194 protein-coding genes, 1 tRNA gene, 2 pseudogenes and 1 riboswitch (2 of these 198 cut by a window edge) are annotated in these 230,686 nt (G+C 53.5%); of the genes and pseudogenes, 74 read left to right on the top strand and 123 right to left on the bottom strand.

All coding sequences use genetic code 11. The features are described 5' to 3' along the window. The 4 genes in view from hisH to hisIE are tightly spaced (each overlapping or abutting the next) and all read left to right on the top strand, a layout consistent with a single transcriptional unit that may run on beyond the window. Positions 1–347: the 3' portion of an imidazole glycerol phosphate synthase subunit HisH gene (gene hisH, locus OGV79_RS18020; protein ID WP_012131737.1), read on the top strand. 244 nt of this gene lie to the left of the window's left edge; the window shows 347 of its 591 coding nt (coding positions 245–591); its start codon lies off the left edge, out of view; it ends in the stop codon at positions 345–347. Continuing rightward, a complete protein-coding gene (gene hisA, locus OGV79_RS18025; RefSeq protein WP_047462648.1) occupies positions 347–1,084 on the top strand; it encodes a 1-(5-phosphoribosyl)-5-[(5-phosphoribosylamino)methylideneamino]imidazole-4-carboxamide isomerase in 738 nt (245 codons plus the stop codon). The genes hisH and hisA overlap by 1 nt, the downstream gene beginning before the upstream one ends. After that, positions 1,066–1,842: an imidazole glycerol phosphate synthase subunit HisF gene (hisF, locus tag OGV79_RS18030; protein WP_012131735.1), complete on the top strand. Its 777-nt coding sequence runs from the start codon at positions 1,066–1,068 to the stop codon at positions 1,840–1,842. Before hisA ends, hisF begins: the two co-directional genes overlap by 19 nt. Then, positions 1,836–2,447 carry a bifunctional phosphoribosyl-AMP cyclohydrolase/phosphoribosyl-ATP diphosphatase HisIE gene (gene hisIE, locus OGV79_RS18035; RefSeq protein WP_047462646.1) on the top strand — a complete coding sequence of 204 codons (612 nt, stop codon included), beginning with the start codon at positions 1,836–1,838 and terminating at the stop codon, positions 2,445–2,447. The genes hisF and hisIE overlap by 7 nt, the downstream gene beginning before the upstream one ends. A gap of 79 nt (positions 2,448–2,526) precedes the next feature. On the opposite strand, the gene wzzB is transcribed toward hisIE, so the two are convergent. The 36 genes and pseudogenes from wzzB to OGV79_RS18215 form a co-directional block, all read right to left on the bottom strand. Next, positions 2,527–3,510, bottom strand: a complete 984-nt coding sequence (gene wzzB / locus OGV79_RS18040; RefSeq protein WP_058669373.1) for an LPS O-antigen chain length determinant protein WzzB — start codon at positions 3,508–3,510, stop codon at positions 2,527–2,529. 146 nt (positions 3,511–3,656) lie between these two features. Further along, positions 3,657–4,823, bottom strand: a complete 1,167-nt coding sequence (gene ugd / locus OGV79_RS18045; RefSeq protein WP_058669374.1) for a UDP-glucose 6-dehydrogenase — start codon at positions 4,821–4,823, stop codon at positions 3,657–3,659. 236 nt (positions 4,824–5,059) lie between these two features. Continuing rightward, positions 5,060–6,466 (bottom strand): NADP-dependent phosphogluconate dehydrogenase, encoded by a 1,407-nt coding sequence (gnd, locus tag OGV79_RS18050; RefSeq protein ID WP_012131731.1) that lies wholly within the window; start codon positions 6,464–6,466, stop codon positions 5,060–5,062. Between the two features lie 149 nt (positions 6,467–6,615). Continuing rightward, on the bottom strand, positions 6,616–8,052 hold the full coding sequence (locus OGV79_RS18055; protein ID WP_012131730.1) for an undecaprenyl-phosphate galactose phosphotransferase: 1,437 nt from the start codon (positions 8,050–8,052) through the stop codon (positions 6,616–6,618). 14 nt (positions 8,053–8,066) lie between these two features. Beyond that, the gene (gene glf, locus OGV79_RS18060) at positions 8,067–9,212 is read right to left on the bottom strand and encodes a UDP-galactopyranose mutase (protein ID WP_248623472.1); all 1,146 of its coding nucleotides are present in this window, start codon (positions 9,210–9,212) and stop codon (positions 8,067–8,069) included. After that, positions 9,209–9,973, bottom strand: a complete 765-nt coding sequence (locus OGV79_RS18065) for a DUF4422 domain-containing protein (RefSeq protein ID WP_248623473.1) — start codon at positions 9,971–9,973, stop codon at positions 9,209–9,211. Before OGV79_RS18065 ends, glf begins: the two co-directional genes overlap by 4 nt. Positions 9,974–10,034: 61 nt before the next feature. Then, on the bottom strand, positions 10,035–11,003 hold the full coding sequence (locus tag OGV79_RS18070) for a glycosyltransferase family 2 protein (RefSeq protein WP_058669378.1): 969 nt from the start codon (positions 11,001–11,003) through the stop codon (positions 10,035–10,037). After that, entirely contained in the window at positions 10,996–12,321 is a 1,326-nt protein-coding gene (locus OGV79_RS18075) for a DUF6418 domain-containing protein (RefSeq protein WP_286468772.1), read from the bottom strand. Before OGV79_RS18075 ends, OGV79_RS18070 begins: the two co-directional genes overlap by 8 nt. Continuing rightward, entirely contained in the window at positions 12,322–13,728 is a 1,407-nt protein-coding gene (locus OGV79_RS18080) for a capsular polysaccharide export protein, LipB/KpsS family (RefSeq protein WP_058669380.1), read from the bottom strand. It abuts the gene before it with no gap. After that, on the bottom strand, positions 13,703–14,968 hold the full coding sequence (locus OGV79_RS18085; protein WP_230010536.1) for a lipopolysaccharide biosynthesis protein: 1,266 nt from the start codon (positions 14,966–14,968) through the stop codon (positions 13,703–13,705). Before OGV79_RS18085 ends, OGV79_RS18080 begins: the two co-directional genes overlap by 26 nt. 41 nt (positions 14,969–15,009) lie before the next feature. Beyond that, positions 15,010–16,059, bottom strand: coding sequence for a pseudaminic acid synthase (pseI, locus tag OGV79_RS18090; RefSeq protein ID WP_058669382.1), 1,050 nt, complete (start codon positions 16,057–16,059; stop codon positions 15,010–15,012). Next, complete coding sequence (pseG, locus tag OGV79_RS18095; RefSeq protein WP_230010534.1) at positions 16,059–17,591, bottom strand: UDP-2,4-diacetamido-2,4,6-trideoxy-beta-L-altropyranose hydrolase; 1,533 nt, start codon at positions 17,589–17,591, stop codon at positions 16,059–16,061. Before pseG ends, pseI begins: the two co-directional genes overlap by 1 nt. Beyond that, positions 17,569–18,279, bottom strand: coding sequence for a pseudaminic acid cytidylyltransferase (gene pseF, locus OGV79_RS18100; RefSeq protein ID WP_153257710.1), 711 nt, complete (start codon positions 18,277–18,279; stop codon positions 17,569–17,571). Before pseF ends, pseG begins: the two co-directional genes overlap by 23 nt. Next, complete coding sequence (gene pseC, locus OGV79_RS18105) at positions 18,280–19,431, bottom strand: UDP-4-amino-4,6-dideoxy-N-acetyl-beta-L-altrosamine transaminase (RefSeq protein WP_275155041.1); 1,152 nt, start codon at positions 19,429–19,431, stop codon at positions 18,280–18,282. Further along, positions 19,431–20,429 (bottom strand): UDP-N-acetylglucosamine 4,6-dehydratase (inverting), encoded by a 999-nt coding sequence (gene pseB / locus OGV79_RS18110; protein ID WP_058669386.1) that lies wholly within the window; start codon positions 20,427–20,429, stop codon positions 19,431–19,433. The genes pseC and pseB overlap by 1 nt, the downstream gene beginning before the upstream one ends. 368 nt (positions 20,430–20,797) lie before the next feature. After that, a complete protein-coding gene (galF, locus tag OGV79_RS18115) occupies positions 20,798–21,691 on the bottom strand; it encodes a UTP--glucose-1-phosphate uridylyltransferase GalF (protein ID WP_012131721.1) in 894 nt (297 codons plus the stop codon). A gap of 165 nt (positions 21,692–21,856) precedes the next feature. Then, complete coding sequence (gene wcaM, locus OGV79_RS18120) at positions 21,857–23,260, bottom strand: colanic acid biosynthesis protein WcaM (protein WP_286468773.1); 1,404 nt, start codon at positions 23,258–23,260, stop codon at positions 21,857–21,859. A gap of 11 nt (positions 23,261–23,271) precedes the next feature. Continuing rightward, on the bottom strand, positions 23,272–24,492 hold the full coding sequence (wcaL, locus tag OGV79_RS18125) for a colanic acid biosynthesis glycosyltransferase WcaL (protein WP_286468774.1): 1,221 nt from the start codon (positions 24,490–24,492) through the stop codon (positions 23,272–23,274). Then, positions 24,489–25,769 (bottom strand): colanic acid biosynthesis pyruvyl transferase WcaK, encoded by a 1,281-nt coding sequence (gene wcaK, locus OGV79_RS18130; RefSeq protein ID WP_012131717.1) that lies wholly within the window; start codon positions 25,767–25,769, stop codon positions 24,489–24,491. Before wcaK ends, wcaL begins: the two co-directional genes overlap by 4 nt. A 109-nt stretch (positions 25,770–25,878) precedes the next feature. Further along, on the bottom strand, positions 25,879–27,357 hold the full coding sequence (wzxC, locus tag OGV79_RS18135; protein ID WP_286468775.1) for a colanic acid undecaprenyl disphosphate flippase WzxC: 1,479 nt from the start codon (positions 27,355–27,357) through the stop codon (positions 25,879–25,881). Between the two features lie 9 nt (positions 27,358–27,366). Beyond that, complete coding sequence (wcaJ, locus tag OGV79_RS18140) at positions 27,367–28,761, bottom strand: undecaprenyl-phosphate glucose phosphotransferase (protein ID WP_047462612.1); 1,395 nt, start codon at positions 28,759–28,761, stop codon at positions 27,367–27,369. Between the two features lie 54 nt (positions 28,762–28,815). Next, on the bottom strand, positions 28,816–30,186 hold the full coding sequence (gene cpsG, locus OGV79_RS18145; RefSeq protein ID WP_200023466.1) for a colanic acid biosynthesis phosphomannomutase CpsG: 1,371 nt from the start codon (positions 30,184–30,186) through the stop codon (positions 28,816–28,818). 148 nt (positions 30,187–30,334) lie between these two features. Beyond that, positions 30,335–31,771, bottom strand: a complete 1,437-nt coding sequence (gene cpsB, locus OGV79_RS18150) for a mannose-1-phosphate guanyltransferase (protein ID WP_012131712.1) — start codon at positions 31,769–31,771, stop codon at positions 30,335–30,337. Between the two features lie 3 nt (positions 31,772–31,774). Next, entirely contained in the window at positions 31,775–32,998 is a 1,224-nt protein-coding gene (gene wcaI / locus OGV79_RS18155) for a colanic acid biosynthesis fucosyltransferase WcaI (RefSeq protein WP_286468776.1), read from the bottom strand. 86 nt (positions 32,999–33,084) lie between these two features. Then, positions 33,085–33,558, bottom strand: a pseudogene (locus tag OGV79_RS18160) (GDP-mannose mannosyl hydrolase); the annotation flags it as partial. A 2-nt stretch (positions 33,559–33,560) separates the two neighbouring features. Continuing rightward, the gene (fcl, locus tag OGV79_RS18165; protein ID WP_047462602.1) at positions 33,561–34,526 is read right to left on the bottom strand and encodes a GDP-L-fucose synthase; all 966 of its coding nucleotides are present in this window, start codon (positions 34,524–34,526) and stop codon (positions 33,561–33,563) included. Between the two features lie 2 nt (positions 34,527–34,528). Beyond that, the gene (gmd, locus tag OGV79_RS18170) at positions 34,529–35,650 is read right to left on the bottom strand and encodes a GDP-mannose 4,6-dehydratase (protein WP_012131708.1); all 1,122 of its coding nucleotides are present in this window, start codon (positions 35,648–35,650) and stop codon (positions 34,529–34,531) included. A gap of 23 nt (positions 35,651–35,673) precedes the next feature. Continuing rightward, entirely contained in the window at positions 35,674–36,228 is a 555-nt protein-coding gene (wcaF, locus tag OGV79_RS18175; protein ID WP_047462599.1) for a colanic acid biosynthesis acetyltransferase WcaF, read from the bottom strand. Positions 36,229–36,243: 15 nt separating this feature from the next. Further along, positions 36,244–36,990 carry a colanic acid biosynthesis glycosyltransferase WcaE gene (gene wcaE / locus OGV79_RS18180; protein WP_275055735.1) on the bottom strand — a complete coding sequence of 249 codons (747 nt, stop codon included), beginning with the start codon at positions 36,988–36,990 and terminating at the stop codon, positions 36,244–36,246. A 12-nt stretch (positions 36,991–37,002) separates the two neighbouring features. Continuing rightward, entirely contained in the window at positions 37,003–38,223 is a 1,221-nt protein-coding gene (gene wcaD / locus OGV79_RS18185) for a colanic acid polymerase WcaD (protein WP_012131705.1), read from the bottom strand. Next, positions 38,198–39,415, bottom strand: coding sequence for a colanic acid biosynthesis glycosyltransferase WcaC (wcaC, locus tag OGV79_RS18190; RefSeq protein ID WP_286468777.1), 1,218 nt, complete (start codon positions 39,413–39,415; stop codon positions 38,198–38,200). The genes wcaD and wcaC overlap by 26 nt, the downstream gene beginning before the upstream one ends. Further along, entirely contained in the window at positions 39,412–39,900 is a 489-nt protein-coding gene (gene wcaB / locus OGV79_RS18195) for a colanic acid biosynthesis acetyltransferase WcaB (protein ID WP_049011279.1), read from the bottom strand. Before wcaB ends, wcaC begins: the two co-directional genes overlap by 4 nt. Positions 39,901–39,902: 2 nt before the next feature. Next, positions 39,903–40,745: a colanic acid biosynthesis glycosyltransferase WcaA gene (wcaA, locus tag OGV79_RS18200; RefSeq protein ID WP_199984041.1), complete on the bottom strand. Its 843-nt coding sequence runs from the start codon at positions 40,743–40,745 to the stop codon at positions 39,903–39,905. 114 nt (positions 40,746–40,859) lie between these two features. Beyond that, complete coding sequence (wzc, locus tag OGV79_RS18205) at positions 40,860–43,022, bottom strand: tyrosine-protein kinase Wzc (protein ID WP_104868468.1); 2,163 nt, start codon at positions 43,020–43,022, stop codon at positions 40,860–40,862. 2 nt (positions 43,023–43,024) lie between these two features. After that, on the bottom strand, positions 43,025–43,468 hold the full coding sequence (gene wzb / locus OGV79_RS18210) for a low molecular weight protein-tyrosine-phosphatase Wzb (RefSeq protein WP_012131700.1): 444 nt from the start codon (positions 43,466–43,468) through the stop codon (positions 43,025–43,027). A 5-nt stretch (positions 43,469–43,473) separates the two neighbouring features. Then, positions 43,474–44,613, bottom strand: a complete 1,140-nt coding sequence (locus OGV79_RS18215; protein ID WP_012131699.1) for a polysaccharide export protein — start codon at positions 44,611–44,613, stop codon at positions 43,474–43,476. A 691-nt stretch (positions 44,614–45,304) separates the two neighbouring features. On the opposite strand from OGV79_RS18215, the gene OGV79_RS18220 reads away from it, so the two are divergent. Then, on the top strand, positions 45,305–46,888 hold the full coding sequence (locus OGV79_RS18220) for a TerC family protein (RefSeq protein WP_058669389.1): 1,584 nt from the start codon (positions 45,305–45,307) through the stop codon (positions 46,886–46,888). A 169-nt stretch (positions 46,889–47,057) separates the two neighbouring features. Here the strand turns inward: OGV79_RS18220 and asmA are convergent, their stop codons facing one another. The 3 genes from asmA to udk form a co-directional block, all read right to left on the bottom strand. After that, positions 47,058–48,911 (bottom strand): outer membrane assembly protein AsmA, encoded by a 1,854-nt coding sequence (gene asmA / locus OGV79_RS18225; protein WP_114647336.1) that lies wholly within the window; start codon positions 48,909–48,911, stop codon positions 47,058–47,060. 21 nt (positions 48,912–48,932) lie between these two features. After that, a complete protein-coding gene (gene dcd / locus OGV79_RS18230; RefSeq protein ID WP_012131692.1) occupies positions 48,933–49,514 on the bottom strand; it encodes a dCTP deaminase in 582 nt (193 codons plus the stop codon). Between the two features lie 91 nt (positions 49,515–49,605). Then, positions 49,606–50,247, bottom strand: a complete 642-nt coding sequence (gene udk / locus OGV79_RS18235) for a uridine kinase (RefSeq protein WP_024130192.1) — start codon at positions 50,245–50,247, stop codon at positions 49,606–49,608. A 327-nt stretch (positions 50,248–50,574) separates the two neighbouring features. Here udk and OGV79_RS18240 point away from each other — a divergent pair, with 327 nt between their 5' ends. Beyond that, the gene (locus tag OGV79_RS18240; RefSeq protein ID WP_286468778.1) at positions 50,575–53,904 is read left to right on the top strand and encodes a diguanylate cyclase; all 3,330 of its coding nucleotides are present in this window, start codon (positions 50,575–50,577) and stop codon (positions 53,902–53,904) included. Here OGV79_RS18240 and alkA read toward each other — a convergent pair. Beyond that, positions 53,872–54,741 carry a DNA-3-methyladenine glycosylase 2 gene (gene alkA / locus OGV79_RS18245; RefSeq protein ID WP_104868465.1) on the bottom strand — a complete coding sequence of 290 codons (870 nt, stop codon included), beginning with the start codon at positions 54,739–54,741 and terminating at the stop codon, positions 53,872–53,874. The two genes, OGV79_RS18240 and alkA, sit on opposite strands and share 33 nt — an antisense overlap. A gap of 135 nt (positions 54,742–54,876) precedes the next feature. Here alkA and yegD point away from each other — a divergent pair, with 135 nt between their 5' ends. Then, positions 54,877–56,229, top strand: a complete 1,353-nt coding sequence (gene yegD / locus OGV79_RS18250; RefSeq protein WP_200075638.1) for a molecular chaperone — start codon at positions 54,877–54,879, stop codon at positions 56,227–56,229. A gap of 99 nt (positions 56,230–56,328) precedes the next feature. Here yegD and OGV79_RS18255 read toward each other — a convergent pair whose 3' ends face one another. Then, a complete protein-coding gene (locus tag OGV79_RS18255) occupies positions 56,329–56,388 on the bottom strand; it encodes a type I toxin-antitoxin system Ibs family toxin (RefSeq protein WP_114848278.1) in 60 nt (19 codons plus the stop codon). A 280-nt stretch (positions 56,389–56,668) separates the two neighbouring features. Here OGV79_RS18255 and OGV79_RS18260 point away from each other — a divergent pair, with 280 nt between their 5' ends. The 8 genes from OGV79_RS18260 to yegS all read left to right on the top strand — a co-directional run bounded on the left by OGV79_RS18260 (position 56,669) and on the right by yegS (position 70,395). After that, positions 56,669–57,916 (top strand): MdtA/MuxA family multidrug efflux RND transporter periplasmic adaptor subunit, encoded by a 1,248-nt coding sequence (locus OGV79_RS18260; RefSeq protein WP_114848200.1) that lies wholly within the window; start codon positions 56,669–56,671, stop codon positions 57,914–57,916. Next, positions 57,916–61,038: a multidrug efflux RND transporter permease subunit MdtB gene (gene mdtB, locus OGV79_RS18265; RefSeq protein ID WP_114848201.1), complete on the top strand. Its 3,123-nt coding sequence runs from the start codon at positions 57,916–57,918 to the stop codon at positions 61,036–61,038. Before OGV79_RS18260 ends, mdtB begins: the two co-directional genes overlap by 1 nt. Then, complete coding sequence (gene mdtC, locus OGV79_RS18270) at positions 61,039–64,125, top strand: multidrug efflux RND transporter permease subunit MdtC (protein WP_012131682.1); 3,087 nt, start codon at positions 61,039–61,041, stop codon at positions 64,123–64,125. Continuing rightward, positions 64,122–65,537, top strand: coding sequence for an MFS transporter (locus OGV79_RS18275; protein ID WP_286468779.1), 1,416 nt, complete (start codon positions 64,122–64,124; stop codon positions 65,535–65,537). The genes mdtC and OGV79_RS18275 overlap by 4 nt, the downstream gene beginning before the upstream one ends. Continuing rightward, positions 65,534–66,937, top strand: a complete 1,404-nt coding sequence (gene baeS / locus OGV79_RS18280) for an envelope stress sensor histidine kinase BaeS (RefSeq protein ID WP_047462573.1) — start codon at positions 65,534–65,536, stop codon at positions 66,935–66,937. Before OGV79_RS18275 ends, baeS begins: the two co-directional genes overlap by 4 nt. Continuing rightward, on the top strand, positions 66,934–67,656 hold the full coding sequence (gene baeR / locus OGV79_RS18285; RefSeq protein ID WP_012131679.1) for an envelope stress response regulator BaeR: 723 nt from the start codon (positions 66,934–66,936) through the stop codon (positions 67,654–67,656). The genes baeS and baeR overlap by 4 nt, the downstream gene beginning before the upstream one ends. Positions 67,657–67,865: 209 nt before the next feature. Further along, positions 67,866–69,227, top strand: a complete 1,362-nt coding sequence (gene trhP, locus OGV79_RS18290) for a prephenate-dependent tRNA uridine(34) hydroxylase TrhP (RefSeq protein ID WP_012131678.1) — start codon at positions 67,866–67,868, stop codon at positions 69,225–69,227. A 268-nt stretch (positions 69,228–69,495) separates the two neighbouring features. Next, the gene (yegS, locus tag OGV79_RS18295) at positions 69,496–70,395 is read left to right on the top strand and encodes a lipid kinase YegS (protein ID WP_286468780.1); all 900 of its coding nucleotides are present in this window, start codon (positions 69,496–69,498) and stop codon (positions 70,393–70,395) included. A 78-nt stretch (positions 70,396–70,473) separates the two neighbouring features. Here the strand turns inward: yegS and OGV79_RS18300 are convergent, their stop codons facing one another. The 4 genes from OGV79_RS18300 to dalD form a co-directional block, all read right to left on the bottom strand. Then, a complete protein-coding gene (locus tag OGV79_RS18300; RefSeq protein ID WP_286468853.1) occupies positions 70,474–71,136 on the bottom strand; it encodes an HAD family hydrolase in 663 nt (220 codons plus the stop codon). A gap of 48 nt (positions 71,137–71,184) precedes the next feature. Further along, a complete protein-coding gene (locus tag OGV79_RS18305; protein ID WP_012131672.1) occupies positions 71,185–72,462 on the bottom strand; it encodes an RbtT/DalT/CsbX family MFS transporter in 1,278 nt (425 codons plus the stop codon). Positions 72,463–72,529: 67 nt separating this feature from the next. Then, on the bottom strand, positions 72,530–73,993 hold the full coding sequence (gene xylB, locus OGV79_RS18310) for a xylulokinase (RefSeq protein ID WP_012131671.1): 1,464 nt from the start codon (positions 73,991–73,993) through the stop codon (positions 72,530–72,532). A 9-nt stretch (positions 73,994–74,002) separates the two neighbouring features. Then, entirely contained in the window at positions 74,003–75,370 is a 1,368-nt protein-coding gene (gene dalD / locus OGV79_RS18315) for a D-arabinitol 4-dehydrogenase (protein WP_114848205.1), read from the bottom strand. Between the two features lie 210 nt (positions 75,371–75,580). On the opposite strand from dalD, the gene OGV79_RS18320 reads away from it, so the two are divergent. After that, positions 75,581–76,522 carry a sugar-binding transcriptional regulator gene (locus OGV79_RS18320; protein WP_012131669.1) on the top strand — a complete coding sequence of 314 codons (942 nt, stop codon included), beginning with the start codon at positions 75,581–75,583 and terminating at the stop codon, positions 76,520–76,522. Here the strand turns inward: OGV79_RS18320 and OGV79_RS18325 are convergent. After that, positions 76,519–77,550, bottom strand: coding sequence for a LacI family DNA-binding transcriptional regulator (locus OGV79_RS18325; protein WP_286468781.1), 1,032 nt, complete (start codon positions 77,548–77,550; stop codon positions 76,519–76,521). The genes OGV79_RS18320 and OGV79_RS18325 overlap by 4 nt on opposite strands. 164 nt (positions 77,551–77,714) lie before the next feature. Between OGV79_RS18325 and OGV79_RS18330 the strand changes: the two genes are divergently transcribed. Both OGV79_RS18330 and OGV79_RS18335 read left to right on the top strand, forming a co-directional pair. Next, the gene (locus OGV79_RS18330) at positions 77,715–78,464 is read left to right on the top strand and encodes an SDR family oxidoreductase (protein WP_286468782.1); all 750 of its coding nucleotides are present in this window, start codon (positions 77,715–77,717) and stop codon (positions 78,462–78,464) included. A gap of 11 nt (positions 78,465–78,475) precedes the next feature. Next, a complete protein-coding gene (locus OGV79_RS18335) occupies positions 78,476–80,083 on the top strand; it encodes an FGGY family pentulose kinase (protein WP_286468783.1) in 1,608 nt (535 codons plus the stop codon). 61 nt (positions 80,084–80,144) lie between these two features. Here OGV79_RS18335 and fbaB read toward each other — a convergent pair whose 3' ends face one another. After that, on the bottom strand, positions 80,145–81,197 hold the full coding sequence (fbaB, locus tag OGV79_RS18340) for a class I fructose-bisphosphate aldolase (RefSeq protein WP_012131665.1): 1,053 nt from the start codon (positions 81,195–81,197) through the stop codon (positions 80,145–80,147). Positions 81,198–81,449: 252 nt separating this feature from the next. Between fbaB and OGV79_RS18345 the strand changes: the two genes are divergently transcribed. From OGV79_RS18345 to OGV79_RS18355, 3 genes are read left to right on the top strand one after another with little or no spacing between them, the layout of a single operon-like run. After that, positions 81,450–82,727, top strand: a complete 1,278-nt coding sequence (locus OGV79_RS18345) for a nucleoside permease (RefSeq protein WP_047462559.1) — start codon at positions 81,450–81,452, stop codon at positions 82,725–82,727. Continuing rightward, on the top strand, positions 82,724–83,728 hold the full coding sequence (locus tag OGV79_RS18350; RefSeq protein ID WP_047462557.1) for an ADP-ribosylglycohydrolase family protein: 1,005 nt from the start codon (positions 82,724–82,726) through the stop codon (positions 83,726–83,728). Before OGV79_RS18345 ends, OGV79_RS18350 begins: the two co-directional genes overlap by 4 nt. Then, positions 83,725–84,690: a PfkB family carbohydrate kinase gene (locus tag OGV79_RS18355; protein WP_115614695.1), complete on the top strand. Its 966-nt coding sequence runs from the start codon at positions 83,725–83,727 to the stop codon at positions 84,688–84,690. Before OGV79_RS18350 ends, OGV79_RS18355 begins: the two co-directional genes overlap by 4 nt. Here the strand turns inward: OGV79_RS18355 and OGV79_RS18360 are convergent. Genes OGV79_RS18360 through thiM form a run of 3 tightly spaced genes read right to left on the bottom strand, consistent with a single transcriptional unit; the run spans position 84,664 to position 87,040 of the window. Further along, the gene (locus OGV79_RS18360) at positions 84,664–85,410 is read right to left on the bottom strand and encodes a GntR family transcriptional regulator (protein WP_012131660.1); all 747 of its coding nucleotides are present in this window, start codon (positions 85,408–85,410) and stop codon (positions 84,664–84,666) included. The genes OGV79_RS18355 and OGV79_RS18360 overlap by 27 nt on opposite strands. Before the next feature lie 44 nt (positions 85,411–85,454). After that, positions 85,455–86,255: a bifunctional hydroxymethylpyrimidine kinase/phosphomethylpyrimidine kinase gene (gene thiD / locus OGV79_RS18365; protein ID WP_047462552.1), complete on the bottom strand. Its 801-nt coding sequence runs from the start codon at positions 86,253–86,255 to the stop codon at positions 85,455–85,457. Further along, positions 86,252–87,040, bottom strand: coding sequence for a hydroxyethylthiazole kinase (gene thiM / locus OGV79_RS18370; RefSeq protein WP_286468784.1), 789 nt, complete (start codon positions 87,038–87,040; stop codon positions 86,252–86,254). Before thiM ends, thiD begins: the two co-directional genes overlap by 4 nt. 31 nt (positions 87,041–87,071) lie before the next feature. Beyond that, a riboswitch (TPP riboswitch) is annotated at positions 87,072–87,169 on the bottom strand. 281 nt (positions 87,170–87,450) lie between these two features. Here thiM and rcnB point away from each other — a divergent pair. Beyond that, the gene (gene rcnB / locus OGV79_RS18375; RefSeq protein ID WP_024130186.1) at positions 87,451–87,771 is read left to right on the top strand and encodes a Ni(II)/Co(II) efflux transporter accessory subunit RcnB; all 321 of its coding nucleotides are present in this window, start codon (positions 87,451–87,453) and stop codon (positions 87,769–87,771) included. 73 nt (positions 87,772–87,844) lie between these two features. Here rcnB and OGV79_RS18380 read toward each other — a convergent pair whose 3' ends face one another. From OGV79_RS18380 to apbC, 6 genes and pseudogenes are all read right to left on the bottom strand, one after another. Continuing rightward, on the bottom strand, positions 87,845–88,825 hold the full coding sequence (locus OGV79_RS18380; protein WP_200075632.1) for a fimbrial protein: 981 nt from the start codon (positions 88,823–88,825) through the stop codon (positions 87,845–87,847). Between the two features lie 12 nt (positions 88,826–88,837). Continuing rightward, a pseudogene (locus OGV79_RS18385) lies at positions 88,838–91,324 on the bottom strand (fimbrial biogenesis outer membrane usher protein). A 14-nt stretch (positions 91,325–91,338) separates the two neighbouring features. Then, positions 91,339–92,019, bottom strand: coding sequence for a fimbrial assembly chaperone (locus OGV79_RS18390; RefSeq protein ID WP_110494039.1), 681 nt, complete (start codon positions 92,017–92,019; stop codon positions 91,339–91,341). A gap of 64 nt (positions 92,020–92,083) precedes the next feature. Beyond that, positions 92,084–92,617 (bottom strand): fimbrial protein YehD, encoded by a 534-nt coding sequence (gene yehD / locus OGV79_RS18395; RefSeq protein WP_112001920.1) that lies wholly within the window; start codon positions 92,615–92,617, stop codon positions 92,084–92,086. Positions 92,618–92,895: 278 nt separating this feature from the next. Beyond that, complete coding sequence (locus tag OGV79_RS18400; RefSeq protein ID WP_049011722.1) at positions 92,896–93,177, bottom strand: DUF2574 family protein; 282 nt, start codon at positions 93,175–93,177, stop codon at positions 92,896–92,898. A 274-nt stretch (positions 93,178–93,451) separates the two neighbouring features. After that, positions 93,452–94,561, bottom strand: coding sequence for an iron-sulfur cluster carrier protein ApbC (gene apbC, locus OGV79_RS18405; RefSeq protein WP_012131650.1), 1,110 nt, complete (start codon positions 94,559–94,561; stop codon positions 93,452–93,454). 165 nt (positions 94,562–94,726) lie between these two features. Here apbC and metG point away from each other — a divergent pair, with 165 nt between their 5' ends. Next, positions 94,727–96,760 (top strand): methionine--tRNA ligase, encoded by a 2,034-nt coding sequence (metG, locus tag OGV79_RS18410; RefSeq protein ID WP_012131649.1) that lies wholly within the window; start codon positions 94,727–94,729, stop codon positions 96,758–96,760. A gap of 102 nt (positions 96,761–96,862) precedes the next feature. Here the strand turns inward: metG and OGV79_RS18415 are convergent, their stop codons facing one another. Genes OGV79_RS18415 through OGV79_RS18425 form a run of 3 tightly spaced genes read right to left on the bottom strand, consistent with a single transcriptional unit; the run spans position 96,863 to position 99,781 of the window. Beyond that, positions 96,863–97,333 (bottom strand): YehS family protein, encoded by a 471-nt coding sequence (locus tag OGV79_RS18415; protein ID WP_012131648.1) that lies wholly within the window; start codon positions 97,331–97,333, stop codon positions 96,863–96,865. Positions 97,334–97,379: 46 nt separating this feature from the next. Then, a complete protein-coding gene (btsR, locus tag OGV79_RS18420) occupies positions 97,380–98,099 on the bottom strand; it encodes a two-component system response regulator BtsR (protein ID WP_012131647.1) in 720 nt (239 codons plus the stop codon). Next, entirely contained in the window at positions 98,096–99,781 is a 1,686-nt protein-coding gene (locus OGV79_RS18425; protein ID WP_012131646.1) for a sensor histidine kinase, read from the bottom strand. Before OGV79_RS18425 ends, btsR begins: the two co-directional genes overlap by 4 nt. Positions 99,782–100,003: 222 nt before the next feature. Here OGV79_RS18425 and mlrA point away from each other — a divergent pair, with 222 nt between their 5' ends. Next, complete coding sequence (mlrA, locus tag OGV79_RS18430; RefSeq protein WP_012131645.1) at positions 100,004–100,735, top strand: HTH-type transcriptional regulator MlrA; 732 nt, start codon at positions 100,004–100,006, stop codon at positions 100,733–100,735. 109 nt (positions 100,736–100,844) lie between these two features. After that, positions 100,845–100,952, top strand: a complete 108-nt coding sequence (locus OGV79_RS18435) for a protein YohO (protein WP_047462533.1) — start codon at positions 100,845–100,847, stop codon at positions 100,950–100,952. Here OGV79_RS18435 and OGV79_RS18440 read toward each other — a convergent pair. The 5 genes from OGV79_RS18440 to bglX form a co-directional block, all read right to left on the bottom strand. Then, the gene (locus OGV79_RS18440; RefSeq protein ID WP_049011719.1) at positions 100,933–101,664 is read right to left on the bottom strand and encodes an ABC transporter permease; all 732 of its coding nucleotides are present in this window, start codon (positions 101,662–101,664) and stop codon (positions 100,933–100,935) included. The genes OGV79_RS18435 and OGV79_RS18440 overlap by 20 nt on opposite strands. Beyond that, positions 101,648–102,595 (bottom strand): ABC transporter ATP-binding protein, encoded by a 948-nt coding sequence (locus OGV79_RS18445; protein ID WP_286468854.1) that lies wholly within the window; start codon positions 102,593–102,595, stop codon positions 101,648–101,650. Before OGV79_RS18445 ends, OGV79_RS18440 begins: the two co-directional genes overlap by 17 nt. Then, positions 102,588–103,745: an ABC transporter permease gene (locus tag OGV79_RS18450; RefSeq protein WP_286468785.1), complete on the bottom strand. Its 1,158-nt coding sequence runs from the start codon at positions 103,743–103,745 to the stop codon at positions 102,588–102,590. The genes OGV79_RS18445 and OGV79_RS18450 overlap by 8 nt, the downstream gene beginning before the upstream one ends. Before the next feature lie 24 nt (positions 103,746–103,769). After that, positions 103,770–104,687, bottom strand: a complete 918-nt coding sequence (gene osmF, locus OGV79_RS18455) for a glycine betaine ABC transporter substrate-binding protein OsmF (protein ID WP_012131641.1) — start codon at positions 104,685–104,687, stop codon at positions 103,770–103,772. 201 nt (positions 104,688–104,888) lie between these two features. Beyond that, positions 104,889–107,186 (bottom strand): beta-glucosidase BglX, encoded by a 2,298-nt coding sequence (gene bglX, locus OGV79_RS18460; protein WP_047462528.1) that lies wholly within the window; start codon positions 107,184–107,186, stop codon positions 104,889–104,891. A gap of 251 nt (positions 107,187–107,437) precedes the next feature. On the opposite strand from bglX, the gene dld reads away from it, so the two are divergent. Further along, complete coding sequence (gene dld / locus OGV79_RS18465) at positions 107,438–109,168, top strand: D-lactate dehydrogenase (protein ID WP_047462524.1); 1,731 nt, start codon at positions 107,438–107,440, stop codon at positions 109,166–109,168. A 111-nt stretch (positions 109,169–109,279) separates the two neighbouring features. On the opposite strand, the gene pbpG is transcribed toward dld, so the two are convergent. Together pbpG and OGV79_RS18475 are read right to left on the bottom strand one after the other, a co-directional pair. Further along, on the bottom strand, positions 109,280–110,215 hold the full coding sequence (gene pbpG / locus OGV79_RS18470) for a D-alanyl-D-alanine endopeptidase (protein WP_198447505.1): 936 nt from the start codon (positions 110,213–110,215) through the stop codon (positions 109,280–109,282). A gap of 230 nt (positions 110,216–110,445) precedes the next feature. After that, complete coding sequence (locus OGV79_RS18475) at positions 110,446–111,033, bottom strand: Yip1 family protein (RefSeq protein WP_012131637.1); 588 nt, start codon at positions 111,031–111,033, stop codon at positions 110,446–110,448. Positions 111,034–111,196: 163 nt separating this feature from the next. On the opposite strand from OGV79_RS18475, the gene OGV79_RS18480 reads away from it, so the two are divergent. Beyond that, complete coding sequence (locus OGV79_RS18480; protein WP_047462521.1) at positions 111,197–111,766, top strand: DedA family protein; 570 nt, start codon at positions 111,197–111,199, stop codon at positions 111,764–111,766. 68 nt (positions 111,767–111,834) lie between these two features. On the opposite strand, the gene mdtQ is transcribed toward OGV79_RS18480, so the two are convergent. The 7 genes from mdtQ to mhbT all read right to left on the bottom strand — a co-directional run bounded on the left by mdtQ (position 111,835) and on the right by mhbT (position 119,545). Further along, on the bottom strand, positions 111,835–113,271 hold the full coding sequence (gene mdtQ / locus OGV79_RS18485) for a multidrug resistance outer membrane protein MdtQ (RefSeq protein WP_286468786.1): 1,437 nt from the start codon (positions 113,269–113,271) through the stop codon (positions 111,835–111,837). Between the two features lie 283 nt (positions 113,272–113,554). Then, positions 113,555–114,493 (bottom strand): tRNA dihydrouridine(16) synthase DusC, encoded by a 939-nt coding sequence (gene dusC / locus OGV79_RS18490; RefSeq protein WP_012131633.1) that lies wholly within the window; start codon positions 114,491–114,493, stop codon positions 113,555–113,557. Positions 114,494–114,559: 66 nt separating this feature from the next. Continuing rightward, a complete protein-coding gene (locus OGV79_RS18495) occupies positions 114,560–115,753 on the bottom strand; it encodes a 3-hydroxybenzoate 6-monooxygenase (RefSeq protein ID WP_012131632.1) in 1,194 nt (397 codons plus the stop codon). A 14-nt stretch (positions 115,754–115,767) separates the two neighbouring features. Further along, on the bottom strand, positions 115,768–116,412 hold the full coding sequence (maiA, locus tag OGV79_RS18500; protein WP_286468787.1) for a maleylacetoacetate isomerase: 645 nt from the start codon (positions 116,410–116,412) through the stop codon (positions 115,768–115,770). 8 nt (positions 116,413–116,420) lie between these two features. Beyond that, positions 116,421–117,122: a fumarylacetoacetate hydrolase family protein gene (locus OGV79_RS18505; RefSeq protein WP_071258975.1), complete on the bottom strand. Its 702-nt coding sequence runs from the start codon at positions 117,120–117,122 to the stop codon at positions 116,421–116,423. Positions 117,123–117,137: 15 nt separating this feature from the next. Further along, positions 117,138–118,175: a gentisate 1,2-dioxygenase gene (gtdA, locus tag OGV79_RS18510; RefSeq protein WP_012131629.1), complete on the bottom strand. Its 1,038-nt coding sequence runs from the start codon at positions 118,173–118,175 to the stop codon at positions 117,138–117,140. Between the two features lie 11 nt (positions 118,176–118,186). Further along, on the bottom strand, positions 118,187–119,545 hold the full coding sequence (gene mhbT / locus OGV79_RS18515) for a 3-hydroxybenzoate transporter MhbT (protein WP_115614687.1): 1,359 nt from the start codon (positions 119,543–119,545) through the stop codon (positions 118,187–118,189). 126 nt (positions 119,546–119,671) lie between these two features. Between mhbT and OGV79_RS18520 the strand changes: the two genes are divergently transcribed. The 6 genes from OGV79_RS18520 (at position 119,672) to OGV79_RS18545 (ending at position 123,942) form a co-directional block, all read left to right on the top strand. After that, positions 119,672–120,580, top strand: coding sequence for a LysR substrate-binding domain-containing protein (locus OGV79_RS18520; protein WP_200075625.1), 909 nt, complete (start codon positions 119,672–119,674; stop codon positions 120,578–120,580). Positions 120,581–120,709: 129 nt separating this feature from the next. Continuing rightward, on the top strand, positions 120,710–121,108 hold the full coding sequence (locus OGV79_RS18525; protein WP_012131626.1) for a CidA/LrgA family protein: 399 nt from the start codon (positions 120,710–120,712) through the stop codon (positions 121,106–121,108). Next, entirely contained in the window at positions 121,105–121,800 is a 696-nt protein-coding gene (locus tag OGV79_RS18530; RefSeq protein ID WP_071258980.1) for a CidB/LrgB family autolysis modulator, read from the top strand. Before OGV79_RS18525 ends, OGV79_RS18530 begins: the two co-directional genes overlap by 4 nt. A gap of 129 nt (positions 121,801–121,929) precedes the next feature. Continuing rightward, a complete protein-coding gene (gene cdd, locus OGV79_RS18535; RefSeq protein ID WP_200075624.1) occupies positions 121,930–122,814 on the top strand; it encodes a cytidine deaminase in 885 nt (294 codons plus the stop codon). Positions 122,815–122,980: 166 nt separating this feature from the next. Further along, positions 122,981–123,700 (top strand): outer membrane permeability protein SanA, encoded by a 720-nt coding sequence (sanA, locus tag OGV79_RS18540; RefSeq protein WP_012131623.1) that lies wholly within the window; start codon positions 122,981–122,983, stop codon positions 123,698–123,700. Between the two features lie 2 nt (positions 123,701–123,702). After that, entirely contained in the window at positions 123,703–123,942 is a 240-nt protein-coding gene (locus OGV79_RS18545; protein WP_012131622.1) for a DUF2542 family protein, read from the top strand. A gap of 59 nt (positions 123,943–124,001) precedes the next feature. Here the strand turns inward: OGV79_RS18545 and mglC are convergent, their stop codons facing one another. The 6 genes from mglC to folE all read right to left on the bottom strand — a co-directional run bounded on the left by mglC (position 124,002) and on the right by folE (position 130,938). Then, on the bottom strand, positions 124,002–125,012 hold the full coding sequence (mglC, locus tag OGV79_RS18550) for a galactose/methyl galactoside ABC transporter permease MglC (protein WP_012131621.1): 1,011 nt from the start codon (positions 125,010–125,012) through the stop codon (positions 124,002–124,004). Positions 125,013–125,027: 15 nt separating this feature from the next. Continuing rightward, positions 125,028–126,548 (bottom strand): galactose/methyl galactoside ABC transporter ATP-binding protein MglA, encoded by a 1,521-nt coding sequence (gene mglA / locus OGV79_RS18555; protein WP_047462502.1) that lies wholly within the window; start codon positions 126,546–126,548, stop codon positions 125,028–125,030. 78 nt (positions 126,549–126,626) lie between these two features. Next, positions 126,627–127,625: a galactose/glucose ABC transporter substrate-binding protein MglB gene (gene mglB, locus OGV79_RS18560; protein WP_012131619.1), complete on the bottom strand. Its 999-nt coding sequence runs from the start codon at positions 127,623–127,625 to the stop codon at positions 126,627–126,629. Between the two features lie 279 nt (positions 127,626–127,904). Next, positions 127,905–128,945, bottom strand: a complete 1,041-nt coding sequence (gene galS, locus OGV79_RS18565; protein WP_286468788.1) for an HTH-type transcriptional regulator GalS — start codon at positions 128,943–128,945, stop codon at positions 127,905–127,907. A gap of 152 nt (positions 128,946–129,097) precedes the next feature. Further along, positions 129,098–130,255 carry a DUF418 domain-containing protein YeiB gene (gene yeiB / locus OGV79_RS18570; protein WP_199976179.1) on the bottom strand — a complete coding sequence of 386 codons (1,158 nt, stop codon included), beginning with the start codon at positions 130,253–130,255 and terminating at the stop codon, positions 129,098–129,100. A 14-nt stretch (positions 130,256–130,269) separates the two neighbouring features. After that, the gene (folE, locus tag OGV79_RS18575) at positions 130,270–130,938 is read right to left on the bottom strand and encodes a GTP cyclohydrolase I FolE (protein WP_012131616.1); all 669 of its coding nucleotides are present in this window, start codon (positions 130,936–130,938) and stop codon (positions 130,270–130,272) included. A 337-nt stretch (positions 130,939–131,275) separates the two neighbouring features. On the opposite strand from folE, the gene fghA reads away from it, so the two are divergent. Next, positions 131,276–132,112, top strand: a complete 837-nt coding sequence (fghA, locus tag OGV79_RS18580) for an S-formylglutathione hydrolase (RefSeq protein WP_058669422.1) — start codon at positions 131,276–131,278, stop codon at positions 132,110–132,112. Here fghA and OGV79_RS18585 read toward each other — a convergent pair whose 3' ends face one another. Both OGV79_RS18585 and OGV79_RS18590 read right to left on the bottom strand, forming a co-directional pair. Then, positions 132,113–132,490, bottom strand: a complete 378-nt coding sequence (locus OGV79_RS18585; RefSeq protein ID WP_024130176.1) for a helix-turn-helix transcriptional regulator — start codon at positions 132,488–132,490, stop codon at positions 132,113–132,115. A 4-nt stretch (positions 132,491–132,494) separates the two neighbouring features. Next, complete coding sequence (locus OGV79_RS18590; protein WP_286468789.1) at positions 132,495–133,862, bottom strand: L-serine ammonia-lyase; 1,368 nt, start codon at positions 133,860–133,862, stop codon at positions 132,495–132,497. A 216-nt stretch (positions 133,863–134,078) separates the two neighbouring features. Between OGV79_RS18590 and serB the strand changes: the two genes are divergently transcribed. From serB to OGV79_RS18605, 3 genes are all read left to right on the top strand, one after another. After that, positions 134,079–134,966 carry a phosphoserine phosphatase SerB gene (gene serB, locus OGV79_RS18595; RefSeq protein ID WP_286468855.1) on the top strand — a complete coding sequence of 296 codons (888 nt, stop codon included), beginning with the start codon at positions 134,079–134,081 and terminating at the stop codon, positions 134,964–134,966. Positions 134,967–134,998: 32 nt separating this feature from the next. Next, a complete protein-coding gene (locus OGV79_RS18600; protein ID WP_012131609.1) occupies positions 134,999–136,321 on the top strand; it encodes an MFS transporter in 1,323 nt (440 codons plus the stop codon). A gap of 311 nt (positions 136,322–136,632) precedes the next feature. Next, on the top strand, positions 136,633–138,618 hold the full coding sequence (locus OGV79_RS18605; RefSeq protein ID WP_286468790.1) for a ligand-gated channel protein: 1,986 nt from the start codon (positions 136,633–136,635) through the stop codon (positions 138,616–138,618). Between the two features lie 124 nt (positions 138,619–138,742). Here the strand turns inward: OGV79_RS18605 and lysP are convergent, their stop codons facing one another. After that, positions 138,743–140,212: a lysine-specific permease gene (gene lysP / locus OGV79_RS18610; RefSeq protein WP_012131607.1), complete on the bottom strand. Its 1,470-nt coding sequence runs from the start codon at positions 140,210–140,212 to the stop codon at positions 138,743–138,745. 258 nt (positions 140,213–140,470) lie between these two features. Continuing rightward, positions 140,471–141,334 (bottom strand): DNA-binding transcriptional regulator YeiE, encoded by an 864-nt coding sequence (gene yieE, locus OGV79_RS18615; RefSeq protein WP_012131605.1) that lies wholly within the window; start codon positions 141,332–141,334, stop codon positions 140,471–140,473. 119 nt (positions 141,335–141,453) lie between these two features. On the opposite strand from yieE, the gene OGV79_RS18620 reads away from it, so the two are divergent. From OGV79_RS18620 to OGV79_RS18630, 3 genes are all read left to right on the top strand, one after another. Next, positions 141,454–142,503: a YeiH family protein gene (locus OGV79_RS18620; protein ID WP_012131604.1), complete on the top strand. Its 1,050-nt coding sequence runs from the start codon at positions 141,454–141,456 to the stop codon at positions 142,501–142,503. Between the two features lie 115 nt (positions 142,504–142,618). After that, on the top strand, positions 142,619–143,476 hold the full coding sequence (nfo, locus tag OGV79_RS18625; protein WP_049009465.1) for a deoxyribonuclease IV: 858 nt from the start codon (positions 142,619–142,621) through the stop codon (positions 143,474–143,476). A gap of 2 nt (positions 143,477–143,478) precedes the next feature. Continuing rightward, entirely contained in the window at positions 143,479–144,573 is a 1,095-nt protein-coding gene (locus OGV79_RS18630) for a sugar kinase (RefSeq protein WP_024130172.1), read from the top strand. A gap of 373 nt (positions 144,574–144,946) precedes the next feature. Here the strand turns inward: OGV79_RS18630 and OGV79_RS18635 are convergent, their stop codons facing one another. From OGV79_RS18635 to fruB, 6 genes are all read right to left on the bottom strand, one after another. Further along, on the bottom strand, positions 144,947–146,197 hold the full coding sequence (locus OGV79_RS18635; RefSeq protein WP_104868442.1) for a NupC/NupG family nucleoside CNT transporter: 1,251 nt from the start codon (positions 146,195–146,197) through the stop codon (positions 144,947–144,949). An 86-nt stretch (positions 146,198–146,283) separates the two neighbouring features. Next, the gene (locus OGV79_RS18640; RefSeq protein ID WP_286468791.1) at positions 146,284–147,219 is read right to left on the bottom strand and encodes a pseudouridine-5'-phosphate glycosidase; all 936 of its coding nucleotides are present in this window, start codon (positions 147,217–147,219) and stop codon (positions 146,284–146,286) included. Then, a complete protein-coding gene (locus tag OGV79_RS18645; RefSeq protein ID WP_198447492.1) occupies positions 147,207–148,148 on the bottom strand; it encodes a pseudouridine kinase in 942 nt (313 codons plus the stop codon). Before OGV79_RS18645 ends, OGV79_RS18640 begins: the two co-directional genes overlap by 13 nt. A 359-nt stretch (positions 148,149–148,507) precedes the next feature. Beyond that, a complete protein-coding gene (gene fruA, locus OGV79_RS18650; RefSeq protein WP_012131593.1) occupies positions 148,508–150,199 on the bottom strand; it encodes a PTS fructose transporter subunit IIBC in 1,692 nt (563 codons plus the stop codon). A gap of 16 nt (positions 150,200–150,215) precedes the next feature. After that, complete coding sequence (gene fruK, locus OGV79_RS18655; protein ID WP_012131592.1) at positions 150,216–151,154, bottom strand: 1-phosphofructokinase; 939 nt, start codon at positions 151,152–151,154, stop codon at positions 150,216–150,218. Beyond that, entirely contained in the window at positions 151,154–152,284 is a 1,131-nt protein-coding gene (gene fruB / locus OGV79_RS18660; RefSeq protein WP_286468792.1) for a fused PTS fructose transporter subunit IIA/HPr protein, read from the bottom strand. The genes fruK and fruB overlap by 1 nt, the downstream gene beginning before the upstream one ends. Before the next feature lie 369 nt (positions 152,285–152,653). Here fruB and setB point away from each other — a divergent pair, with 369 nt between their 5' ends. Further along, positions 152,654–153,835 (top strand): sugar efflux transporter SetB, encoded by a 1,182-nt coding sequence (gene setB / locus OGV79_RS18665; protein WP_047462472.1) that lies wholly within the window; start codon positions 152,654–152,656, stop codon positions 153,833–153,835. Here setB and OGV79_RS18670 read toward each other — a convergent pair. Beyond that, the gene (locus tag OGV79_RS18670; RefSeq protein ID WP_024130170.1) at positions 153,832–154,086 is read right to left on the bottom strand and encodes a YkgJ family cysteine cluster protein; all 255 of its coding nucleotides are present in this window, start codon (positions 154,084–154,086) and stop codon (positions 153,832–153,834) included. The two genes, setB and OGV79_RS18670, sit on opposite strands and share 4 nt — an antisense overlap. Before the next feature lie 152 nt (positions 154,087–154,238). Here OGV79_RS18670 and yeiP point away from each other — a divergent pair, with 152 nt between their 5' ends. Next, positions 154,239–154,811 carry an elongation factor P-like protein YeiP gene (gene yeiP / locus OGV79_RS18675; protein ID WP_012131588.1) on the top strand — a complete coding sequence of 191 codons (573 nt, stop codon included), beginning with the start codon at positions 154,239–154,241 and terminating at the stop codon, positions 154,809–154,811. 67 nt (positions 154,812–154,878) lie between these two features. Here the strand turns inward: yeiP and uxuA are convergent, their stop codons facing one another. After that, the gene (gene uxuA, locus OGV79_RS18680; RefSeq protein ID WP_115609093.1) at positions 154,879–156,069 is read right to left on the bottom strand and encodes a mannonate dehydratase; all 1,191 of its coding nucleotides are present in this window, start codon (positions 156,067–156,069) and stop codon (positions 154,879–154,881) included. Between the two features lie 204 nt (positions 156,070–156,273). On the opposite strand from uxuA, the gene OGV79_RS18685 reads away from it, so the two are divergent. From OGV79_RS18685 to yejF, 9 genes are all read left to right on the top strand, one after another. Next, on the top strand, positions 156,274–157,740 hold the full coding sequence (locus tag OGV79_RS18685; protein WP_286468794.1) for a mannitol dehydrogenase family protein: 1,467 nt from the start codon (positions 156,274–156,276) through the stop codon (positions 157,738–157,740). Between the two features lie 119 nt (positions 157,741–157,859). After that, positions 157,860–158,846: a CobW family GTP-binding protein gene (locus tag OGV79_RS18690; RefSeq protein WP_012131585.1), complete on the top strand. Its 987-nt coding sequence runs from the start codon at positions 157,860–157,862 to the stop codon at positions 158,844–158,846. Between the two features lie 28 nt (positions 158,847–158,874). Further along, positions 158,875–159,594 (top strand): phosphatase PAP2 family protein, encoded by a 720-nt coding sequence (locus tag OGV79_RS18695; RefSeq protein WP_047462461.1) that lies wholly within the window; start codon positions 158,875–158,877, stop codon positions 159,592–159,594. Positions 159,595–160,007: 413 nt separating this feature from the next. Beyond that, complete coding sequence (gene mepS / locus OGV79_RS18700; RefSeq protein WP_012131581.1) at positions 160,008–160,577, top strand: bifunctional murein DD-endopeptidase/murein LD-carboxypeptidase; 570 nt, start codon at positions 160,008–160,010, stop codon at positions 160,575–160,577. Between the two features lie 188 nt (positions 160,578–160,765). Next, a complete protein-coding gene (locus tag OGV79_RS18705) occupies positions 160,766–162,322 on the top strand; it encodes a cyclic di-GMP phosphodiesterase (RefSeq protein WP_012131580.1) in 1,557 nt (518 codons plus the stop codon). A gap of 109 nt (positions 162,323–162,431) precedes the next feature. Continuing rightward, the gene (locus tag OGV79_RS18710) at positions 162,432–164,246 is read left to right on the top strand and encodes an extracellular solute-binding protein (protein WP_200090837.1); all 1,815 of its coding nucleotides are present in this window, start codon (positions 162,432–162,434) and stop codon (positions 164,244–164,246) included. Beyond that, positions 164,247–165,341, top strand: coding sequence for a microcin C ABC transporter permease YejB (locus OGV79_RS18715; RefSeq protein ID WP_012131578.1), 1,095 nt, complete (start codon positions 164,247–164,249; stop codon positions 165,339–165,341). Continuing rightward, positions 165,341–166,366 (top strand): ABC transporter permease, encoded by a 1,026-nt coding sequence (locus OGV79_RS18720; protein WP_060815836.1) that lies wholly within the window; start codon positions 165,341–165,343, stop codon positions 166,364–166,366. Before OGV79_RS18715 ends, OGV79_RS18720 begins: the two co-directional genes overlap by 1 nt. A gap of 1 nt (position 166,367) precedes the next feature. Then, a complete protein-coding gene (yejF, locus tag OGV79_RS18725) occupies positions 166,368–167,957 on the top strand; it encodes a microcin C ABC transporter ATP-binding protein YejF (RefSeq protein WP_112001901.1) in 1,590 nt (529 codons plus the stop codon). A 3-nt stretch (positions 167,958–167,960) separates the two neighbouring features. On the opposite strand, the gene OGV79_RS18730 is transcribed toward yejF, so the two are convergent. The 3 genes from OGV79_RS18730 to rsuA all read right to left on the bottom strand — a co-directional run bounded on the left by OGV79_RS18730 (position 167,961) and on the right by rsuA (position 170,579). Beyond that, positions 167,961–168,305: a YejG family protein gene (locus OGV79_RS18730; protein ID WP_024130169.1), complete on the bottom strand. Its 345-nt coding sequence runs from the start codon at positions 168,303–168,305 to the stop codon at positions 167,961–167,963. Positions 168,306–168,640: 335 nt separating this feature from the next. After that, positions 168,641–169,831 carry a Bcr/CflA family multidrug efflux MFS transporter gene (locus OGV79_RS18735; RefSeq protein ID WP_024130168.1) on the bottom strand — a complete coding sequence of 397 codons (1,191 nt, stop codon included), beginning with the start codon at positions 169,829–169,831 and terminating at the stop codon, positions 168,641–168,643. Positions 169,832–169,880: 49 nt separating this feature from the next. Continuing rightward, complete coding sequence (rsuA, locus tag OGV79_RS18740) at positions 169,881–170,579, bottom strand: 16S rRNA pseudouridine(516) synthase RsuA (RefSeq protein ID WP_024130167.1); 699 nt, start codon at positions 170,577–170,579, stop codon at positions 169,881–169,883. A gap of 150 nt (positions 170,580–170,729) precedes the next feature. Here rsuA and radD point away from each other — a divergent pair, with 150 nt between their 5' ends. Then, a complete protein-coding gene (gene radD / locus OGV79_RS18745) occupies positions 170,730–172,490 on the top strand; it encodes a DNA repair helicase RadD (protein ID WP_071259007.1) in 1,761 nt (586 codons plus the stop codon). A 124-nt stretch (positions 172,491–172,614) separates the two neighbouring features. Beyond that, positions 172,615–172,899, top strand: a complete 285-nt coding sequence (gene rplY / locus OGV79_RS18750) for a 50S ribosomal protein L25 (protein ID WP_012131568.1) — start codon at positions 172,615–172,617, stop codon at positions 172,897–172,899. Between the two features lie 129 nt (positions 172,900–173,028). Here rplY and yejK read toward each other — a convergent pair whose 3' ends face one another. Continuing rightward, positions 173,029–174,036, bottom strand: coding sequence for a nucleoid-associated protein YejK (gene yejK / locus OGV79_RS18755; protein ID WP_012131566.1), 1,008 nt, complete (start codon positions 174,034–174,036; stop codon positions 173,029–173,031). 134 nt (positions 174,037–174,170) lie between these two features. Between yejK and OGV79_RS18760 the strand changes: the two genes are divergently transcribed. The 4 genes from OGV79_RS18760 (at position 174,171) to narP (ending at position 177,186) form a co-directional block, all read left to right on the top strand. Continuing rightward, positions 174,171–174,398 (top strand): YejL family protein, encoded by a 228-nt coding sequence (locus OGV79_RS18760; RefSeq protein WP_012131565.1) that lies wholly within the window; start codon positions 174,171–174,173, stop codon positions 174,396–174,398. A 19-nt stretch (positions 174,399–174,417) separates the two neighbouring features. Further along, positions 174,418–176,178: an LPS biosynthesis-modulating metalloenzyme YejM gene (gene yejM, locus OGV79_RS18765; protein WP_012131564.1), complete on the top strand. Its 1,761-nt coding sequence runs from the start codon at positions 174,418–174,420 to the stop codon at positions 176,176–176,178. 73 nt (positions 176,179–176,251) lie between these two features. Then, positions 176,252–176,328 (top strand) — tRNA-Pro (locus OGV79_RS18770). Between the two features lie 210 nt (positions 176,329–176,538). After that, positions 176,539–177,186 (top strand): nitrate/nitrite response regulator protein NarP, encoded by a 648-nt coding sequence (gene narP, locus OGV79_RS18775; protein ID WP_012131563.1) that lies wholly within the window; start codon positions 176,539–176,541, stop codon positions 177,184–177,186. A 78-nt stretch (positions 177,187–177,264) separates the two neighbouring features. On the opposite strand, the gene OGV79_RS18780 is transcribed toward narP, so the two are convergent. From OGV79_RS18780 to napF, 15 genes are all read right to left on the bottom strand, one after another. Beyond that, on the bottom strand, positions 177,265–178,314 hold the full coding sequence (locus OGV79_RS18780; protein WP_047462441.1) for a cytochrome c-type biogenesis protein CcmH: 1,050 nt from the start codon (positions 178,312–178,314) through the stop codon (positions 177,265–177,267). After that, positions 178,311–178,868, bottom strand: coding sequence for a thiol:disulfide interchange protein DsbE (dsbE, locus tag OGV79_RS18785; RefSeq protein ID WP_012131561.1), 558 nt, complete (start codon positions 178,866–178,868; stop codon positions 178,311–178,313). The genes OGV79_RS18780 and dsbE overlap by 4 nt, the downstream gene beginning before the upstream one ends. Further along, positions 178,865–180,808, bottom strand: a complete 1,944-nt coding sequence (locus OGV79_RS18790) for a heme lyase CcmF/NrfE family subunit (protein WP_200075617.1) — start codon at positions 180,806–180,808, stop codon at positions 178,865–178,867. Before OGV79_RS18790 ends, dsbE begins: the two co-directional genes overlap by 4 nt. Beyond that, on the bottom strand, positions 180,805–181,284 hold the full coding sequence (gene ccmE / locus OGV79_RS18795) for a cytochrome c maturation protein CcmE (protein ID WP_012131559.1): 480 nt from the start codon (positions 181,282–181,284) through the stop codon (positions 180,805–180,807). Before ccmE ends, OGV79_RS18790 begins: the two co-directional genes overlap by 4 nt. Beyond that, positions 181,281–181,493 (bottom strand): heme exporter protein CcmD, encoded by a 213-nt coding sequence (gene ccmD / locus OGV79_RS18800; protein WP_012131557.1) that lies wholly within the window; start codon positions 181,491–181,493, stop codon positions 181,281–181,283. The genes ccmE and ccmD overlap by 4 nt, the downstream gene beginning before the upstream one ends. Continuing rightward, positions 181,490–182,227, bottom strand: a complete 738-nt coding sequence (ccmC, locus tag OGV79_RS18805; protein WP_104868428.1) for a heme exporter protein CcmC — start codon at positions 182,225–182,227, stop codon at positions 181,490–181,492. Before ccmC ends, ccmD begins: the two co-directional genes overlap by 4 nt. Positions 182,228–182,371: 144 nt before the next feature. Next, positions 182,372–183,031 (bottom strand): heme exporter protein CcmB, encoded by a 660-nt coding sequence (ccmB, locus tag OGV79_RS18810; protein WP_012131555.1) that lies wholly within the window; start codon positions 183,029–183,031, stop codon positions 182,372–182,374. Further along, the gene (gene ccmA, locus OGV79_RS18815; RefSeq protein WP_286468795.1) at positions 183,028–183,654 is read right to left on the bottom strand and encodes a cytochrome c biogenesis heme-transporting ATPase CcmA; all 627 of its coding nucleotides are present in this window, start codon (positions 183,652–183,654) and stop codon (positions 183,028–183,030) included. The genes ccmB and ccmA overlap by 4 nt, the downstream gene beginning before the upstream one ends. Before the next feature lie 6 nt (positions 183,655–183,660). Then, positions 183,661–184,263, bottom strand: a complete 603-nt coding sequence (napC, locus tag OGV79_RS18820) for a cytochrome c-type protein NapC (RefSeq protein WP_012131552.1) — start codon at positions 184,261–184,263, stop codon at positions 183,661–183,663. 9 nt (positions 184,264–184,272) lie between these two features. Further along, positions 184,273–184,722, bottom strand: coding sequence for a nitrate reductase cytochrome c-type subunit (gene napB / locus OGV79_RS18825; protein ID WP_047462429.1), 450 nt, complete (start codon positions 184,720–184,722; stop codon positions 184,273–184,275). Continuing rightward, positions 184,719–185,582: a quinol dehydrogenase ferredoxin subunit NapH gene (gene napH, locus OGV79_RS18830; protein ID WP_047462425.1), complete on the bottom strand. Its 864-nt coding sequence runs from the start codon at positions 185,580–185,582 to the stop codon at positions 184,719–184,721. Before napH ends, napB begins: the two co-directional genes overlap by 4 nt. Further along, entirely contained in the window at positions 185,569–186,264 is a 696-nt protein-coding gene (napG, locus tag OGV79_RS18835; RefSeq protein ID WP_058667724.1) for a ferredoxin-type protein NapG, read from the bottom strand. The genes napH and napG overlap by 14 nt, the downstream gene beginning before the upstream one ends. 6 nt (positions 186,265–186,270) lie before the next feature. After that, complete coding sequence (gene napA, locus OGV79_RS18840; protein WP_012131548.1) at positions 186,271–188,757, bottom strand: nitrate reductase catalytic subunit NapA; 2,487 nt, start codon at positions 188,755–188,757, stop codon at positions 186,271–186,273. Continuing rightward, positions 188,754–189,020: a chaperone NapD gene (napD, locus tag OGV79_RS18845; RefSeq protein ID WP_012131547.1), complete on the bottom strand. Its 267-nt coding sequence runs from the start codon at positions 189,018–189,020 to the stop codon at positions 188,754–188,756. The genes napA and napD overlap by 4 nt, the downstream gene beginning before the upstream one ends. Further along, positions 189,007–189,501, bottom strand: coding sequence for a ferredoxin-type protein NapF (gene napF / locus OGV79_RS18850; RefSeq protein ID WP_286468796.1), 495 nt, complete (start codon positions 189,499–189,501; stop codon positions 189,007–189,009). Before napF ends, napD begins: the two co-directional genes overlap by 14 nt. A gap of 77 nt (positions 189,502–189,578) precedes the next feature. On the opposite strand from napF, the gene yojO reads away from it, so the two are divergent. Further along, positions 189,579–189,746: a protein YojO gene (gene yojO / locus OGV79_RS21730; RefSeq protein ID WP_487490358.1), complete on the top strand. Its 168-nt coding sequence runs from the start codon at positions 189,579–189,581 to the stop codon at positions 189,744–189,746. Positions 189,747–189,911: 165 nt separating this feature from the next. After that, on the top strand, positions 189,912–190,409 hold the full coding sequence (eco, locus tag OGV79_RS18855; protein WP_024130163.1) for a serine protease inhibitor ecotin: 498 nt from the start codon (positions 189,912–189,914) through the stop codon (positions 190,407–190,409). A 101-nt stretch (positions 190,410–190,510) separates the two neighbouring features. On the opposite strand, the gene mqo is transcribed toward eco, so the two are convergent. The 7 genes from mqo to OGV79_RS18890 all read right to left on the bottom strand — a co-directional run bounded on the left by mqo (position 190,511) and on the right by OGV79_RS18890 (position 199,844). Then, the gene (mqo, locus tag OGV79_RS18860; RefSeq protein WP_012131544.1) at positions 190,511–192,172 is read right to left on the bottom strand and encodes a malate dehydrogenase (quinone); all 1,662 of its coding nucleotides are present in this window, start codon (positions 192,170–192,172) and stop codon (positions 190,511–190,513) included. A 244-nt stretch (positions 192,173–192,416) separates the two neighbouring features. Next, the gene (mgtE, locus tag OGV79_RS18865; RefSeq protein WP_047462415.1) at positions 192,417–193,853 is read right to left on the bottom strand and encodes a magnesium transporter; all 1,437 of its coding nucleotides are present in this window, start codon (positions 193,851–193,853) and stop codon (positions 192,417–192,419) included. 179 nt (positions 193,854–194,032) lie between these two features. After that, on the bottom strand, positions 194,033–195,676 hold the full coding sequence (locus tag OGV79_RS18870; RefSeq protein ID WP_047462412.1) for a multidrug ABC transporter permease/ATP-binding protein: 1,644 nt from the start codon (positions 195,674–195,676) through the stop codon (positions 194,033–194,035). Positions 195,677–195,751: 75 nt separating this feature from the next. Next, entirely contained in the window at positions 195,752–196,402 is a 651-nt protein-coding gene (gene alkB, locus OGV79_RS18875) for a DNA oxidative demethylase AlkB (protein ID WP_112001895.1), read from the bottom strand. Beyond that, entirely contained in the window at positions 196,402–197,466 is a 1,065-nt protein-coding gene (ada, locus tag OGV79_RS18880; protein WP_114848238.1) for a bifunctional DNA-binding transcriptional regulator/O6-methylguanine-DNA methyltransferase Ada, read from the bottom strand. Before ada ends, alkB begins: the two co-directional genes overlap by 1 nt. 79 nt (positions 197,467–197,545) lie before the next feature. Next, positions 197,546–198,601: an FAD:protein FMN transferase ApbE gene (gene apbE / locus OGV79_RS18885; protein WP_047462403.1), complete on the bottom strand. Its 1,056-nt coding sequence runs from the start codon at positions 198,599–198,601 to the stop codon at positions 197,546–197,548. A gap of 115 nt (positions 198,602–198,716) precedes the next feature. Beyond that, positions 198,717–199,844: a porin OmpC gene (locus OGV79_RS18890; RefSeq protein WP_012131537.1), complete on the bottom strand. Its 1,128-nt coding sequence runs from the start codon at positions 199,842–199,844 to the stop codon at positions 198,717–198,719. Positions 199,845–200,583: 739 nt separating this feature from the next. On the opposite strand from OGV79_RS18890, the gene rcsD reads away from it, so the two are divergent. Further along, positions 200,584–203,253: a phosphotransferase RcsD gene (gene rcsD / locus OGV79_RS18895; RefSeq protein WP_071260253.1), complete on the top strand. Its 2,670-nt coding sequence runs from the start codon at positions 200,584–200,586 to the stop codon at positions 203,251–203,253. 16 nt (positions 203,254–203,269) lie between these two features. Further along, the gene (gene rcsB, locus OGV79_RS18900; RefSeq protein ID WP_001061917.1) at positions 203,270–203,920 is read left to right on the top strand and encodes a response regulator transcription factor RcsB; all 651 of its coding nucleotides are present in this window, start codon (positions 203,270–203,272) and stop codon (positions 203,918–203,920) included. A 93-nt stretch (positions 203,921–204,013) separates the two neighbouring features. Here rcsB and rcsC read toward each other — a convergent pair whose 3' ends face one another. After that, positions 204,014–206,860 carry a two-component system sensor histidine kinase RcsC gene (gene rcsC / locus OGV79_RS18905; RefSeq protein WP_200073644.1) on the bottom strand — a complete coding sequence of 949 codons (2,847 nt, stop codon included), beginning with the start codon at positions 206,858–206,860 and terminating at the stop codon, positions 204,014–204,016. 168 nt (positions 206,861–207,028) lie between these two features. Between rcsC and atoS the strand changes: the two genes are divergently transcribed. From atoS to OGV79_RS18935, 6 genes are all read left to right on the top strand, one after another. Next, entirely contained in the window at positions 207,029–208,855 is a 1,827-nt protein-coding gene (atoS, locus tag OGV79_RS18910; RefSeq protein ID WP_114848241.1) for a two-component system sensor histidine kinase AtoS, read from the top strand. After that, positions 208,852–210,237: an acetoacetate metabolism transcriptional regulator AtoC gene (gene atoC, locus OGV79_RS18915; RefSeq protein ID WP_101744037.1), complete on the top strand. Its 1,386-nt coding sequence runs from the start codon at positions 208,852–208,854 to the stop codon at positions 210,235–210,237. Before atoS ends, atoC begins: the two co-directional genes overlap by 4 nt. A 197-nt stretch (positions 210,238–210,434) precedes the next feature. After that, positions 210,435–211,097 carry an acetate CoA-transferase subunit alpha gene (gene atoD, locus OGV79_RS18920; protein WP_200075614.1) on the top strand — a complete coding sequence of 221 codons (663 nt, stop codon included), beginning with the start codon at positions 210,435–210,437 and terminating at the stop codon, positions 211,095–211,097. Next, a complete protein-coding gene (locus OGV79_RS18925) occupies positions 211,097–211,747 on the top strand; it encodes a 3-oxoacid CoA-transferase subunit B (RefSeq protein WP_012131528.1) in 651 nt (216 codons plus the stop codon). Before atoD ends, OGV79_RS18925 begins: the two co-directional genes overlap by 1 nt. Next, positions 211,744–213,066, top strand: coding sequence for a TIGR00366 family protein (locus OGV79_RS18930; protein ID WP_286468797.1), 1,323 nt, complete (start codon positions 211,744–211,746; stop codon positions 213,064–213,066). The genes OGV79_RS18925 and OGV79_RS18930 overlap by 4 nt, the downstream gene beginning before the upstream one ends. A gap of 30 nt (positions 213,067–213,096) precedes the next feature. Further along, positions 213,097–214,281, top strand: a complete 1,185-nt coding sequence (locus OGV79_RS18935; RefSeq protein WP_047462384.1) for an acetyl-CoA C-acetyltransferase — start codon at positions 213,097–213,099, stop codon at positions 214,279–214,281. Between the two features lie 108 nt (positions 214,282–214,389). Here the strand turns inward: OGV79_RS18935 and gyrA are convergent, their stop codons facing one another. Then, complete coding sequence (gene gyrA / locus OGV79_RS18940) at positions 214,390–217,026, bottom strand: DNA topoisomerase (ATP-hydrolyzing) subunit A (protein WP_058667737.1); 2,637 nt, start codon at positions 217,024–217,026, stop codon at positions 214,390–214,392. A 159-nt stretch (positions 217,027–217,185) separates the two neighbouring features. Between gyrA and ubiG the strand changes: the two genes are divergently transcribed. The 4 genes from ubiG (at position 217,186) to yfaE (ending at position 222,126) form a co-directional block, all read left to right on the top strand. Continuing rightward, positions 217,186–217,914: a bifunctional 2-polyprenyl-6-hydroxyphenol methylase/3-demethylubiquinol 3-O-methyltransferase UbiG gene (gene ubiG / locus OGV79_RS18945; RefSeq protein WP_286468798.1), complete on the top strand. Its 729-nt coding sequence runs from the start codon at positions 217,186–217,188 to the stop codon at positions 217,912–217,914. Between the two features lie 439 nt (positions 217,915–218,353). Next, on the top strand, positions 218,354–220,639 hold the full coding sequence (gene nrdA / locus OGV79_RS18950) for a class 1a ribonucleoside-diphosphate reductase subunit alpha (RefSeq protein WP_012131522.1): 2,286 nt from the start codon (positions 218,354–218,356) through the stop codon (positions 220,637–220,639). A 102-nt stretch (positions 220,640–220,741) separates the two neighbouring features. Beyond that, positions 220,742–221,872, top strand: a complete 1,131-nt coding sequence (nrdB, locus tag OGV79_RS18955; RefSeq protein ID WP_012131521.1) for a class Ia ribonucleoside-diphosphate reductase subunit beta — start codon at positions 220,742–220,744, stop codon at positions 221,870–221,872. Then, complete coding sequence (gene yfaE / locus OGV79_RS18960; protein ID WP_012131520.1) at positions 221,872–222,126, top strand: class I ribonucleotide reductase maintenance protein YfaE; 255 nt, start codon at positions 221,872–221,874, stop codon at positions 222,124–222,126. Before nrdB ends, yfaE begins: the two co-directional genes overlap by 1 nt. Before the next feature lie 82 nt (positions 222,127–222,208). On the opposite strand, the gene glpQ is transcribed toward yfaE, so the two are convergent. After that, positions 222,209–223,279, bottom strand: a complete 1,071-nt coding sequence (glpQ, locus tag OGV79_RS18965) for a glycerophosphodiester phosphodiesterase (RefSeq protein ID WP_012131519.1) — start codon at positions 223,277–223,279, stop codon at positions 222,209–222,211. Between the two features lie 4 nt (positions 223,280–223,283). Further along, complete coding sequence (gene glpT, locus OGV79_RS18970) at positions 223,284–224,642, bottom strand: glycerol-3-phosphate transporter (RefSeq protein WP_047462375.1); 1,359 nt, start codon at positions 224,640–224,642, stop codon at positions 223,284–223,286. 273 nt (positions 224,643–224,915) lie between these two features. Between glpT and glpA the strand changes: the two genes are divergently transcribed. Genes glpA through glpC form a run of 3 tightly spaced genes read left to right on the top strand, consistent with a single transcriptional unit; the run spans position 224,916 to position 228,980 of the window. Continuing rightward, on the top strand, positions 224,916–226,544 hold the full coding sequence (glpA, locus tag OGV79_RS18975) for an anaerobic glycerol-3-phosphate dehydrogenase subunit A (RefSeq protein ID WP_286468799.1): 1,629 nt from the start codon (positions 224,916–224,918) through the stop codon (positions 226,542–226,544). Further along, positions 226,534–227,793 (top strand): glycerol-3-phosphate dehydrogenase subunit GlpB, encoded by a 1,260-nt coding sequence (gene glpB / locus OGV79_RS18980; RefSeq protein ID WP_047462373.1) that lies wholly within the window; start codon positions 226,534–226,536, stop codon positions 227,791–227,793. The genes glpA and glpB overlap by 11 nt, the downstream gene beginning before the upstream one ends. Then, positions 227,790–228,980 carry an anaerobic glycerol-3-phosphate dehydrogenase subunit GlpC gene (gene glpC / locus OGV79_RS18985; protein WP_198447478.1) on the top strand — a complete coding sequence of 397 codons (1,191 nt, stop codon included), beginning with the start codon at positions 227,790–227,792 and terminating at the stop codon, positions 228,978–228,980. The genes glpB and glpC overlap by 4 nt, the downstream gene beginning before the upstream one ends. Before the next feature lie 63 nt (positions 228,981–229,043). On the opposite strand, the gene OGV79_RS18990 is transcribed toward glpC, so the two are convergent. Then, entirely contained in the window at positions 229,044–230,240 is a 1,197-nt protein-coding gene (locus OGV79_RS18990) for a nicotinamide mononucleotide deamidase-related protein YfaY (protein WP_286468800.1), read from the bottom strand. 136 nt (positions 230,241–230,376) lie between these two features. Then, on the bottom strand, positions 230,377–230,686 hold the 3' portion of the coding sequence (locus OGV79_RS18995; protein WP_012131513.1) for a YfaZ family protein. The gene runs 233 nt beyond the window's last position; only the last 310 of its 543 coding nucleotides appear in the window; the start codon falls outside the window, past its right edge; it ends in the stop codon at positions 230,377–230,379.

A 230,686-nucleotide genomic window follows, 5' to 3' on the forward strand; every position in this document is an offset into this window, starting at 1 on the left:
TCCTCGGGCGCCACAGTGAAGAGACTAACGGCGTCGACCTTCTGGGCATTATTGACCAGGACGTCCCGAAGATGACCGATTTTGGCCTGCCGCTCCCGCATATGGGCTGGAACCGCGTTTACCCGCAGGCGGGTAATCGTCTTTTCCAGGGCATTGAAGATGGCGCCTGGTTCTACTTTGTTCACAGCTACGCTATGCCCGTAAATCCGTGGACCATTGCTCAATGCAACTACGGCGAACCCTTCACTGCGGCAGTGCAAAAAGACAATTTCTTCGGCGTGCAGTTCCACCCGGAACGCTCCGGTGCCGCTGGCGCGCAGTTGCTGAAAAACTTCCTGGAGATGTGATGATTATTCCGGCATTAGATTTGATCGATGGCACCGTAGTGCGTCTCCATCAGGGAGACTACGCCCGGCAGCGTGATTACGGTAACGATCCCCTTCCCCGCCTGCGGGATTATGCCGCCCAGGGCGCCGAAGTGCTGCATCTGGTCGATTTGACCGGGGCGAAAGATCCGGCCAGACGGCAGATCCCGCTGATTAAAACGCTGGTCGCGGGTGTGAACGTGCCCGTGCAGGTTGGCGGCGGCGTGCGTACTGAAGACGATGTTGCGGCGCTGCTGGACGCAGGCGTTGCCCGCGTGGTGGTCGGCTCCACGGCGGTCAAATCTCCCGAGGTGGTCAAAGGCTGGTTTGAGCGCTTTGGCGCTGACGCTCTGGTGCTGGCGCTGGATGTGCGTATTGATGATCGGGGCAACAAACAGGTTGCCGTCAGCGGCTGGCAGGAGAACTCCGGCGTTTCGCTGGAAGAGCTGGTCGAGACTTATCTGCCAGTTGGCCTGAAGCATGTACTGTGCACCGATATCTCCCGTGACGGCACGCTGGCGGGTTCCAACGTCTCATTATATGACGAAGTGTGCGCGAAATATCCGCAGATCGCCTTTCAGTCTTCCGGCGGAATTGGCGGGATTGAGGACGTGGCCGCTCTGCGCGGCACGGGCGTTCGCGGCGTGATTGTCGGCCGCGCCCTACTGGAAGGTAAATTCACCGTTAAGGAGGCCATCCAATGCTGGCAAAACGTATAATCCCTTGCCTGGACGTACGCGATGGTCAGGTAGTAAAAGGTGTACAGTTCCGCAATCATGAAATCATCGGCGATATCGTCCCGCTGGCAAAACGCTATGCCGATGAAGGCGCAGACGAGTTGGTGTTCTATGATATTACCGCTTCCAGTGACGGGCGCGTGGTTGATAAGAGTTGGGTGTCGCGCGTCGCGGAAGTGATCGACATTCCATTCTGTGTCGCGGGTGGCATCAGGTCTATTGATGACGCCGCTAAAATCCTCTCTTTCGGCGCCGATAAAATTTCCATCAACTCCCCTGCGCTGGCCGATCCAACGCTGATCACCCGTCTTGCTGACCGCTTTGGCGTACAGTGCATCGTCGTGGGCATTGATACCTGGTTTGATGCCGAAACCGGCAAGTATCACGTCAACCAGTATACCGGCGATGAAAGCCGTACCCGCGTGACGCAGTGGGAAACTCTCGACTGGGTGCAGGAAGTGCAAAAACGCGGGGCCGGTGAAATCGTGCTTAACATGATGAATCAGGACGGCGTGCGTAACGGTTACGATCTGGAGCAACTGAAAAAAGTCCGTGACGTCTGTCATGTACCGCTGATTGCCTCCGGCGGCGCGGGCACGATGGAGCACTTCCTTGAAGCCTTCCGCGATACCGATGTCGACGGGGCGCTTGCTGCCTCCGTCTTCCACAAACAGATTATTAATATTGGTGAATTAAAAGCGTACCTGGAAGCACAGGGCGTGGAGATCAGGATATGTTAACAGAGCAACAGCGCCGCGAACTCGACTGGGAAAAAACCGACGGATTGATGCCGGTTGTCGTGCAACATGCGGTATCCGGTGAAGTATTGATGCTGGGTTACATGACCCCTGAAGCGCTGGATAAAACAATCGAAAGCGGCAACGTCACTTTCTTCTCACGAACCAAACAGCGTTTATGGACCAAAGGCGAAACATCCGGCCACTTCCTGAAGGTAGTCCGCATTGCGCCGGATTGTGATAACGACACACTGCTGGTGCTGGCCAATCCAATTGGACCAACCTGCCACAAAGGCACCAGTAGCTGCTTTGGGGATGCCAGCCATCAGTGGTTATTCCTGTATCAACTTGAGCAACTGTTAGCCGAGCGTAAAACTGCCGATCCGGCAAGCTCTTACACGGCGAAACTTTACGCCAGCGGCACCAAGCGTATCGCGCAGAAAGTGGGTGAAGAAGGTGTCGAGACCGCGCTGGCCGCAACGGTACATGACCGTTTTGAGCTGACCAATGAAGCCTCCGACTTGATGTACCACCTGCTGGTGCTGCTACAGGACCAGGACCTTGATTTAACGACCGTCATTGAGAATTTACGTAAGCGTCATCAATAACTTCAGATACGAAAAAACCGGGCAATGCCCGGTTTTTTGTAGGTCGGATAAGCGTAGCGCCATCCAGGATAACAATAAATTACTGCGCTTTCGGCTTATAGTTACGTAACGCATTACGTCCCAGCACCACACCCGCACCAATCATCCCGCCCAGTAATACCGCCAGAACCAGCGTAATTGCCTTTTTCGGACTGTCACGACGAATCGGTAGCGTCGGCTTCATGACGTAACGGTAGGCGTGAATAGATGCGGTTTCGATTTTCAGATTTCCGATATCCAGCAGATTTTGCTTGGTCTGATAGTAGGCGCCAGAGAAAACCAGCGGACGCGTGGCCTCGTGTTCGATCATTGATTTCAGCGCATCACTACCAAGAAGGAACATACTGTCCTGGGTGACATCCTGAGTTTGCTGAATTTGTGGCTTTATCACATTTGCCTGTTCCGCATAACGCAATGCTTCCTGAATTTGCTTGATACGCAAATCTTTTTGCTCCTGCGCGACCACTTCCTGCGTTTTTAACGAGTCCTCAAGCGTAGTTGTCTGCAACTTGATGTTATCTTTTAGATCCGCGTCCAGTTCTTTCGCAACGCTCTCATCTACCTGCTGGATATACTCTGCCAGCTGGCGTTGCGCCCCTTCCGCAGACTCTCCGACGTAAGAAACGGCCAGCGGTAACTGCTGCCCTTTTACTGACTGCTCTATTGTCAGTTTTTCCGGTTTTTCCTGATTATCCAGCGTTTCTGCTAATGCCGAAAAGGACGTGCTAAATCGGCCAATAAAATTCGTCTGAACATCAGTTACCTTGGGCGCATTATCACCGTACAGCACATTCAGCGCGTTGTTGTAGGCAGCAATTTGCCCTACATCAGGCTGGGTGATGATGGCGGTAGAGGTCCATTTCTCTTTCGCTACCAGGATGTAACCAACAGCCAATAGAATTGCGACAATGACACACACAAAGATTGTCATTTTTCCGCGCCACAATTGCATCACTAAATCAATCAAATCAATCTGTTCCGGGTCATTACTGCGCCCGGTAGCATTGTTATTGTTCACTGTCATCAGTACCCTAACTAAGAAAATGCTTAAGCTGGAGACAGTGTAGTCATAAACATCGTTAATGCTATAGGATTATTGATAAAATTTACGGATTATTTCAAACACTTTGATAGCCAATCAGGGGCTATTGTAGCCCCAATAACAGAAGGTTAATCACTGCCAAAGAGATCGCGTGTATAAACTTTGTCCTGAACATCCAGCAGTTCAGACGCCATGCGGTTGGAGATAATCACGTCGGACTGCTGTTTAAACGTATTCAAATCACGTTCAAGGCGGGAATTAAAGAACGACGCTTCCTTCATAACCGGTTCGTAAATAATAACTTCCACACCTTTAGCTTTGATACGCTTCATAATCCCCTGAATTGAAGACGCGCGGAAATTATCAGAACCGCTCTTCATAATCAGACGATAGATGCCCACCACTTTGGGTTTTCTGGACAAGATGGCATCTGCAATAAAATCTTTACGCGTCCGGTTCGCATCCACGATCGCGGAGATAATATTGTTCGGCACTGACTGATAATTCGCCAGAAGTTGCTTCGTATCTTTCGGCAGACAATAACCGCCGTAACCAAATGAAGGATTGTTGTAATGATTGCCAATACGAGGATCCAGACACACACCTTCAATAATTTGTCGGGTATTCAGTCCTAAACTTTCCGCATAGCTATCAAGTTCATTAAAGTAAGCAACGCGCATCGCAAGATAAGTATTAGCAAAAAGCTTAATCGCCTCTGCTTCCGTCGAATCGGTAAACAGGGTTGGAATATCCTGTTTTATGGCGCCTTCCTGTAGCAAAGCAGCGAATCGCTCCGCACGCTCAGAGCGTTCACCAATCACAATCCGCGAAGGATGCAAATTATCATAAAGCGCTTTACCTTCACGCAAAAACTCGGGGGAGAAAATGATATTCTGCGTATTAAATTTCTTACTCATCGCTGCGGTGAAGCCAACCGGCACCGTTGACTTGATCACCATCACTGCCGATGGGTTAATCTCTGTCACATCCTGAATAACTGATTCTACACTTGATGTGTTGAAATAATTTGTTTTTGGATCATAGTCGGTTGGTGTTGCAATAATGACATAATCAGCATTTTGGTAGGCGGATACCTTGTCTAAGGTTGCTTCAAAATTAATATTCCCGGACGCTAAAAATTGCTGTATTTCTTTATCAACAATCGGAGATATCCGATCATTTAGCATTTCCACACGTTCGGGAATAATGTCTAACGCGGTAACCTGGTGATGCTGTGCGATAAGCAAACCGTTTGACAGACCAACGTACCCGGTTCCAGAAATGGTGATTTTCATTTCACGCTCTCAGAATTAACTTAATTATGCATCATGATGTTTATACATCCTGATAAGATATAAAAGTTTTAACGCCTGAATGAATATTGTGTCAATGAAGGCTAAAACAATTCAGATTTTCTTTATCAGGTTAAACATTAATTATTAAGTTAATATTAAGAAGTAAAAATAAATCAATCAGATTAAGGACAAAAAAAAGCCCGGTGAATCACCGGGCTTTTGATGCGAATCAGAAATTATTCCAGCCATTCGGTATGGAAAACGCCGTCTTTATCAGTACGCTTATACGTATGCGCCCCAAAGTAGTCACGCTGCGCCTGGATCAGGTTCGCAGGAAGAACGGCTGCGCGATAGCTGTCGTAGTAGGCAACAGCGGCAGAGAACGTCGGAACCGGGATACCATTCTGCACGGCATACGCAACCACATCACGCAGCGCTTGCTGATAATCGTCTGCGATTTTCTTGAAGTACGGCGCCAGCAGCAGGTTAGCGATACCTGCATTTTCTGCATATGCGTCGGTGATTTTCTGCAAGAACTGTGCACGAATAATGCAGCCGGCACGGAAGATCTTCGCAATTTCGCCGTAGTTCAGATCCCAGTTATATTCGTCAGAAGCGGCACGCAGCTGGGAGAACCCTTGTGCGTAAGAGACGATCTTACCGAGGTAGAGCGCGCGACGGACTTTCTCGATAAATTCCGCTTTGTCACCCGCAAGCTGCGCTTTAGGTCCCGACAACACTTTAGACGCTGCGACACGCTGCTCTTTCAGAGAAGAGATATAACGTGCAAAAACGGATTCCGTGATCAGCGACAGCGGCTCGCCCAGATCCAGAGAACTCTGGCTGGTCCATTTACCGGTGCCTTTGTTTGCCGCTTCATCCAGAATCACATCAACCAGATATTTACCCTCTTCATCCTTTTTGGTGAAGATGTCTTTGGTGATGTCGATCAGGTAGCTGTTCAGCTCGCCTTTGTTCCACTCAGTGAAAGTCTCTGCCAGTTCTTCGTTAGACAGATTCAGGCCACCTTTCAGCAAAGAATAGGCTTCTGCGATTAGCTGCATGTCGCCGTATTCGATACCGTTGTGAACCATTTTCACATAGTGACCGGCACCATCGGCACCAATATAGGTCACACAAGGTTCGCCATCTTCTGCAACTGCGGCAATTTTAGTCAAAATCGGCGCAACCAGTTCGTAGGCTTCTTTCTGACCGCCAGGCATGATAGATGGGCCTTTCAGCGCCCCTTCTTCACCACCGGAAACACCGGTACCAATGAAGTTAAAGCCTTCAGCAGAAAGTTCGCGATTACGACGGATAGTGTCCTGGAAGAACGTGTTACCACCATCAATGATGATGTCGCCTTTATCCAGATACGGCTTCAGGGAATCGATAGCAGCATCAGTGCCCGCCCCTGCTTTCACCATTAACAGGATACGACGAGGCGTTTCAAGGGATTCAACAAACTCTTTTACCGTGTAGTAAGGCACCAGTTTTTTGCCTGGGTTTTCGGCAATCACTTCTTCGGTCTTTTCACGGGAGCGGTTGAAAACGGAGACGGTATAACCACGGCTCTCGATGTTGAGCGCCAGGTTGCGCCCCATCACTGCCATACCGACGACGCCGATCTGTTGCTTGGACATTACATACTCCTGTCAGGTGTGGATACCCCGCCGTAAAATGGCGGCGAGTAAAGTGAAGAACATGTTAACTCAGGTTAGAGGCCAGAAGGTAGCAATAGATGTCCTCTTCAGAATGAACTTAATGCACATAAAATGCAGTTTCTGCTACATCAATATGCACCATCTCTATGGAGGACTACCTTCACAGTTTTGAAAAGAATAGCGATGTCATTCCACAGCGACCAGTTCTTGACATACCAGGAGTCAAAGTAGACTCGGGTATCGTAATCCACATCGTTACGTCCACTTACCTGCCACAACCCTGTCATTCCCGGTTTCGCCATTAGATAGTAATCAACATTCTCATCATAGCGTGGTAACTCTTCAGAGATAATCGGACGCGGGCCAACCAGACTCATTTGACCTTTCAGCACATTAAATAACTGAGGCAATTCATCAAGACTGGTTTTACGAATAAATCGACCGACAGGAGTGATTCGCGGATCGTTTTTCAACTTAAAGTCACGCTCCCATTCTTCCCGTGCAGCAGGATCGGAATCAAGGAGCTTTTGTAAAACCTCCTGCGAATTCATCACCATTGAGCGAAACTTATAGCAAGGGAAAAGCTTACCGTGACGCCCTACTCGCATATGACCGTAGATTGCCGGGCCACCATCACGGGTAACTTTGTACCAAAGATAAATGAGCAGTGGCGAAGAAATTAAGATAATCAGTGATGAACAGACAATATCGAAAGTCCGTTTAAGGAAACGAGATGTCCGTTTTGCCAGATTATTATGAATACGCAGCAACATGACTTCATGACTGAAGATGAAAGACATATCGGTATTATAAAGTGGTAACCCGCGCAGGGACGGAATAACCGTGACAGAACGGCAGTCCTTCTTCGATAGTTCGCGCAACCAGTTAATGGTCTTATCGCTGTTTTCCATTTCAAAAGCTACAATGAAATGAATATCGCCTGTTTTCTTCATTTCCCAAAGAATATTGGGGTCCTGAAGAACCGGCAGTCCCTGTAGCGTTGCCTCTGTACACTCTTCGTCATAAAATGCGACAACATCAAAGCCAAGCATTTCCTCACTTTGCAGTGCATAATAAGCTTCCACTGCATTACTTCCGCTACCCATAATGACAGTCTTTTTCTTCCAAATCCCAAGACGATTAAGAAGTTGTTTGGTCATTGCTCGGAAAAGCGGCAGCAGAATTAATGCAAACGTCCAACAAAATACCCATACATACCGAGAAAACTGCCATTTAGAAAAAGCGACCAGCGCCAGATCAAAAACAGCAAAGATCACAATAGTGCGGATAATCTCCTTCAATTCAAACCAAAAGGGTTTGCGATAGGAATAATGTCGCAACCGAACCCAGAACCATCCCACACATATCAGACTCAGGATGACATGAGAAATTATACGCATCTCCAGTTGAGCATCGGGGATAAAACGATAAAGATCGTTAAAAATCCAGTATACACAACCAATAGAGAGGGCCAGTGATAAGTTAAAAAATATAAAATCCGATGCTGCGAGAAAAACCTTGCATAGCAATGGATTATATTTATTCAAAAAATTATCCGTATCCATGACAATACCTGACGTTAGCGAGGATTTATATTAAATACAGGCATTGGCTCCTGACTCTTTTGACATTCAAGGAATTTATTTGCAACATCAATAGCTTCACGAATAGTGATATCCATATCCAGATAGCGGTAGGTACCAAGACGCCCGACAAAAGTGGTATTGCTTAATTCCATCGCTTTATCCAGGTAGCGATTGAGCAGTTCTTTTTCCTTAACCATACGGATCGGATAATACGGAATATCATCTTCGGTGCAGAAGCGACTAAATTCACGATAACATGTTGTTTTTTCGTGTGACTCCCAGGGTGAGAAATGCTTATGCTCAGTGATTCGGGTATAAGGTACATTTTCTTCGCAGTAGTTGATAACAGCCGTTCCCTGGTAGTCACCTTCTGCTGAGAATTTTTCGAAATCCAGCGTGCGATAACCCAGACGCCCCTCACTAAAGTTAAAGTAACCATCCAGCGCACCTGACCAAAATACATGCTGGTAGGCCCCACTCTCGGCAGCTGAAAACTCAGTATCTGTTCTTATTTCAATCAGTTCGTGATCAAGAATTTTTCCAACCATATCGGTATAGCCATCTCTGGGCATCCCCTGATACTGGTGGTTAAAATAATTGTCATTATAGTTAAAACGAAGCGGCAAGCGTTTCAAAATACTGGCTGGTAACTCCGTCGGCTCACAACCCCATTGTTTACGCGTATAGCCTTTAAAGAATGCTTCATACAGTTCCCGACCAATCATGCTGATGGCCTGTTCTTCAAAGTTTTTCGGTTCGACAATAGATTTGTCAGCTTTAGATTCGATGAAAGCACGGGCTTCATCCGGACGCATTGTTTTATTGAAAAACTGATTAATCGTATGCAGGTTTACTGGTAGTAAGTAAACATTGCCTTTGTAAATGGCCTTCACACGGTTGGTGTAAGGCATAAACTGTGAATACTGATTAACGAAATCCCAAACTTCTTTATCATCTGTATGAAAAATATGGGGACCATAAACGTGCAACATGACGTTGGTCTGCGGATCACGTTCTGAATGACAGTTACCAGCAATATGAGAACGTTTGTCAAAAACAACAGACTCAATCCCTTCCTCTGCTAATAATCTCGCAATAACCGCACCAGAAATACCTGCGCCCACTATAGCAACTTTCATTTTTTACCCCAGAAATGTCGTTTTAATAATCCAATGCCTTTCAGTAAAATATTTTCGCCATCAATATTCACTACTGGCATATATTTAATGCGCAAGTTTTCGCGATGATGATGAAGCCAGACATTGAAAAGACGCTCTGCCATAAAACCAAAAACACGCTTTTGGTAAGCATCGTAATTTTGGTAGTCAATTTTTTGCTCAAGCGCAAAAAGTACCGGGAAAAGCCATTCAAAGTATTCATCGATCAATGACTTTTTACAAACAAACATATTATACAAACTAATTTTTGTCCCACCCATAATAGAGTCAAAATCAGACAAATATTCCGGGTGCTGTAACGCAATCTCATCACGAAGCTGAGTGTAGTCAGACTCATGGTGTGCATGAATGTAATGGCTTTTAATCGATGTGATGTAATAATTTCTCGGTCTGGCAATCAGGATATCAGCTTCCTTCAGCAACGCCATCATCTCTTCTGGTGATGCGATGCGCTTTCCCTTAACCATCAAATCACTTTTAGAAGATGCGAAATAGCGGCGGTAGTGCGCCAAGCCCACAACGTCTTCCTGAGAATTCTTCCAGATCCAGTAGGCTGCTGTCAGTTCACAAAATGAGGGATTCAAGTGAGCGATGTTATCACCATCGCAATCCTGCATATAATTTTTTGCAATTCCGTCAGTTAACGCCCCGACTTTCAAAGGCACATATTCCAGATCTGTTGGGAATTCAAAGGGTTTATGAGACACCACAAATACTTTCATTTAATACCTTTAGAATGTTTACAACATAGCAACAACATCAAGTCCTTGTCGCTTATATTAATTACCTATTAATCAACCTATATAACAATTTAAAAAAGAAAAAACCCACTCTTTTTGATTTTAATAAAGCGAAACAGATTTTATCTGAAGTTTTAGCATCTGTTTTCAAGACACCCAAAAGAGGATATTGGTTAAATTTAGTAATAATGCTACTATAGCTTTCTTTAAAAAGAATGGAAAAATGTTCTTGTCCTGACAGCTTAAATAAAACAATTAAAGCACTGCGTGATAAATGGGCAACACAAGTGTAAAAATTTAATTTATACTCTGGGTGTTTTACAACCTTTGATTCAAGGATATCAAGAGCCCTGATTAGATCCATGTTTCTTTTTATATCAAAGTTAGTTAATGAATCTTTTCGCACTCTATAATAATAAAGTGAAGCATTCGTCCTGACAACCTTATTAGCCTGGGCATTGAGTAAAGGGACTGTGACCGAATCTTCGTAAATAATACCTTCAGGAAAAAGATTATCTATATAAAATTCGCGCCGAGTCACCCTTAGCCATGGATAATTATGAAGTGATGAAAGAACACTTTTCGGGACTAATTCGAAAACAACTCCAGAAACATCCATCTCTTGTATCTCCGGAATTGTTCCATCATAAAACTTATGATAGGAGTAGACAAAAGTATCAGCTTCAGGATATTTTCTACGAGCCAAAGCAATATAATGGAAAAAAGTAGGTGATATTATATCGTCAGGATCCAGGCAGGATATAAACTCTCCTGAAGCATGAGTAATACCATAGTTTCGTGCAGAGGAAACTCCACCATTTTGTTTATTAAAAATAACGACCCTACTATCCTCTCTTGACAACTGAGAGAGGATTTCGGCTGATGAGTCCGTCGAACCATCATTAATGAATATGATCTCACAGGATAAGTCACATGCCTTGAATGGCTCGAAAAACCGCATGAGATAAGCTGAAACATTATAGACAGGTATGATGAAAGAAATATCAGGCATTAGTCCCCGAAATCCTATTTTTAGAATGTGCGACGAAAGCAAATATCATTGGAAATAAGAGTAAAATAATCTTCCATTCAAATAACAGATACACTCTCCCCATTAATATAAATTGGATAGCAATGTTAAAAACCTTCATCGCGATAAATAATAATACATAATCCTTATTTCTTAAAGTAAATACGGTAAACCATAGCGCCAACGCAAGAAAAATAGCGAGAACAGTACAAACCAAAAGAGATAAGAACGGTCCGAAGAATAAAAGTATGTTAGCAGGAAATGCCATTGTTAAAGCAATCCCTGCATCCTGATATACCGAAAATAAATGCTGTGGCATGACCAATCCCATAAGATATGACATACCTGTATCTTCTGGAAATGCCCCTATCCCAAAGAAATTATAGATAATATCGGAAGCACCAAAATCTTGCAAGGCCGCACTCTCTATAAGCCCCCACCATAATTGGCTCTGCGCTGCAATCCTAATCTTTAGAGATTCAAAAGCAAGTGTGCTATCGCCAGATAGAGAAAAATAACTCGTCCAAACCAGAATTACAAAGATAAAGCCCAAGAATGAGCATAGAAGAATACTCTTAAATGACAATAACTTTTTATTAATACTACTATTTGAAGCGATAAGGAGACATACGCTAAAGAAAAGAAGCATTTGGAAAATGCCAGTAAATTTTTCGCCGACCAGAACCTGTGAAGTTATGCCCAAGAAAAATATAACCAAGATCATCTTATTTTTCGTTTTAGCATAAATACATCCAAGAATAAATACAGACTGTTCTACAAAAAGCCGAACAAGATTTCCCCAAGACGGTGCAATATTATTCCAATAATAAAATCGATCCTGCCCATAATTACTTGGACGACCATATTTAATTGAAATAAAGATAACTATAAGAGTAGCGACTAAAACAATGATTGGATATATTTTCTCAATAGCTGAGTTTACCAAAAATGAAGAATTTAAATTTACCCTAATACGTTCATTCAGAAAATTGAAAATATTACACGTAGCTAGTAATGTAATAACGGCGAGACTAACATTAATAGCCGTCGCACCATTTAGCGTTGACATCATACCAAGTTCAGGCAGAAAAACACCAGACTCAAGGATCAAACCACTTATAGCTGTTGTAAGGATTGACCATAGAAAGAAACTACTGATTATAAAAAAAGACTCTTTTTTTGCCAAAAAGTAAAACAATAATGATATATAACCAAAAACAATAGCAAAGTTTAAAATTTCAGAACCATGAACAATAACGCTAATCAAAAAAAGGCATATCCAGAACCACAGTATTAGCATTTAGCGATCCTTTAAATTTCGTAATATTTGCGTAGAGATAGCCTCAATAAACTCAGCCCCAGATGAAGAACCATAACTAATCGTCAGCGGGAAGCAAAGATAATCATATGCACCAACAAATTTAATATTATAATCATAATAATTAGCAGTCTGATTCTCTTGCATATGACTCAACGCATTATGAATATCCTTGTATCCTCTGCATTGATATACAAGCGGGTGCCCCATATAGAATACATCTCCGAAAACAGCAACTGGCTTATTCATTAATACAGCCTCATAACCCACAGTACTGGTTAGCGTAAATACACCTAAGGATTTTTTAATAAGTTCTTTTGAGTTTAAATTTGGGTTAGCAAGCTTTACATTTGGTAATTTTAATATTTTTTTGTAAAACTCATAACCTTCATAACCAGTTGCAGAGATATGATCTTTTACAACTAAAAATTTCCCATGAGGCAAGCTAAAAGATAAATTACGAATAAGGTTATATTCATCATAAAATTTTGCAAGAATCGACGTCGAGGATTCAGGATGATAATGTAACGGATACAAATAAAATGGTTGAGATGTAAGATCTTCACTAAATAATTTCTTAATCCTTTTTACACAGAACCAGCGTTTGACTTCTCTAAAGTTCATATAAAAACTTTTTAGTAATGGATTACCTACTTGGAATAAGTCATTTTTTCCTACTAATGTCTGCCTGATCGTCTCAGTAATAAATGTAAAATCACGTTTCTTAAATATTTTACTTATAAAGTTTACTGAGGAGAGACCATTGTTCTTCATATAATCAGGTTGAATATTCTGAATGTTATCAATATAGTTCTTAATTTCAGAATATTTATCAACACTCAATTCAGGAAGATTGTCAATTAAAGAACTAATCTCTCTAGATAATTGGTCATCTAAGGTAGAAAATAAAGATTTCCCAGGAAGTCGGCTTGCAGTTAGTCCTAAATATCTGACGCCGTATTTTTCGGCAACTCTATTTGCTGTATATGCTAATCCATTCGATACATTTTCGTAGAAAACAAAATTGAACATATCATTTCGGAATACATGTTCAAAAAAACGATATAAGTCGCTTGAAACAGTCCCCCAGAAGTTATCATCCTTTGAGTTAACAGAATGGTAGTAATTATCACGATCATAATCAGCATGAACATTCCATTTGTCATACTGACGCTGCGCTTGTGATTCAACATCAGTATTCTTTATATTTGAGAACTCTTCAAACGAAATAATATTACACTTAGTCTCATGTAATTTATATTTACGAATAGAAAACTCACTATCAGTCACAATGGTTATATCAACGCCTTTATTTTTTAATTCGATTGCCAATCTTTTAAACACGGGAGAAAAAATAGCATTATTAATTAAAATGACGCCCTTCACCATTGAACTCCTTAATAAAAAGAAAATATTTAGCTGAAAGAATAAATAAATTTGATCCAATCAGGCCAATTAAGATGGAAAGCATTCCATTGTCCGGTAGAGTTTTCACACCAACGAAAGATATAATAACAAAAAGTATCAACGCAATGACATTAACCTGGATAAGTGAAACATCTTTCTTCTTAGAATATAAAGCATAATGATACGGCATTGAAATATTTATCAATGATGTTGATGCCACAATCAAAATATACCAAATGAAATTATTAACATACTCTATCTTTCCAGTTATTTTTATCATTAAATAACAAGCTGGAATCGATAAAATAAACAATGAAAAATTATAGAAAAATATCTTTTTCTTAAATAAAGTAAATGTTTTTTGTGTTTCTATATTATTGCTCTCCTGAATTGCTTTAACCAAAGATGGATAGTATCTAGTTACAACTAATACATCAATAATTGCCTGTACTGCTGAGGATATTCCGAAGAAAAATACATAAACACCCAATTTAGGAGATGCAATAAAATGAACAGCAATAACCTTATCGAGATAGTTAATCGCACGAAGGCATAGTGTACCTAAGAAAAAATAGAAAGAAGTTTTAATTCCGCGCTTAAGCCACCCTAAATCTATCTTAAAATCTGAAAACATTACAGATTCGAATTTCACTATAAACGCTACTGCAATAAAAACTGATAAAGCAGAAAAAAACAGCCAGAAATAAAAAATTTGCTCAAGATTCACCATCTTAAAAAATAATAATGGAACACATAAATAACACCATATTCCAGACCTTATAAATAATATAAAGTTTGCGATTGTTATCCTTTCTTTAATAATTAAAATACGATAGCATTCTTGAGAAAGATGTTCAGTTATCGTCAATAAAAATAACAATCCACCAACATTTGTAATGGCTGATAAAGATAGTAGCCCGGGCCATACAACTGCTAATAATAAATAACTAAAAACAAAAAAAATGACAAGATTAAATAATATATTTCCGGTATTCTTTTTTACTTCCGGATCCAAAAGTTCTCTTGTCGAGTAGACATAAAAATCCAAACCAACAAAATATAACGATATGACTATTATACTAACATATAATCCGTAATCACCAACATCTTTGACAGTCAAGTATCTTGCTATAGCCACCATCAACAGAAACTTGCCACCAAGAGCAGCAACTCGTAGGGATAAATCAAATAGATAAGTTGGTATTTTAATTCTGTAGAACATTAAACCACCCTAAGATCATTTAGCCATCCTTGGCTATTGGCTTAGTTAAAATGATCCTCCAAGAGTGGAGTACCTTTAATAAGATTTTGCGTTGCAGTTTTCCCCATAACCTCATCATAATATTTTGGAGCCAACCCGTAACCCGGTCTGATGCTCTTTACATTCTCACTGGTTAGTTTTTCACCTTTTTTAATATCCTTCACTATATAGAGAGAACGGCGAAATTTCACATTACCTTTTTCACTCTCTTTACGCTCGTAGTTGATATGGCCCAACGCTTGCCATGCTGTCTTAGCATCGCGGCAAAGAGCCCCCAGCTCATCAGGTTCAAGCGAGAAACTGTCATCCGGCCCACCACCGTTACGATCTAACGTAACATGTTTTTCAATAACATTTGCACCAAGGACAACAGAAGCAATAGCCGTGGTATTATCAATAGTATGATCAGACAATCCTGTAATAACACCAAATCGCTCTGCCATATCTGGAATAGTTGCCAGATTATAGTCTTCAGCAGGTGCCGGGTAGCCACTTACGCAATGTAATACGACGAGTTCTTTACAGCCGCCTTCTCTGGCAGCATTAATGGCTTCCTGAATTTCTTTTTCGTCAGCCATGCCGGTTGAGATAATCATCGGCTTACCTGTTTTGGCTACATATTTAATCAATGGCAGGTCGATTGCTTCAAATGAAGCTATCTTATATGCAGGAGCGCCCAACTCCTCCAGTAAGTCAACAGCCGTATGATCAAACGGACTACTAAAAATAGTGATTCCCAGTTCTTTTGCTTTTTCGAATAAAGGTTTGTGCCATTCCCATGGCATCTGGGCACCTTTGTACAAATTGAACAGAGTTTGTCCATCCCATAATCCGCCATGAATCTGAAAATCTTCAGTGTCACAGTCAATAGTGATGGTATCTGCACGATAAGTTTGCAACTTGATTGCATCTGCTCCTGCTGCTTTAGCTTCTTCCATAATTTTGAATGCGCGATTAAGATCACCATTATGGTTAGCCGAAAGTTCAGCAATAATATAGGGAGGATGGTCTTTACCAATATTGCGACCATCAATTGTTATAAATTTATTCATTACTTCGTCTCGCTAATATATTCGCTGGGAGAGATTTTAATAAACCCAAGGCGTTCAAATAACTGATGTGATGCCTGATTTTCTGGCAGTACTGTCGCTAACATAGTGATATCATTATGCAACATTAAAGCGCGTCTGATAGCAGCACTAGCAACCCCCTTGCCATGACAACTTGCAGTCAGAAAAATTGAAATTTCACATTCCGCGCAAACATGCTTAAGCGGATCAAGTCGCAAAACACCACACGGACCATCATGTTCAATTATATAGAATGACGTTCCATTATCATTTAATTTACGCTGCATCCAGTCAACGTGGTTTTGATAGGAAGGAATTTCAGGATTGCGCGCATACTGACGAGTCTGCGGCTCACATTGAAGCTGATAAACAAAATCAATATCTTCTGTAGTAGCATGGCGAAGTGTAACATTTACACCATCTTTTGCAGATATGCGTACCATTTCCTGTATATCTCTGAAGAGTCCCAGCCCATCACAAATTTCCATCGCAAGGGCATGCTGCTTATGATAATGAGTAACTAAATTATGTAGCGCATTACAAAGTTCATCTTTACTGAAGTGATCTGCGTATAAAACAATTGCTCCAACTCTGGAAAGATTACGCGCAATAGTTATCTGGTTATCTGCAATCGCGACATTTACAGCAGGTAGCCCCATTGCACAGCGTTCCCAGGTTGTTCCCCCCATAGCACCAATTGCAAAATCATGCTCAAGCATGAGTTCCGCCATATTTGTAACATTGGTCAGAACATCGATTTTATATTTTGATCTTTCAGCAAGAGCATGTATCTCAGCGCTATATGGGCAAGCACTACCTAAAATAACAGTTATTTTTTCAATATTCTCAAAAACGGCTTGTTCAAGATATTTAAGAACTTTTCCTGTAACATTATGCGCATCAACACCGCCCATCGTTAGTATCAATGTCTTTGGTATAGCTAATCTGGCTTTGCGTTCTATTGATTGATGTCTTAATTGTGAAAATACCGGACTCAATAAAGCATACTTCGCACCAGCTAATATTCTGGCATTATTCTCATTTAAAGAAGAATATTCTTCCGCACTGCGCTGATATGTCTGGTCAATCAATAAATCACAGTGGTGTGGTCGGTTACACAGATCATCAATAACCACTAAGTTTGTATCTGGAAAGCATGTTTTAACCAGAATTTCCCATTCACTGTCGAGTGAATAATGATCAACAATAATAATATCTGGGTTATTGCATTGCTGTTTCACCAATGAAATAAATTGTTCTGCATCATCTCTTTGACTACCATTTAGCCAGGATTTTTCATCGCGAATATAAACATCTGGTTCATCAGAAACAGAGATGACTTTTACTGGAAAACCCTCCAGTCCAATTTTATCGAGGATATTACCTCGGTGATTTTTGGATATGAAAAAACACTGTGCACCTGAATATCTTAAGGTTTTCGCCAAGTTGAGGCATCTGATAATATGGCCAGAACCAATTGAAAGAGATGAATCAGCTCGCAGGAACACTTTCATTTTTAAACTCCATGGTTTTAAACAACCACTCAGCTACTCGCCAGTCTTCTGGAGTATCAATATCCTGAACACGTTCACGCGGAAGTTCAATCGAATAGGAATCTGCACTAAATATCGGCTTTTCATTCAACCATGCAAAAGATGTTCCCCAATAAAATTGTCCCGCATCGTGCCATGACTCCTCGAGATCCTGAGAACGTGCATGGAACATATCTGGTGAGAACATACTTATACGCTGTTCTGGACTTACTTTGAGTGCACGCTGAATCGGGTAAGGAAATCTTGTCACTGTGAAAGCGTAATCGCCTTTTTGTTCACGAAGTGTTCCCAAACCGCGAATAATATCTTCAGAACGGATGAAAGGCGCTGTTGCATAGATACAACAAACAAAGTCTGCTATGTAACCATCATTAATCAGCCAATTGATAGCATGGCGAATTACAGGGATCGTTCCAGCAAAATCATTCGAAAGCTCTTCAGGCCGCATAAACGGCACTTCCGCACCATATTTACGCGCGACCTCAGCAATTTCTTCATCATCTGTTGATACAATGATTCGGTCAAAGACGCCGCTCTGCTGAGCGGCTTCAATGGACCAGGCAATCATTGGTTTCCCACAAAATTCTTTAATATTTTTACGTGGTATACGCTTGCTACCGCCACGTGCAGGAATGATTGCCACATTCATTTAAAAGAACTCCCGAATACATTTGATAACGTAATTCTGCTCTTCATCAGAAAGTGTCGAGTACATCGGAATGCTGATTGCGCGCGAGTAATAGTTCTCAGCAATCGGGTAATCGCCTGCTTTATGTCCGAGTTGTTCATAATATGGCTGAGTATGAACAGGGATATAATGGACGTTAACGCCAATTCCTTTATCACGCAGGTAGTCAAAAAGCGGTTTACGCTGTGCTGGATCGTTAACCGTCAGAGGATAAAGATGTAGAGCACTGTAGCCACTTGGTGATTGAAGAGGAGTGGAAACAGGTACTCCCTCAAACGCCGCGTCATAACGTCTTGCCAATTCATGCCGACGGGCAACAAAATCCTCAATACGTTTTAACTGGCTCACACCCAAAGCCGCCTGCAATTCGGTCATACGATAATTCAAACCGAGATCAACCTGCTGATAGTACCAACCTCCTTCCGTGGCTTTCGTCATTTTATCACCATCGCGGGTAATGCCATGACTACGAAAAAGCTGTAATTTTTCAGCCAGGGAATCACAGTTGGTGAGCGCCATGCCGCCTTCTGCTGTCGTTATAATTTTTACCGGATGAAAGCTCAGTATCGTAATATCGGCAAAACGAGAATTACCAATTTTAACACCCTGATAACTACCGCCAATTGCATGTGATGCATCTTCAATAATGGCAAAACCATACTCTTTAGACAGTTGATGAATTTCTTCCATCTCACATGATTGACCAGCGAAAGCAACAGGAACAACAACTTTTGGTAATACGCCGTTAGCCTTAGCAGTAACCAATTTAGCTTTTAGCGCGCTCACACTCATATTGTAGGTTTGCGGATCGATATCGACAAAACTAACATTGGCTCCACAATACAAAGCACAATTAGCCGAAGCGACAAACGTATTCGGAGACGTCCATAACCAGTCACCTTTCTTCAGGCCTAACGCCAGGCAAGCAACGTGTAACGCAGAGGTCGCACTGTTCACAGCAACGGCATGTTTAACACCGACATAATCTGCAATAGCTTGCTCAAACTGTGGTACACATGGTCCTTGGGTCAAAAAATCTGACTTCAATACGTCCACAACTGCATTGATATCTTCATCAGAGATATCCTGTCGTCCATAAGGAATAAATTTCATCAGATATTGCCTACTTTTTCGCGGTTTTCATCAATCCACTGACGAAGCTCCTCAATACTCATCCATTCCGTATTGCTGTCGCTCTCGTACACGAATCCTTCCGGCACTCTCTTACCGTCTTTGATACGTTCAGGAGAGTCACACCAGTTGTGAATAGCAGGCAGGATTTTGAAATGTTCTGGGTATTCATAGGTATAATGTGCATCTTCCGCACTGATCATCTGCTCATGCAGTTTTTCACCAGGGCGAATACCAATGACTTTCTGAGTTGCATCCGGGGCAACAGCGGTAGCAACATCGGTAACTTTCATTGATGGGATTTTTTTCACGTAAATCTCACCGCCAACCATATCGTTGAAAGCATGCCATACCAGTTCAACGCCCTGTTCCAGGGTAATCATAAAGCGGGTCATACGATCATCAGTAATAGGCAGTTCACCTTTATCTTTAATGGAAAGGAAGAAAGGGATGACTGAACCACGAGAACCCATTACATTACCGTAACGGACAACGGCAAAACGCGTTTTGGTTGCACCAGAGTAGGAATTACCCGCAACAAACAGTTTGTCAGAGGCCAGTTTGGTTGCACCGTAAAGATTAGCCGGGCTACTCGCTTTATCTGTTGAGAGTGCAACAACACGTTCAATGCCTTTATCAATACATGCATCAATAACGTTCATCGCACCGTTAATATTTGTTTTTACACACTCGAATGGGTTGTATTCTGCTGTCGGTACAATCTTAGTTGCTGCTGCATGGACGACGAAATCAACACCATCTAATGCACGGTATAAACGATCTTTATCGCGAACATCGCCAATGAAGAAACGAATACGGCTTTCATCTTTAAAATGCTTCGCCATTTCCCACTGTTTCATTTCGTCACGAGAATAAATGATAATCTTTTTCGGATTATATTTTTCCAATGTCATTCGAACAAATTTATTACCAAAAGACCCCGTACCACCAGTTACCAGAATAGTTTTATTATCAAACATGTTTATTCACCGAAAAATATACTATTTAGATTGTTACAATAATGGCCTATTGTAACGCAAATCTCTAACTATGTTTTACGCACGCTACCGCCCCTGGCTTAACAGCTACCAGTGTACTGCATGCATTCCAGAAATGTTACGAGCCTGCCGATCCTGGCAAAGCGCTCTAAAACTCAAACGCTAATTGTCTTACCAAACAAGGTCAGAAACAAGGAAAAATGCCACAAAACCATAACGAAAATTTGGTGGCTAACACATTGTTATTAAGGATATTTATATGAAACAAAAACGGCAGAAACATCCAAAGACACCTGGATGTTTCTGCCGTCATTATTTTTATAACATCCGCCTCTGGCGATCGGCTTAGCTTACTCGTTAAGCAACGCCTCAATTCCCTTCCGAAACTTCGCTCCTTCCTTCAGGTTGCGCAGCCCGTACTTCACAAACGCTTGCATATAGCCCATTTTCTTACCGCAGTCGTAGCTATCGCCTGTCATCAGCATGGCGTCAACAGACTGTTTTTTCGCCAGTTCTGCAATTGCATCCGTCAACTGGATACGGCCCCAGGCGCCGGGTTCTGTTCTTTCCAGTTCTGCCCAGATATCTGCCGACAACACATAGCGGCCTACCGCCATCAGATCTGAGTCCAGCGTCTGCGGTTGATCCGGCTTTTCAATGAACTCAACAATACGGCTGACTTTCCCCTCATTATCCAGAGGTTCTTTGGTCTGGATAACGGAATACTCTGAAAGGTCGCCTTTCATGCGTTTTGCCAGCACCTGGCTGCGTCCCGTTTCGTTGAAACGCGCTACCATTGCCGCAAGATTATAGCGAAGCGGATCGGCCGTCGCGTCATCAATGATGATATCAGGCAGCACCACCACAAACGGGTTGTCGCCAATCACAGGACGCGCGCATAAAATGGAATGCCCCAGACCCAGCGGTTGAGCCTGGCGAACGTTCATAATCGTCACGCCTGGTGGGCAAATGGACTGCACTTCCGCCAGCAACTGACGTTTCACGCGTTGCTCCAGAAGTGACTCTAATTCGTAGGAGGTGTCGAAGTGGTTCTCTACCGCATTTTTGGAAGCGTGAGTAACCAGAACGATTTCTTTGATCCCAGCAGCAACAATTTCGTCAACAATGTACTGTACCATCGGTTTGTCAACAATCGGCAGCATCTCTTTGGGGATTGCCTTGGTGGCAGGCAACATGTGCATACCCAGACCAGCTACCGGAATAACTGCTTTCAAATTAATCATTATTTCATCCACCTATAAAATGGTTGCTGAATTATAGCTCTTTAGCATGTTTTAGCCAGCATGAATTACATTATGGCGTTGGATGTGATGGTACGCCGCTTATCCGCAGATTGCAGTAGCCATAATCTTAAGTATGAGTAACTTTCGCCAGGAATGGTCGCAAAACTACCTCCCCCGCTCCGGCAACCTGAAATTGACCGCTTCCACATTCACCACCTTGTGGTTAATCCTGTCGATATCGACAGAGCTCTGCCCCTTCTCATTGACTGCATGAACGTTCGCCAGCGACAGCAAGGTGTCCTGTTTCGCCATAAACTTGCCGCGTATATCTTTACGCAGATCAAAGTGCATCTTCAGCGCGGGCCCTGTCGCAGACTCCTGCATTACCTTGATATTACGCAGGAAAAGATGCTGAGGCTGGTTGTGTAGTTCAAGCGTAGCGCGCTTCATCTCCAGATTGGTGATCGCCACAAAGGAGGTCGCATTCCCTGAAGAGATCTGAATGCCGCGCAGTTTATAGTCCAGGCGAGTGTTATCAAGATGAATATCATTTAATTTGAAGTTTTGCGGAATGGATAAATATTTGCCTTTGACGACGCCATAGCCAATAAGCATCCCCGCACAATTCACCATATCGATATTATCAATCACGAAATTATCACACCCATAAATTGCTACCGTCGCATTATCAATGCCCGCTTTCTTACTGAAATCAGGCGTGATATTCCGCGCTTTTACATTACGAATGATAAAGTGTTTTCCGTTCTCCACATGAACCAGTTGTCGGCAATCCGATCCGGTAATATTGGCCACGACAAAGTTCTTTACGGTTTGTTCTTCCGGGTAGGCATTATCGTAGGTGCTGCCCGCTAGCCCGATGCCAATCCCCCAATTGATTTTCCCGTTGGTGCAGTCGATGCGTTCTATAACATGGTCAGAGATCAGAATGTTACGATCGTTAATCGCCACGTTCCATTCGATGGCATCCCCTTGCAGATCGCTGAATCGGCTGTTGGTGATGCGCGCGCCGTCCACCTGGTTGTGGAATCCCTGGCGCAGAATGGCGTAATTTGCATGGCTGACCGTAATATCATCAATGGTGAGATTACGCATCACTCGCGGCTTTTTGCCGCCAATGTAGATCTGGGTAACGGGGCCGAACCCGCTCATGGCAATCCCCCTGATGGTGCAATCTGAACCGCGCACATCCAGGGTGATGTTGTGCAGGCTGCCGCCCTGCTCCCCTGTTACCTGGCAGCCATCCTGCAACACAAACCGACCGCAACCATTGCCGCTTAAGCGCCCACGCACATGCAGCGTTTTTCCTGCCGGGATAAAGATGCCGGTATTGACGTTCTCGCAGACCAGCCCCGCAGGAACAACAACCGTCTGCGCTTCGCTAAACGCCTGTTTAAACGAGGCTATCCAGTCTCGGGGGTTATAATCCTGAATATTGACGGTTTGCCGGGGTTCAAGCGCGCGGGCAAAGGGGGAATGGAGGACAGGAAGTGCGGCAAGCGCAGAGCCTGCCGTCAGGAAGGTGCGACGGGAGAGTTTATTCTCTGGCATACAACCTCGGTTTACATCGTTTGCAGCAGGCTGGCTAACTGTTGATTAATCACCTGCTGATTAAAATCAGCCTCAACTTTTTCACGGGCGCGTTGTACCACAGGCCGCAACGACTCGGTGTCAATGCGACTGAATGCCGCCAGTTGCTCCGCCAACGCCTCAGCATCATTTTCAGGCACCAGCCAGCCCGACTTGCCGGCATCCACCAGTTCAGGAATTCCGCTGTGAACGGTTGAAACCACCGGCAGCCCGACTGCCATCGCTTCCATCAGCGCCACCGGAATACCTTCCATATCGCCATCCGTACCGGTGATGGACGGCAGCAGAAACACATCCGCGTCATCCAGCATCTTTTTCACTTCATGGCTGGGCTTAAAGCCGGGCATCTCAATCACATCATCAAGCTGGTACTGCTCAATCAATGTGCGCAGGCGTCTCTCCCACGGCCCCATGCCCAGGATGCGATAACGAAACGCTACCCCCTGCGCTTTGAGCTGTCGGCAGGCCTCAATCGCTACGTGCAGTCCTTTCTTCTCGGTTAATCGCGCCACGGAGATAATCTCCAGTGGCGTACCCGGCGCTTTTACCGGACGGTGAGTAAAGCGCGTCATATCGACGCCCATCCGCGAGACCGCAATTTTCTCGGGCGGGCACCCCATCGTTTTAAGGCGTCCCGCCCATAATTCACTGATGGGCAGCATGAGATCGCCACGCTGGAACAGACGCTGATATTCAGGCGTGTAGTGATTGAGTACATCGCGGTGCGATACATCAATACCGTGAAAAACGGTGGAGATTTTGCCTTTGATCACGCCAAGTTCCCGCAACTTCGCCGCCGTTACGCCCGCCGGGCCAAAATGGGCGATAAAAACATCCGCCTGGAACATTTTTGGCGTCAGCCCGCAGATTGCGGATAGAATCAGGTTGCGCGCTTCATCACCGTAACGCGAAACATTCAGCGCCTTCCAGGTCGATGCGCGCGTACCGCCACGCAAAGACGCAATGGCGCGATAGCGCAGCTTCGCCAGCTTGCCTTCCGGCTCATCCAGCAGCCAGTGCGTTTTTTCACCCAGGCGGTAGATGTCATACGCCGCATGCGTGTTCTCAAGGTCGCCTTTATGCAACGCGACAATTTCCACCTCAAACCCCATATCGATAAACGCGGTGATCTGGTTCAGCACGAAGGTCTCTGACGACAGTGGGAACTTCAGTAAAAAGAAGCTGACCTTCATTTCCCCTCCCCGATACGGGTTAACACTGACTGCACCATGCGAAAGCCCTGTTCACGCTCGCGGTTTACGGCGTCCGCCAATCGCGCGTTGAGCGCGGGCAACTGCCCCAGCGTATCGGCCACCATCGCTTCCAGGCTGCCGTCCAGCAAATGACGAATGTCGATCGCCATTTCAGGCAATCCCAGCTGTTGCATAATTCCGGCAGATTTGTGCTCATAATTAATGGCAATCGCAGGGGTCGCGAAATTCATGGAAATAATGGCGGAATGCAGGCGCGTGCCCACGGTCAGTTCACAGGCGCCGAGGATTTTCCCCATTTCAAGATCGTTGAGTTCGTCCATTACCACATGGTAACGATCCGGGTCGCTGACGTGCTGGCGCAGGTTTAACGCCACCATGCGATCGTCTTTGTTATAGCTGTCGATACCGGTACAGGTTGACAGCGCAATCACCTGATAGCCTTCCTCAAGGATACGGTTCACCACGCCAGCAAACGCCTTCTCGTAAGCCTGTTGGGTGGTTCCCAGACGCTTATCGAATGGCGCCAGTTCACGCAGCGTAATCGCAACCGTCTTTTGCTTTCCGGCAAGGGCTAACCAGTGCTGAACGGCATAACCCGGTTCAAAATCGTCATTGTGATGATCAACCAGCCAGGCGGTATCGACCCCCGCTTCAACTTTCGTCGTGGTGATATCGCTACGCTTCATCAGCTCCAGACTGACTGATTCACGCAGGATCAACGCATCACAATGACCAAAGACGTAATTCGCCAGCGTGTTGAACTGCTCGTCCTGGAAGGGGCCGACGCTGTGACCAATCATATACAACGGCTTCTTCGCCATAAAAGTACACAGCGCATGTTCAAACTGCGGCACACCGTACAGATCGACGAAAAACGAGCCCCCGACCTGGATAATGGCGTCATAACCGGATAACAGACGCACGAAGTCGGTAAACCCTTGCGCAATGGCAATATTGCGCAGCTTGCCGGTATCGGTGACGCGGGAGAGCAGTACCTGATGCTGATAGCGGCGACGCAGCACTTTTTTCACGCGCCCCATCACGCCCGCCGCGTTATTGTGCTGTTTCATCTGCGAATAGAGCGGATCGCCCATCACCGGGCGATTCAATAACCAGGATGAGCTCACCGGATAGCGACTCATCACATCCACTTCTGCGTCAGGCTCAAGACGGTTAATGGCATCCAGCAGGCCGCGCAAAATTGCGCTGTCGCCACGGTTGCCGCAGGTGTGGTTGCCCAGGATCAGTAATTTCATATTTGCCCCTTAAAATCGTTGCCGGATGGCGGCTGTCGCCTTATCCGGCCTACAGCAAAATCAATTCATAGGCCGGATACGATGTGTAAACGTCGCCATCCGGCAAAAGTTATCCTGCGCGAAGCAGTGTTTTCATTTTTTCGCTACGGCAAAACTGGCGCTTCATCTCCACCACCAGCGGATGGCGCGAAAGCACAATCATCACGGTGAAGGCCAGCGCGCCCGCCACGATTTGTGTTGCCAGCAGTACGCTCAGCGGCAGATGTCCATTCAGCGCAATCCCCAACCCATAGCTCACCGCCAGGGTAGGTAAAGAGAGATAAAACGGTAGCCACAGGCTAAGGATGTACTGGCGGTAACTCGACCCCAGCACCGGTTTAATCATGACGAAATAGCTCAGAACGGTATTGATGATCTGCACCAGCAGGAAGCCCAGCGTCACGCCTGTCGCCCCCGCCAGATGGCCGCCAACGATAATTGCCGGAATGAACAGAAAGGTTTTGAACACATTGAATTTGAAGCTGATATCGACGCGCGCTTTCGCCATCAGCAACGAACCAATCGGGTTGCCGACAGAGCGCAACAGCCCCACCACGCACAGCAGTTGCAGCACCGGAATGATGCTGTTCCACTTCTCGCCAAAAACCAGCGGTACAAAATTATTCGATACCACCATCAGACCGAGCAACGCGGGAAAATTAATAATCCCCACGACCGACAGCAGCTTGTAGAAGTTGACGCGCAGCTTCTCCGTATCATCCTGAATTTTGGCGAACGCCGGGAACAATACGCGGGTAATGATCGGGTTAAGCTTCATTGGCGGAACTACCGCCACGTTATAAGCAAGGTTGTATCCCCCGGCGACGCTCGCGCCGAGAATACGCGCCAGCACCAGCGTCGACAGGTTAGTATTGACGTAATTGATGATGCTGTCCGCCGTCAGCCATGCGCCAAAGCGCAGGTTCGACGAAACAGACGCCAGCGAAAAATGCAGACCGGGGCGGTAGATCTTCCGGCCAAAATAGCCGAACAGCAGCGTACGGACGGCGCTGTTGACCAGATAGCCGAGAATCGCCGTCATTGCCAGCGGCCAGAAATGGGCGCTGACCACGGTAAAGGTGAACCCCGCCAGCACCGAGCTGGTCTCGATCATGCCTATTTTGTTAAATTCCAGCTCCTTTTGCATCAACGCGCGAAATTGCTGCCCGTGAGGGATCACCACAAACGCCAGCGACAGGGTTTTAATCAGCGGCGCCAGATCGGGGTTATGCAGCACGTTGCCGATCACGTCGCTAAGCAAAAACACCACAACGCACACCGCCAGCCCTAAGCCAACGTTCAGCCAGTACAGGGTGGTGAGTTCGAGGTGGCTTATCGTTTTACGCTGGATAATGGAGTTGGCAATACCGAAGTCCGACAGCGTATCGGCGAGGGCGATAATCACCAGCGACACGGTCAGCAGACCAAACTGGTGATTATCAATAATCCGCGCCAGCACGGTCATCTGAATCAGTCCCAGCCCGATGATGATAACCGTAGCGATCGCCGACCACTTCGCCCCACTGATGGTTTTTTCTCGTAAGCTCATGATCGTTCCTCAGTACGCCGCTTTATTCACAAAGCCTTTGAACACCGTCAGAAAAACAATCTTGATGTCAAACCACACGCTCCACTCACGGATGTACTCCAGATCAAACTCCACGCGCTTTTCCATTTTCTCCAGCGTGTCGGTCTCGCCGCGCCAGCCGTTGATCTGCGCCCACCCCGTAATGCCGGGTTTGACTTTATGGCGCAGCATGTAGCCTTCGATAAGCTGGCGATACTGCTCGTTATGCGCCACCGCGTGCGGACGCGGCCCGACGATAGACATGCCGCCGGTCAGAACGTTGATAAACTGCGGCAGTTCATCAAGCGAGGTACGGCGCAGAAAATTCCCCACGCGGGTTACACGCGGGTCGTTTTGCGTCGCCTGCGTCACCACTTTGTCGTTTTCCATCACCTTCATGGAGCGGAATTTCCACACTTTGATCGGCTTACCGTCCATGCCATAACGAGTCTGACGGAAAATAATCGGCCCTGGCGAACTGAATTTGACCGCCAGCGCAATGCAGCACAGCACCGGAGAGATCAGCAGCAGAATCAGCGACGCCAGCACGATATCTTCCGCGCGTTTCAGCAGACGATTGATCCCTGACAGCGGCGTGTCATACAGCGGCACGACCGGCACGCCGCTTACCTCTTCAATACGCGAGTGCAGAATATTGAAGGTAAAAACATCCGGGATGAGGATTACCGAGCAGGTAGTGTCCGCCAGAGCGCGCACCAGTTTTTTTACCTGCGCCCCGTCACTCATCGACATGGCGATATAGACGTTATGAATGCGTGAGGCTTTGGCATCCTCGACCAGTTGTTGCAGATTTCCGGCCCAGTCAGAAGAGACGCCGCCCGGTTTCGGATCGTAGTAAACGCCGACCACTTCAAAACCCAACCACGGCTCCTTGCGGAAGCTGTCCAGCAGCGACTGACCGGCAGGAAGATCCCCCGCCACCGCCACCCGGCGCGTGTTGTACCCACGGTTACGCAGCCATCCGGCTCCGTAGCGAATGAACGAGCGGCAGACCACCAGACCCACGCTGGAGAGCGCATACCACGCCAGCCAGACGGTAAGACGGTTATCGAAGTCGTTATTGAAGGCAATCAGGCCCGCGCTGAAGACCAGACTCAGCGTCCAGTTTTGCAGCAGCAGCGCCAGTTCCGTCGAAATCTTCACGCCGCGCCAGGAACGGTAAAAATCAGTTATGCCGCCCAGCATCTGAAAAACCACCAGCGTGATCAGCGCCACCAACAGATGCATATACAGGAAAGGCAATCCGCTCAGCTTGCAGACAACCCATAACCCGCCAAACATGATGGTGATATCCGAAAAGCGTTGCACCATAGAGATTAACGATGCATTGGTTTTGGCTCGCTCGCGCTTTTTTAGATTTGTCATCGTTGTTCCTGTTATTAGCCCCTTACCCGTCGCCGGGTAAGGGAAGAACAGACATTACTGATTCAGCAACGTCAGCAGGGTTCGCGTTCGCGCTTCCATCAGCGGAATGTCGCCGCGTGATTCCACGTTCAGCCGCACCACCGGTTCGGTATTGGAAGAACGCAGGTTGAAGCGCCAGTCGGCAAACGACATGCTGATGCCGTCAGTTCTGTCCACCGTCAGCGCTTCACGCGCAAAGTGTGCTTCCACCCGGCTGATGGCGGCCGCAGGCTCTGCCAGTTTGCTGTTGATTTCACCGCTGGCCGGGAACGCCGCCATCCGGTCGCGCACCAGTTCCCCCAGCGACTGCCCTTTCAGACATACCAGCTCCGCCACCAGCAGCCACGGGATCATCCCGCTGTCGCAGTACGCAAAATCACGGAAGTAGTGATGGGCGCTCATTTCGCCGCCGTAGATAGCATCTTCATAGCGCATACGTTCTTTAATGAAGGCATGACCGGTTTTCGACATCACCGGCGTGCCGCCCGCCGCCGTCACCACATCAACAGTGTTCCAGGACAAACGCGGGTCGTGGATGATCTTCGCCCCCGGGTGTTTCTCCAGAAATGCCTCCGCCAGCAGGCCGACAATGTAGTAGCCCTCAATGAACTGCCCTTTCTCATCAAACAGGAAGCAGCGGTCGAAATCCCCGTCGAAGGCAATGCCCATATCTGCGCCGTGTTCAATAACGGCGTTGCGGGTGTCATCGCGACACTCCGGCAGCAGCGGATTAGGGATGCCGTTCGGGAAGTTGCCGTCCGGCGTGTTGTGGATTTTGATGAAGTCAACCGGCACACCCTGCGCCTTAAAGCGGGCTTCAATGGCATCCACCACCGGGCCTGCCGCACCGTTGCCGGAGTTGATGACCAACTTCAATGGCGTGAGATTGTTGACGTTGATGTAGCCGAACAGGTGGTCGATGTAGGCGTCACGCAGATTGATCTGCTTATAGCTGCCGCGTCTGGCTTCGTTGACCGGTGGAAAATCATTGGCTTCCGCCAGACGCTGCACGTCGCGCAGGCCGGTGTCGCCGCTGATGGGGCGCGCGCCCTCGCGCACCAGTTTCATACCGTTGTAGTCCATCGGGTTATGGCTGGCGGTCACTTCAATACCGCCATCGACGCCCAGATGGAAGGTCGCAAAATAGATCTCTTCCGTGCCGGAAAGGCCAATATCCAGTACGTCAACGCCCGCATCCTGCAACCCTTTCGCCAGCGCCAGTTTCAGCGACTCGCTTGTCAGGCGCACATCGCCGCCCAGCACAATGGTTTTCGGTTGCAGGAACTCGCCGTAAGCGCGGCCAATACGCCACGCGATATCCTCATTCAACTCTTCGCCCAGCCTGCCGCGAATATCGTAGGCTTTAAAACAGGTTAATTTCGTCATGTTTTTACCCTTCTTCAGGCAACAGTTGGCCCTGACTCTCGTAAGAGCCTTTTTCAATTTTTGTTTTATTGCCCGGTGACGCTGCGCTTACCGGGACTACGGACCTGTAGGCCGGATAAGCAACGCGCCATCCGGCAACTTACCAGGCTTACACTCGCCCGTAGCGATCGGCGAAGCGCACCACGTCGTCCTCTTCAAGGTACGAACCGGAGCGGACTTCAATCAGGTCGAGCGGAATTTTTCCCGGATTCTCCAGGCAGTGGGTCGCCCCCAGAGGTATGTAGACAGACTCGTTTTCACCGAGCAGTTTGATTTCGCCGTTGATGGTGACTTTTGCCGTCCCTGCAACCACCACCCAGTGCTCCGCCCGATGGTGATGCATCTGCACGGAGAGCCCCTCGCCGGGTTTAACGGTAATACGTTTCACCTGATAACGGTCGCCGGCGTCGATAGAGTCGTATTTGCCCCACGGCCGGTAGACTTCACGGTGGATATGGTGCTCATGACGCCCGTCAGCTTTAATCTGCTCCACCACTTTTTTCACATCCTGCACCGCATTGCGATCGGCAATCAGCACCGCATCTTTGGTCTGTACAACCACCAGGTCTTTCACCCCGACGGTCGTCACCAGGCCCGACTCCGCATAAACGTAGCTGTTTTCCGTTTTATGGCTAATGACGTCGCCGTGATGCACGTTTCCCTCGGCGGTGTGCGCGCTGATTTCCCACAGTGAAGACCAGGAACCCACGTCGCTCCAGCCGGCATCCATCGGCATAACCACCGCATCTGCCGTGCGCTCCATCACCGCGTAGTCCACCGACTCTTCCGGGCAGGCGAGGAACGCCTCTTCATCCACGCGGATAAAGTCGAGGTCGGGGTCAACGATGCTCATCGCGTTTTCGCAGGCGTCCAGAATATCGGGACGGTATTTTTTCAGTTCTTCCAGATAACGCCCGGCGCGGAACAGGAACATCCCGCTGTTCCAGTAGTAGTCGCCGCTCGCCACGTAGGCCTGCGCGGTTTCAAGATTGGGTTTTTCGACAAACTGCGCGACGTCAAAAGCAACCGCGTCTTGCTCGCCGGGAGAGACATCGCCGCGACGAATATAGCCGTAGCCGGTTTCCGGCAGATCCGGCACGATACCGAACGTGACCAGCTTGCCCGCTTCGGCATACGGAATGGCGTTACGCACCGCGTCGCGAAACGCTCCTTCATCAGCAATGACGTGATCGGCCGCCAGTACCAGCATCAGCGGATCGCCTTCCGGGCTGTGGCGTTTCGCCGCCAGCGCCGCCAGCGCAATCGCTGGCGCGGTATTGCGCCCGGCAGGTTCGAGAATAATGTTCTCCGTCAGTTTGTTTAGCTGGCGCAACTGTTCGGCGACAATAAAGCGGTGCTGCTCATTGCAGATCACCACCGGGCTTTCGCACTCCACGCCGTTCAGACGACAAATGGTCGTTTGCAGCATGGTGAGATCGCCTTTCAGGCAGAGAAACTGTTTTGGATAAAGTACACGAGAAAGCGGCCATAAACGGCTACCCGAGCCACCCGCCATCACGACCGGATAAAGTTTACGTTGACCCATGATTTATCCCCGAATATCTGTAATAAATTGACGTAACACGTTCTCTTTATCGAGCGTGCGTTCGGCATATTCGCATGCCACCGTGTTGTTCTCAGGCATGGCAAGCGCCTGAGTAATCCCCGTCACCAGCGCGTCGACCGACTCCGGTTCCACGCAAACGGCAATGCCGGGATAGTCGCGACAAAGCTGGCCGAGTTCGGTTTCCGGTTCAGCGGTAATCACCGCGTTGCCGCCCACCGCCAGAATATTGGTCAGTTTCGACGGCAAAACGGCATCCGCCGCGCCGCGCTTTTGCACCACCAGATGGCAATCGCCCATCTTCAGCAGCGCAGGTAAGGCTTCATAAGGCTGAAGCGGATAAAATTTGACGTTATCCAGGCCGCGTTCACGGGCCATTTTTTCCAGCCGCGCTTTGCCGCCGCCCTGTCCGACAATGACAAACAACCAGGGGCGATCGGTAAGACGCTCAGCGGCGTCGATCACGTTCTCAAGCCCTTGTTTTTCACCAATATTGCCAGAGTACAGAATGATTTTTTTATCATCCGGCAACCCCAACGTCTGGCGTAAGCGGGCCGCATCGCTAGCGGTCACGTCACGAAAACGCGCCACTTCCGACCAGTTAGGGAAGAAAATCACCTTGTCTGCCGCGACCCCTTTCTCCTGCGCTTTATTCATCATTGAACGGGAGATGGTGGAGACGTTATCGACGTTGTGCAGACCGCTGCGCTCGAACGCGGCGGCCAGTCGGGCAACCTTACCGCTCTTGCCTTGCCCGGCCAGCCCCAGACCGAGCATCGCATCCACCTCGTAGTCCTGAATATGCAGCAACGTGCGCGCGCCGGAGAGTTTCGCCAGCAAACGCATACCCGGCGTGCAAAACAGCGTCGGCACCACGCCGATAATCCGATCCGGCTTCCAGCGTCGCTGCGCCATCAGCGGGAAGAAACTGCTCAGGGCGAAACTGCCCAGGTGCAGCAAGCGTTTCAGCGTCGATGGATGCGTCGGAACATATAACGGGCAGCGCCAGACGGTGGCCGCCCCCTCTTCCCGGCGATAACGCCAAGAGGAATACTGCTCGCCCACTTTCCACTGCGGGTAATAAGGCGGCGCGGTGATCACCCGAACTTCATGCCCTTCACGCGCCATCCACTCCACCATCTCGCCGGTGTATTTACCGATGCCGGTTAGCTCCGGCGAGTAGTTGATGCCGTACACAAGGATTCTCATACGCTTCATCCTTCAACCTGGCTCTGCGTTGGCTGCATCTGCTCACCCCTGCCGCCTTGATTCAGGCTGAATGATTTCGTGTAACATCCAGGCACCCCGGACTGACGATCCGCGAGGAAGTACGCCCGACTGTTGTCGTGAACGCTGGCGCTTGCCAGAAGCCGCTCAGGCGCCTGCCAGCGATAATCTTCATGTTGTTCATCAGGCAGATGCAGATCTGCCTGATTCACCTTCAGACGAAAACCAAGCACAACGTAATGAGTGGTAAAGTCTTCGCCGGAGAAGTTATCGTCATAGAAGTGCTGCCAGACGCCATAAAACGCGCCTGCGGACAGCGGTAAACGCAGCCCCAGTTCCGCCTGAGTGAGACGCTCAAACGCTTTTTCCAGCGTCTCATCCTTCTGCACGCGCCCGCCCGGTACGAACCAGTAACCCTGCGCAGGGCGATTGGTGCGCTTGCCCAGCAGGAACTCGCCGCGCTCATTCTCCACGATCAAATCAATGGAGATCAGCGGCGTAGAGCGCACGACGGTAGCGAAATCTTCCTGACGTAAAAACATGTTTACCCCCGGAACCGGTGCTGGTTCTCAAGGAACCACTGGTAAGTGCTGGCAAGCCCGGCCTCCAGCGACACCTCGTGATACCAGCCAAGCTGATGCAGGCGCGTTACGTCGAGCAGTTTGCGCGGCGCGCCGTCCGGTTTCGTGGCGTCAAACACCACCCGCCCTTTGTAGCCCACGACCTGAGCGATCGTTTGCGCCAGCTCCCGAATGGTGCAATCCACACCAGTACCGACGTTGATGTGCGAGAGCATCGGCTGCGTGTTCTCCTGCCACACTTCGCGATCCAGCTCCATCACATGGATGCTGGCAGCGGCCATATCATCCACATGCAGGAACTCGCGCATCGGTGTCCCGCTGCCCCATACCACTACATCCGGCGCGTTCTGTTCGGTCGCTTCATGGAAGCGACGCAGCAGCGCGGGAATGACGTGCGAATTACTCGGGTGGAAGTTGTCATGCGGCCCGTACAGGTTGGTCGGCATAACCGAGCGGTAATCGCGGTCAAACTGGCGATTCCAGGACTCGCACAGTTTGATCCCGGCAATTTTTGCGATGGCATACGGCTCGTTGGTTGGTTCAAGCGACCCTTGCAGCAGTTCGCTTTCCGCCATCGGCTGTTTTGCCAGTTTGGGGTAGATACAGGAGGAACCGAGGAACAACAGCTTGTTCACGTTGTGCAGATGCGCGGCGTGAATGATGTTGCTCTCAATCATCATGTTCTCGTAGATGAAATCGGCCGGGTACGTATTGTTGGCGACAATACCGCCCACCTTCGCCGCCGCCAGATAAACCTGGTCAATGCGTTCTTCAGCGAAGAATGCCTGTACCGCCCGGCTGTCCAGCAAATTCAGCTCGTCGCGGGTGCGGAGCACCAGCTCCACATCCTCGCGCTGCGCCAGCTGTCTTACGATGGCGGAACCCACCATCCCGCGATGGCCCGCCACAAAAATACGTTGTTTCATCATCCTCAGGACTCCAGCGCGATGGCAACCTCGTAGCCATGAGATTTCAGCAAGGAATGTTTCTTCGCCGCTTCCAGGTCTTTCGCGACCATTTCAGACACCATCTCCTGGAGTGTGATCTCCGGTTTCCAGCCCAGCTTCTCGTGCGCTTTTGACGGGTCGCCCAGCAGGGTTTCCACTTCCGCAGGACGGAAGTAGCGCGGGTCAACGGCGATAATCACATCACCCGGCTTCACGCCCGGCGCATCATGACCGGTGACAGAAACGACAATCCCTTTCTCTTCCACGCCTTCCCCTTCAAAGCGCAGTTTGATTCCCAGCTGTGCCGCCGCCATTTCGACGAACTGACGCACGGAGTACTGCACGCCGGTCGCGATCACGAAATCTTCCGGCGTCTCTTGTTGCAGCATCATCCACTGCATCTTGACGTAGTCTTTGGCATGGCCCCAGTCACGCAGGGAATCCATGTTGCCGAGGAACAGGCAGGACTCCAGCCCCTGAGCGATATTGGCAATCGCGCGGGTGATTTTGCGGGTCACGAAGGTTTCGCCGCGACGCGGAGATTCATGGTTGAACAGAATGCCGTTACAAGCGTAGATGCCGTAGGATTCGCGGTAGTTAACGGTGATCCAGTAGGCGTACAGTTTGGCGACGGCATACGGAGAGCGCGGATAGAACGGCGTGGTCTCTTTTTGCGGAATTTCCTGCACCAGACCGTACAGCTCAGAGGTGGAGGCCTGATAGAAACGGGTTTTCTTTTCCAGGCCCAGGAAGCGGATCGCCTCCAGCAGACGCAGCGTACCCAGCGCATCTACGTCAGCGGTGTATTCCGGGGACTCAAACGAAACCGCAACGTGGCTCATTGCCCCCAGGTTGTAGACTTCATCCGGCTGCACTTCCTGCAAAATGCGGGTCAGGTTGGATGAGTCGGTCAGATCACCGTAGTGCAGGTGGAATTTCGGGTTGCTGGCATGTGGGTCCTGATAGATATGATCCACGCGTTCGGTATTGAACGAAGACGCGCGACGCTTGATACCATGAACCTCGTAACCTTTCTCCAGCAGAAGTTCCGCCAGGTAAGAACCATCCTGCCCGGTTACGCCAGTAATGAGAGCGACTTTTGACATTTTATTTTCCTCAAATAGTCCCGTTAGGGAGTAACTTTCTCAACGCGCTCGCGCGTTACCACTGCGGGATTGCCACGGCAGATTGTGTTTGCCGGTAGCGATTTAAAAACACTGCTTCGCGCACCAACGACGGTGCCGTCGCCTATCGTTACGCCGGGAGCGACAAAGACATCCGTCGCCAGCCAGCATTTCTCGCCAATCACAATTGGTGTGGCGTTAATATCAAAATGGGCGCTGGCATAATCATGACTGCCGGTACATAAATAGCTTTTCTGCGAAATAACAGAGTGTGCGCCAATCGTAATGTCACCCAGCGTATATAAAACGGCGTCATCGCCGACCCAGGCGTAATCACCTAACGTCAATTTCCACGGATACGTAATTTTTACAGAAGGTCGGATGACTGCGTTTTTTCCTATTTTTGCGCCAAACATCCGTAATAAAAATGCGCGCCAGCGATACATCACCTGCGGCGACCAGCTAAATAACGTTGCCTGCACCGCCCACCATAATTGCACTTTTATTGCATTGCCGCCCCGGAACCCTTTCGGCACCGAGAAGCCGCTTAAATCCTGCATCATTTTTCCTTATATTCAGGCTTTGTTATATAAGGCTTTTGCTTTGCCTGTCGTTTTCAGACGTAATAAATAAGATAATTCCGCCCAGAATCCGGGTACGCGTAATATTTTACGCTGCACGTTTTTTGCATCCCGGCATAATTCCAGATTATTTGAGGTTGACACGCCGCCCATAGAAAATTCAGACACCAACCCTTTGATTCGACGGAAAGGATAGCCTGATTTATAAAGACTGGCTGCCAGCGCGTAATCAGATGACACCTTATATTGCAGATCGTATGGATGTGTTTTCAGCCCTGCGGTCGGGAAGAAAATAGCCTGATGGCTGGCGGGTAAGCTGTGGTAGATATACCAGCCATGTTTGGCGCTTCGTCGGGTTTTATTTCCTTCACCAAAATCCAGCAACGCGTCGCCAATGTACATCGCGTCATCATTTTTTCGCCCCAGTTGACGGACAAAATCGGTGACATCTTCATGAAACACATCGCCGGAATTGAGGAAAAGAGTATAGCGCCCTTGCGCCATCGCAATGCCTTTGTTCATCGCGTCGTAAATGCCACGATCCTTTTCACTTACGAAGCGTAAGTTAAACTCACCGTTGAGTTTTTCCAGAAACTGGGCGGTGCCGTCATCCGAACCGCCGTCCACAACAATCCATTCAAAGGTCAGGCTGGGATCGCGCGCCAGGTTGCGCAGCGAGCGCCAGGTGTTTACCACGCCGTCGTAATTACGAAAGGCGACAGTAACGACGCTAAGTAACATAAAACCACCTCGTCATGAATTCGTAATATTTAGCGCTTTGCGCAAAATAAAAGGACAAACGATTAAAAATGCATATTCCGGGCTAAATATCGAACCGGTAAAAAACAACGATACCGGCGTAAAGAGATAAAGCTGCACCCGAAAATTCTGATTATCGCCAAACGCATTCAGCGTCATTTTTAAGATTTTCCACATGTACCATGCGGTCAATAACACCGCGAACCATGAGAAATAAATAATCAGCAGATACAGGCCATTGTCTATTGTTTTCCCGACATCCGCACCGTTAAAAATTCCGAATGATGCGACATATTCATAAAGTGAGCCAAATCTGACTACGCCATCAATATGGGTCAACGAATAACCGACCATCACTAATGGCCCAACGATACGATAATACGATGACGAGCCTTCCGTTCCTAAATCTCCAAGACGTTCAGCGATATAAGGAAACGCAAAAACCACACCGACTAAAAATACGCCCAACGAAATAATCGCCAGCGGCAATTTTTTCCTTATCGCATCCTTATTCAGATACTGAAATGCCCACTCCAGTAAGTAAAACAGGATAAAGGTCATTACCCCTGAAAATGATCCTGATAATATTATCCCTGCCAGAATCATAGCATCGGTCTTAGGGGTTTTGATACCAAACTGTTTGATGCTGAGCCAAATTGAGATTAACGCCAGAGCAAAAAACGCCGGTTCAAAATAGAGCGCAGTAGTTCGCTTACCGCCAAATTTAATAAAATTCAGCACATAGCTATTACTGTAAATAAGATATTTCGAAATTCCTTCCATTAAACTGCTGCCGCCGGTGAGAATGATCTGCGCCATCTCAACTGCCGCCAGCGCCACCACAAACGCCACCACCATATAGAAAAAACGTAATATCTTGCGGTAGTTATGCGGGGAAACGGTTTTAAAGCGAATACTCCATACCATGCCGATAATGATGACGATGTAAACAAACAGCATCGTCGAGGTGACATATTTGCTGGCATCCAGCGACTGACCGAACAGGTAGTTAAACGCCGTCAGCCCTGCCCCCACGCCCAGCGCAATCATCAATTTTTTAATGCTGATGCGCTCAATGAACAACAACAGCAAAACGGGTAAAAAGGTGACAATGGTGATGGGGAAGCTTTCGCCCAGTTGGGCAATTTTGACGTTGACCAGCAGGTAGATCAGCGGCAGCAGCAGGTAACTACAGATTCTGATAGAACGAGACATACTCCTCCAGCATCTGTTGTCCGCTGTATGCGGTGCGGCTACGCTCGCAAAAGACCTCCAGCGAGGCGCCAAATACGGCCTGGGCAATGTCGGATTTGCTCATCTGCACCAGGTTCAGCACCTCGTCTTCACTGAACGTTCGCCCGCCCGATTTTGCCAGCACCTCCTGCGCCGCGTCGCTGTGCGTGGCGATCACCGGCACGCCGATAGATAACGCTTCACACAAAATCAGCGGGTAATTATCGACCCGGGAGCTGAACACCAGCGCATCCATCTGGTTAAGGGCGCTCATCAACTTGCGTTTATCGGTTTCAAAGCCGTGATTCACCACGTTCTCACCGTCGAAGGGGGAAAACTTACCGAAGGTGTGCAGCTCAATGTTGTTGCCTGCCGCCATCATGTCGCGCACCAACTGCTGGTTTGTTTTGCCGTCATAGCGCAGATCGTGCGCCACCACGGCAATTTTCGGTTTGCCCTGGCGCTCGCTCACCGGCGACAGTTCGGACAGAATCGCTTCGGTCGCCACATCAATGCCATTATTGATAATGCGACAACGCCCTGCCCCGTACAGGCTGTTAAACGCCTCCGCCACATGCTGGCTGGGCGAGATAAACTGACAGCCCAGCGAGAGCATCTGCTGAAACAGCTGCCGCTTGCCCACCACCAGTTGGTGCGCTCTGTCCACTTTTACCGGCGGATAATTGGTCAGCGTCGGGCATTTCTGGCAGCCGCTTTTCCAGCCTTCACAGCCGTCGGTAAAGGCACAGCGTCCGGTCACGCTCCAGTGATCGTGCAGCGTCCAGACCAGCCTCACGTCCGGCTTGTGGTTTTTCACCTTCTCGCAGAAAGCGACAACCTCCGCCAGATTCAGCCAGTAGCTGTGCAGCACATGAAAATGCAGCACCAGCGGGCCGGGTGTCCGGGTCACTTTGCGGTACAGGTTATCGAGATTGCCAAAAAGGTCGCGGTTAAACAGACGAAACAGCGCGATATTGGCGACCGATGTCAGACGCGGCGTCTGTTTAATCACATGCGGATAGTTGCTGTGGCTGACGCTTTTCTTCCCGCCTTTGCCATAGCCATAGACAAAGTGCGAGGTCAGGCCTTTTTGTAGCGCGCGCAGGTGCAGGTCTAATGCCACGCCCGCCGCGCCGCCTTCCGCCAGTCGAACATTAAATTGCAGAATATTCATTTAATTACCTTCACTCGCGCCTTCTCTCCCACTACCAGCGCGTTATCGGGAACCGTGTCGAGCACCACGCTGCCCGCCCCGATAGTCACGTTATTGCCGATGGTGATATCCCCCAGCAAAATGACGTTAGCGCCCAGCTCAACGCCGTTACCAATGACCGGGCACGCCAGGCTGTCGCCGCCCCGGTTGCCGATGGTGACGCCATGACGCACGGTGAAGTCGTCGCCCGCGACGACATGCTTATTGATCACGACGGCATAACCGTGATGGATGGTGAAGCGTCGGCCGATGGTTGCGGCGGCCTGAATTTCGTAACCAAACAGGCATTCGGTCATCAGGCGGTACAGCACCAGCACCGGCGCGGCCCACAGGTTATTCAGCACATTTTTTTTGCGCCAGACGGAACAAAAATGGGCGACGCGGTAGGCCAGCACCATGCAGCACGGGCGCAGACTCCAGCTGTTTGCGCGTAAATCCTCCAGCATCCTTAACGCCCCCGCAGTCCGTCAGCCAGGCGTTTGCCGTTACGCACAGAAAACAGCGTCAGCAACGTGCGCCAGGTCATTCGCTTATTGCGGATCTGGTACAGCGTAAACAGCTGATACTTTTTGCTGGCGCGGTCGAATTTGTCTTTATGCTTGCGGTAGAAATGGAAGTAGCCGGAGAACTTTTTCGGCGAGGAGGTGATCTGCATTTCACCGTGATTGATGTGCAGAATCTGCGTCGCCTCTTCCACTTTCCACGGTTCGCCGTACTCAACCACCATACGCAGGAAAATATCGTAGTCCTGCGCGGCTTTCAGTTCGGTATCAAACAGGCTCTCTTTAAAACGCCAGGCCCAGGTAAAGACCTGATTGCCAATGATATTGCGTTTATAAAAAAGACGGCGTGAGTACGGCGACTTCGGGTACAGCGGCAGACTGGCCGGCTGCGAGTAAACCTCGCCTTCACAGACATAGTCATTGGCGTATAAAAACGCGTGCGTTACCAGCTGATGCTTATGTTCAAGGAACACGCTCAGACGGTTCGGCGTCCATTCATCATCATCATCGATCCCGGTGATGTACTGCCCTTTCGCCTGCATAATGGCCTGATTACGCACCGCGCAGGCGCCGGAATTGATCGCATTGTGGGTGTAGCGCACGCGCGGGTCGTTTAACCCTTCAACAAACTGCTGCAACTGCTCATACGATGAGGAGCAGTCATCCACAATGATCATTTCCCAGTGGGTATAGTCCTGGCGCAGCACCGATTTAATCGCGCGAATCGCCAGTTGCTGCCGATTCCAGGTTGGCATGTAGATCGAAATCAGTGGGTTGTCTATTGTCATTCTCATTCCCCGGATAGTGTCGGATGGCGGCGTAAACACCTTATCCGGCCTACAGTCACCAGCAATTTTGTCGGCCCTGTAGGCCTGATAAGCGCAGCGTCATCAGGCGACTTATTATTTTGAATCCGACTTGTATTCGTACTCGTAGTAACCGTAATCCTGATAACCGGTCGCCCGTCGGAAGATGGAGTTAAGGATTACGCCTTTTACCGGAATGCCGTTCTGCTCAAAGCGGCTCAGGCTGGTTTCTACCTCTTTTAATGTGTTAACAGCGTAACGCGCCACCATCAGCGTGGTGCCGACATGCCGTCCGACGATCGCCGCATCGGTCACCGCCAGAATCGGCGGCGTATCGATTAAGACCAGGTCATAGTGCGCGCTGGCCCAGGCAATCAGTTCGCCAAAGCGCTCGCTCATCAGCAGTTCCGACGGGTTAGGCGGCACCTGTCCGCGCGGCACCAGATCGAAATGCGGGATGGAGGTGGGTTTGGCGCAGGAGGCGATATCCCCTTTGCCCACCAGAATGTCGGACAGACCATTCACGTTGTTGGTGCCCAGCAGCTCGTGGGTATAGCCTTTACGCATATCGCAGTCGATCAGCAGCACGCGTTTGTTGGTCTGGCTGATAACCGCCGCCAGGTTGGCGCAGACAAAGGTTTTGCCGATAGACGGGCTGACCCCGGTCAACATCAGCACATTGTTTTGCGCCTGCATCATGGCGAAATGCAGGCTGGTACGCAGGCTACGCACCGCCTCAATCGCCAGATCGGTTGGATTCCCCACCGCCAGCAACTGGCTCTGTTTGTAGCGCTTAACGCCCTTAATCGTTTTGACGTTATCGCGCGCTTTCTGCCACTCCGACAGCGGAATGCTGGCATAGACGCTGATGCCGTGTTCTTCGAGCACCTGCGGACTTTCAATCCCACGGTTAAACAGCGAACGCAGCAACACGCCGACGATAGAGAGCATCAGGCCAAGAATAATGCTGCCAAGAATAATCAGCGCTTTTTTCGGCTTCAGCACGCCCGGCTGGGCAATCGCCGGGTCAACAATACGCACATCCCCGACGGTGCTGGCCTCGGTGATCTTCAGCTCCTGCTGCTTGTTCAGCAGTTGCATATAAACCTGCTGACCGGATTCGACGTCGCGCGTCAGACGCACAATTTCCTGCTGCGTTTTCGGCATTGCCGTCACGCGCCCGTTCAGTTTGGCTTTTTCATCTTCCAGCGCTTTACGTTTTTCCAGCAGCGTACGGTAAGCCGGATGCGCTTTAGTAAACAGCTTGGAGATTTCCGCCTCTTTGAAGGTCAGTTCGTTAAGCTGGGCGTCGATATTCACCATCGAATCCAGCACCGCCTTGGCCTCCAGCGGTAAGTCCACGGAGTCTTTATCCTGACGGAAGGCGTTGAGTTTGTTTTCCGCGACGTCCAGGCGACTGCGCACTTCCGGCAACTGTTTCGCCAGGAACGCCAGGCTTTTCGCCGCTTCCGCAGATTTCCGCTCAACGTTCTGTTCGAGATAGTTGCGGGTGATGCTGTTGAGAATATCGCGGATCTGATCCTTGTCTTCACCGGTAAAGGCCAGGCTCAATACGCCGGTATCTTTGCCGTTTTCCGTCACGGTCAGGTTGTTTTGCAGATTGTTGATCATCCCAAGCGTGGAGAATTTAGTGACGGTAAATTCACTGTCCGGGCGGGCATGGATAGCGCTCACCATCATCGTCACGCCATCTTTACTCAGCAGTTGCCCGGCCTGACCGCGCGCGCTAAAGCCGCCGTCGCTGGTCAGTTCGTAGGTTTTGTCACTCAGCACGTTAAGCGTGAAAACCTGCTCGCCCATCGCTTTTGGACGGGTGAACGTTGTCACTTTCACCGTCTCATTCTGCCGCCCCATCAGGCGCTCCCAGCCTGCGCCAAACAGCGGGAAGGTGTTTTTGGTGACGGAGATATCCAGGTCGAGATCGTCAACGGTTTTCCCCAGAACCAGACGCGACTGAATCAGCTGAATTTCCGCTTCTGATGCCGGCGGTTTATTGGCCAGCGCAGAGCCAATATCCTGCACCAGCGAGTTACCGGTATTTTGCTCGATTTGCACCAGCGCGTCGGCGCTGTAAATCGGCGTGGCGAATAGCGTGTAAATCACCGCGCACAGCGCAAATACCGCCGTAATGCCAAGCACCCACCAGCGCGCTTCAATGACGGTTCCCACCAGACGACCGATATCGATTTCATCACTGCCCGTTACCGGAGCGGCAAGCTGTTTTACTTTTTCTGTCATTGTTATACCTGCTCTGCGTTCAATGCCTGCGCCCATTGGCGAGCAGACCTTTCAAGTAATGTGTACACCGCTTCAAACGCCTCGCGACTTTTGCGATACGGGTCGGGTATTTCACGCTCGCTGTCCCAGTGGCCGAACAACATCACTTTCCCGCGCATCTCTGGCGCCATCTCGCACAGTCTGGCGATATGGCGTTTTTCCATCGCCAGAATCAGGTCATAATCCCGGCACATACGCCCGGAGATCTGGCGGGCGCAATGACCTTCAAGAGAGAGGTTATGCGCCGCCGCCACGCTGACCGCCGACCGGTCGGCGCCCCTTCCCACCAGCGCGCCCAGCCCGGCAGACTCCACCGTTAACGACGGGTGATAACTTTTCAGCAAGCGCTCTGCCGTCGGGGAACGGCAAATGTTCCCCACGCAAACAACTAAGATTTTGTTAAACATGACGTTTACCAGTTATGAATGTCGCTGGCCGTATCCGTCATATAACGGACACCGCTGATGGTCGGCAGCAACTGATTGATCAGACGGTTCCAGCGCGCAACCGGTGCGGTCGTGACGTACACCACATCGTAAGGTTGCAGTCGGAACTCCGTCGCCATCACCAGAGAGGTGGCATCAGACATATCAAGCTGATAAATATTGGCGATCTTGCCATTGCGTCCGCCCTCGCCTTTCAGCGGTCGAATCACGAAGATGCCGCTGGCATTGGAGGTGGTCAGGTCGATACCTTCCGCCGTACCCAATGCTTCGGTGAGCGTCATACCGCTGAAGTCCATTTTGAGGGTGCTCTGTTTCTTCACTTCACCCATCACGAAGACTTTCAGATCGTCATTACGCGGTACAAACAGGATGTCGCCGGGGTAGAGCAACCGGTTCTGGCTGAGATCGCCGTTTTGCATCAGCGCCTGCAAAGAAATTCGCTGCTCCTGGCCATTGTGCGTCAGCACGACGTTGCGCCAGTCGGCGTTTTCGGTCAGGCCGCCGGCGGCGTTGATGGCATCAAGAACGGTGAGCGGCACGTTGGTGATCGCCTGCTGGCCGGATTTATTCACCTGCCCGGAGACATACGCCTTCTGCGAGCGGAAAGCGGCGATATTAACGTCCACCTGCGGGTCAGCAATGTACTTCGCTAAGCGCCCGGTAATATCACTGCGAATTTCACCCAGCGTTTTGCCCACCACAGTCACTTTGCCGATGTAGGGATAAAACATGGTGCCATCGGGTTGAACCCAGTTGCCGGTATCACTGGAGCTGCGGTACTGCCCGGCGGGCGTGGTCAGTTCCGGGTGATCCCAGACCGTCACATTCAAAACATCGCCTGGGCCGACGCGGTACTGGTAGCTTGAGATCTCCTGGTCCAGTGACATATTGGGCTGCGCCACATTTGGACGTGGTCGTAATTGCTCCACCAGGCGCGGCGTCAACGGATAGACATTCACCATACGGTCGAGATCAAAATCAGCGTCTTGCTGTTTGATCACGTCTTTACCCATCGTAGACATATTGCTGCCCGGAAGTACTGTGCAACCACTTATCAAGGTTACCGACACCAATAATGGCATCAATTTCATTTTGGATTTCATCATTGATTATTTATCACTTTGGCAGAGTAATTATCCCGTGCAATTTAAATAGCGACTTCGCCTGTACACATTTACATTGCAGTTAATTGAAAAGAAATTTAACTGGCATCAGTCCTAAAAAATTTGGATTCATCCGTAGGCTATTGACAGAATAATTCAGACTTGTCACCAGGTTATCAGACACGCTACCGCCCTTGGCTTTTTAGCTACCAATACACTGATTAATTTAGGTTTTTATAATCCTCTTTATTTCCTCTTCTTCGCGACAGAGAAACATCACAGGAAATAAGAAAGTTACTCAGTAATGGCCTGCTTGACGGCGACAGGATATTTTTGTTGCCCACCATTAATGCTGCAAGAATTGTTGCAGTTAACGTAATAGCAGGCAAGGTAACAAGCCTGTACTTCACCCTTTTTAAGATTAATATTAAGCGTGGCGAAATTATAATTTTAGGATTTTATTGATGTTGACAAATTCTATATTTAACGCCCAACCTGCGATATTTCCGAAATATGTCCACATTAAAAAAACCGTACCATATGGAAACTTTATGGTTATTTTTCCGCCACGTTTTCAGCATAAAAGCCTGATATAAAAGAAAGAGAAATGACGTTATGTCATTGCATTTTGCGCCAGCTTTATCCATGATCGAATTGTGACAACTGTCATATAACGAAAGGTATTATTCTCACTATGGAATGGATTGCCGATCCATCAATCTGGGCCGGACTCGTCACGCTTATCGTCATCGAGTTAGTCCTCGGCATTGATAACCTGGTCTTTATTGCCATCCTCGCTGAAAAACTGCCGCCTGCGCAGCGCGATCGTGCGCGCATTACCGGGCTGCTGTTAGCGATGATCATGCGCCTGCTGTTGCTGGCGTCTATCTCGTGGCTGGTCACGCTGACGAAGCCTCTCTTCAGCATACGCGACCTGAGCTTCAGCGCCCGGGATCTGATTATGCTGTTTGGCGGTTTCTTCCTGCTCTTTAAAGCCACGATGGAGCTCAACGAGCGGCTGGAGGGGAAAGACAGCGATAACCCCACCCAACGCAAAGGGGCGAAATTCTGGGGCGTGGTGGCGCAAATTGTGGTGCTGGACGCCATCTTCTCCCTCGACTCGGTCATTACCGCCGTGGGGATGGTCGAACACCTTGCGGTGATGATGGCGGCGGTGATTATCGCCATCAGCCTGATGCTGCTGGCCAGTAAATCCCTGACCCGGTTTGTGAACAGCCACCCAACCATCGTGATCCTCTGCCTCAGCTTCCTGCTGATGATCGGCTTCAGCCTGGTGGCGGAAGGGTTTGGCTTCCATATTCCGAAAGGTTATCTGTATGCCGCGATCGGCTTCTCGGTGATGATTGAAGCGCTGAACCAACTGGCGATCTTCAACCGTCGTCGCTTCTTATCCGCCAACCATACGTTGCGCCAGCGCACCACCGAAGCGGTGATGCGTTTGCTCAGCGGGAAAAAGGAGGATGCCGAGCTGGATGCTGACACCTCCGCTATGCTGGCGGATCATGACGACAGCCAGATTTTCAACCCGCAAGAGCGGCAGATGATTGAGCGGGTGCTGAACCTCAACCAGCGCACCGTCAGCAGTATCATGACCTCGCGCCATGATATTGAGCACATCGATCTCGACGCGCCTGAAGAGGAAATTCGCGCCCTGCTGGAAAAAAACCAGCATACGCGTCTGGTAGTGACCGGAGAGGACGAACAGGAAGAGTTGCTTGGCGTGGTGCATGTCATCGACCTGCTACAGCAATCGCTGCGCGGCGATCCGCTCGATCTGCGGGCGTTGATCCGTCAACCGCTGGTGTTTCCTGAAACGCTGCCGCTGCTTCCGGCGCTGGAGCAGTTCCGTAACGCCCGTACGCATTTTGCTTTTGTCGTGGATGAGTTTGGTTCCGTTGAAGGGATCGTAACCCTGAGCGACGTCATGGAAACCATCGCTGGTAATCTGCCGAACGAAGTGGAAGAGATCGACGCCCGTCACGATATTCAGAAAAACCCGGACGGCTCCTGGACCGCCAACGGCCATATGCCGCTGGAAGATCTGGTGCAGTATGTTCCGCTGCCGCTGGATGAGAAACGCGAGTACCACACCATCGCGGGGTTGTTGATGGAATACCTGCAACGCGTGCCGAAAACCGGAGAAGAGGTTCAGGTGGGAGATTACCTGTTGAAAACCTTGCAGGTTGAGAGTCACCGCGTACAGAAAGTACAGATTATACCGTTACGTAGCGATGACGAGTTAGATTACGAGGTGTAAGGCTGAACGGCATGCCGGGTGGCGACTGACGCCTTACCCGGCCTACGGTTGTGTCGTTGTAGGCCTGATAAGCGCAGCGCCATCAGGCGTAGGGTGTTGCCGGGTGGCGGCTGACGCCTTACCCGGCCTACACATGCTGTCTGTTTTCACAGCCGGCATTCAGATTCGCTTACAGCTTATCCAGCAGCTTCTTCACGTCTTTACCGTTGCGAGTCTCTTTATTACGATCCGCCCAGTCGCTCAGACGACGTTTTGCTTCATCCTGCAAATGCTTACGCAGAATCTGGTCAACCTGGAGATTGTAATTCAGCGCCTGCCACTTACCGTATACGCGCAACGGAACCGGCGTCTCTTTCAGGAAATCAATCAGCTTGCTTTCACCTGTCCAGCCGCCCAGCACGCGCACGTTAAACTGCGTGTCGCAGGTCTGCTCAACAAGATTCAACGCGCCATTACCGGAAACCGCCAGTATTGCAGACTGCCCTTCCATGCTGCCCAGCGTGAGCTTACCGTTATCCAGCGCCAGGTCGGTGACAAAGCGATCCAGACGGGTCGCGTTATCAAAATTCTGCTGCGATTGCTGCACATCGCCACCGCTACGCGTTACCGCCTGCTGCACCAGTTGCTGGAAGTTCATCCCTTCCATACGTGTGTCGCGCATTTCAACATGCGCCTGCCCTTGCCAGCTGTGACGAAACGCCTGGGCGTCAATATCCGCGCCTGAAAAATCACCCGCCAGCGACATTTTGCCGGTCAGCGCGATGGGATAGTCAAACGCGTTCAGAATCGTACCGATTTCCACATCCTCAAGGCGCGGCTGGAACACGGCGCGCGGATTTGCCGCTCTCGCGTCCAGCGTACCGGGCAGAGAAATCTCACCGCCATCGAGTTTCCCCTGCAACTCGACGATATTCAGCAAACCGGCCTGATTCGTCATTTTCGCCGACACGTCGGTAAACGCCATGCCACGCCACTGCGCGTTATCCGCCCGCAGAGAGAGGGCCGCAGAAAACCCTTTTAGCCCCTGATAAGCGGGTTCATCAACGCGGGACGCGATAACCGGCCGCGGCCGCGTCGACTGCTGCCCCGTTTGCGCCACGTTTTTGGATGTGCTTGCCACGTCATTTCGCGGAAGAAGGTTATCCAGATTCAGCTTGCCAAATTGCAGATCGATCGCCCATTCCGGCTCATCGCTCAGCGTCACCTGAGCCTGTCCGGTCAGGGTGCTGTCGTTGGCGGTTAAACTGAGCTGACTGAAAGAGAGCCTTTTTTGCCCTTCCTGCCACTGCGCCTGTAATTGCCCCTGGCCCTGAATACCCTGTTTCGGTAAATCGGCCCCCTGCAACTGCCAGTTGAGCTGCTCGATACCGGCCGTTAGGTTGTGCGGATAGTCAGACGCATCGACCGTTCCGTTGAAGGAGAGCGAGAGATCGCGCTGATCGCGGTTCACCCGCCCGGAAAAATCAAACGTCCCGCGATGCTGTTCATCCTGCTCCATTTGCAGGCGAATATCGCGAACCGTAATTTGCTCGTCGTCTTCATGCTGGAACACCAGCACGCTGTCAGCAACGCGTAAACTGCTGATATCAAAAGACCAGCCACGGTCTTCCGGGACATCCGGCAGCGTATTGTCTTTTGGCGCAACAGGCGCGTCTTCCCGGCGCGCCGCTTCCGTCTGCGGCGTCAACTGGATGACCGCGCCTTTGAGCATCACCTGTTCAACCTTCAACTGATGACTAAGAAGCGGCCACAGCGCAACGTCCAGGCGCATATTGTCGGCCCGAACCAGGGGTTCGCTGGCGCCTTCCGCCGTCAGCGCCATCCGTCCAGAGAGGATGCTGAGTTGAGGCCATACGTGCCAGCGCAGAGGGCCATCCAGTTGCAGTTGATATCCGCTACGCGCAGCGACCTGCTGCACCATATACGCGCGGAAATCATTCGGATTCACCAACATCACCAACGCCGAGAAACCGGCCACCAGCACGACCAGGAGAATCATCAGCGTCGTCAGAAATCGTCTCATGCTATCCTCAGTGGAGCAGACTCAGTCTTTGTCAATCCGGCTGGCAACAGCGCCTTGCTGATCGCGGTATTTCGCATCCTGACGACGGTTATAAGGGCGTGCGGCAGGGCCGGAGAGCGGCTCAAAGCTCAGGGCGCCAATCAGCATTCCCGGACGCAGGGCCAGCGGTAATTTCCCGGAGTTGTAGAACTCCAGAACGATGCAACCGGACCAGCCGGGATCGATACGGTGCGCGGTAACGTGCACCATCAGCCCAAGACGCGCCAGCGAGGAACGGCCATCCAGCCACCCCACGAGATCCGGCGGCAGCGTGACGGACTCAAAGGTCACGGCCAGCGCCAGCTCGCCCGGATGAAGATAAAACGCGTCGCCTTCATCCAGCACGATTTCATCGCTCATCACGCGATCCAGCGCAGCGCTGACCTCATCCTTCGGGCCGCTTAAATCAATAAACGCAGCCGTGTGGCCACGAAATGTACGAAATTTATTGCCAAGGCGCACATCCACCGTCGCGCCATTAATACGCTCAACAGGAGGACGCGGGTTGATCGACAAGCGGCCTTCATCCAGCCAGGCTTCAATATCTCGGTCACACAAACGCATGGCACTTTCTCCTTTCGTGCATCAGGCCCTTAACGTTCAACGCGTCAAGGGCGAACCAGGTTATCACTGAACGGTACACAATTCGCTGGGCTTATTCAAAGAACTGACTGATTTTCGCTTTCAGAATATCAATCGCAATGCGGTTCTTACCGCCGCGCGGTACGATAATATCGGCGTATTGCTTGGAAGGTTCAATAAATTGCAGGAACATCGGGCGTACGGTTTTCTGGTACTGCGCCATCACCGAATCCATTGAACGCCCACGCTCGTTGACGTCGCGCTTAATACGGCGCATCAGGCAGATATCCAGCGGGGTATCGACAAAAATAGAGAAGTTCATCTCTTCACGCAAACGCGCGTCCGTCAGCAGCAAAATCCCTTCGAGAATAATGACTTTTTTGGGCTCGACGCGAACGGTTTCCTGCATGCGGGTATGTTCAACATAGCTGTATACGGGCAATTCAATCGCCGAACCGCGCTTGAGCGCTTGCAGATGCTGGAACAGCAAACTGTGATCCATCGCATTAGGATGGTCGTAGTTGGTTTTTACACGCTCTTCCATCGACAGATGGCTTTGATCTTTGTAATAGCTGTCTTCGGGAATAACGCCGATATGTTCATCACCCACTTGTTCACGCAATTCGCGATAAAGGGTACTGGCAATAAGACTCTTGCCGGAAGCCGATGCGCCAGCAATACCGATAATGACGCACTGATGAGACTGAACAGTCATAAATTTAGCGACCTGATTAACCTGGATGTTAGGGAGGGCGACGCCGAAGCGTCAAACGCGGCAATTATAGGGATTTCAGCGGCACGATACCAGTCGAGATAACAGAACGCTAAATTGCCGTCCATCTCTCCTTGTCGCAAATTAAAATGCTTATTTTTAAAGCAGCTGCCGGATTTATTCGTTTATGCCGGAATTAATCCCCCGGAGATGTCAAATTATGAGCCGCTGACGTATAAATCGTAAATTGTTTGTACTAGCATGATCCTGAATGAAAACTGACGCGTCCGGGCCCTCCGCGACGGCAAGGGCTATTCGGATAACGTGGTAATGAGTAAACAAACCCAACATGTTTTAGTTACCTTGCCTCACCCTCTACTGCGTCTCGTCAGTTTAGGTTTGCTCACCTTTATCTTTACACTCTTCTCGCTGGAACTGTCGCGTTTCGATACGCCGCTGGCGCCGCTGTGGTTCCCGACGTCAATCATGATGGTCGGTTTTTATCGCCACGCAGGACGGATGTGGCCGGGGATCGCACTGGTCTGTTCCCTCGGCAGCATAAGCGCGTCACTCGTTTTTTCTCCTGCCGGTTCGCTGAATTTTGGCTGGACGGCGATCAATATTATTGAAGCGGTGGTCGGCGCAATCCTGTTACGTAAGCTACTGCCCTGGTATAACCCCTTACAAAATCTGAATGACTGGCTCCGCCTGGCGACGGGCAGCGCGGTGATTCCACCGCTACTGGGAGGCGCGCTGCTCTGGCTGCTGATGCCCGAAGGGACGCCAGTAAAAACATTTTTGATTTGGATTCTGTCCGAGTCTATCGGCGCGCTGGCGCTGGTGCCATTAGGCTTGCTGTTTAAACCGCGCTACCTGCTTCGCCATCGCGATCCCCGCTTACTGCTTGAAACGCTGCTTACGCTGACAATAACGCTGGGGCTAAGCTGGCTCTCTATGCTGTACGTCCCGTGGCCTTTCACCTGCATTATCGTTCTGCTGATGTGGAGCGCGATACGTCTGCCGCGTATGGAAGCGTTTCTGATCTTCCTCGCCACCGTCATGATGACGTCGCTGATGCTGGCATCCGACCCGGCGCTGCTGTCAACGCCCAAAACATACGCCATGATGAACGTTCCCTGGCTGCCGCTTTTAATGATCCTGCTGCCCGTCAACATCATGACAATGGTGATGTATGCGTTTCGGGCGGAACAAAAAAATATCACGGAAAGCGAATTACGCTTTCGTAACGCGATGGAATATTCCGCGATCGGCATGGCGTTAGTGGGCACCGAAGGCCAATGGCTACAGGCCAACAAGGCATTGTGTCAGTTTCTTGGCTACAGCCAGGATGAACTGCGCGCCCTCACCTTTCAACAGCTTACCTGGCCTGAGGATCTGCATAACGACCTTGAACAGCTGAATATGCTGGTGCGCGGCGATATCAACAGCTATTCCATGGAGAAACGCTATTACACCCGAGACGGCGATGTGGTCTGGGCATTACTGGCCGTTTCACTGGTTCGCCATAGCGACAACACCCCGCTCTATTTCATTGCGCAAATTGAAGATATCAACGACCTGAAACATACCGAACGGGTAAACAAGCGCCTGATGGAGCGGATTACGCTGGCGAACGAAGCGGGCGGTATCGGCATCTGGGAATGGGAACTGCGGCCTGACGTGATCAGCTGGGATAAGCGCATGTTTGAGCTGTATGAGGTTCCGCCGCATATCAAACCCACCTGGCAACTCTGGCACGACTGCCTGTTGCCGGAAGACCGCGCGCCGACGGAAAAGATCATCCGCGAGTCTCTGGCGGCGCGTCTCCCCTTTAAGCTCGAATTCAGGATTGGCGTAAAAGATGGCATCCGGCATATCCGCGCCCTGGCGAACCGGGTGCTGGATAAAGACGGCGACGTGGAACGCCTGCTTGGCATCAACATGGACATGACCGAAGTCAAGCAGCTTAACGAGGCGCTGTTTCAGGAAAAAGAGCGCCTGCACATTACGCTGGACTCCATCGGGGAAGCGGTTGTCTGTATTGACGTCGATATGAACGTAACCTTTATGAACCCTGTCGCCGAAAAGATGAGCGGCTGGCAGCAGGAGCATGCGATCGGCATCCCGCTGCTGACGGTATTGCGCATCACTTTTGGCGATAACGGCCCGCTGATGGAAAATATCTATAGCGCGGATATGTCGCGTTCCGCCATTGAGCAGGATGTGGTGCTTCACTGTCGCAACGGCGGTCGCTACGACATTCATTACAGCATTACGCCGCTCAGTACGCTGGACGGCGGGAATATCGGCTCCGTACTGGTCATTCAGGACGTCACGGAATCGCGGAAAATGCTGCGCCAGCTCAGCTACAGCGCCTCTCATGACGCCCTCACCCACCTGGCTAACCGGGTCAGTTTTGAAGGCCATCTTAAAGAAATCCTGCTTACGGTACGCGATACGCGCCAGCATCATGCGCTGGTCTTTATTGATTTAGACCGCTTTAAAGCCGTTAACGACAGCGCCGGGCATGCAGCAGGCGATGCGCTGCTTCGCGAACTGGCCGCCTTAATGCTCAGTATGCTGCGTTCCAGCGATATGCTGGCCCGCCTGGGCGGGGACGAATTTGGCCTCCTGCTGCCGGATTGCAATATCGACAGCGCGCGCTTTATTTCTACGCGGATCGTCAACGCGATTAATGAATACCGCTTTACGTGGGAAGACCGTGAACACCCCATTGGCGCCAGCGCCGGGATCACGCTAATCAATAACGCCAATCGCCGGGCGGCAGACGTGATGTCCCAAGCGGATATCGCCTGCTATGCCTCTAAAAACAACGGTCGGGGACGTGTCACCGTGTTCGAAGCGCAGCAGGAACAGGCGCACAGCGAGCGGGAAGTTACGTCTCAGGATGAACAATGGCGCATAATCAAAGATAACCCTCTATTGATGATCGCCCGCGGGGTCGCGTCGCCGCGCATCCCTGAAACGTGCGGTTTTTGGCTGATCTCGCTGCGGCTGTGGGCCAGCGACGGCGAAATCATGGAGGAGCAGGCATTCCGCGCAGGGCTAACCGATCCCGAACTCAGCCACGCTCTCGATCGTCGCGTGTTTCAGACATTTTTCCAGCACGCGGCATCCACCGTCGCCAGTAAGGGGGTGAGCATCGCCCTGCCGCTTTCCGCCGCCGGACTCAGTCGCGCAACATTCATTGATGAGCTGCTCGAACAGCTGGAGCGCAGCCCACTTCCGCCGCGCTTATTGCATCTGGTTATCCCGGCAAATGTCCTGATGCAAGAGTCCGATAAGGCCATACCCGCGATACAGATACTGCGTCAGGCGGGCTGTCGCATTGTTCTCAGCCAGGTCAACCGTGACCTGGCGCTTTTCGATTGCTTAAGCGCCCACATGGCTGACTACCTGTTGCTTGATAGCGAACTCTGCGCCAGCCTTCACGGTAATTTAATGGATGAAATGCTGGTATCGATTATTCAGAGCCATGCGCAGCGGCTGGGCGTCAGAACCATTGCCGGCCCGGTACAAATGCCGCTGATCATGGATGCGCTTTCCGGTATTGGCATCGATCTGATTTACGGCGACGTCATTGCCGATGCCCAGCCGCTGGATCTGTTACTGAACACCAGTTATTTCGCCATCAACTGACGGCTGCCAGCCATCCGTATACCAGATATGCAGCAACGCGTAGGAGCGCCAGGGTTTCCAGCGCTCCGCATAACGGCGGATTTGCGCGGGCGTCATTCCCGAAAACCGCTGTTTAATCAGATAATCATCCGGCAAAAAGATATCTTTCGCCTGCCAGCCGCGCAGCGCGAAGTAGTTGGCCGTCCAGCGCCCAATCCCAGGAAAGGTTTGCAGGTTTTTCACCCCCAGCGCAATATCCGGCGGCGCGGACGTCTCTAACGTTCCATCCAGCGTCGCACGCGCCAGATGGATCAGCGCTTCCGCGCGTTTAAGCGGCATCCCCAATGCTTTAAGCGCGAATGGGTCCGCCGCCGCCAGCGTTTGCGGCGTGGGGAAACAGACATACTCCGGCGCATCAGCAAGCACATCGCCATAACGACGGGCGACTTTCGCCGTCAGCTTTGCCGCCATCGCCACGCTGACCAGTTGCCCGAGTATCGCCCTTACGCCCTGTTCGAAGGCATCCACCGAGCCGGGCAGGCGCAATCCCGGTCGCGCAGCCCCCAGACTGCCGAGCGCGTCGGCAATCTGATCGGGGTTACAGCGCAGATCGAACAGGCGTTCAATTTTTGCCAGACATTCTTCGGCGACGGGCAACAAGCCCGCGCTCAGGGTTACGCGCAGCGTATGCGTCTGGTGCTCCGGTACAACGGCGATCAGTCCCCGATGTTCTCCCGTCGCCAGACTGCGAACATAACGCGCGGGTTCAACCGTTTCGACGCCGCTCACCGCACGCGCGGCGAGAAAACCCAACATCCAGGACCAGTCATAAGGCGGCTGCCAGCTTAGGATATACATTGCGACTCCTGTTTTTATTCTCCTTCAGCATAAACGCTATTCAAACGCCGCGCCTTGCTTTCATATTCCAGTTGTCGGGATTACAACATTTCGTTAAAGTCACGCCCCTTCTTCACTGGCATGGGGATTATTAAGGTGTTTATTGGTTTTGACTACGGCACGGCAAACTGTTCCGTTGCCGTCATGCGCGACGAGCAACCGCAGCTGCTAAAAATGGAAAATAACAGCACGCTGTTGCCCTCAATGCTTTGCGCCCCGACGCGTGAAGCCGTCAGCGAGTGGCTGTACCGCCATCACGCGGTTCCGGCGACGGATGACGAAACGCAGGCGCTGTTGCGGCGCGCAATGCGCTACAACCGTGAAGAAGATATTGAGGTCGGCGCAGGCAGCGTGCAGTTCGGGCTGGCTTCGCTGAGCCACTACATTGACGACCCGGAAGAGGTTTACTTCGTTAAATCGCCAAAATCCTTCCTCGGCGCTAACGGCCTAAAACCGCAGCAGGTTGCGCTGTTTGAGGATCTGGTTTGCGCGATGATGTTGCACATCCGTCATATGGCGCAAACGCAGTTGCCGGAAAGCATCACGCAGGCGGTGATCGGTCGACCAATTAACTTTCAGGGGCTGGGTGGCGATGAGGCCAACCGCCAGGCGCAAGGCATTCTGGAGCGCGCGGCAAAACGCGCCGGTTTTCAGGATGTCGTCTTCCAGTTTGAACCGGTTGCGGCGGGTCTGGATTATGAAGCCACGTTGCAGGAAGAGAAGCGCGTACTGGTGGTGGATATTGGCGGCGGGACGACCGACTGTTCATTGCTGCTGATGGGGCCGCAGTGGCATCAGCGCGCTGACCGCGCCTCCAGCCTGCTCGGGCACAGCGGCTGTCGCGTGGGCGGTAACGACCTGGACATCGCGCTGGCGTTTAAACACCTGATGCCGTTGCTGGGCATGGGCGGCGAAACCGAAAAAGGCATCGCATTGCCGGTTCTGCCGTGGTGGAACGCTGTCGCGATCAATGATGTTCCCGCACAGAGCGATTTCTACAGCAGCGCCAACGGTCGCCTGCTCAACGAGCTGGTTCGGGACGCCCGCGATGCGGATAAAGTCGCGCTGCTGCTTAAAGTCTGGCGTCAGCGCCTCAGCTATCGTCTGGTACGCAGCGCGGAGGAGAGCAAAATCGCCCTGTCCGGGCAGCCCGATATCCTCACCACGCTGCCGTTTATCAGCGATGAGCTGGCGACGTCTGTCAGTCAGCAGGGGCTGGAAGCCGCGCTGAGCCAGCCGCTGGCGCGTATTCTGGAGCAGGTACAGCTGGCGCTGGACAATGCGCAGGAAAAACCGGATGTCATCTATCTGACCGGCGGCAGCGCGCGCTCACCGCTGATCAAAAACGCGCTGGCGGAGCAGTTGCCGGGCATTCCGATTGCTGGCGGCGATGACTTCGGTTCCGTCACCGCCGGTCTTGCGCGATGGGCGGACGTCGTATTTCGTTAACCGCCTCGCAAGCTGAGCGGCTTGCAGATTGACATTATTTTTGCTGTGGCTTATTTTCAGGAGTGAGGGTTAGGGAGGGTTTCCCCTCCCCCTGGTGTCTTAGTCAGTCTGAAAGCTAATCACTAAGAGTATCACCAGTATGATGACGCACTTCATCATAACCCTTTCCTTATTTTGGCCCCTTCCTCGGGAGGGGCTTTCCCGTTCCAGCGTCCTGCTGAAAGCTGTGGCTTACCTCCTTTTTTTGCCGTGCCGCCACTCTAACGTAAGAGTAAATATCCGTGTTTTTCATGGGTGATTGTTGCGTAACGCCTCGCAAAGGCCGACGTCATTCAGACGAATCCAGACAGTGTTTCATAATTCCTCCATTTTTCTCCCGTTATGGATGACTAAACTAGTATCATTCCGCGAAACGTTTCAGGATGAGAAACTTATAACGATGAAAGGCAGTAAAAAATCCCGCTGGGTGATAGCAATCGTGGTCGTTGTGGCGGCCATTGCCGTGTACGGGTTCTGGCATAGTCGCAGCGAAACCCAGGGGAATGCGCCGGGCGCTAACGAACATGCGCAACGTCAGGCTGGCGCAGGACGTCGCGGCATGCGTTCCGGCCCGCTGGCGCCGGTTCAGGCGGCGACCGCAACGGAACAAGCCGTACCACGCTATCTGACCGGGCTGGGCACGATCGCTGCCGCCAATACCGTCACGGTACGCAGCCGCGTGGATGGTCAACTGATGGCGCTGCACTTCCAGGAAGGACAACAGGTCAAAGCGGGCGATCTGCTGGCGGAAATCGATCCCAGCCAGTTTAAAGTCGCCTTAGCGCAAGCGCAGGGGCAGCTCGTGAAAGACAAAGCCACGCTGGCGAATGCCCGTCGCGATTTAGCGCGCTATCAACAGTTGGTGAAAACCAATCTTGTCTCCCGCCAGGAGCTGGACGCGCAACAGGCGCTGGTCAGCGAAACAGAAGGCACCATTAAGGCCGATGAAGCCAGCGTCGCCAGCGCGCAGTTGCAGCTTGACTGGAGCCGCATCACCGCACCGGTAGAGGGTCGCGTGGGGTTAAAACAGGTGGATGTCGGTAATCAAATTTCCAGCGGCGATACCACAGGCATTGTCGTTATCACCCAGACGCACCCAATCGATCTGATTTTTACCTTGCCGGAAAGTGATATCGCCACCGTCGTACAGGCGCAAAAAACGGGCAAAACATTGACCGTTGAAGCCTGGGATCGCACTAACTCACAGAAATTAAGCGACGGCGTACTGCTCAGCCTGGACAACCAAATCGACGCCACGACCGGCACCATCAAAATCAAAGCCCGTTTTAACAACCAGGATGACGCGCTGTTCCCTAACCAGTTTGTTAACGCCCGCATGCTGGTCGACACGCAGCAAAACGCGGTGGTGATACCGACAGCAGCCGTGCAAATGGGTAACGAAGGCCACTTTGTCTGGGTGCTAAATGATGAGAACAAAGTCAGCAAGCATCTGGTTAAACCGGGTATTCAGGACAGTCAGAACGTGGTAATCAGCGCCGGGCTGTCGGCAGGCGATCGCGTCGTGACGGACGGGATCGATCGTCTGACGGATGGGGCGAAAGTCGAAGTGGTGGAAGCGCAAGCGCCTGCGGCGAAAGAAGATAAAGCCACAAATCGGGAATACGGTAAGAAAGGAGTACGCTCCTGATGCAGGTGTTACCTCCGAGCAGCACAGGCGGCCCGTCGCGCCTGTTTATTATGCGCCCTGTCGCGACCACGCTGCTGATGGTGGCGATTTTACTCGCCGGGATTATCGGTTACCGCTTCCTGCCCGTCGCCGCATTGCCGGAGGTGGACTACCCCACCATTCAGGTGGTAACGCTCTACCCCGGCGCCAGCCCGGATGTGATGACCTCCGCCGTCACCGCGCCGCTTGAACGCCAGTTCGGGCAAATGTCCGGCCTGAAACAGATGTCGTCACAAAGTTCCGGCGGCGCATCGGTTGTAACGTTGCAGTTCCAGCTGACTCTGCCGCTGGATGTCGCCGAGCAGGAAGTACAGGCCGCCATTAACGCGGCCACAAACCTGCTGCCGAGCGATCTGCCTAACCCGCCAGTATACAGCAAAGTTAACCCGGCAGATCCACCGATCATGACGCTGGCCGTCACCTCAACCGCCATGCCCATGACGCAGGTGGAAGATATGGTGGAAACCCGGGTGGCGCAGAAAATTTCCCAGGTTTCCGGCGTAGGGCTGGTCACGCTGTCCGGCGGCCAACGCCCGGCCGTGCGTGTGAAGCTGAATGCGCAGGCGATAGCCGCGCTGGGGCTTACCAGCGAAACGGTTCGCGCCGCCATCACCAGCGCTAACGTCAACTCGGCGAAAGGGAGTCTTGATGGCCCAACTCGCGCGGTCACGCTCTCTGCTAACGATCAGATGCAGTCCGTCGATGAGTATCGCCAGTTAATCATCGCCTGGCAGAACGGCGCGCCGGTACGTCTGGGCGATGTGGCAACGGTCGAACAAGGCGCGGAAAACAGCTGGCTCGGCGCGTGGGCCAATAAAGAACAGGCCATTGTGATGAATGTGCAGCGCCAGCCCGGCGCCAACATTATCTCCACGGCGGACAGCATTCGTCAGATGCTGCCGCAGCTTACGGAAAGCCTGCCAAAATCGGTCAATGTCACCGTGCTGTCGGATCGCACCACCAACATTCGCGCTTCCGTTACCGACACCCAGTTCGAACTGATGCTGGCGATTGCGCTGGTGGTGATGATCATCTACCTGTTCCTGCGTAATGTCCCCGCCACAATCATTCCGGGCGTCGCCGTGCCGTTATCGCTGATCGGCACTTTTGCGGTAATGGTCTTTCTCGATTTCTCGATCAATAACCTGACGCTAATGGCGCTGACCATCGCCACCGGCTTCGTCGTGGACGACGCGATTGTGGTGATTGAGAACATTTCGCGTTACATCGAGAAAGGGGAAAAACCGCTGGCGGCGGCGCTCAAAGGCGCTGGCGAAATCGGCTTTACCATTATTTCATTAACCTTCTCGCTGATTGCGGTACTGATCCCGCTGTTATTCATGGGCGATATCGTCGGGCGTTTGTTCCGCGAATTTGCGGTCACGCTGGCGGTAGCGATCCTGATCTCCGCCGTCGTGTCGCTGACCCTGACGCCCATGATGTGCGCCCGGATGCTCAGTCAGGCGTCGCTGCGCAAGCAAAACCGCTTCTCCCGCGCGGCGGAAAAAATGTTTGATCGCGTCATTGAGAAATACGGTCAGTGGCTGGCAAAAGTGCTCAACCATCCGTGGCTGACGCTGAGCGTGGCGCTCGGCACCCTGCTTCTCAGCATCATGCTGTGGGTCTTTATCCCGAAAGGGTTCTTCCCGGTGCAGGATAACGGCATTATTCAGGGCACATTGCAGGCTCCACAATCCAGCTCGTTCGCCAGTATGGCCCTGCGCCAGCGCCAGGTGTCTGATGTGATTTTAAAAGACCCGGCGGTAGAAAGCCTGACCGCCTTTGTCGGCGTTGATGGCACCAACCCGGCGCTGAACAGCGCGCGTCTGCAAATTAACCTTAAACCGCTGAATGAACGTGACGATCGGGTGCAGAAAGTCATCGCCCGCCTGCAACACGCCGTGGCGAAAGTGCCCGGTGTCGATCTCTACCTCCAGCCAACGCAGGATCTCACCATTGATACTCAGGTGAGCCGCACGCAGTACCAGTTTACGCTACAGGCCACCTCACTGGATGCGCTCAGCACCTGGGTGCCGCAGCTGATGGAAAAACTCCAGCAGCTTCCGCAGCTTTCTGACGTCAGCAGCGACTGGCAGGACAAAGGTCTGGTGGCGTATGTGAACGTTGACCGCGACAGCGCCAGCCGTCTTGGCATCAGCATGGCGGATGTCGATAACGCCCTGTATAACGCCTTTGGCCAGCGCCTGATTTCGACCATCTACACCCAGGCGAATCAATATCGCGTCGTGCTGGAACATAACACCGACACCACGCCGGGGCTGGCGGCAATGGACACCATCCGTCTGACCAGCAGCGACGGCGGGATTGTGCCGCTTAGCGCCATCGCCAAAATCGAGCAGCGTTTCGCGCCGCTTTCCATTAATCACCTGGATCAGTTCCCGGTAACGACCTTCTCGTTTAACGTGCCGGATAATTATTCGCTCGGCGATGCGGTACAGGCCATTCTGGACACGGAGAAAACGGTCAACCTGCCAGTCGATATCACCACCCAGTTTCAGGGCAGCACGCTGGCCTTCCAGGCCGCGCTCGGCAGCACCGTCTGGCTGATCGTGGCGGCAGTGGTGGCGATGTATATCGTGCTTGGCGTGCTGTACGAAAGCTTTATCCACCCAATCACGATCCTCTCCACCCTGCCGACGGCGGGCGTCGGGGCGCTGCTGGCGCTCATGATTGCCGGTAGTGAACTGGACGTGATTGCCATCATCGGGATCATTTTGTTGATCGGTATTGTGAAGAAGAACGCCATCATGATGATCGACTTCGCCCTGGCCGCCGAGCGCGAGCAGGGAATGGCACCGCGTGATGCGATTTTCCAGGCCTGTTTGCTGCGTTTTCGCCCGATTCTGATGACCACGCTGGCGGCACTGTTAGGCGCGCTGCCATTGATGTTAAGTACCGGCACAGGCGCGGAATTACGCCGCCCGTTAGGGATTGGCATGGTAGGCGGCCTGCTGGTCAGCCAGGTCTTAACCCTGTTCACCACGCCCGTCATCTATCTGCTGTTTGACCGCCTGTCGCTGTATGTGAAAAGCCGCTTCCCCCGCCAGGAAGAGGAGGCGTAAATGAAATTTTTCGCCCTTTTCATTTACCGCCCGGTGGCGACCATTTTAATCTCCATCGCCATTACGCTCTGCGGCGTGCTGGGTTTCCGGTTATTGCCGGTCGCCCCGCTGCCGCAGGTGGATTTTCCGGTCATTATGGTGAGCGCATCGCTTCCGGGCGCTTCGCCGGAAACCATGGCGTCGTCGGTCGCCACGCCGCTGGAGCGTTCGCTCGGACGCATCGCGGGGGTCAGTGAGATGACCTCCAGCAGCTCGCTGGGCAGCACGCGAATTATTCTTCAGTTTAACTTTGACCGCGATATCAACGGCGCGGCGCGTGACGTGCAGGCGGCAATTAATGCCGCACAGAGTCTGCTGCCCAGCGGGATGCCCAGCCGCCCGACCTACCGTAAAGCCAACCCGTCCGACGCGCCGATTATGATTCTGACGCTCACATCGGACACCTGGTCGCAGGGAGAGCTGTATGACTTCGCCTCAACGCAGCTGGCGCAGACAATCGCGCAGATTGACGGCGTCGGCGATGTGGATGTCGGCGGCAGTTCGCTGCCCGCCGTGCGCGTGGGGCTTAACCCGCAGGCGTTGTTTAATCAGGGCGTATCGCTGGATGACGTGCGCAGCGCCATCAGCAATGCCAACGTGCGTAAGCCGCAGGGCGCGATCGACGACAAGACTCATCGCTGGCAGGTTCAGACAAATGATGAACTGAAAACGGCGACGGAATACCAGCCGTTGATTATCCACTACAACAACGGCGCCGCCGTGCGTCTGGGCGATGTCGCCACGGTAACTGACTCGGTACAGGATGTGCGTAACGCCGGGATGACCAACGCCAAACCGGCGATTTTGCTGATGATTCGCAAGCTGCCGGAAGCCAATATCATCCAGACGGTAGACAGCATTCGCGAGAAGCTCCCGGAATTACAAACGCTGATTCCCGCCTCAATTGACCTGCAAATCGCTCAGGATCGTTCCCCGACGATTCGCGCCTCGCTGGAGGAAGTGGAGCAGACGCTGGTTATTTCCGTCGCGCTGGTCATTCTGGTGGTCTTTTTATTCCTGCGCTCCGGGCGCGCAACGTTGATTCCTGCCGTTGCGGTTCCCGTGTCGCTGATTGGCACCTTCGCCGCAATGTACCTGTGCGGTTTTAGCCTGAACAACCTGTCGCTGATGGCGCTGACTATCGCCACCGGTTTTGTCGTCGATGACGCCATTGTGGTGCTGGAAAATATCTCCCGCCATCTTGAAGCCGGCATGAAGCCCTTGCAGGCGGCGCTTCAGGGAACGCGTGAAGTTGGCTTTACGGTGCTCTCCATGAGCCTCTCCCTGGTGGCGGTATTCCTGCCGCTCTTGCTGATGGGGGGATTGCCCGGAAGATTATTACGCGAGTTTGCCGTCACCCTTTCGGTGGCGATCGGCATCTCGCTGCTCGTCTCGCTCACGCTAACCCCCATGATGTGCGGCTGGATGCTGAAGTCCAGCAAGCCTCGCGAGCAGACGCGAAGCCGCGGCTTTGGCCGTCTGCTGACTGGCCTGCAACAGGGGTACGGCACATCGTTGAAATGGGTGCTAAACCATACGCGGCTGGTGGGCGTCGTCTTGTTGGGCACCATTGCGCTGAATATCTGGCTCTATATTTCCATCCCCAAAACCTTCTTCCCCGAACAGGATACGGGCGTACTGATGGGCGGCATTCAGGCTGACCAGAGTATTTCGTTTCAGGCGATGCGCGGCAAACTTCAGGACTTTATGAAGATTATTCGCGACGATCCGGCGGTCGACAACGTGACCGGGTTCACCGGCGGTTCGCGGGTCAACAGCGGGATGATGTTTATTACGCTGAAATCACGCGGCGAGCGCCATGAAACGGCGCAGCAGGTTATCGACCGGCTGCGGGTCGCGCTGGCAAAAGAGCCGGGCGCAAACCTGTTTCTGATGGCGGTGCAGGATATCCGCGTCGGCGGGCGGCAGGCTAACGCCAGCTACCAGTATGCCCTGCTGTCTGATGATTTAAGCGCGCTGCGGGAATGGGAGCCGAAAATCCGTAAGGCGCTGGCGGCGCTCCCCCAACTGGCGGACGTTAACTCCGATCAGCAAGATAACGGCGCGGAGATGAACCTGATTTACGACCGCGAAACCATGTCCAGGCTGGGGATCGACGTGCAGGCCGCCAACAGTCTGCTGAATAATGCCTTCGGTCAACGGCAAATTTCCACCATCTATCAGCCGATGAACCAGTATAAGGTTGTGATGGAGGTTGACTCACGCTATACCCAGGACATCAGCGCGCTGGAGAAGATGTTCGTCATTAACAGCGACGGGAAGGCGATTCCGCTCTCTTATTTTGCAAAATGGCAGCCCGCCAATGCACCGCTGTCAGTGAATCACCAGGGGTTGTCCGCCGCCTCGACTATCGCGTTTAACCTGCCTACGGGCACATCGCTGTCCGAAGCGACGGAAGCCATCAACCGGGCGATGACACAGCTTGGCGTACCGTCAACGGTGCGCGGCAGTTTCGCCGGCACGGCACAGGTTTTCCAGGAGACGATGAATTCGCAGGTGATTCTGATCCTGGCGGCGATCGCGACGGTCTATATTGTGTTGGGGATATTGTATGAAAGTTATGTTCATCCGCTGACCATCCTCTCTACCCTCCCCTCCGCAGGCGTGGGGGCGCTACTGGCGCTGGAGCTGTTCAATGCCCCGTTCAGCCTAATCGCGCTCATCGGGATCATGCTATTAATTGGCATTGTGAAGAAAAACGCCATCATGATGGTCGATTTTGCGCTTGAGGCGCAGAGAAACGGCAACCTGACGCCGGAACAGGCGATTTTCCAGGCCTGCCTGCTGCGTTTTCGCCCAATCATGATGACCACGCTGGCGGCGCTGTTTGGCGCGCTGCCGCTGGTTATCTCCGGGGGCGATGGTTCAGAGTTACGTCAACCATTAGGGATTACGATCGTGGGCGGACTGGTGATGAGCCAGTTGCTGACGCTCTATACCACCCCGGTGGTCTATCTCTTTTTCGACCGTCTGCGGCTGCGTTTTTCACGTAATAATAGCCAACCGGAATCCATAACAGAGCCATGACAGAACTTCCTGACAGCACACGCTGGCAACTCTGGATTGTGGCATTCGGCTTTTTTATGCAATCGCTGGATACCACAATCGTCAACACCGCGCTTCCCTCTATGGCGCTCAGTCTGGGGGAAAGCCCGCTGCATATGCACATGGTCGTGGTTTCCTATGTACTGACCGTGGCGGTAATGCTGCCTGCCAGCGGCTGGCTGGCAGATAAAGTCGGCGTGCGTAATATCTTCTTTACCGCCATTGTGCTGTTTACGTTGGGATCGCTATTTTGCGCCTGGTCCAGCACGCTGAATGAACTGGTGCTGGCGCGCGTTTTACAGGGCGTGGGCGGCGCCATGATGGTGCCGGTCGGCAGACTGACGGTCATGAAGATCGTTCCGCGCGAACAATATATGGCGGCAATGACCTTCGTCACGCTGCCCGGTCAGGTCGGGCCGCTGCTCGGCCCGGCGCTGGGCGGCATTCTGGTCGAGTACGCCTCCTGGCACTGGATTTTCCTGATTAACATTCCGGTCGGCATTGTCGGGGCGATTGCGACGCTCATGCTGATGCCGAACTACACCATGCAAACCCGGCGCTTCGATCTTTCAGGGTTCCTCCTGCTGGCCGTCGGCATGGCGGTACTGACGATGGCGCTGGACGGCAGCAAAGGCACGGGGCTCTCGCCTCTCTCACTGGGCGCACTGGTGTTGTGCGGCATCCTGGCGATTGTGCTCTACCTGAAACACGCCAAAAACAATCCGCGCGCGCTGTTTAGTCTGGCGCTGTTTCGCACCCACACCTTCTCGCTGGGCCTGTCTGGTAGCTTCGCCGGGCGCGTCGGGAGCGGCATGCTGCCCTTCATGACGCCGGTCTTTTTGCAGATTGGTCTGGGGTTTTCGCCGTTTCATACCGGGTTGATGATGATCCCGATGGTACTCGGCAGCATGGGAATGAAACGTATCGTCGTACAGGTGGTAAACCGCTTTGGCTATCGTCGCGTACTGGTCGCCACCACCCTCGGTCTGTCGCTGGTCAGCCTGCTGTTTATGAGCGTTGCGATGCTTGGCTGGTATTACGCCCTGCCCTTTGTGCTGTTCCTGCAAGGCATGGTCAACTCCACCCGTTTTTCATCCATGAACACCTTAACGCTCAAAGATCTGCCCGATGAACTCGCCAGCAGCGGCAACAGCTTGCTGTCCATCATCATGCAGCTGTCGATGAGTATTGGCGTGACCATCGCCGGGCTGCTGCTGGGCATGTTTGGTCAACAACATATCGCGGCCGACAGCGGCGCGAGCCACACGGTGTTTATGTATACCTGGCTGTGCATGGCCCTGATTATCGCGCTGCCCGCACTCATCTTCTCCCGGGTGCCGAACGACACGCATAAAAACGCCGTCATTTCACGACGCAAAAGGAGCACGCAATGAAGTTCTGGCGGCCCGGTATTACCGGCAAATTGTTTCTGGCGATTTTCGCCACCTGCATTGTCTTGCTGATCAGCATGCACTGGGCCGTACGCATCAGCTTTGAGCGTGGGTTTATCGACTACATCAAACATGGCAACGAACAGCGGTTGCAGATGCTCGGCGACGCGCTGGGCGAGCAGTACTCGCTGCACGGCAACTGGCGTTTTTTACGCAATAACGATCGCTTCGTTTTCCAGATCCTGCGCTCTTTTGAGCATGACAACGACGATAACAAACCCGGCCCCGGGATGCCGCCGCATGGCTGGCGAACCCAATTTTGGGTCGTCGATCAACACGCCAATGTGCTGGTCGGCCCGCGAGCGCCAGTCCCGCGTGACGGCACCCGCCGGGCTATTCACGTAAACGGTGTGGAGGTTGGCGCGGTGATTGCCTCTCCCGTTGAGCGACTGACGCGCAATACCGATATTAATTTTGATAAGCAACAGCGCCGTACCAGTTGGCTGATCGTGGCGTTGTCGACTCTGCTGGCGGCGCTGGCGACGTTTCCGCTGGCGCGCGGGTTGCTGGCGCCCGTTAAGCGGCTGGTGGAAGGCACGCACAAACTGGCCGCAGGCGACTTCACGACGCGCGTAACGCCGACCAGCGCGGATGAACTGGGTAAACTGGCGCAGGATTTTAACCAGCTCGCCAGCACGCTGGAAAAAAATCAGCAAATGCGCCGCGATTTTATGGCGGATATCTCCCACGAACTGCGCACGCCGCTGGCGGTATTGCGCGGTGAGCTGGAGGCTATCCAGGACGGAGTCCGCCAGTTTACGCCCGAATCGGTGGCCTCGCTCCAGGCTGAAGTCGGCACGCTCACCAAGCTGGTTGACGATCTGCATCAGCTTTCTATGTCCGATGAAGGCGCGCTGGCGTACCAGAAAACATCGGTGGACCTGATTCCCCTGCTGGAGGTGGCAGGCGGCGCGTTTCGCGAGCGCTTCGCCAGCCGTGGGCTGACGTTACACTTTTCCCTTCCTGACAGCGTAATGGTATTCGGCGATCCGGATCGTCTGATGCAGTTATTCAATAATCTGCTGGAAAATAGTCTGCGCTACACCGACAGCGGCGGCAGCCTGCACATTTCCGCCGAGCAGCGCGACAACATGCTGCTGTTAACGTTCGCCGATTCCGCGCCCGGCGTTCGCGATGAGCAGTTACAAAAACTGTTTGAACGTTTCTACCGCACGGAAGGCTCCCGCAACCGCGCCAGCGGCGGGTCCGGTCTGGGACTGGCGATTTGCGACAATATCGTACAAGCGCATAATGGTCGTATTCGGGCGTCCCATTCGCCTTTTGGCGGGCTTAGCATTACAGTAGAGTTACCGCTGGAACGCGATTTACAGAGAGATGTATGACTGAGTTACCCATTGATGAAAACACGCCACGTATTTTAATCGTGGAAGATGAACCCAAGCTGGGACAACTGCTGATCGACTATCTGCGCGCCGCAAGCTATGCCCCCACGCTAATCAGTCATGGCGATCAGGTATTGCAGTATGTGCATCAAACACCGCCAGACCTGATCCTGCTGGACTTAATGTTGCCAGGTACGGACGGCCTGACGCTGTGCCGGGAAATTCGCCGTTTTTCTGACGTACCCATTGTGATGGTCACGGCAAAGATTGAAGAGATCGACCGCCTGCTTGGGCTGGAGATTGGCGCCGATGATTACATCTGCAAACCTTACAGCCCCCGTGAGGTGGTCGCCCGCGTGAAAACGATTTTGCGCCGCTGCAAGCCGCAGCGTGAGCTACAACAGCTGGACGCGCAAAGCCCGCTGATTGTTGATGAAGGCCGTTTTCAGGCATCCTGGCGCGGCAAGATGCTCGACCTGACCCCCGCAGAGTTTCGCCTGTTGAAAACGCTGTCTCACGAGCCGGGGAAAGTCTTCTCCCGCGAGCAGCTGCTTAATCATCTCTACGATGATTATCGCGTGGTGACGGACCGCACCATTGACAGCCACATCAAAAACCTGCGCCGCAAGCTGGAATCGCTGGACGCCGAACAGTCGTTCATCCGTGCGGTATACGGCGTCGGGTATCGCTGGGAAGCGGATACCTGCCGGATTGCATAAGTCACGCCTGCAATAGCCGGATGACGCTCCGCTGATCCGGCCGACAAATAAGAGCGTTGTCGGCCAGAGAAGGCGCTACGCCGCCATCCGGCGTTTTTCTTTACCTGCCTCCCCCACAGCGCTACAATGCCCGCCCTTAACGTAGGGGCACTCCCCTAACCGCCTCATTCAGTGAAGCGGATCTGACCTGTCATCAGAACGAGAAAATTATGTTTAAACCGGAACTCCTTTCCCCGGCGGGAACGCTGAAAAATATGCGTTACGCTTTCGCTTATGGCGCAGATGCCGTGTATGCGGGCCAGCCGCGTTACTCCCTGCGTGTGCGCAACAACGAATTTAACCACGAGAATTTGCAGCTCGGCATTAACGAAGCCCACGCGCTTGGCAAAAAATTCTATGTGGTCGTGAACATTGCGCCGCATAACGCGAAACTGAAAACCTTTATTCGCGATCTTAAACCGGTTGTGGAAATGGGGCCGGATGCGCTGATCATGTCCGATCCCGGGCTTATCATGCTGGTACGTGAAAACTTCCCGGAGATGCCGATTCACCTTTCGGTGCAGGCCAACGCCGTAAACTGGGCAACGGTGAAGTTCTGGAACCAGATGGGGCTGACCCGCGTTATTCTTTCCCGCGAACTGTCGCTGGAAGAGATTGAAGAGATTCGTCAACAGGTGCCGGAAATGGAGATCGAAATCTTCGTACACGGCGCGCTGTGCATGGCCTACTCCGGTCGTTGCCTGCTCTCTGGCTACATCAACAAGCGCGATCCGAACCAGGGAACCTGCACCAACGCCTGCCGTTGGGAATATAACGTGCAGGAAGGGAAAGAAGACGTCGTGGGCAACATCGTCCATAAATACGAACCGATTCCGGTACAGAACGTCGAGCCGACGCTGGGTATTGGCGCACCGACCGACAAAGTGTTTATGATCGAAGAAGCTCAGCGTCCGGGCGAATACATGACCGCGTTCGAAGATGAACACGGCACCTACATCATGAACTCGAAAGATCTGCGCGCCATTGCTCACGTTGAACGCCTGACCAAAATGGGCGTGCACTCACTGAAAATCGAAGGCCGTACCAAATCCTTCTACTACTGTGCGCGTACCGCTCAGGTTTATCGCAAAGCGATCGACGATGCCGCTGCGGGCAAGCCGTTTGATCCGCAACTGCTGGAAACGCTGGAAGGCCTGGCGCATCGCGGTTACACCGAAGGCTTTCTGCGCCGCCACACGCATGATGACTACCAGAATTACGAGTACGGTTACTCTGTTTCTGAACGTCAGCAGTTCGTGGGTGAGTTCACCGGCGAGCGTAAAGGCGCCCTTGCCGCCGTTGCCGTGAAGAACAAATTCTCTATCGGCGACAGCCTGGAGCTGATGACGCCGCAGGGGAACGTCAACTTCACTCTGGAACATATGGAAAACGCCAAAGGTGAAGCAATGCCGGTGGCGCCTGGCGATGGCTACACCGTCTGGATGCCGGTGCCGCAGGATATGGATCTGAATTATGCATTGTTAATGCGTAATTTTTCCGGCGAATCCACGCGGAACCCACACGCCAAGTAGTTAATCCACGTTATTTTTTCATTATGGGAAGATTCTTAGAAATCGATCACATACCGCCTCGTTCATTACGGGTATTATCCGAGGCGCTGAAAAACATAACCCATAAATGCTAGCTGTACCAGGAACCACCTCCTTAGCCTGCGTAATCTCCCTTACGCAGGCTTATTTTTTTGTGCTGCACAAACCTTCCATTTTCAGCCTGTTCTGACCTTTCCGCGCCTTTTCTGCTATACACTTTCAACAGGTTAACGACAGAGGCAAACAAAGGATGGCTACGTTTCCCGCCAGCTTACTGATTTTAAATGGCAAAGGCGCTGATAATCAGCCCCTGCGCGACGCGATAGGGCTACTTCGCGATGAGGGCGTGGAGATTCACGTCCGGGTTACCTGGGAAAAAGGCGATGCCCAGCGTTATGTTAATGAAGCCCTACAGCTTGGCGTTGAGACAGTTATTGCGGGCGGCGGCGACGGCACCATCAATGAGGTTTCCGCCGCGCTGATTCAGTGTCAGGGCGGCAACGTTCCCGCGCTTGGCATTTTGCCTCTGGGCACGGCCAATGACTTCGCCACCAGCGCCGGCATCCCGGAAGCGCTGGATAAAGCCTTAAAACTGGCGATTGCCGGTAACGCGGTTGCGATCGATATCGCTCAGGTCAACGATAAAACCTGCTTTATCAATATGGCAACAGGGGGATTCGGGACGCGCATCACCACCGAAACGCCGGAAAAACTCAAGGCCGCGCTGGGCGGCGTCTCTTACTTTATTCATGGGCTGATGCGCATGGACACCCTCAAGCCCGATCGCTGTGAGATTCGCGGCGAGAATTTTCACTGGCAGGGCGATGCGCTGGTGATTGGCATTGGTAATGGTCGTCAGGCCGGTGGCGGACAACAGCTCTGCCCTGGCGCACTCATTAATGACGGGCTGCTGCAACTGCGGATCTTCACCGGTGAGGAGCTGCTTCCGGCGCTGTTTTCCACATTGACGCAGCCGGAAGAGAACCCCAACATTGTCGATGGCGCATCCGCCTGGTTTGATATTCAGGCTCCGCATGAGATCACTTTTAACCTTGATGGCGAGCCGCTCAGTGGTCAGGAATTTCATATTGAAATACTTCCCAACGCGCTGCATTGCCGTTTGCCGCCAGACTGCCCGTTACTGCGCTAATGAAAAAAGAAAGTAAGCGCAGAGAGGGATAATCAGACCGGCGACATCCCGGAACCTCTGCGCTCACAAACGGGTCATTTACCCTGCGGCCCGAACCGGCGGGGCCAGCATTTCCAGGAGTTGCGGCATTGACGTGTAGCGCCCGATGGCCTCGCTAAAGCAGGGATGCTGGCAGCCGCCAGACACCACAATGGTATCAATTCCGGCGGCCTGCGCGGCGCGAAAACCGCTCAGGCTGTCTTCAATCACCAGACACTCTGCGGCGGGCAGGCCCAGCTTTTTCAGCGCGGAGAGATACACCGCCGGGTGCGGTTTGCCGTAGCGTTCATCGTCGGCGCTGCAAATGACGTCAAAATGCCCCCGGAGATTAAGTTTAGAGAGAACAGCCTCAATAACCTGATGGGATGATGACGTAGCCAGCGCAATCCGATACCCCCTGTGGCGAAAATGATGCAATACCGCGTAGACGCCGTCCATCGCTTCGCCTTCCGTTGCAATAAGTCCGGTAATGCGTTTGCGAATGGCCGACTCCAGCACCCCGGGGTCTGTCTGCAACGGGCAGTATTCGCACCAGACGCGGGCAATCTCATCCAGTCGCTTCCCTTTGGTTAACGTTTCACACTCCTCGTCATTAACCGTCACTCCCCAGCCTGCCAGCGCGTCTTTTTGCGCCTGACGCCACAGCCCTTCGGAGTCAATGATGACGCCATCCATGTCGAAAATTACCGCTTTACTCTTCATCATTTGCCGCCTTAAAAAGACCCGGCAGCGCAGCCGGGCCCGACATCATTAAGAAATACCGACCGTTTCGCCTTCACATGCCTCCTGACGCGTGAATCCGGGTTGTTCAACACGAATAAACGGACACAGAATAAACGCCACAATATAGAGCAACGTATACGCAATCACGACGCCAATGGTGCTGAAGTGCGGTAACAACACCACGGCGATCGCCGGGGCGAGGAAGTTGGAAAGCCCAGCCGACAGGTTGTAGACCGAAATCGCGGCCCCTTTGTGTTTTGGCTCAAGCGCAGGAAAGACGGCGGCCATCGGCACAAACGCGGCAACGAAGATCCCCAGCGCGATTGCCGGAACCAGCGCCATCGCGAAGTTATGGCCAAAGTGCTGCGGAATGTAATAAAACGCGAGGCTGGAGAGCGCCATCCCGATACAGCCAAACCAGCGTACAACCTTCATCCAGCCCATTTTCTCTGCCAGTACGCCCCAAAAGACGTTGGAGAAGATGGTTGTGAAGAAGAACGCCGCCCATACCTGTAGCCATTCAGAGGTGGTGAAGCCCAGTTCATCCACAAACATCATCGGCATGACCACCGCAAAACCGAACAGCGATAACGTATTGATAATACGCACGATGCTGGACAACATAATGCTACGGTTGGTGTAAAGCAGCGTGACCGCACGCCCCAGTTCGCTGAACTTTTCACGGGTGGTGAGGTTTTGCATATGGCGCGGCGTTTCAATTTTACGCAGCGAAACCAGCGCGATAACACCGCCGGTCAGACAGAACGCCAGCGCCAGCCACAGGGTGCCCATTTCGCCAATATGCGGAATGGTAAAACTCGGGATATAACTGCCGAAAACGCCAATCCCAATAGAGTAGACCGCCCAGAACCAGCCCAGCGCGGCGCTGGTGCTGTCGCTACGGACGTTATGCACAATGGCGACGATAAACGCATAAAGGAACAGCGGATACGCCAGACCGCGAATACCGTAAAACAACAGAATTAAGGCGTAGTTGGACTGACCCAGTCCAAAAACGAGGAACAATACGTGGAATACGCACCACAGCACAAAGCCGATCATCATGGTTTTTTGCGGCGTGATGATCTCCGCCACTACGCCGGATACCCAGGCCGACAGCGCCGCCGCCAGGCCATATAGCGTAAAGGCGAAGGAGGCTTCCGCCGGGGTAAAGCCCAGCGCTTTGATGTAGTGCGACAAAAATGCCAGCTCGAAACCATCACCAGTCATGAATACGGCGATGGCGATATACCCCCAGACCAGACTTAAGGGTAATCCCAGCCATTGTTTGTTAGTTAACGACATATTGACCTCGTTTTAGGGTGCAGGGAGCCACTCCGGTACATTCACCGGAGGGCTTTTGTTATAGAAATTATTGATTTCGATAGTTCAGGTCGTTTCGGTACAGTGCGTTAAACTGCTGATAACGCTGCATCAGCGCCGTGTGACGAACCGGATCGCCATACCAGGTTTTGTAGACTTCCGGTTTTTCGCAAACGGACGCCAACGGTTTACCTGCCGCAAGGCACGCCAGTCGCGCCGCGCCCAGCGCGCCGCCGGTTTCTCCGCCTTTGTGCGTCACCACGGGCATATCCAGAATATCTGCCAGCAGTTGCGCCCAGAACGGACTTCGGGCGCCGCCGCCCACCAGCGAACATTGTTCGATATTTGTACCGCTCTCCTGCAAAACACGGAGCCCGTCAGCGATGCCGAAACTGACGCCTTCCAGCACCGCATAACCCATCAGCGCGCGCTGGCTGGAGTGCGTCAGCCCCCAGAACATGCCCCGGGCGTCAGGATCGTTATGCGGCGTGCGTTCGCCGGAAAGGTACGGCAGGAACATCGGCGCGCTGGCTTTTTCCGCATCGCTTAACTGCGCGATTTCTTCCAGCAGTTCCGTTTCCGTTGTCCCTACCAGGCGGCAGAACCATTGCAGACAGCTGGCGGCGCTGAGCATTACGCTCATCTGGTGCCACAAATTCGGCAGGACGTGGCAAAAAGCATGTACTGCGGATTGCGGCGCGGGACGGTACGCGTCCGTCACCACAAACAGCACGCCGGACGTCCCCAGTGAAATAAACGCATCGCCGGGCGATACCGCGCCAACGCCAATAGCGCTGACCGCGTTGTCTCCACCGCCCCCGGCGACCACCACCGAAGGGGTTAACCCCCAGCGTTGCGCGACGACGGGATCGAGCGTGGCAGAAATATCGCAGCCTTCCACCAGCTCCGGCATATTGGCCCGCGTCAGCCCGCATTTCTCCAGCAGCGCATCCGACCAGTCGCGCTTCTCGACGTCAAGCCACAGCGTCCCTGCTGAATCGGACATGTCGGAGACTTTTTTACCCGTCATTTTGAAACGCAGATAATCCTTCGGCAGCAGCACCGTTTCGATGCGGGCAAAATTCTGCGGTTCATGGCGACGCACCCACAGCAATTTCGGCGCGGTAAACCCCGGCATCGCCAGATTACCGGCAACCTGATGCAGCTCTGGGGCAATTTCTTCCAGCTCCGCACACTCCTGGGCGCTACGGGTGTCATTCCACAAAATCGCCGGGCGGATCGTATTCCCGGCGGCATCAAGCAGTACCGCGCCATGCATCTGACCGGAAAGACCGATCGCCTTAATCGCCTGCCAGTGATGACCACATTTCTCCCGCAGGGTGGACATCAGATACTCCGTCGCGTCCCACCAGGCTTCCGGTGATTGCTCTGACCAGTGTTGATGGGGCCGCTGAATCGTCAGCGGCGCGCTATGGGTGGCGACAATGTCATTGTTTTCATCAATGACCAGCGCCTTCACTTCAGATGTGCCGAGATCGATACCCAGATACATAGCCACCTCTCAGTTAATCAGCGTGTGAACAGCGGCGATTTTCTCGCGCAGCAGCGCGGCGAAATCATCACATTCCGTCAGGTCGCCAAACAGCGCTTTATCACTGGCATACGCCGCGATCGGATCGGCGGATTCAAACATGGCATGTACCGCTGGCGCATCCAGAATGCCGTCCTGGTACTCATAAGGCAGCGTGCCCTTGTGCCACTGCTCCATAAAGACGTAAAACAGTGCGGGCAGCATAGCGGTAGCGTTCGGCCGTGCACCGCGCTGATAGCACTCGCGCAGCGTCGGCGCAATCATCGCCGGGATTTTCGAGAATCCGTCGGCGGCAACGCGCTGGTTGGTATCCTGAATATGCGGGTTGGTAAAACGCTTAAGCACCACATCACGATAGGTCGGGAGATCGATGCCGTTATCTCCCAGGCAAGGGATCACGTCTTCCGTCACGTAGCGGTCGGCAATCTGGTAGATAAAGTCCGTCAGGGTGCTTTCATGAATATACTGCTGGCCGATTAACGTACCCGCCCACGCAATGCAGCTATGTGATGAGTTGAGGATGCGGATTTTCGCCTCTTCATACGGGATAACAGACGTCACCAGCTCCACACCGACATTTTCCAGCGCAGGACGCACATCGCGGAAACGATCTTCAACCACCCACTGGATAAAGGTTTCGCCCATTACCGGCGCTTTATCATCAATGCCCGTCTGCGCTTTGATACGCGCCGGAAGATCGGCTGCCGGACGCGGCGTGATGCGGTCCACCATCGTATTCGGGCAGGTCGCATTGGCGCTAAGCCAGTCAATCACCGCCTGTTTGCCGGTCAGTTGTAAAAACTCAACCAGACCATCGTGGAACCGTTCACCGTTGTGACGCACGTTGTCGCAGTTGAGCAGCGTCAGCGGCCCTGCGTTATTGGCCATACGCGCTTCCAGAATGCGGGTAATGACGCCGTAAATCGTTTTACAGCCGCCGTTGAGATCGCTCGCCAGATCGGGGTTATTCACTTCCAGCTTGTGGCTGGTGTTCAGGTAGTAGCCCCCTTCCGTCACGGTAAAAGCAATCACTTTGGTCTGCGCTCTGGCGCCTTCGGCAATCAGCGGCTGCAAATCCGCCTGCCACGGCAGCAGTTTCTGAATCGACGTGATCTCTTCGTACTCACGTTCGCCCTCCGGGCTGACCGTTTCCAGCACATAACGACCGTTTTGCGCCGCCAGCGCCTGCACAACGTGCTCGGCGTCATTGCGAATATTGCCGGCGGCAATGTGCCAGCGCGTATCGCCGGAAGCGATCAGACGATGCAGATACCACGCCTGATGGGCGCGGTGAAAAGAACCTAAGCCAATATGAAGCCATGTGTATTGATCGTTCATTGTTCTGCTCTCCAGTGAGGTTATGTCTGCACTCTAGTCGATCATTTGTATTAAATAAGAGCCGTAGATCACAAAAGAGCAATTGCTCTATAAAATTACAAATGACCACAAAAGAGCAAAGAGCTTGCCTCAATCCTGAGCACCCGCCAGAATGACCTTATCGGTTGAGGGAAATTAACGCCCCCAACGCCACTCTTAAGGTAGGGAAACGTGAGCAAAGAAGATGACATCAGGCTGGATCAGAAAGTCCGGGCCGCATGGATGTATTACATTGCGGGTTTAAACCAAAGTGAGATAGCCAGCCAGCTTGGGACGTCAAGACCGGTGGTACAACGCCTTATCGCTGCGGCGAAAGAGGAAGGCATTGTTTCGATTGGTCTGCACCATCCTGTCGCGAACTGCCTCGATTACGCGCAGCTTTTGCAGGAAAAGTATCAGTTAATTAACTGCAATATTGTTCCCGCCTACAGCAGCGAAAGCACCCTCGACAGCGTAACCTTCGGCTGTTATCAACTGATGGCCCGCTACTTACAGGGCGACAAACCGACGGTAGTCGGCATTGGTTCCGGGTTGACGCTGAAAAAAACCATCAAACGCATTGATTTCGACAGTCGCAATACGCGCTGCGTGGCGTTGATCAGCGCCATGAACGAACACGGACAATGTAACTATTACGACGACGTCCCACTGTTGCTGGCGCGTAAAATTCAGGGCAAATATTACCAGTGGCCCGCGCCACGCTATGCGCAATCCTGTGATGAATACGAGATGTGGTGCACCAGCCGTCTGTTTCGCAACGTCTCTGCCGTCGCCGAAGCGTCGGAGGTCATTTTTGTCGGCATCGGCGCGCTGGGGAAACAGAGCCCTATCTTCAAAGACGGTTTTATCAATGAGGCGCAACTGGACGAATTGACCGCGCGCGGCGGCGTAGGAGAAATACTTGGCCGCTTTATTGACGCAGACGGCAACGTAGTGGATAGCCTCATCAACCGCTACATCACCAGCTACGATATACGCCAGAGCCAGTGTCCGCGTATTGCGGCGGCCTGCGGTGAAGATAAGCGCCCTGCTATCCTCGCCGCACTGAAAGGCGGCTGGATCAACGGTCTGGTCACCGATGAACATACCGCGCGCTGGTTGCTGACGCGCTAACGCGCCATGTTCTGGCTGGCGATCAATTCCGGCGGGATCTCAATACGACGTATTGTGGTGTCGCCGGAATCCACAATCTCAAACACTTTGTCCAGCATGGCTGGCACATCCTGGCGCACCATATCGATATCATGCCCCAGCAGAGAGACAAACGGGTCCCAGTCAAAACAACCCATTGGCGGCTGATGGCTTCCCGTCTGCCCGTTCTGCGCCAGCCAGCGCACCACCCCTTCGAGCGAAATTGTCGAATTAACAAACAGCCCCGGCAGTGGAATATCAGGCGACGGGTAGACCGATTTCAGTAACCCTTCCACCCTTGCGGAAGAATACCCCGTAACCAGTTGCTGCGTTTCCGGCACCGTCAATCCACACGCTTTATGCGCGTCGAGGAAGCCGCGCAAGCGTTCGGCGGTGTTGTTATCGGTGATTCGCCCCCCCACAAACGTCAGCGGAGCCAAAACGCCATACCGCTTTTGGCTGCTGGCGAGAATGCTTTCCGTCAGCGCTTTAGCCCCCGCATAGTTATCCGAAATAATCGACGGCGCCAACGTTCCGGGCAGATCGAGGTTCAGCGTGGGCACACCCGCCTGATGACACATCTGCGCGATCTTATCCGGGTGCGTCGCCCCGGTGGCGATAACCCAGTCCACCTGCCAGGAGAGCATCGCCCTCGCCGCTTCAACCTCCAGCTCCGGTTGACGCCGCGTACAGGTAATGATGGGCAGCAGCCCCCTGTCACGCGCCATCTCTTCAAACTTTTCAGCAATGGAGCCAAAGTAGCGGTTGTCGTATTTCGGGACAATCATCCCGATGACATTCGATTTCTTACTGCGAAGCAGGCTGGCCTGTCGGTTCACCGCATATCCCTGCTCTTCAGCGATCCGGGTCACCTTCTCCGCCAGCTTTGCGCTAATGCGTCGCTTCTTCCAGTTGCCATTCAAAATTGCGCTCACCGCGCTGGCGGAAACCCCGGTTAACTCAGCCAGGTCGTAGATGGTTGTTTTCTTCGTTTTCTCAACGCGCGTCACAAAATCGCCTCTTCATTTTGAATGTCTCTTGCTGAGGAAATAAACAAGTGCTAGATCAGCTTCATCGATTGAGCAATGTGCTTCACACGCCAGTCAGAACGCCCCCGTTCTTCGCGCAGAAGCAAATACACCTTAAAAATCACCTATGCATAAAGGATTATAAAATGAATCACTCTGTCCCCTCCATGAATACTTCCCTCAACGGCAAGGTTGCAGCCATTACCGGCGCAGCCTCCGGTATCGGCCTTGAGTGTGCGAAAACCCTGCTTGCCGCAGGAGCAAAAGTGGTCCTGATCGACCGCGAAGGCGAGAAGCTGAAGAAAATCGTCGCGGAACTGGGCGATAACGCGTTTGCGCTGCAAATCGACTTGTTCAATACCGGGCAGGTCGACAACCTGCTGGCAGGCATTATCGAGTTGGCCGGTGGGCTGGATATTTTCCATGCTAACGCAGGCGCTTACATTGGCGGGCCGGTCGCCGAGGGCGATCCTGACGTCTGGGATCGCGTACTGAACCTCAACATCAACGCCGCATTTCGCTGCGTCCGCGCCGTATTGCCGCATATGATTGCGCAAAAATCCGGCGATATCATTTTCACCAGTTCTATCGCTGGCGTTGTACCGGTCATCTGGGAACCTATTTACACGGCCTCCAAATTTGCCGTTCAGGCCTTTGTCCATACGACCCGCCGTCAGGTGTCCGAACATGGCGTACGCGTCGGAGCGGTGCTGCCGGGGCCGGTAGTGACCGCGCTGCTGGACGACTGGCCGCAGGCGAAAATGGAAGAAGCGCTGGCAAATGGCAGCCTGATGCAGCCGATCGAAGTCGCAGAATCGGTGCTGTTTATGGTCACTCGTCCGAAAAACGTCACTGTTCGCGATCTGGTTATCCTCCCCAACAGCGTTGATCTGTGAGGAAAAGCGCCATGAACAGCTTACAGAAAACCGTTATCGGCGTGGATGTTGGTTCAGGCAGCGTCCGCGCAGGCATCTTCGACCTGAGCGGCACGTTGCTCTCTCATGTCACGCAAAAAATCACGACCACTCACCGGAGCGGCAGCCGCGTGGAGCAGTCCAGCCAGGAGATCTGGCAGGCCGTTTGTCACTGCATCCGGGAAGCGCTCAGGCAGTCTGGCGCGGCGCCGGAAAGCGTGGCGGGGATCGGTTTCGACGCCACCTGCTCGCTGGTGGTTCTGGATAAAAACGGCGCGCCGCTCCCCGTGAGCGCCGAAGGCGATGCGGCGCAAAACATCATCGTCTGGATGGACCATCGCGCGACTGAACAGGCTGAACGCATTAACGCCAGCCAACATCCGGTGCTGAACTATGTCGGCGGGAAAATCTCACCGGAAATGGAAACGCCTAAGATTTTATGGCTGAAGGAAAATCGCCGCGAGGTGTACGAAAACGCATGGCAATTTTTCGACCTTGCAGACTTCCTGACCTGGCGCGCCACCGGCGACCTTGCCCGCTCCATCTGTACAGTCACCTGCAAATGGACCTGGCTTGCTCATGAAAACCGCTGGGACCCGGACTATTTCCGCACGATCGGGCTGGCAGAACTGGCTGATGACGAGTTTGCCCGCATCGGACAGCGCATCGTGCCTCCGGGTACGCCTTGTGGCGACGGCTTAACCGCGCAGGCGGCGCAGGAGATGGGCCTGCCTGCGGGCACGCCGGTCGCCGTGGGTCTGATTGACGCCCATGCGGGCGGCATCGGGACTGTCGGCGTTGAAGGCGGCGCCCTCAATAATATGGCATATGTGTTTGGCACTTCATCCTGCACCATGACCTCAACGAACGATCCCGTTTTCGTTCCCGGCGTCTGGGGGCCGTATTACAGCGCGATGGTGCCAAGGCTCTGGCTTGTTGAGGGAGGGCAAAGCGCCGCGGGCGCGGCTATCGATCAGCTATTGGCGTTTCATCCCGCCGCCGAAGACACGCGGAAACTGGCGCAGGAGGCAGGATTACCGCTGCCGGTTTATCTTGCCGATCGGGTGTCAGAAAAAGCGCCGCAGGCATCGGACGCCATCACGCTGGCGGCGGGTATTCATGTTGTACCGGAGTTTTTAGGCAACCGCGCGCCGTTTGCCGACCCGCACGCACGCGCCGTTATTTGCGGATTGGGTATGGAACGCGACCTGGACAATTTACTGGCGTTGTATGTGGCGGGACTGTGCGGTATCGGTTACGGTTTACGGCAAATTATTGATGCGCAGAATGCCTGCGGCGTACGGAATAAAAATATCGTGATTAGCGGCGGCGCGGGTCAGCATCCTCTGGTGCGGCAACTATTAGCCGATACCTGCGGACTTCCGGTATTAACCACCCAGTGCAGCGAGCCCGTTTTATTAGGTTCCGCAATCCTTGGCGCCGTCGCCGGAAATATTTCCCCCTCGGTTGCCGAGGCCATGACGCAGTTTACGCATGTGGATACCTGTTATTACCCACAGACAGCGTATCAGCCATTGCATCATCGTCGTTACGAGGCCTATAAGCAGTTGCAACACATGGCGAAAATGCTCAGAGAGTGATTTTTGCGCCGTCCTGATAACCAATATCCCTCCCCGGAAACCTGGGGAGGGATACGTGACATCAGGCAATCGTCACTTTATTGTCCAGGTAGACGTCCTGCACGGCATTAATCAGTTTCACGCCATCCGCCATTGTTTTCTTGAAGGCTTTACGCCCCAGAATCAGGCCCATGCCGCCCGCGCGTTTGTTGATAACCGCAGTACGCACAGCGTCGCTGAGATCGGTCTCGCCGCCCGCCGCGCCGCCGGAGTTAATCAGCCCCGCGCGCCCCATATAGCAGTTGGCTAACTGGTAACGCACCAGATCGATAGGGTTATCGCTGGTCAGCTTGCTGTAAACACGATCGTCGGTGTAGCCGAAATTCACCGCCTTATAGCCACCGTTATTTTCCGCCATTTTTTGTTTGACGATATCTGCGCCAATCGTCGCCGCCAGGTGGTTAGCCTGCCCGGTCAGGTCGGCGGAAACGTGGTAATCCACGCCGTCTTTTTTAAATGCAGAGTTACGCAAGTATGCCCACAGGACGGTCACCATCCCCAGCTCATGCGCACGTTCAAAAGCGGCGGAAATCTCTTCAATCTGACGACGCGACTGCTCAGAACCGAAGTAAATGGTCGCGCCAACGGCCACGGCGCCCAGATTGAACGCTTGCTCAACGCTGGCATAGAGCGTTTGATCGTACTCCGTTGGATAGCTCAACGTCTCGTTGTGGTTCAGTTTGACGAGGAACGGAATGCGGTGCGCATAACGGCGTGAAACCGATGCCAGTACTCCATACGTCGAGGCCACGCAGTTACAGCCTGCTTCAATAGCCAGTTCGACGATATTCTTTGGATCAAAATAAAGCGGGTTTGCGGCAAACGACGCCCCGGCAGAATGTTCAACGCCCTGATCGACGGGCAGAATGGAGAGGTAGCCCGTTCCGGCCAGACGTCCGGTATTATACAACGTCTGCATGTTACGCAGTACGGCAGGCGGACGATTGTTATCAACCATCACGCGGTCTACGTAGTCATGTCCGGGTAAATAAAGTTGGTCAGAAGGAATGGTCATACAACGATGCTGTAAAAGGCTGTCGGCGTCTTTGCCAAGCAACTGCGCAATATCAGTCATAGCTATGCTCCCGTAAGTTCCGATTGAGTACCGGAATGTGGATTGTCCTGACCCGCGTTTTGCGGGCAGCAATAAGCCTGGTATCGACCGGCCATTTTTTCCATCTATAGCGCATTTTTCAGCGCTATCTGCTGGCACGTTTCAGGTACGAAAAAGTGTTACAGCAGTCAAATTTACGCCCCAAAGGTATTTAAAAGGTATTATTAAGTGGTACTGTCATCATGTACCTTACCTGTCATGAAGGATTTAACGATGAAAACTACAGTGAAACTGTCGTTCATGATGTTCGTGGAGTGGTTTATCTGGGGCGCCTGGTTCGTCCCCCTCTGGCTTTGGCTGAACAAAAGCGGTTTTAGCGCCGGAGAAATCGGCTGGTCTTACGCATGTACCGCGATTGCCGCCATTCTCTCGCCGATTCTCGTCGGCTCACTGACTGACCGCTTTTTCTCCGCACAAAAAGTGCTGGCGGTGCTGATGTTCGCAGGCGCAGTCCTGATGTATTTCGCCGCGCAGCAAACGACATTCGCCGGGTTCTTCCCGCTGCTGCTGGCCTACTCCTTAACCTATATGCCCACTATTGCGCTGACGAACAGCATCGCCTTCGCCAACGTGCCGGACGTCGAGCGCGATTTCCCACGCATTCGCGTGATGGGCACCATTGGCTGGATCGCATCCGGGCTGGCGTGCGGCTTCTTACCGCAAATGCTGGGCTATAACGATATCTCGCCAACCAATATTCCGCTGTTGATCACCGCAGGCAGTTCCGTCCTGCTGGGCGCTTTTGCGTTCTTCCTGCCGGATACGCCGCCAAAAAGCACCGGCAAGCTGGACATTAAAGTTATGCTGGGGCTGGATGCGCTGATCCTGCTGCGCGATAAAAACTTCCTGGTCTTTTTCTTCTGCTCGTTCCTGTTTGCGATGCCGCTGGCGTTCTACTACATCTTCGCGAATGGCTATCTGACGGAAGTCGGCATGAAAAACGCCACCGGCTGGATGACGCTGGGCCAGTTCTCCGAAATCTTCTTTATGCTGGCGTTACCCTTCTTCACGAAGCGCTTTGGCATTAAAAAGGTCTTACTGCTTGGTCTTATCACTGCGGCAATCCGCTACGGCTTTTTTGTTTACGGCGGCGCGGAAGAATATTTCACCTATGCCCTGCTGTTTCTTGGCATTTTGCTGCACGGCGTCAGTTACGACTTCTACTATGTTACGGCCTATATCTATGTCGATAAAAAAGCGCCTGTGCATATGCGTACTGCCGCTCAGGGGTTGATCACCCTCTGCTGTCAGGGGTTTGGCAGCCTGCTGGGCTACCGTCTCGGCGGCGTGATGATGGAAAAAATGTTTGCCTATAAAGAGCCGGTAAACGGCCTCACCTTCAACTGGGCGGGCATGTGGACATTCGGGGCGGTGATGATCGCCGTGATTGCCGTGTTGTTTATGATTTTCTTTCGCGAATCCGACAAAGAGATCACTGCGATTAAAGTGGACGATCGCGATATTGCGCTGACACAAGGGGAAGTTAAATGAAAGCTGAACGTATTCTCGGTGCCCTTTATGGGCAGGCGTTAGGGGATGCGATGGGAATGCCGTCGGAGCTATGGCCCAGAACGCGCGTAAAAGCGCATTTTGGCTGGATTGATCGCTTTCTGCCCGGCCCTGCGGAAAATAACGCGGCCTGCTATTTTAACCGCGCTGAATTTACTGACGATACGTCGATGGCGCTGTGTCTGGCGGATGCGCTGCTGGAGCGCGACGGGCAGATCGACCCGGACCTGATTGGCCGTAACATTCTGGACTGGGCGCTGCGCTTTGACGCCTTTAATAAGAACGTTCTTGGCCCAACGTCGAAAATTGCGCTGAACGCCATTCGTGACGGCAAGCCCGTTGCTGAACTGGAAAACAACGGCGTGACCAACGGGGCGGCCATGCGCGTTTCCCCACTGGGGTGCTTGCTTCCGCCACGCGATCTGGATGCGTTTATTGATGATGTAGCCCTGGCCTCCAGCCCGACGCATAAGTCAGACCTGGCTGTTGCTGGTGCGGTCGTTGTGGCATGGGCTATCTCACGCGCGATTGAAGGTGATTGCTGGTCTGATATTGTCGATTCGCTACCGGCTATCGCCCACTATGCGCAGCAAAAACGCATCACGACCTTTAGCGCCTCGCTCTCGGCTCGCCTGGAGATCGCACTGAAGATCGTCCGTGACGCGAACGGCATTGAATCCGCCAGCGAGCAGCTTTACCAGGTGGTTGGCGCGGGCACCAGCACCATTGAATCGGTGCCCTGCGCCATCGCAATGGTCGAGCTGGCCAACACCGACCCTAACCGCTGCGCCATTCTGTGCGCCAATCTCGGCGGCGACACCGACACCATTGGGGCGATGGCAACGGCGATTTGTGGCGCGCTGCACGGCGTGGAGGCCATCGAGCCTGCGCTGAAAGACGAGCTGGACGCGGTAAACCAACTGGACTTCATGCGCTATGCCACCGCGCTGGCGCGCTATCGCCAGCAGCGGGAGGCGGTATGAACACAACGCGCCTGCGGGCGTTGCTGCCCGATTTAGCCCGCCGCCAGCCGGTGACGGTCGTGGGCGCTGCGGTCATTGATGTGATTGCCGATGCTTACGCGCTGCCCTGGCGTGGCTGCGATATTGAGCTTAAACAGCAAGGCGTCAACGTCGGCGGCTGCGCGCTCAATATCGCCGTCGCCTTAAAGCGTCTGGGGATTGAGGCCAGTAATGCCCTGCCCCTCGGTCAGGGCGTATGGTCAGACATTATTCGTCATCGCATGGCGAAAGAGGGGTTACACAGCCTGATCGACAACGCAGAGGGAGACAACGGCTGGTGTCTGGCGCTGGTAGAACCGGATGGCGAACGCACGTTTATGTCGTTCAGCGGCGTTGAGAACCAATGGAATGCCGACTGGCTGGCGCAGTTGACAATTCCGCCCGACAGTTGGATCTACTTTTCCGGTTATCAACTCGCCTCGCCATGCGGCGAACTGCTGGTGAGCTGGCTGGAAGGGTTAGAGCGCGTGACGCCGTTTATCGACTTCGGGCCGCGAATCGGCGACATTCCCGACCCGTTAATGACGCGGATTATGGCCTGCCATCCGCTGGTATCGCTGAACCGTCAGGAGGCAGACATTGCTGCCGAACGGTTTGGCTTTAGTCATGAACCTAACGCGTTTGGCGCCGCCTGGCTTGCGGCGTTTGCCTCACCGGTTATTGTCCGCCACGATAAAGACGGAGCATGGTATTTCAGCCAGCAATCATCCGGCTGCGTGCCCGCATTTGCCACAACGGTCGTCGATACCATTGGCGCAGGAGACAGCCACGCGGGAGGCATGCTGGCCGGGCTGGCATCCGGCTGGGCGCTTGCAGACGCGGTGCTGCTGGGGAACGCGGTCGCCTCCTGGGTGGTAGGCCATCGCGGCGGCGATTGCGCGCCAACGCGCGAGGCGCTACTCCTCGCACACAAAAACGTATAGATCGCTGCGACAGTAGCTGATGCTGTATTCAATGGGCCGCTGTTGCTGGTCAAGCGCCACCTGCTTGATCACCAGCACCGGCACTTTGCTGTCCATCTGAATATGTGACTGAAATTCCGCATCCGGCATGCGCGCGCTGACGCGAGAACGTGTACGTTGCGGGAAGATATGCTGGCTGCGGAAATAGTCATACAGCGAGATCCCGATGGCGTCCGCATCATGAATCAGGTGCGCAGGCACCCAGGACTCCTCAATGGACACCGCATCCTCATCCACATAACGGATACGTTTGAGCAAGAACACATCGCTGCCTGCGGCGATCGCCAGCTGCTGCGCCACCTCATCCGGGCATTTCACTACCCGCTTGTTGACCCACAGGGTATCCGGCTTTTTACCGCGCAATACCACCTGCTGCGAAAAGCCGCGCGCCTCTTTCAGGGAATATTCGAAGATGTTGTTAATCTGCGTTCCGTAGCCACGGGCGCGGGTTACGACGCCTTCTTCTTCCAGCGCCTGCATTGCCTTGCGCACCGTAATACGCGAAACGCCGGTCAACTGGCTGAGATCGCGCTCGCCGGGCAAAATGTTGCCATGCTCAAGAATCCCGCTGCGAACGGCATTTTTGACCGTCTCGGCAAACTTCCTGTACAGCGGCGTGTTATCCACCGCGGCAATTCGTTCATTCAGTTGCGCGATAAGCCGGGTATGCGCTTGTTCCATTTATCTTTTTCCAGGCCGACAAGTCTGGGATCAGTATACTACCATTACCACCACGCGTGGAAATGATGTACCGGGCCAATCCCCTCGCCTACCTCCAGCGTATCCGCCTGGGCTAACGCCGCCGAAAGCCAGGTTTTTGCTTCCTGTACCGTATCGGCCCAGTTGCTATGGCGCGGGCGCAGCGCCGCCAACGCCGCCGACAGCGTACACCCGGTGCCGTGGGTATTTTTGGTCATCACCCGTGGGGCGGTAAAACGCTGCTCCCCTTCACGGGTAAAGAGCCAGTCCGGGCTTTGCGCATCATCCAGATGACCACCTTTCATCAGCACGGCGCCACAGCCCAGCGCCAGTAGCGCACGCCCTTGTTCCAGCATTTCCTGTTCCGTGCGGGCGTGCGGCGCATCCAGCAATGCCGCGGCCTCCGGCAGATTCGGCGTGATAATCGACACCTGCGGCAATAACCGGCTGCGCAACGTCTCCACCGCCGACGGAGAAAGCAGCGGATCGCCGCTTTTCGCCAGCATCACCGTATCCAGCACCACGTTTTGCACCTGGTGACGCTGCAAACGCTCTGCAACAGCTTCAACAATATCCGTTTCCGCCAGCATGCCGATTTTGGTGGTGTCGATACGCACATCGCTGAAGACAGAATCCAGCTGCGCTGCGACAAAATCGGGCTCAATGCGGTACACCGACTGCACGCCGCGGGTATTTTGCGCCACCAGCGCCGTAATGACGGAGCAACCATACGCGCCCAGCGCCGAAAAGGTCTTCAAATCGGCCTGAATCCCGGCGCCGCCGCTTGGGTCAGTGCCTGCAATGGTTAACGCGTTAATCCGTTTCATACCTGCTCCTCCGCATTAAGGTGATACAGCGCATCAAGAAAAGCCGGAATAAAGCTCCCGGGCCCCTGACTGCGTTCGGCAGCAGACTGCCCGGCCTGTTTCATCCAGCTACAGGCTGACGCCACATTGTCCAGCGTATTTCCCGGCAACGCGCAACTGGCCGCCACAACCGCAGATAAGGCGCATCCCGTCCCGACAACGCGCGTCATCAGCACATCGCCGCCGGTAACGCTGACGGTACGCTGCCCGTCGGTGACATAATCCACCTCCCCCGTTACCGCAACGACGGCCCCCGTCTGACGCGCCAGCGCCTGAGCGGCCGGTAACGCCGATACCGCCGTATCGGTGGTATCCACTCCACGCCCGCCCGCCGCTAATCCAGCCAGGGCGAGGATCTCCGAGGCATTGCCGCGTATTGCCCTGGGATTAAGAGACAGCAGTTCCAGACAGAAACGGCGGCGATAATCGAGCGCGCCAACCGCCACGGGATCAAGCGTCCAGGGGGTTTTCGCTATATGGGCCTGCTCTGTCGCAGCGCGCATGGCCTCCGCGCGCGACCGGGTCAGCGTGCCGACGTTAATCAGTAACGCACTGGCGATAGCAGCAAACTGGCGCGCCTCTTCGGGCTCAATCACCATCGCCGGTGAGGCGCCTGATGCCAGTAATGTATTGGCGGTAAAGTTCTGTACGACGTCGTTCGTCATACAGTGGGTCAGCGGAGAAAGGATACGAAATTGTTGTAAGGTATGAGCCGCAAGCGTGCGGCTGTGCAGGTCAGGCTGCATGGTTCAGCTCCTGCCCGCGTGAAGAAGGGACACGAGCAGTGTCAGACTTCCCTACGCTGGCATTATCCAGATCAGGTAATACGGGTATGTCTCAGCCCTTCGTGAAAAGGGGCACCCCGAGTCGTTGAAACCGAAGCATTTATTATGCATGTTTCGCCAACAGGATACTGGGTGCGTAAGGGGATGTAAATCAGCGAAATGCCGATATCGCTGGCTCCAGCTCAGGTCAGATAGTTCCCAAAACCGTCATTCGTGATGTGAACTGCCTACGGCATGTGTTGCTTGCGCGCGCTTTCGTTTACACTTTTTACGAAATTATTGGCGTGATAACAAAATAGTTCTTGTCAGACTTGCTACACAGTGAGAATGATACACGACTGATTTTTATGACCCGAATACGTGGAGAGTTTATGGGTATGAAGAATAAATTTTTAATGGGCGCACTGCTGCTGGCAACCAGCGCAGTCTGGGCCGCACCCGCCGCAACGGGGATTGATCAGTACGAATTGAGCAGCTTTGTTGCCGACTTTACCCATTTCAAACCTGGCGATACCGTTCCTGAGCTGTACCGCACCGACGAGTACAATATTAAGCAATGGAAGCAACGCAATCTGCCAGCGCCCGACGCAGGAACCCACTGGACCTATATGGGCGGCGCTTATGTACTGATTAACGACACCGACGGCAAAATTATCAAAGCCTACGACGGCGAGATTTTTTATCATCGGTAAATGCTTTACTGTAACAACAACAGACAAAACACGTCCTTTCATTCAGAAAAGGACGCGTTTTCAGAGAAATGACTTAATCATATGAAACAGCAAATATTACTTTGCTTTGCAAATTTCCAGGTCGTAATGGTTCGTTGCTGACTCTGACATATTTTGCGGTGATCGGGATAGTATACTTATCCTCAATACTGGTCATTTTTACCATTGTTCTTAGTATATCACCCTGCATTAAAGGCGTAGTACCTGAGCCACTGTATATCTGAAACCCCACACCTTTTGCACCCTCCGCCAGCGTATTTTTAAGTATCGTGCCGTTTTCATTCCAGTCACCATGAGAAATGTTGAAACTCACTGGATTAGTCGTAACATTATATACGCTATCACAGTTTAAAATCAGATTCGTGGTTCCTGTTTTCGTATTATTTCCGGCTATTATCTCATTTAATGTTGTTTCTGGCATCGCAATAACATATTGATTCTGTGAAAAATGGCAGGTCGTAGGTTTATGTTTTACTGTAAAAATAATGTTTTGTGAATAAGAAACATTACTGTTTAGCTTTCCCGTTAGCCAACAAAAAATCCATGAGAAAAGATTATTATTACAGGTATTATCAGTAAGAATGCTGATAGCAGGACGGTTTAAGTTAATGCTATTACCTGAAACGGTTAAATCCGCAGTTCCAGACTTTATATAGTTCGCTTCAAGCGTAAACGACTTCGTATTGATCACATTATCTGTTGTAGTCACCTGGTTACCAATCGTAACGGGAAACCCATTTCCAGTCAGCTTTAATTGCATAAAAATGGATTTCTGTGACCCTGTTCCTTTAAACTCAACAACATAATTTTGTAAAGGCGTCGCATAGTACATCTTGTCACTTGCAAAATCACAGGAAAATTCATCATGCAAATTAGTTTTGACGGGAATCACCGCAGCACCTGATGTCATATCTATTTCAATAGATTGTTGTGCGGTTGTGTTATTCCCTAGTGAACATTTAGCCTGTGATAAGACAGGGAATAACAGTAATAATATTAACCAATACTTATTCATAGCAAGTCCTTTTCATCGGCAAATATAGGTCTTGTTCTCATCAATTACGCCATCAAAAGTAATAATGCAAAACAATCCTTGCTGTTTGTTTGTCGCGACTTTCAAAGAGGCAGGAACATTATCTGTACGGATAAAGAGGCGACTTCCTTGCCCAACTAAGCCAACATTTTTCCCGGAATGATCTTCTACTTCATAACCGAAGGTTAATGGAGAACCATCTGGACGTCGCGCCAGAAAATACCAGGGCTTGCGCCTGTCGGTTTCAAACTCAGCTAACACAACCGCACCACGATAAGGCACAATCCCCTTACGATTACCGCGTAGTTCGACATCACTGTAGGTATGGGAAAGATCCAACGTTAAAAAGTTTTCACGATATGGCGTCAGACTGTCATATATGGCATACCCATTCTTGTCCGTGGTCAGATAACGGTGACCTTGCACTACTGCCCCTTCTAACCCAGGCGCTTTAATAATGGCAAGTGTATCTGAGAGGCGGTTGGTTAAATGTATGCCATCAGACCAGGCGACAATTCCCCCCTGGATATTCCCACCAGCCTGCCGGTATTTATTAGACTGGCTATAGCTGGCGCCTACCGTCGCAACCGGCGCTCGCCACGTCAGGTTTCCACCTGCGCTTGTTTCATTATTTTGCCGCTGATGCGCAAGATTCGCGCCATAGCTAAATTGATCTCGACCACCCGCAATGCCGCTTAGGCTGGTATTATTCGACTGATAGCCTTCGTTATCAAACGTCGTTGAGTTTGAAACAAAGATATCGCGTTTCGTTGCCGTGACGCCATCGCCCCAGGAGAATGGGATGGAAATATAAATATTAAGACGCTTATCCTCCCGATTATCCTCATCATAACTCTGACTCGCAGACAAGGTATAACTAATACGCCGCCAGTCATTAGAATAACTCAACTGATAATCCTTTCCGCTGCCATTGCGTCCCCAATAATCACGCCATAATCCGCTCAGTGCCAGGTTCCCCCATCCCTCTGGTAACCCCTGGTTTATATTGACAGAAAAACTATTCTTACGACCAAAATCATTTTGGTAATAATCAGTGATGTCATACACATCATTGTTATCCCGATGATAGCTGTTTTTATTATTCGCCCAGACATGATCATTAAATGAACGGTAATCACGTGAAGAATAACGATAGGCTGCTAACGCAAACTGCGTACCTGTTTGTGAAACATATTTATTCCACGCTATCTGATAACTTTGACCATTAAAAACATCACCATTATCCTGTTTACTATGAGACTGAGTGGCATCCACAGAAACAGCACCAATGTGTGTATTCCACCCTGTGCCTAATGTAAAAGCCTGGTAATGGTCAGACAGCATAGTGCCACCATATAATGTCAGTAGATTATTTAATCCATACTGATAATTGGCTTGCAAAAAATCCGTCTGCTTTGTCGCGCCTTCTATATGGCTACGCCCTGCCGCAATATCGTATTTTGATACACCAGACTGTAGCATATTAGGTACAGATGAATAAGGCACAAGATAATGGGAAACTGAACCATCAGCTTCTTTTACACTGACATCCAAATCGGCACCACCTCCAGCAAGCTGTAGATCGGCAATCGCAAATGGGCCAGGCGGAACCTCTTTTTGATAGACAATAAAGCCATTCTGTTCAATGGTTACTAAAGCATGACTTTGTGCAATACCACGAACAATGGGTGTAAAGTTTTGTTTCGAATTGGGCAGCATTTGCATATCGCGCCAGATACGTATCCCGGTGAAACGTACAGAGTCAAACAGATCGGTTCCGGTATACATATCCCCGGCACGTAGCGTTCCTAATATTTCAGGGATGCCACGTTCCATATACAATGTATTATTTTTCCATTCTCCGCTGTCATCATTACTTTTCGTGAAGTTTGCATTCGAATGTAACTGCCAGCCAAACAGATTTAGCCCACTGTTCAGACTTACGTAGCTGCTTTCATCATTACCACCACTTTTATAATTACTGTAATACTGACTGGCATAATAAGACATGTATAGAGCATTAATGCCCCGATCCCAAGTTTCAGGTAACATATAACCCGGCTCGTATTCATTCACGTAGGCATGAGGCACCGTCAAATTTAGAGCAAACTGACTGATATCATAGCTAATATCCCCCCCCTGAACTGCGGCTCGTAGCGATACACAATCAACTTTCTTATCCACTTGAAGACCATCGGACTTAATACCAATCTGATGCAACTGAGCTATAGACAAGCAAGTATCATCAGGATCATCCTAGATATTTAATTCGTAACGGCCACGCCACTGATTGTTAAGATAAACATCCATATCATAAAGACCCGGCATCGGTTTATCTCCGTCGATCTGATAACGGGAAACCTTTTCACCTTTTAATCCGCCAAACATAAAGTGTGTGTCAAATGTTTCGGTTTCTCCCCATACCGGGGATATCACCAGCACAGAAAGGATCGCTAACGTAATGGAGTTTATCTTTAACATAACCAATCCTTGGGCTATCTATCCGTTTTTACTTTCTCACTCAAATAATTACCATGATCATCAATAAGTGTGACAGTATAATGATTAACGCCAACAGAAGTGCTTACTAATTTATCTGACCAGGGTGCAAGCACATAAGTTTCTTTATTAATTTTGGTTTTTCCAACAATTTCAGGGATGGTAATCCAGTTTGCTGAATTATTTTTGATGTTTATGCCGTTGTATGATTTACTAATCCGCAGACGAGAAAAGCTATTTTTATCTACAGAAGAAATTCCTTGTGGACGGTAGATAAACTTCACACGGTTTTGCATCGCAAATTTGATTACATTTTTCCCTTCCGTTTCTGCTGAATTTGGCGGGATATCCAACACATTGAGAAAGAACAGACTTTCACGATCACCCGGCAATCTATTCTCAAGTAATTTAATCTTCAGTTGTTGGCCAGAACCCGCAATCACTCGGGCGACTGGCGGTGACAGAACAAATGGCACCTGAATTTTTTCAGGTGGCAAACTGGTATCGCCATCATCAATCCATGACTGCACCAACGCGCTACGCGTACCTTCATTCATTAACTGTACAGTAATTTCTTTTTTCTGGGCTGGATAAATAATCCGTGTGCCGTAAATATAAATACCTGCCCACGCAGGCATTACAGCACCAGCCAATAATAATACCATTATCTTTCTCATGGTTAACTCACCTTATTATCAGAGAAATCGGCGGCGACAAAACGCCGCCGACTAAAAGGGTGTGTTAATCAGTTACTACCGTCAGCGTCAAAGAGGAGCTCACCTCACCCGCAGTTACATTATTTTGTCCAGCCAGATTAGCATAACGCGCTGAGAAGCTAAGCTCATATTTCCCATCATCACTTTTATCCAGGGAAATACCATTATCTGCATTAACCTTATTCCCGTCATAATAGACAGAGAAACCAGCGCCATTGTTTGATGCAGTATTCCGTGTAACAGAGGTATGTGAACTATCAAACTGTGAACGGGAGAAGGTAATACGAGGTGCATTATCACCCGTACACTCAACTTTCAACGGCGTGATAGTGGAGTTAGAATATCCATCATAAACGCCGCCAGCATTCAGTATATTTAAACGGTCCACCCCCACCTGGTTCATATCAATCTTTGCAGTTGCATCACCAACAAATTTACATGTTGTGCCAACAACTTTACCCGTAATAATCAGTTCGCCATAATCTGCATCCGCCGCAAAAACCCCGGCACTCATAAAAATAGCAGACAATACGGAGGCAGCAATAATTGAACGTTTCATAGTATCTTCCTTAATAAATGAATTTCTATTTGTTAAGAGGGATTAACTCTTGAAACTAAATTCGCACACACAAAACGTTATCGCAATGTAAACGTGTTGTTTTGTTGATTTAAAACAATTTACAGAATGCAATATAATTACAACAAATAAGTTGTACTAATTATCATTTTTAGAATTTATTAATAATCGTGATTTATCATTAAATACATTCAAAATATAAATAGAAAAGCCCACATCATTCATGAAAATGATGTGGGCTTTCTCGTATTCACGTTATTTTAGTCGTAGCGGTTTAGGACTATCTGGCGAGCGGTGCTTCCTGGCAGGGTGATAACTTCCGTTACAACGCCTCTGACCGGCATTGAGGCCGTTTCTCCTGCGTTTGTCAGATAGGTGTTATTACCGCAACGCTGTTGCAACTGAGTATCCACAACATCAGCGTGACAGGTGGGGGTCGTAACGCTTCCGCTAATCGTGAGCGTCGCGGTATCAGAGGCAAAAACAGGAGAACTCATTCCATAAGCCAGAACTATAATTCCCATCAGCAAAGGATTCTTCATGTTTAGCGTTAATCCTGTCGTAAAAGAGAGCACAGCACAGTTTATCTTCATGGGAAATTATGCTCGCCGGTTCATTGTAAGACCAATCGAGATAATAAATTAATAAGATAGCTATGATCAATTCAAATGATGTATTTGGTGATTTTTTAAGAAAAGCGCCCAATTAATGAAGGGAAAATAAATAATAGCGTGATGATTATTTCATTAATATATTCACCGCATCAATATATTTCTGATGCGGTGAATAACCGTCATCCTGACGGTTCAGGCGAAATTAAACCGCGCGGAAAGCTATTTCTCCGGGAATAACCTCACCCTGCCAGTACAGTTGCGCCGCAACGCGCCCTGCCAGCTCGCGGTATATCGCGGTAAACTCACTGTCGGGACGGCTGATTACCGTCGGCGTTCCGCGATCGAGATCTTCACGCAGGCTGATATGCAACGGCATCTGCCCCAGCAGTTGAGTACGGTACTGCTCGGCCAGTTTCTGTGCGCCGCCGGTGCCAAAAATTGGCTCATGGTGACCGCAGTTGCTACAGATATGCATACTCATGTTTTCAACAATCCCAAGCACCGGTACTTCGACCTTCTCGAACATCACAATGCCTTTTTTGGCGTCAATAAGCGCGATGTCCTGCGGTGTGGTAACGACAACCGCGCCTGTAACCGGAATGTTCTGCGCCAGCGTCAATTGAATATCACCGGTTCCCGGCGGCATATCCAGTACCAGGTAATCCAGATCCGGCCACAACGTTTCCTGCAACATCTGCATCAGCGCTTTACTGGCCATCGGGCCGCGCCATACCATCGCATTGTCATCCGTCACCAGATAGCCGATGGAGTTGGTCGCCAGACCGTGAGACATAATCGGCGCCATATGGGTGCCGTCCGGCGAAGTTGGACGCTGATTCTCAGCCCCCAGCATAGTCGGGATAGACGGGCCGTAGATATCGGCATCCAGAATACCGACTTTCGCCCCTTCCGCCGCCAGCGCTAACGCCAGGTTAACAGCGGTAGACGATTTTCCCACGCCGCCTTTACCGGAACTGACGGCGATAATGTTCTTCACGCCGTTAATGCCAGGCTGATTTTTAACGCGCTTCAGCGTCGCGATGTTATGCGACAGCTTCCAGTCAATGGCTTTCGCGCCCGTAATCCGCAGTAAATCGGCGCTGCATTGCTCTTTTAACACCTCAAACGCGCTGTGCCAGACAAACGGCATGACCAGCTCAACGTGCAGCGTGTCATCCAGCCAGGCGACATGGTGCAACGCTTTCAACGTCGTCAGGTTATGCTTCAGGGTTGGGTGCTGAAAATTCGCCAGCGTCCCGGCGACCATCGCGCGCAGGGTCTCTGGTGATTTAGCCTGGGATTGTGCGTTCATCCCGACTCCTTTTTATCGTTATGAAAAGTACAATTGTAACTTTCTAGTTTACTCCTGCGGTAATAATTATTCATTTATGGATTAATGCCCTTATCACTTGGCGTAGTTATTCCCTTTCAGGTAACATCAGAACCCCCTTTTACTAGAGAAGAAGTAATACCTACTATGACTCAAGTCGCGAAGAAAATTCTGGTAACGTGCGCGCTGCCGTACGCCAACGGCTCCATCCACCTCGGCCATATGCTGGAGCACATCCAGGCTGATGTCTGGGTCCGTTACCAGCGAATGCGCGGCCACCAGGTCAACTTCATCTGCGCGGACGACGCACACGGCACCCCTATCATGCTGAAAGCACAGCAGTTGGGTATTACGCCAGAGCAGATGATTGGTGAAATGAGTCAGGAGCATCAGACTGATTTCGCAGGCTTTAACATCAGCTATGACAACTACCACTCAACGCACAGCGAAGAGAACCGCGAGCTGTCCGAGCTGATTTACACCCGCCTGAAAGAGAACGGTTTCATTAAGAACCGCACCATCTCTCAGCTCTACGATCCAGAAAAAGGCATGTTCCTGCCGGATCGTTTTGTAAAAGGCACCTGCCCGAAATGTAAGTCTCCAGATCAGTACGGCGATAACTGCGAAGTGTGCGGCGCGACCTATAGCCCGACCGAGCTTATCGAGCCAAAATCCGTGGTTTCCGGCGCTACGCCGGTGATGCGCGACTCTGAGCACTTCTTCTTTGACCTGCCCTCTTTCAGCGAAATGTTGCAGGCGTGGACCCGCAGCGGCGCGTTGCAGGAGCAGGTGGCGAACAAAATGCAGGAGTGGTTTGAATCCGGCCTGCAACAGTGGGATATCTCCCGTGACGCGCCATACTTCGGTTTTGAAATCCCGAATGCGCCGGGCAAATTTTTCTACGTCTGGCTGGATGCGCCGATCGGCTACATGGGTTCATTCAAGAATCTGTGCAACAAGCGCGGCGATCTGACCAGCTTTGACGACTACTGGAAGAAAGATTCTGACGCCGAGCTGTACCATTTCATCGGTAAGGATATCGTTTACTTCCACAGCCTGTTCTGGCCGGCCATGCTGGAAGGCAGCGGTTTCCGCAAACCGACCAACCTGTTCGTTCACGGCTATGTAACGGTGAACGGCGCGAAGATGTCTAAATCGCGCGGCACCTTTATTAAGGCCAGCACCTGGCTGAACCATTTTGACGCCGACAGCCTGCGCTATTACTACACGGCGAAGCTCTCTTCCCGCATCGATGACATCGACCTGAATCTGGAAGACTTCGTGCAGCGCGTCAACGCGGATATCGTCAACAAAGTCGTCAACCTGGCTTCCCGTAACGCGGGCTTTATCAACAAGCGTTTCGATGGCGTACTGGCTGCTGAACTGGCCGATCCCGCGCTGTACAAAACCTTCACCGACGCAGCAGCGGTCATCGGCGAAGCGTGGGAAAGCCGCGAATTCGGTAAAGCGATCCGTGAAATTATGGCGCTGGCGGACATGGCTAACCGCTATGTTGATGAACAGGCGCCGTGGGTTGTCGCGAAACAGGAAGGCCGCGATGCCGACCTGCAGGCGATCTGCTCGATGGGCATCAACCTGTTCCGCGTGCTGATGACGTACCTGAAGCCGGTTCTGCCAACGCTGAGCGAACGTGTGGAAGCGTTCCTGAACACCGAGCTGAGCTGGGATGCAATCGCGCAACCGCTGCTGGGCCACAAGGTTAACGCCTTCAAAGCGCTGTATAACCGCATCGACATGAAACAGGTCGATGCGCTGGTTGAAGCCTCGAAAGAAGAGGTGAAAGCGGCGGCGGCGCCAGTTACCGGCCCGCTGGCAGACGACCCGATTCAGGAAACCATTACCTTTGACGATTTCGCTAAGGTCGATCTGCGCGTGGCGCTGATTGAAAACGCTGAGTTCGTTGAGGGTTCCGACAAACTGCTGCGTCTGACGCTGGATCTGGGCGGCGAAAAGCGCAACGTCTTCTCCGGCATCCGTTCCGCGTACCCTGACCCGCAGGCGCTGATTGGTCGCCATACGGTGATGGTCGCCAACCTGGCCCCGCGTAAAATGCGCTTCGGCATCTCTGAAGGGATGGTGATGGCCGCCGGTCCTGGCGGGAAAGATATCTTCCTGTTAAGCCCGGATGACGGTGCGAAGCCAGGCCAGCAGGTGAAATAAACAAAAAAGCCGGAGACATTCTCCGGCTTTTTTATTCCAGTACGCCAGCGAATCACGCCGGATGACGGTGCAAACACCTTATCCGGCCTACCGCTTATCTTATTATGCTTTCTTCTCGTGCTGACGCGCCGCCAGCCCGCGCAGGAAATAACGCAAGAACTGATCGCCGCACTCGCGGAAATTTTTATGCTCCGGGGCGCGCATCATCGCCGTGATTTCCGGCATCGAGACGCGGAATTTTTGCTCCGTCAGAATCGCAAGAATATCGTCGGTTTTCAGCGAGAACGCGATACGCAGCTTTTTCAGCACAATATTATTGTTAACGCGGCGCTCCGGCTCCAGCGCTGGCGCGGACTCATCTTTACCACGCTTTTCGTAAATCAGCCCATTCAGGAAAGCAGAGAGGATGATATCCGGGCAACGTTGAAAGCCCTCTTCCTCTTCTTTACGCAACCAGACAGCAATCTGTTCCGCAGTGGCTTCGGCATTACCCAGCGCCAGAATGCGCACCAGATCGTTATTGTTTGCTTTCAGGATGTAGCGCACGCTACGCAGAATATCGTTACTCAGCATGGGGCCTTCGGGTGTTAATGAGGCAAAAAATCATTTTAGCAGTCTTTTACAGCCCAATCGCCTCTTTTAAACTTTTCAGGTAGCGACGGCTGACAGGAACCGTTAAACCGTTGCGCAAAATCAGCTCGGCCTGACCATTATCCTCCAGACGAATTTCCTGCAACTGCGCCATATTCACCAGATACTGACGATGGCAGCGCAATAACGGTGTGCGGCTCTCCAGCGTTCGCAGCGTCAATTCGGTAAACCCTTCCTTCCCCTCGCTGCTGGTTACGTACACGCCGCTCATCCGGCTGCTAACAAACGCCACGTCATCCATTTGCAACAGATAAATACGGCTGTGTCCGGTGCAGGGAATGAATTTCAACGCTTGTTGATTTTCCGGCAGCACCGAAACGTCCTGCATGTTTCGTTCCTGTCGCAGACGCGCCAACGTTTTCTCCAGCCGCTTCTCTTCAATGGGCTTAAGCAGATAGTCAAAAGCATGCTCTTCAAACGCTTTAATGGCGTATTCGTCAAAAGCGGTCAGAAAAACAATGTACGGTCGATGTTCTGGATCGAGCATCCCGACCATTTCCAGCCCGCTGATGCGCGGCATCTGGATGTCGAGAAACAGCACGTCCGGGTGCAGCTTATGCACCGCGCCAATCGCCTCTACCGCATTCGAGCACTCACCCACAATCTCAATATCACTTTGTTCCTGTAACAGAATCCGCAGATTTTCCCGCGCTAACGGCTCATCATCCACAATCAGCACTTTAATCATGCGTTTTCCTCCAGGGGAAGTCGTAAGGTTATCCGGGTAAAGAGATCGGGTTCGCAGGCCACGTTGATGCCGTAATCATCGCCAAAGCGTTCGCGCAGCCGTTTATCCACCAGGTTCATCCCCAGGCCGCTGGCATTGGTCGTGGGCTGGTACAATCCGGCGTTATCCTCAATGTCCAGCATCAGGTGCTGCCCGTCCTGTCTGGCCGTAATGGAGACTTCACCGGTGCCGAGCAGTTGCGACGTGCCGTGCTTAATGGCGTTTTCCACAATCGGTTGCAGAGTGAACGCGGGCAGTTGCTGGTGCGAAAGTTCCTCCGGCACGTTTAAATTCACCTGCAACCGCGCCTGGAAGCGCGCCTTCTCAATTTGCAAATAGGCATTCACATGCTCAATTTCATCGGCAAGGGTCACAATCTCCGAGGGGCGCTTTAAGTTCTTGCGAAAGAAGGTCGAGAGATACTGCACCAGTTGGCTGGCCTGTTCGCTGTCGCGGCGTACCACCGCTTTAATGGTGTTAAGCGCGTTAAACAGGAAATGAGGATTCACCTGCGCATGCAAAAGTTTAATTTCCGACTGTGTGAGCAGCGCTTTCTGGCGTTCATACTGCCCGGCCAGAATCTGCGCCGACAGCAGTTGCGCAATCCCCTCGCCCAGCGTTCGGTTGATGGAGCTAAAGAGCCGGTTTTTGGCTTCATACAGTTTGATGGTGCCCATCACGCGTTGGTTTTCGCCGCGCAGCGGAATCACCAGCGTTGAGCCTAATTTGCACTGCGGATGCAACGAGCAGCGGTAAGGCACTTCGTTACCATCGGCATACACCACCTCACCGGTCTCAATCGCTTTCAGCGTGTAGCTTGATGAAATAGGTTTCCCCGGCAGGTGGTGATCGTCGCCAATGCCGGTAAACGCCAGCAGTTTATCGCGATCGGTGATCGCCACTGCGCCGATGTCCAGTTCCTGATACAACACCTGGGCCACCTTCATGCTGTTCACTTCGTTAAAGCCCTGACGAAGGATACCCTCCGTGGAGGCCGCCACTTTCAGCGCGGTGGCGGAAAACGCCGAGGTGTATTTTTCAAACATCGCACGTTTGTCGAGCAAAATGCGCATAAACAGCGCCGCCCCGACGGTGTTAGTCACCATCATGGGCGCGGCAATACTGCTTACCAGATGCAACGCATCTTCAAAAGGTCGGGCGATCAACAAAATGATCAGCATTTGCACCAGTTCAGCGACGAAGGTAATCGCCCCGGCCGTTAACGGGCTGAAGACTTTATCGGTGCGCCCGCGACGGATCAGCACGCTATGCACCAGGCCGCCTAACAACCCTTCGACAATGGTGGAGATCATGCAGCTCAGCGCCGTCATCCCGCCCATCGAATAACGGTGTAAACCGCCGGTGAGTCCGACCAGGCCACCGACCACAGGCCCGCCCAGCAAGCCGCCCATCACGGCGCCAATCGCACGGGTATTGGCAATGGAATCTTCGATGTGCAACCCAAACCAGGTGCCCATAATGCAGAAAATAGAGAAGACGATATAACAGAGAAATTTATGCGGCAGGCGAACGGTAACCTGCATTAACGGGATGAATAAACGTGTTTTACTCATTAACCACGCAATGACCAGAAACACGCACATCTGCTGAAGCAGCAGCAACACCAGATTAAACTCGTACATACCCGCAAACCACACATCTCTTAAAAACGCGTAACATACATTGGCTGCGCTTATCTTTCTTTGAACTGTTGCAAAAAAACATGAATTCGTGAGAACGATCACTCAAAAGCGCACGTCAGGCCACAATCTCACCCGCACACTGATTAAAAAACAGACAAAACTACCTGGTTCGTAAAAGAGCGTCTAAAGTAAAACTGGGACCTCGCGAGCAAGGGTGAAACGATGGCGCTTTACACAATAGGTGAAGTGGCTTTGCTTTGTGATATCAACCCTGTCACGTTACGCGCGTGGCAGAGGCGTTACGGATTATTAAAGCCCCAGCGAACAGACGGGGGGCACCGCCTGTTTAATGACGCCGATATCGACAGGATTCGGGAGATTAAACGCTGGATTGATAACGGCGTGCAGGTCAGTAAGGTCAAAGTGCTGCTCAGCAACGATAACATCGATGTGCAAAACGGCTGGCGCGAACAGCAGGAGACGCTGCTGCACTATTTGCAAAGCAACAATCTGCATAGCCTCAGGCTATGGATTAAAGAACGTGGGCAGGATTACCCCGCCCAGACACTCACCACGCACCTGTTTACTCCTCTGCGACGACGCTTACAGTGCCAGCAACCCACTCTCCAGGCGTTGCTCGGCATCCTTGACGGCATCTTGATCAATTACATTGCGATTTGTCTTGCCTCCGCGCGTAAAAAACAGGGGAAAGACGCGCTGGTGGTCGGCTGGAATATTCACGATACCACCCGGCTGTGGCTGGAAGGCTGGGTCGCCAGCCAGCAAGGATGGCGCGTCGATGTGCTGGCTCACTCGCTGAACCAGCTTCGCCCGGAGCTGTTTGACGGCAGGACGCTGCTTATCTGGTGCGGCGAGACGCAGACGCCCGCGCAGCAGCAGCAACTCAACGCCTGGCGCGCGCAGGGGCACGATATTTACCCGCTGGGCCTGTAGCCTTACCGGATGGCAGCACCAATGCGTGATCAGACATTCTGCGCATTTAATGATTCATTAACAAACGTGCTTTACGGTACAATCCTTTTGTTAACATAAGGAGTGCACAATGCGCGCAGCTAAAATCGGTGTGATTACCCTCTTCCTGCTGATGGCTATCGGCGGTATCGGCGGCGTGATGCTCGCTGGCTATACGTTTATTTTACGTGCCGGTTAAGGCGCAGCACCAGACGCTCGAACAGGCGATCGACAATGATCGCCGCCAGCGCGACCAGTAAAGCCCCCTGAATCACATAGGCGGTGTTAAAGCCGCTCAGCCCGATAATAATCGGCGTGCCGAGCGTGCTGGCGCCCACCGTCGAGGCGATCGTCGCAGTCCCAATATTGATGATTACCGAGGTGCGAATCCCCGCCAGAATCACCGGCGCGGCCAGCGGCAGTTCGACTTTCCACAGTTGCTGTCCCCGGCTCATCCCCATCCCGCGCGCCACGCTCATGACGCTGGCGGGAATCGCCCCCAGCCCGGCGAGCGTAGCCTGCAATATCGGCAAAACCCCGTAGAGGATCAGCGCGATAATGGCTGGCTCCTGACCAAACCCCATCACCGGAACGGCTATCGCCAGCACCGCGACCGGCGGAAAGGTCTGCCCGACGGCGGCGATGGTTTCCACCAGCGGGCGAAACTCTGCCCCCCATGAGCGAGTGACCGCAATCCCCGCCCCGACGCCAACCGCCACAGCAATCAGGCTTGATACACCCACCAGCCAGAAATGGGCCAGCGCCAGCGCCATAAAGCTTTCTTGCTGGTAAACCGGTCGTGGCAGCTGCGGAAACAGCGCGCCAAACACCGCCTGGCTGTACGGCAGCCCCGCAAGCAGCGCCAGAAAAGCGACAATAAGCCAGAGCAGCGGATCAGACAGTCGTTTCACCGGGCAGCGCCTCCGAAAGCAGATCGCGAAAATGGAGCGTCCCGCAGGGAATACCCTGCTGATCCACCACCGGCAATACGTCGCACCCTCGCGCCACAAAGACAGACAGCGCATCGCGCAGCGTCATCTCTTCCGCCAGCGCGTCACCGCCCACTTGCTCATGACGACGCACATAATCCCCCACGCTGCGCAGCGACAGCAGCCGCACGCCCAGTTCGCTGCGCCCAAAAAACGCCTGCACAAAATCATTCGCCGGCGCGGTCAGCATTTCCAGCGGCGTGCCCTGCTGTACCACTTCGCCGCCATCCATCAGCACCAGATGCTCCGCCAGACGCAGCGCCTCGTCGATATCGTGCGTCACCAGCACGATGGTGCGGCCAAGCAGCCGGTGAATACGGGTCATCTCCTGCTGAAGCGCCCCGCGCGTCACCGGGTCCAGCGCGCCAAACGGCTCATCCATCAGCAATACCTGCGGATCAGCAGCCAGCGCGCGAGCCACCCCAACGCGCTGCTGTTGCCCGCCAGAGAGCTGGTGCGGATAACGGTGACGCAAATTCACGTCCAGCCCCAGCAGCGTCATCAGTTCTTCCGTACGGTCATCAATACGCGAGCGCGACCACTTTTGCAGTTGCGGTACGGTGGCAATGTTTTGCGCCACCGTCCAGTGCGGGAAAAGGCCGATCGACTGGATGGCGTACCCCATGCGACGACGCAGTTCCAGCACCGGCAAGCTGCGGATCTCTTCCCCGGCAAAACGGATCACCCCGCTGTCATGCTCCACCAGGCGGTTAATCATCTTCAGCGTGGTGGATTTTCCCGACCCCGATGTGCCAATCAGCACCGAAAAGCTGCCTTCGCGAAAATGCAGATTGAGGTCGTTGACGGCCTTCTGCGCACCGAAGGTTTTGCTGACATGGCTAAATTCAATCATCATTCGTTACCTTCAGGAGTGCGATCCATAAATCAAACAGCGCGTCGATCAGCACGGCCAGCACAATGACCGGGATCACCCCCAGCAGAACCAGATCAACGGCGCTGCTGAGCAGTCCCTGAAAGACCAGGGCGCCAAACCCTCCCGCCCCAATCAGGGCGGCGATGACCGCCATCCCCACCGTTTGCACCATGACCACGCGCAGGCTGCGTAAAAAAACCGGCAACGCCAGCGGCAGTTGTACATGGATAAAGCGTTGAGAAGCGCTCATCCCCATCGCCCGCGCGCTTTCCAGCACGTCTCGCGGCACCTGGTTAAGCCCGGCAACCACGCCGCGCACCAGCGGCAGTAACGCATAGAGCACCAGCGCAATCAGGGCGGGTGTTAACCCGGTTCCCGCCACGCCAAGCGTTCCCAGCCAGGGCCAGGCCTTCACCAGCCCGGCAAGCGGGGCAATCAGCAGGCCAAACAGCGCAACGGAAGGGATGGTCTGGATAACATTCAGAACGGCAAAGACCGGCCCCTGCCGCGCCGTTGCAAACGAGCACCAGATGCCCAGCGGTACGCCAATCAGCAACGCGGGCAACACGGTTCCCGCCAGCAGCGTCAGGTGCTGAACCAGCGCATTATCAAAAATATCCTGCCGGTTAGCGTACTCTTTGAGTAAAGAGAGATCGTTGAATGCGCCGGTGAGCAGCAGCGCCAGCGGTAAGAGCGCAATTTGCGCATGCAGAAGCCAGCGCCAGAACGGTTGGGTGGTGATACGGCGAATGGCATCGCTACAGGCCAGCAGGGTGAGCCCAAGACCCAGCCACAGGCCGCTCCCCAGGCTGGTGCGCGCCAGCGGGCTGCCGGCCTGCGCCAGATGCGTTGCCGCTTTCCCCACGCTCCAGAGCATGGCGATCACCAGCGCCTGCGCCAGCACAAGCGTCAGCACGCTGCCCTTTTTCCCAGGGACAAAGCACAACACCAGCAATGCGCACCCGGCGCCCGCCAGCAGAGAAACCGAACCCGGCCAGATATCCCAGATCTGACGCCCCGCCCCTGACACCAGGCGATTGGGGGCGTAGTTAACGAAAGGCAGCGCGGCGGCAACCCCCGTCAGGATCACCAACAGCAGCAACACACGGTTAAGACTGACTTTTGACACCTTACTGACCTGATACAAAATGTGTTACTTCACCCAGCCTTTTTGCTTCAGGTAATCTGCCGCGACTTTTTTCGCATCCAGCCCTTCAACGGCGATACTGGCATTCAACTGTTGCAGCGTTTTTTCATCCAGGCTGGCAAATACCGGCTGCAACCATTCCGCCATCTGCGGATATTCTTTTAGCACCGACTCACGAACCACCGGAGCAGGCGCATAGATAGGCTGAACGCCTTGCGGATCGCTCAGTGTTTGCAGCCCCAGCGCCGCAACCGGGCCGTCGGTGCCATAGGCCATTGCCGCGTTTACGCCGGACGTTTGCTGAGCGGCCGCTTTAATGGTCACCGCCGTATCGCCGCCAGCCAGCGACAGCAACTGGTTCTGATTCAGTTTAAAATCGTAGGCTTTTTCAAAGGCAGGCAGCGCATCGGCGCGTTCGATAAACTCGGCGGAGGCGGCCAGCTTGAACGTTCCGCCCTCTTTCAGATAGCGTCCGAGATCCGCAAGCGAAACCAGTTTATTCTTTTCCGCAACATCCTGGCGTACCGCAATCGTCCAGGTATTGTTTGCAGGCGCTGGCGTTAACCAGACCAGCTTGTTCTGCTCAGCATCCAGTTTTTTGACTTTTTCAAACCCCGCCTGTGCGTTTTTCCATGCCGGATCGTTTTCGTCTTTAAAGAAGAATGCGCCGTTTCCGGTATATTCCGGGTAAATATCCAGCTCGCCGGAGGTAATCGCGCCGCGTACTACCGGGGTTGTACCCAGTTGCACTTTATTCACCGTTTTAACGCCGTGGCTTTCCAGCACCTGTAAAATCAGGTTGCCAAGCAAGGCGCCTTCCGTATCGATTTTTGATCCGACCGTTACGGGTGATGCGGCCTGCAACGGCAGACTGACCGCCGCTAACAGCAGCAGCGCCCCCGCCCCTGTTTTTGAAATTGTCATGCTGCTTTCCTCATTCTTTTACATCCCTTTTCAGAGACTTGAGGAAAAAGCATAGTTGAAAAATAGCAGAGCAACAAAAGGCAGGAGCAATTCACAGGCCGGATAAGCGCATGCGCCATCCGGCAATCAGGCGCACCGGTGCCGGATGGCGACGCTAACGCGTCTTATCCGGCCTACGGAGCTGACAGGCATAGCGCGTGGCTACAGCAGTTCAAACTCGCCCTGCTTCACACGGGCGGAATCGACGCCGATAAAGACGTTAAACTTGCCGGGCTCCGCGTCATACTTCATACGCTGGTTCCAGAATTTCAGCGCCTCAATATCAATCGGGAAGCTAACGGTCTGCGTTTCTCCCGGCTTCAGCGTTACCTTCTCAAAGCCTTTCAGCTGTTTTACCGGACGACTCATCGATGCCGTAACATCCTGTAAATACATCTGGATTACCGTCGCCCCCTCGCGCTTGCCGGTATTCGTCACCCGCACGCTGGCCGTTACCGCGCCATCGCGCTTCATGGTGGGCGCAGAGAGCGTCACATCGGAAACGGTAAACGTGGTGTAGCTCAGACCATAACCAAACGGATACAGCGGGCCATTCGCCTCGTCAAAGTAACGGGAGGTGTACTTGTTCGGCTTGTCGGCGTTATACGGACGACCGGTGTTGAGATGGCTGTAGTAAACCGGGATCTGCCCGACAGAGCGCGGGAAGGACATCGGCAGTTTACCCGACGGGTTATAGTCGCCGAACAGAACGTCAGCAATGGCGTTACCGCCTTCCGTACCGGCAAACCAGGTTTCCAGAATGGCGTCAGCCTGCTGATCTTCTTTCACCAGCGCCAGCGGACGACCGTTCATCAGCACCAGCACCAACGGTTTACCCGTCGCCTTCAACGCCGCGATCAGATCGCGCTGGCTTTGCGGGATCTGAATGTCGGTGCGGCTGGAAGCCTCATGCGCCATACCCTGCGCTTCCCCGACAACGGCCACAACCACATCGGACTGTTTCGCGGCATTAACGGCCTCGTCAATCATCGCTTCTGGCGAACGAGGGTCTACTTTCACCGCCTCCTCATACTGATTGAGGAAATCAACAATGCCTTTGTCATTAGTGACATTCGCCCCTTTGGCGTATATCACTTTGCCTTTGTCGCCCAGCGCGTTTTTAATCCCCGTCAGCACCGTAACGGACTGGCTGGCGACGCCAGCGGCAGACCAGCTACCCATCACATCACGCTGACTGTCGGCCAGCGGCCCCACCACCGCAATGGTGCCGGATTTATTCAACGGCAGCGTTTCCAGACGGTTCTTCAGCAGCACCAGACTTTCGCGCGCAACGTCGCGCGCGTCTTTGCGATGCAGGCGGCTCTCGGCGTTCGTGTCCTGCGGATCGGACTCTTTTGCGCCCAGGTGGCTGTACGGATCGTTAAACAACCCCATGTCATATTTCACGTTCAGCACATGGCGCGCGGCATCGTCCAGCTCCGCCATCGTTACTTTGCCTGATTTGACCAGCCCCGGCAGGTATTTGCTGTAATACTCATCGCTCATACTCATGTTGATGCCGGACTTGAGCGCCACGCGCACCGCGTCTTCCGGGTCGGATGCCGTGCCGTGTTTAATCAGCTCTTTGATCGCGCCGTGATCGGACACGGTGATGCCTTTAAAGCCCCACTCGTCGCGCAGCACCTCTTTCAACAGCCATGAATCTGACGTCGCAGGCGTGCCGTTCAGTGAGTTGAGCGCCACCATCACCGCGCCGCTGCCCGCGTCCAGCCCGGCTTTATACGGCGGCATATAGTCGTTGAACAGGCGCTGCGGGCTCATATCGACGGTGTTGTATTCCTTCCCGCCCTCAACCGCGCCATAGGCGGCGAAATGTTTCACGCTGGTCATCACCGAATAGCGATCCGCCGGGCTTTTGCCCTGCATCGCCTCGACCATCGTTTTGCCCATGATCGCCGTCAGATACGTATCTTCACCAAAGCCTTCCGATGCGCGTCCCCAGCGCGGATCGCGGGACACATCCACCATCGGCGCCCAGGTCATGTTCAGGCCATCGTCAGCCGCTTCATACGCCGAGACGCGACCCACGGTTTTTACCGCCTCCAGATTAAACGAGGAGGCCAGGCCAAGGCTGATAGGGAAAACGGTACGCTGCCCGTGCAGCACGTCATAGGCGAAAAAGAGAGGGATTTTCAGGCGGCTCAGTTCCATCACCTGATCCTGCATTTTTCGGATATCCTGGCGGGTGACGGTGTTAAAAATCGCCCCGACCTGCCCGTTTTTGATCATCTCCCGGATGGCTTCTTTCGGGTTGTCGGGCCCAACGCTTATCAAACGCAGCTGACCGATTTTCTCATCAACGGTCATTTTCGTGAGCAATTCAGTGACAAACGCATCCCGAGCTTCAGGCGTCAGCGGATGGTTGCCAGACAACGCTTCCGCCAGCGCTGGCTGCAACGCAAGGCTTACCGCAACACCTACAGAACATAGCCATTTCATCTTGATTCTCTCTTTTTCTTTAGCCCGACGTGGCAGCAAAAATATAACAAAAACCGCAGTTTGCCATAAGCCTAATCGGGAGAGGAGAAGAAAGCTAAGGTTATTCTCTGATTTTTTTAACGTCCCCTGCGCAGGGAGGAGGATCAGGAATACGCTAAGCCTGCACCGAGACAAGTTGCATGAGAAAGCGTATTGTCATACAAAGCGCTATGCTTAGTTCCGATAGTTTGTCCCACCACAAGGAGTGGAGAATGTCTTCCATTACAACGACAGATAATAAAGCCTTTCTTAACGAGCTCACCCGTCTGGTGGGTCATTCGCACCTGCTCACCGATCCTGCAAAAACCGCCCGTTACCGCAAGGGGTTCCGTTCTGGTCAGGGCGAAGCGCTGGCCGTGGTCTTCCCCGGCTCGCTGCTGGAATTGTGGCGCGTACTGAACGCCTGCGTAAACGCCGATAAAATCATTCTGATGCAGGCCGCCAATACCGGCCTGACTGAAGGTTCCACGCCGAACGGCAACGATTACGATCGCGAAATTGTCATCATCAGCACGCTACGCCTCGACAAGCTGCACGTCCTCAGTAAAGGCGAACAGGTGCTGGCATACCCAGGCACCACGCTGTACTCACTGGAAAAAGCGCTTAAACCTTTTGGTCGCGAACCGCACTCGGTTATCGGTTCCTCCTGTATCGGCGCGTCAGTTATTGGCGGCATCTGCAATAACTCCGGCGGGTCGCTGGTACAACGCGGCCCGGCGTATACCGAAATGTCGCTGTTCGCGCGTATTGATGAACAGGGCAAATTACAGCTGGTGAACCATCTGGGCATCGAACTGGGCCAGACCCCGGAACAGATCCTCAGCACACTCGATGATGAACGCATCAAAGATGAAGATGTGCGCCACGATGGCCGCCACGCCCACGATTACGACTACGTGACTCGCGTCAGGGACATTGAGGCCGATACCCCTGCCCGCTATAACGCTGACCCGGATCGCCTGTTCGAATCCTCCGGCTGCGCGGGTAAGCTGGCGGTGTTCGCCGTGCGGCTGGACACTTTCGAGGCGGAAAAAAACCAGCAGGTCTTTTACATCGGCACCAATCAGCCCGACGTGCTGACCGAGATTCGTCGTCATATCCTGGCGAAGTTCGACAACCTGCCGGTTGCCGGTGAATATATGCACCGCGATATTTACGACATCGCGGAGAAATATGGCAAAGATACGTTCCTGATGATCGACAAGCTCGGCACCGACAAAATGCCGTTCTTCTTTACGCTCAAAGGCCGTACCGACGCGATGCTGGAAAAGGTAAAAATCTTCCGTCCGCATTTCACCGATCGCGCGATGCAGAAGTTCGGCCATTTATTCCCTAACCATCTGCCGCCGCGCATGAAAAGCTGGCGCGACAAATATGAGCATCATCTGCTGTTAAAAATGGCGGGAGACGGAGTGGCGGAAGCGCAAAGCTGGCTGACCGAGTTTTTCAAAACCGCCGAGGGCGATTTCTTTGCCTGTACCCCGGAAGAAGGCAGCAAAGCGTTCCTGCACCGTTTTGCCGCAGCAGGCGCGGCGATCCGTTATCAGGCAGTGCATGCCGATGAGGTGGAGGATATTCTCGCACTGGATATCGCCTTACGACGTAACGACACCGAATGGTATGAGCATCTGCCGCCGGAAATTGACAGCCAGCTGGTGCATAAACTCTATTACGGTCATTTCATGTGCTATGTCTTCCATCAGGATTACATCGTGAAGAAAGGCATCGATGCCCATGCGCTGAAAGAGCAAATGCTGGAACTGCTGCGCCAGCGCGGCGCGCAATATCCGGCAGAGCATAACGTTGGTCATTTGTACAAAGCGCCGGAGACGCTGGCGCGTTTTTATCGTGAAAATGACCCCACCAACAGCATGAATCCGGGTATTGGTAAAACAAGTAAGCTGAAATTCTGGAAAGAAGCGGCGTCCGACGAGACGCATTGATTTCTCGTATTTACAGCGATGGAGCTGTTTTAAATATCGTGCCGGATGGCGGCGCAAGCGCCTTATCCGGCCTACAAACTGTAGGCCGGATTCAGGCACATATCAAAAAATTCAATCGTTTTGCGCGGTCTGCTCGCCTGCTGCGGCCATCTGCGCGGCTTTCTGCTTTTTATAACTCAACGCGGCGGCCGGAACGGGCATCGCTTTGCCGGTTTCAATCCAGGTGCGTAAACGGCTGGCATCGGCAAAATGGGTATATTTGCCAAAGGCATCCATCACCACTAACGCCACCGGTTTGTTGTTGATCATCGTGCGCATCACCAGGCAATGACCGGCAGCGTTGGTAAACCCGGTCTTGGTCAACTGAATATTCCAGTTATCGCGGTACACCAGGTGATTCGTATTGCGAAACGGCAAGGTGTATGCCGGGTTTGCAAAGGTCGCCATATCCTCACGTGTGGTGCTTAACTGACCAATCAGCGGATACTGCTTGCTGGCAATCAGCAGTTTCGTCAGGTCACGGGCGGTCGATACGTTATGAATCGACAGTCCCGTCGGCTCCACAAAACGGGTGTGGGTCATGCCCAACGCTTTGGCTTTAGCATTCATCGCTTTAATAAAAGCGTTATAGCCACCCGGATAATGATGCGCCAGGCTTGCCGCCGCCCGGTTTTCCGAAGACATCAGCGCCAGCAGCAACATATTTTTACGGCTGATTTCACTGTTCAGACGCACGCGTGAGTAAACGCCTTTCATTTCCGGCGTCTGGCTGATATCGACTTTCAGTTTTTCATCCAGCGGCAGTCGCGCATCAAGCACCACCATCGCCGTCATTAATTTGGTGATCGACGCAATCGGACGCACAAGATCCGGGTGGTTCGAATAGATCACTTTGTTAGTGTTCAGATCAACAATCATCGCGCTTCCAGAAGCAATTTCCGGTTGAGACGCTACGGCGGCAGCCGCGGTTTTCGCCACAGCCTGTGGCGCAAAAGGGACAGCCAGCATCAGGGCAAGGCTAAATAATGAAACTCGGAATTTCAGCATGATGAGATTTCTGATAATGATTCACGCACGTAGAACGTACACCGCCTGAGCCAGGATTTTACTCAAGCTAGCTCCGGCATCATAGCGACCCGACAGCGTTGTCGCCATAAGAGAATCGTCACGAAATGCTGCATGCTGGTTTTTACACCCGTCTCTTCCCTGCTTCGGGGCGCAGGCGCGCTGCTGTTGTCCATTTACCGCCCTCCTGCGACCCGAATTCTTTTCATACCTCAGAATAACCGGTATCCATATCCCCACAGGATCACCGTCATCGCCAGCAGCACTTCCAGTACCAGCACGCCGATAGCCAGCGTCGAACTGGAAAAGCTCAGACCTTCCTCTTTACTGATGTTCAGGAATGTCGGGATGCCGAGATACAGCAGATAGCCGGTATAAAACAGTGCGACAGTACCGACTAACGCACAGAGCCACACCAGCGGATAAAGCGCCACCAGACCACTTAAAAACAGCGGCGTTGCGACATACCCGGCAAAGACCATACAGTGTCCCAGGGAAGGCCGTTGCGGGTAGTTGCGCGCCATCCACCAGATGACCCGCCCCATCACGGCAACCCCGGCCAGCATCATGCCGTAAAACAGAACCGCGAACGCCAGCCCTGTAAACAGAGACAAGCGCAGCACATTGCCATCACCAAAATTCCAGCCAATTTGCGTGGTACCAATAAAGGCGCAAATCACCGGGATCGCCGCCATCAGCAGCACATGGTGGGTATAGTGATGCGACACCGTTTCGTTTTCGCTTTTGATCACGCGCATTTCACGATCGGGATGGGAAAATAGCCCCCAGACATGGTTCATACCGCCCCCCTGCTTGTCAGCTCTGGATCTCAACACTTCAAGTATAATTCAGCTTTCGATTATTTTATGTACAGCGCATAAAAACCGATGCGCTAACGTCGCGCCTTTTCCGGCCATAAACATTGATAGGGTGTATGCTAAAGGCGGGAGGTCGTTTTCACGTATGGATATCAACAGTCTTATCACGCATTACGGTTACGCCGCGCTGATTATTGGCAGTATGGCGGAAGGCGAGACCATCACCCTGTTAGGCGGCGTGGCAGCCCATCAGGGATTGCTTAAATTCCCTCTGGTGGTGCTCTCTGTCGCACTCGGCGGCATGATTGGCGATCAGGTGCTCTATTTGTTGGGTCGTCGCTATGGCGGCAAAATTTTGCGGCGCTTTTCCCAACACCGCGCCAAAATTCATCTGGCGCAGAAAATGATCCAGCGCCGCCCGTACCTGTTTGTGATCGGTTCCCGATTTATGTACGGCTTTCGCATTATTGGGCCGCTATTGATTGGCGCCAGCCATCTGCCGCCTAAAATCTTTCTGCCGCTGAATATTCTGGGAGCGATGATCTGGGCTTTGCTGTTTACCACCCTGGGCTATATTGGCGGCGAGGTGATCGCGCCGTGGCTGCACAGTTTCGACCAGCATATAAAGCATGTGATTTGGCTGGCGCTGGTGGTTGGGCTGGTTTTTGGCGCTCGCTGGTGGTTAAAACGGCGCAATAAGCCTGATGCGCCTTAGCGCTTCACGCCGGATGGCGGCGTGAACGCCTTATTTGGCCTGCATTAAAGCGCCATCCGGCACGACGCTCAAAGATGATAACCGCCGCCCAGCGCGCTGGTGAGCTGGATGGACGCATCCAGCCATTGCCCTTGCAAAATCAGGCCGTTGCAATGTTCCCGCAGCGCCGGGATCTTCGCCTGGCTGACGCGGGAGCCCGCAATAATTCCGGCATTAAAGCGCACCTGTGCCAGACCAACCACCCGCTGTGCGTCATGCTCAATCTGCCGTTGGTGCTGATTTTTTTCAGCCATCGTTTCAACCTGACTGGCGGCGCGCGCCACATCATTCACCGCATCCACCACCGCTTTGTTGTAATTCGCGACAGAGAGATTACTTTGCGCTTTCGCGATATCAAGACTGGCGTTCAGCCTGCCGCTGTCAAAGATCGGCAGCGTCAGCCCGGCGGTGACGCCCATCTGCTGTGCGGAATGGCGAAACAGATCGCTCAGGTGCAGGGCGTCCTGTTGCAGAAACGCCATCAGGTTGATATCGGGATAAAACGCTGCTTTTGCGGCGTCAACGCTGCCTAAAGAGGACTCAATGTACCAGTGCGCCGCCTGTAAATCGGGTCGGCGAGCCAGAAGTTCATAGCTCAACTGAGCGGGCAACTGGCTTTCAGTCACTGGCAGAGCAACCGTATGCAGGGTCAGCGAGGCCGATTGCGCATTGGTCAGCGCACTCAGACGCGCCTCAATAATCTTCATTTTACCGGCCACATCATTTAGCTGCTGCTGCGTTTTACCGGCATCAATATCGGTTTCCACCCCTTCGACCGAGGAGGTAATACCGTTTTGATACAGCTGGCGATCAACCGTAATGACGTTTTGCTGTTCATGTTCGATTTGCGTCAGCACCGCTTTAAGCGCCGCCTGCGTCTGCCATTCCCAGTATAAACGCGCGACGCCGCTTGCCAGCAGTTGCCGGGTTTGCGCCTGTTCCGCTTCACGCGCTTTCACTACGCCGATTCTCGCGCTGACTTCAGCCCGATTCTTGCCCCAGAGATCCAGATCCCAACCGGCGGTTAAGCCGAACGTCCCGTTGGTGTACCACGGCCCGGTGGTTCCCGCCGCCGGATCGGTGATGGCAAACGGCCCCATCAGCCCTTCCGCAGACATTTTCTGGCGCTCAACATCCGCAGAGAAATCCAGCCGGGGGCCATCCTGCGCTTCAACCGCCTTCGCCTGCGCCTCGGCGAGTTGTATACGCTGTTCAGCCACCTGCATATCAGGAGAATGCTGTAATGCGTTGTTAATTAAGGCATCAAGCTGGGGATCGTGGTACGCCTTCCACCACTGGCTGTCCGGCCAACCGTTTTTTATTGCCGTCGGTAATGGTGAATCAACCTGTGCAGCAGGCGTTTGTCGCGTCAGCGACTGACGGGTATCGTGCATCGGCGCGCAACCCGCCAGCAGCGTAAAAAGAGACAGGCACACCGTTGTGGCCAGGAGAGAATCGCGGTTCATGGAGACGTTCTGGTAAGAAAAGGTGCGCAGAGATTACGTGGTGTTGCGTCCTGTTTTTTAGTTACGCGTGGCAATACATCTTTGGAAAAGGAAAAATATAATTAGAAAATTATAATTTAAACAGATGATTATGGTTAAAGTATTTCATTAAATGATATTTATCTTTTGCGTAATTCCCTGTCGAACCGCTGCCGGATGGCGACGTACCGTCTTATCCGGCCTACACAGACTGTGTAGGCCGGATAAGCGAAGCGCCATCAGGCACGCGGCCAGATAAGGCGATTTAAATATCAATGGACTGAATGGCGCGAGCAATATCAGGGGAATTATTAAGCGCTCGGATTTCCTGAAATAGCGCGGTGGCTTCCGTATATTCCTTACGCAAATACCCCAGCCACTGCTTAATACGCGCGACATGATACAGCCCGGTATCCCCCTGCTTTTCCAGCCGGGTGTATTTTTGCAGCAGTAAAACCACTTCCGGCCAGGGCATACGCGGTTCGTTATATTTCACCACGCGGCTGAGATTCGGGATGTTTAACGCTCCACGTCCCATCATCACCGCGTCGCAGCCGCTGACCGCCATACACTCTTGCGCACTCTGCCAGTCCCAGATTTCACCATTGGCGATAACCGGAATAGTGAGTCGCTGGCGGATCTCGCCAATCGCCTGCCAGTCAATATGTTCGGCTTTATAACCCTGCTCTTTGGTGCGCCCATGCACGACAAGCTCTGTCGCCCCTGCCTGCTGGACGGCATCGGCAATTTCAAATTTTCTTTCGCCGCTGTCCCAGCCCAGACGCACCTTCACCGTGACCGGTAAATGCGCAGGCACGGCTTCACGCATCGCTTTTGCCCCCTGATAGATAAGCTCAGGATCTTTGAGCAACGTCGCCCCGCCTCCGCTGCCGTTCACCATTTTCGACGGACAGCCGCAGTTTAAATCCACGCCATATGAGCCCAGCTCCACCGCGCGGGCGGCGTTTTCCGCCAGCCACTGCGGGTATTGCCCCAGCAGTTGAATACGCACGACTGTGCCGGACGCCGTGCGGCTGGCATTGTGCAGTTCCGGGCAGATGCGATGAAACACTTTTACCGGCAGAAGCTGATCCACCACGCGCAAAAACTCCGTGATGCACAGATCGTAATCATTAACCTCGGTCAGTAGCTCGCGCACCAGAGAGTCGAGCACGCCTTCCATCGGCGCCAGTAAAACACGCATAGCATTTCGTTACCTGCAAAAAAAGAGGCGCTATGGTAGCGCCTCTGTGGTGCGGTTTAAAGTCTCTCAGCGCGGCTCAAGGCAGTTATCTTCCTTCCAGCCATACAGCCACTCAATGCCGCGATAAAACTCCTGCTGGGATTTGCCTTTCCACAGCAGATTACGCACCTGTCGCTCCACGCCTGCGGCATGGTAGACGCGCCCCATCTCGCGGGTTGACCAGACAATTCGCGCCGTGCGGGGAATACGCACCGACTCATACAACGCAAAGGCCTGCTGCGCATCACCATGACAACGCTCCAGCGCTTTACCCAGCGTAACGGCATCTTCCAGCGCCATGCAGGCGCCCTGCGCCATATATTGCGCAACCGGGTGCGCGGCGTCGCCCACCAGCGTGATGCGGTCGGTTCCCCATTTCTCTACCGGTTCCCGGTCAGCGGTCGCCCAACGGCGCCAGGAGGTGGGTTTGTCGAGCATTTGACGCGGACGCGGGTGAATCCCGGCAAAATAAGAGAGCACCTCTTCTTTGCTTCCGTCTTTCACGCCCCACTCCTCCTGCTGACGGCTATGGAACGTCACCACCAGATTGTACTGTTTCCCGCCGCGCAACGGATAATGCACCAGATGGCAGTGCGGCCCGGCCCACAGTACCGGCGCGTTGATGCGCAAATCTTCCGGCATGTCGTCGCACTCCACCACGGCCCGGTACACCACATGCCCGGTCACGCGTGGCGTATCACCAAGCAGACTCTGGCGCACGACCGATTTCACGCCATCGCAGCCCAGCAGAATATCTGCCGTCCAGCTATTCCCCTGCTCGTCAAACACCGTTACATCGTCCGGCGTCTGGCGGATATCGACAATATTCGTTGAAGTCCGGTACTCCACGCCCGGATGAGTCAGCGCCGCTTCCCAGACGGTGGCATGAATATCCACCCGGTGAATCACGGCATACGGGCCGCCAAAATGGTCGCGAAAGGCCTGGCCGGTTTCAATGCGCACGACCTCTTCGGCATTCACGGCGTCCATCATCGTAATATGATCGGTAAAGACCGCGCGCTGGCGAGCCACTTCGCCAACGCCGAGGCTGTCCAGCGCGGAAAACGCATTCGGCCCGAGCTGAATCCCCGCCCCAATCTCACCAATTTCATGAGCCTTTTCCAGCAGCATCACTTTAATGCCCTGGCGCGCCAGCGACAGCGCGGTCGCTGCGCCGCCAATACCGCCACCCACGATAATTGCGCTTGTCACTTTAGCCATTGTCGTTCTCCTTATCAGGCTGAAATTTTGTCTTGTTGATTTTCGGGGGCAGCGGCGATAAAGGCCGGAAGCCGGGTGCAGGCGTCATAAACCGCCTTGCAGCGCGGATAACCGCTCAGGTCGCATCCCATTCGCAGCGCATTGGCCCATTGTGGAATCAGGCAGCAATCCGCCAGCGTGGGCGCATCCCCCACGCAAAACTGCCCGGACTGCCCCTGGCGCAACAACTGTTCCACCGCGCTAAGCCCTTGTTGCACCCAGTGGGCGTACCAGCGTTTCTTGTCTTCTTCGCCGATCTTCAGCTCGTCAGTCAGGTAGCGCAATACGCGCAGGTTGTTCACCGGGTGAATATCACAGGCAATGGCATAGACAATTTCCAGCACCTGGCTGCGCGCCGGATCGACCAGCGGTAGCAACGGCGTCTGCGGGAAGTGGCGATCCAGCCAGTCGATGATTGCCAGCGATTGCCCGAGAGATTCACCGTCATCAGTCACCAGCGTCGGCACCAGCCCGCTCGGGTTCATCCGTCGATAGCTCAGCGCATTCTGCTGGCCGATACGAATGTTGACGCCCACCGTCTCATAATCGATGCCTTTTAATGCCAGCGCGATACGCACGCGATAAGACGCCGAGCTATTAAAAAAACTGTACAGCTTCATCATTCACCTCAGACAATCTTCACGGCGATCGGCGTTAACCCTTCCACATTGCCGGTAATCACATCCCCTTTCACCACTGCCCCTACCCCTTCCGGCGTGCCGGTGAAAATCAGGTCGCCCGGTTGCAGTTCAAAAAAGCCGGACAGGTAGCTGATGGTTTCATTGACGGACCAGATCAGATGGCGAATATCGCTGCGCTGATGATCTTCCCCGTTTACCTGTAACCAAATCGGCGCGTTGTTGACGTCTGCCACATCGGTCGCTTTATGCAGCGGCGCAATCGGCGCGGACGAATCAAACGCTTTGCCGATTTCCCACGGGCGCCCCATCTGGCGCATTTCCATCTGGCGGTCGCGGCGGGTCATATCCAGCCCGGTGGCATAGCCCCAGACATACTCATGCGCCTGCTCAAGCGGAATATCGCTGCCCTGCTTGCCTATCGCCACCACCAGTTCAATTTCATAGTGATAGTTATCGGTCTGCGACGGATAGGCCAGCGCCAGCGTTTCGCCAGCCGCAACCGGTACGACCGCATCGGCCGGTTTGCAGAAGAAGAACGGCGGCTCACGATCGGGATCGAACCCCATCTCACGGGCATGGGCGGCGTAGTTACGGCCAACGCAGTAGACGCGGCGAACCGGGAATTGCTCATCGCTGCCAACAACCGGCACCGCGACTGGCGCCTGAGGTTCGAATACATATTTGCTCATTTTTTCTCTCCCAATTTAATAACGCGCTTCGCGGAACAAGCCGAGGGCTTCCTGAACCGGTTTGTCCGAAAAACTGAATAAAACGGTATCTTCCGTGGTCTGGAACGACACCCCGTGCCATGTCGGCACCACAAAGATATCTTTCGCCGTGAAGTGGAACGTCTCATTGCCAATGGTGACCTGCCCGGAACCTTCCACAACGTGATAAATGGTGCTGTCGGTCGTGCGCGCCACGCGCGACGCAAACCCTTTCGGCAACAGTTGCAAAAACGCGCCCATCGAAGGCATCGGATAGCCCCCGGTGACCGGGTTGACGTAGCGCATCTTGTAGCCATCCCATTCGTCAGGTTCCCCCATCCGGGTCAGGTCATGCAGCGCTTCACGGCTACGGTCGTAGCGGTAGTTGAAAATCGGCGAGGAATTGCCGACCTGGTGGCGTAGCGGTAGCATGTTGGCGGCGTAGCGCGGCAGGTAATCGCCTTCTTTGCGCGTCACCGGCTGCTGTTCTTCCGGGTAATCTTCTGCAAACCCGCAGCCCAGCGTATTCACCAGCGGCAGATCCAGACCGTCCAGCCATACCACCGGCTCGTCGCCAGGGTTGCCGTGATCGTGCCAGCGCCACTGCGGCGTCAGAATAAAGTCGCCCGGGTGCATCTGCGTCCGCTCGCCGTCAACGGCGGTGAAAGCGCCTTGCCCTTCCACAATAAAACGCAGCGCCGACTGGTTGTGGCGATGACTCGGCGCCACCTCGCCTGGTAAAATCAATTGCAGTCCTGCGTACAGCGTCGCGGTAATTGACGACTGTCCGCGCAGCGCCGGGTTTTCCAGCACCAGCACCCGGCGGACAGCCTCTTTCGCGCCAATCAGGTTGCCGCTTTCCAGCAACAGCGGGCGGATCTCCTGATAGTTCCAGTACGCAGGCGCGCAATTGGCGTTCGGCGTTTGCGGCACCAGGTGGTGCAGCGACTCCCAGAGCGGCGTCAGGTTTTGCCCGGAAATGTGCTGATAAAACTGCTGACGGTTGTGTTTAACATCCTGATTCACTTCAGACATGGAGGTTCTCCTTATTCGTTCACGACGCCTGCCCGGGGCAGCACGTCAGGTTCAGAGGCTGAGTGGCGGACAACCGCCGTCAACATGGCGAGCATCACCGCGCTAATGGCAGCCGGAATCGCGATGACGAAAAACAGCGTATCGAAAGAGAAATTCATCGCCATCATCATGCCGCCGGAGAGCGAGCCGACAATGGCGCCGCAGCGCCCGACGGCATTGGACCAGCTCACGCCGGTTGCACGGCTTTGAGTCGGGTACAGCGTCGCAGTTAAGGCATTCAACCCCACCTGCGATCCGCTGATGCCAATGCCCGTACCAAAAATCGCCAGCGCCATCAGCCACAGTCCGTTTTCGCTCAGGCCAATCATCACGATGCAGACCGCGCCCAGCGCGTAGCTCACGGCCAGCACCCGGAACGGATTGTGTTTGTCCATCAGTACGCCGAGTAATAGCGCGCCGAGCGTACCGCCGACCTGGAATGCGGCAGTGACCCAGGAGGCATGCTGCAAATCGATTCCCCGGTGATTCAGGAGCGTCGGCATCCAGCTGGAGAGCAGGTAGATAATGAGCAGGCTCATGAAGAACACGACCCATAACATCAGGGTAATGGGAAGCTGACGCCCGACAAAAAGCTGGCGGATACTGCCTTTTGAAATGGCGGCGGCTTCATGAAGATAGAAATGCGTATTGTCGTAGCGTTCGCCGGTGATGGCGCCAACCGTTCTGGCAATCGCCGCCTGCGGGCGCTGACGACGCACCTGCCAGCGTGGCGACTCGGGCAGAACAAACAGCAAGGCGAAAAACAGCATTAAGGGCAATACGCCGCCGAGCACCAGAATGCCGTGCCAGCCAATCAGCGGCACCAGTTGCGCGCTGACGATGCCGCCCATCGCCGAACCGAGGGTAAACCCACAGAACATCAGCGTCACCAGCGCCCCGCGACGGCGGGCGGGAAGGTATTCCGACGTCATCGTGATGGTATTCGGCATCGCGCCGCCCAGCCCTAGCCCGGTTAAAAAGCGCAGTACCACCAGCGTTTGCAAATCCGGCGAGAAGGCGGAAAGCAGGCTCAAGGCGCCAAACAGCGCCACGCACAATTCAATCACCCGTTTACGGCCAAAACGGTCTGACAGCGGGCCGCACAATAGCGCCCCTGCCGTCAGCCCCAGCAGACCCGCGCCGAACAGCGGGGCCAGATCGCTGGCGCTCAATTGCCAGTGCGTACGGATATCCGGCGCAATAAAGCCAATTGCAGCCGTATCAAAACCGTCGAGCATTACCACCAGAAAGCAGCAGATGATAACGCGCCACTGCATTTTGCCGACGGGGGCGGCGTCAATCAGTGCTTGTAGATCACGTCGTTGAGTCATAGTGAATGCCTCGGTGCAGGTAAGGTAGATGTCATTTTTGTTTTTTGTATGTTGCAAGTTTGTAATCATGGCGATGAAATGTACAATGGCATTTCGGGCAGAGGCATAACCTGGGGGTTATATCAAATGGCGAATTGGGCGCAAAAATTGAAGCTGCACCACCTGCAAATGCTGGTCGCGCTGGGGGAACAAGGGAATCTGACCCACGTTGCGCGAATGATGAACATCACCCAGCCCGCGCTGTCGAAGTGGCTGTCACAGCTTGAAGATGAGATCGGAATCACGCTTTTTGAACGCCACAGCAAGGGGTTACGCCCTTCAGAAGGGGGCAAGCTGTTGCTCCAGCATGCGCAGCGGCTCATCAACGATATGGAACGTTCGCAGTATGAGATCGCGCGCTTTAAGCAAGGTGGGCTGGTGGGAAGCCTGAAAATCGGCTGTTCACCGGTCGCGACAGACTGCGTGTCGCAGGCGATCCTCTGCCTGCTCAATGAGATGCCGACGCTGCACCTGAATATTGAAGAGAAAGTCATGACCCCGCTTTTACACGATCTGCTCGCCGGGTCGCTGGACGTGGTGGTAGGCCGCGTAGGCGGTCGGGCGCTCCAGCTGCCGTTAAATTATCAGGTGCTCTACACCGAACCGGTCTGCTTTGTCGCCCGCCTCCATCATCCTCTGGCCTCACACGCCACGCTTTCCTGGAACGACCTCGCCCACTGGCGCTGGATTGTCTGGCCGACCGGTACGCCAATTCGCATCAGCATTGATAACGCCCTGGTGGACAACGGCGTGATGCTGCCGGAAAACACCATCGAATCCGCCTCGATGAACGTCAGCACCAATTTGCTGCAAAGCAGCGATATGATCTCTATTCTTTCTCTACGCCTGGCGCAACGCTATGCCAGCCAGGGCCAGTTGGCTATCTTAAACCTGCCGAAAATAGAACAGAAAGGAAGCGTGGGCATGTTCTGGCGCAAGAACGAGACCCCTTCTCTTGCGTTGAGTCGTTTTCTGCATTTTCTGGCGCAGGTTTAGCGCGGGCAACGGGGCGTTGCCCGATGTTCCCGTTGTCTATTTCCACTATGCTCAGAATTCATGATGTGATCGGTAGCACGTTTTAAAGTTTAATTGTATGATGAATCTGTTTCATCAAGGGCTTTTACCATGAGTAAATCACTGAATATCATCTGGCAGTATTTACGCGCATTTGTACTGATATATGCCTGTTTGTATGCGGGTATTTTCATTGCATCGCTGCTTCCTATTACGATTCCCGGCAGCATCATCGGCATGTTGATTCTGTTTGTTTTACTGGCGCTACAAATTCTGCCAGCGAAGTGGGTAAACCCGGGATGCTATGTCCTGATCCGTTACATGGCGCTGCTGTTTGTGCCGATTGGCGTCGGCGTCATGCAGTACTTCGATTTGCTGCGTGCGCAGTTTGGCCCGGTGGTGGTCTCCTGTGCGATCAGTACGCTGGTTGTTTTCCTGGTCGTGAGCTGGAGTTCGCATATCGTACACGGTGAACGAAAAGTGTTAGGGCAGAAAGGATCGAAAAAATGATGTCGTATATCTGGTGGTCGTTACCCCTGACGCTGGCGGTCTTTTTCGCCGCCCGCAAACTGGCTGCGCGCTTTAAGATGCCGTTGCTTAACCCGTTGCTGGTTGCCATGGTGGTCATCATCCCGTTTCTGATACTGACCGGCATTCCTTACGATCACTATTTCAAAGGCAGCGAGGTGCTCAACGACCTGCTGCAACCCGCCGTCGTGGCGCTGGCGTACCCTTTATATGAACAACTGCACCAGATCCGCGCCCGCTGGAAATCCATCATCACGATCTGCTTCGTCGGCAGCGTGGTCGCTATGGTGACCGGAACCACTGTCGCCTTACTGATGGGCGCCACGCCGGAAATCGCCGCATCGGTATTACCGAAATCGGTCACAACCCCAATCGCAATGGCGGTGGGCGGCAGCATCGGCGGCATTCCCGCCATTAGCGCCGTCTGCGTTATTTTCGTCGGGATACTGGGCGCCGTATTTGGTCATACCCTGCTCAACCTCATGCGTATCCGTACCAAAGCCGCACGCGGTCTGGCAATGGGAACCGCCTCGCACGCCCTGGGCACTGCGCGCTGCGCCGAGCTGGATTACCAGGAAGGGGCGTTCAGTTCGCTGGCGCTGGTGATCTGCGGGATCATCACCTCGCTGCTGGCGCCGTTTCTCTTCCCGATTATTCTGGCGGTAGCGGGTTAAAATTTGCGATGCGTCGCGCATTTTTAATTTAAGTTTCACAAGTTGCAATCACAATGAGATTTGGATCACATATAAAGCCGTAACAGCTCCGTAAACTACGATTCCATTACATTGTTATGAGGCAACGCCATGCATCCACGTTTTCAAACTGCTTTTGGCCAACTTGCGGATAATCTGCAATCAGCGCTGGCGCCGATTCTGGCAGATGAGCATTTTCCCGCCATGCTGACTGCGGAGCAGGTCTCGACGCTTAAGCGTGAATCGGGGCTGGACGAAGACGCGCTGGCTTTCGCGCTCCTGCCGCTGGCTGCCGCCTGCGCACGCACCGACCTTTCCCACTTTAACGTTGGCGCTATCGCGCGCGGCATCAGTGGAACCTGGTATTTCGGTGGGAATATGGAGTTCCTGGGCGCGACGATGCAGCAAACCGTTCATGCCGAACAAAGCGCGATCGGCCATGCCTGGCTGCGCGGTGAAAAAGGGCTCGCCGCCATCACGGTTAACTACACCCCTTGCGGTCATTGCCGTCAGTTTATGAACGAACTGAACAGCGGCCTGGATCTGCGTATCCACCTGCCGGGGCGCGTACCGCATACCTTACGCGACTATCTGCCCGACGCTTTCGGCCCGAAAGACCTGGAGATCAAAACGCTGCTGATGGACGAGCAGGATCACGGTTTCGCGCTGGAGGGCGACGCGCTGACTCAGGCAGCGATTACCGCCGCCAATAAATGTCATATGCCTTACAGCCACTCCCCAAGCGGCGTGGCGCTGGAATGCAAAGACGGGCGTATTTTCACCGGCAGCTATGCCGAGAACGCCGCCTTTAACCCTACGCTGCCGCCTTTGCAGGGCGCACTGAATCTGCTGAACCTGAACGGGTATGACTATCCAGATATTCAGCGCGCAATTCTGGCGGAGAAAGCCGACGCGCCGTTAATCCAGTGGGACGCCACCGCCGCCACGCTGAAAGCGTTAGGCTGCAATAATATCGACCGCGTACTGCTGGGTTAAGCCCAGGAACACGCAATGTGCGTAGGCCCGATAAGCACAGCGCCATCGGGCAACATGCAAATGGCAAGAATGTCTAAAATCCCCCCAATCAGACTGCTGTTTCTTGCGCTTCGACAGCGGGTACAGTAGCCTGATTGAAATTTCATCCCTTTATCGAGTTCTCTGCATGTTAAAGCGCGTGTTTTACAGCCTGTTAGTCCTGATCGGCTTGCTGCTGTTGACTGTGCTTGGTCTCGACAGATGGATGAGCTGGAAAACCGCGCCCTATATTTACGACGAATTACAGGATCTCCCCTACCGCCAGGTGGGAGTGGTATTAGGCACCGCAAAATACTATCGCACCGGCGTCATTAATCAGTATTACCGCTACCGCATTCAGGGCGCGTTAAACGCCTACAACAGCGGCAAGGTCAATTATCTGCTGCTCAGCGGCGATAACGCGCTGCAAAGCTATAACGAACCGATGACGATGCGTAAGGATCTAATCGCCGGGGGCGTTGATCCTGCCGACATCGTGCTCGATTATGCCGGTTTTCGCACGCTGGACTCCATTGTGCGCACGCGCAAAGTGTTTGATACCAACGACTTCATCATCATTACCCAGCGTTTCCACTGTGAACGCGCGCTGTTTATTGCGCTGCATATGGGAATTCAGGCCCAGTGCTATGCGGTGCCGTCGCCAAAAGATATGTTAACGGTACGCGTACGTGAATTTGGCGCCCGATTCGGCGCGCTGGCGGACCTTTATATTTTCAAACGGGAACCTCGCTTCTTGGGCCCGTTAGTTCCCATCCCAACAATGCATCAGGTGCCGGATGACGCCCAGGGCTACCCGGCAGTAACGCCTGAGCAATTGCTGGAACTGCAAAAGAAACAAGGAAAATAAGCGTGGAAGGGAAAACGATCTTTGTGGTCATCGCCGTCCTGATGGTGATGCTGTTTAGCTTACGGGAAGCCTACAAAGGCTGGCGCTCTGGCGCCGTGGATAAAATCGTCAGGAACGCCCGCGAACCCGTATACGCCTACCGTGCAGAAACCCCTCTCCTTTACTGGAGCTACATCGGGTTATATCTGTGCATGTCGGTTTGTACGCTCGCCGCAGGCATTTATTTTCTGTTCTTTAGATAACGCGCAGAAACAAAAAAGCCCGAAACAGTTGCCTGCTTCGGGCTTTTTCATGCCGGTAATTACTTCTTACGGGCGTATTTCAGCGAGTCCAGCGCCACCGCGAAGATAATGATGCCGCCTTTAATGATGTACTGCCAGTAAGGGTTCACGCCGATATAGGTCAGACCGTAGTTGATGACGGTAAAGATAATCACACCGGTCACAACGCCGAATACCGTCCCGACGCCGCCGCTAAACGACACGCCGCCGACCACGCAGGCGGCAATCGCATCCAGCTCATACATAAAGCCGAGGTTGTTGGTCGCAGAACCGATACGCCCCGCTTCCAGCAAACCGCCGAATGCGTAGAACACACCGGACAACGCATAGATCATCAGCAGGTTCAGCCCCACGTTAACGCCGGACACTTTTGCCGCTTCCGGGTTGCCGCCGATAGCGAAAATGTTCTTACCGAAACGGGTTTTATTCCACAGGATCCAGACGAACGCCACCGCAATCAGCGCATAGAAGGTAATGTAGGAGAGCCGGAAACTGCCCAGCGCAATAAAGCCCTGCGCAAACGTCGAGAACCCGCTATCAAACCCCGAAATCGGCGACGCCCCGACGAAGTCGTAATACAGGGAGTTGATGCCATAAACGATAATCATCGTGCCCAGGGTCGTGATGAACGGCGTCACATTAAGGTACGCAATGATAATGCCGTTAAGCAGACCAATGACGGCCCCAATTGCGCAGACAATCAGGATCACCAGCGGAATCGGCATGGTGGCCATTTCCGGGAAGACCTTATTGGCGTTTTCCACGGACTGCAACAGCGTTGCGGCGACCACGGCCGCCAGGCCAACCTGACGCCCCGCAGACAGGTCAGTCCCCTGGGTGACAATCAACCCTGCCACACCCAGCGCGATGATAATACGCACGGAGGACTGCGTCAGAATGTTACTTAAGTTCAGCAGACTTAAAAATGTAGGGTCCTGGAAAATAATAATGGCCAGCAAGACTAAAAGAACAACGTAAATTCCGCCTTCTTTCAGATAAGTAAGAAAACTTTTCTTATTTAACGCACTCATGAGGAGCCCCTGATCTTAAAGGTGCAAAGACGCAAGACGCAGAATTTCGTTTTGCGTTGTTGTTTTTGTGTCAACAATCCCGGCAACAAGGCCATTGCTCATTACCAGAATACGATCTGTAATCCCTAACAATTCCGGCATTTCGGAAGAAATGATAATAATCCCCTTCTCTTTTTTCGCCAGTTCCGCAATCAGTTGATAGATTTCAAATTTTGCGCCGACATCAATACCGCGCGTTGGCTCATCCAGCATTAATATTTCTGGCTGCGTTAACAGCCACCGGCCAATAATGACCTTCTGCTGGTTGCCCCCCGAAAGAGAGCCAATTTGCGTGCGATGACCTGGCGTTTTCACGCGCATTGAGTCAATAACCCACTGGGTATCGCTCTTCATGCGGGAATTATCCAGCAAACCGACTTTATTTCTGTAATTGCGGATGTTGGAAATTAAAGAGTTAAAACCAATATCCAGATACGCGTAGATCCCGGTTGAACGACGTTCTTCCGTTACCAGCGCGAAACCGTGATTAATGGCTTCGTTCGCGTTGTGGTTATTAATCTTTTTGCCGTGCAGCGTAATCGTACCCGATGATTTTTCCCGGATACCAAAAAGCGTTTCAACAATATCGGTACGCTTTGCCCCTACCAGACCCGCAATCCCGAGAATTTCCCCTTTATGCAGATCAAAAGAGACGTCGCGGATCGACGGCTGGCGCAGAGACGTCAGGTTACGCACTTCCAGAATGACCTCTCCCGGCTTGTTTTGCTTGTCCGGGAAACGCTGGTTCAGGGAACGACCCACCATCATGGCGATGATCTTGTCCATATCCAGCCCTTCCAGCGGCTGCGTCGCAATCCACTGGCCGTCGCGCAAAACGGTGACTTCATCACACAGCTGGAAAATCTCTTCCATTTTATGCGAGATATACACAATACCGCAGCCGCGCTCCTTCAGTTTGCGAATAATAGTGAACAGATGGTTAACCTCTTTTTCCGTTAATGAAGAGGTCGGCTCATCCATGATCACAATTTTGGCATTGTAGGAAAACGCCTTCGCAATTTCGATCATCTGCATTTGTGAAACGGATAATGTCCCGACACGCGCACGCGGATCGATATCAATATCCAGCTCATCAAATATCGCTTTGGTATCCCGGTACATTTTATCCTGATCGACAAACATACCTTTGGTTGGGTAACGCCCTAACCACATGTTATCCATGACGGAGCGCTGTAACACCAGGTTTAGCTCCTGGTGAACCATCGAAATACCATTCTCCAGAGCTTCTTTGGCAGAATGAAAATCGATCTCTTTCCCCTGAAATAAAATGCTACCGGAATCTTTTTGATAGATCCCAAAAAGGCATTTTAATAATGTTGATTTTCCTGCGCCATTCTCCCCCATTAAGGCGTGAATCGAGTGCGGGCGGACTTTTAAATTAACATTATCAAGTGCCTTTACGCCGGGAAAAGACTTGTTGATGCCGCTCATTTCCAACAAGTATTCGCCTGACGACGGAGTAGTAGTGCTGACCATAATTATACCTTGTTGGCCTCGCAGAGTGCGTTAATAAAGGGCGCAATGTTATTGCGCCCAAAGAAAACGATATACGAATTACTTGTTGGTAAACTCAGCCAGATTGTCTTTATCAACACCTACGTACGGAACGCGAACAATTTTGTTCTCGATTTTCCAGTCGGTGCCGTCAGCCGCGCCTTTACCATCGGCCAGGTTTTTCGCCAGATCAAAGGTGGCTTTCGCCTGGTTGTTGGCATCGTTCAGCACGGTACCTGCCAGCGCGCCGGATTTCACCAGCGCCAGCGCTTCAGGTAACGCATCCACGCCGAATACCGGAACGCTGGTTTTATTGTGCGCTTTCAGCGCTTCTACCGCGCCCATCGCCATTGCGTCGTTATTCGCGATAACCACTTCAATCTTGTTGGCGTTCGGGCCGGACAGCCATGCGTCCATCTTGTCTTTCGCCATTGCGGTATCCCACATTGCGGTATCCATTTGCAGCTGCTCAGTTTTGATGCCTTTGTCGTTCAGCTCTTTGATAACATAAGTGGTACGCGCTTCAGCATCCGGGTGGCCCGGCTCGCCTTTCAGCAGTACGAACTGGATTTGGCCATCTTTGTTCAGATCCCAACCCTGATTAGCCTGCCAGTGTTTAGCGATCAGATCGCCCTGGATGATACCGGATTCTTTGGAGTCAGTGCCGACGTAATAGGCTTTGTCATAGCTATCCAGCGCTTTGCGGGAAGGTTCTTTGTTGAAGAACACAATCGGGACATTCTGACCACGCGCTTTCTCAATTACCGTACCTGCCGCAGCCGGGTCAACCAGGTTGATCGCCAGCGCTTTTACCCCTTTTGCCAACAGCACGTCGATCTGGTCGTTTTGCTTGGACTGATCGTTCTGCGAGTCATTCATCAGCAACTGCACATCAGGCGCCGCCTGGGCGTCTCTTTCGATAGCCTTACGCACGACGGACATAAAGTTATCGTCATATTTATAAATCGTCACACCAATGCGAGTATCAGCAGCGTGCGCAGCCGCGCCAAATAACATGCTTGCCATCACAGCAGACAGAGTTAACGCCTTCTTATTCATGGTATCTCCGGTTTTATTATGCAGGGTAGTACTTGAGAAAAATGCTCGGCAGGGCAGAACGTTAATGAAGTGTTACTGAACGCCGAAGCTCACTGTTAAAAAATCTTTCTTCCGTGCCCGGTAACGCTCCAAAAATATGCTTTAATTGCTGTTTAATGCCCTGACGATGCGTTAAAAGTGATTATTCACCGTTACATAGTATTTACAGTGCTTCAAACGGTGCCATCATAGCTATCGTATTGTTAAGATACTGTGAATTTACTCACATATTGAAAGCGGTTACATCCCCTGACGTTGCTGGTTAGTGATCGGGGCCGCATTCTGTCTTAGCGCAACCGAATGACGACGCACCAGCGTTGGCATAAAACAGTGCGTCGCCGTTGAATCCAGCGTGCCGGCCGCGCCCTGCAACGCCAGTTCCGTTGCCATTTTCGCCATCGAAGCAATGGGATAACGCACCGTGGTCAGCTGCGGGTCGGTGTAACGGGCAATAGGAATATCATCAAAACCGATGATGGAAAGATGTAACGGGATGGCAATACCATTGTCTTTTAACGCCGTGAGCGCGCCAGCGGCCATGCTGTCGTTATAGGCGAATACGGCGGTCAGTTGCAGGTTTCGCCCCAGCAGTTCCACCATCGCCGCTTCACCGCCCTGCATGTCCGGGGAACCCGTGCCAATCCAGCTTTCTGGCGGCGTAATCCCCTGCTCCTGCAACGCGCTCAGCCACCCTTCTTTACGCATCGTGTCATCTTCAATGCGGTGGCTGGAAGCCAGATAACCAATCCGTTGATGACCATTATTGAGCAGCATGCGGGTCGCCATTTTTGCGCCGCTGATATTGTCCAGGCACACGCAACGGTGGGTATAACCCGGCACAATACGATTGATCAGCACCATGCCTGGGATCTGGTCCATAAACGCTCCCAGCTCCTGGTCACTTAATGCTTTCGAGTGAACAATCAATGCGTTACAGCGCTGGCGAATCAGAACCTCGATGGCATGACGCTCTTTTTCAGCCTCATGATAACTGTTGCCGATCAGCACATATTTGTTGTGTTGTTGGGCAACCACATCCACCGCTTTGACCAGTGCGCCAAAAAACGCATCTGACACGTCCATCACCACCACGCCGATAGTGTCGCTTATCTGCGTCGCCAGCGCTTGCGCATTAGCATTAGGACGGTAACCCAGCAGCGTGACCGCCTTCATTACCGCTTCGCGCGTATCGGGACTGACCAGCGCACTGTTATTCAGCACGCGAGAAACGGTCGCTACGGAAACGCCAGCCTGACGTGCCACATCACGAATGGTTACCATATTCACTACCCTGTTTGAGATTGCCGTTGCTCACAGACACCCTGTGTTTAGCAGGTGGGTATTTTGTCAGCGCTTCGTTCAGGACTACGTGAGTAAGGTCACAGGGCTGGAAACGGTTACATGCGTTTTGTTAATGAATGTGATCCAGATCGTTATCTGGATGTTCCCGATAATGACGTCCCGGAAGCACGGAGGGTTAATTGCCGCCAGAGCCATTCCACCGGCCCTTGCCGATAGAAACGCAGCCAAATCCAGGAGAAAAGCAGGTTCGCCAGCCAGACAGGAATGACAAATATCAGCAGCGTCAGTCGGTCGAATTTCATAAATAAACCGAACTGGTAGAACAGCGTGGTGCAGATCAGCGTCTGCAACAGATAGTTGCTCAACGCCATCCGCCCTACGCAGGCAATGGCAATGACCAGTTTAAAACGGCTGAGCTGCGGCCAGAATCCCAGCATCAACGCGGTGTAACCTATAGTCTGAAACGGCGCGCTCAATTCACGCGGCGCCTGTAGCAGAAAAGCGCACCAGCGATACGCCCAGTCCAGCCGCCACTGTACAATAATGGCCGGAAGGTTAATCAGCACGCCGACGATGACAAGCAATACGCCCGTACGCCGGTAGTGTTGCAGACTGTACTGGCCCTTCAGCCAGCCGCTGCGCATCAGCGCCGCGCCCAGCAGCATCATTCCCGCCAGTTGCCAGCCATACTGCGCCCCCAGCGCCAGCAGACTGTTCGACAGCAGATCGACCCGGTTGCTGACCGCCTCCATGCCGCCGTTAATCTTCCAGTATTTTTCATACAACAAGGCAGAGGCATCCGGCGTCCAGGCTCGGCTGGTTTCACTCGCCGAGATGGACCCTAACAGCAGCAACACGCCAATCCCCGCCAGATAGAGCAAAATACCGGTATTAAATAAACTTTTTACCGACGGCGCGTCGCGCACCAGTCGCCAGCAAATCAGGCCGACAAGGCCATACGCCAGCAGAATGTCGCCATCCCAGAACAGCAAACCGTGGATAAAGCCCAACAGGACGAGCAGCGTCAGACGCGACTGAATCCAGCGTTTGCCGCGCGGCAGCAGCATTTGCAGACCCGCGCCGAATAACAACGCAAAAAGCGTAAGGAATTTTACCTGCGCGAACAGGTCGAGGATCGCCCACGTCCATGCGTCAGACGCGGTGATCTTGCCATACCAGGCGGGATTAAGGTAAGCCGCCTTTGGCAAGCCAAAGGCGCTGATATTAAGAAGCAGGATACCGAGGATGGCGACGCCACGAATAAAATCCAGCGTGACATTACGCTCCATACTCCCTGCCCTGATCAGTTGTGGTGACGCACGGCGCGCAGGAACTCCTGGCGCGTGTTCTGGCTGGATTTAAACAATCCGCCAAGGGAAGTCGTGGTGGTAGCGCTGGTCGCATCGCGAATGCCGCGCGCTTTCACGCAGTAATGCACAGCGTCGATTGAGACCGCGACGTTATTGGTGCCAAGCAGCGTTTGCAGCGCGGTCAGAATCTGTTGGGTCAGACGCTCCTGAACCTGCGGGCGCTGCGCAAAAAACTGCACAATACGGTTAATCTTCGACAGGCCAATCACCGAATCTTTCGGGATATAGGCCACCGTCGCTTTCCCGTCGATCGTGACGAAATGGTGTTCGCAGGTGCTGGTAAGCGTGATATCGCGCACCGTCACCATTTCATCCACTTTCATCTTGTTTTCAATCACGGTGATCTTCGGGAAATTGGCGTAATCAAGGCCGGAGAAAATCTCATCGACATACATTTTGGCGATGCGATGCGGCGTTTCCATCAGACTGTCATCGCTCAAGTCGAGATTCAGCAACTGCATAATCTCGGTCATATGCCCCGAAATAAGACGTTTGCGCGTTTCGTTATCCATCTCATGCACGGGCGGGCGCAGCGGCGTTTCCAGACCACGCGCAACCAGCGCTTCATGAACCAGGGCCGCTTCTTTACTGAGTGATGACATTTATTCTTCTCCTGCAGGTGTGGCACCTCTGCCCTGCGTGGGGCAAAGTTTTTAGGCTGTTGGCAGCCCGTTTATTGTGCGTGAGGCAGCGCACATAATCCAGTATTCACAACGATAATTATTGAAATCGCTGCTGCCTTTCATGTCCCGGATTCCCCACGGCGGTTCCGCGCGCTAAATCTGACGGGCCATGACGCCAGGTGTTAATGTAAAGTTGTGTAGATGATGAAGCATGTTAGATAAATGCGGAAGTGAAAGTTACTCACAGCGCAATGAATAATCTGTATTATGGGGAAATTGCACGACTCATTCAGGTTCAACACAAAAGGAGCCACGCATGGATATGCTCGAAGAGCACCGTTGTTTTGAAGGCTGGCAGCAACGCTGGCGACACGACTCCACCACGCTGAATTGCGCCATGACATTCAGCATCTTTCTCCCGCCGCCCCGCAATACAACACCGCCTCCGGTGCTGTACTGGCTGTCAGGGTTAACCTGTAATGATGAGAACTTCACCACCAAAGCCGGTGCGCAACGCATTGCCGCTGAACTGGGCATTGTGCTGGTGATGCCGGACACCAGTCCGCGCGGCGAACAGGTTGCCGATGACGAAGGTTATGATTTAGGTAAAGGCGCGGGATTCTATCTCAACGCGACGCAGCAGCCCTGGGCCGCGCATTTCCGCATGTACGACTACCTGCGCGATGAACTCCCGGCGCTGATCCAGTCGCAGTTTAACGTGGGTGAACGTTGCGCGATCAGCGGACATTCAATGGGCGGACACGGCGCATTGATCATGGCGCTGAAAAATCCGGGGAAATACACCAGCGTTTCCGCCTTTGCGCCCATCGTGAATCCGTGCCGCGTACCGTGGGGAGAAAAAGCGTTTACGGCCTATCTGGGGGAAGAGAGATCGGCCTGGGTTGAGTGGGACAGTTGCGCGCTGATGCTCGCCAGCCAGCCGGAACACGCCATTCCAACGCTGATTGATCAAGGCGATAACGATCAGTTCCTCGCCGATCAGTTACAACCGGCGGTACTGGCCGAAGCCGCGCGCCAGAAGGACTGGCCGATGACGTTACGTATTCAACCGGGCTACGACCACAGTTATTACTTTATCGCCTCGTTTATTGAGGATCATCTGCGCTTCCATGCACAGCATCTGCTGAGCTGATCACCAGTACACGGCTTTTTCCAGCGCCGCAATATCGTTATTGTCATCGGCTTGCGGCGCAGACGATTTCCGGTTTAAATCAGCAACCTGCTGGCGAATCTGAAGTCGCCCGGCACTCTCGCTCTCGCTAAAATTGCGCATTTCTGATTCAAACAAAATCGCATCCAGATTGTGCAGTTTATCAAGCGCGCGCAGGAGAGAAATCAGCGTATCGAGGTTCAGGCCAGCGCCTTTCTCAATACGCTTGATCGTCGCGATGCCTACCTGCGCGCGATCGGCAAGCTGCTGTTGCGTCATAGACAGGGAAATCCGCGTTTCCTTGATACGCGCGCAGAGCGACCAGACGATCTCGTCATTATTCATTGTTTGGTATTTCAATGTACTAGCACCTTTTTCTTGGCTGAATTTTTCCGAGGCATCCGTGGTAAGTCTCGCGATATTTTGCGCTCATGTCTTTGCCGGTTTCATACATGGCGGCAATAATTTCATCCAGAGAAATACAAGGCTCGCTGATGCGGCTCATCGCCATCGTCGCCGCATTAATGGCTTTTACGGCAGAGATGGCGTTTCTTTCTATACAGGGAATTTGCACCTGCCCGCCAACCGGATCGCAGGTCAACCCCAGATGGTGCTCCATCGCAATTTCCGCAGCGCTTAATACCTGCCCGACGGATGCGCCCATCAGCTCCGCCAGCCCTGCCGCCGCCATCGAACATGCGACGCCGATTTCCCCCTGGCATCCCACTTCCGATCCTAAAATCGACGCATTCTGTTTAAACAACAGCGCGACGGCACCTGCCGTAAGAAAAAAACGGGTGATGGCGCCCGCGTCCAGCGGACAAACAAACTTATCGTACCAGCTTAGTACCGCCGGAATAATGCCGCTTGCGCCATTCGTCGGCGCCGTGACAATCTGCCCGCCTGCCGCATTCTCTTCACTCACGGCAATAGCAAACACGTTAACCCAGTTCAGGGTCGTCAGAAAATCCGCTGCCGAAGGCTTCATACACAACGATTTATGCAATGCGCAGGCCCGACGCGGGATCTGATAAGGGCCGGGAAGCAGCCCTTCGGTATGCAGGCCACGGTGAACGGCCTGCTTCATAATCTCCCAGACCTGCGTTAAATAGCGCTGTAATGAGGGCTGAGAATGGCTGTTCAGCTCATTTTTCATCATCAGCGCCGCAACGGAAAGCCCGTTGCGTTGGCACAGCGCCTGCAACTGCGCGGCGTTGCGAAAGGCAAAGGGAGAGGCGCGTGTCTGATCTGTCGCCACGGGCGCAGACTCACCGTATTTTCGTACCTGCCCGGCGCCGGTCGAAAACCACGTCTCCTCGTATAACGTAAAGTAATCATCTTTGGCGCGAAAGGTCATCGCATAAGGATGTCCGGGATGCGCATGGTGATTCGCAATAATTTTCACCGCCACTGTCACCGTACTGTTCGCCGGGGCTGGCACGTCAAGCATACCGTCATTTTCCGCACGCCTGATGGCGGTCAGTTGCATACGTAAATCCACCTTCTCCGGCTGATTTCCCAGCAACCCCAGATAAAGCGCGGCATCAACATTGTGGCATTTACGGCTTAACGATAATGCGCCAAACAATTCAATTTCAATATTCCTGAGTAACGGCAGCGTATCCTGCCGTTTTAGCTGCGAAATGAAATTGCAAGCCGCACGCATTGGCCCCACGGTTCTTGAACTGGATGGACCTATCACAATTTTGAATATATCAACGCAACTTTCCATTTTTATATATGTATTCCTAAAAAAAGCGCAGGGTGGGATGGCGATAATATACCGTAATCAACATATTAAAAATGATACTTTTCATGCTTATTCATTATCAGGTATTAAAAACAATACCATTTTATCTTTTCTTTAACATTCATATCTGTGATAGCACGACGCACAAGAAACAAACGCCGCCCATTATAATAAAGCGCAATGTAAAGGAGCAACATGATGGCAATAACTTACTTCGTCACATCAACAAACACAGAGCAACTTCAGGCGTGGTTATATAATGATTTTCTTCGTTCTCACGCAATGCAATGTCATTATTTATTAGAGCGTCGGCATCTGGCATTAATCAATAAGGATTATTTAAAACTTACGCTACCCGATGAAATGCTGACGCAGGCTATTTATCAGAAATTACGCGCTGCATCACTGCAATTGCAGTTTGATTTTTTTGTCAAACCTCAGAGCATCCTCACAAAGGGACTGATTGCATTTGATATGGACTCAACGTTTATTGAAGAGGAAGGCGTGGATGAAATCGCTCACACGCTTGGCATCTCTGCGCAAATCGCGGAGATGACCCAACAGGCGATGGAAGGGAAAGTAGATTTCGACACCAGTTTTACCCGCCGTATTCGCATGTTAAAAGGCACGCACTGTGATGTCCTCAATGCCGTTTGCGATCGAATGACGATTTCCCCCGGCCTTGCCGCTATGTTGCCGGTACTGAAAAACAAAGGGTTTAAAACGGCCATTATTTCCGGTGGTCTGGATATTTTCACCCAACGACTGAAAGAAAAGTATCAGCTCGACTACGCCTTTTCCAACACGGTTGAAATAAAAGATAACGTCCTGACGGACAATATTACCTTCCCGATCATGAATGCCGGGAAAAAGCGGCAAACGCTCTCTGCGCTGGCAACACAACTCAACCTCGCTGTACACAACATTATTGCCTGCGGCGACGGCGCAAACGATCTGCCGATGCTAACGTACGCGGGAACCGGTATCGCGTGGCGGGCAAAACCCGTTGTCAGAGAAACAATCCATCACCAGATTAATTTTCATGGATTCGAATCACTTCTGTTCTTTATTGAAGATGAATTATAACCACATTTCCGTCGCCGGAAGGGAAACTCACGATGAACATAAAAGCATTTATTTTCAGTCAGGCCGATCGGCCTGTTATGAACGCGAAAAAAGAGATTGATCATACTTATAAAAAATTTCGCACAGAGATCATCACCTCGGTATTTATCTCTTATGCCGTATTCTATCTGACCCGTAAAAACTTTTCTGCTGCGATGCCAGCCATGCTGGCGGATACGTCGCTAACCGCAGAAGATTTCGCCATCATGTCCTCCATTTTTTACATTCTTTATGGTTCCATGAAATTTGTTGGCGGCATGCTGGTTGATAAAATTAACCCTAAAGCCATGACCGGCCCGGTGCTGATTGGCGTCGGCATCGTCAATATTCTCTTTGGCTTTTCCGATAGCGTCGCGGCGTTCTACGTATTGTACAGCCTCAATGCGATTCTCCAGGGCACCAGCTTCCCGCCAATGGCGAAAATTATGGCCTCCTGGTTCTCAAAAAACGAACGCGGGCGCTGGTGGGCAATCGTTGAAGCAGCGCATAACATTGGCGGCAGCCTTGCCCCGCTGCTCACCAGCTTCGCCATTGCCTTTAGCGGCAGCTGGAAAATGGGCTTCTATGTCCCTGGGGTCATTTCCCTTCTGATGGGGGTCGTCGCGCTGTTTACGATTCAGGATCGTCCCGGCACCCTCGGGCTACCCAATGTCGGCGAATGGCGTAACGACCCTACCGAGCTTGCACAGGTAAAAGCCAGCCCGGTCAATCTGAGCTTCTGGCAGGTGTTCGTTAAATACATTCTGACCAACCCACTGGTATGGATCATCATCGTAGGCGATATGTCCGTGTATATTGCGCGCACTATTCTCAATGACTGGCCGCAAATCTATTACTCGCAGGTACACGGCTGGAGCCTGATTAAAGCAAACTCCATTATCTCGTGGTTCGAAGCTGGCGGGCTGGCAGGGGGATTGCTGGCCGGATATTTGTCAGACTTTATGTTTAAAAGCAACCGCTGGATGACGGGGTTAATCTTCGCCTTAATGCTCTGCGTATGCATCGTGCTTATCCCACTGGTGCAGGATACCTCTTACACCATCACCGCCGTACTTTTCACCATCATGGGATTTGCACTGTACGGGCCGCATATGCTTTTTGCCGTCGGCTGCCTGGACGTTACTCACAAAGATGCTGCGGGTTCTATTACCGGTTTCCGGGGATTATTCAGTTATGTTGGCGCGGCAATGGCCGGCGTACCGGTCATTCTGGTGAAAAATAGCTGGGAATGGTCTGGCGTCTATATTTACGCCTTCATCGCTATTTTATTAACCACGCTCTCCCTGGCGCTACTTTCTCGTCTCCATCGTCTGTAAAAAACGATAATCTATTGCCATAACGTAACAACGGAGGGTATCTGCCCTCCTTTTCATCCTTCATTTCTCCATTTTTTCTTCAAAATTTCCTCACATTTACGATCCGCCATCTTATTGATTTGAAATCCCTTTCCGTAAAAAACAAATAAACACAAATGATTTCAATTATCATTTGTGTTTACAAACATTCATTCTTTTGTACAATTCGTCCCGCTTATTCACCGCAAAGAGTACTTAAAAGACAAATACATACCGTTGTCATGGCCTTTTTTCATGGCTCGCAGTTTTACTCATTTAATGGAATGACAAAAATGACCATACCTCACGTTAAGGCTATCGCTGCCGCAGTATGCGCAGCGTGTCTCCCATCGCTCGTCTATGCTGCCGATCAGGACACCGTCGTTGTAACCGCCACGGGATTTGAGCAGAAAATCCAGAACGCCCCCGCGTCTATCTCCGTTATCACCAAACAGCAGATCGAAGACAAAGCCTATCGCGATGTCACCGATGCGCTGAAAGATGTGCCCGGAGTCGTCGTTACCGGCGGCGGCAGCAGTAGCGATATCAGCATCCGCGGGATGGCTTCGCAATACACGCTGTTCCTGGTCAACGGTAAGCGCATCAGCACGCGCGGCACGCGTCCGAACAGCGATAACTCCGGGATCGAGCAAGGCTGGCTGCCGCCGCTGGAATCGATCGAGCGTATTGAAGTTATTCGCGGGCCAATGTCATCGCTTTACGGTTCAGATGCGATGGGCGGCGTCATTAACGTGATCACCAAAAAAGTGTCCAACACGAAAGGCTGGACCGGCTCCCTGCATGGCGACGCCACCTTCCAGGAAGACAGGGACTCCGGTGATTTGTACCAGACCAACGCTTATGCGTCCGGCCCGCTGATTGACGGATTGCTGGGGGCGAAAGTGACCGGGCTGCTCTCTCGCCGTGCGGAAGACAAAATCGTCAATGGCTACAACGAGCAGCGCCTGCGCAACGGGGCTTTAACGCTTAACTTTACGCCGGATGATAAAAACGATTTTGACTTCGACATCGCGCGTGAATTGCAGGATCGCGACAGTACGCCAGGCAAGTCAATGGCAGAAGAAAGCTGCCGCAACGGTAGCTGTAAACCAAATAGCAAAAGCGAAAACCGCTATGAGCACACCACTTATTCCTTAACCCACAGCGGTTATTACGACGACTTCAACACCACCAGCTACATTCAGCAGGAAGAGACCAACAACCCCGGTCGCCAGATGAAGTCTTACAACACCATCTTTAATAACCAGAACCAGATCTTCCTCGGCGCGCATACCCTGACATTAGGTGGGCAGTATCGTTACGAGAAACTGAGCGATAACGGCAACCAGTTAAAAGCCTACGAAGACGTAAACAAGCTGACCCGCTGGAGCTGGGCGCTGTTTGCTGAAGATGAGTGGACGATGACCGACAGCTTTACGCTGACCGGCGGTATCCGTATGGATAAAGATGAAAACTATGGCGACAACTGGACGCCGCGTGGCTATGGCGTATGGCATCTTACCGATCAGTGGACCTTAAAAGGCGGCGTCTCTGCGGGCTACCGCGCACCGGATCTGCGCCAGTCCTCCCCGACCTGGGGACAGATTACCGGCGGCGGTCGTCTGAACGGTATTATTGTCGGTAACGCAGACCTGAAACCAGAAAAGAGCCTGAGCGAAGAGTTGGGCCTGCTGTGGGATAACGGAGATAACCTTAACGCTGGCGTGACGCTGTTCAATACCGACTTCAAAGATAAGATAACTGAAGTGCGTCGCTGCAACAGCAGTTCAGATCCGGCCTGTACTATTGGTGGTGAGAAATACGACTTTGTCAGCGATCGCGTCAACGTTGATAAAGCCAATATGCGCGGCGTGGAGTCCACCTTTGGCTGGAAGATCACCCGCGATCTCAACTGGACGGCGAACTACACCTATACCGAATCTGAGCAGAAAAGCGGCCAGTTCTCTGGCAAGCCGTTGAATAAAATGCCGAAGCATATGTTCAATACCACGCTGGACTGGCAGGCAACGCAGGATGTTGGCTTCTGGAGCCGTCTGAACTTCCGCGGCAAGACCTCCGAATACCTGAGCCGTACTTCAATGGCCCAGGGAACGCCGTCTTATACGCAGGTTGATGTTGGTGTGCGTTATTACGCGTACAAAAATCTGCTGTTAACTGCGGGCGTGTATAACGTTCTGGACAAACAGATCGATTACGAGACTTACGATACCATTCTCGACGGTCGTCGTTACACGGTTGGCCTGACTTATAACTTCTAAGTTCAGTACAACAAAAAGCCCCGGCATGATGAATGCCGGGGCTTTTTTATTTTACCTGCCGGATGTCCGGCCTACAAATGTTGCTCCTGTAGGCCTGATAAGCGCAGCGCCATCAGGCACCAGGTTATTTCTTCACACGCTCCGGGAAGTGCATTTCACTGTAGCGAACAAAGTGCGTTCCCTTTGTCAGCTTGTAGCCAAACCAGATAGCCAGGAACAGCGGAATCCCGATATAGGTTGCCGCTACGCCGCCCCAGTCAATGGTGTCTTTCAGGAAGGCTTCATAGTTCTGACCCAACGTGATGGTCAGACACAGCACAAACGCAAAGATCGGCCCCAGCGGGAAGAATCCAGAACGGTACGGCAGATCTTTCACATCGTTACCCTGCAACACATAGCCACGGCGGAAACGATAATGGCTGATGGCAATCCCCAGCCAGGCGATAAAGCCCGTCATCCCGGAGGTATTCAGCAGCCACAGGTATACCGTCTGGTTGCCAAACATCGACGTCAGGAAGCAAAGCCCCGCAATTACCGTCGTCGCATACAGCGCGTTACGCGGAACGCCGCCGCGTGACAGCTGCGCGAAAATACGCGGCGCTTTACCGTCACAGGCCAGGGTGTAGAGCATACGGGTAGACGCGTACATCCCGGAGTTACCCGCCGACAGCACCGCCGTCAGGATAACCGCGTTCATTACCGCCGCAGCGGAAAGCAGACCCGCATGCTGGAACACCAGAGTGAACGGGCTGACACTGATGTCTTTCACATCGTTACGCAGCAGGCTCGGGTCGGTATACGGGATAATCAGGCTGATAATCAGGATCGCGAACACATAGAACAGCAGGATACGCCAGAATACCTGACGCACCGCGCGCGGAATGTTTTTCTCTGGATCTTCAGACTCACCCGCCGCGATACCAATCAGTTCCGTCCCCTGGAAGGAGAAGCCGACAATCATCGCCACGCCAATCATCGCCGCAAAACCCCCGGCAAACGGCGCATCGCCGGTCGTCCAGTTGCTCCAGCCCACTGGCTGCGCCCCTTTGAAGATGCCGACGATCATCATGACGCCCACGATGATAAAGATAATGACGGTCGCCACTTTGATCAGCGAGAACCAGTATTCTGCTTCGCCAAAGCCTCTGACCGAGATGTAGTTCAGCAGGAAGATCACGCCGAGGAACAGCGCACTCCAGATCCAACCTGGCGTATCCGGGAACCACCAGTTCATCACCAGTTGTGCGGCCACGAGGTCTACGGCAATGGTCACCGCCCAGTTGTACCAGTAGTTCCAGCCGAGCGCGAAGCCAAAGCCTTCTTCAACATAGTTCTGACCGTAAGTCGCAAATGAACCGGATACCGGCATATACGCCGCCAGTTCGCCGAGACTGGTCATCAGGAAGTAGACCATCAGACCGATCAGGATATAAGAAAACAGCGCGCCGCCTGGACCCGCCGCAGAAATGGTTGCACCAGATGCAACGAAAAGACCCGTACCGATGGAACCGCCAATGGCGATCATTGTCAGGTGACGCGCCTTTAATTCGCGACGTAACGCGGGCGCTTCTGTGGTTTTAGTTTCGGAAACCATGTGAAAATGCTATCCATCCAAAAAATGAGGCGCGATTGTAGCAGACGAAACGCCATCCTTCCGGCACAAATGCGCAGTTATAAGAGACCTTCATGACTGGCCGCGGATTATAAGTAAAGTGTAGATCGGATAGGCGTTAAGACATTCGCCTGATGGCGCTACGCTTATCAGGCCTACAGGATCGACATTTGTAGGCCTGATAAGCGTTGAGTTTGTAGGCCGGATAAGGCGTTTACGCCGCCATCCGGCAAAGGACACTTATTCGCAGTAGCGCAGAAAACGCTGTAAGGCATTGGAAAGGTGTTTCTGGCGATGGTGGATTCGCCACAGGGTTCGCACCAGGCGCGGTAAAGGCACCGCGATTTCACTCAACGTTCCCGCCTGAAGCTGTTCCTCAATAACCCGCCGCGACAGGCAACTGATGCCCAGACCATGACGCACGGCGTGTTTGATCGCTTCGGAGTTACCCAACTCCATCGCCATTTCGAATTTTGGCAAGTGCGAAAGCAACAGGTAGTCAACAATCTCACGCGTACCGGAACCGCGCTCGCGCAGTATCCAGGGCGCGGCGGCAAGTTGTTCAAGCGTTACCGGCCCTTGCGCCAACGGCGAGGACGGTGCGGCAAACACCACCAGCTCATCGTCCAGCCACGGCTCAGAAATAATCTCAGTATTGTGGCACGGGCCTTCAATCAGGCCGATATCTACCCGAAAATCGAGCACCGCCGTAATGACATCCTGGCTGTTGCCCACGCTAAGTTCCAGCGGCAGATCGGGAAAGTCCTTCCTGTAACGGGCAATTACCGCAGGCAGGATGTAATTACCGATGGTGCTACTGGCATAAACGCGGATTGCGCCGTTGTCTTCCCGAAACAGTTGCTCAATTTCGACAGCCTGCTCCAGCAGCGCCAGCGCGCGCGGGTACAGCAAGCGCCCGTGTTCATTGACTACCAGCCGTTTCCCGACGCGGTCAAATAGCTGTACGCCAAGCTGACCTTCCAGATCGGTCAATGCCGCGCTTACGGCCGACTGCGACAGCGACAGCATGACAGATGCCTGGGTCGTCGAGCCGCTTTTTAGCACCTCAGTAAAAACTTCTAGTTGTCGTAGCGTGATATGCATTGTTGTTTTCCACTGGCAGGCCGTCGCTTACCACTTATAAAGATTAATTATAAATATATAATCAATTTTATTTTTAAACCAGTTCGCCATAACATTTTACCCATATAGAGGAGAAGGTTATGACAGAACTCACCTTACAGAATCACCATCGTACAGTGTGGCATTTTATACCGGGGCTTGCCCTGAGCGCAGTTATCACAGGGGCCGCCCTGTGGGGTGGATCTATTCCTGCCGTCGCGGGAGCCGGGTTCAGCGCCCTCACCTTAGCCATCTTACTGGGAATGGTCATCGGCAATACGGTGTATCCGCAAATCTGGAAAAGCTGTGACGGCGGCGTGCTGTTCGCTAAACAACATCTATTACGCCTGGGGATCATTCTCTACGGGTTTCGCCTCACCTTCTCACAGATTGCAGACGTGGGCGTCAGCGGGATTGTGATTGATGTACTGACGCTCTCCAGCACTTTTTTACTCGCCTGTTTCCTCGGGCAGAAAGTGTTTGGTCTGGACAAGCACACCAGTTGGCTGATTGGCGCCGGAAGCAGCATTTGCGGAGCGGCGGCAGTGCTGGCAACGGAGCCCGTCGTTAAAGCGGAGGCCAGTAAAGTTACGGTGGCCGTCGCGACGGTGGTGATTTTCGGTACGCTGGCAATCTTCCTCTACCCGGCAATGTATCCGCTGCTGGCGCACTGGTTCAGCCCGGAAACCTACGGCATCTATATTGGTTCGACCATGCATGAAGTAGCCCAGGTCGTTGCCGCCGGACACGCCATTAACCCGGACGCGGAAAACGCCGCGGTGATTGCCAAAATGCTGCGCGTAATGATGCTGGCGCCGTTTCTGATTCTGCTGGCCGCCCGTGTGAAACAACTTTCTCCGGCGACGGGCGCGGAGAAAAGCAAAATCACCATCCCGTGGTTTGCGGTGCTGTTCATCGTAGTGGCAATCGTTAACTCGTTCCATCTGCTGCCGCAGGCGGTGGTAAACATGTTGATTACGCTGGATACGGTTCTGCTGGCGATGGCAATGGCCGCGCTGGGTCTTACAACGCACGTCAGCGCGCTGAAGAAAGCCGGGGCGAAACCGTTACTGATGGCACTGGTGCTGTTTGTCTGGCTGATTGTTGGCGGCGGCGTGATTAACGTACTGATTCACCATCTTATCGCATAAAGCACTACATTTTGCCCCTGTTAACCCGCTATTATTGGAGAGTATTTTTTTCGAATACACGACATTATTCAAACCTGAAGAATAATGTGTATAGCGGGTTTAACAGGAGTCTTCCATGAAATATATCGGAGCGCATGTCAGCGCCGCTGGCGGGTTAGCCAACGCTGCAATTCGCGCCGCAGAAATTGACGCAACCGCATTTGCGCTGTTCACGAAAAATCAGCGTCAATGGCGCGCCGCGCCGCTCACTGCCCAAATCATTGATGACTTTAAGGCCGCCTGCGAGAAATACCACTATTCGCCTGCGCAGATCCTTCCCCACGACAGCTATCTGATCAACCTCGGGCACCCTGTCAGCGAAGCGCTGGAAAAATCGCGCGATGCGTTTATTGATGAAATGCAGCGTTGTGAGCAACTGGGGCTATCGCTGCTCAATTTCCACCCGGGTAGCCATTTACAGCAAATCCCGGAAGAGGAATGTCTGGCTCGAATTGCAGAGTCGATCAACATTGCCCTTGAGAAAACCCAAGGGGTCACGGCAGTCATTGAAAACACTGCGGGTCAGGGGAGCAATCTGGGATTCAGGTTTGAGCATCTCGCCGCCATCATCGACGGCGTGGAAGATAAATCCCGCGTGGGCGTCTGTATTGATACCTGTCACGCGTTCGCGGCCGGTTACGATCTGCGTACCACCGACGAATGTGAAAAAACATTCGCCGATTTTGAGCGTGTTGTGGGCTTTACATACCTGCGCGGCATGCACCTGAACGACGCGAAAAGCGCTTTTGGCAGCCGCGTTGACCGTCACCACAGTTTGGGCGAAGGCAACATTGGTCATGATGCATTTCGCTGGATTATGCAGGACGATCGTTTTGACGGTATTCCGCTGATTCTGGAAACCATCAACCCGGATATCTGGGCAGAAGAGATCGCCTGGCTGAAAGCGCAGCAAACGGCAAAGGTGGTTGCGTAATGATGAACGACAGGGAAAAGCAGATACTCAAGATCCTGCGCCGCAATCCGCTCATTCAGCAAAATGAAATCGCTGATATTTTGCAGATCAGTCGCTCACGCGTGGCGGCCCATATTATGGATTTGATGCGCAAAGGGATGATCAAAGGCAAAGGCTATATCCTCACCGAGCAGGAGTATTGCGTGGTGGTCGGGGCGATCAATATGGATATTCGCGGCGTGGCGGATATCCATTATCCACAGGCGGCTTCCAACCCTGGCAGCATTCACTGTTCTGCTGGCGGCGTGGGGCGCAATATTGCGCATAATCTGGCGCTGCTGGGTCGCGATGTGCATTTGCTCTCTGCGGTCGGTAGCGATTTTTATGGTGAAACGCTGCTGGAGCAGACTCGTCAGGCTGGCGTGAACATCTCCAGCTGTATCCGTCTGCATGGGCATAACACTTCAACCTATCTGTCCATCGCCAACCAGCAGGAAGAGACAGTGCTGGCGATTAACGACACCCACATTCTGCAACAGCTGACGCCGCAGTTGCTGAATAGCTCGCGGGATCTGATCCGTCACGCTGGCGTGGTGCTGGCGGACTGCAACCTGACGCCAGAAGCCATCGAATGGGTCTTTACCATTGCGGATGAAATCCCGGTCTTTATTGATACCGTTTCAGAGTTCAAAGCGGAAAAAATCAGGACCTGGTATTCACGCATTCATACGTTAAAACCCACGCAAAAAGAGCTGGAGATTCTGTGGGGAAAAGCGGTGCGTTCCGATGCCGACCGTGTACAGGCCGTCAATGACCTGCATCAGCAAGGCGTACAGCGAATCTTCGTTTGCCTGGAAGATGAAGCGGTCTTTTGTAGCGAGAAAAACGGCGAGCAGTTTTTACTCACCCCGCCGTCTCACACCCGCGTGGACAGCTTCGGCGCGGATGATGGCTTCATGGCCGGGTTGCTCTACAGCTTTCTGGAGGGTAGTGATTTTCGCGATAGCGCGAATTTCGCGATGGCCTGCGCGGCGTTATCGCGCGCCAGCATCAGTATTAACAACCCCACCCTCTCCGCCGATAACGCGCTTTATCTGCTGAAAACAACCCTGGCATAATGCCTGATGGCGCTTCGCTTATCAGGCCTACGGGGTGCGTTACTGTAGGTCGGATATGCCTGATGGCGCTGCGCTTATCAGGCCTACGGAGTGCGTTACTGTGGGTCGGATATGCCTGATGGCGCTTCGCTTATCAGGCCTACGGGGTGCGTTACTGTGGGTCGGATATGCCTGATGGCGCTACGCTTATCAGGCCTACGGGGTGCGTTACTGTGGGTCGAATATGCCTGATGGCGCTGCGCTTATCAGGCCTACGGAGTGCGTTACTGTGGGTCGGATATGCCTGATGGCGCTGCGCTTATCAGGTCTACGAGGTGCGTTACTGTAGGCCGGATAAGGCGAAGCCGCCATCCGGCAAAATCGTCTACTACAACTACGCCAGCCCGATAAAGAACCCCGCGATAGTGGCGCTCATCAGGTTAGAGAGCGTTGCCGCCGCCAGCGCACGCATTCCTAGCTGGGCGATTTCCGGCGCACGCTGCGGCGCAATCGCAGAAAACGCGCCCACCACCACGCCAATCGAACCAAAGTTGGCAAAGCCACACAACGCGAAAGAGATGATCGCTATCGTCTTCACATCCAGCGTACCGGCAGCTTGCAGATATGGAGAGAAGTTGAGATAAGCAACAAACTCGTTAATCGCCAGTTTTTGCCCAATCAGGCTACCGGCAAGCGTCGCATCGCTCCAGTCCACGCCCATAATCCAGGCCAGCGGCGCTAAAACCCAGCCGAAGATCCCTTCAAGAGTGGCGTGACCAAAGCCAAACCAGCCGCCAACGCCGCCGATGATGCCGTTAATCAGCGCGATAATGGCAACAAACGCCATCACCACCGTCGCCACACCGGCGGCGATTTTCAGCCCGGTCATCGCGCCGCTGGCCGCCGCTTCGATGATGCTTTTTGGCGGCGTTTCGGTAAATGACAGGTTTTCAAACGTCACCTTCGATTCTTCCGTCGCCGGGCTCAGCATACGGGCAAACAGAATGCCGCCAGGGATCGCCATTAAGGACGCCGCCAGCAGATAATCAATCGGCACCCCCATTCCGGCATAGCCAATCATCATCGAACCGGCGATTGAGGCCATGCCGCTACAAATGGCGGTAAACAGCTCATTACGATTTAGACGGTCGATAAACGGCTTAACAATCGCCGGGATCTCGTTTTGCCCGAGGAAAATGGTAGTGACCGCAACGAACGACTCGATCTTACTGATGTTCAGCGCTTTCTGGAAAATACCGCCGAGGATACGGATCAGCAGTCCCATCACGCCAATGTAGTAAAGCAAGCTGATCAGCGCAGTCACAAAGATGATGGCAGGCAACACGCGAAAGGCAAAGATAAACCCGGCGCCGTCAAACAGCACATCCATTTTTGGCCCTACTAATGAGCCAAAGATAAATGCGCTACCCGCGTCGCTGTAGGACATCACCTTGTGGACACCGAGCGCGGCCTGCTCCACCAGCCATTTCCCCGGCGGGAAATAAAGCATGATCCCACCGATGGCGATTTGCAGCACCAGCGCCGCGCCAACGGTACGCAGGCTGATACGTTTTTTATTCACTGACAGCAGAAATGCGATTGCCAGTAGTACCACCATACCCACAACACTTCTCATTATATCCATAATGATTTTCCCTTCATGCCAGGAAACCCGGCGTGAAAGCCAGGTTTTGATATCGCGGGCGACCGCTCTCTGCCCGTGCGTTTTTATCAGGCGAGGCGTTGATATTCCTTCGCTATTTCACAGGCCAGTACAGCGTTGTTGAACACCAGTTGGATATTGGATTTCAGGCTATCGCCGCCGGTCAGTTCCGCCACGCGCGCCAGCAAGAATGGCGTGCTTTCTTTCCCCACGACGCCCTGCTCTTCCGCTTCTTTCACGGCCTGATCGATCGCCGCGTTGATTTTCTCTTCCGCCATCGCAAACTGTTCCGGGATCGGGTTTGCCACAACCAGACCACCGTTCAGGCCGGTTTGCCATTTCACCGCCATTGCGCGGGCGATGTCTTGCGCGCTGTCCAGGCGAATACTAACGTCAAACGGACTGGTACGGCAGAAAAATGCCGGTAATGCCTGGGTCTGATAGCCAATTAACGGCACGCCAAAAGTCTCTAAATATTCGGTGGTTAATCCCAGGTCGAGAATTGATTTCGCCCCCGCACAAACTACCGTAACGTTGGTATGCGCCAGCTCCTGTAAGTCAGCAGAAATATCAAACGTATGTTCTGCGCCACGATGTACGCCACCGATACCGCCGGTTGCAAATACTTTAATTCCGGCCAGTGCGGCAATAATCATGGTGGATGCGACCGTCGTTGCGCCATTTTTCCCAGCGGCAACCACAAACGGTAAGTCACGACGACTGACTTTTGTAACGTTATGTCCTTCACGGCCTAATAATTCAATTTCGTCTTTATTCAGGCCCACTTTCATTACACCGCCAATAATGGCAATGGTTGCAGGCACGGCGCCATGTTTACGAATGGTTTCTTCAACTTCAATTGCCGTTTGCGCATTTTGCGGAAAAGGCATGCCGTGGGAAATAATGGTTGATTCCAGCGCAACAATGGGTTTCTTACTCTTTAATGCGTCCTGTACTTCTGGCGAAATTTGTAATAATTCAGAGGAAAGAGTTAATTCAGACATTCTGTGTTCTCCACTAACGATGTAACATTCGCGACAGATAAATCAGGGTTATTGGTATATTCACAGGCAAGCGCCATTGATGAACAACCCTGTGCAAATCGAACCGAATCTATAAAGGGTAAGCCGTCCATCCAGCAGGCGGCGAGTCCCGCCATCATGGCGTCGCCAGCGCCGGTCACATTGACGACGTTGGTTTTAATGGGAAGCGACCAGCCGTTTTCGCCGTTGATATCGCTGTAATAAACGCCGTCGCCACCCATACTAAGCACCAGACGGTTCAGGCCATGTTCATGAAACCATGCCGCAACGCTCCCGACATCTTCCCGCCCGGAGAGGGGAATGCCGCTGAGGGTTTCAGCTTCAAGCCGGTTGGGTTTCAGCGTGTGAATTTTGTCAAGTCGCTCGCGAATTTTGACACACTTCCAGGCAGAAACCGGATCAACAAATACCGGCACATCGCCCGCATTTTCCAGCACCCAGTTCAGTGCCTCTTCGCTGATATTACAATCGGCGACAATCACTTTTGCCCCACGAATAAAATCAGCATGCTGTGATAAAAATTCAGCCGAAATAAAGTCGGTAATGCTCATGTCATTTATGGCGACCAGCATTTCTCCGGTATTGTCGAGCAGGGATAAGTAACTTGACGTATTTTCTCCCGGCACAATCAGACATTTATCAACGTGCACACCGGATTGATTCGTTTGCGCCATTAATGACTGCCCATAGAAATCACTCCCGACGGCCGTCAGTAGCCATGAGTTTTTTCCCAGCAGCGCCAGATTATGCGCAATATTGCGCCCCACGCCGCCGGGGGTAAATTTTATTTTTCCCGGATTGGAGTCCGCATAATTTAAAGAAGCATGCGAATACCCGGCAACATCCATATTGGCTGAGCCAATCGTCACTATGTATTCCGTTTCACGCATAGAACGTCCTCTGGCATTAAGCTGCCATAACAATGAGTTCGTTAAGAATAACCACCGCCACAATCGAGATTATTAGAGCACATGTTCATATTAAAACACATGTTCATGATATGCGTGTTTTTGATAAAGTAAATCCATCCGCAAGCCCTAAAGCGAATAGATATGAACAGAGTCACAATTTTTTATAGATACAGTTTGCAAGGGAGGAAAAAGTTGCGAGCCAGGACACAAAATGGGGGGGGATAAAAAAGGCAGAAAAATGCCGGATGGCGACGCTAATGCGTTTTATCCGGCCTACAGGATCGGTATCCGTAGGCCGGATAAGGCGCTCACGCCGCCATCCGGCACAAGGTTTTACATTATGCCGCTTTCGCGATAACTTCAGCTTCCGGGCGTTTCAGGAACGCATAGGCCAGACCGGCAACCAGCGTACCCGCAACAATCGCCAGCAGATAGCCCAGCACCGGTGTAATCGCGCCAGGAATCAGCAGCACAAACAGACCGCCGTGCGGCGCCATCAGTTTCGCGCCAACCCACATTGAAATTGCGCCTGTCAGCGCGCCGCCGACGATACAGCATGGCAGGACACGCATCGGGTCGCGCGCCGCAAACGGGATCGCGCCTTCGGTAATGAAGCACAGCCCCAGCACCAGCGCGGCTTTGCCCCCTTCCTGCTGCGCCTTGTCGAACTTACGACGCGCAACCAGAGTTGCCAGCCCAAGAGCCAGCGGAGGAACCATGCCTGCCGCCATAATGGCCGCCATCGGCGCATAAGTCTGGGTACTCAGCAGACCAACACCGAACGCATACGCCGCTTTGTTAACCGGGCCGCCCATATCAGTACACATCATACCGCCGAGGATCGCGCCCAGCAGTACCGCATTCGCCGTCCCCATCGTTTGCAGCCAGTGAGTCAGCCCTTCCAGAATGCCGGCAACCGGTTTACCAATAAGGTAAATCATCGCCAGACCGACAATCAGACTGGAAATCAGTGGAATGATCAGGATCGGTTTCAGCGCTTCCATACTCTGCGGAAGTTTCAGTTTAGTGCTGATAAGTTTCGCGACATAACCGGCCAGGAAGCCCGCGATGATACCGCCGATAAAGCCAGATCCGGTGCTCACCGCCAGCATACCGCCGATAAGACCCGGCGTCAGGCCTGGACGATCCGCAATGGAAAACGCGATATATCCCGCCAGCACTGGCACCATTAGCGCGAAGGCAGAACCGCCGCCGATCTGCATCAGCGCCGCAGCCAGCGTACCTTCTTCTTTAAACGCCTCAATACCAAACGCAAAGGAGAGCGCGATACACAACCCACCTGCAACCACCATTGGCAGCATGTAGGAAACGCCCGTCAGCAGATGGCGATATGCGCCAGCGCTCTCTTTTTTTCCTTCTGTCGCGGCGGCCTGCGCTTTGCCCGTAGGCGCATACGGCGTCGCTTCCGCTACGGCTTTGTCCAGTTCCTGCGCGGTTTTCTTCAGCGCCAGGCCGGTTGACGTACGGTACATCGGTTTTCCGGCAAACTTCGCCAGATCCACTTCGATGTCAGCCGCCACGATCACCAGATCCGCTTCCGCAACCTCTTCCGGCGTGATGGCATTGCCTGCGCCCACGGAGCCGCGGGTTTCGACCTTCACCCACCAGCCACGTTTTTTCGCTTCGGTTTCAATCGCTTCAGCCGCCATAAAGGTATGCGCGACGCCTGTCGGACACGCCGTCACCGCCACGACGCGTTTCGGGCCGCTGGCCGCTGCCGGGGCGGCAACCGCTGTCGGCGCGCTGTATGGCGTCGCGTGTCCTTTCGCTTCATTGAGGAACAGTTCCGGGTGCGCCACGGCACGGGCAATATCGCCCAGCCAGACTTTTTTACCGTTCAGCGCGCTGTCATTCGGCACAGCGTCAGCCAACACAATGGCTAACTCTGCGTCATTCGGATTGTCGATAATTTCCAGATTTGCTTTATGTGCCGCCGCGCCGAGCAGGGTCTTCGCCATGTAAGCGCGAGCCTGGCCGAGATTGGCGTCAATAATCAGCAGCGTTTTCATTATGCCTCTCCTGCTGTCAGTTAAACGGTTTTAAGTCGACGCGCGCCATCATTGCGGCCAACTGAGGACGATCGGTAATGCCCACATTGCTCTGGCTTACCGCAAGCGCGGCAACGGCTGTCGCCAGACGCAACGTATGTTCACTGGATTCACGCATCAGCAGGCCGTAAATCAGACCGCCAACCATAGAATCCCCTGCACCTACGGTACTCACCACATCAACGGACGGTGGCTTCGCGATCCACTCGCCGGATGCGTTCACCCACAGCGCCCCTTCCGCACCGAGAGAGATCACCACATGCGCAATACCTTGCTCACGCAGGGCGTGCGCCGCGTCGATCACATCTTTCATTTCCGGCAGCTTACGGCCTGCCCAGATTTCTAATTCACGACGGTTCGGTTTCACCAGCCACGGCGCCGCTTTCAGACCCGCCACCAACGCTTCACGACTACTATCAAAGATAATGCATGGGCACTGGCTACGCAGACGCGTCATCCAGTCGGTAAACGCTTCCGGGCTGACGCCTGTCGGCAAGCTGCCGCTGACGCAGACCATATCGAACTGACCCAGCCAGCTCAGCGAATCGTTCACAAAACGTTCCCAGTCAGCCGGAGTCACGTCAAAACCGGAGAAGTTAAAGTCGGTCACTTCACCGTCTTTTTCCGTCAGCTTAACGTTGATGCGGGTACGCCCCTGCACCACCTGAAAACGGTTGGCAATGCCCAGCTCGCTGAACAACTGCTGGAAACCGTCCTGGTTGTCTTTACCCAGGAAACCGCCAACCGTGACATCAATACCTAAATCTTTCAGAACTCTGGCAACGTTGATGCCTTTACCCGCCGCATGCAGACCCGTGGTTTTCACCAGGTTCACTTCGCCGCGTTCAATCTCCGGGCAGAAACCGACCAGGTCGTATGCCGGATTAAGGGTGATAGTAGCAACACGTCTGCTCATTACGCGCCCTCCCCAAGACCAGCGGCAATGGCGTCGCCAATCGCTTTCAGCGCCTGTTCAGCATCTTCGCCCTGCGCCGTAAAGCGCAGGCGATGGCCTTTCTTCACGCCTAACGCCACCACTTTCATCAAACTGCGTCCATTTGCCGGTTTTCCGGTTCCATCAAGGTTTGCCACGGTAATTTCGCTATTAAATTGTTTAATGGTATTCACCAGCATGGTGCCCGGACGGGCGTGTAAGCCATGCTCATTGCGCACGACAAATTCGGCGCTCAGCACGTCGTCAGTCAATGCTTCATCACTGGTCAGCAGCGCCAGCACGGTGGCGGCATCCGCTTTCAGCAAACGGTCAGCTTTATTGTTCAGCAGCAGATCGCCAAGGCGCTTCAGCACGGCGACGGGCTGATCGTCATTCATCGCGACAGTCACCAGCAGCGCAGCCGCTTCGCCCTCTACGTCAAACGCCGTAGCCGCACGGCTCACAGCGATAGCGCTGCGCAGGTTGCCGTCCGCGCTGTCGTTCAGCCAGATGCCCTGGCCGAGATTCATCGGCTGTTCATTGATGGTTCTGGCGACAAACGCGGCATCCACAGCGCCTGCTTCTTTCAGGCGCGCGGCGTTCAGCGCCTGTAGCGTCACCAGGTCGCTGGCCGTCACATCCAGCGTCAGGGTGTCGTTATCCAGCTTCAGCTGTTCGCTCTGCTTTTCACCCATCAGCAACGCGCGCAGTTCTTCTGCCGTCGTGGCGGATTTCAGCTGTTCAGCCACAGCGTCATCGCTTAATACGTGCGTCAGTTGACGCAGCAACCCGAGATGCTCATCGGAGCTGGCGGCAATACCAATCGCCACATAGGCCACTTGCCCTTGGCCCCAGGTTACGCCCTGCGGAAACTGGAACACCTGCACGCCGGTTTTCAGCACCTGATCGCGCGTGTCGGTCGTTCCGTGCGGAATGGCGATACCGTTGCCAAGGAAAGTGGATGTCTGTTGCTCACGCGTCAGCATGCCGTCGACGTAGCCGTCTGCGACGTTGCCCGCCTGCACTAACGCAGCGGCAACCTGGCGAATGGCCTCTTCTTTGTTTCCGGCCTGTTCGCCCGGATGAATGTCCTGAACCGATAACTGGAACATAGTTCTCCTCTCCTGCTGAACATGAAACGATTCAGCTAACATGAGAAAAAAGGCGCTAATCTGACTTGTAACCAAAAACAAAATAGCGCTGAAACGTTTCAAGAAGTCTTGCGCTTTCTGCTTCAGCACGCAAGTAAAGTCGTAAAATTGATGACAGAATTTAGAGATAAAGCACACTTTTCATTCAGGAAGGTAATAAATGCTGAAGTGAATTGCCTGTAAAACGATCTGTTTCAGCACCGTCAGCATCTTCCCTTCATAGACTGAAATGCTATTTTGATTTTTTGTGGTGATTTTGATTTGGGCACCTGTTTATTTCCTGACGAGCAGCGTAAACTCCGCGTCTCTTCACACCACTGATACAGAAACATGCATAACACCCCCGTTGCCGCCACACCAAAAACGTTTGATTTGACGTCTTCGGCATTCCTGCTCGTCGCGTTTCTGACGGGTATCGCCGGTGCGTTACAGACGCCGACGCTCAGTCTTTTTCTGACGGATGAAGTACACGCTCGTCCGGGGATGGTTGGCTTCTTTTTTACCGGCAGCGCCGTTATCGGCATTCTGGTGAGCCAGTTTCTGGCCGGGCGCTCCGACAAAAAAGGCGATCGCAAAAGCCTGATCGTTTTTTGCTGTGTGCTGGGCATGTTGGCCTGCGTGCTGTTTGCCTGGAACCGCAACTATTTTATTTTGCTGTTCGTCGGCGTTTTCCTGAGTAGTTTTGGTTCGACCGCGAACCCGCAAATGTTCGCCCTTGCCCGCGAACATGCCGATCGCACCGGTCGCGAAGCCGTGATGTTCAGCTCGATATTGCGCGCCCAGGTTTCGCTGGCGTGGGTGATCGGGCCGCCGCTGGCCTATGCGCTGGCGATGGGGTTCAGCTTTACCGTGATGTACCTGAGCGCGGCGGCGGCGTTTGTCGTCTGTGGCGTAATGGTCTGGCTGTTTTTACCGTCAATGCGTAAAGATGCGCCGCTTGCTGCCGGAACCCTTGAAGCGCCGCGCCGTAATCGCCGCGATACGCTGCTGCTCTTTGTTATCTGCACATTAATGTGGGGAACCAACAGCCTCTATATCATTAATATGCCGCTGTTTATCATTAACGAACTGCATCTGCCGGAAAAACTTGCCGGCGTCATGATGGGGACTGCCGCCGGGCTGGAAATTCCCACCATGTTGATTGCAGGCTATTTTGCTAAACGTCTCGGGAAACGCCTGCTGATGCGGATCGCCATCGTGGCGGGGTTCTGCTTTTACGCGGGTATGCTGCTGGCGCACTCGCCTGTCGTTCTGCTCGGCTTGCAGTTGCTGAACGCAATTTACATCGGCATTCTCGGCGGCATCGGGATGCTCTATTTTCAGGATCTGATGCCCGGCCAGGCGGGTTCAGCAACCACGCTGTATACCAATACCATCCGCGTAGGCTGGATTATCGCCGGATCGCTGGCGGGGATTGCGGCGGAAATCTGGAATTACCACGCCGTATTCTGGTTTGCGCTGGTGATGGCTCTCGCGACGATGGTTTGTCTGGCACGCATTAAAGACGTTTAAGGCGCCGTGAGCGTTTCCAGTTCAATGAGGTAGATCATTGCCTGCGCTCTTGTCTGACCGCACATATCGGCGCTGGGTTGCAGGCCTGCGCAGACCTTTGGACGCAGCGGCGAACCGAAGATCTTACAGCGTTGATGTTCATCAAGCTGGACACACGGCGTGTTTGCGGGTTTACCGTCAGGCATACCCGGAATGGGGCTGGAGATTGAAGGCGCGGTGCAACATGCTCCGCAATCCGGGCGGCATTCCATACAGTATTCTCTATTCGTAAGCCACCGGACTGAAAGTGGGCGAACAGTATACACAAAATCATCCGGGATATGTGAATTCCACTTGCCTGAATCGCCCGGCGCGAGTAGTTTGACGCGATATTTTAGACATTCTCTACAACAGGATTTTTTCGATGCCAAGAGCGAACGAAATTAAAAAAGGTATGGTACTGAACTACAACGGCAAGCTGCTGATTGTAAAAGATATTGATATTCAGTCACCGACCGCCCGCGGTGCCGCGACGCTGTACAAAATGCGTTTTTCCGACGTCCGTACGGGTCTGAAAGTCGAAGAGCGTTTCAAAGGCGACGACATCGTTGATACCGTCACCCTGAGCCGCCGTGGCGTCGATTTCTCTTATATCGACGGCAACGAATATGTGTTCATGGATAAAGAAGACTATACCCCGTATACCTTCACCAAAGATCAGATTGAAGAAGAGCTGCTGTTTATTCCTGAAGGCGGAATGCCGGATATGCAGGTGCTGACCTGGGACGGTCAGTTGCTGGCGCTCGAACTGCCGCAGACGGTTGATCTGGAAATCGTGGAAACCGCACCGGGCATTAAAGGCGCGTCAGCCAGCGCCCGCAACAAACCCGCAACGCTGAGCACCGGTCTGGTGATTCAGGTGCCGGAATACCTGAGCGCCGGTGAAAAAATCCGTATTCACATTGAAGAACGTCGCTACATGGGCCGCGCGGACTAAGCGCCCGTTGCCGACGCACCAACAAAAAAGGACAGCCAGGGCTGTCCTTTTTTATGACCAACAGGTGTTACAGCAAATCGCGGAACTGGGTCTTTTTCAGCGCCAGTTCAACGCCACGAATTTCCGCCAGCCCTTTCAGACGACCAATAGCGGAGTAGCCGGGGTTGGTTTTCTTATGCAGATCGTCAAGCATCTGATGACCGTGATCCGGGCGCATTGGGATCGGACGCAGATCGCCTGCCAGCTTACGACGCTGTTCTTCCGTAAGAATTGCGGTAATCACCGCGACCATATCGACATCCCCTTGCAAATGCGCGCCTTCGTGGAAGGTTTTCGGGTTATCTTCACGGCAGGTTGAGCGTAAATGGGTAAAGTGAATGCGGTCGCCAAACGTCTCGATCATTTTCACCAGGTCGTTATCCGCGCGTACGCCGTACGAACCGGTACACATGGTGAACCCGTTGTTAATGCTGTCTACGGTTTCTTTCAGCCACTGCATATCTTCAATGGTAGAAACGATGCGCGGCAGGCCGAGGATGGGGCGCGGCGGATCGTCAGGATGCACCGCCAGGCGCACGCCGACTTCTTCTGCCACCGGCACAATCGCACGCAGGAATACCGCCATATTTTCGCGTAAATCCTCTTTGCTGATACCGTTATATTCCGCCAGACGCGCACGGAACTGATCCAGCGTATAACCCTCTTCAGCGCCAGGCAGCCCGGCGATAATATTCCGGGTCAGTTTTTCGATATCCGCAGCGCTCATGGCGTTGAAGTAGTCCAGCGCCTGGCGCTGCTCTTCTTCGCTGTAGTCCGCTTGCGCGCCGTCACGCTTCAGGATGTGCAGTTCGAAAGCCGCAAAGGCAATCTGATCGAAACGCAGCGCTCTGGAACCATCGGGCAACGGATATTCAAGGTCGGTACGCGTCCAGTCGAGAATCGGCATAAAGTTGTAGCACACGGTATCAATACCGCAGGCGGCCAGATTACGGATGCTTTGCTGATAGTTTTCAATCCAGGTCTGGTACTGCCCGGAGCGTGTTTTAATCTCTTCATGCACCGGAATACTTTCGACAACAGACCAGGTCAGCCCTTTCTCAGCCAGAATGGCCTGGCGCTTTTTAATCTCTTCAACCGGCCACACATCACCGTTCGGAATGTGGTGCAATGCCGTCACAACCCCCGTTGCGCCAGCCTGACGCACATCATCAAGCGATACCGGATCGTTAGGCCCGTACCAACGCCAGGTTTGTTCCATTGCTTCACCTCACAAGTTGTTATACCAAATTAGTTTACCTGAGTGATGACTACCATACAGGTATCGCGTAAATGGTCAACGCAGGGCGCATGATTGATTGATCCAGCTCACAATCCCCGGATAAATGCGGCATACCAATTCAATTTGGTGTCATATAACTTTACACTACCATTGTTAATTAATGGTTAATCAGGTGTGTTTTTAATGAAGACTATTGCCTCTGCCCCACTCCCGGAAGGCGTACTGACGCCCCGCTACGATCGACAACAACTACAAACCCGGATTGTGCACTTCGGTTTTGGCGCGTTTCACCGCGCCCATCAGGCATTATTGACCGACAGAGTGCTGAATGCGCAAGGTGGAGACTGGGGGATCTGCGAGATCAGCCTGTTCAGCGGCGATCGCCTGATGAGCCAGCTTCGCGAGCAGAATCACTTGTACACCGTGCTGGAAAAAGGCGCGAACGGCAATCAGGCGATTATCGTCGGCGCGGTCAAGGAGTGTCTGAACGCAAAGCTGGATTCGCTTGCCGCTATTATCGAAAAGTTTTGCGAGCCGCAGGTGGCGATAGTGTCACTCACTATCACCGAAAAAGGATATTGCATCGATCCGGCAACCGGTTCGCTCGACGTGTCAAACCCGCACATTATTCACGATATGCAACACCCCACGGAGCCGCACTCAGCGCCGGGGATTCTTGTGGAGGCCCTGCATCGTCGGCGTGAGCGCGGGTTGTCGCCTTTCACGGTTCTCTCCTGCGATAACATCCCGGATAACGGCCATGTGGTTAAAAACGCCGTTCTGGGCATGGCGGAAAAACGCGCGGCGGAGCTGGCGGCGTGGATTCAGCAGCACGTCAGCTTCCCGGGAACGATGGTAGACAGAATCGTGCCTGCCGCCACAGAGGAGTCGCTGGACGAAATTACCCGCGAGCTGGGCGTCGCCGATCCCTGCGCCATCAGTTGTGAACCGTTTATACAGTGGGTCATTGAAGATAACTTTGTGGCAGGCCGCCCGCAGTGGGAAGTCGCTGGCGTGCAGATGGTTGATGACGTGCTGCCCTGGGAGCAAATGAAACTACGCATGCTCAACGGTAGCCATTCGTTCCTTGCGTATCTCGGCTATCTGGCCGGGTTCCAGCACATCAGCGATTGTATGCAGGACAGCGTGTTTCGCGAGGCCGCTTACCGCCTGATGATGAATGAACAGGCACCGACATTGCGCATCACCAACGTCGATTTATCCCGCTATGCCGCCAGCCTGATTGAACGCTTCGCCAATCCGGCGCTGAAGCACCGGACCTGGCAAATCGCGATGGACGGCAGCCAGAAATTACCGCAGCGGATGCTGGAAGGCATTCGCGAACATCTGACGCGTGGGAGTGACTGGCCGCTGCTGGCGCTGGGCGTCGCAGGCTGGATGCGCTACGTCAGCGGCGTGGACGACACAGGTGCAACGATTGATATTCGGGACCCGCTCAGTGAAAAAATTCGCCTGCTTGTTGAAAGCAGCAGTGACGCGGAGCGGGTTAGCGCGCTGCTGTCGTTGCAGGAGGTTTTCGGCACGGATCTCGTGAAAAATCCCCTGTTTGTGCAGGCCATTGAGCAAGCCTGGCGGCGCATTGCGCAACATGGCGCGCATCAGGCGGTCATTGATACGTTAAAAAATTAACAATTTCTGTCTTTCCAGCGGACGAAAAAATTCTTCGTCCGCTCTGCCCTTCTCTTTTTCGTTTTTTTTCGCCAGGATTAGCACGAGCCGTTACGGCATATCATTATTCTGGAGCAGACGTGACCAAAACCAACCTCATTACCGGCTTTCTCGGCAGTGGAAAAACAACCTCTATTCTTCATCTGTTAGCCAACAAAGATCCTGCGGAAAAATGGGCCGTGCTGGTCAACGAATTTGGCGAAGTGGGCATTGACGGCGCACTGCTTGCGGACAGCGGCGCATTGCTGAAAGAGATCCCCGGTGGTTGCATGTGTTGCGTGAACGGCTTACCAATGCAGGTGGGGTTAAATACCCTGCTGCGCCAGGGCAAGCCGGATCGCTTGCTGATCGAACCGACAGGACTTGGTCATCCGAAACAGATCCTCGATTTGTTAACCGCGCCAGTTTACGAGCCGTGGATCGACCTGCGCGCCACGCTGTGCATCCTTGATCCACGTTTACTGCTGGATGAAAAGAGCGTCGCCAACGAAAACTTCCGCGACCAGCTGGCTGCCGCCGATGTCATCGTCGCGAATAAAACCGATCGCGCTACGCCGGAAAGCGAAAGCGCCTTGCAAACCTGGTGGCAACAGTACGGCGACAATCGTCAACTGGTTCATGCCGACCACGGGCAAATCAACGGACAGCTGCTGGATTTACCGCGCCAGAACCTGGCGGAACTGCCCGCCAGCGCCGCCCACACGCACCAGCATGCCGAAAGAAAAGGGCTCGCCGCGCTTAGCCTGCCGGCGCAACAGCGCTGGCGTCGTAGCCTGAACAGCGGCCAGGGGCATCAGGCCTGCGGCTGGATTTTTGATGCGGATACCGTGTTCGACACCATCGGCCTGCTCGAATGGGCGCGCCTCGCGCCGGTTGGACGAGTGAAAGGCGTTATGCGCATTAAGGAGGGTCTGGTGCGTATTAATCGTCAGGGCGACGATCTTCATATTGAGACCCAAAACGTCGCGCCGCCGGACAGCCGCATCGAACTCATCTCAGACCGTGAAACAGACTGGAACACATTACAGACCGCATTGTTGAAGCTTCGTTTAGCCGAGGACGCGTAAGGTTGCCTCCGTTTTACTGAATGGCGAGATGATAATGAAAACCCGGTATCCCCTCATACTGCTGATTAACGCTGCGGGTCTGGCGTTGTTTTTGTCGTGGTATATTCCAGTCAATCACGGATTCTGGTCTCCTCTCGACGCAAACATTTTCCACTTCTTTAACCAGAAGCTGGTTGAAAGCCGCGCATTTCTCTGGCTGGTGGCGATCACCAATAACCGGGCGTTTGATGGTTGCGCGCTGCTGGCGATGGGCTGCCTGATGCTGAGTTTCTGGTTAAAAGAGACCCCGGCGGGCCGTCGGCGTATTATCATCATCGGCCTGGTGATGCTTTTATCTGCGGTTGTGGTGAATCAGTTAGGTCAGGCGTTTATTCCGGTCAAACGCGCCAGCCCTACGCTGACGCTTGAAAATATTCACCGCGTCAGCGATCTCCTGCATATTCCAACCAAAGATGCGTCAAAAGACAGTTTCCCTGGCGATCACGGAATGATGCTGCTTATTTTTTCCGCATTTATGCTGCGTTATTTCGGAAAAGTCGCAGGTTTCATCGCCCTTATTATATTTGTGGTTTTTGCCTTTCCGCGCGTAATGATCGGCGCCCACTGGTTCACGGATATTGCGGTCGGTTCGCTGACAACGGTGCTGATTGGATTGCCCTGGCTGTTAATGACGTCGTTCAGCGATCGCGTGATACGGTTTTTCGATAATTATCTGCCCGGTAAAAACAAACAAAATTTAAACAAATAAATCACATCAATTAACATCGTCATCAGAGAGCGTTCTCACTCCTGATGGCGATCGTCGATTATTTCCCGCCCCGCCGTCATCTTCCTGTCATCTTCTTCCCGTTGAAAATGAACGTATTGCCTGTTATTCGCCTCATTTGCGTTTAATTTAGCCAATGCCACTAATTCACTTTCAGTATCATAATTTCTTATAAAAAATCCCGCCAAACTGCTCGCAATGGCAGCAACGATCGGGTAATCTTGAACTCGTTTTGCCTCGCTGGATAATTATTCTCTTTGCGAATAAATTTGTGCGTTCCGCCACAGATTTGACCTTAAAGAATTGTCTCATTGTGCGCAGGTAATTAGTCTCGTCACGTTTGGCATTTTTATAACGATATTTGTCGTTAAGGACTTCAAGGGAAAACAAACAACATGGTCAGGTCTCAACCGATTTTGAGATATATCCTGCGGGGAATTCCCGCGATTGCAGTGGCGGTTCTGCTTTCTGCATGTAGCACTACAAATACCGCAAAGAACGTGCATTCTGAGACGCATGCTGTGGGCAATGGAGATAACTCTTCACTGCAAGCCTCTCAGGATGAATTTGAAAATATGGTGCGTAACCTCGATGTTAAATCGCGGATTATGGATCAGTATGCTGACTGGAAAGGCGTGCGTTACCGCCTTGGCGGCAGCACCAAAAAAGGTGTCGATTGTTCCAGCTTTGTACAGCGTACATTCCGTGAACAATTTGGTTTAGAACTGCCTCGCTCAACCTATGAGCAGCAGGAAATGGGCAAATCCGTTTCGCGCAATAACCTGCGCACGGGCGATCTGGTTCTGTTCCGCGCCGGTTCGACGGGCCGTCATGTAGGTATCTACATCGGCAACAACCAGTTTGTTCATGCGTCTACCAGTAGCGGCGTTATTATTTCCAGCATGAACGAGCCTTACTGGAAAAAACGTTACAACGAAGGGCGCCGGGTTCTGAGCCGCAGTTAATTTTTCGTCTGACCGCTATCCCTTGGCAATCCTGACGAGACACATAAAAAGCACTGCTTCGGCGGTGCTTTTTTTGCGTTCTATCGCATCCCTGTAGAAAAGTATGACGATGCGGTTTAATCCAGGTTATAGTCTTTTAAATCAAGCATTTTAATCGCATTCGGTTACCTCAGGTAGAACCAGTAACTATGTTCACACGCGCCTCCTCGTCCTCGCGAAAAATCCTGCTCACCTGCATTCTCACAGGGGTCATCGTCGCGTTACTTATCAGTAGCCTGCAATTTTTAATGTCATGGCATAAACGTGAAGTCAAATACGACACGCTGATATCCGACGTACAACATTATCTGGTGAGCTACTTCGCCGACCTTAAAGCCACGACGGATGTGTTACAGCCCCTGACGCTTAATGACTGCCAGCAAGTCTCTTCCGAGCTGACCTCCCGCGCCGCTTTTAGCCTGAATGTGCGCGCCTTTTTGCTCGTCAAAGACAAAATCGCCTTCTGCTCGTCAGCGACCGGGCCGATGGACACGCCGCTTACCGACCTGGTATCCAATATCGACATCCGCAAAGAGATTGATATGGCGATACTTCCCGGCACGCCGATGATGCCGGATAAACCGGCGATGGCGATTTGGTATCGCAACCCGTTATTAAAAGAGAGCGGCGTATTTACCTCACTGAATATCAACCTGACGCCCTACCTTATTTACACCGCCCGGCAGGAAGATTTTGATGGCATCGCATTAATTATTGGCGATACCGTGCTCTCGACGTTTTCTTCGCATTTAATGACCGTGAAAGAGCTGTCGGGTACGCCTTCGCGCCAGGCGACAATAAAAGGGCTGCCGCTGAAGATACAGTTATACGCCGACAGCTGGACCTATAACGACGTGGGCTATGCCCTGCTGCTGGGCAGTATGAGCGGTATCATCGCCGCCCTGCTCTGCTACTACATCAGCTCTATCCGCCTGAAGCCAGGGCGAGAGATCCTGGTGGCTATCAAGCGCGAACAATTTTATGTGGTCTATCAACCGGTCGTTGATACCCAAACGCTCAGGGTCACGGGTCTGGAAGTGCTGTTACGCTGGCGTCACCCTACGGCAGGCGAAATCCCGCCTGACGCGTTTATTCATTATGCGGAAGCCCAGCAGCTTATTGTGCCGCTCACCCAGCATCTGTTTAAACTCGTGGCGCGCGACGCCCCCGCGTTGCAGAAGGTACTGCCTGTCGGGGCAAAGTTTGGCATCAATATCGCGCCTGACCACCTGCACAGCAACAGCTTTAAAGAGGACATCCGTCTCCTGGCGGAATCCTTACCGCCGCATCATTTTCAGATCGTACTGGAAATTACCGAACGCGATATGCTCAATCAACATGAAGCGGCTAAATTATTTGAGTGGCTGCACTGCGCTGGATTCGAAATCGCAATTGATGATTTTGGCACCGGCCATAGCGCCCTCATCTATCTGGAACGCTTTACGCTGGACTACCTGAAAATCGACCGGGGCTTTATTAATGCGATTGGTACGGAAACCGTGACCTCTCCAGTTCTGGACGCGGTGTTGATGCTCTCTAAGCGCCTGCATATGCTGACCGTTGCGGAAGGAGTGGAAACCCCGGAGCAGGCCCGATGGCTACGCGATCATGGCGTCAACTTCCTCCAGGGGTACTGGATTAGCCGCCCTTTAGCGCTTGAGGACTTCGTTCACTGGATGAATACCCGGCCCGCGCCGAAATGGTGACGGCACTCTTCTGCCCGAATGGATTCACAACAGAGGCTGCGTCACTTATTATTCAGGATTGACGCTTGCCTGACGGTGGCAGGTGATAAGAAAAGGAAACCATTTTCCGATGATTGCTCGCGTAATGCTTCTGTTTGTCGCCCTGGCCAGCTTTGGCGTACAGGCTCAGGCCATCAAAGAAAGTTACGCCTTTTCCGTGCTTGGCGAACCCAAATACGCCTTCAATTTTAATCATTTCGATTATGTCAATCCGGCGGCGCCAAAAGGGGGGCGGATAACGCTTTCCGCGACCGGGACATTCGATAATTTCAACCGCTATTCCATGCGCGGTAATCCTGGCGCACGTACCGAGCAGCTTTACGACACGCTTTTTACCACCTCTGACGACGAACCCGGCAGCTACTATCCGCTCATTGCTGACAACGCGCGATATGCGGAGGATTACTCCTGGGTGGAAGTGACCATCAACCCACGCGCCCGTTTTCATGATGGTTCGCCCATCACTGCCCGCGACGTCGCCTTCACCTTCCATAAATTTATGACTGAGGGCGTGCCGCAATTTCGTCTGGTGTACAAAGGCACGACCGTCAAAGCCATCGCTCCGCTTACCGTCCGCATTGAATTAGCCAAACCCGGTAAAGAGGATATGCTCAGCCTGTTTTCTTTACCGGTCATGCCGGAAAAATTCTGGAAGGATCATAAGCTCAGCGACCCGCTCTCTAAGCCTCCTCTTGCCAGCGGCCCGTACCGCATAACCCAGTGGAAAATGGGCCAGTACATTGTCTATTCCCGGGTAAAAAACTATTGGGCTGCTAATCTGCCGGTAAACCGGGGGCGCTGGAACTTTGATACCATCCGCTACGACTACTACCTTGATGACAACGTCGCGTTTGAAGCCTTTAAGGCCGGGGCGTTTGATCTGCGTCTGGAGAATGACGCGAAAAACTGGGCGACGCGCTACACCGGTAAAAACTTTGATAACCATTACATCGTTAAAGACGAACAGAAAAATGAATCCGCACAGGATACGCGCTGGCTGGCCTTTAATATTCAGCGTCCGGTATTTAACGATCGTCGCGTGCGTGAAGCGATAACCCTGGCATTTGATTTCGAATGGATGAACAAGGCATTGTTTTATAATGCCTGGAGCCGGGCAAATAGCTATTTCCAGAATACCGAGTATGCCGCCAGAAACTACCCCAGTGCAGACGAACTGGTCTTACTCGCGCCCATGAAAAAGGATCTGCCGCCGGAGGTCTTTACCCGGATTTATCAGCCGCCAGTCTCAAACGGCGATGGCTACGATCGGGAAAACCTGCTGAAGGCCGATAAATTACTCACAGAGGCGGGATGGGTACTGAAAGGCCAGCGACGCGTTAACAGCGCGACCGGCAAAACGCTGAGCTTTGAACTGCTGCTTCCGGCAGGCGGCAACAGCCAGTGGGTTCTTCCCTTCCAGCATAATTTGCAGCGTCTTGGCATCACGATGAACATCCGCCAGGTTGATAACTCGCAAATCACCAACCGTATGCGCAGTCGCGACTACGACATGATGCCGCGGCTGTGGCGCGCCATGCCGTGGCCCAGCTCCGATCTACAAATATCCTGGGCGTCTGAATACATTGACTCCAGCTATAACGCGCCAGGCGTGCAAAGCCCGGTCATTGATAAACTGATTACCCAAATCATTGCCGCCCAGGGCGATAAAACGAAGCTGATTCCCCTCGGGCGGGCGCTGGATCGGGTATTGACCTGGAATTACTACATGCTGCCAATGTGGTATATGGCGGAAGACAGGCTCGCCTGGTGGGATAAATTTTCCCATCCGGCCATTCGGCCGATCTACACCATTGGACTGGATACCTGGTGGTATGACGTCAACAAAGCGGCAAAACTTCCCGCCGCCAGACGACAGGGAGAATAAATGGGCGCCTACCTGATTCGACGTCTGTTACTGGTGATCCCGACGCTGTGGGCCATCATTACAATCAACTTTTTTATTGTCCAGATCGCACCGGGCGGCCCGGTTGACCAGGCGATCGCGGCCATTGAATTCGGCCAGTCTGGCGCCCTGCCCGGCGCCGGTAGCGAAGGCGTTCGCGCCAGCCACGCCCAGACCGGCGTAGGGAATATTAGCGACAGCCACTATCGCGGCGGACGTGGGTTAGATCCCGAGGTGATCGCGGAGATCACGCATCGCTACGGCTTTGATAAGCCTGTTCATGAGCGCTACTTTAAAATGCTCTGGGACTATGTTCGTTTCGATTTCGGCGACAGCCTGTTTCGCAGCGCATCCGTACTGACGTTAATCAAAGACAGTCTGCCCGTGTCCATTACGCTCGGATTGTGGAGTACGCTCATCATTTATCTGGTGTCGATCCCGTTGGGCATCCGCAAAGCGGTATATAACGGCAGCCGTTTCGACATCTGGAGCAGCGCTTTTATCATCGTTGGCTACGCTATCCCCGCCTTCCTGTTCGCCATCTTATTGATCGTTTTCTTTGCTGGCGGTAGCTATTACGACCTCTTCCCGCTGCGCGGCCTGGTATCCGCCAATTTTGATTCCCTGCCCTGGTATCAGAAAATTACCGACTACCTCTGGCATATCACGTTACCGGTACTGGCGACGGTGATCGGCGGGTTCGCCGCGCTGACCATGTTGACCAAAAACTCTTTTCTGGATGAAGTCCGCAAACAGTACGTTGTCACCGCGCGTGCAAAAGGGGTGAGCGAAAAAAACATTCTGTGGAAGCACGTTTTCCGCAACGCCATGCTGCTGGTAATCGCCGGTTTTCCCGCCACCTTTATCAGCATGTTTTTCACCGGTTCGCTGCTCATTGAAGTGATGTTTTCCTTAAACGGGCTGGGGTTGCTGGGCTACGAAGCGACCGTGTCACGCGACTACCCGGTAATGTTTGGCACGTTATACATTTTCACCCTGATCGGCTTGCTGCTGAATATCCTGAGCGATATCAGCTATACGCTGGTTGATCCACGCATTGATTTTGAGGGACGCTGATGCCGCGATTAAGCCCTGCAAACCAGGCCCGCTGGGCGCGTTTTCGTCATAATCGCCGGGGGTACTGGTCACTGTGGATTTTCCTGGTGCTGTTTGGCCTGAGTCTGTGCGCCGAACTGGTCGCCAACGATAAACCGCTGCTGGTGCGCTATGAGGGAAGCTGGTACTTTCCGCTGGTCAAAAACTACAGCGAAAGCGATTTCGGCGGGCCGTTCGCAACGCAGGCGGATTATCAGGACCCCTGGCTGCAAAAGCAGCTTGAAAACCACGGATGGGTGCTGTGGGCGCCCGTGCGTTTTGGCGCCACCAGCATCAACTTTGCCACTGATAAACCCTTCCCCTCTCCGCCGTCCGCACAAAACTGGCTGGGAACCGACGCGAATGGCGGCGACGTGCTGGCGCGCATCCTCTACGGCACGCGAATCTCTATCCTGTTTGGTTTGATGCTTACCCTCTGTTCCAGCGTAATGGGCGTGCTGGCGGGCGCGTTGCAGGGGTATTACGGCGGAAAAATCGACCTGTGGGGGCAACGGTTCATCGAAGTGTGGTCAGGAATGCCGACGCTGTTTCTGATTATTCTGCTCTCAAGCGTGGTGCAACCCAATTTCTGGTGGCTGCTGGCCATTACCGTCCTGTTTGGCTGGATGAGCCTGGTCGGGGTGGTTCGCGCGGAATTCCTGCGCACGCGCAATTTCGACTACATCCGCGCCGCGCAGGCGCTGGGCGTCAGCGATCGCAGCATTATCCTGCGTCACATGCTGCCCAACGCGATGGTCGCCACGCTGACCTTTTTACCGTTCATTTTGTGCAGCTCGATTACCACATTGACGTCACTGGATTTTCTCGGATTTGGCCTGCCGCTCGGCTCCCCTTCCCTCGGCGAATTACTCCTGCAAGGTAAAAATAATTTGCAGGCGCCGTGGCTTGGGATCACCGCGTTCCTGTCCGTCGCGGTGTTATTGTCGCTGCTGATTTTTATTGGCGAAGCAGTACGCGACGCGTTTGATCCCAACAAGGCGGTATAAGATGACGCATCCTCTGTTAACTATTGAGAATTTATCGGTAGGTTTTCGCCATCAGGAGAACGTGCGCACGGTTGTTAACGACATCTCTCTACAGGTTGACGCAGGCGAAACGCTGGCGCTGGTGGGCGAATCCGGCTCCGGTAAAAGCGTCACCGCGCTGTCGATTCTGCGGTTGCTGCCCTCTCCGCCTGCGGTGTATCTCGCGGGCGATATCCGTTTTCATGGCGAGTCATTGCTCCACGCCAGCGAGCAGACGCTGCGCGGCGTGCGGGGCAATAAAATCGCCATGATTTTTCAGGAACCGATGGTATCGCTAAACCCGTTGCATACGCTGGAAAAACAGCTCTACGAAGTGCTGTCCCTGCACCGGGGAATGCGCCGTGAGGCCGCCAGGGCCGAAATCCTGAGCTGCCTGGATCGCGTAGGGATTCGTCAGGCCGCGAAACGGCTGAGCGATTATCCCCATCAGCTCTCAGGCGGCGAACGCCAGCGCGTGATGATCGCAATGGCGTTGCTCACGCATCCTGAACTGTTAATCGCCGATGAACCCACGACCGCTCTGGATGTCTCCGTACAGGCGCAAATCCTGCAACTGCTGCGTGAACTGCAACGCGAACTGAATATGGGTATGCTGTTTATCACCCATAATCTCAGCATTGTGAAAAAACTGGCGGACGCCGTGGCGGTGATGCAAAACGGACGATGCGTGGAGCAAAACCGTGCGTTGCCGTTGCTTAGCGCGCCTGAGCATCCCTATACGCAGAAGTTGCTGAACAGCGAACCCACCGGCTCCCCGGTTCCATTGCCCGGTGAGTCGTCGCCGCTACTGGAAGTGAGCCAGCTTCGCGTCGCATTCCCGATTCGAAAAGGGGTTCTGAAACGCGTGGTGGATCATAACGTCGTGGTTAACGAGGTGAGTTTCGCGCTTCGACCCGGTGAAACGCTGGGGCTGGTCGGTGAATCCGGGTCAGGAAAAAGCACTACCGGTCTGGCCTTACTGCGGTTGATTCGCTCGCAGGGCAGCATCACTTTTGACGGCCAGCCGTTGCAAAATTTAACCCGCCGTCAGTTGCTGCCGGTTCGTCACCGTATTCAGGTGGTATTTCAGGACCCGAACTCATCGCTGAACCCCCGCCTCAACGTACTGCAAATTATTGAAGAAGGCTTACGCGTTCATCAACCGGCCCTTTCCGCCGGGCAGCGCGAAGAACAGGTTATCGCCGTCATGAAGGAAGTGGGTCTGGATGCTGAGACGCGCCATCGTTACCCGGCGGAATTTTCCGGTGGCCAGCGCCAGCGTATCGCTATCGCCAGAGCGCTAATACTGAAACCGTCGCTGATTATTCTGGATGAACCGACATCATCGCTGGACAGAACGGTTCAGGCACAAATCCTGGCGCTGTTGAAATCTTTACAACAAAAGCATCGCCTGGCTTACATTTTCATCAGCCACGATCTGCATGTTGTGCGCGCATTATGCCATCAGGTCATTGTACTGCGACAAGGAGAAGTGGTGGAACAGGGGCAATGTGAGCGTGTCTTTACCGCACCGCAACAGGAGTATACGCGTCAGTTGCTCGCGCTAAGCTGACGCTCAAAAAGGATTGTTGTTCGAAAAGGGTTCCGCTATCGCTACGCCGAAATTTTTCAGGCGGCAGGTCGCGGCAAATTCGTCCTGACGATTAACAAACAGGCACGGCTCGCCTTCGCACTCCAGAACGGAGCAAGGCACTTCGATGTCGCTAAGCGCCTGGCTAAGTGTATGCATCACCGGCCATGCGCTGTCGCCATCGGGGCTCAGGAGTTTGAGCGCCACCAGACTGTTTTCTGTGTTCTGCCCGTTTTGCGGAATCGGTTCAACTTTTGAACCTGCAAAACCCGTTGACCACCGATAGTTCTGCGGTAAACGATGAATGATTGAGAGTTGTAATGTAGTCACTTTCTTTCCCCGGAAGCACATTCACTTCACAATTTATTTACATCCATATTAACACATCATTGACAACCCGTCCTTAAACAGATCGAAAACGCTTACATCCCTGGTCTGAGCGGCCTGTACAGCCCGTTATTAAAATATTTTTTGCCAGTGCCGGACGTATTTGCGGGCTATATGTACCCGTTTCTGCGATCTAACTCAACCTTTTTAACTACAATGATGTGACTTTTTACATAAATTGATTTTACATAAAATAAACATAAATGGAAAAAATGATGGATTTGACGTTGATGTACGTCAACAAAGGAAGCCTTCCGGCTTCCATGTTGTGTATTAGATCACCGTTTTTTCGGGCGGCTGGCGTAGAGATAGAAGAGAATGGAGCAGGTTGCGCAGAAAGCAATCGACCAAATCATCGGCCAGGCGGAGGTAAAGGTTGCCAGCGACAGCAGCGCCCCAACAATCGCGCCAATGCCAAACCGGAACGTACCGGCCAGCGACGAGGCGGTGCCCGCCATATGCGGAAATTCATCCAGAATAACGGCCATCGCGTTTGAAGAGACCATAGAAACGCATCCAACAAACGCCGCGACGCCAACCACCAGCGCCCAAAAGCCCACGCCAAACAGCGCGCTGAATACCATCCAGGCCGCCATCACAAACTGAATCCATAACCCGGTACGGAACATATTCAACGCCCCAACCCGGCGCACGAAGCGGCTGTTGATAATGGTCATCACAAACAAGAACACAATGTTCAGCGCAAAGTAATAGCCAAAATGCTGCGGCGACACATGATTAATCTCGATATACACAAACGGGCCGGCGCTGAGGAACGAGAACATTCCTGCAAAGCTAAATCCGCTGGCCAGCATATAGCTTAGTACGCGTTTGTGTCGGAACAGCGAGGCAAAGTTCCCTATCGTGGTACGAATATGGAACGGCTGACGGCGTTCAACGGGAAGCGTCTCGTTAATCAACAAGAAGATCATCACCGATGCCAGAATCGCCGCCACCGCCAGAATCCAGAAGATGTAATGCCAGCTCAACCACACCAGAACCCACCCACCAATAATCGGCGCCATCAGCGGCGCGATTGTCGTCACCAGCATGACGAATGACATCATGCGGGAGAACTCTTCTTTCGGGTAGATATCGCGCATCAGAGCATTGATCACCACGCTCGCCGCAGCGGCGGCAAGACCGTGGAAGAAACGCATGATGATCAACTGGTCGATAGTCTGCGCCAGCGCGCATGCCACCGCCGCCGCCGCAAACACCAGCGTCCCGCCGAGGATAACCGGCTTGCGCCCGAGACTGTCCGCCATCGGGCCGTAAATAAGCTGCCCCACGGCGAACCCCAGAATATAGGTACTGAGGGTCATCTGCGCGCTGCCCGCCGGTACGCCAAACTGGGCAGAAATCACCGGCAGCGCCGGAAGATACATATCAATCGACAGCGGCATCAGCATGGCTAACAGGCCAAGGATAAAAACAATGGCAAAGGATGAGTGCTGCCGGGTGGTCACAAATGAACTCCTGAATTTAGCGGGACGTAAAGCGCCTGGCTCACCGGGTCTATAAACCGACGCTGGCAATTTCTTCTTCGGTCAACGGGCGATACTCGCCAGGTTCGAGGTCGTCATCCAGCACAATTGCGCCGATGCGTTCGCGGTGCAGTTCGACAACATGGTTCCCCACGGCGGCGAACATCCGCTTCACCTGGTGGTAGCGCCCTTCGCTAATGGTCAGACGCACCTGCGTCGGGGTGATCACCTCCAGCACGGCCGGTTTGGTGAGGTCTTTCTCATTATGCAGTTGCACGCCTTTGGCAAACTGTTCGGCGGTATCCGCAGCTACCGGCGATTCCAGCGTGACCAGATAGGTTTTCTCACAATGATGGCGCGGAGAGGTGATCCGGTGTGACCACTGACCATCATCCGTCATCAACACCAGTCCCGTGGTGTCGATATCCAGCCGCCCGGCGGCATGCAGCTTGTACGCGACAGGTTCATCAAGGAAATAGAGTACCGTGGGATGATCCGGGTCGTCCGTTGAACAGACATAGCCCTGAGGCTTATTAAGCATAAAGTAGCGCGGGCCATTTTGCTGAACCAGCGTGTTGCCATCGTACTCGACATTATGTTCTGGCAGGAGTTTAAACGCCGCGTTTCGGATGATTTCGCCATCGACGGTAACACGGTTACTACGAATCTCACGCCCGGCAATAGCACGGCTGACGCCGAGTTGCTGAGCGATAAATTTATCAAGTCGCATGAGTTTGATTTTGCCTGTAATAATACGGAAATCGGGCATAACGCCCGAAAAATGAAGCCGTTGTCCATCCAGTATAACGGGCTCTAACCATCGCTCAAGGGAAATGATTCATGGCATACTATTCCCTGTACCGTTCATCGTAGTGAGACCATGATTTTTACACTTCGTCCTTACCAGCAAGAAGCCGTGGATGCCACGCTCAACCATTTTCGCCGCCACCGCACGCCTGCCGTGATTGTCCTGCCAACCGGCGCAGGCAAAAGTCTGGTGATTGCCGAGCTGGCGCGAGTGGCGCGTGGGCGCGTGCTGGTGCTGGCGCATGTAAAAGAGCTGGTCGCGCAAAACCATGCCAAATATTGCGCGCTGGGGCTGGAGGCCGACATTTTCGCCGCCGGTCTGAAGCGTAAAGAGAGCCACGGCAAGGTGGTGTTTGGCAGCGTGCAGTCGGTCGCCCGTAACCTTGACGCCTTCCAGGGCGAGTTTTCGCTGCTGATTGTCGATGAATGTCACCGCATCGGCGACGATGAAGAGAGTCAGTATCAGCAAATCCTGGCGCACCTGAGTAAAGTGAATCCCCACTTACGTCTGCTCGGCCTGACGGCCACCCCTTTCCGGTTAGGCAAAGGCTGGATTTATCATTTTCATTACCACGGCATGGTGCGCGGCGACGAAAAAGCGCTCTTTCGCGACTGCATTTATGAGTTACCGCTGCGCTACATGATTAAACATGGTTATCTGACGCCGCCGGAGCGTCTGGATATGCCCGTGGTGCAGTATGATTTTAGCCGCCTGCAGGCACAGAGTAACGGCCTGTTCAGCGAAGCTGACCTCAATCGCGAGCTGAAAAAGCAGCAGCGCGTGACCCCGCACATCATCAGCCAGATTGTTGAATTTGCCCAAACCCGCAAAGGGGTGATGATTTTCGCCGCCACCGTCGAACATGCCAAAGAGATTGTGGGTTTGCTGCCCGCCGATGATGCGGCGCTGATTACCGGGGACACGCCGGGCGCAGAACGCGACGTGATGATTAACGATTTCAAAGCCCAGCGCTTTCGCTACCTGGTGAACGTCGCCGTGCTGACGACCGGGTTTGACGCGCCGCATGTCGATCTTATCGCTATCCTGCGCCCGACAGAGTCAGTCAGTCTTTACCAACAAATCGTGGGGCGCGGTCTGCGGCTTGCGCCTGGAAAAACCGACTGTCTGATCCTCGACTATGCCGGAAACCCACACGATCTGTATGCGCCGGAAGTGGGCACGCCAAAAGGAAAAAGTGACAACGTTCCCGTGCAGGTGTTCTGCCCTGCCTGCGGGTTCGCCAATACCTTCTGGGGGAAAACCACCGCTGACGGTACGCTGATTGAGCATTTCGGTCGCCGCTGCCAGGGCTGGTTTGAAGATGATGACGGGCATCGCGAACAGTGCGATTTTCGCTTCCGCTTTAAAAACTGCCCACAATGCAACGCGGAAAACGATATCGCCGCCCGGCGCTGCCGGGAGTGCGACACGATTCTGGTCGACCCGGACGATATGCTGAAAGCGGCGCTAAAACTCAAAGATGCGCTGGTATTGCGCTGTAGCGGGATGGCGTTACAACACGGGCATGATGAGAAAGGCGAATGGCTGAAAATCACCTACTACGATGAGGACGGCGCCGATGTGAGTGAGCGCTTCCGATTGCAGACGCCCGCTCAACGCACCGCCTTTGAACAGTTGTTTATTCGCCCGCATACCCGCACGCCGGGTATTCCGTTACGCTGGATTACTGCGGCGGATATCCTGGCGCAACAGGCGCTGCTTCGCCACCCTGATTTTGTCGTCGCCCGCATGAAAGGCCAGTACTGGCAGGTGCGCGAAAAAGTCTTCGATTATGAAGGCCGCTTCCGGCGGGCACATGAATTGCGCGGTTAATCGTACTTTTGATTGATGTGATAGCCATTTGAGTATAGAATCTCGCCCGCTTTTGCATACGCAAAGCAGATCACTTACCTGTTGCTGGGTCGCCTGTAACAGGAATTATTTAAGAGAGATTTAAATGTTTACTATCAACGCAGAAGTACGTAAAGAGCAGGGTAAGGGTGCGAGCCGCCGCCTGCGCGCCGCTAACAAGTTCCCGGCAATCATCTACGGTGGCGCTGAAGCCCCGATTGCTATCGAACTGGACCACGACCAGGTTATGAACATGCAAGCTAAAGCTGAGTTCTACAGCGAAGTTCTGACCATCGTTGTTGACGGTAAAGAAGTAAAAGTTAAAGCTCAGGCTGTACAGCGTCACGCGTTCAAGCCGAAGCTGACTCACATCGACTTCGTTCGCGCGTAATCGCCAACAAGTTGAAGAAAAACCCCGCCACGGCGGGGTTTTTTTATGGTGCGCGACAAGGCGATGAACCGTAAGCCGGATAAGGTGCCTGACCGCTATCCGGCGTTACAACACATAACGTCAAAACCGTTAATTACCGCCGGACGTCCGACGCTGGAGCTGATCGCGCAGGTTTGGCGGCGTGCCCTTGATCGTCAGCGTATCGGTCGCCGGGTCCCAGAAAATCCGCTCGCCTAACAGCATGGCGTCGAAGTTGATGGTTAACCCACCGCCGCTCCCGGCATATTTCGTCAGCTGACGCAGCGTGCTGCGGTCTGCCGGGAAACTCTCTTCCAGCTCATAGCCTTTGTCAGCGGTAAATTCTCTGAAGCTGACTTCGCTGACGCCGGATAACTCTTTCGACAGCGATTCAAGCTCAATCTCTTCACCAGACTGCAATTGCTCATTGCAGTAGCTGTACACCTGCTGACGGACATTCTGACGTTCAGCTTTGTCCAGTTGCGCTTCTGCGGTGAAATCGTCCACCGCCTGCAACAGCCCCCGGTTTTGCGCTTTCGCGTTCAGCCCTTCGCTGGCGCCCAGGAAATCCATAAAGAAATCGGCCACTTTGCGCCCTACCCGGCCTTTCAGGAAGGTCAGATAACGGGTGGATTCCGGGTTCGTTTCCCATTCGGTCAAATCGATACGCGCCACAATATCCGCATGGTTAATATCCAGATAGTGCGTCGGGTTGATATCCAGGTTCTCATTCACGCGCATGCTGCTTAAGTTGTTCAGCACCGCCACCAGCAGATACTCCACCGCCAGATAACGGTAATGGCAGAACAGGACAATACCGCCGTCCGCAAACGGGTATTTTGCCAGTTCGTCGCGTAAACGGCCGGTCGCCGCACGGCTAAAGGCAAGAAAATCCTCCTCGCCCTGACGCTGCAACCGCAGCGTTTGCGCCAGTTCACTCTCTTCGCTGAACAGGCCGTACGCTTTGTTCTTGGCGCTATAGACCCGGTGCAGTTCAGCCACCATATCGACAACGGTGGTTGTCGGCTCCAGTAATGAATCGCGCAAGACCAGCTCAAGATTTTGCTCATCACGTTTGATAAGCTGGTGCAGGGCAATCTGGTTGATATCCAGACTCATGATAAACTCTCCTTTATGACCGGGCGGTATTCAATCACCTGACGGGCGGTGACGCAACAGGAGATAAAAAAGCAGAAAAAAAACTGTTGCTACGGTAATATGTTGCCCTTTCATGAACAAACTGATTGCGATTTATGCCACAACACTCCCGCTATAGTGACGAACACGTTGAACAATTACTGAGTGACCTGCTCAACGTACTGGAAAAACATAAGGCACCGACCGACCTTTCCCTGATGGTGCTGGGAAATATGGTCACCAACCTTATCAACACCAGCATCGCACCGGCTCAACGCCAGGCGATTGCGAACTCTTTTGCCCGCGCATTACAGTCTTCAATTAACGACGACAAAGCGCATTAAGGGAAACGAACGGCTATTTATGGTAACTCATCGTCAGCGCTACCGTGAAAAAGTCTCCCAGATGGTTAGCTGGGGGCACTGGTTTGCACTGTTCAACATTCTGCTGGCCATGGTGCTCGGTAGCCGTTACCTGTTTGTCGCAGACTGGCCGACAACGCTCGCAGGGCGTATTTACTCGTACCTGAGCATTGTCGGGCACTTCAGCTTTCTGGTGTTCGCCGCCTACCTGCTGATCCTGTTTCCTCTGACATTTATTGTCATGTCTCAGCGGCTGATGCGTTTTTTGTCAGCCATCCTGGCGACAGCGGGCATGACGCTGTTGCTGATCGACAGCGAAGTTTTTACCCGCTTCCACCTGCACCTGAATCCCATTGTCTGGGAACTGGTCATTAACCCCGATCAGAACGAGATGGCGCGCGACTGGCAGCTGATGTTTATTAGCGTGCCGGTCATCCTGTTAATCGAAATGCTGTTTGCGACCTGGAGCTGGCAAAAGCTGCGCAGCCTGACGCGACGTCGCCATTTCGCCAAACCGCTTGCCGCGTTCTTTTTCGTCTCATTTATCGCTTCGCATGTGGTGTATATCTGGGCAGACGCCAACTTCTATCGCCCGATCACCATGCAGCGCGCGAATTTACCGCTGTCATACCCGATGACGGCGCGCCGTTTTCTGGAAAAACACGGCCTGCTGGATGCGCAGGAGTATCAGCGCCGTCTGGTGGAACAAGGCAACCCGGAAGCCGTTTCCGTTCAGTATCCGCTGAGCGATTTGCAGTATCGCGACATGGGTACCGGCCAGAACGTACTGTTAATTACGGTCGACGCGCTGAACTACTCCCGCTATGAAAAACAGATGCCCGCGTTGGCCGCATTCGCCGAACAGAATACGTCGTTCACGCGCCACATGAGTTCAGGCAACACATCTGACAATGGGATATTTGGTCTGTTCTATGGCGTATCGCCCAGCTATATGGACGGTATTCTGTCGACCAGAACGCCTGCCGCGCTGATCTCGGCGCTGAACCAGCAAGGCTATCAGTTAGGGCTATTCTCTTCTGACGGCTTCACCAGCCCGCTCTACCGCCAGGCGCTGCTGTCAGACTTCTCCATGCCAACCGTGCAAACGCAGTCCGACGAGCAGACGGCGAGCCAGTGGATTAACTGGTTAGGACGTTACGCCCAGGAAGATAACCGCTGGTTCTCATGGGTTTCCTTCAACGGCACAAACGTTGACGACAGCAACCAGAAAGACTTTGCGAAACGGTATGCCCGCGCCGCAGAGAACGTGGATGCCCAGATTAACCGGGTGCTCAGCGCACTGCGTGACGCAGGGAAACTCAACAACACCGTGGTGATCATTACGGGCGGTCGCGGCGTACCGTTAGCGCAGGAAGAGAGCCATTTCGCCTGGTCTCGCGGCCATCTGCAAGTGCCGTTGATCATTCACTGGCCGGGCACGCCAGCGCAGCGAATCAACACTCTGACCGACCATACGGATTTGATGACGACGCTGATGCAGCGACTGCTGCACGTCAGTACGCCAGCCAATGAGTACTCGCAGGGACAGGATCTGTTCAATGCCACGCGCCGCCATTACTGGGTGACCGCGGCGGACGGCAGTACGCTGGCGATTACCACGCCGGAAATGACGCTGGTACTGAACAATAACGGCACCTATCAGACGTACGATCTACACGGCGAGAAGATCAAAGACCAGAAGCCGCAGCTGAGCCTGTTGTTGCAGGTACTGACCGACGAGAAACGATTCATTGCTAACTGATTAATTATAAATCAGTTAGCAAGACATCCCCTTGCATTCGTGGTGGAAAGCGGTAGTATTGGCATCCACAAGTCGGCACGTAGCGCAGCCTGGTAGCGCACCGTCATGGGGTGTCGGGGGTCGGAGGTTCAAATCCTCTCGTGCCGACCAAAATCCCTTAGAAAAACCAACCTCTTACGGTTGGTTTTTTTATGCCTGCCGTTCCCTTCCAGTACTGTGCTAACACCGCATAATCAAAAGGTTTTACTACTTACCCATGCCCAAAATAGGGTAAAATTTATTCTCTCATCAACGCGATGAATCTGGACGATTTTCGCGCTAAAAACAATAATGATACGAGTATGTACTCAGGAGAATAGTATGCCTGAAGCAACGCCTTTTCAGGTGCTTATTGTGGACGATCATCCACTTATGCGACGAGGTATTCGTCAATTACTGGAACTGGATACCGCATTTAATGTCGTTGCCGAAGCTGGCGATGGGGCGAGTGCTATCGATCTGGCAAGCCGTCTCGATCTTGATCTGATCCTGCTTGACCTGAATATGAAAGGCCTGAGCGGGCTTGATACGCTGAATGCGCTGCGTCGGGATGGCGTCACCGCACAGATCATTATCCTGACGGTTTCCGACTCTGCCAGTGACGTGTACGCGCTGATTGATGCCGGAGCGGACGGCTATCTACTGAAAGACAGCGACCCGGAAGTGCTGCTGGAAGCGATTCGTGCTGGCGCCAACGGCGGCAAGGTATTCAGCGATCGCGTCAGCGAATACCTGCGCGAACGGGAACTGTTTGGCGCAGAGGAAGATCCCTTTAGCGTACTCACTGAACGCGAACTGGACGTGCTGCACGAACTGGCTCAGGGACTGTCGAACAAACAGATTGCCTCCGTGCTGAATATTTCTGAGCAGACGGTTAAGGTGCATATTCGTAATTTACTGCGAAAGCTGAACGTACGCTCGCGCGTCGCGGCGACCATTCTCTTTTTACAAACACGCGGAATGCAGTAACAAGATATGCCCGATGGCGCTACGCTTATCGGGCCTACAAGTCGCGTGGCAAGTACCATCCGGCCTTGCCACACTCATTTATTCCGCCTGCGGCGAAAGCTGCGCTAATGCCTGCTTAATACTGCGTTCAATCACTGCCCGGCGGGAATCATTGGCGGGCAGCAATTTCAGCATCATCTCCCAGGCCGCAACCGCCTCGCCGAAACGCTGCTGCTCGAAGGCATTAAACGCATACATACTCAACGTCCGAATGTTGGCATGATCGCTTCTCACCAGCTGGCGCAACAGCTCCCCTCCCCGACGATTATCATCAGGATCGGAAGAACGGGTCAGCGCTTCCGCATACCCTAATGCGGCATCGCTATTTTTGGGGTCCAGTCTGTACGCATTGGCATACGCTTCCGTCGCCGTGCTGGCGTTCCCCAGCACCATGCCGATACGCCCAAGCATAATCCAGCCTTCCACATTGCCAGCATCGCTTTGCAGTCGGGTACGTAAACCAAGCGCCAGGCGTGTCATCTCTTCTTCATTCAGCGGCTGCGCGTCAGGGTCCAGCGCGCGCTCCAGCAGCGCTGGCGTCTGCGCCGTAGCCTGTTGCCAGATTTTTACCTGCTGATAGTTACCGGTCTGGTAGTAACTTACCGCCCCGACAATCAGCGCGATCACAACCCCGGGAGCAAACAGCCATAATCCGGCCTGGCGTCCCTTCGGCGTCACCTCGTCAGAAAAGGTTTCCTGTTTTACACGTACGCGCCGCCGCGAACGGGCGAAGATAATCCAGCCGCCAGCGCCAATAGCGGCGATCGGCAAGATCCACAACAGCACGGTAAGCGGTGTCAGCGGCGGATCGTAGGTGACGAAGTTACCGTAGCGCGCCACCATGTAATCAACGATCTCCTGCTTGCTTTTACCTTCCTGCATCAGTTCATAAACCTTCTGACGCAGGTCGGTGGCAATCATCGAGTTAGAGTCCGCGATGCTGTTGTTCTGGCATTTCGGGCAGCGCAGTTGCTCGGTGAGCTGGCGGAACTGCTGCTCCTGCGCTTCATCTTTGAACTGCATAACATCAATGGCAGCCAGCGACGAGCCGGAGATCACCAGCATCAGCACGCCCAGTAAGAATCTCATTGCGCGGCCTCCTTGCTGTACTGCTCCCAGAGCGGTTTTATTTCACTTTCCCATACCCTGGCGTTCAGATCGCCTGCATGGCGATAACGAATGATCCCTTTACCGTCGATCAGGAAGGTTTCCGGCGCGCCGTAAACGCCCAGATCCAGCCCAAGCATACCGTCGCCATCAAACAGGCTTAGCGCATAAGGATTCCCTAACTCTTTCAGCCAGGTAATCGCTTTCTGGCGATCGTCTTTATAATTCAGGCCAACCACGCGAATTCCCTGCGCAGACAGCTGATTCAGATACTGATGTTCAGCGCGGCAGGTCGGGCACCAGGTCGCCCACACGTTGAGCAGCACCGGTTTCCCCTGCGTTAGCACGTCTGCCTGATAATGCTGACCAGGATTTTCCAGCGATTCGAGACGGAAGGTCGGCACCGGTTTGCCAATCAGCGCCGATTCCAGATTCGTCGGATCGTCCCCTTCCGCATTACGCGCCAGCTGCCACAGCAACGCCGCCGCAATAACCAGAAAAATGACGAAAGGTATTAACAGTACGTTGCGCTTCATACAGCCTCCGGCGCGGTTTTTTGCGGGCATGAACGCTGGCGATAGCGCGGATCAAACAGGCAGAACAACCCGCCAAGCGCCATCAACAGCCCTCCCGCCCAGATCCAGCGGATAAACGGTTTGTAATACAGGCGCACCGCCCATGCGCCATTGTCCAGCTCTTCGCCGAGAGCGGCATACAGATCGCGGGTGATCCCGCCATCGATCGCCGCTTCCGTCATCATTGAGCTGGTGCTGTTATAAAAACGTTTTTCCGCATGCAGCGTCGCTTCTGCTTTACCTTCCCGCGTCACGCCGATAATCGCCACCCCGCCGCGATAGTTCGGGCCGGTAATCTCCTTCACTTCACGGAAGGTGAATTGATAGTCGTGGATGCTGACGCTGTCGCCCGCTTTCATGCGGACATCACGTTCCACGCTGTAGTTTTGGCTAAACGCGATGCCGACAATCGTCACCGCCAGCCCAACGTGCCCGGCGACCATTCCCCAGTAGCTGAGCGTCATTTTCGTACCGCGCGAAACGCGCTGCGCGATTTCCGCTACCGCCAGCACAAATACCCAGCACGCCATCGCCAGCCCGATCACCGTCATGGCGACAATCTTGTCTTCAAACAGCCACGGCAGCAGCATCGACAGCACTAACGTGCTCACCAGCGCGATAACCAACAACCGCTGCAACTTGCGCGGTCTGTCACGTCCCCAGCGAACCAGCGGCCCGATGCCCAGCAGCAGCGCGAACGGCGCCATCAGCCAGGTGAACATGGTATTAAAGAACGGTTCGCCGATTGAAATACTGCCCAGACCGAGCTGTTTATGCACCAGCGGCAGCAATGTTCCCAGCAACACCACCAGCATGGCGGCGATAAGCAGGACGTTATTGGCTAACAGCAGTGATTCACGCGACCAGAGCGCGTTATTCACCCGCGAGCGAACCTTGTGTCCGCGCGTCGCGAACAGCAGCAGCGAACCGCCGATCACCAGTACCATAAAGGCGAGAATAAACATCCCGCGCGATGGATCGGAGGCAAAAGCATGCACCGACACCAGCACGCCAGAACGCACCAGGAAAGTACCGAGCAGGCAGAGTGAGAAGGCGCATATTGAAAGCAGAAGCGTCCAGGCTTTGAAGCTGGCGCGCTGTTCAGTCACCGCCAGGGAGTGCATCAACGCGGTGCCCACCAGCCACGGCATAAATGAGGCGTTTTCCACCGGGTCCCAGAACCACCAGCCGCCCCAGCCCAGCTCGTAATAGGCCCAGGCAGAGCCAAGCACGATACCCAGCGTTAAGAATACCCATGCGGCCAGCGTCCAGGGACGGGAAAAGCGGGCAAAGGTGCTGTCCAGACGCCCACTCATCAGCGCGGCGATCGCGAACGCGAACGCCACCGAGAAACCGACATAGCCCATATAGAGCAGCGGCGGGTGGAAGATCAGTCCCGGGTCCTGCAACAGCGGGTTCAGGTCGCGCCCTTCAATCGGAAAGTTGGGCAACGTACGGGAAAACGGGTTGGAGGTGAACAGAATAAACAGCAGAAAACCGACGCTGACCATCCCCATCACCGCCAGTACGCGGGCGACGATATCCAGCGGCATCCGCTGACTGAACACGGCCACAGCAAACGTCCAGCCGCTCATCAGCAATACCCATAGCAGAAGCGACCCTTCGTGCGCTCCCCAGGTCGCGGCGACGCGATACCAGACCGGCAGTTGCGTGTTGGAGTTGCTGGCGACATAGTTAACGGTAAAATCATTCACCACGAAGGCATTGATCAGCACCAGAAACGCGCCCATCACCAGGATAAACAGCAGCCAGGAGAATGGCCTCGCCGAGGCCATCATGCGCACATCGCCGCGCCCCACGCCCCACAGCGGATAAACGGACAGCAACAGCGCCACGCCGAGTGCGAGACACAGCAGCGCGTTGCCAATTTCAGGCATCATGATGCTTTATCCTTATAAACGCTTTCCGGGCGACGATGGTTTTCCTGCATCGCTTTTTCAACTTCCGGCGGGGTATAGTTTTCATCATGTTTGGCGAGCACCTCTTTCGCCTGCACATGGTTTTTCTCGCCCAGTTCCCCCTGCACTACCACGCCCTGCCCTTCGCGGAACAGGTCCGGCAGAATGCCTTCGTACGTCACATCCACCACGCCTTCGGCGTCGTAAATGCTGAAATTCACTTTCAGCGAATCCGGGTCGCGCTTCACGCTTCCGGGCATGACCATGCCGCCGACGCGCAGGCGTTGCCCCACTTCAGGCAGTTGGTGCGTTTCGCGTTTACCGTAGAGAATTTCGCCTGGCGTATAGAACAGGTCGATATTGGAACGCAGCGCATAAAGTACCAGCGTGATAGTCAGAGCCAAACCGGCCAGCACCGCGCAGGCTATCCACAAACGATTTTTACGACGGATATTCATGCCGCCTCCCGCTGCGCCTGCGCCGCGCGCATCCGCGCTTCACGCGCTCGCTGCTGCGCCACACCGCGCAAAATCACGCGGTGCTGCATGGCGGTATGCACCACCAGCGCCGCCAGCGGGATCACGGTCATCACAACCGCCAGCCAGACATAAAAGGCGTAACCGCCCATAGCAAAGAAATCACTCCAGGATGCAAATGCGCTGGTCATTGGCGGCCTCTTTTTAAAATCAGTTCACTCACCCACGGGCGACGTTTTTCCATTAACAAAATCAGGTTACGCATCCGCATCAGCGCCAGCGTGATAAACAGCAGCAGATAACCGATAATCGCCAGGCGCAGCGGCGCGCGCATCGCCGGGTCAATGCTCTGCTGCATACGAGTTGATCCCTGATGTAGCGTATTCCACCACTCCACCGAGTAGTGGATGATCGGCAAATTAACGACGCCAATCAGCACCAGAATGCCCGCCGCGCGCCCCGCCAGGCGGCGATCGTCAAAGGCGTGCCACAACGCTATCGCCCCGACGTACAGGAACAGCAGTACCAGTTCAGAGGTCAATCGCGCGTCCCATACCCACCAGGTTCCCCACATCGGTTTGCCCCAGGCGGAACCGGTAACCAGTGCGATAAAGGTAAACACCGCGCCAACAGGCGCCATCGCCGCCACCGCCAGGTTAGCCATTTTCATTTGCCAGACCAGACCGATGAATGCGGCGACCGCCATCGAGGCGTAAATCCCCATCGACCAGATCGCCGCCGGGACATGCAGGTAGATGATGCGGTAGCTTTGCCCCTGCTGATAATCCGCAGGCGCGAAGCCAAACCCCCAGACCCAGCCCACCGCCAGCACCACCACGCTGGCTATCGCCAGCCACGGGATGAACCAGCCACAGATCTGATAAAGCCGTGGGGGAATCGCCAGTTGATGAAGTGTTTTCCACATAGTTCAGTCACCAGATTCAATCAAAACGAATGAAACTTCAGTTATGCCGGATGATGGCAAAGACGCCTTATCAGACCTACAGACTTTCCTGGTAAGCGTAACGTCATCCGGCATCCTACAGTTTGTCGCCAGTCAAAGACCGCGCTACTGCATGCTGATACGTAACGCTGCCGCCGTAGCAAAAGGGCTTAACGTTGCGCTGCCCGCCAGCAACGCGCCCAAAATCGCCATGTATCCCTCAACGGGCAAATGCATGGAGGCCGCATCCATCGCCGCAGTGGCGAAAATCAGTAACGGAATGGTCAGCGGCAGCACCAGCACGCTCAGCAATACGCCGCCGCGTTTCAGGCCCACCGTTAACCCCACGCCCGGCGCGCCAAGAAAACTCAGGGTCGGCGTGCCAAGCAGCAGAGTCAGCGCCATGATTTGCCAGCCGTACATATCCATTCCCAGCAATAACGCCACCAGCGGAGAGAGGATCAGCAACGGCAGACCGGTCACCACCCAGTGCGCCATCACTTTCGCCAGCACCACCGCCGGTAACGGCAGCGGCAGGAGCATCAGTTGCTCCAGGCTGCCGTCCTGTAAGTCATCGCGAAACAGACGTTCCAGCGCCAGCAGCGAAGAGAGCAACGCCGCCACCCAGATAATGCCGGGAACAATACGCGCCAGCAGCTGCGGCTCCGGGCCAATGCTCAGCGGGAAAAGCGTGATAACAATCAGAAAGAACCACAGCGGGTTAGCGATTTCCGCGCTATGACGAAACGCCACGCGCAGCTCAAGACGAAAGATTTGCCACATCATTGCGCTGCCCTCTCGCCGGTCAGCGCGATGCGCCGTATTTTGTCAGTCGCGACATTCAGCGGCTGGTGCGTGGTGAGGATGACGATCCCGCCCTGCTGTGTATGTTCAGCCATGCGCTGCGTCAGACGCTCAACGCCATTGACATCAATAGCGGTAAACGGCTCGTCGAGGATCCAGAGCGTCGCGCGGGTCAGCCACAGACGCGCCAGCGCCACGCGCCGTTGCTGTCCAGCGGAAAGCTGGTTGACGGGGATGTCTTCGTATCCGGCCAGCCCCGCCTGCGCCAGCGCGGCCAGACACTGCGCCGTATCGCCGTCATGGTGGAAAAAGCGCAGGTTCTCCAACGCCGAAAGCCGGGTTTTAATCCCCGGCTGATGTCCAATCCACAACAGATTTTGATGGTAGCTGTCGCGCACGCGGTGCAACGCCTGCTCTCGCCAGCACACTTCCCCTGCGTCGGGGCGCGCCAGCCCGGTGAGCAACCGCAAAAGGGTGGTTTTCCCCGCGCCGTTGCCCCCGGTAATTTGTACCCATTCCCCTGCGTTCACGCGAAACGACAGCCCACTGAACAGTATTCTGTCATCCCGCTCGCAGAGCAGTTCTCTGGCTTCAAGCATACCCACTCATTATTAAAAGCCCGGTTTCACTTCGCGCATATCCGGGAGTTTATGCGCAATCCCTTTGTGGCAGTCGATACAGGTTTGCCCCTCTTTCACTGCCTGGTCGTGCATTTTGGCGGCAACGCCTTTCTGAGCGGTGAGATCCATAAATTCGAAGTTGTGGCAGTTACGGCACTCCCGCGAATTGGTGTCTTTCATCCGTCGCCACTCGCTCTGCGCCATTGTCAGGCGGTGATCTTCAAACTTCTGCGGAGTATCGATAATGCCGAACACCTTCCCGTACAGCTCTTTACTGGCCTTGATCTTACGGATCATTTTCGGGCCCCACTCGTGCGGAACGTGACAGTCAGGACAGGTGGCGCGAACACCGCTGCGGTTGTTGTAGTGCACGGTTTCCATGTATTCCTGATAGACGGTGTTGCGCATTTCGTGGCAGCTGATACAGAACTCTTCGGTGTTGGCCTTTTCCATCCCGGTGTTGAAACCTCCCCAGAAAATAATGCCGCCAACAAAACCGATTAACAGCAACGTGCCGATCGCCAGGCGGCTGGGGCGACGCCACCATTGCCAGACCCGCTTAATCACGCCAGGTTTACGGTTAGAATTTTCCATAATGACCTCTTATTTCCCGTAACCTTTCGACGGGGTAAAGGTATTACCCACGATCGGCGCGGCATCCGCCTGCGGCACATGGCACTGCAAACAGAAGTAACGACGCGGCGCGACTTCGCCTAAGACTTTGCCGTCGCTGTCCATAAAGTGCGTTGGGCTAATACGCGGCGCGCCGGTCGTACGGTAGCTTTCCACACCATGACATTGCAGGCAGCGGTTGGTATTGGTCGTTACCTGATAACCTTCAACGCTATGCGGGATCATCGGCGGCTGATTAACATAGTTCAGCGGCATACGTTCCTGCTCTTTCGGCATGCGAATCGCCCCTTCCTGCGTCCCCGAAACTTCCGGCGACTGGCTCAGATCCACTCCGTTTGCTGCCCAAACCGCACCACTCACCGCCAGGGCAAGCAGGGCCGTCCATTGACACAGCGCTTTCTTCAGGTCATGGCTTTTCATGATTTCGCTCCCGAACTCCATCGTGTTGTTATTGTAAATACGTCCTCAGAACAGACATCCACGCAGCGACCGCACGTCATGCAATCGCGGCTGGTGACCTGCACCGGGCTTTGCTCATCCAGCACCGGCGCACGCAGGACGTGCGGTTCCGGGCAAACATGAAAACAATCCATACAGCGGTTACATTTCTCGCGATCTTTCGCCGCCACCGTTAGCGCGCCTTTACTTCCCAGCACGCCATACAACGCGCCCAAAGGGCAGATATGTCCGCACCAGCCGTGTTCAACGACCAGTAAATCAAATAAAAACAGAGCGATAATCAGCAGTGCGCCGCTACCGAATCCCATCACCAGGCTACGCCCCAGCAGGGAAACCGGGTTTATCCATTCCCACAGTAGCGTTCCGGTTAGCGCCGATCCCACCAGCACGACAACCAGAAGGACGTACCGTATATGACGCGGAATCGTTGCGGACTGATTCAGGTCAAACCTTCTGCGTAGCCAGTTCGCAAAATCGGTAATTGGGTTCAGCGGACAGACCCAACTGCAAAATAATCGCTTTCCTGCCAGGGCATACAGCACCGTAATAATGGCGGCGCCGGTCAGCGCAACGGCGGCAGGTAAATGCCCGCTGGCAAGGCTTTGCAACGTTATCAGCGGGTCGGTTAAAGGAATGGTATCCAGCAACAAGCTACTGCTGTAGTTACCGTGCAGAATCCAGACGCCCGCCCACGGGCCACTGAGAAACATTCCCAGCACCAGAAACTGACTTATCCGCCGCAAAACCAGCCAGCGATGGCTGCGCCACCAGCCTTTTTTCGCTCGCGCTTCGCGCCCGGCATCGCGTTTACGATTTGCCATCTTTCCCCTCCAGCCAGCCGAAGCGGTAGTGGTGCCCCAACTCCCCTTTCGCCAGCGACAGCGGCAACACTTTTATCGCCGGTTGTTCCAGCACACAGACTTTTTCGCACTTACCGCAGCCGGTGCAGGCGTCGCTGTGAACGGTGGGAAGAAAGCGCGCATGTTTGCCGGTGCGCATATTGCGATCCAGCTCCAGCGTGATCGCCTCATCGATTTTTGGGCACTCGCGATAACAAACGTCGCAGCGCAGTCCCTGAAAGTTAAGGCAGTTCTCCTGATCCAGCAGTACCGCCAGCCCCATGCGCGCATCGTCAATAGATTCGATCTCTCGATCCAACGCCCCACTGGGGCAAACTTTGGCGCATGGAATGTCTTCACACATTTCGCAGGGAATATCGCGGGCGACAAAGTAAGGCGTACCGGCAGATAAACCCGAAGCCAGCGTCGCCAGCTTCAGGGTGTCATACGGACATGCCTGAACGCACTGCCCGCAGCGCACGCAAGCGCTGGCGAACGCGTCTTCACCCAATGCCCCCGGCGGGCGCAACCGCACGCCCGTTGCGCGAGCGGTTTGCTGCTGTAACCCCAGCGCTACGCCAACGGCAGCCAGCCCGCCTGCCGTGCGAACCATATCGCGCAAAAAGCGGCGGCGGCCATTTTGGGGTTTCGCTGACCGGGACATGGTGTGTTACACCTTCGCCAGTTTGACGGCGCACTTCTTGAAATCCGTCTCTTTAGAGAGCGGGTCCGTCGCATCCAGCGTCAGGTTGTTCACCAGCTGTGCGGCGTCGAAGAACGGCATGTACACCAGTCCCTGCGGCGGACGGTTACGCCCGCGCGTTTCAACAACCGAAATCACTTCCCCACGGCGGGAGATGACTTTGACCTTATCACCACGGCGCAGGTCGCGCGTTTTCGCGTCCAGCGGATGAATAAAGAGCACCGCTTCCGGGAAGGCGCGATGCAGCTCAGGCACGCGGCGCGTCATGCTGCCGGTGTGCCAGTGCTCCAGTACGCGACCGGTAGAGAGCCACAGGTCATACTCTTTATCCGGCGCTTCCGCGGCGGGTTCAAACGGCAGGGCGAAAATCACCGCTTTGCCGTCCGGCTTACCGTAAAACTTGTAGCCTTCTCCCGCTTTGACATACGGGTCATGGCCTTCGCTGTAACGCCACTGGGTCTCTTTACCGTCAACCACCGGCCAGCGCAGACCGCGCGCTTTGTGATAATCATCGAACGGCGCGAGATCGTGGCCGTGTCCGCGACCAAACCAGGCGTACTCTTCAAACAGCCCTTTTTGCAGGTAGAAACCCAGCTCACGGGATTCATCGTTCAACTGGTCTTCCGCCAGATCGGTCAGCGGGAATTTGCTGACCGCAGGCGTGGCAAACAGAACGTCGTAGAGGGTTTTGCCGCGCAGTTCTGGTTTTTGCGCCAGCAGATCTTCCGGCCAGACCTCTTCCGTTTTGAAACGACGAGCGAACTGCACCAGCTGCCACAGGTCTGATTTCGCTTCACCCGGCGCTTTAATTTGTTGACGCCAGAACTGGGTACGACGCTCAGCGTTACCGTAGGCCCCTTCTTTCTCCACCCACATCGCCGTTGGCAGAATCAGGTCAGCGGCCAGCGCGCTGACGGTCGGGTACGGATCGGAGACGATGACGAAGTTACGCGGATCGCGCCAGCCCGGCATACGCTCTTCGTTGATGTTCGGCCCGGCCTGCATGTTGTTGTTGCACATCACCCAGTAGACGTTCAGCTTGCCGTCTTTCAGCGCACGATCCTGCGCTACGGCGTGCAGACCGATTTTCGCCGGGATGGTGCCCGTTGGGATCTGCCAGTGTTTTTCGCAGATATCACGGTGTTTTTCATTAGTGACCACCATGTCCGCAGGCAGACGATGGGAGAATGTCCCAACTTCACGCGCCGTACCGCAGGCGGAAGGCTGACCGGTCAGGGAGAACGGACCACAGCCTGGCTGGGAGATCTTGCCGGTCAACAGGTGCAGGTTATACACCAGGTTGTTGGCCCATACGCCACGCGTATGCTGGTTAAAGCCCATCGTCCAGTAGGAGATCACTTTTTTCTTCGGATCGGCATACAGCTGCGCCAGTTGCTCCAGCTGATCTTTCGGCACGCCGGTCATTTCTGCGGTTTTCTCCAGCGTGTACTCCGCGACAAACGCTTTGTACTCGTCGAAGCTCATCGGCTCAGAGGCGTCGGAGCCCGGATTCTTCGCCGCTTTTTCCAGCGGATGCGTTGGACGCAGACCATAACCAATGTCGGTCGTCCCTTTACGCAGGTTGACGTATTTGCTGAAGAAATCCTGATTTATCGCATTGTTTTGAATGATGTAATTGGCGATATAGTTGAGGATCACCAGATCGCTTTGCGGCGTAAAGACGATGCCGTTATCCGCCAGCTCAAAGCTACGATGCTGGAAGGTTGAGAGAACCGCGACATTAACGTTCGGATCGGACAGACGGCGGTTGGTGATGCGCGACCACAGGATCGGGTGCATCTCCGCCATGTTAGAGCCCCATAGCACAAAGGCGTCGGCTTGTTCGATATCGTCGTAGCACCCCATCGGCTCATCCATACCAAAAGTACGCATGAAGCCCACCACCGCCGACGCCATGCAGTGGCGCGCGTTCGGGTCGATATTGTTGGAACGGAAACCGGCTTTGAACAGCTTCGCGGCGGCATAACCTTCCCAGACCGTCCACTGCCCGGAACCAAACATACCAATCGCTTCCGGCCCTTTTTCTTTCAGGGAGGCCTTAAATTTCTCTTCCATCACATCGAAGGCCTGATCCCAACTGATTGGGGTAAATTCGCCTTCTTTGTTGTACTGGCCGTCTTTCATGCGCAGCATCGGCTGCGTTAAACGGTCTTTGCCATACATAATCTTGGGCAGGAAGTAGCCCTTAATGCAGTTAAGGCCACGGTTGACCGGCGCATCAGGATCGCCCTGACAGGCCACAATACGGCCCTGCTGAGTACCGACCAGCACGCCGCAACCCGTTCCGCAAAAACGGCACGGGGCTTTGTCCCATTTGATGGCTTCCTGCTGACCAACCACTGCGCGGGCGACGCCCGGCACGCTTAGCCCGGCAGCAGCCGCAGCGGCCGCAACGGCGTTAGCTTTCATAAAGCTACGACGACTGAGTTTCATGGTGTTTCCTCACCTTGCTCATCCTGCTGGTGATAAACCAGCGACACCGCCAGCACGCCCGCAACGTTGCGTACCGACTCAATTGTTTGCATCAGCGTTCCGCTGTGTTCTGCTTCCACCACCACGATCAACTGACCGCTGTCGACATCGCTCAGCGCGACTTCACAGCCCGGAAACTGGTGCAATTGCGTGCTGATGTCGGTGATGTGCTGACTTTTGGCCTGGACGACCAGGCTACAGACCTGCCAGTTACTGTGCTGCATGGTTGTACTCCGCATTGATCGCTGATGTCGGGCAAATGGCGACACACGCCCCGCATCCGCTGCATGCCTGATTGTCGAGTTGCGGCTGATAAATGCCTGACAGCGTGGGGCGAAACGTTATCGCCAGTGGTTCGCAGCTATCCTGGCAGCGATGACACTCAACGGACTGATACGCCAGACAATTCTGCCCAATCGTAAAGTTCAGATCCCAGGCCCTGGTGTGGCACGGAAGGAAGAGTGATTCAGGACAGGCTTGCGCGCAGGCATAACAAAAGCTGCATTCACCCTGCTTAAAATTAACGCCCGGATAGCCGCCCTGCCCCCGCTGTAAAATGTCGGTTTCACATGCCTGAATGCAGGCGTCGCAACGGATGCAGTGCGTCAGGAAGTGTGATTCGTCCCCAGACCAGGGCGGACGGAGCCCGCTGTTGGCTTTGCGCCAACTGCCTGTCAGTATTCCTCGACGGGATAGATCAACCATGACATCGCCCTTCCATCACGACGCTCACACCGGAAGGTGAACGACTAAATAAACCGCACTACCACTAAGTCATTATTATGATCGGTAAGATATTTCAGGATGTGTTAGAGGTGCATACCCCGATTGGGGTAAATGCTGTCGCCGGATCAAAAGAGTGTGGGGTTAGCGTATCTGAATGTGCTTTTGTTCACATTTCAAAGGGTTATATCAATAAGTATATAACGAAAGGCTTAATTGGAGAATAATCCTATTTAACGTGTAAGAAATGGAATATATCACTATCAAATAAGTAAACACTCAATTAACCATCTTAAAATATAAGTAAATTTAGATTAATAGACAATATGAATGTGTTAACCTGCCGGGAATCGTTCAGAAGACAGAAGAAAGGAAACGCGGTGAACTCGAAAATGAAGACAATTGTACCTGCTGTACTGTTAGCGGCTTTCGCCAGTACCTCCGCATGGGCGGCGACCAGCGATGCCAATACGCAACCTCTGGAAAAAATCGCGCCGTATCCGAAAGCGGAAAAAGGGATGAAGCGCCAGGTTATCCAGCTTACTCCCCAGGAAGATGAGTCTACCCTGAAAGTGGAACTGCTGATCGGCCAGACGCTGGAAGTGGATTGCAACCATCACCGTCTTGGCGGCGAACTGGCGAGCAAAACGCTGGAAGGCTGGGGTTACGACTACTACGTCTTTGATAAAGTAACCTCCCCGGTTTCTACCATGATGGCCTGCCCGGATGGCAAGAAAGAGCAGAAGTTTGTGACGGCCTATCTGGGCGATGCCGGAATGGTGCGTTATAACAGCAAGCTGCCGATCGTGGTGTACACCCCGGCTAACGTGGAGGTGAAATACCGTATCTGGAAAGCGGAAGATAAAGTACAGGACGCAGTGACGCGTTAAGGAACGTTTTGCCGGATGGCGGCGTACCGCCTATCTGGCCTACATAATGCTCGTTGTAGGCCGGATAAGTGCAGCGCCATCCGGCATGCCGCAATACATTTTTACAGCGCGATATCCGCGACAGCTTTATGCGCCGGCTGCGGTTGAACCTGCGGCTTAAGCTGCGGTTTTGGCGCTTCGTCCACCACCTGCGGCTTGTCATATTTCAGCCCCAGAACGTCGCTGGTGTATTGCAGCTCTTGTTCCGTGGCCTCAATATTGCCGTTCAGCTTAGTCCCGTAAGACGGAACAATCGTTTTCAGCTTCGCCTGCCATTCCGGGCTGGCTACTTTCTCTTTAAACACTTTTTCCATCAGATGCAGCATGATCGGCGCAGCAGTGGATGCCCCCGGAGACGCGCCCAGCAGCGCGGCAATCGTACCGTCTTTGTCGCTGACCACTTCAGTGCCCAGACGCAGTACGCCGCCCTTGTCTTCATCACGCTTGATGATCTGCACGCGCTGGCCCGCCTGCCACAAACGCCAGTCTTCTTTCTTCGCCTGCGGATAGTACTCTTTCAGCGCTTCAAAGCGTTCATCATCGCTCAGCATCACCTGGCTAATCAGGTATTTCACCAGATCGAAGTTATCCATCCCTACGTTGACCATCGGCATAAAGTTAGAGGTCGTGGTCGAACTCAGCAGATCCCACAGCGAACCGTTTTTCAGGAACTTCGTGGAGAACGTCGCGAACGGCCCAAACAGCACGACGCGTTTGCCATCCAGAATACGGGTATCGATGTGCGGTACGGACATCGGCGGTGCGCCGACCGACGCCTGGCCGTATACCTTCGCCAGGTGGTTGTTAACAACATCCGGGTTCTCTGAAACCAGGAACTGGCCGCCAACCGGGAATCCCGCGTAATCTTTCGCTTCAGGAATGCCCGTCTCCTGCAACAGCTTCAGCGCCGCGCCACCCGCGCCGATAAAGACAAATTTCGCCTTAATCGCATGTTCCGCTTCACCGTTTTTCAGATCGGCGACGGTCACGGTCCAGGAGTTATCCGCGTTACGTTTAAATCCACGGACTTCGGTATTCAGTTGCAGCGCAAAGTTCGGTTTTTTCTGCAACGATGCCACCAGCTGACGCGTGATTTCCCCGTAGTTCACGTCAGTACCGATTTCAGTGCGGGTCGCGGCAACCTTCTGTTTCGGGTCGCGACCTTCCATGACCAGCGGCGCCCACTCTTTAATTTGCGCATGATCTTCGGAGTAACGCATACCGCGGAACAGCGTGCTCTGCTGCAACGCGGTATAGCGGGCGCGCAGGAAATTGACGTTATCATCGCCCCAGACAAAGCTCATGTGCGGAACGGTATTGATAAACGAGTGTGGTTCGTGCAGAACGCCGCTCTGTACCTGATGCGCCCAAAACTGGCGGGAAACCTGGAAGGCTTCGTTAATGTCGACTGCCTTTTCGATGCTGACGGAACCGTCGGCTTTTTTCGGCGTGTAGTTCAGTTCCATCAGCGCGGAGTGGCCTGTTCCGGCGTTGTTCCAGCCGTTGGAACTCTCCTGTGCAACCCCATCCAGTCGCTCAACCATGGTCATTGACCACTCCGGTTCCAGCTCCTGCAAATAGGTTCCCAACGTGGCGCTCATGATGCCGCCGCCAATCAACAGTACATCCGTTTCCTGCTCTTCAGTCGCTTTCGCTTTTGCCGCCATCGAGACAGCATTCAGCCCCACAGCCATGGTGAAGAGCATGGCAGTCACTTTTTTCATAATGTTAATGCCTTACTTTTAGTATCGTTTTTTTTGCTTTTTGCAGGTGAAAATCGAGCGGCATCAACGTTAACACTTCAGGTAAAAGATTTAAATATTGTTTATAAATTATATTAAGATTTTAAAAACGTTAGTAATACGTTGAATATTTATAAGGTTATTGACAATTAACGGGGCAACAGCATTCCCGCATCGCTAATCGCCATGCTTTCGCTGCTACGGATGATCAGGCGTAATCAGGCGGTTAAAGCAGAAATACCGTCGCCAGCCCCAGAAAAATAAAGAAACCGCCGGTATCGGTAATGGCGGTAATCATCACGCTTGAGCCGACCGCCGGGTCACGCCCGAGCTTTACCATCGTCATCGGGATGATCACGCCCATCAGCGCCGCCACCAGTAAATTCAGCACCATCGCCAGCGTCATAACGCCGCCAAGGGCGATATCGTCGTAGAGCCACCAGGTCACGCCGCCCATGATGCCGCCCCAGACAAGGCCGTTGACCAGCGCCACCCCCATTTCACGCAAAATGAGAAAGGTCAGGTTGCCGGGCTGAATATTTTGCAGCGCCAGCGCGCGAACAATCATAGTAATGGTTTGATTCCCGGTATTGCCGCCAATCCCGGCGACAATCGGCATGAGAGAAGCCAGCGCCACCAGTTGCGAGATCGTGTGTTCAAAGCCGTCGATCACCCGGGAGGCGATAAACGCCGTGCACAGGTTTATCGCCAGCCATGCCCAACGGGTTTTTACCGCTTTGGCGACGGGCGCAAAGACATCTTCTTCGGCGCTCAGGCCCCCCATGCGACGCAGATCGGTGTCGGTTTCTTCGTAGACCACATCAACGATCTCATCGATGGTCAGGCGTCCCATCAGTTTGCCGGAAGGATCGATCACGGCGGCGCTGACCAGGTTGTCACGTTCAAAGGTGCGCGCCGCATTCTCAGAGATATCTTCCGGGGCAAAGGTCAGCGGATCGTCATCCATCACGTCGCTGACTTTACGCTGCACGTCACTGAGCAGAATACGCGTCAGAGACAGCTCGCCGACCAGTATTTTATTCCGGTTCGTTACAAAGAGTTTGTCGGTGTTTTCCGGCATTTTTCCCAGACGGCGTAAATAGCGCTGCACCACCTCCAGCGTCACGTCCGGGCGCACGGTGATGACCTCGAACTCCATGATCGCCCCGACGCGATTCTTCTCGTAGTGCATAACCTGACGGACGCGGGCGCGCTCCTCCGGCGGCAGCGTCGCCAGCAGTCGCCCGGTGAGGTTACGCGGCAGGTGCTGAACGAGATAAATCTGTTCGTCAATGTCGAGGTATTGCAGCGCGTCCAACAGCGCGCGGTCGGTCATTTCATCAATCAGGTCATCCCAGACGTTTTCGGACGCTTCCAGCAGCACTTTGCCTCGTTTTTCATTCTCGACCAGCCGCCATAAGGCATGACGTTCTTCGGAAGGCAGCGCTTCAAGGGTATCCGCCAGGTCCGGCGGCGGCAGGTGAGCCACCAGCGCCCCTACCTCAGCAATATCGTCGGCCAGCGTACCGACATCATATTGCTCAGCCAGGGTGAGCTTGCCTGACAGGGCGGAAATAATCGCTTTATCGGTGGTGAGCAGCCAGATAAGACGCGCACGCTCTTCATCGCGCAGTCTGGCGCTGTTTTTGGTCATTGCGGACATTAATTATAAATCCATGAAATGAGATGCCATTAAGCATGGCGCGAGGTTATGTAAATAACAATAAACGGCGCCGCGAGTGGATAAAAAATCAGCATCATGCAGGGAATGGCAGGCCCGATAAGCGTCGCGCCATCGGGCAACCAGGCCGGATGCGGCTACGCCTTATCCGGCCTACAGGATCAGGCAGTACGCGCAACCGCATCGCGGGAGGCGGCGTCGCGTTCATCGCCGACCAGTTCACTCAACTGCCCGTTACGCATTTCCAGCAGGCGATCGGCGTGAATAAAGTAATGATCGTCATGACTGATCGCAAAGATGGTTTTGCCCATCTCCTGCATCAGCGGCAGCAGCACCTGATAAAATTCACGGCGGAAATGCGGGTCCTGATCGGCGGCCCATTCATCCAGCAGAATGATGTCACGCTCCTCCGCCAGCGCCAGCAGCAACGCCACGCGCTTTTTCTGCCCTTTCGACAGCTTCAGGTTCAGAATCCGACCATCGCGCAGCTCCAGCTTGTGCGCCATTTTCAGTTGCTCAAGCCACTTTTCCACCAGTTCCGCTTTGGCCGGTTTGCCTTCCGGCCCCAGCAGTTGATCAAACAGCCAGACATCGGTAAACACGGCAGAAAAGAGTTTCCGGTAGTCCTCAGGACGCTCTGCGGAAAGCGTTTTGCCATCCAGTAAAATTTCGCCTGACTGAGGCTGGTACAGCCCCGTCAGCAGCATCGCCAGCGTCGATTTCCCGCTGCCATTGCCGCCAATCAGAAACAGCAGTTCCCCGCGCTGGATGGTCAGGTTGATCGGCCCGACTGAAAACGCATTATCCTGATAATGGAAAACGACATTGCGTAACTCCAGCGTTTTCCAGTCAGGAAAGGCGTCAGGACGAGGAAATTCCGCTTTAAACGGCGCCAGTGAAAATTTATTCAGCTTGTTGAAAGCCACCTGCGCGGTGAGCAACGTCGGCAACGCGCCAACCGCAGAGAGCAGCGGCGTGCGCAGGAACAGCAGCGTCAGCGAATAGATCGCCGCCACGTTGGTATCCGCCCAGCCCAGGCTGTTCGCCATCCAGAACACCAGACCAATCGCGCCCAGCATCATAATGTTTGACCAGTTAACGGCGCTCAGGTGGAACGTATCGGCGCGAATAATATGGTGGCGATACTCTTTCGCATCCGGGATATATGAATGGTTAAAGATATGTTCCGCGCGCTCACGGTTCAGGGTCAGCTCTTTGCGCCCTTCCAGCACCGTCTGAAAATCCTGATACAGCTTATCTTCCGTTTCGCGCAGCGTCGCCATGTGCTTATACACGCGCGCCACCAGCACAAACCCGCCCCAGATGGTGATTGCCATCCAGATTGCCGTCACCAGCAGCATTTTAGTGGATAACATCGCCAGATACGCGGCGGAACCCACCGTCAGGATGATCCCCTGTACCAGCTCCGGCAGGCGTACGAACGCGATCGTGATGTTGCGGATATCACTGGTTAACCCTGCCAGCAGCGAGGCGCTGCCCAGTTGTTCGATGCGCTCAACCTGCGTGTCCAGAATACGTTTGATAAATTCGCTGCGCAGGCGATAGACAAAATGGTGCCCTAACGCGGTTAAGGCCAGCTGGGAGCCCAGCGTCACCGCCATCAGTAAAAGCAGCAGCGCGAGAAATTCCGGCAGCACCATCAGCGTGGTATCCACCGTTTCGATGAGGCGCTGATTGATAAAGGCAATCAGACCAATCCCCAGCGCAGCGCTGGCGAGGCTGAGCGCCATCACGCTGATAAATGGCCAGCGATACTGCCGCCAGACAAGAAGAAGTAGTTCCATTCATACAACCCGGGCAAGGAATAACAGCCCGCAGTTTAAACATCTCAACGCCGACAGCAATAATAATTCTTATTTTTATTCTTTTTTACCCGCCTGGCGAAACGTCAGGTTGTAACGACAGTCCGCCGTCAGCGGATGAAAGCCCGCTTTAAGCGGTTGTATGCCGTGGTAAAACAGTCGCGATTCACCGCCCCAGACCACCACATCGCCGTGCTCCAGCAAAAGGCGTTTTAACGGATCGTTACGACGCAGGCCGCCAAACTGAAAAATGGCCGGAAGGCCCAAAGAAACCGACACAATCGGCGCGCGCAGATCCGGTTCGTCTTTATCCTGATGCAACGACAACTTTGAGCCGGGCGCATAGCGATTGATAAGACAGGCATCCGGCTGAAAATCAGCATAGCCCGCCGCGATCGCCGCGCGATGACACAGGCTGGTAAAGACCTCAGGCAGCGGCGGCCAGCGCCGCCCGGTTAACGGATCGACGGGAGAATAGAGATATCCGTGTTGATCCGTCGTCCAGCCGAGCTGACCGCAATTTGTCATCGCCACCGACATGGTATAGCCGCCGGGCGTCACCATCTGGCGAAATGGCGACTGCGCGGCGACCACCGCGATGGCCTCAATCAGCGATGGCGCCTCGCGAAAAGCGAAACGGCGCAAGATAACCGCGCCGGACGCCAGCGGCTCTTGCCAGGGTTCAGCATCCGCAAATAAGTCCAGCATCATTTATCCTCATGTCGCGCCTCACGTTGCAGAAGCTGCGCCTTGCGCGCTACGCCCCAACGATAACCCGATAGCGCGCCGTCGCCGCGCACCACCCGATGGCACGGGATCACAATCGCCAGTTTATTTGCCCCGCAGGCGCTGGCAACGGCACGAACCGCCTTCGGCTTGCCGATTGCGCTGGCGATCTGCTGATAGCTGACGGTTTCCCCACAGGGAATCGTGCGTAACGCCTGCCAGACCTGCTGCTGGAACGCGGTGCCCTGAATATCTAACGGCAGTGACAGCGGTATATCGCGTGCATTAATACTGGCGATAACCTGGCGCACGCGCTGCTGGAAAGGGCGATCAGCGGGTTCATCCTGCGCGGCGGGAAACAGTTCATGCAAGCTGGCGATAAGCCCGGCATCATCATCGCCCAGCAAAATCGCGCAGATTCCCCGCTCGCTCTCCGCAACCAGACAGCGTCCCAGCGCACAATCCGCGAGGGCATAGCGAACGGGGAGATTATCGCCGCCCTTACGAAACTGCTTCGCCGTCATGCCGAGCGTCTCATCCGCTTTGCGATAGTAACTGCCGCTGTCGGGAAAACCGGCGTTCAGGATCGCCTGCGTCACCGTCTCTCCTTTCGCCAGCGCATCGCGCAGACGGCGGGCGCGCCAGGATTGCTGCCAGGCTTTTGGCGTCATTCCCGTCGTGGCTTTGAACAACCGATGCAGATGAAATGGGCTCATTGCCACCTGCTGCGCCAGGGCGTCCAGCGTGATGGGGGCATCCTGTTCCAGTAAACGGCAGGCGTGCGTGATTTTATCCAGCTGATGCTGTCGGGCGTTGTCTTTGTCTGGCTGGCAGCGTTTGCAGGGGCGGAATCCTGCGGCCAGCGCCTGCTCCGCACTGGCAAAGAAACGAACGTTTTGCCGCAACGCGTGTTTTGCCCGACAGGACGGTCGGCAAAAGATGCCGGTGGTCTGTACCGCAAAAACAAACTGACCATCGGCGTCAGGATCGCGATCCAGCACCGACTGCCAGCGGGCATCGTCATTTATGCGTGAGAGATTTTTCATCATGGACTCCTTCATTAAGCATAGTGCTTAGTCTCAGTGTGTCCGTAAGTCAGCGCACGAAAACCCGAAATCTTGCTTTTTAATTTTTATCACTCACGAGGAAGCTTTTGAACTGCGGCGACATCCAGGTTTTAAACCCCTCGCCCTCTTTCATGATCATGTACACCGCCAGCCCTTCCCGGCGCACCACCTCTTTGGCCTTTTCCGTGCCGAGCACCATCAACCCGGTATCCCAGCCGTCCGCTTCCAGCGCCGTCGGGGCGATAACCGTCACGGAGACCAGATTGTGTTCTATGGGACGCCCGGTCTGCGGATCAATGACGTGAGACAGGCGCTTCCCGTCCAGTTCGTAATAGTTACGGTAGCTGCCGGAGGTACTGATGCCATGCCCGTTAATATCGACAATCGCCTGTACCGCGTTTTCTTGATCGGTCGGTTTTTGGATCGCCACACGCCAGGGTTGCCCCTGCGCATTCATGCCGCGACTGTTCAGGGCGCCGCCGACGGAGACCAGATAGCGGGCAATGCCTTCCTGTTCCATCAAGCGCGCCAGATGATCGGCCGCATACCCTTCCCCCACGGTTGAGAGATCGACGAACAGATCCGGCAGATCTTTTTGCAGATATTGCTGTCGCGCCTGATTGATGATCCGCAGATGTTGCAGCCCGGTCTTTGCTTTTGCGCTGTCAATCTGCGGCTGTGTGGGAACATGTATCGGCTGTTGCTCCGGGCCGAACCCCCACAGATTCACCAGCGGCCCCACGGTGATATCCATCGCGCCGTCGGTTTTCGCGCCAATGCGCAGCGCCGAGGTAATGATATCGGCCATTGCTTCGCTAACCGGCCAGGGAGAAAGACTCTGCGAATGGTTGAAGCGCATCAGCGCCGAGTCATTTTTGTACGTGGACAACAGCTGATCGTCGGCATCAAGCTGCGTCTGAATTCTGTTACGTAATTCCTCAGCACGGCTGGCGTCCACATCCACCACGCTGACCCGCCAGAAGGTGCCCATCGTTTTCCCTTCCAGTACGGTTGCAGCAGGTGACGCTGTATCAGCCGGTTTTGGGGCATCATCGCACCCCACAAAAAAGATCGTCGTGGCCAGCAGCGCTGCCCGACAAAAGGTCATTTCCATACGTGATTATCCTCATGCGAACGCGCGCAAGAGTACACCAAAAATCGCTATTTGTACGCCGTAAAAAACGCATTAAAAAAGGGCCCGCAGGCCCTTTAGTTGACATTGTCCGCAATCAGAACTGGTAAACCAGGCCCAGAGCAACGATGTCGTCAGTGCTGATACCCGCGTTACGGGTAAAGGTGTTGTCATCCAGCAGGTTGATTTTGTAATCAACGTAGGTAGACATGTTTTTGTTGAAGTAGTAGGTCGCGCCAACATCAACGTATTTCAGGATATCCTGATCGCCGTAGTTGGTGGTGCCGTTGGAGATGTCCTTACCTTTAGATTGCAGGTAAGCCACGGACGGACGCAGACCGAAATCGAACTGGTACTGTGCAACCACTTCGAAGTTTTGCGCTTTATCAGCGAAGCCATAAGAGTCGCTACGGCTGTTCTGGGAAGAACCAAAGCGGGTTGCGTTGTAAGTCTGAGAGTACTGCGCTGCCAGGTAAACGTTGTTAGCGTCGTATTTCAGACCACCGGTATAAACGGTCGCACGATCGCCGCTGCCGTATACGCCAGCCGAATTCTGGTCAGCAGTACGTTTGGAAGAGGTGATTGCACCACCAACGCTGAAGCCTTCGCCGATATCATAGGTCAGAGATCCGCCGAAGCCGTCGCCGTTCTGTTTCAGCAGGCTACGACCATCCGCAACGTCGTTTTCACCGCTGGCGCTGCCGTTTTTACCCTGATACTGCAACGCAAAATTCAGACCTTCAACCAGACCGAAGAAGTCAGTATTACGGTAGGTTGCCAGGCCGTTAGCACGCTGCTGCATGAAGTTATCAGCACCGTAGGTGTCGCCGCCGAATTCCGGCAGAACGTCGGTCCAGGCCGTTACATCGTAGATTACGCCGTAGTTACGACCGTAGTCGAAGGAACCTGCATCGCCAAATTTCACACCAGCAAACGCCACACGGGTCCAGGAGTTGTTAGTGGTTTCAGCGTCGTTACCCTGAATCTGATATTCCCACTGACCGTAGCCGGTGATTTGATCGTTAACCTGGGTTTCGCCTTTGAAGCCGAGACGCATATAGGTCTGATCGCCGTCGTTGCCATCGTCATCAGAGAAATAGTGCAGACCGTCGACTTTACCGAACAGGTCCAATTTGTTGCCGTCTTTGTTATAAACTTCAGCCGCATTTGCTGCGCCTGCTACCAGCAGAGCCGGTACCAGGAGGGACAGTACTTTAACTTTCATGTTATTAACCCTCTGTTATATGCCTTTATTTGCTTTTTTATTGCCACTGCATACTGATTAACCCTCTTAACCAGTCGGCAATTTCATTCTCCGCAAAAATGCAGAATAATCCAACACGGATATGATACTAAAATCTTTAAAATGTTTCATTTATCGCCATAGGTGTTTCAAATTATTAATGGCATGGAACTTTTTTAAAAGCAAAAAATGGGACAAATAAGCACGAATCATCAAAACATATTTATTTTTCATTATAATTCAATGCATTATATTCATGAAAATCATAGCACTGAATGATAAAACAAAATCTTCACTCGCAACTAAAATAGTCAGCGCTATCATCATTAACTTTATTTATTACCGTCATTCATTTCTGAATGTCTGTTTACCCCTATTTCAACCGGATGCCTCGCATTCGGTTTTTTTTACCCTTCTTTACACAACTTTTATCTTCTTGTGCTACCGGATTTAAATAATCACAACGGTTTACTACCCCCCTCGTGATAATCACCAGTCATGCCAACAAATAATTTCTTGTTATTTAGTGCTAAATTTTATTTCATTGTGTTTATATTTATACATCTGCGCCAACGCTGTACACGTTTTGCTTAGGGAAACGCCTTCGCGGCTCGGGCGGAAAAATGCAGCGTGTCTGATGAGCGAGAGTATGGAAATTCACACAGTACCCTTTATACTGCCCTTTCCTCTTTAGCGTTGTTTTAACAGGTCATAAACACGAATGAGTCAGTCTGATACAACGGTTTCTACCCGATTCTCCCTTCTGCCGGGAAGCATTACCCGTTTCTTCTTATTACTGATCATTGTGTTACTTGTAACGATGGGCGTGATGGTGCAAAGCGCGGTCAACGCCTGGCTGAAAGACAAGAGCTATCAGATTGTCGATATCACCCATGCTATTCATAAGCGCGTAGACACCTGGCGCTACGTGACCTGGCAAATCTATGACAACATTGCCGCAACGGCTAGCCCATCCACGAGCGAGGGCTTGCAGGAAACGCGTCTGAAACAAGACGTCTACTACCTTGAAAAACCGCGCCGTAAGACCGAAGCGCTTATCTTTGGCTCGCATGACAGTTCAACGCTGGAAATGACCCAGCGGATTTCCACCTATCTCGATACGCTGTGGGGCGCGGAGAACGTGCCCTGGTCGATGTATTATCTGAACGGGCAGGACAACAGCCTGATTCTCATCTCCACCCTGCCGCTCAAGGATCTCTCCTCCGGCTTTAAAGAGTCCGCGATTGGCAATATTGTCGATTCCCGTCGGGCGGAGATGCTGCAACAGGCGAATGCGCTGGATGAACGCGAAAGCTTCTCTTCGTTACGTCGTCTGGCGTGGCAAAACGGCCATTACTTTACGCTGCGCACTACTTTTAATCAGCCGGGGCATCTGGCGACGGTTGTGGCGTTCGATTTGCCGATCAACGACCTGATCCCGCCGGGAATGCCGCTGGACAGCTTCCGCCTGGAACCCGACTCCTCAACCACGACGGTACGTAATACGGAGAAAGAGTCTCCAGACAGCGTCAGCATCAGCTTCAACAGCGCCAAAATTGAGATTTCTTCCGCGCTGAACTCAACCGATATGCGGCTGGTCTGGCAGGTTCCTTTCGGCACGCTATTGCTTGATACGCTGCAAAATATCCTGCTGCCGTTACTGTTGAATATCGGCCTGCTTGCGCTGGCGCTGTTTGGCTACACCACCTTCCGCCACCAGCCTGGCCGTTCAACGGAAGTGGCGACAAGCAATACCGCAAATAATGAACTGCGTATTCTGCGCGCGATTAATGAAGAGATCGTCTCCCTGCTGCCGCTGGGGCTGCTGGTGCATGACCAGGAGGCCAATCGCACCGTCATCAGCAATAAAATCGCCGACCATTTGCTGCCGCATTTAAATCTGCAAAACATCACCAGCATGGCGGAGCAGCATCAGGGCATCATTCAGGCGACGATCAATAACGAGCTGTATGAAATTCGCCTGTTCCGCAGCCAGGTCGCCCCTCGCACGCAGATCTTTATTATTCGCGATCAGGACCGGGAAGTGCTGGTGAACAAGAAGCTCAGGCAGGCGCAGCGTCTGTATGAGAAAAACCAGCAGGGCCGCGCCGCGTTTATGCAAAATATTGGCAATGCCCTGAAAGAACCCGTGCGGATACTGGCGATCAACGCCGCTGCCGCAGACACGCCGGAAAGCCAGAAGCTGGCGAACCAGGCGGATGTTCTGGTGCGTATGATAGATGAAATTCAGTTGGCGAATATTCTGGAGAATGATACCTGGAAAAGCGAGCCGACGCTGTTCTCCATTCAGGATCTGATTGACGAAGTGGTGCCGGACGTTCTGCCTGCGATTAAGCGCAAGGGTCTGCAACTGCTGATCAAAAACCACCTTAGCGCCAACGATGAACGCCGTGGCGACCGTGACGCCCTGCGCCGCATTCTGCTGTTGCTGATCCAGTACGCGGTCACAACCACGCAGATTGGGAAAATCACGCTGGAAGTCGATCAGGATGAGTCGGCTGAAGAACGCCTGACCTTCCGCATTCTGGATACCGGTGAAGGCGTGACGCTCAATGAGATCGACAATCTCCATTTCCCGTATATCAATGAAACGCAAAGCGACCGCTACGGGAAAGCGAATCCGTTAACCTTCTGGTTGTGCGATCAGCTGGCGCGTAAGCTCGGCGGGCATCTGAATATTAAAGCACGCGATGCGCTGGGGACGCGCTATACCGTACATGTTAAAATGACCCCGCATGACCAGCATGTAAATGATGAAGAGCGCTTGCTGGATGACGTTTGCGTAATGGTTGACGTCACCTCTAATGACGTGCGCAATATTGTGTTGCGTCAGCTGGAAAACTGGGGAGCCACCTGCATCACGCCGGATGATCGGCAAATAAGTCAAGAATATGATCTCTTTTTAACTGATAATCCGTCTAATCTTACTGCCTCCGGCTTGCTTTTAAGCGATGATGAGTCAGGCGTGCGGAAAATGGGTCCTGGCCAACTGCGCGTCAACTTTAATATGAGCAACGCTATGCAGGAAGCTGTACTACAACTGATAGAAGAGCAACTGGCGCAGGAAGAGATTCCAGAGTCGCCCCTCGGCGGAGATGAAAACGCCGAACTTCATGCCAGCGGTTATTACGCGCTCTTTGTAGACACAGTACCGGATGATGTTAAGAGGTTGTATACTGAGGCAGCGACCAGTGATTTCGCTGCGCTGGCGCAGACAGCTCACCGCCTGAAAGGCGTGTTTGCTATGCTTAATCTGGTACCCGGCAAGCAGTTATGTGAAACGCTGGAACATCTTATTCGTGAGAAAGATGCTCCAGGTATAGAAAAATACATCAGCGACATTGACAGCTACGTCAAGAGCTTGCTGTAGCAAGGTAGCCCAATACATGAACAATATGAACGTAATTATTGCCGATGACCATCCGATTGTACTGTTCGGTATTCGCAAATCACTTGAACAAATCGAGTGGGTGAATGTTGTCGGCGAGTTTGAAGATTCCACAGCACTGATCAACAACCTGCCTAAATTAGATGCGCATGTGTTGATTACCGACCTCTCCATGCCGGGAGATAAATACGGTGACGGGATTACCCTCATCAAATACATTAAACGTCATTTCCCGAGCCTGTCGATCATCGTTCTGACGATGAACAACAACCCGGCAATTCTGAGCGCGGTGCTGGATCTCGACATTGAGGGGATTGTGCTGAAACAAGGCGCGCCGACTGACTTGCCTAAAGCGCTGGCCGCGCTGCAAAAGGGCAAGAAGTTTACCCCGGAAAGCGTCTCCCGCCTGCTGGAGAAAATCAGCGCGGGCGGTTATGGCGACAAACGTCTGTCCCCGAAAGAGAGTGAAGTCCTGCGTCTGTTCGCAGAAGGTTTCCTGGTGACGGAAATCGCCAAGAAACTGAACCGCAGCATTAAGACCATCAGTAGCCAGAAAAAATCGGCGATGATGAAGCTGGGCGTTGAAAACGATATCGCGCTGCTGAATTACCTCTCTTCCGTCACGCTGAGCCCGGCGGACAAAGACTGATCAAACGTCAGGTGCCTGATGGCGTTGCGCTTATCAGGCCGACGTTGATGATTGCAGTAGGCCGGAGAAGGCGAAACCGCCATCCGGCCTTTTTTATGCCCGCGTCTTTCTCACCCGCTCCGCATACACCGCCAGCGTCTGCTTAAGCACATCTAACGTCACCGGCTTGGACAGGCAGCTATCCATACCGGACTCCAGACAACGCTGTTTCTCTTCCGCCAGCGCGTTAGCCGTGACGCCGACCACCGGCAGCGTCAACCCCAGCTGGCGAATACGCTGCGTCAGGCGGTAGCCGTCCATATTCGGCATGTTGACGTCGCTCAGCACGATATCAATATGGTTTTTACTCAGCACGTTCAACGCATCGACGCCGTCATTTGCGGTCTTGCATTGATACCCCAGCGATCCCAACTGATCGGCCAGCAAACGACGGTTGATCGGATGATCGTCCACCACGAGGATCATCATGTCGTCATTCGTCGCGTCGGTTTTATCCGGCGCAGGCAGCGCCGTTGCAAGCGCGTCGTTATCAAGCTCAATACTGTAAATCCGCGCCAGCAGCGCAGGCAATTCATGCGGCGACGCCACGCTGTGTACCCACTCGCCCGGCGCTCTTTCCTGCGGAATACCAATATGGCGGCGACTGAAAACAACCGCCGCACGCCCCTGCCATGCCAGCTCCAGCACATCGTCCGTAATCAGAATATCTTCCGGCGCCGGTTTTTGCCCTTCGTAACGAAGCACATCGACACCGCTTCGCGCCAGGCTGGACTCAATAAAATGACACAGCGACGCGTTGCGTACCGCCAGCCAGCAACGCGTTTGAGCCAGCCCTTCGACGCCTTTTTTCTGCGGGTACTGCGCGCCATAAAGTGGAATGCGTAACGTAAACTGGCTGCCCATCCCGGGCTCTGAATCGACGGAGATATCCCCATCCATCATGCTGATCAGTTTTTCACAAATCGCCAGCCCCAGGCCGGTTCCCTGGAAATTACGCTGCACGCCGGTTCCCACCTGGAAGAAAGGATCGAACAAACGCACAACCTCTTTCGCCGGAATCCCCACGCCGGTATCGCGTACCTGAATACTGAGATAATCGCCATCACACTGCACATGCAGCACAATACAACCGGTATCGGTAAATTTGATGGCGTTACTCAGCAGGTTAGAAATCACCTGTTGCAGACGCATCGGGTCGCCGTTCAGCGCAACCGGTACATCCGGTTCAATAAAGCAGTACAGGCCAAGCTGTTTTCTCACCACCAGCGGTAAATAGTTGGCCGTAATATGGTTCATCACCTCACGCGGCGAGAACTCACGCGGTTCAATCTTCAACTGCTCGGATTCGATTTTTGAGAAGTCGAGAATATCGCTGATGATTTTCAGCAGCAGGCTGGAGGAGTTGTTCATCGCCGTAACCAGCCTGTCGACCCCCTTCGGCAGCGCTTTGGTTTGCAGCAGATCGAGGTTACCGATAATCCCGTACAGCGGCGTGCGCAGCTCGTGGCTCACGGTCGCGAGGAACATTGATTTGGACTGGCTCGCCTGCTCCGCCGCCTGCGCCATCTCCTGCAACGACTCTTCCATTTTGACGCGCGCGCTCACATCCACCAGCACGCAAATCGCCACGTTTTCATTGCGATAGCGCGAATGGACAAAGCTGATTTGCAGATTGGTATTGTTGCTGGTCAACACATCGACGAAGTTAACCTGCTGACCACAGATAATTTGCGTCAGCCTTTGCCGGTCCTCATGGGTGAGCATATTGAGGTAGGTATGCGCCAGTTCATTACTGAGAATATTGACCCCGTCAATGGTACGCAGGATGCAAATCCCCACCGGCGCGGAAGCGACGATTTTCCGGTTAAACTGCTCATGCTCTTCCAGCCGCTGAGCATCGCTTTCCGCCGGAATAAAGATACGCCGTTCATACATGCGCGCTAGCGTGAACAAGGCGGCGCCCACCAGCACATTCAGCAGAATAGCATTCAGAATCAGCATTCGAATATGCTCCAGCACCAGATCGACCGGTACGGAGTAGACAATGCTGAGCGACGATGGCGGCAGGCTTTTCTTCAGAACCAGATCACGGAACCCTGGCGTGTAGCCAAACCAGGAGCGCTCCTGCATCCAGCGTGGTTCCGGCCTGATGTTGCTTTCCGGCCCGGTCAGCGAAATCAGCGGATGACCATTTTCATCGAGGATCGTCACCCCCATAGGCAAACTTCCCGGCGTGAAAAAGTTCTCCATCCGAATGGACTGCTCGACGCCCAGCAGCGCCTGCAAGCGGTTGGCCAGATAAACCGGCGTCAGGGCATAAAAATAGCCGATGCCGGGGCGCGGCCCCTGGCTAATCCAGAAAAGGTTATTCCCGCTCTCTTCCTGCGGGGCATTGCGGTACTTAACAATGCGCTCATGCAGCGTTTTCAGCGCATTATCACGTTCAACCGGCATATCGCGCAGGCCGAAATTCGCCATACAGAGATTGTCACTGCCAATCAGGAAAACACGATTCAGATCGTAGGCCGCAGAAAAATTGTCGCGCCAGTAGCGCATAAACCAGGCCAGCGACTCCAGCGACCCGCGCCAGGCATTCCCCATCGCCGCACAGTCGGAGTCGGCAAACAGCGGCTCAAAATTGGGCACCACGGTTTTATCGTCGCGCGCCCGGCTGGACATCACGCCGTTTTCCGCCGTTAAGCGATTCTCGGCAATGTATTTGAGTTCTTTCATTACGTCAGACGTGCGCTGAATATAGCGCTGCGCCTGGTCGGAACTGAGATTGAATTCCTGACGGATTTCAGACTCTCTCTGATGCAGCGCATTAACGATGTAAAACACCGAAGCAAAAGCGATCAGCAGCCAGATCAGTAACGCCAACGCTCTGAACAGGTAGCGCGAAACTTTCAGGGTTGTACGAAAGGAAGCAAGGTATTTCAAAGGGGCGAAGCTCCGCCTCAGGCGATAAATAGAGTGTGGTTAAGGTAGCGGTAAATGCCCGACGTCGCAATGCCCTCTCTTTGCGGGAATATGATATACCGCTGAGAAACCTGCGCCTCAACCCCCGATAATCGGCGTTTGCCTGATAAAGACCACACGGATGTCAGCATGCGCTACCTGAGACGGCTTTACCCGCGACGCTTACGCAATCAAATGATACTGATGGCTATCCTGATGGTCATCGTGCCGACGCTCTCTATTGGTTATATCGTAGAAACCGAAGGCCGATCAGCGGTCTTATCTGAAAAAGAGAAAAAATTATCGGCTGTCGTGCATCTGCTTGATGAAGCGCTGGGCGACAGCTTCAACCAGCATGAAAATCTGCCGCGCGATGAGCGTATCCGCGCGCTGAATGCGCAGTTATCACCGGTCACTGAGCGTATCACCCGCGCGTTTCCGGGAATTGGCGCGGGCTATTACAATAAGGCGCTGGACGCCATTATCACCTACGCTCCTTCGGCACTGTATCAGAACAACGTCGGGGTCACTATCGCTCCCGATCATCCTGGCCGGGAGGTCATGAGTACCAACGCCCCGGTGGTATTTTCAGGCCGGCAGGTGCGCGGCGATATCCTCAACTCAATGATTCCGATAGCGCGGCATGGCGAGGTCATTGGTTATATCTGGGCGAATGAGTTGACCGAAGATATTCGCCGACAGGCCTGGAAAATGGATGTTCGTATTATTGCCGTTCTGGCGGCGGGGCTTATCAGCAGCCTGTTACTGATCATTCTCTTCTCACGCCGTCTGAGCGCCAATATCGATATCATCACTGAAGGCTTGCCTACTCTTGCGCAGAAAACGCCGGCCCAGTTACCCGATCTCCCCGGTGAACTGGGGCAAATCAGCCGCAGCGTCAACGCTCTGGCGCAGACACTGCGGGAAACCAAGACGCTGAACGATCTGATTATTGAGAACGCCGCCGATGGGGTTATCGCGATCGACAGACAAGGTAATGTCACCACGATGAACCCTGCCGCAGAGACCATCACGGGTTATACGCTGCATGAACTGGCCGGGCGCCCCTACTCAACGCTGTTCGCCGATCCTCATTTCTCCAGCCCTGTGCTTGACACTCTGGAGAACGGCACCGAACATCTGGCTCAGGAAGTCAGCTTCCCCGCGCGTGACCGGACAATTGAACTCAGCGTCACCACCAGTCGTATTCATAACGCTGACGGTGAGTTGATTGGCGCGCTGGTGATGTTTTCCGATTTAACCGCCCGTAAAGAGGCGCAGCGCCGTCTGGCGCAAACGGAGAGACTCGCCACGCTGGGTGAACTGATGGCAGGCGTGGCGCATGAAGTGCGCAACCCGCTCACCGCCATCCGGGGTTATGTGCAGATTATTCGCCAGCAAATCAATCTGCCTGTCCATCAGGAGTACCTGTCCGTCGTACTGAAAGAAATTGATTCTATTAATAAAGTCATCCAGCAACTACTGGACTTCTCCCGACCGCGACAAAGTCAGTGGCAGCAGGTATCCATTAATACGCTGATCGAGGAGGCGTTGATCCTGGTGCAGACTTCCGGGGTGCAGGCGCGAATCAACTTCAATACGGAATTCAACGCCGCATTGCCCACGATCGTCGCCGATCGCGAACTGCTCAAACAGGTGCTCCTGAACATGCTTATCAACGCGGTGCAGGCGATAGGCGCGCGCGGCGAAATCCGTATCCGAACCTGGCGCTACACGACCACGCATCTGGCGATCGCCATTGAAGATAATGGCTGCGGTATTGACGTCGCTTTGCAGAAAAAAATCTTTGATCCGTTCTTCACCACCAAAGCGTCAGGAACCGGCCTCGGGCTGGCGTTAAGTCAGCGCATTATCAATGCGCATCAGGGCGACATATACGTTACCAGTATGCCCGGATGCGGCGCGACCTTTACCCTTATTTTACCGATTAACCCGCAGGAAACCTCGTCAGAATGAAAACTCGCTACCGTATTCTCATCGTTGATGACGAAGATAATGTTCGCCGTATGCTCGCCACCGCGTTTTCGCTGCAAGGGCATGAAACCCAGTGCGCCAGTAACGGTCAGACAGCGCTGCAACATTTTGCCGACACGCCGCCCGACGTGGTGCTGATGGACATCCGCATGCCGGAGATGAACGGCATTGAAGCGCTGAAAGTGATGCGCGCACAGCATCCACGGGTCCCCATTATTCTGATGACAGCCTACGCTGAAGTGGAAACCGCCGTAGAAGCACTGCGCAGCGGCGCATTTGATTATGTGATTAAACCGTTCGACCTCGATGAACTGAACTTATTGATTCAGCGGGCCTTGCAGCTCCAGGCCATGAAGCAGGAGATCCGCAGCCTGCATCAGGCGCTGAGTACCAGCTGGCAATGGGGACATATTCTGACCAACAGTCCGGGGATGATGGATATCTGCAAAGATACCGCGAAAATCGCGCTTTCCCAGGCCAACGTGCTCATTAGCGGCGAAAGCGGCACTGGAAAAGAGTTGATCGCCCGCGCCATTCACTATAACTCACGCCGGGCAAACGGCCCCTTCATCAAGATTAACTGTGCGGCGCTGCCGGAATCACTGCTGGAAAGCGAACTGTTCGGCCACGAAAAAGGGGCGTTTACCGGCGCACAAACGCGACGTCAGGGGCTGTTTGAGCGCGCTCATCAGGGAACGCTGCTGCTGGACGAAATAGGCGAAATGCCGCTGGTGTTACAGGCTAAGCTGCTGCGAATCCTCCAGGAGAGGGAGTTTGAACGCATTGGCGGGCATCAAACCATTCAGGTTGATATCCGCATTGTCGCCGCCACCAACCGGAATTTGCAGGAAATGGTGAAAGAAGGCACCTTCCGTGAAGATCTGTTTTATCGGCTAAATGTGATTCATCTGACGCTTCCCCCTCTGCGTGAGCGGCGGGAAGATATCCCCCTGTTGGCCAACCACTTTTTGCAGAAATTCAGCTCAGAAAATCAGCGAGATATTATTGAAATCGACCCTTCCGCCATGTCACTTCTCACCGCCTGGCCGTGGCCTGGTAATATCCGCGAATTATCCAATGTGATTGAGCGCGCGGTGGTGATGAACACCGGGGCGGTGATTTTTGCCGAAGACCTCCCTACCCAGTTCCGCCAGTCGGTGAGTCACGCCAGCGGAATAAAACCAGCCCAACCCGGTGAACGGAACCTGAAAGAAGAGATTAAACGCGAAGAACGCCGAATCATTATGGAAGTTCTGGAGCAGCAGGAGGGAAACCGCACGCGCACCGCGTTAATGCTGGGCATCAGCCGACGCGCGTTGATGTACAAATTACAGGAGTACGGCATCGATCCGGCAGGCCTCTGATACCAGAAGTTGCTATGCAGAATTTTGCGCACTGTGCAAAATTCTGCATAGCGCCTCACGCCCTCTCATCCCCCTTCCGTGAAAATTAATTTTTATATTCATCAGGTTAAGCCTTCTCTTTTCGGTTTATCAATCCTGGCATCCCGCTTGCTATTCCCTTTGCGTACCCAAAATGGAGTATGCAAAAGGGAAACATAATGAAAACAAAACTGATTACCTTACAGAACGCCTCAGGCTTCTTTCGTGACGGCATGACCATCATGGTCGGCGGTTTTATGGGGGTAGGCACCCCGCCCCGCCTTGTTGAAGCCTTACTTGAATCCGGTGTCAGGGACCTGACGTTGATCGCCAACGATACCGCATTTGTCGATACCGGCATCGGCCCGCTTATTGTAAATGGCCGGGTGCGCAAGGTCATCGCCTCCCATATCGGCACCAACCCGGAAACGGGTCGGCGAATGATTGCCAAAGAGATGGAGGTTCAACTGGTTCCGCAAGGCACCCTGATTGAACAAATCCGCTGCGGCGGCGCCGGGCTGGGCGGTTTTCTGACCCCGACTGGCGTCGGCACCGTGGTTGAAGAGGGAAAGCAAACGCTTCAGCTCGATGGCAGAACCTGGCTGCTGGAGCGTCCACTGCGTGCAGATCTGGCGCTTATTCGAGCCCACTGCGCCGACCCGCTTGGTAACCTGACCTACCAGCTCAGTGCCCGTAATTTTAACCCCCTCATTGCTCTCGCCGCAGACATCACCCTGGTTGAGCCTGACGAACTGGTTGAAACAGGCGATCTACTGCCTGACCAGATTGTCACCCCTGGCGCTGTTATCGACCACATCGTTATTCCACAGGAGAGCAAATAATGGATGCTAAACAACGTATTGCGCGCCGCGTGGCGCAAGAGCTGCATGATGGCGACGTGGTTAACCTGGGAATTGGTTTGCCGACGATGGTCGCAAACTACCTGCCGGATGACATTCACATCACCCTGCAATCTGAGAACGGCTTTCTGGGACTGGGGCCGGTCACGACGGCCCACCCGGATCTGGTGAACGCTGGCGGTCAACCCTGCGGCATTTTGCCCGGCGCGGCAATGTTCGACAGCGCCATGTCGTTCGCATTGATTCGCGGGGGCCATGTTGACGCCTGCGTACTCGGCGGGCTACAGGTGGATGAGCAGGCAAACCTCGCCAACTGGGTGGTTCCCGGCAAAATGGTTCCCGGCATGGGGGGCGCAATGGATCTGGTCACCGGCGCGCGCAAAGTGATCATTGCAATGGAACATTGCGCGAAAGACGGCTCGGCGAAAATTCTGCGCCAGTGCACTATGCCGCTCACCGCCCAGCACGCGGTGCATATGCTGGTTACCGAACTGGCTGTATTCCGCTTTATCGACGGCAAGATGTGGCTGACAGAAATCGCCGAAGGGTGTGATTTGGAAACCCTGCGGGCAAAAACTGAAGCGCACTTTGAGGTTGCGGCCGATCTGGTCATTCAGAGAGGTGACGCATGATTGGGCGTATTTCACGCTTTATGACGCGGGTCGTCAGCCGCTGGCTTCCTGATCCGCTGATCTTCGCAATGCTGTTAACCCTGCTGACGTTCGGGATCGCTCTCTGGCTGACGCCGCAAACGCCGGTCAGTATGGTGAGGTTCTGGGGCGACGGCTTCTGGAACCTGCTGGCTTTCGGTATGCAAATGGCGCTGATTATCGTGACGGGCCACGCTCTGGCCAGTTCCGGCCCGGTTAAAAGTCTGCTGCGTACCGCCGCTTCAGCCGCTAAGACGCCCGCCCAGGGCGTCATGCTGGTGACCTTCTTTGGCTCGGTCACCTGCGTGATCAACTGGGGCTTTGGTCTGGTGGTCGGCGCAATGTTTGCCCGTGAAGTGGCCCGTCGCGTGCCGGGTTCCGATTATCCGCTGCTTATCGCCTGCGCCTATATCGGTTTTCTCACCTGGGGCGGCGGCTTCTCTGGATCTATGCCCCTGCTGGCCGCAACGCCAGGCAACCCGGTAGAACACGTCGCGGGGTTGATTCCGGTTAGCGATACCCTGTTCACCGGGTTCAATATTTTCATCACGCTCGGCCTCATCGTGGTGATGCCGTTTATTACCCGAATGATGACGCCAAAACCCTCCGACGTGGTCAGCATCGATCCGAAACTGCTGCTGGAAGAAGCCGATTTTCAGAAGAAATTGCCGGCTGACGCGCCACCGTCGGAAAAACTGGAAGAGAGCCGCATTCTCGCGCTGATCATTGGCGCATTAGGGATTGCCTATCTGGGGCTCTACTTCGCCGAGAAGGGATTCAACATCACCATCAATACCGTCAATCTGATGTTTATGATCGCCGGTCTGCTGCTGCACAAAACGCCAATGGCCTACATGCGCGCCATCAGCGCCGCAGCGCGCAGTACCGCCGGTATTCTGGTGCAGTTCCCCTTCTACGCCGGGATCCAACTGATGATGGAACACTCCGGCCTCGGTGGCCTTATCACTGAATTCTTCATCAACGTCGCCAACAAAGACACCTTCCCGGTGATGACCTTTTTCAGCTCTGCGCTGATTAACTTTGCCGTGCCATCAGGCGGCGGCCACTGGGTTATCCAGGGACCATTCGTCATGCCTGCGGCTCAGGCGCTGGGGGCGGACCTCGGCAAGTCAGTCATGGCAATCGCCTACGGTGAGCAGTGGATGAATATGGCGCAGCCATTCTGGGCGCTGCCCGCCCTGGCAATCGCCGGACTCGGGGTACGCGACATTATGGGCTACTGCATCACCGCCCTGCTCTTCTCCGGGATCATTTTTGTCATCGGTTTGACCTTTTTCTGACGGCAACCACGCACTTTTAAGGAACAGAAGATGAAAAACTGTGTCATCGTCAGCGCGGCGCGTACCGCAATCGGCAGTTTTAACGGCGCACTGGCAACCACCAGCGCCATCGACCTTGGCGCCACCGTAATTAAGGCGGCGCTTGAACGCGCGCAGCTCGACCCGCAACGGGTGGATGAAGTGATTATGGGCAATGTGCTACAGGCTGGTCTTGGGCAAAACCCGGCGCGTCAGGCACTGCTCAAAAGCGGCCTCGCAGAGACGGTCTGCGGCTTTACCGTTAACAAAGTATGCGGCTCCGGCCTCAAAAGCGTGGCGCTTGCCGCGCAGGCGATTCAGGCCGGACAGGCACAGGCGATTGTCGCAGGCGGTATGGAAAATATGAGCCAGGCGCCGTATCTGCTGGATGCCAAAGCCCGCTGGGGCTATCGCCTTGGCGACGGACAGCTCTCCGATGTGATCCTGCGCGACGGTCTGATCTGCGCCACTCACGGCTACCATATGGGGATCACGGCAGAAAACGTCGCCCGGGAATACGGCATCAGCCGGGAGATGCAGGATGAGCTGGCGCTACTCTCACAGCGCAAAGCCGTTGCCGCTATTGATTCCGGCGCATTCCAGGCCGAAATTGTGCCGGTTAGCGTCACATCCCGTAAGAAAACCGTGGTGTTTGAGCGCGACGAGTTTCCGAAAGCCGATTCAACGGCGGAAGGTCTTGCTGCATTACGCCCGGCCTTCGACAAGGCGGGTACGGTAACGGCAGGAAACGCCTCTGGGATCAATGATGGCGCGGCAGCGCTGGTAGTGATGGAAGAATCCGCAGCGCTGGCGGCGGGCCTGACACCACTGGCTCGTATCAAAGCCTACGCCAGCGGCGGCGTCGCCCCCGCGTTGATGGGGATGGGGCCGGTTCCCGCCACGCAGAAGGCGCTGCAACTGAGCGGTTTAACGCTTTCGGATATCGATCTGATCGAAGCCAACGAGGCGTTTGCCGCACAGTTCCTTGCCGTGGGTAAGACGCTCGGTTTTGATCCGCAGAAGGTGAACGTTAACGGTGGGGCTATCGCCCTGGGACACCCCATCGGCGCCAGCGGCGCGCGTATTCTGGTGACGCTGCTGCACGCCCTCTCTGCACGCGATAAAACGCTCGGGCTGGCCACGCTCTGCATCGGCGGCGGTCAGGGTATTGCGATGATAGTGGAAAGGATGAATTAAGGATTTGCGCCTTTGCCGGATGGCGGCCTGATAAGGCGTTTACGCCGCCATCCGGCAAAAAAAAGGAGGCGCAATGGCCTCCTTTCACACACGATTTACAACGCCGAATTACTCGTCAGCGTCATCCGCTGCATCGTCATCGGTTTCCGCTTCCGGGGCGATATCCTCGTCCCCTTCCGCTACGCTGCCGTCGATGGAGTCGAGTTCCTCGTCATCCACCGGCTCAGCAACACGTTGCAGACCCACCACGTTTTCATCTTCCGCCGTGCGGATGAGGATTACGCCCTGGGTGTTACGGCCAACGACGCTGATTTCCGATACGCGGGTACGAACCAGCGTACCGGCATCGGTGATCATCATGATCTGGTCGGCATCATCCACCTGTACCGCGCCAACAACGGAACCGTTGCGCTCGGTGACTTTAATGGAGATAACACCCTGCGTGCCACGAGACTTGGTTGGGTATTCGCCTTCCGCCGTACGTTTACCGTAACCATTCTGCGTCACGGTCAGGATAGCGCCTTCACCACGCGGAATAATCAGGGAAACGACGCTGTCTTCGCCCGCCAGTTTGATGCCACGTACGCCGGTCGCGGTACGACCCATCGCACGAACGGCATCTTCTTTGAAGCGCACCACTTTACCGGCAGCGGAGAACAGCATAACTTCGTCGGAACCGGAGGTCAGATCCACGCCGATCAGCTCGTCGCCTTCGTTCAGGTTCACCGCGATGATACCGGCGGAACGCGGACGGCTGAACTCGGTCAGCGCCGTTTTCTTCACCGTACCGCTGGCGGTCGCCATAAAGACGTTAACGCCCTCTTCGTACTCGCGTACCGGCAGAATGGCGGTGATACGTTCGTCGGCTTCCAGCGGAAGCAGGTTGACGATCGGACGGCCACGCGCGCCACGGCTCGCTTCCGGCAGTTGATAGACCTTCATCCAGTACAGACGGCCACGGCTGGAGAAGCAGAGGATCGTGTCGTGGGTGTTAGCCACCAGCAGACGGTCGATAAAGTCTTCTTCTTTTATACGCGCGGCAGATTTACCTTTCCCGCCACGACGTTGCGCTTCGTAATCGGTTAGCGGCTGATATTTGACGTAACCCTGGTGAGACAGCGTTACAACCACATCTTCCTGGCTAATCAGATCTTCGATATTAATATCGGCGCTGTTAGCGGTGATTTCAGTGCGACGCTCATCGCCAAACTGATCGCGGATCAGTTCCATCTCTTCGCGAATCACTTCCATCAGACGATCGGCGCTGCCCAGAATGTGCAGCAGTTCTGCGATCTGTTCCAGCAGCTCTTTGTACTCGTCGAGCAGTTTTTCATGCTCAAGGCCGGTCAGTTTCTGCAAGCGCAGATCCAGAATCGCCTGTGCCTGTTGTTCAGTCAGGTAATACTGACCATCACGCACGCCAAATTCCGGCTCCAGCCACTCAGGACGGGCAGCATCATCACCGGCGCGTTCCAGCATAGACGCCACGTTGCCCAGATCCCATGAACGGGAGATTAACGCCGCTTTTGCCTCTGCCGGCGTTGGCGCACGGCGGATCATCTCGATGATCGGATCGATGTTCGCCAGCGCAATCGCCAGCGCTTCAAGGATATGCGCGCGGTCGCGGGCTTTACGCAGTTCGAAAATAGTACGACGCGTCACCACTTCGCGGCGGTGACGCACGAACGCGGAAATGATCTCTTTCAGGTTCATGATCTTCGGCTGGCCGTGGTGCAGCGCAACCATGTTGATACCGAAAGAAACCTGCAACTGGGTCTGGGAATAAAGGTTGTTAAGCACCACTTCCCCGACGGCATCGCGTTTCACTTCAATCACGATGCGCATCCCGTCTTTATCAGACTCGTCGCGCAGCGCGCTGATGCCTTCAACGCGTTTGTCTTTCACCAGTTCAGCGATTTTCTCGATCAGGCGCGCTTTGTTCACCTGGTACGGAATTTCATGAACGATGATGGTTTCGCGGCCGGTTTTCGCGTCAGCTTCCACTTCCGCGCGAGCGCGAATGTACACTTTCCCGCGACCGGTACGATAGGCTTCTTCAATACCGCGACGACCGTTGATGATCGCGGCGGTCGGGAAGTCCGGGCCAGGAATGTGTTCCATCAGCCCTTCAATGCTGATGTCTTCATCATCGATATACGCCAGGCAACCGTTGATCACTTCCTTCAGGTTGTGCGGCGGGATGTTGGTGGCCATACCTACCGCGATACCGGACGAGCCGTTTACCAGCAGGTTAGGAATTTTGGTCGGCATGACGTCAGGAATTTTTTCCGTGCCGTCATAGTTGTCAACGAAATCCACCGTCTCTTTTTCGAGATCGGCCATCAGTTCATGGGCAATCTTCGCCAGACGGATTTCCGTATAACGCATTGCCGCGGCAGAGTCGCCGTCGATAGAACCAAAGTTGCCCTGACCATCCACCAGCATGTAACGCAGCGAGAAAGGCTGCGCCATACGGACGATAGTGTCGTACACCGCGGAATCACCATGAGGATGGTATTTACCGATTACGTCACCAACAACACGGGCAGATTTTTTATAGGCTTTATTCCAGTCATTGCCCAATACGTTCATGGCGTATAGTACGCGACGGTGTACCGGCTTCAGGCCATCTCGGACATCCGGCAGCGCACGGCCAACAATGACCGACATCGCATAATCCAGATAAGAGCTCTTCAGCTCTTCCTCAATGTTGACCGGTGTAATTTCTCTCGCAAGGTCGCTCATCTAACCGCTATCCCTCTACTGTATCCCGGATTCAAAGGTCGCAAATTATAACACAATCGCAATGAGACAGGTAAATGGAATGGTCTTCTACGGAGGCTTTATTCATCCCGTCGTGCTGATATACTCAGGCGACTTGCCAAATAAGGAGTAAAAGCGCCAATGAATGCCGAAAAACCCCCGGTGACGCATAACGTTGATCACGAAGAAATCGCCAAATTTGAAGCTGTCGCGTCACGCTGGTGGGATCTTGAGGGTGAATTTAAGCCTCTGCACCGCATTAACCCGCTGCGCCTGGGCTACATTGCCGAGCGTTCCGGCGGCCTGTTCGGCAAAAAGGTGCTCGACGTTGGCTGCGGCGGCGGCATTCTGGCTGAGAGCATGGCGCGTGAAGGTGCGACGGTAACGGGCCTGGATATGGGCTTTGAGCCTTTGCAGGTCGCGAAACTGCACGCGCTGGAAAGCGGTATTCAGGTTGATTACGTGCAGGAGACGGTTGAAGAGCACGCGGCGAAACATGCGCACCAGTACGACGTCGTGACCTGTATGGAGATGCTGGAGCACGTACCGGACCCGCAATCGGTCGTCAGGGCCTGTGCGCAATTAGTTAAACCGGGCGGTGAAGTCTTTTTCTCAACCCTTAATCGCAACGGCAAGTCGTGGCTGATGGCGGTGGTGGGGGCGGAGTATATTTTACGCATGGTGCCGAAAGGCACGCACGATGTGAAAAAATTTATTAAGCCTGCGGAGTTGCTGAACTGGGTCGATCAGACCGCGTTGAAAGAGCGTCACATGACCGGGCTGCACTACAATCCGATTACCAACACCTTCAAACTCGGGCCGGGCGTTGATGTTAACTATATGGTTCACACTACCGCACAAGTTGACTAACTGCGTCTGTAGGCCGGGTAAGGCGTTTATGCCGCCATCCGGCAATTTGCCCGGGGCGCTTCGCTTGCCGGGCCTACGCATCGCCTACCAATCCTGAGTAGGATCGTCAGGGCAATTTTTGCGCCAGATCATAGGAACTTTTCCTGCCTTCGATGAAGAAATCAGCACTCGATCAAATTTTCATTTTTTTTTATGAATTATTGACATGCCCTCCAGGCCTTATAAGACGCGCACTTAGCGATTATCACTCTTTTGCAACCTCAATTTAACCTCAAAATCAACTCTTGTACTGAAAAGAATCCCTACTAGAATACTCACCATATAGCGTTTCATTTATCAGTTACCCCCTATATATAGTATTTATCCACAGACTTAGTCACAACGTGGCATTGTGGATAAACGGGGGATATTTTTTCTTTCACGGACAGGTAAAACCCACATGAATCAGAGTCTGCTGGTGACAAAGCGTGATGGTCGTACTGAACGCATCAATCTCGACAAAATCCATCGAGTTCTGGATTGGGCGGCAGAAGGACTGAATAACGTATCTATCTCCCAGGTTGAACTGCGTTCTCATATCCAGTTCTACGACGGTATCAAGACGTCCGATATCCATGAGACCATCATTAAGGCCGCAGCCGACCTGATCTCCCGCGATGCGCCGGATTATCAGTACCTGGCCGCGCGCCTGGCGATTTTCCACCTGCGTAAAAAGGCTTACGGCGAGTTCGAACCGCCAGCGCTTTACGATCATGTGGTGAAAATGGTTGAGCTGGGTAAATACGACAATCATCTGCTGGAAGACTACACGGAAGAAGAGTTCAAGCAGATGGATTCGTTCATCGTACACGACCGTGATATGACCTTCTCCTACGCTGCCGTTAAGCAGCTGGAAGGTAAATATCTGGTACAGAACCGTGTAACCGGCGAGATTTATGAAAGCGCGCAGTTCCTTTATATTCTGGTTGCCGCTTGCCTGTTCTCTAACTATCCGCGTGAAACCCGTCTCGACTACGTGAAACGTTTCTACGATGCGGTTTCTACATTCAAAATTTCTCTGCCGACGCCAATCATGTCCGGCGTGCGCACCCCGACTCGTCAGTTCAGCTCCTGCGTGCTGATCGAGTGCGGCGACAGCCTGGACTCCATTAACGCCACCTCCAGCGCGATCGTGAAATATGTTTCTCAGCGTGCCGGTATCGGCATCAACGCCGGTCGTATTCGCGCGCTGGGTAGCCCGATTCGCGGCGGCGAAGCGTTCCACACCGGCTGTATTCCGTTCTACAAACACTTCCAGACGGCGGTGAAATCCTGCTCTCAGGGCGGCGTGCGCGGCGGTGCGGCGACGCTGTTCTACCCGATGTGGCATCTGGAAGTGGAAAGCCTGCTGGTACTGAAGAACAACCGCGGCGTGGAAGGCAACCGCGTGCGTCACATGGACTACGGCGTACAGATCAACAAGCTGATGTACACCCGCCTGCTGAAAGGTGAAGACATCACCCTGTTCAGCCCGTCCGACGTTCCGGGTCTGTACGACGCTTTCTTCGCCGATCAGGACGAGTTCGAGCGTCTGTACACCAAATACGAAAAAGACGACAGCATTCGTAAGCAGCGCGTGAAAGCCGTGGATCTGTTCTCGCTGATGATGCAGGAACGCGCATCAACTGGCCGTATCTACATTCAGAACGTGGATCACTGCAACACCCACAGCCCGTTTGATGCGCAGGTTGCACCGGTGCGCCAGTCCAACCTGTGCCTGGAAATCGCCCTGCCGACCAAGCCGCTGATGGACGTTAACGACGAAAACGGTGAAATCGCGCTGTGTACGCTTTCCGCCTTCAACCTGGGCGCAATTAACAGCCTGGATGAGCTGGAAGAGCTGGCGGTGCTGGCGGTACGCGCGCTGGATGCGCTGCTGGATTACCAGGATTACCCTATTCCGGCGGCTAAACGCGGCGCAATGGGCCGTCGTACGCTGGGTATCGGCGTGATTAACTACGCTTACTATCTGGCGAAACACGGCGTGCGTTACTCTGACGGCAGCGCGAACAACCTGACGCACAAAACGTTTGAAGCCATTCAGTACTATCTGCTGAAGGCCTCTAACGAGCTGGCGAAAGAGCAAGGCGCATGCCCGTGGTTTAATGAAACCACTTATGCTCAGGGCATTCTGCCGATCGACACCTACAAAAAAGATCTGGATGCGATCGCCAACGAAGCGCTGCACTACAACTGGGAAGCGCTTCGTGAGTCCATCAAAACGCACGGTCTGCGTAACTCCACACTTTCCGCCCTGATGCCGTCTGAGACCTCTTCGCAGATCTCCAACGCCACTAACGGTATTGAACCGCCGCGCGGCCATGTCAGCATCAAAGCGTCGAAAGATGGCGTACTGCGCCAGGTGGTGCCGGATTACGAAGGGCTGAAAGACCGCTATGAGCTGCTGTGGGAAATGCCGAGCAACGACGGCTACCTGCAACTGGTCGGTATCATGCAGAAATTCATCGACCAGGCGATTTCAGCCAACACCAACTACGATCCGACTCGCTTCCCGTCGGGTAAAGTACCGATGCAGCAATTGCTGAAAGATCTGCTCACCGCCTATAAATTTGGCGTGAAAACCCTGTACTATCACAACACCCGTGACGGTGCGGAAGATGCGCAGGACGATCTGGTGCCGTCTATTCAGGACGATGGCTGCGAAAGCGGCGCATGTAAGATCTAAGTTATTTTTGCCGGGTAGCGCTACGCTTACCCGGCCTACGGTTTTGTAGGCCCGGCAAACGAAGTGCCGCCGGGCGATACAATCTCAACAGGACTCACTTCAATGGCATACACCACTTTTTCACAGACGAAAAACGACCAACTCAAAGAGCCGATGTTCTTTGGCCAGCCGGTCAACGTGGCACGCTACGACCAGCAAAAATATGACATCTTCGAAAAACTGATCGAAAAACAACTCTCCTTCTTCTGGCGCCCGGAAGAAGTTGACGTTTCACGCGATCGTATCGATTTCCAGTCATTGCCGGAACACGAAAAACATATTTTCATCAGCAATCTGAAGTACCAGACGCTGCTGGACTCCATTCAGGGACGTAGCCCGAACGTGGCATTACTGCCGCTGATCTCCATCCCGGAGCTGGAAACCTGGGTAGAAACCTGGGCGTTTTCTGAGACGATCCACTCGCGCTCGTATACCCATATCATCCGCAACATCGTTAACGATCCGGCGGTGGTATTTGACGACATCGTCACCAACGAACAAATTCAGAAGCGCGCGGAAGGCATTTCTCACTACTACGATGAGCTGATTGAAATGACCAGCTACTGGCATCTGCTGGGGGAAGGTACGCATAACGTGAACGGCAAAACCGTCACCGTGAACCTGCGTGCGCTGAAAAAACAGCTCTACCTGTGCCTGATGAGCGTTAACGCGCTGGAAGCGATTCGTTTCTACGTCAGCTTCGCCTGCTCCTTCGCTTTCGCGGAACGTAAGCTGATGGAAGGTAACGCCAAAATCATCCGTCTGATTGCCCGCGACGAAGCGCTGCACCTGACCGGCACGCAGCATATGCTGAACCTGCTGCGTAGCGGCATAGACGATCCAGAAATGGCGGAAATCGCCGAAGAGAGCAAGCAGGCGTGCTATGACCTGTTTGTACAGGCCGCGCAGCAAGAAAAAGAGTGGGCGGATTACCTGTTCCGCGACGGTTCCATGATCGGCCTGAACAAAGATATTCTGTGCCAGTACGTCGAGTACATCACCAATATCCGTATGCAGGCGGTCGGCCTGGAGCTGCCGTTCCAGACGCGCTCCAACCCGATCCCGTGGATCAACACCTGGCTGGTTTCCGATAACGTCCAGGTGGCGCCGCAGGAAGTGGAAGTCAGTTCTTACCTAGTCGGCCAGATTGACTCGGAAGTTGATACCGACGATCTGAGTAACTTCCAGCTCTGATGGGACGCGTGACGCTACGTCTTTCCGGCACCGAAGTGCTGTGTCGGGAAGAACACCCTTCTCTGCTGGTGGCGCTTGAGGCGCATCAGGTTGAAGTGGAGTATCAGTGTCGTGCGGGCTATTGCGGCTCCTGCCGCTGCCGTCTGGTTGCAGGCCAGGTTGACTGGCTGACCGAACCGCTGGCTTTTATCAGCGAAGGGGAAATTTTGCCCTGCTGTTGCAGGGCAAAAGGCGATATTGAGATAGAGATGTAACCTTGTCGGGTGGCGCTACGCTTACCCGACCTACAAAACCGCAGTTCACAGGCCGGGTAAGGCGAAGCCGCCACCCGGCTTTTTAGTGCTTATCCTTCAAAAACACCACCGCTTTATCCGGGAAATCGGTGAACAATCCGTCCACCCCCGCCTTGTTATACAGGATGTCATAAAGCTGATTAACATCCGTGGCGTAGTCAGGAAGCTGATCGGCGCGTACGGTGTAAGGGTGTACCACCATCTTGTTCTGCTGCGCCTCTTTCACCATGCCGGTCAGCGTGATATGCCCGACCTTCGATTTTTCATCAATCAGCATATGGTAGTCCGGGCCGATCCCGTCAGCATAGCTGGCGATTTCTTTCATCGCGCCAGGCTTGAACATCCAGTCGTAGTTATAGTTAACCCAACTGCCGTCCGGCTGTTTTTGCTGAGTTTCATTCCAGTCGGTATACGCAATCAACTGCACCAGATTGAGATCCATCCCCCTCTTCGGTTCCAGCTCATTCTTAATGCGCTTCAGCTCCGCGGCATCGAAACACTGCAAATAAACGTTATCTTTTTTACCGGTATAACCATACTTTTTCAGCACATCCAGCGTCTTAGCCGCAATATCCTTCCCTTCCTGATGATGGAACCACGGCGCTTTGATTTCTGGATAAATACCGATATTTTTTCCGGTCGAATGATTCAGCCCCTGAACAAACTCAATCTCTTCCTCAAAGGTATGCACGCGGAAATCTGATTTTCCCATCGGGAAACGGCCAGGGTAAGTCTGTACTTTCTTGCCGTTCTCAATATCAAAACCTTCGGTGAACTTCAGGGATTTAATTTCGTCCAGTGTGAAATCAATGGCGTAGTAACGCCCGTCCTTGCGGGCGCGATTCGGAAAACGTTCGGCAACGTCGGTAACCCGGTCAAGGTAGTGGTCATGCAGGACGACCAGATGGTCGTCCTTCGTCATCACCAAATCCTGCTCCAGATAATCGGCGCCCTGCGCATACGCCATCGCTTTCGCTGGCAGTGTGTGCTCCGGCAGATAGCCGCTGGCGCCACGGTGCGCAATCACGATTTTATCCGCAGCGATTGCCGCGCTGCTCACGACCATACCCGCCAGCATCAATGCCACGCTGAGATTTTTCAGTGTCGTCTTCATTCACTTAAGCTCCGTTGCGTTTCAACATCAGCTCTTCATGGTGGCGTTTTTCGCCAATCATCACGATAATCAGCAGGATAACCGCCAGAACGCTGCCGCCGATCATCACCATGAAGCCGCCGTCCCAGCCGAAGAAGTCAACGGTATAGCCGACAATAGCGCTCGCCGCGACGGAACCGCCAAGATAACCAAACAGGCCGGTGAAACCCGCCGCCGTACCTGCCGCTTTTTTCGGCGCCAGTTCCAGCGCGTGCAGACCAATCAGCATGACCGGGCCATAAATCAGGAAGCCGATAACGATCATACAGGCCATATCCACGGTCGGATTTCCCGGAGGGTTCAGCCAGTAAACAACTGTGGCAATGGTCACCAGCGTCATAAAGAACACGCCCGTTGCGCCACGGTTGCCACGGAACACTTTATCCGACATCCAGCCGCACAGCAGCGTACCCGGGATACCGGCATATTCGTACAAGAAATACGCCCAGGACGATTTATCCAGCGCAAAGTGTTTCACTTCTCTCAGGTAGGTCGGCGACCAGTCGAGGATGCCGTAACGCAGCAGGTAAACGAACACGTTCGCAATCGCGATGTACCACAACAGTTTGTTCGGCAGCACGTACTGCATAAAGATCTGTTTTGCCGTCAGCTCTTCTTCCGCTTTTTCGTTGTAATCATCCGGGTAGTCGTTTTTGTACTCTTCAATCGGCGGCAGACCGCAGGACTGCGGCGTATCGCGCATCAGCGCGAAAGCGAAAATCGCCACCAGGATCGCACCGAACGCCGGCATGTAGAGCGCGGCTTTCCAGTCATTAAACCAGGCCATCCCCAGCAGGAACAGCAGCGGAGGAATACCGCCGCCAACGTTATGCGCGCAGTTCCAGACGGAGACGATACCGCCACGTTCTTTCTGTGACCACCAGTGCACCATTGTACGACCGCACGGCGGCCACCCCATTCCCTGGAACCAGCCGCAGAGGAACAGCAGCACGAACATCACGGCAATGCTGGACGTGGCCCACGGCACAAAGCCCATAAACAACATCACGGCCGCCGCCAGAATCAACCCTGCGGGCAGGAAAACGCGCGGATTCGAGCGGTCGGAGACCGACCCCATGATAAATTTCGAAAAACCATAGGCGATGGAGATCCCGGACAGCGCAAAACCCAGATCGCCGCGCGAGAATCCCTGCTCTACCAGGTAAGGCATCGCCAGCGCAAAGTTCTTACGCACCAGATAGTAAGCGGCATAACCAAAGAAAATCCCCAGGAAAATCTGCCAGCGCAGCCGACGATATGTCGGATCAATCTCCGCTGCTGGCAAGCGCGTTTTATGTTGCGCAGGTTTAAAAATACTTAACATATGTAGCCTCCGTGGCCGTGTCTTATTAGAGGTAAACACCGCAGTTCGTTTAACTAACCAACCTCGCTGCTCCCAGTGTGGGCGCGATGTTAAGTAAAGATACCTGTCGTTAATGTGAATTACAGCACAGATTGTTACAGATTTATGACAAATGTTCAGAAAAGCGCACGAAATCACGTTTCATTTTCGAATCATGAGCGATTATGCGCGAAATCAAACAAACCATGCTTTTTATGTGGCTAAATGATAAAAAACGAACTGTGAGGGATAACCATGAAAACTCGCGACTCGCAAACAAGTGACGTGATTATCATTGGTGGGGGAGCCACAGGCGCAGGGATCGCCCGAGACTGTGCGCTACGCGGATTGCGCGTTATCTTAGTTGAGCGCCACGATATCGCGACCGGCGCAACCGGCCGTAACCACGGCCTGCTGCATAGCGGTGCCCGCTATGCCGTTACCGACGCGGAGTCTGCCCGCGAATGCATCAGCGAAAACCAGATTCTGAAACGGATCGCCCGCCACTGCATTGAGCCAACGGACGGTCTGTTCATTACCTTGCCGGAAGACGAATTATCCTTCCAGGCCACCTTTATTCGCGCCTGCGAAGAGGCGGGTATTCGCGCCGAAGCGATTGATCCGCAACAGGCGCGGCTGATCGAACCGGCCGTCAATCCGCAGCTGATTGGCGCGGTGAAAGTGCCTGACGGCACTGTCGATCCCTTCCGGCTGACCGCCGCGAATATGCTGGATGCCAGAGAACATGGCGCAATCATTTTAACGGCGCATGAAGTCACCGGACTTATTCGCGAAGGCGCGACCATTTGCGGCGTGAACGTGCATAACCATCTCACAGGGGAAAGCCAATCGCTGCATGCGCCGGTCGTGGTGAATGCCGCAGGTATCTGGGGTCAGCGCATTGCGGAATACGCCGATCTGAGCATCCGCATGTTCCCGGCGAAAGGGTCGCTGCTGATTATGGATCATCGCATTAACCAGCATGTGATTAACCGCTGCCGCAAGCCGTCCGACGCCGATATTCTGGTGCCCGGCGATACCATCTCGCTCATCGGCACTACGTCGACCCACATTGATTACAACGAGATCGACAGCAACCGCGTCACTGCGGAAGAGGTTGATATTCTGCTACGTGAAGGGGAAAAACTGGCGCCGGTGATGGCGAAAACGCGCATTTTGCGCGCCTACTCGGGCGTGCGTCCGCTGGTCGCCAACGATGACGATCCGAGCGGTCGTAATGTCAGCCGCGGCATTGTGCTGTTTGACCATGCTGCACGCGACGGGCTGGACGGGTTTATCACCATTACGGGCGGTAAGCTGATGACCTACCGCCTGATGGCGGAATGGGCAACCGACGCGGTATGCCGAAAACTGGGCAACACTCGCCCCTGCGTCACCGCGCAAACCGCCCTTCCCGGCTCGCAGGAACCCACGGAAAACACGCTTAAACGCGTGATCTCGCTGCCCGCCCCGCTACGCGGTTCCGCCGTCTATCGTCACGGCGATCGTACTCCGGCCTGGCTCAGCGAAGGTCGCCAGCACCGCAGCCTGGTCTGTGAATGCGAAGCGGTCACCGCAGGCGAAGTGCAGTACGCCGTCGAAAATTTAACCGTCAACAGCCTGCTGGATCTGCGCCGCCGTACCCGCGTAGGCATGGGCACATGTCAGGGAGAACTGTGCGCCTGCCGCGCCGCCGGGCTGCTGCAACGTTTTAATGTCACTACCGCCGCTCAGTCCATCACTCAGCTTTCTGCGTTCCTTAATGAACGCTGGAAAGGCGTACAGCCTGTCGCCTGGGGAGACGCGCTGCGCGAAAGCGAGTTCACGCGCTGGGTTTATCAGGGATTGTGCGGTCTGGAGAAGGAGCACCAGGATGAAATTTGATACGGTCATTATGGGTGGCGGTCTCGCCGGATTACTGTGTGGCCTGGAATTGCAAAAACACGGTTTGCGCTGTGCGATCGTCACTCGCGGCCAAAGCGCGCTGCACTTCTCCTCCGGCTCGCTGGATCTACTCAGCACCCTGCCGGACGGTCAGCCCGTCACAAATATCACTGAAGGTCTGAATGCGTTACGCGAACAAGCGCCGACGCACCCTTACACCACAATTGGCGCGTCAACCGTTCTGGAACTGGCGCAGCAGGCGCAAGCGTTGCTGGAAGCGTCTGGCGCGCATTTACAGGGCGATGTACAACAGTCGCATCTGCGCGTTACGCCGTTGGGAACACTGCGCGCCACCTGGCTAAGCTCGCCGGAAGTGCCCGTCTGGCCGCTGGCCGCGCAACGCATTTGCGTCGTCGGCATCAGCGGTTTACTGGACTTTCAGGCGCACCTCGCGGCGGCGTCGCTGCGTCAGCACCATCTCACGGTAGAAACGGCAGAGATCGACCTGCCTGAACTGGACGTATTACGCGATAACCCGACGGAGTTTCGTGCGGTGAATATTGCGCGTTTGCTCGATAACGAAGAAAAATGGCCGTTGCTCCACGACGCGCTCTTACCGATAGCAAAAACCTGCGACATGATCATCATGCCCGCCTGTTTCGGCCTGGCGGATGACAGCCTCTGGCGCTGGCTCAATGAACGCCTGCCCTGCTCGCTGAATTTGCTGCCGACGCTGCCGCCTTCCGTGCCGGGCATTCGCCTGCATAATCGCTTGCAGCGCCAGTTTGTTCGTCAGGGCGGGATCTGGATGCCGGGCGACGAGGTGAAAAAAGTGACCTGCCGTAACGGCGTCGTGAGCGAAGTCTGGACCCGCAACCATGCCGACATTCCTCTGCGCCCGCGCTTTGCGGTACTCGCCAGCGGCAGCTTCTTCAGCAGCGGCCTGGTCGCCGAACGTGACGGCATTCGCGAACCCATTATGGGACTGGACGTTCAGCAAACGGCCACCCGCGCCGAATGGTATCAGCGTGATTTCTTTGATGCGCAACCCTGGCAGCAGTTTGGCGTCACGACCGATGATGCGCTGCGCCCCTCACTGGCGGGGCAGACCGTAGAAAATCTGTTTGCCATCGGCTCGGTGCTCGGCGGATTCGATCCGATAGCCCAGGGATGCGGAGGCGGCGTATGCGCAGTCAGCGCCTTACACGCCGCACGTCATATTGCAGAACGTGCAGGAGGTCAGCAATGAGCGATACGAGTTTCGAGAGTTGTATCAAATGCACGGTGTGCACCACCGCCTGCCCGGTCAGCCGGGTGAATCCTGGCTACCCAGGCCCCAAACAGGCAGGGCCGGACGGCGAGCGCCTGCGCCTGAAAGACGGCGCGCTGTACGACGATGCGCTGAAATACTGCATTAACTGCAAACGCTGCGAAGTGGCCTGCCCGTCAGACGTTAAAATTGGCGATATCATCCAGCGCGCGCGCGCCAGGTATGACACTTCGCGCCCGTCGCTGCGCAACTTTATCTTAAGCCACACCGATTTAATGGGCAGCGTCTCTACGCCGTTCGCCCCGGTCGTCAATACCGCGACGTCGCTGAAACCGGTTCGTCAGTTGCTCGATTATGCGTTGAAGATCGACCATCGCCGTACGCTGCCGAAATACTCCTTCGGCACCTTCCGCCGCTGGTATCGCAGCGTTGCGGCACAGCAGGCGCAGTACAAAGATCAGGTCGCCTTCTTCCACGGCTGCTTCGTCAATTACAACCATCCGCAGCTCGGTAAGGATTTAATTAAAGTCCTGAACGCAATGGGCACCGGCGTGCAGTTGTTAAGTAAAGAGAAGTGTTGCGGCGTGCCGCTGATCGCCAACGGTTTTACCGATAAAGCGCGCAAGCAGGCGGTGAGCAATGTGGCGTCGCTCAGAGAAGCGATTGGCGTAAAAGGCATTCCGGTTATCGCAACCTCATCAACCTGCACCTTTGCCCTGCGTGATGAATACCCGGAAGTGCTGGACGTGGATAACAGCGGGCTGCGTGAGCATATCGAACTCGCGACCCGCTGGCTGTGGCGTAAGATCGATGCAGGCCAGACGCTGCCGCTGAAAAAATTACCGCTGAAGGTGGTTTACCATACGCCGTGCCATATGGAGAAGATGGGCTGGACGCTCTATACGCTGGAGTTGCTGCGCCAGATCCCAGGTCTGGAACTGACCGTGCTGGACTCCCAGTGCTGTGGGATTGCCGGAACCTACGGTTTTAAAAAGGAAAACTACCCCACCTCACAATCCATCGGCGCCCCGCTGTTCCGCCAGATTGAAGAGAGCGGCGCGGATATTGTGGTGACCGACTGTGAAACCTGTAAGTGGCAAATTGAGATGTCGACAAGCAAACGCTGCGAACATCCGATTACCCTGCTTGCCCAGGCATTAGGTTAAGCGCATTAACGTCTTATCGGGCCTGCAAACCACGGCAGGCCCGATAAGCGCAGCGCCATCAGGCTACAGGGTTAACGACTCCACTACCTCAATCCAGCCATGTTCACTGGCAATATCCTGACCGTTTAACCACCGACGCACCATATTCAGCGCCATCATGGCGCAAACTTCCTGCCGCACCGCCAGACTGTAGCGACTGGCGCTGAAATGCACACGCAGGGCAAATGTCCCATCCGGCGTCGCCAGCGCGAAATTAAGATGGTCGTTTTCCAGCCCGGATACCGCCAGCGCCAGTCCGGCGTAGTGGTTGCTCCGTCGCTCTGTCGTCCAGTGCGCGGTCTGAGCCAGCGTCTCTTCCTGAGAAGGCACCACTTCGCTGGCAAGAATCGGCGCATTCGCACGGGAAAGCTGCAAAGCCAGCAGCCCGCTGGTGAACTGTTCGCTGAGCGTCAGGCTGAGCTGGCGCGTCTGCAAACAACGGGCGATTTGCGCAGGCAGTCCTTCCGTCCCTTCAAAAATCAGGTTCTGCCCTGCCACCCGCTTCACCTCCGGCCATAGCGCCAGCATCGCGTCCCGCTGCGCATCCGGGCCGGTGAGTTTCAGTTCAATAATCGGCATTGAAGAGCGATATCCCATCGTCACGCCCGCCGGTAGCGGCAGCGAATCGAGGCTCTGCGCCAGATCGCTTTCCGAACGTCCAAACGTGGTGAGTCGCAGACAAACCGGTGGTTCAGGAAGCGCAAAACGCGCACGCAGACGCGGCATAATTTCATACTCGACCATCACCTTAAATTCAGACGGGACGCCCGGGGTAAAGAACATCAGGCAGCGATTTAGCTTCACCGCAAACCCACAGGCGGTGCCAACCGGGTTATTAATAAACTCGGCGCTGGCGGGCAGTTCTGCCTGCTTGCGGTTACTCGGCGCCATAACCCGTCCGCGCTCATGGAAAAAACGCTCCATCTCAGCCAGCCACGCGTCATGAAGCACCAGACCTTCACCTTTCGCCGTGGCGGCGGCCAGCGCGCTTAAATCATCGCTGGTCGGCCCCAGGCCGCCATTCACAATCAGCACGTCAGCATGTTCGCTACGTTCGCGTAAAATGGCGACCAGCGCATCCAGATTATCTCCCACCGTATTTCGGCGTGATAACGGCAACCCCTGATTAAAGAAAAAATCGGCCAGCCAGGCGGCATTCGTGTCGACGATTTGCCCGTGCAACACTTCATCCCCGGTGGATAACATCTCCACGTTTAACATCGTGTTCTCCTGCTTCTATGATGAAAACACTATAACGCAAAGCCCGCTGGGGCGGAGTAAGAAACTCAGAGGAAACAAATCGGGAAAGAAAGCGATAGCATACAGGAAACGGCGCGACGGATGCCGCGCCCGAAAATCAGAAGCTGGCGTTAACGCCGACGTACGGGCCATCGGCAATCGCGTTGTCACGGTTGCCGTCTTTACCCGCCAGGTTCAGATAGCGATAGCCCGCTTCAATGCTCAGCGGACGCATAATGGTAAAGCGCGCTCCGGCATTGGCTTCTTCATAGCTGTCGATGCCGCTGGACAGTGAATCTGGAGAGTAATAATACTCGCCAAACAGACGGAAGCTGTCGCCGATTTTCCACTGTAACCCGCCGCCTACCGCCGCCGCATAGCCTTCATCGCCGTCGTTCGGATTGGTATAAACGCCTTTCCCACCGACC

The sequence above is a fragment of the Citrobacter sp. CK185 genome (genome assembly GCF_030333565.1).
Lineage (GTDB): Bacteria > Pseudomonadota > Gammaproteobacteria > Enterobacterales > Enterobacteriaceae > Citrobacter_B > Citrobacter_B koseri.

What these genes read in the sequence shown, in the direction of transcription:
- gtdA (WP_012131629.1), bottom strand. Translation starts at nt 118,175, where the DNA reads ATGTCTGAAGTGAATCAGGATGTTAAACACAACCGTCAGCAGTTTTAT.
- OGV79_RS18435 (WP_047462533.1), top strand. Translation starts at nt 100,845, where the DNA reads ATGCGCGCAGCTAAAATCGGTGTGATTACCCTCTTCCTGCTGATGGCT.
- baeR (WP_012131679.1), top strand. Translation starts at nt 66,934, where the DNA reads ATGACTGAGTTACCCATTGATGAAAACACGCCACGTATTTTAATCGTG.
- fghA (WP_058669422.1), top strand. Translation starts at nt 131,276, where the DNA reads ATGGATATGCTCGAAGAGCACCGTTGTTTTGAAGGCTGGCAGCAACGC.
- mqo (WP_012131544.1), bottom strand. Translation starts at nt 192,172, where the DNA reads ATGAAAAAAGTGACTGCCATGCTCTTCACCATGGCTGTGGGGCTGAAT.
- sanA (WP_012131623.1), top strand. Translation starts at nt 122,981, where the DNA reads ATGTTAAAGCGCGTGTTTTACAGCCTGTTAGTCCTGATCGGCTTGCTG.
- ubiG (WP_286468798.1), top strand. Translation starts at nt 217,186, where the DNA reads ATGAATGCCGAAAAACCCCCGGTGACGCATAACGTTGATCACGAAGAA.
- rplY (WP_012131568.1), top strand. Translation starts at nt 172,615, where the DNA reads ATGTTTACTATCAACGCAGAAGTACGTAAAGAGCAGGGTAAGGGTGCG.
- thiM (WP_286468784.1), bottom strand. Translation starts at nt 87,040, where the DNA reads ATGCAGCCTGACCTGCACAGCCGCACGCTTGCGGCTCATACCTTACAA.
- nrdA (WP_012131522.1), top strand. Translation starts at nt 218,354, where the DNA reads ATGAATCAGAGTCTGCTGGTGACAAAGCGTGATGGTCGTACTGAACGC.
- yejF (WP_112001901.1), top strand. Translation starts at nt 166,368, where the DNA reads ATGACGCATCCTCTGTTAACTATTGAGAATTTATCGGTAGGTTTTCGC.
- OGV79_RS18605 (WP_286468790.1), top strand. Translation starts at nt 136,633, where the DNA reads ATGACCATACCTCACGTTAAGGCTATCGCTGCCGCAGTATGCGCAGCG.
- ugd (WP_058669374.1), bottom strand. Translation starts at nt 4,823, where the DNA reads ATGAAAATCACCATTTCTGGAACCGGGTACGTTGGTCTGTCAAACGGT.
- OGV79_RS18990 (WP_286468800.1), bottom strand. Translation starts at nt 230,240, where the DNA reads ATGTTAAACGTGGAGATGTTATCCACCGGGGATGAAGTGTTGCACGGG.
- wcaK (WP_012131717.1), bottom strand. Translation starts at nt 25,769, where the DNA reads ATGAAATTACTGATCCTGGGCAACCACACCTGCGGCAACCGTGGCGAC.
- apbE (WP_047462403.1), bottom strand. Translation starts at nt 198,601, where the DNA reads ATGGAAATGACCTTTTGTCGGGCAGCGCTGCTGGCCACGACGATCTTT.
- OGV79_RS18355 (WP_115614695.1), top strand. Translation starts at nt 83,725, where the DNA reads ATGAACACAACGCGCCTGCGGGCGTTGCTGCCCGATTTAGCCCGCCGC.
- yfaE (WP_012131520.1), top strand. Translation starts at nt 221,872, where the DNA reads ATGGGACGCGTGACGCTACGTCTTTCCGGCACCGAAGTGCTGTGTCGG.
- wcaD (WP_012131705.1), bottom strand. Translation starts at nt 38,223, where the DNA reads ATGTCTCGTTCTATCAGAATCTGTAGTTACCTGCTGCTGCCGCTGATC.
- ada (WP_114848238.1), bottom strand. Translation starts at nt 197,466, where the DNA reads ATGAAAAATCTCTCACGCATAAATGACGATGCCCGCTGGCAGTCGGTG.
- fruA (WP_012131593.1), bottom strand. Translation starts at nt 150,199, where the DNA reads ATGAAAACGCTGCTGATTATTGACGCCAATCTCGGCCAGGCTCGCGCT.
- napA (WP_012131548.1), bottom strand. Translation starts at nt 188,757, where the DNA reads ATGAAACTCAGTCGTCGTAGCTTTATGAAAGCTAACGCCGTTGCGGCC.
- setB (WP_047462472.1), top strand. Translation starts at nt 152,654, where the DNA reads ATGCATAACACCCCCGTTGCCGCCACACCAAAAACGTTTGATTTGACG.
- apbC (WP_012131650.1), bottom strand. Translation starts at nt 94,561, where the DNA reads ATGAACGCACAATCCCAGGCTAAATCACCAGAGACCCTGCGCGCGATG.
- maiA (WP_286468787.1), bottom strand. Translation starts at nt 116,412, where the DNA reads ATGAAGCTGTACAGTTTTTTTAATAGCTCGGCGTCTTATCGCGTGCGT.
- fruB (WP_286468792.1), bottom strand. Translation starts at nt 152,284, where the DNA reads ATGTTCCAGTTATCGGTTCAGGACATTCATCCGGGCGAACAGGCCGGA.
- glpB (WP_047462373.1), top strand. Translation starts at nt 226,534, where the DNA reads ATGAAATTTGATACGGTCATTATGGGTGGCGGTCTCGCCGGATTACTG.
- OGV79_RS18215 (WP_012131699.1), bottom strand. Translation starts at nt 44,613, where the DNA reads ATGATGAAATCCAAAATGAAATTGATGCCATTATTGGTGTCGGTAACC.
- OGV79_RS18335 (WP_286468783.1), top strand. Translation starts at nt 78,476, where the DNA reads ATGAACAGCTTACAGAAAACCGTTATCGGCGTGGATGTTGGTTCAGGC.
- wcaB (WP_049011279.1), bottom strand. Translation starts at nt 39,900, where the DNA reads ATGCTGGAGGATTTACGCGCAAACAGCTGGAGTCTGCGCCCGTGCTGC.
- pbpG (WP_198447505.1), bottom strand. Translation starts at nt 110,215, where the DNA reads ATGCTGAAATTCCGAGTTTCATTATTTAGCCTTGCCCTGATGCTGGCT.
- OGV79_RS18065 (WP_248623473.1), bottom strand. Translation starts at nt 9,973, where the DNA reads ATGAAAGTATTTGTGGTGTCTCATAAACCCTTTGAATTCCCAACAGAT.
- yejM (WP_012131564.1), top strand. Translation starts at nt 174,418, where the DNA reads ATGGTAACTCATCGTCAGCGCTACCGTGAAAAAGTCTCCCAGATGGTT.
- hisIE (WP_047462646.1), top strand. Translation starts at nt 1,836, where the DNA reads ATGTTAACAGAGCAACAGCGCCGCGAACTCGACTGGGAAAAAACCGAC.
- mepS (WP_012131581.1), top strand. Translation starts at nt 160,008, where the DNA reads ATGGTCAGGTCTCAACCGATTTTGAGATATATCCTGCGGGGAATTCCC.
- pseI (WP_058669382.1), bottom strand. Translation starts at nt 16,059, where the DNA reads ATGAATAAATTTATAACAATTGATGGTCGCAATATTGGTAAAGACCAT.
- napF (WP_286468796.1), bottom strand. Translation starts at nt 189,501, where the DNA reads ATGGTTGATCTATCCCGTCGAGGAATACTGACAGGCAGTTGGCGCAAA.
- trhP (WP_012131678.1), top strand. Translation starts at nt 67,866, where the DNA reads ATGTTTAAACCGGAACTCCTTTCCCCGGCGGGAACGCTGAAAAATATG.
- OGV79_RS18640 (WP_286468791.1), bottom strand. Translation starts at nt 147,219, where the DNA reads ATGTCTGAATTAACTCTTTCCTCTGAATTATTACAAATTTCGCCAGAA.
- yejK (WP_012131566.1), bottom strand. Translation starts at nt 174,036, where the DNA reads ATGAGTCTGGATATCAACCAGATTGCCCTGCACCAGCTTATCAAACGT.
- OGV79_RS18305 (WP_012131672.1), bottom strand. Translation starts at nt 72,462, where the DNA reads ATGTCGTTAACTAACAAACAATGGCTGGGATTACCCTTAAGTCTGGTC.
- napD (WP_012131547.1), bottom strand. Translation starts at nt 189,020, where the DNA reads ATGCAGCACAGTAACTGGCAGGTCTGTAGCCTGGTCGTCCAGGCCAAA.
- OGV79_RS18790 (WP_200075617.1), bottom strand. Translation starts at nt 180,808, where the DNA reads ATGATGCCTGAAATTGGCAACGCGCTGCTGTGTCTCGCACTCGGCGTG.
- wcaA (WP_199984041.1), bottom strand. Translation starts at nt 40,745, where the DNA reads ATGACAATAGACAACCCACTGATTTCGATCTACATGCCAACCTGGAAT.
- wzc (WP_104868468.1), bottom strand. Translation starts at nt 43,022, where the DNA reads ATGACAGAAAAAGTAAAACAGCTTGCCGCTCCGGTAACGGGCAGTGAT.
- glpQ (WP_012131519.1), bottom strand. Translation starts at nt 223,279, where the DNA reads ATGAAGACGACACTGAAAAATCTCAGCGTGGCATTGATGCTGGCGGGT.
- pseC (WP_275155041.1), bottom strand. Translation starts at nt 19,431, where the DNA reads ATGAAATTTATTCCTTATGGACGACAGGATATCTCTGATGAAGATATC.
- wzb (WP_012131700.1), bottom strand. Translation starts at nt 43,468, where the DNA reads ATGTTTAACAAAATCTTAGTTGTTTGCGTGGGGAACATTTGCCGTTCC.
- wzxC (WP_286468775.1), bottom strand. Translation starts at nt 27,357, where the DNA reads ATGAGCTTACGAGAAAAAACCATCAGTGGGGCGAAGTGGTCGGCGATC.
- OGV79_RS18480 (WP_047462521.1), top strand. Translation starts at nt 111,197, where the DNA reads ATGGATATCAACAGTCTTATCACGCATTACGGTTACGCCGCGCTGATT.
- OGV79_RS18870 (WP_047462412.1), bottom strand. Translation starts at nt 195,676, where the DNA reads ATGGAACTACTTCTTCTTGTCTGGCGGCAGTATCGCTGGCCATTTATC.
- mglA (WP_047462502.1), bottom strand. Translation starts at nt 126,548, where the DNA reads ATGGTCAGCACTACTACTCCGTCGTCAGGCGAATACTTGTTGGAAATG.
- dusC (WP_012131633.1), bottom strand. Translation starts at nt 114,493, where the DNA reads ATGCGTGTTTTACTGGCGCCGATGGAAGGCGTGCTCGACTCTCTGGTG.
- galS (WP_286468788.1), bottom strand. Translation starts at nt 128,945, where the DNA reads ATGGTAACCATTCGTGATGTGGCACGTCAGGCTGGCGTTTCCGTAGCG.
- OGV79_RS18760 (WP_012131565.1), top strand. Translation starts at nt 174,171, where the DNA reads ATGCCACAACACTCCCGCTATAGTGACGAACACGTTGAACAATTACTG.
- OGV79_RS18445 (WP_286468854.1), bottom strand. Translation starts at nt 102,595, where the DNA reads ATGATTGAATTTAGCCATGTCAGCAAAACCTTCGGTGCGCAGAAGGCC.
- metG (WP_012131649.1), top strand. Translation starts at nt 94,727, where the DNA reads ATGACTCAAGTCGCGAAGAAAATTCTGGTAACGTGCGCGCTGCCGTAC.
- udk (WP_024130192.1), bottom strand. Translation starts at nt 50,247, where the DNA reads ATGACTGTTCAGTCTCATCAGTGCGTCATTATCGGTATTGCTGGCGCA.
- OGV79_RS18350 (WP_047462557.1), top strand. Translation starts at nt 82,724, where the DNA reads ATGAAAGCTGAACGTATTCTCGGTGCCCTTTATGGGCAGGCGTTAGGG.
- nrdB (WP_012131521.1), top strand. Translation starts at nt 220,742, where the DNA reads ATGGCATACACCACTTTTTCACAGACGAAAAACGACCAACTCAAAGAG.
- OGV79_RS18925 (WP_012131528.1), top strand. Translation starts at nt 211,097, where the DNA reads ATGGATGCTAAACAACGTATTGCGCGCCGCGTGGCGCAAGAGCTGCAT.
- rsuA (WP_024130167.1), bottom strand. Translation starts at nt 170,579, where the DNA reads ATGCGACTTGATAAATTTATCGCTCAGCAACTCGGCGTCAGCCGTGCT.
- serB (WP_286468855.1), top strand. Translation starts at nt 134,079, where the DNA reads ATGGCAATAACTTACTTCGTCACATCAACAAACACAGAGCAACTTCAG.
- OGV79_RS18080 (WP_058669380.1), bottom strand. Translation starts at nt 13,728, where the DNA reads ATGGTGAAGGGCGTCATTTTAATTAATAATGCTATTTTTTCTCCCGTG.
- dld (WP_047462524.1), top strand. Translation starts at nt 107,438, where the DNA reads ATGTCTTCCATTACAACGACAGATAATAAAGCCTTTCTTAACGAGCTC.
- yehD (WP_112001920.1), bottom strand. Translation starts at nt 92,617, where the DNA reads ATGAAACGTTCAATTATTGCTGCCTCCGTATTGTCTGCTATTTTTATG.
- pseB (WP_058669386.1), bottom strand. Translation starts at nt 20,429, where the DNA reads ATGTTTGATAATAAAACTATTCTGGTAACTGGTGGTACGGGGTCTTTT.
- ccmE (WP_012131559.1), bottom strand. Translation starts at nt 181,284, where the DNA reads ATGAATATCCGTCGTAAAAATCGTTTGTGGATAGCCTGCGCGGTGCTG.
- OGV79_RS18330 (WP_286468782.1), top strand. Translation starts at nt 77,715, where the DNA reads ATGAATCACTCTGTCCCCTCCATGAATACTTCCCTCAACGGCAAGGTT.
- atoS (WP_114848241.1), top strand. Translation starts at nt 207,029, where the DNA reads ATGCGCTACCTGAGACGGCTTTACCCGCGACGCTTACGCAATCAAATG.
- OGV79_RS18710 (WP_200090837.1), top strand. Translation starts at nt 162,432, where the DNA reads ATGATTGCTCGCGTAATGCTTCTGTTTGTCGCCCTGGCCAGCTTTGGC.
- fbaB (WP_012131665.1), bottom strand. Translation starts at nt 81,197, where the DNA reads ATGACTGATATTGCGCAGTTGCTTGGCAAAGACGCCGACAGCCTTTTA.
- hisF (WP_012131735.1), top strand. Translation starts at nt 1,066, where the DNA reads ATGCTGGCAAAACGTATAATCCCTTGCCTGGACGTACGCGATGGTCAG.
- pseF (WP_153257710.1), bottom strand. Translation starts at nt 18,279, where the DNA reads ATGAATGTGGCAATCATTCCTGCACGTGGCGGTAGCAAGCGTATACCA.
- mhbT (WP_115614687.1), bottom strand. Translation starts at nt 119,545, where the DNA reads ATGACTCAACGACGTGATCTACAAGCACTGATTGACGCCGCCCCCGTC.
- OGV79_RS18300 (WP_286468853.1), bottom strand. Translation starts at nt 71,136, where the DNA reads ATGAAGAGTAAAGCGGTAATTTTCGACATGGATGGCGTCATCATTGAC.
- napG (WP_058667724.1), bottom strand. Translation starts at nt 186,264, where the DNA reads ATGTCCCGGTCAGCGAAACCCCAAAATGGCCGCCGCCGCTTTTTGCGC.
- radD (WP_071259007.1), top strand. Translation starts at nt 170,730, where the DNA reads ATGATTTTTACACTTCGTCCTTACCAGCAAGAAGCCGTGGATGCCACG.
- uxuA (WP_115609093.1), bottom strand. Translation starts at nt 156,069, where the DNA reads ATGGAACAAACCTGGCGTTGGTACGGGCCTAACGATCCGGTATCGCTT.
- napC (WP_012131552.1), bottom strand. Translation starts at nt 184,263, where the DNA reads ATGGAAAATTCTAACCGTAAACCTGGCGTGATTAAGCGGGTCTGGCAA.
- cpsG (WP_200023466.1), bottom strand. Translation starts at nt 30,186, where the DNA reads ATGACGAAATTAACCTGTTTTAAAGCCTACGATATTCGCGGCAGGCTG.
- glf (WP_248623472.1), bottom strand. Translation starts at nt 9,212, where the DNA reads ATGAAAGTTGCTATAGTGGGCGCAGGTATTTCTGGTGCGGTTATTGCG.
- baeS (WP_047462573.1), top strand. Translation starts at nt 65,534, where the DNA reads ATGAAGTTCTGGCGGCCCGGTATTACCGGCAAATTGTTTCTGGCGATT.
- OGV79_RS18525 (WP_012131626.1), top strand. Translation starts at nt 120,710, where the DNA reads ATGAGTAAATCACTGAATATCATCTGGCAGTATTTACGCGCATTTGTA.
- OGV79_RS18670 (WP_024130170.1), bottom strand. Translation starts at nt 154,086, where the DNA reads ATGGAATGCCGCCCGGATTGCGGAGCATGTTGCACCGCGCCTTCAATC.
- mdtC (WP_012131682.1), top strand. Translation starts at nt 61,039, where the DNA reads ATGAAATTTTTCGCCCTTTTCATTTACCGCCCGGTGGCGACCATTTTA.
- ccmC (WP_104868428.1), bottom strand. Translation starts at nt 182,227, where the DNA reads ATGTGGAAAACACTTCATCAACTGGCGATTCCCCCACGGCTTTATCAG.
- OGV79_RS18240 (WP_286468778.1), top strand. Translation starts at nt 50,575, where the DNA reads ATGAGTAAACAAACCCAACATGTTTTAGTTACCTTGCCTCACCCTCTA.
- asmA (WP_114647336.1), bottom strand. Translation starts at nt 48,911, where the DNA reads ATGAGACGATTTCTGACGACGCTGATGATTCTCCTGGTCGTGCTGGTG.
- gnd (WP_012131731.1), bottom strand. Translation starts at nt 6,466, where the DNA reads ATGTCCAAGCAACAGATCGGCGTCGTCGGTATGGCAGTGATGGGGCGC.
- OGV79_RS18590 (WP_286468789.1), bottom strand. Translation starts at nt 133,862, where the DNA reads ATGGAAAGTTGCGTTGATATATTCAAAATTGTGATAGGTCCATCCAGT.
- OGV79_RS18890 (WP_012131537.1), bottom strand. Translation starts at nt 199,844, where the DNA reads ATGAAAGTTAAAGTACTGTCCCTCCTGGTACCGGCTCTGCTGGTAGCA.
- OGV79_RS18380 (WP_200075632.1), bottom strand. Translation starts at nt 88,825, where the DNA reads ATGAATAAGTATTGGTTAATATTATTACTGTTATTCCCTGTCTTATCA.
- OGV79_RS18360 (WP_012131660.1), bottom strand. Translation starts at nt 85,410, where the DNA reads ATGGAACAAGCGCATACCCGGCTTATCGCGCAACTGAATGAACGAATT.
- rcnB (WP_024130186.1), top strand. Translation starts at nt 87,451, where the DNA reads ATGGGTATGAAGAATAAATTTTTAATGGGCGCACTGCTGCTGGCAACC.
- dalD (WP_114848205.1), bottom strand. Translation starts at nt 75,370, where the DNA reads ATGAACGATCAATACACATGGCTTCATATTGGCTTAGGTTCTTTTCAC.
- napB (WP_047462429.1), bottom strand. Translation starts at nt 184,722, where the DNA reads ATGAAAAGCCATGACCTGAAGAAAGCGCTGTGTCAATGGACGGCCCTG.
- glpC (WP_198447478.1), top strand. Translation starts at nt 227,790, where the DNA reads ATGAGCGATACGAGTTTCGAGAGTTGTATCAAATGCACGGTGTGCACC.
- mglC (WP_012131621.1), bottom strand. Translation starts at nt 125,012, where the DNA reads ATGAGTGCGTTAAATAAGAAAAGTTTTCTTACTTATCTGAAAGAAGGC.
- wcaJ (WP_047462612.1), bottom strand. Translation starts at nt 28,761, where the DNA reads ATGACAAATCTAAAAAAGCGCGAGCGAGCCAAAACCAATGCATCGTTA.
- OGV79_RS18685 (WP_286468794.1), top strand. Translation starts at nt 156,274, where the DNA reads ATGAAGACTATTGCCTCTGCCCCACTCCCGGAAGGCGTACTGACGCCC.
- alkB (WP_112001895.1), bottom strand. Translation starts at nt 196,402, where the DNA reads ATGCTGGACTTATTTGCGGATGCTGAACCCTGGCAAGAGCCGCTGGCG.
- lysP (WP_012131607.1), bottom strand. Translation starts at nt 140,212, where the DNA reads ATGGTTTCCGAAACTAAAACCACAGAAGCGCCCGCGTTACGTCGCGAA.
- thiD (WP_047462552.1), bottom strand. Translation starts at nt 86,255, where the DNA reads ATGAAACGGATTAACGCGTTAACCATTGCAGGCACTGACCCAAGCGGC.
- OGV79_RS18425 (WP_012131646.1), bottom strand. Translation starts at nt 99,781, where the DNA reads ATGTACGAGTTTAATCTGGTGTTGCTGCTGCTTCAGCAGATGTGCGTG.
- OGV79_RS18075 (WP_286468772.1), bottom strand. Translation starts at nt 12,321, where the DNA reads ATGCTAATACTGTGGTTCTGGATATGCCTTTTTTTGATTAGCGTTATT.
- OGV79_RS18645 (WP_198447492.1), bottom strand. Translation starts at nt 148,148, where the DNA reads ATGCGTGAAACGGAATACATAGTGACGATTGGCTCAGCCAATATGGAT.
- OGV79_RS18720 (WP_060815836.1), top strand. Translation starts at nt 165,341, where the DNA reads ATGCCGCGATTAAGCCCTGCAAACCAGGCCCGCTGGGCGCGTTTTCGT.
- OGV79_RS18505 (WP_071258975.1), bottom strand. Translation starts at nt 117,122, where the DNA reads ATGAGCAAATATGTATTCGAACCTCAGGCGCCAGTCGCGGTGCCGGTT.
- wzzB (WP_058669373.1), bottom strand. Translation starts at nt 3,510, where the DNA reads ATGACAGTGAACAATAACAATGCTACCGGGCGCAGTAATGACCCGGAA.
- OGV79_RS18220 (WP_058669389.1), top strand. Translation starts at nt 45,305, where the DNA reads ATGGAATGGATTGCCGATCCATCAATCTGGGCCGGACTCGTCACGCTT.
- eco (WP_024130163.1), top strand. Translation starts at nt 189,912, where the DNA reads ATGAAGACAATTGTACCTGCTGTACTGTTAGCGGCTTTCGCCAGTACC.
- xylB (WP_012131671.1), bottom strand. Translation starts at nt 73,993, where the DNA reads ATGTATCTGGGTATCGATCTCGGCACATCTGAAGTGAAGGCGCTGGTC.
- wcaC (WP_286468777.1), bottom strand. Translation starts at nt 39,415, where the DNA reads ATGAATATTCTGCAATTTAATGTTCGACTGGCGGAAGGCGGCGCGGCG.
- nfo (WP_049009465.1), top strand. Translation starts at nt 142,619, where the DNA reads ATGAAATATATCGGAGCGCATGTCAGCGCCGCTGGCGGGTTAGCCAAC.
- ccmB (WP_012131555.1), bottom strand. Translation starts at nt 183,031, where the DNA reads ATGATGTGGCAAATCTTTCGTCTTGAGCTGCGCGTGGCGTTTCGTCAT.
- mgtE (WP_047462415.1), bottom strand. Translation starts at nt 193,853, where the DNA reads ATGTCCGCAATGACCAAAAACAGCGCCAGACTGCGCGATGAAGAGCGT.
- OGV79_RS18715 (WP_012131578.1), top strand. Translation starts at nt 164,247, where the DNA reads ATGGGCGCCTACCTGATTCGACGTCTGTTACTGGTGATCCCGACGCTG.
- folE (WP_012131616.1), bottom strand. Translation starts at nt 130,938, where the DNA reads ATGTCATCACTCAGTAAAGAAGCGGCCCTGGTTCATGAAGCGCTGGTT.
- btsR (WP_012131647.1), bottom strand. Translation starts at nt 98,099, where the DNA reads ATGATTAAAGTGCTGATTGTGGATGATGAGCCGTTAGCGCGGGAAAAT.
- OGV79_RS18070 (WP_058669378.1), bottom strand. Translation starts at nt 11,003, where the DNA reads ATGCCTGATATTTCTTTCATCATACCTGTCTATAATGTTTCAGCTTAT.
- galF (WP_012131721.1), bottom strand. Translation starts at nt 21,691, where the DNA reads ATGATTAATTTGAAAGCAGTTATTCCGGTAGCTGGTCTGGGTATGCAC.
- napH (WP_047462425.1), bottom strand. Translation starts at nt 185,582, where the DNA reads ATGGCAAATCGTAAACGCGATGCCGGGCGCGAAGCGCGAGCGAAAAAA.
- atoC (WP_101744037.1), top strand. Translation starts at nt 208,852, where the DNA reads ATGAAAACTCGCTACCGTATTCTCATCGTTGATGACGAAGATAATGTT.
- OGV79_RS18260 (WP_114848200.1), top strand. Translation starts at nt 56,669, where the DNA reads ATGAAAGGCAGTAAAAAATCCCGCTGGGTGATAGCAATCGTGGTCGTT.
- alkA (WP_104868465.1), bottom strand. Translation starts at nt 54,741, where the DNA reads ATGTATATCCTAAGCTGGCAGCCGCCTTATGACTGGTCCTGGATGTTG.
- gyrA (WP_058667737.1), bottom strand. Translation starts at nt 217,026, where the DNA reads ATGAGCGACCTTGCGAGAGAAATTACACCGGTCAACATTGAGGAAGAG.
- OGV79_RS18415 (WP_012131648.1), bottom strand. Translation starts at nt 97,333, where the DNA reads ATGCTGAGTAACGATATTCTGCGTAGCGTGCGCTACATCCTGAAAGCA.
- wcaI (WP_286468776.1), bottom strand. Translation starts at nt 32,998, where the DNA reads ATGAGAATCCTTGTGTACGGCATCAACTACTCGCCGGAGCTAACCGGC.
- OGV79_RS18345 (WP_047462559.1), top strand. Translation starts at nt 81,450, where the DNA reads ATGAAAACTACAGTGAAACTGTCGTTCATGATGTTCGTGGAGTGGTTT.
- yegS (WP_286468780.1), top strand. Translation starts at nt 69,496, where the DNA reads ATGGCTACGTTTCCCGCCAGCTTACTGATTTTAAATGGCAAAGGCGCT.
- bglX (WP_047462528.1), bottom strand. Translation starts at nt 107,186, where the DNA reads ATGAAATGGCTATGTTCTGTAGGTGTTGCGGTAAGCCTTGCGTTGCAG.
- OGV79_RS18780 (WP_047462441.1), bottom strand. Translation starts at nt 178,314, where the DNA reads ATGAGATTCTTACTGGGCGTGCTGATGCTGGTGATCTCCGGCTCGTCG.
- mdtQ (WP_286468786.1), bottom strand. Translation starts at nt 113,271, where the DNA reads ATGAACCGCGATTCTCTCCTGGCCACAACGGTGTGCCTGTCTCTTTTT.
- OGV79_RS18400 (WP_049011722.1), bottom strand. Translation starts at nt 93,177, where the DNA reads ATGAAGAATCCTTTGCTGATGGGAATTATAGTTCTGGCTTATGGAATG.
- yeiP (WP_012131588.1), top strand. Translation starts at nt 154,239, where the DNA reads ATGCCAAGAGCGAACGAAATTAAAAAAGGTATGGTACTGAACTACAAC.
- hisA (WP_047462648.1), top strand. Translation starts at nt 347, where the DNA reads ATGATTATTCCGGCATTAGATTTGATCGATGGCACCGTAGTGCGTCTC.
- mlrA (WP_012131645.1), top strand. Translation starts at nt 100,004, where the DNA reads ATGGCGCTTTACACAATAGGTGAAGTGGCTTTGCTTTGTGATATCAAC.
- mdtB (WP_114848201.1), top strand. Translation starts at nt 57,916, where the DNA reads ATGCAGGTGTTACCTCCGAGCAGCACAGGCGGCCCGTCGCGCCTGTTT.
- rcsB (WP_001061917.1), top strand. Translation starts at nt 203,270, where the DNA reads ATGAACAATATGAACGTAATTATTGCCGATGACCATCCGATTGTACTG.
- OGV79_RS18475 (WP_012131637.1), bottom strand. Translation starts at nt 111,033, where the DNA reads ATGAACCATGTCTGGGGGCTATTTTCCCATCCCGATCGTGAAATGCGC.
- wcaM (WP_286468773.1), bottom strand. Translation starts at nt 23,260, where the DNA reads ATGCCAGAGAATAAACTCTCCCGTCGCACCTTCCTGACGGCAGGCTCT.
- OGV79_RS18705 (WP_012131580.1), top strand. Translation starts at nt 160,766, where the DNA reads ATGTTCACACGCGCCTCCTCGTCCTCGCGAAAAATCCTGCTCACCTGC.
- gmd (WP_012131708.1), bottom strand. Translation starts at nt 35,650, where the DNA reads ATGTCAAAAGTCGCTCTCATTACTGGCGTAACCGGGCAGGATGGTTCT.
- atoD (WP_200075614.1), top strand. Translation starts at nt 210,435, where the DNA reads ATGAAAACAAAACTGATTACCTTACAGAACGCCTCAGGCTTCTTTCGT.
- ccmD (WP_012131557.1), bottom strand. Translation starts at nt 181,493, where the DNA reads ATGACCAGCGCATTTGCATCCTGGAGTGATTTCTTTGCTATGGGCGGT.
- OGV79_RS18495 (WP_012131632.1), bottom strand. Translation starts at nt 115,753, where the DNA reads ATGGCTAAAGTGACAAGCGCAATTATCGTGGGTGGCGGTATTGGCGGC.
- OGV79_RS18055 (WP_012131730.1), bottom strand. Translation starts at nt 8,052, where the DNA reads ATGGATACGGATAATTTTTTGAATAAATATAATCCATTGCTATGCAAG.
- narP (WP_012131563.1), top strand. Translation starts at nt 176,539, where the DNA reads ATGCCTGAAGCAACGCCTTTTCAGGTGCTTATTGTGGACGATCATCCA.
- yieE (WP_012131605.1), bottom strand. Translation starts at nt 141,334, where the DNA reads ATGCATATCACGCTACGACAACTAGAAGTTTTTACTGAGGTGCTAAAA.
- glpA (WP_286468799.1), top strand. Translation starts at nt 224,916, where the DNA reads ATGAAAACTCGCGACTCGCAAACAAGTGACGTGATTATCATTGGTGGG.
- rcsD (WP_071260253.1), top strand. Translation starts at nt 200,584, where the DNA reads ATGAGTCAGTCTGATACAACGGTTTCTACCCGATTCTCCCTTCTGCCG.
- cpsB (WP_012131712.1), bottom strand. Translation starts at nt 31,771, where the DNA reads ATGGGTCAACGTAAACTTTATCCGGTCGTGATGGCGGGTGGCTCGGGT.
- fruK (WP_012131592.1), bottom strand. Translation starts at nt 151,154, where the DNA reads ATGAGCAGACGTGTTGCTACTATCACCCTTAATCCGGCATACGACCTG.
- OGV79_RS18635 (WP_104868442.1), bottom strand. Translation starts at nt 146,197, where the DNA reads ATGGATATAATGAGAAGTGTTGTGGGTATGGTGGTACTACTGGCAATC.
- glpT (WP_047462375.1), bottom strand. Translation starts at nt 224,642, where the DNA reads ATGTTAAGTATTTTTAAACCTGCGCAACATAAAACGCGCTTGCCAGCA.
- wcaE (WP_275055735.1), bottom strand. Translation starts at nt 36,990, where the DNA reads ATGTTACTTAGCGTCGTTACTGTCGCCTTTCGTAATTACGACGGCGTG.
- yojO (WP_487490358.1), top strand. Translation starts at nt 189,579, where the DNA reads ATGATCGGTAAGATATTTCAGGATGTGTTAGAGGTGCATACCCCGATT.
- OGV79_RS18520 (WP_200075625.1), top strand. Translation starts at nt 119,672, where the DNA reads ATGGCGAATTGGGCGCAAAAATTGAAGCTGCACCACCTGCAAATGCTG.
- OGV79_RS18600 (WP_012131609.1), top strand. Translation starts at nt 134,999, where the DNA reads ATGAACATAAAAGCATTTATTTTCAGTCAGGCCGATCGGCCTGTTATG.
- OGV79_RS18530 (WP_071258980.1), top strand. Translation starts at nt 121,105, where the DNA reads ATGATGTCGTATATCTGGTGGTCGTTACCCCTGACGCTGGCGGTCTTT.
- dcd (WP_012131692.1), bottom strand. Translation starts at nt 49,514, where the DNA reads ATGCGTTTGTGTGACCGAGATATTGAAGCCTGGCTGGATGAAGGCCGC.
- OGV79_RS18695 (WP_047462461.1), top strand. Translation starts at nt 158,875, where the DNA reads ATGATAATGAAAACCCGGTATCCCCTCATACTGCTGATTAACGCTGCG.
- dsbE (WP_012131561.1), bottom strand. Translation starts at nt 178,868, where the DNA reads ATGAAGCGCAACGTACTGTTAATACCTTTCGTCATTTTTCTGGTTATT.
- wcaL (WP_286468774.1), bottom strand. Translation starts at nt 24,492, where the DNA reads ATGAAGGTCAGCTTCTTTTTACTGAAGTTCCCACTGTCGTCAGAGACC.
- OGV79_RS18620 (WP_012131604.1), top strand. Translation starts at nt 141,454, where the DNA reads ATGACAGAACTCACCTTACAGAATCACCATCGTACAGTGTGGCATTTT.
- wcaF (WP_047462599.1), bottom strand. Translation starts at nt 36,228, where the DNA reads ATGCAGGATTTAAGCGGCTTCTCGGTGCCGAAAGGGTTCCGGGGCGGC.
- cdd (WP_200075624.1), top strand. Translation starts at nt 121,930, where the DNA reads ATGCATCCACGTTTTCAAACTGCTTTTGGCCAACTTGCGGATAATCTG.
- OGV79_RS18275 (WP_286468779.1), top strand. Translation starts at nt 64,122, where the DNA reads ATGACAGAACTTCCTGACAGCACACGCTGGCAACTCTGGATTGTGGCA.
- OGV79_RS18390 (WP_110494039.1), bottom strand. Translation starts at nt 92,019, where the DNA reads ATGAGAAAGATAATGGTATTATTATTGGCTGGTGCTGTAATGCCTGCG.
- OGV79_RS18630 (WP_024130172.1), top strand. Translation starts at nt 143,479, where the DNA reads ATGAACGACAGGGAAAAGCAGATACTCAAGATCCTGCGCCGCAATCCG.
- OGV79_RS18085 (WP_230010536.1), bottom strand. Translation starts at nt 14,968, where the DNA reads ATGTTCTACAGAATTAAAATACCAACTTATCTATTTGATTTATCCCTA.
- yeiB (WP_199976179.1), bottom strand. Translation starts at nt 130,255, where the DNA reads ATGGAGCGTAATGTCACGCTGGATTTTATTCGTGGCGTCGCCATCCTC.
- pseG (WP_230010534.1), bottom strand. Translation starts at nt 17,591, where the DNA reads ATGAAAGTGTTCCTGCGAGCTGATTCATCTCTTTCAATTGGTTCTGGC.
- OGV79_RS18930 (WP_286468797.1), top strand. Translation starts at nt 211,744, where the DNA reads ATGATTGGGCGTATTTCACGCTTTATGACGCGGGTCGTCAGCCGCTGG.
- fcl (WP_047462602.1), bottom strand. Translation starts at nt 34,526, where the DNA reads ATGATGAAACAACGTATTTTTGTGGCGGGCCATCGCGGGATGGTGGGT.
- osmF (WP_012131641.1), bottom strand. Translation starts at nt 104,687, where the DNA reads ATGACAATTTCAAAAACAGGGGCGGGGGCGCTGCTGCTGTTAGCGGCG.
- mglB (WP_012131619.1), bottom strand. Translation starts at nt 127,625, where the DNA reads ATGAATAAGAAGGCGTTAACTCTGTCTGCTGTGATGGCAAGCATGTTA.
- OGV79_RS18935 (WP_047462384.1), top strand. Translation starts at nt 213,097, where the DNA reads ATGAAAAACTGTGTCATCGTCAGCGCGGCGCGTACCGCAATCGGCAGT.